The organism is uncultured Marivita sp. (assembly GCF_947488135.1).
GTDB lineage: Bacteria > Pseudomonadota > Alphaproteobacteria > Rhodobacterales > Rhodobacteraceae > Marivita.
On sequence record NZ_CANKYW010000002.1, the window covers coordinates 396345 to 622507 of the forward strand.

The window sequence follows — 226163 nt, forward strand, 5'->3', positions numbered from 1 at the left end:
TTCGACGGCAGCGACGCCACCCTGCGACATGCGCTGAATCAGATTGACGAGGCCTATGCGCAAGCACTCGCAATTGACGGAACCGGGGAATTCCTAGTGCAATTGATCGGAGTGACGCAACAGCCGATCTTCGATGATGGATGAGCTGATCGTGCTCTTCGGTCGAAATTCGGCGAAAGGCTGGCTCGCCAGCCGATGAAGGGGGAAATTACGCCATTAAACACCAAAAGCGTCATTAACCATTGCCCAGTGAAAAGGTTTTTGCCACCTTCCCGTGCATTGGGGGCCGGTCCTCCGGGAACCGACAATATTCACAGGGAGACAGTGATGGGTAAGAGAGACGATTTGATCGCACAATATGCGGATGATTTGAAAAACAAATGCGGGATGACGCCGGACATGGATCTGCTGACCAAGGTCACGATCGGATGTGGGCCTGCAATTTACAACGCGGATGCATCTACCGTCGCGGGATCGCAGCCGTCTGAGTTGGAAACGGTCAAGGACAACTTCTTGATCAAAAAGCTGGGTCTGAAAGACGGGCCGGAGCTTATGGACGCGATCAACTCGGTGATCGAAACCTATGGCAAGTCCGAGCGGAACAAGTACCGCGCCGTCATCTACTACATGCTGACCAAGCGTTTCGGTAAAGAGTCGGTATATAGCTGAGCGACAGCACAGGTTACGACAGGGGCGCGCCGTATCGGGGCGCCTTTTTCGTCTAACTTGACTCGATTTTTCAGGACTCGGCGTTTGGTAAACGGCGGGACTTCGTGTAGATCATTCATGACGGTCAGGACGACCGAAACCATATTCAGTTGACGCGCGTGGTGACTTGGGAGCGCGGGGACGGAGGGTTTCGGCACTGCCCGGAACCCTCCGTTGAGTTTCAGAACATCGGGATCACGGCACCGATTACGGCAGAGCCGAAGGTCGCGTATCCGGCATCGATCAGGATCAGGCGCATCGGGCGTCCGGCAAAGCCGTAATTGGTGGCAAGCCAAGGCGCGGCGAAGCATGCCCCGATCCCCAGACCGGAGGTGAAGCCTTTGGCCACGGTCGTGATTTCCAGCATCGCAAACGCATAGTACATTGTCGCCGCAACGATGAGGGCGGACACGATGCTGATCACATAAGGTGCAGGAGATGTCCGGTTCGCCGGTTTCCCGTCGGCGTCGGTTCGGACGCCGGAGGCTGCAATCCACGGTTTGGCAAAGATGCTGTACCAGATTGCGCCGAACGCCCAACCGGCAATCCCGGCGACGACGACTGGAAGAATTGGCATGGTGAAACTCCTAAGCAGGACACCCCTTAGTCTTGGGTAGTCTGCCTAGGCAGTCAAACCCGCAAGGTCACAGACGATGCGCCACTCTTCTTCGGTCACCGGCTGCACGGAAAGACGCGAATTGTTCACCAGAACCATCTCGAACAGGCGCTCATCAGCCTTGATCTGATCCAGAGTCACCGGCGTTTTCGCAGCCTGAACCGCCTTGATGTCCACGCACTCCCACCGGTCGTCGTCGGTCGTCCTGTCTGGATGCGCTTCCGCGATCACTTCGACGGTTCCGACGACCGCCTTTTCCTTTTGCGAGTGATAGAAGAACCCGAGGTCACCCACCGACATCTCGCGCATGAAGTTGCGGGCCTGGTAGTTGCGGACGCCGTCCCATTCTTCCCCGACATCGCCTTTCGCGACCTGATCGTCCCACGACCATGTCGATGGTTCGGATTTGAAAAGCCAGTACTTCATGGGCCGACGACACGTTTCCACGGGATCAGGTCGACCGTTTCGAACAACCCGGCCTTGGCATAAGGGTCATTGTCGGCCCAGTCCTGTGCGACGCCCATATCCTTGACGTTCAACACGAGCAGCGATCCGATCATCTGTTCTTCGTCGTCCAACAGAGGCCCGGCCTGTTCAACGACCCCTGTGGATTCGATGTAAGCCAGATGGGCGTCCCGGTTGGCCTTTCGGACATCGAGAGCGCCAGCCTTGTCGCGGGCAATGAGGGCAATCAGCATTTACTCTTCCTTCAATGGGCGGGTCATCAGTGTTTCTATGGCATCGGCGACCGTCGTGGAACCATCAAGCAACCGCGTCACGATCTGCGTGATCGGCACATCGATATGCCGCTGGCGGGCAATGTCCATCATCGCGCGGGCCGTCGCAGCCCCTTCGACCGTGATCGTAGGGTCGAAAGGCTTGCCTCGCCCAAGGGACAGGCCAAGCCGGTAGTTGCGGGACAGGTCGGACGTGCAGGTGAGCGCAAGGTCGCCCAGACCGGATAGTCCTGCAAGAGTGTCGGTATCTGCGCCAAAAATAGCGCCGATCCTTTGCATTTCTGCAAAGCCACGCGTCATGGTTGCCGCCCGCGCGCTGTCACCCAGACCCGCCCCGATCACGGCACCGCAGGCGATCGCGATGACGTTTTTCAAAGCACCGCCAAGTTCGGCCCCGATCGTGTCGGTCGTGCGATATAGCCGCAAGGTGGGTGTGGTCAGACGATGTTGAAGCGCCGCGCCGACGTCGCTATCCGTACAGGCAAGCGTCAGGGCGGTGGGTCGGCCAATCGCGATATCGGCGGCGAAACTCGGCCCTGTCAACAGCGCGTTTACCCCATCGGGTCGAATGTCGGACAGGATGCCGGTCGCGCCGAGGCCGGTCGAGAGTTCGAGCCCCTTGCAGCACGCGACGAGCGGCATGGACAATTTCTTCATATCCGCCAACGCCGTCCGCAGCTGTTGCAGCGGTACGGCGACGAGAAGCGGGTCGCAGGTGACGAGCACGCCCGCATCGCTGGTCACGTCAAGGCTTTCGGGAAGTGGTGCGCCGGGTAGATAGGCTGTGTTGACGCGCAGATCGGCCATTTCCTTTGCCTGCTGCGCACTGCGGCACCACAAGGTGACAGGGTTTCCGGTCTTCGCCAAGGCGATGGCAAGCGCCGTACCGAAGGCACCGGCCCCCATCACGCCGATCATGCTTTCGCGCCCTTCTTACCGCTTCCCAACGCGGCGGGAGAGGCTTGGTCCAAAGGCCATCGCGGGCGCGCGGTAAGGGTCAGATCGTCCGCGCCGTCGCATGCCAATTTTTCCGCCCCGGCAAAGGCAATCATCGCGGCATTGTCTGTGCACAAGGACAGAGGCGGCGCGACAAAGGGCAGATCATATTCTCCGCATAGCGTCTCTAATGCGGCCCTGAGAGACGCATTTGACGCCACACCTCCGGCAACCGAGAACCCGGTGATCCCCGAACACAAAGCTATCGCGCGTCGGGATTTCTCCGCAAGGACATCCCGGATCGCAGCCTGAAAACCAGCGGCAAGGTCGTTCACATCCTGCGCATGCAAGCCGCCTTGTTCCGCAACCAGCTGGTCTCGCTGCCGCAGCAGGGCGGTTTTGAGACCGGAGAAAGAGAGGTCGCACCCGGAACGATCCAATAGCGGGCGCGGGAAAGCAAAGCGGGCCTCATCCCCGTCGCGCGCGCGTTGTTCGACAGACGGTCCCCCCGGCTGTGCCAGGCCAAGCAGACGCGCCGTCTTGTCGAAGGCTTCGCCGGGCGCATCGTCGATGGTGCTGCCAAGGCGGTGGAAGGACACGGGACCGTCCACGCGCAGGAATTGGCAATGCCCGCCCGAAACCAGAAGGATCAGATAGGGGAACTCCATACCGTCCGAAAGGCGCGGTGTGAGCGCATGTCCGGCGAGGTGGTTGACGCCAACCAAGGGTTTGCCGGTCGCGGCACTTAGCCCCTTGGCCAGCATCACACCGGAAAGGACGCCGCCGATCAATCCGGGCCCGGCGGTCACGGCAATCGCGTCGATCTCGGACAGGTGCAGACCGGCATCCGTAAGCGCCTGCTCGACACAAAGATCAAGCTTTTCCGCATGGGCGCGCGCCGCGATCTCGGGAACGACGCCGCCATATGCTTCGTGCAGGGCAGTCTGGTCGGCGACGACGGATGACAGGATCGTCCGCCCGCGCAAAACGGCGGCGGCGGTATCGTCACAGCTGCTTTCCAACCCAAGAACAGTGAAGTCGCGGTCCATCAGACTTTCCGTTGCGCCGTCAGGGTCAAGCAGTTACCACCCTTGGTTGCTGCTCACAACAACGCGGGATGTCATGGCGAACGCGCGTCCTCTTTTGCTTTTGACACGACCCCAACGCTCGTCCGAAGCTTTTCGGGACGCGTTGCCAGCAGAGGTTTGCGAGGCTGTTGATATTTTAATCAACCCCTTGATGTCGATCCACGTCACAGGGCCCTTGCCGGACCTTGAGGGGGCAGGCGGGTTGATATTCACCTCCGCGAACGCTTTAGATGCATACAAGGCATTGGGCGGACGGGTTCTCGATCTCCCGATCATCGCTGTCGGAGTGTCGACCGGGAAGGCGGCCAAATCGTTCGGGTTCGAACCCCATATCGCCGGGGGAACGGCAGAGCAGTTGGTGGCGTTTGTTTTGGAACACGGCTTTTCGGGCCCGCTGGTCCATCTGAGGGGGGAAACCGCAATCGGGGATATCGCGAGACGACTGACGGAAGCCGGAGTGGCGACTTCAGAGTCCGTTCTATATGATCAGGTACTTGAAGTGTTTGCGCCGGACACGCGAGAGGCTTTGTCGCAAGACAGACCTGTGATCGCCCCGGTATTCTCGCCCAGAACGGCAGCTCAGCTTTGCCGCGAATCGGAAGGATTGGACAACATTGCATTTGCGGCGATCAGTCAGGCCGTTGCGGAGGCCCTGCCGACGGATGCAAAAGACAGAATTCGGATTGCAGCACAGCCAAGCCGGGATGGAATGACAGAACTGGTGACGGAAATGATTACGGATGCCGTAAGCCTTGAGCGACGGCAGTGAGGATTGTAAGGTTGAGTTTACAGTCCTGTCACGATGACTTGACAGATTTGAGGGAATAGCCGGTGGCGAAACGCAAAAGCACGGACAAAACGTCAAATGAAGAGACCAAAAACATGGTAAGCTCCGAGGGTGTATCTGATCCCAAGACATCACCGGACACCGGCCCCTCTGACATGGATACCGCAAAGGATGCGGTCGAAGCCGTCGATGCTTACGCCCCGGCGGACGAGGCTGCAAAACGCGACGACGATACACATTCGGATGGTCTGACCGATGACGTTGTCGAGCAGGAAGAACCGAAATCCGACGATGCGGCGTCGAATGCCGTGGAGGCGGAGTCCGAGACTAATGAGGCAACAGCGTCTGAAGACGTGAACGCGCCCGCAAAAGATGATGAACATATTTCGGAAGAAGAAGCCGAAGAACTGATCGAGGATGCAGAAACGCTCGAAGGTCATCCGAGTAAAGCGGACCCTGTTGAGACCCCCGACGCGGAACGCGACACGCTGCCGGTTGCCCCCCAGATCGTTCGCGAGACGACCGTTGAACGCAAAGGCGGGTTCGTTCCGATGCTTTTGGGCGGCGCGGCTGCGGCGGTTCTCGGCTATGGCGTGGCGGCCTACGTCTCTCAGGACGTCTGGCCCTTCGCTGCGGCCGACGATAGCAGCTTCGAGGATGAAATCCGCGCGGCCCTGACCAACCAAGACGGATCGCTGTCCGATCTCGGTACGCGCATCGCAACCCTGGAATCAGCCGAAGCGCCGACCGTCGACCTGACACCGATCGAGGAACAGATCGCGGCGGTTCAGTCCACGACGGCGGACCTTTCAAGCCGTCTCGATGAAATCGTCACGCGGATCGACACACTTGAACGTCAACCGATGGAGCAGGCCGTGTCGCCCGAGGCGATCGCCGCCTACGAACGCGCCTTGGCCGACCTTCAGGCAGAGGTCGAAGCCCAACGTGCCGAGGTCGCCCAGATGGCTGAAGAGGCCGTCGCCGCCGAGGAAAACGCCGAGGAGAAAGCCGCCCTTGCCGCATCCCGAGCCGCGTTGGCCGAAATCACGGCAGCGCTTGAAAACGGCTCGGGTTTCTCCGGAGCGGTGGAGGTCCTGACATCCAACGGTGTCGACGTGCCAGCGCCCCTGAGCGACACTGCGGAGACCGGCGTGCCCACGCAATCCAACCTGATGACAACGTTCCCCGATGCGGCCCGATCTGCCTTGTCTGCGGCACGCACGGTGGAAACCGAATCGTCCGAAGGCACTGGCCGCATCGCGACCTTCTTCGCCAACCAACTGGGTGCCCGATCCGTCGCGCCGCGCGAAGGCGATGACCCCGATGCAATCCTGTCGCGGGCCGAAGCCGCCGTGCGCAGTGGTGATCTCGAAACCGCGTTGTCGGAACTTTCGGCCTTGCCCGAAGTGGCACAAGCCGCGCTCTCGGATTGGCAATCGCGCGCACAAACACGCCTTGAGGCGCAAACGGCCGCGGACAGTCTCGTCCAGCAGCTTCTTCAGGAATAAGGGGGGCGTCCGATGCTTTGGTCTCTTTTCAAGATCGTACTTTTCGTTGTCATCGTCGCCGCTCTGACGCTTGGCGCAGGCTTCCTCATGGAGAGCAACGGCGGCATTCAGATCACCGCCGGCGGCACCGAATTCAACCTCGGACCGCTGCAATCGGTCATTGCGGCCTTGATCGCGATCCTTGCCGTCTGGGTCTTCCTCAAGCTCTTCGCGCTGCTGATCGCGACGCTGAAATTCATCAACGGCGATGAAACCGCAATTTCGCGGTATTTCGACCGCAACCGTGAACGCAAGGGATTCCAGGCGCTGAGCGAAGGCTTGATGGCGCTCGCCTCGGGCGAGGGACGTCTTGCAATGGCCAAGGCGACCAAAGCCGAAAAGTACCTGCACAAGCCAGAACTGACCGACCTGATCACGGCGCAGGCCGCCGAAATGACCGGCGACACGAAAAAGGCCGAAGAGGTCTATAAGCGGCTGGTCCAGAACGACACGACCCGTTTTGTCGGTGTGCGCGGCCTGATGAAGCAAAAGCTGAACGCGGGCGACACCGATACGGCGCTGAAGCTTGCAGAACGCGCGTTCGCCATCAAACCGAAGCACGAAGAAGTGCAGGACACGCTGCTGCGCCTTCAGGCGCAAAACGCCGATTGGAGCGGGGCGCGAAAGACGCTGAATGCCAAGCTCAAGCATGGTGCGCTGCCGCGTGATGTACACAAGCGGCGTGATGCCGTGTTGGCCCTTTCTGAGGCCAAGGGTGTCCTCGACGAAGGCAAGACCATCGAAGCGCAGGAAGCGGCCATCGCCGCCAACAAATCCTCGCCCGACCTGATCCCGGCAGCGGCAATGGCGGCGCGCAGTCATATCGCCCAGGGTCGCAGCAAATACGCGGTACGCATCCTGAAAAAGGCATGGCAGGCGCAACCGCATCCCGATCTGGCCGCCGCCTTTGCCGAGATCGAACCCGACGAGACGCCGGAGGCGCGTCTCAAGCGGTTCAGACAGCTCACCTCCCTGCGCCCGGAGCATCGCGAAACCAAGCTGTTGCTCGCGGAGCTCAATCTTGCTGCCGAGGATTTCCCCGAAGCGCGCCGCTCGCTCGGCGACCTGATCGAAACGGAACCGGACACCCGCGTTCTGGCCATCACCGCCGCGATCGAACGCGGCGAGGGCGCGTCCGACGCCGTGGTCCGTGGCTGGCTTGCCCGTGCGCTGACCGCACCACGTGGCCCGCAATGGGTCTGCGAGAACTGCAAGACCATCCACAGCGAATGGACCCCAGTCTGCAACAACTGCGAAAGCTTCGATACGCTCAGCTGGACCACCCCGCCGCAAAGCGAAACCGTCCTGCCCGCAGGAGCCGAGATGCTGCCACTGATCGTCGGATCCCTCGAAGACAAATCCGCACCCGATGAAGAGTCCGAGATCATAGAGCCGGACCCTGTCCCACCCGTCGATCCTGCGCCCGAAGCACAGGACACCGACACGCCGGAGGCTGACGAAACGCAGCCTGAACAGTCTGAGCCCGAGAAGGTGAAATAACTCTTTTCTCGGTCCAAAACCGATGCTAACAGGCGCGCCAATCCCAGGGTCATCCACCCGCGGATTGGCCGCTGTAGCTCAGCTGGTAGAGCACGTCATTCGTAATGATGGGGTCGGGGGTTCGAGTCCCTTCAGCGGCACCAGTTTATCCCAAAGCCTTCAATCCCACACGCACCGCGCGGTTCGGGTTTTGCTTGAGGATATATTCCCCCAATGCACGCGCGAGCGCGGTGTGGCCCTTTTCGACGGCGCGGTTGAAAAGTTCCCTCTGATACCTCGGAAAGCTGCGTCGCGAGCGGAGCAATTGGTAATATTCATCGTTCGACAATGTACCGTTCAGAGCGCCGAGGATGATGGGGCTGAGAACCCCCATCTGATTGAGCGAACTGCCAAGCCGATGGCCAAGCAACGGTGCGCGCAGGTGCTGGACGTTCTTACCGGTGAAGCGGGCCGCGTGTTGGGCGTCCAGCAGCTCATAGGGATCATAGAGGATCGACACCCGGTTGGCGGCTTTGCTCACAATGGACGCATCGCCGTATGTGCCGGTGAAGTCGCGATCCCAGACGACCTTGTAGCGGGTTTCCCAAGGAACCACCGATTTATCCACCGTCGACTGCGGAGAGATGGCGACCACGTCACATCCGGGTGCTGCGGGTGAAAAGGCGCAGGCCGCATAGCCCCCCATCGACGCGCCATAGAAGACGACGCGTTTGAATTGCTTGAAAAAGCCGCTCTTCTTGAGATCGTCGAATTGGTCGTAGACCCACGGTTCGCGATACCACGTCCAGCCGCCAGCCAGGACGCCCAGCATCGACCAGCCCTGATCTTCGATGAAGCTGTAGCCCCACGGACGGCGATCCTCGCGCTTCGTCATGGCGATATCCAGATTGTCAAAGGTGACAACCAGTGTGTCCGGGTCCCGTGGCACATAGAGAAAACTGTGACCATTGGTGCCGGGCCGATACCAGCCATCCTGACCCGCCAGCTGGGTCGCGATTGCGTCCCATGTGTCGTCGTCCAGAGGTGCTGGTGCGTTTGGGATAACGCGGATGCGCGTCACGGGTTTGCCGTCATCCTCACGGGTTGACAGTGCGGTGTTGGAGCCATGATCCTTGAGAAAGGGAAACGCGCCGGATCCGCGCCGAACATCCATGAAAACGCGCGTGTCGGAGTGAACGCAGCGTTGCAGGAAAGGCTCGAGGAACTGCGTTTTCCACTGATCGCCAAAGCCCTGGAGGTTGCAGAGCACATCCACCGGGCGGAGATCTTTTTCCGAACGGATCACCTTGATCCTCTCGGGGTCGACGTCGTTTTCTGTGAGAAAAGCGATATACCCCGCCAGCCAGGGCACGTCCTCGTCCTTGAACTTGGCCCGCCGGTTGGTGTTCACGAGGTGGATGTCGCAATCGAACTTGTGGTGCAGCGCCAGAACAAAGCTGCGCGCCGTACCGATCAGATCGGCGACACTGTCGACCTCTTTCAGATCGAGATCGTCGATTAGCGCGCCGTCGAACGTCGTAGTCCCACGCCCCTTGATCGGCGCAAGCGCCGGGGTGATGTCATGCGCCTGAACCAGTTTTTCGAGGTATGATCCCTTCGGCGGCAGCCCGTCGTGCAGATTGCCCAACTGGCGTTTGTTCGAAGCCCAGAGATGCAGAGCGGTGGTCTGGCCGGTGATCAGCCCCTCCGCCAATTCGGCGCGGCGCATGAATTTGGTCCGATCGCGGAAGGTGATCGGGTAGAACGCGTTAAGCGGCTGCACGTGCTCTTCCAGCCCAAGCGCGTGTACATAATGGGTCACCATCATTGGTCCCCAGACGCCCCAGGGCTGTTCGGTGATGTGAACGGGCTTACCCTTTTCGGCCTTCTTGCGCATTTCCTCCTTGCGCTTTTTCGGAAGGAATGGCGCGATCGAGAACCGGTCGCTCGTGAAGTCGAGCATTTGCCGCAAAGCCTCGCTGTCGGCTGGCAGTCCGAGAACGGCATTGTTGACGCGATGCTCCCCGGGCAGTTCGTAGCCGAACACGTAGTCGCTGTCGTAATCCATCGGGCGATGGCAATAGACATCCGTATCCACCCAGATCATGCCCGGGTTCTGATGGATCATGTGCAGGCGGAACCAGTCGGCAAAAAGGGCATAGCTGTTCTTCTGCTCGTACTTGATAAAGTCGTCGGTATCGATGATCTCGCGCCCGTCGCGTCGGATCACGCCATCCGGGACGTTGGGAATGTCCTCGTAACTGAACAGGGTGATCTTCTGCCCCTTGTCGACAAAGGATTTCAGGCACAGCTGTTCAAGCCAACTGAGCGGCCCTCCGATCCAGAGCGTTCCAACCTCGCGTGTGCGTGGCATCTGCTTTACCTCATCCGCGCGCCTCTTGTCAGGGTCGGGCAGCGTCGTTGACGAAATGTTAAGCGCAAAGGACCAGCTTGTGTAGCCTGCGTGAATTCTGACCCAGTTTTTGCGTCATTCGTGCCTTTGCTGCCATCCGTCTTGCGGGTTGTAGGACCGACACGCTATTTTGACCAAAGCGGAAAGAGCGGTCGATGAATGAACCGCCGGGCGAGGTAGCGATGAGCAGCGAGACCTACACAGTCGTCTCAACCATGAAGAACGAAGGCCCCTATATCATTGATTGGGTGGCCCACTACAAAACGCTTGGCTTCGATCACATCGTGGTTTGCACCAACGATTGTACCGACACCACGGTTGATATCCTGTTGCGTCTGCAAGAGCTGGGGCTTGTCATCCAGCACAACACCATCGTGCGCAAGGCCGGTATCCACCGCTCTGCGCTGCGACAGGCGAGCCGCAGATATGACGTCGTGATGGACGCCAAATGGGTCTTCGTGTGCGATGTGGATGAATACCTGAACGTACACATGGGCGACGGATCCGTGCAGGCCCTGGTCGAGGGGTCCGGTGCCGATGCCGACGTCATCTCGGTCCCGTGGCGCATCTTCGGCCCGGACGGGATCGAGACCTTCGCGGACAAACCCGTGACGCAGCAGTTCCGGATGGGCGAGTATGAATGGGACGCGGACAAGCGTCCCGAGACCGGAAAGTTCGTGAAGTCTCTTTACACGAACCAGCACAAATTCCAGAGAATGGGACTGCACGCTCCGGTCTCGCTGGAAGAGCACATACCCGACACGCGCCGCGTTCTTCCCGGCGGTGCCGAGTACATTATCAACGGTGAGCGGACCGACACCCCGCCGCTGTTCACCCATGCGCAGGTCAATCACTACGCCTTACGCTCGATGGACAGCTTCCTCGTCAAACGCGCGCGCGGTAGGGCGAACCATTCGCATCATGTGCTCGGGATGGAGTACTGGGAGCGGTTCAATCTGAACGACGAAAAGGACACCTCCATCGACCGGTACAAGACGAAGGCGGGCAAACTGGCGAAAGAGCTGAAGGCGGATCCCGTTCTGAAAGACCTACACGCCCGTGCCGTCGACTGGCACAAACGCAAGGCGGCGTCCCTGCGGATGGATCCCGATATGGATGAGTTGGTGAACGGGCTCAAAGCCAAGCTCTGAGCCCGATTGGGTCACTCGGCCGCAACGGCAAGTCCCGGCTCAAGCTGTGCTACGGTATCAAGGATAACCTCGGCACGCGCGTCAAAGGAATGCATCGCCGACAGTTTCCTGGCCAGGGCGTCGCGTGCCTTGCGCTTGGTCGCCGTTTCGGACCGAGCCTTTTTCAGCGCCGCTTCAAAGCTTTTCTGATCGTGGAACGTATACACGAATTCGGCAATATCGTCGGGCAGCCAGCCCACGTCTTCGGACACAGGAATGGCACCACAGGCCAAGGCATCGAACACCCGGTTCGACAGCAGGCCGCGCGTCGTCATCACCGATGTGTGGTCATTGAGCACGATTTCGGCCGATTGATAGATCGCGGGAACATCGGCATTGGCCGCGCCATCCGCCACGACGAAGCGATCATACGGTCCATCGCGCCAGCCCGGCCCCCAGATCTTGACGTCTTCGCCCGCGGCAGCGGCGTATTGGACCGCCTTGCGATCCTGCCCGGCGCGCGACCGACCGACAAACACGATGTCCTTGCGGGTCTTTGATGTGCCCGGTGTCATCACGGTCGCATCGAAGGCTTGCGGCAGAAGCGTGGAAATGCCCTTGCCGCGCCCCTTGATCTCTTCCTGCATCAGCACGGGCGACGCCCAGAATACATGATCGGCCTGATCGTAGTTCATGTCGCGCATACTTTTGGAGATGGACCAGAACAGGCAATAGCGGCCCGGAATGCGCGACACCTGTGCGCGTCCCCGCAGCACGAGGTCGATGCCACCCGGTGTCGTGATCTGGTTCCAGTTCTCTTGCGAAGCGATGGACACGCAATGACCCATCCTGCTGAAGGCGCGGGCAAGACCGCGTGCGAAATGGTAGTCGCCCCAGCTCATCATCTTGGCTTGCGACGGGGCCGCGATCTTGATGCAGATATCGGGATTTTTGTCCCACCCTTTGCCAAGCTCCAGCGGGAATTCCGACATCCAGCGGCACGATTGCGCCGACAGGATCTCGAACGAGGAAAAATACCGTTCGACGCCATAGTCGCCAAGGTTGATGTCCAGGAATTCCTCGAGGATCGCATCGTAGTTCTTTTCCAGAACGCGGCTGGCCGGGTTCAGGCCGGTCACGATGACCAGACCGGTCGGGGCGGCATCGACGATTTCCAGCGTCAGATCGGGGCGGTATTTTTGAAGGATGGGGACGAGTTTCCAGACATCACCCGTCCACGACGATGTTTCGGCCTGGCCGCGTTGGCGGGCCGTCATGGCAACATTCCAAGGAAGGCAGTCGTGAAGCAGGATCAGCCCGTCTTTCGAGGCATGTTTTTCCGTACCGATGAAATCGCGCAGCAGGTATTCGAACAGATGCATCCCATCGAGGAAGGCAAGGTCGATCTTGGCGCCAAGCTGCTTCAGCCTGCCTGCTTCGAAGAACGCATCGCTGGTTTCCTGAAAGGAATACAGCGCGGGCTTTTGGCCGACCACGTCCTGACGCAGGCGGAAGACCGGATCAACCGCAATGCTCTTGGCCGTACTGAAAGCAAGGCTGGCGCCGGTCTGCGTGCCGATCTCAAGATACCAGTCCGGTTTGACTGTCTGATGAAGCCTGTCGAAAAAGGCCAGGTAGTTCAGTCCATTTGCGCAAACGCATCCGTCTTGGGCCATTCGTTTCATACTCTGCACCTCAATATTTGGCGTCTTTTCGCGCCTGATTTCTCTTGAGCTTAAACGATAAAGTATCACTTGGGCAGGAAAATTCGCGTCGATTTGTAACAACGCTTCATCCCCCTGTGGCGCATTTGCCAATTCTGCCGAAACTGGATTTTGATGCCCAAACCCTGTAAACACCCCGAAAAACCGCATCGTGAACGACAAGAGCAATCGACAACGCGGATGATCCGCAACGGTGCAGAAAATGGGCAGACCGGTTGATGGTACGGGTGATTGAACGACGGATGGCCGGTCAAATCTTGGGGCCTGTCACGGTTCTGGATGCGGTCCGTTTTGAGAGCGATGGCGTGGGGCACGTCAAGGTCTTCCTGGCTGCGGGGTCCTCTCCCGGCTGCATTTCCCACGGTCCCGGTATGGCGCTTGTCGACACGCTAAGCGTGGGGGGGGCGCCATGCCTGGCATACACGCTTGAGGCAGGGACAGCGCCTTCGTTCCAGGTCAACGGTACGGACCTGCCGCTGGATGTGGCGGAGTCCGAACAGGCCCTGTTCGAGGGCCGCAATGTCATCGCCGCCGTGCGGAACGGCGAAAGCCCGCAGATCGTTGCGCAATGGCTGGATCACCATGTCCGGACGCAGGGGCTTGAGGCTGCACTCATTGTCGACCGCGCGCGGCCGGGGGCCGACCCGGACGTCGCGGACGCATTGCGAGACCTGATCGCCGAACTCGACTGCACCGTCCTGATCCTGAGCAGCGCGGTCCCGCTGGGGCGACATGATGCGCCCGCCGAAGCGCATCCGTTCTGTGTCCCCGAGGCCCCTGGCAAGGATCGCATGAAAATCCCCAAACCCACGCCGTGGAGTTCTCCGCTTGGCGCGATGTCCCTCTACGAGATCCTGCGGTTGCGGTTCCTCGGTCAGGCGCGCGCGGTCGCCAATATCGAGGTGCATGACCTCATACCGCCTGAGGCGCCCAATATCTTCGATGCCGCAGTCGAAGCAGATGGTGGCGTTATTGCGCTGTTCGGACGGCATTGTTACCCGTGGAGGGTCCGCAAAGGACACCCGGCGCAATTTGCCGATCATATCTGCGTTCAGTTCGACTCGAAGAGCGGCCGCCAACGCTGGTGCATCGCCCCGGCCAAGGCGCCCGAAGCGGCGGTTTGGCGGATGATCCGGATCGGCAACGCGGTGCCCGACAGGTCCCGCACACAGCTTTTCTACCGCCACATGGCGCTGCGTCATCCTACGCCGTCGATCTCGAAGATCGTGCCCAAGACGTCGCTGATCGAACACCCGCCCCTGCTTGAGATCGCGGAGGCCTATTGGGGGTATAAACCGGTCCGCATGCCGGAGCTGGACCCCGACCCGGTGCCCAAGGGCAAGGGGCGGCGCGCGATCGTCACGACGATGAAGAACGAAGGGCCGTTCATTCTCGAATGGCTGGCCTATCATCGCGCCATCGGGTTTGACGACATCATCGTCTACACCAACGATTGCACCGACGGCACCGATACGATGCTGCAAATGCTCGAGCGCAAGGGCTACGTGCAGCATCGCGAAAACCCGTTCCGGGAAAGCGGTCTGAAGCCGCAACACGCGGCCCTTCAGGCGTCGGAGGACGAACCGGTCATCAAGAATGCCAAATGGGTGACCTGCATCGACGTGGATGAATTCGTGAACATCAAGGTTGGCGACGGCACTCTGGATGCGCTGTTCGATGCGGTGCCCGACGCCAACATGATCGCGATGACCTGGCGGTTGTTCGGCAACGGGGATGTACACGAATACGTGGATCGCCCGATTACAGAGCAATTCCTGCGATGCGCGCCGGAATTTGCCCGAAAGCCGCACCAGGCGTGGGGCTTCAAAACGCTGTTCCAGAATATCGGCCTGTTCAAGAAGCTTGGGGTCCACCGGCCGAAGGGCCTCAATCCGCAGCTTTGGGAGGAGATCAACTGGGTCAACGGATCGGGCCAGCCTCTACCGCGCGAGATGTTTCGCAACGGCTGGCGGTCGACCACCGAAACCTACGGCTATGATCTGGTGCAGCTAAACCATTACGCCGTGCGCTCGGCCGAGAGCTTTCTGGTCAAGCGCGACCGGGGACGGGTGAACCATGTCGATCGGGATCAGGGTCTCGCCTACTGGTTCAGGATGAACAACAATTTCGAAGAGGATCTGTCGATCCAGAAACGCCTTCCCATGATGAAGGATGAATTGGCACGCCTGCTTGCCGATCCCGAGATAAAGACGGCGCATGACAATGCGGTCAAGGCGCATCGCGACAAGATCGACGCGCTGCGGGCCACAGAAAACTATGCGAATTTCTACGGCGATCTCACCGGGCCGCGATTGGAAAAGCTGTCACGCCTGCACGGGCATTTCGGCTCAAATGTCTTCTTGTCCGGACCGGAAGTGGTCCCTGACGAGATCCTGTCCAAAGACCCTGATGACGACTGGTTCTTCACGGTCGAATTGACCGGCGAAACGGCTCACTGAGCCCTCTGGAACGTGAAGGCCGCCCGGTTGGGGCGGCCTGATCATCGTCCGCGACGCACCTTGGTCAGATCGCGCGTCGCGGGATGGGGTGTGCGGCCGTCAGGGGCCGGAGGGCGATCACTTCACCAAGGCTTGGATCGTGGCGCGCTTTTCGCCTTCGCTGTCACCGGAGTGGATGATCGACAGGATGGTGTTCACCTCGGCGTCCGACAGGGTCGAGATGTCGGCGTTCGGCGCGTATTGCTGGATGGCGGAGGCGTCGACCATCGCGGATGCGGAGAAGGCGGTGAGGGTCAGAGCAGCTGCTGTGAGAAGCGTTTTCATTGTCTTAATCCTTTCGTGGTTGGGTTGGGGTCGAAGGGTCTGGCTTAGTTGACCAGGGCTTGGATCGTGGCGCGCTTTTCGCCTTCGCTGTCACCGGAGTGGATGATCGACAGGATGGTGTTCACTTCGGCGTCCGACAGGGTCGAGACGTCGGCGTTCGGCGCGTATTGCTGAATGGCGGAGGTATCGACCATCGCGGATGCGGAGAAGGCGGTGAGGGCAAGTGCGGCTGCTGTAATGAGAGTTTTCATGGGTCTGGTCCTTTTCTTTCTGTGTGTCCGCACCCTGTGGCGCGGTTCGGTTGATGTCTGTCGTCGGGTTGTCTGTCCGACACCCATGAAGTTAGGGTCGGTCGGGCGGTCGGAGAATTCACAGCTGGTGCACAGCGGCTCTCGCAAAAGTGGACTTGACGCGAGGGCCGCGCGATCACCCCCTGCGCGATGCTGCACAGGGTTGGTGCGGGTCAGGTTTTGCTGGGCATTTCGTGGCCCGGTCGGCGCCCCAATTGACACCGGCGCGTGACGGCGATCACGGGTGGAGCCATGTCATAGGACATATCAATAAAATGTGACGGTCTGGAAAAGCGGCTTTGTTTCACCCCGAACACCGCGCCGCGAGGGTCGCGAAGCTGGGCGTGAGGGATGTGTCAGGTAATCGGCGCGATCGAACGCCGCTTTCGGTTGACGGAGCTGCCCGCCAAAGAAAAAAAGGCCGGGCAAATCTGCCCGGCCCCCTTCGCAAATCGCGATCGCCTTAGCCGATGATTGCGTTCAGCGTCGCTGAGGGTCGCATCACCGTTGCGGTTTTCTTGGGGTCGGTGTGGTAATACCCACCCAGATCCACCGACTTTCCTTGCGCCTCAACGAGTTCGGACAGGATCGCCTCTTCCTTGTCGGCCAGCTCCTGTGCAATCGGCGCGAAATGCGCGGCAAGGTCGCAGTCTTCGCTTTGCGCGGCAAGCGCCTCGGCCCAGTAGCGCGCGAACCAGTAGTGGCTGTCGCGGTTATCCGGCTCGCCCACCTTGCGCGAGGGCGACCGATTGTTGTCGAGGATGCCTTGCGTCGCGGTATCCACCGCCTTGCCCAAAACACGCGCCTTTTCGTTGCCGCGCGCATCCGCAAGGAACTGAAGGCTCTCACCCAGCGCGCAGAATTCGCCAAGGCTGTCCCAGCGCAGGTGGTTCTGTTCCATCAACTGCTGGACGTGCTTCGGCGCCGAACCGCCCGCACCGGTCTCGAACAGACCGCCGCCATTCATCAGTTTGACGATGGACAGCATCTTGGCCGATGTCGCCAATTCGAGGATCGGGAACAGGTCGGTCAGGTAATCGCGCAACACGTTGCCCGTCACCGCGATGGACGTCTTGCCGTCGCGGATCGTCTCAAAGCTGGCGCGGGTCGCCTCGCGGGGGGCCATGATCTTGAACTTGTCGGCCACACCTTTGGTGTCGAGGATTGGCTTCACGTATTTGATCAGCTCCGCGTCATGCGCCCGCGTTTCATCAAGCCAGAAGATCGCTTCGCAGCCCTCGGCCTTCTGGCGGTCGATGGCCAGTTGCACCCAGTCCTGGATCGGCGCCTTGCGGGTCGAGGCAGAGCGCCAGATGTCACCGGCTTCGACGCTGTGCTCATGCAGAACCGTACCATCCGATAGGACCATTCGTACGGTTCCGTTGTGCGGGATCTCGAATGTGGTCGGGTGGGATCCGTATTCCTCGGCCTTCTGCGCCATCAGGCCGATATTCTGCACCGTGCCCGCCGTTGCCGGATCAAGCTTTCCGGTCTCTTTGAAATACTTGATCGTCTCGTCATAGACCGGCGCGTAGGAATTGTCCGGGATCACGCAATTCGCGTCGTGTTCCTTGCCATCCGGGCCCCAGCCCTTGCCGCCCGCGCGGATCAAGGCCGGCATGGAGGCGTCGATGATCACGTCCGAGGGGACGTGCAGGTTGGTCAGGCCCTTGTCTGAATCCACCATGTACAAGGGCGCGCGGTCGGCGATCACCTTCTCGATGTCGGCTTTCACTTCGGGCATGTCTTCGACCCGTGCCATCAGATCGCCAAGGCCCGAGTTGGGGTTGACGCCAGCCGCTTTCAACTGCTCGCCGTGTTTGTCGAAAACCGGTTTGAGGAAGGCCTTGACCGCGTGGCCGAAGATGATCGGGTCCGAAACCTTCATCATCGTCGCCTTGAGGTGGAGCGAGAACAGCGTCCCCTCTTCCTTGGTCTTGGCAATCTCATCGGTCAGAAAGGCATCAAGCGCCTTGGCCGACATGAAGGTCGCATCGACCACCGTGCCCGCCGGGTAGCTCAGCCCGTCTTTCAAAACGGTTTCCGACCCGTCTTCGCCGATCAGAACGATCTTGGCCGTGGCCTCATCCGCGAGCGTTTTGGATTTCTCGTTCGACCTGAAATCACCGCCCGACATCGAGGACACGCGCGTCTTGCTGTCGGCAGACCAGTCGCCCATCCGGTGCGGGTTGTTCTGGGCGTAAGCTTTCACGGCCTTGGCCGCGCGGCGGTCCGAGTTGCCTTCGCGCAGAACCGGGTTCACGGCTGACCCCTTGATCGTGTCGTACTTCGCACGGATAGCCTTGTCCGCATCGGTCTCCGGCGCTTCCGGGTAATCGGGAAGCGCGTAGCCCTGGCCCTGCAATTCCTTGATCGCCGCAACGAGCTGCGGAACCGACGCCGAGATGTTGGGCAGTTTGATGACGTTTGCTTCGGGCTTTTTCACCAGTTCGCCCAAGGCGGCGAGGTCATCGGACTGGCGCTGGTCTTCGGTCAAGACCTCGGGGAAGGTCGCGATGATGCGTCCGGCAAGGGAGATGTCCCGTGTGCCGACGCTAACGCCAGCGGCTTTCGCGAATTTCTGGATGATCGGCAAAAAGGATGCCGATGCCAGCTCGGGCGCTTCGTCAACCTTGGTGTAGATGATGTCGGGAGTGGTAGTGTCTGCCATGGGTTTCGCCTTTCAAAGATTTGCCTTTGCCATAGGGCAAAGAAGGCGAGTCGTAAACAGCATACAGCGGTATACATTGCCGCAAGCGGCGTATCAGGTCGAAATGAATTCCACCCCATCCCGCGTCAGAACCGCGGCGGTCAGTTGTCCGGTGGCATAGGCGCCGGTGTCGATGGAAATTCGGCCATCGCGCAGTTTCGGACCGTCGACAACCGTGTGCCCATGCACGATCCAGAACCCGTCGCTGCGCGGGGTTTTACGGAAATCGGGATGGCCCCAGATGAACGTCTCGGGATCGTGCTGTTCCAGAGGCGTGTTCGGGTCCGCACCGGCGTGGACGACGGCGACGTTGCCCGACCATGCGATACAATCGAGACCGACCAGCCAGTTCACCATCTCCTCGCCCATCGCTCCGTAAAGCGCGTCGCGCGCGTGGGTCAGGGTCTCTGCGTCAGAGGTTTCCGTCACACCAGAAACCCCGAAGCTTGCGAGGGTCTGCACCCCTCCGTTTCGCAGCCACCGTGGACCGTCCGTTTCGGGGGATCCCACGAAATCGAGCATGAGTTGCTCGTGATTGCCCATCAACGCCGTGATACGTTCGTGCGCCATCACGTAGCCAAGAACCTCTTTGCTCTGCGCGCCCCGGTCGATCAGGTCGCCGGCGCAGATGATGCTGACCCGTTGTGGAAGCGCGTCCACCAATGTGCTGAGCAGATCGAACCGCCCATGCACGTCGCCGATGACACAGAACGGAGCTTCCGGTCGGACCGGATCGAACGCCACCTTGGGTTTGGCCATCTTGAATCTGTTGAGAAGCGTGGAAAACATTATTTGCTCTTTCTGCGCGCAGAGCGCCTGCTGTTTCTTGAGCGAACCTTTACAGGAATATGGGGCCTCTATTGCCGATGGTAAGGCCGTCTGCGGTTTCTCGCAGTGGTCGCCGCAGCGCGATCGTGCACCGCGCTGGTTTCAGGGTTTCGACGGCGCAGGCGGGATGATGTGATGAAACGAGTTCTTGTCACCGGAACAGCCGGGTTCATCGGCAATTATCTTGCACGGCTCCTGCCCGATGCGTTCGTCGCGTGGTATCGGGAGTATTACCGCGTCTGAGGATTGATCGTCATTTCTTGGAAATGGCGGGGGATTTTCAAGGAAATCGGAAAAGTCCTGATTGACGAAAGGCATGGTCGCTTGACCCGCGCGGAGCAATACTTCTCCCGTACTCAGAAAGGCTATCGCGCATGACAACGTCCTATTTTGCCCCCGAGGGTGGCCACCCCGGCCAAGATCAGCTTCTGACGGATCGGGCGATGTTCACCGAGGCCTATGCGGTGATCCCGAAAGGCACGATGCGGGATATCACGACAAGCTTTCTGCCCTTTTGGGACGAGACCCGCCTCTGGGTGATCGCGCGGCCGCTCAGCGGCTTTGCCGAGACTTTTTCTCACTACATCATGGAGGTCGGTGCTGGCGGGGGATCCGGTCGCGCTGAAACGGACCCGGAGGCCGAAGGCGTGCTGTTCGTGGTCGAAGGCACGATGTGCCTGACCGTCGGCGGCGAGACACACGAAATGCGCGCAGGCGGCTATGCGTATCTGCCGCCGCGATCCGGCTGGACCCTGCGCAACACCGGGTCCGAACCGGTGCGCTTTCACTGGCTGCGCAAGGCGTACCAGGCGGTAGACGGTCTGGATCATCCCGATGTGATCGTGACCAACGAAGCCGACGTCGCCCCGACGCCGATGCCGGGCACCGACGGAAAATGGGCGACGACGCGCTTTGTCGATCCCTCCGATCTGCGCCACGACATGCACGTAACCATCGTGACCTTCGAGCCGGGCGCGGTGATCCCATTCCTGGAAACGCACGTGATGGAACACGGTCTCTACGTGCTTGAAGGGAAGGCGGTCTATCGGCTTAACCAGGATTGGGTCGAGGTCGAGGCCGGAGACTACATGTGGCTGCGCGCGTTCTGCCCACAGGCGTGTTATGCGGGTGGACCGGGCAAGTTTCGCTACCTTCTCTACAAGGATGTGAACCGCCACATGCCATTGAAACTCGGTCGATGAGAATCGCGGTTTTGGGTTCGATTCAGGTCTTGTGAAACACTTTCAAAAAACGCTTTCATCTTGTGAAAAATACAAGTCACTGAAATTAAATGGATTAGTGGTATTCTCGTTTTTGAAAAATAATTTCGAAAAAATTGCGGAGACGGGAGGTCGTGGCGTAGATTGCCTGCAATTGGAGGAGAGACGCCATGAGTTTCCAAAACCCCGTTTTCATCCCCGGGCCAACCAACATCCCGGAATCGCTGCGCAAAGCCTGTGATATGCCGACAATCGACCACAGGTCGCCGTTGTTCGGTCAGATCCTGCACCCGGCCCGCAAGGCAGTTCAGCAGATTTTGAAAAGCACCAGTGCCGAAGTGTTCATCTTCCCGGCCTCCGGGACGGGTGGTTGGGAAACCGCGCTCACCAACACGTTGAGCCCCGGCGACACGGTGCTCGTCGCGCGCAACGGGATGTTCTCCCATCGCTGGATCGACATGTGCGAACGCTTTGGCCTCGATGTAATCATCGTGGATGTGGCCTGGGGCAAGGGTATCCCAGCCGACCGGTTCGAAGAGATCCTGACCAAGGACAGCGCGCACCGGATCAAGGCGGTTCTGGCGACACATAACGAAACAGCCACCGGCGTTAAGTCCGATATCGGAGCCGTGCGCCGCGCGATGGACGCGGCACAGCACCCGGCGCTTTTGTTCGTGGACGGCGTGTCGTCGATCGCGTCGATGGATTTCCGGTTCGATGACTGGGGCGTGGATGTTGCCGTGACCGGCTCGCAGAAGGGCTTCATGCTGCCCGCCGGTCTGGCCATCGTCGGCTTCAGCCAGAAGGCGATGACGGCGACTGAAACCGCTGGATTGCACCGCACGTTCTTTGACGTGCACGACATGATGAAGGGCTACGCGAAAAACGCCTATCCCTACACGCCCGCGGTCGGCCTGATGAACGGTCTGAACGAGGCATGCCGCATGTTGCAGGCCGAAGGGCTTGAGAATGTCTTTGCGCGTCACACCCGGATAGCCGGTGGCGTGCGCGCTGCGGTGGATGCCTGGGGGCTTGATCTCTGCGCCGAAACGCCGGACCTCTATTCCGACACGGTCAGCGCCATCCGGACGCCCGAGGGATTCAATGCGACGGATATCGTGACCCATGCCGCCAGCACCTATGGCGTCGCATTCGGTGTCGGTCTGGGCGATGTGGCCGGTAAGGTGTTCCGCATCGGGCATCTTGGCAGTCTGACGGATGTCATGGCCCTGTCCGGGATCGCGACCGCCGAGATGTGCATGGTCGACCTTGGGCTCGATATCAAACTGGGTTCGGGTGTCGCAGCGGCGCAAGAGCACTATCGTCATGGATCGAAGATGGCAGTGAAGGTGGCAGCGGAATGAAAGACATGGGCATGATCATCCCGACATATGAAGACATGCTGGCGGCGCATGAGCGGATCAAACCGCACATCAACCGCACGCCGGTCCTCCAGTCGGCGTATCTGAACGACCTGACCGGGGCAGAGCTGTTCTTCAAATGCGAGAACTTCCAGGAGCCGGGTGCCTTCAAGGTACGCGGCGGGTCGAACGCGGTCTTCGGACTCAGCGACGCGGATGCCGAGCGCGGTGTCTGCACTCACTCGTCGGGCAATCACGCTTTGTGTCTGTCCTACGCCGCAGGCCGCCGTGGTATCCCGTGCAACGTGGTCATGCCGCGCACCGCGCCGCAGGCCAAGAAAGACGCGGTCCGTCGTTACGGTGGCACGATCACCGAGTGCGAACCATCGACCTCATCGCGCGAGGCGGTGTTTGCCGAAGTGCAGGCCAAGACAGGTGGCGAATTCGTGCATCCCTATAACGATCCGCGCGTAATTGCGGGGCAAGGCACCTGTTCCAAGGAGTTCATGGAGCAGACCGACGGGCTCGACATGATGGTGGCCCCTATCGGCGGTGGCGGCATGATCTCGGGCACCTGCCTCACGCTGTCGACGCTGGCACCAGAGGTCAAGATCATCGCGGCGGAACCTGAACAGGCCGACGACGCCTATCGCAGCTTCAAGGCGGGACATATCATTGCCGACGACGCGCCCGAAACGATTGCCGATGGTCTCAAGGTGCCGCTCAAGGATCTGACGTGGCATTTCGTGTCGAACCACGTGTCCGACATCATGACCGCGTCCGAGCAGGAGATCATCGACGCAATGAAGATCACCTGGAAGTACCTGCGCATTGTGATGGAGCCGTCCTGCGCGGTGCCGCTCGCGGTGATCCTCAAGAACAAGGAACGGTTCGCGGGCAAGCGAGTCGGCGTGATCGTGACGGGTGGCAATGTGGATTTGGATAAACTGCCGTGGATGATTGGTGCGTGAGATCACGCACCCTACGGGCTAAGGGAGAACGACAATGAAAGATATGACCGTATTCGACGATTACGAAGTGGGCTTCGACATTCCCGCCAAGCCGGGCATGTCCGAGGCGGAGGTGCAGACACCCTGCCTCGTGCTCGACCTCGACGCGCTGGAGCGGAACATCAAGAAGATGGGCGACTACGCCAAGGCGCACGGGATGCGCCACCGCGTGCACGGCAAGATGCACAAGTCGGTGGATGTGGCGCTATTGCAGGTCGAGCTGGGCGGCGCCTGCGGCGTTTGCTGTCAGAAGGTGTCCGAGGCCGAGGTCTTTGCCCGTGGCGGTATCAAGGATGTTCTGGTGTCCAACCAGGTGCGTGACCCTGCAAAGATCGACCGACTTGCGCGGATGCCCAAGCTGGGCGCGCGGACCATCTGTTGTGTCGACGATCTGGCCAACGTGGCAGACCTGTCTGCGGCGGCGGTCAAGCATGGCACGCAGATCGAATGCCTCGTCGAGATCGACTGCGGCGCGGGGCGCTGTGGTGTGACGACGACGCCTGCCGTTGTCGAGATCGCCAAGGCGATCGACGCGGCAGAGGGTCTCAAGTTCGCTGGTATTCAAGCGTACCAGGGCGCGATGCAGCACATGGACAGCTATGACGAGCGCAAGGCAAAGATCGACATCGCTGTCGCCCAAGTGAAGGACGCCGTGGACACGCTCAAGACCGAAGGCATCGAGTGTGACATCGTCGGCGGTGGCGGCACCGGGTCCTATTATTTCGAGTCGAACTCGGGCGTGTATAACGAGCTTCAGTGCGGATCCTACGCCTTCATGGATGCCGACTACGGCCGTATCCTCGACAAGGATGGCAAGCGGATTGACCAGGGCGAATGGGAGAACGCGCTGTTCATCCTGACCAGCGTCATGAGCCACGCGAAGGCGGACAAGGCGATCGTGGATGCGGGTCTGAAGGCGCAGTCGGTGGACAGCGGTCTGCCGGTGATCTTTGGCCGCGACGACGTGGAATACGTCAAATGCTCGGACGAGCATGGCGTCGTCATGGACCCGAAGGGCGTGTTGAAAGTCAACGACAAGCTGAAGCTGGTGCCGGGTCATTGCGATCCGACCTGTAACGTTCACGATTGGTATGTTGGTGTTCGGAATGGTGTCGTGGAAACCGTTTGGCCGGTATCGGCGCGCGGACGCGCCTATTGATCTGGTTTCGGATCGGGAAAGCCCGATCCGACTCTTTGGGGGCCAGCCCCCAAACCCCCGACATATTTGGAAAAAGAAGAAGACAGGACGGTGCGCAGTGAGGACTGTCGCACCGTTTCTGCGAGGGAGAGACCATGTATATCGTTCCAGAAGCCATGATTGCCGACCTGGTGTCACGCGAGGCCTCGTTCGAGGCGGTGGAGCAGGTGTTCGCCGCGATGGCGGCGAAGGATGCCTACAATTTTCCGGTGGTGCGCGAAGCCATCGGGCATGAGGATGCGCTCTACGGCTTTAAGGGCGGGTTTGACCGGGTTGGGGGATCGCTTGGGCTCAAGGCGGGCGGGTACTGGCCGCACAACATGGAAAAGCGCGAGCTGATCAATCACCAATCGACGGTGTTCCTGTTTGATCCCGATACAGGGCGCGTGCGGGCCATGGTCGGGGGCAACCTGCTGACAGCGTTGCGCACCGCGGCGGCGTCTTCTGTGTCGATCAAGCACCTCGCGCGGGACGATGCCAAGGTCATGGGCATGGTGGGGGCCGGACATCAGGCCACTTTCCAGTTGCGCGCCGCGTTGGAACAACGGTCGTTCGATAAGGTGATCGGGTGGAACTACCACCCCGAGATGTTGCCGAATATCGAGAAGGTCGCGGAAGAGGCCGGCGTGCCATTCGAGGCAGTGGACCTGCCGGGGATGCAAGAGGCGGATATGATCATCTCGATCACATCGGCGTTTTCGCCGTCCTTGATGGCGGATCACGTGAGCCCCGGCACACATCTGGCCTGCATGGGGACCGACACCAAGGGCAAGCAAGAGGTCGAAGCGGCGCTGTTGGCACGCGCCACGGTGTTCACCGACGAGGTGGCGCAGTCGGTCAGTATCGGCGAGGCGCAGCACGCGGTCGGGTCCGGCCTGATCGCCGAGGATGACGTGCACGAGATCGGTGCCGTGATCAATGGCACCCATCCCGGGCGCACTTCGGACGACGAGATCACGCTGTTCGATGGGACAGGCGTGGGACTTCAGGACCTGGCGGTGGCGTCAAAGGTCGTGGAGCTGGCGATTGAACGCGGTGTCGCGATCGAAGTGGAGTTCTGACGGTCGCGCTAGCTTGGGAACCAGTGCCGCGTGCGATTGGCGAACGCCACGAGAGACAACATCACGGGAACTTCGACCAGAACACCCACCACAGTGGCCAGTGCCGCGCCCGAGTTGAGGCCGAAAAGGCTGATAGCAACCGCTACGGCGAGTTCGAAGAAATTCGATGTGCCGATGAGGGCGCAGGGCGCTGCGACATTGAAGGGTATGCGCCACAGGCGTGCCGCGATGTAGGCGACGAAAAAGATGCCATAGGACTGGATCAACAGCGGAACCGCGATCAGCGCGATGACCAGCGGACGGTCGAGGATCACCTCGCCCTGAAACCCGAAAAGCAGGACCACTGTCGTCAGAAGACCGAAGATCGAATAGGGCTGCACGCGGGTTTTGAACCTGTCCACGGCGGGTTCACCGCCCTTTGCGACGAGGTTCCGGCGCGTGACGTATCCGGCCAGTAGGGGCAGAACGACATAAAGACCGACGGACAGGATCAGAGTGTCCCACGGGACTGCGATGTCAGTCACGCCCAAAAGAAACGCGACGATGGGCGCGAAAGCGAAAATCATCACGACATCGTTCACACTGACCTGCACCAGCGTGTAGTTCGGATCTCCGCGGGTCAGGTGCGACCAGACGAACACCATCGCGGTGCAGGGCGCGGCGCCAAGGAGGATGACACCGGCAAGGTAGGCTTGCGCATCGTCAGGCGGGATCAGGTCGGCAAAGACCACCTCGAAGAAGAGAACGCCGAGAGCCGCCATGGTGAATGGCTTGATCAGCCAGTTGACGACGAGCGTCACGACGAGGCCCTTGGGTTTTTCCCCCACGTTTTTCAGTGACCCGAAATCGACGCCAACCATCATCGGGTAGACCATGGCCCAGATGAGGATCGCCACCGGCAGGTTGACCTTGGCAATCTCCAGCGCGGCAAGGAAGGCGAAGAGACCGGGAAAGATATTCCCCAGCACAAGCCCTGCGCCGATGGCCAGCGCGACCCAGAGCGAGAGCCAGCGTTCGAACGTGCCAAGCCCGGCCTTGGCGGTATCGACGGTATCGGTCATGTCAGATGTCCTGTTGCGTTGCGCATCGAGTTTCGGCGTATAGCCCCGTATAGCCGGTATCGAAACAGGATGTTTTGCGATTGCTCAATTGAGAAACCCCCCGGCGCCATGACCGGGGGGTTCATTCTTGCGGATGATTGCCGGATCAGACGTTCGCGCCGCTGGCCTCTTCCTTGCCCTTGAGCCCGGTTCCGTGGCCGGACATACCGCCCGAGACTTCCTCGGTGCTTTCGCCTGACAGCTCCTGTGGAAGCACCAAGTTCAGAACAATGGCAATGAGTGCGGCGGGCAGGATGCCGCTTGTCGCCAAGACCTTGAGTGTTTGCGGAAGGTATTGCAGCGCGTTGGGCTCGAGTTGCAGACCAAAGCCAAGCGACAGGGCGATCGCGAAGATCACCATGTTGCGACGGTTCCAGTTCACGTCGGACAGCATCGAGATGCCCGCCGCGACGACCATGCCGAACATGACGATCACGCCGCCGCCCAGCACTTCGATCGGGACCGACGAGATCACCGCGCCGACTTTGGGGATCAGGCCGCAGAGGATCAGGAACAGCGCCCCGATGGTCACCACGCCGCGGCTCATCACGCCGGTCATGGCAATAAGGCCGACATTCTGGCTGAACGACGTGTTGGGCAATGCGCCGAACAATCCCGAGATCGCGGTGCCGAGACCGTCGGCATAGGTTGCGCCCTGGATTTCGGTGTCGGTGGCTTCGCGTCCTGCGCCGCCTTTGGTGATCCCGCTCACGTCGCCCACGGTTTCAACCGCGGACACGAAGGACATGAGGCAGAAGCCGACGATGGCGGCGACCGAGAATTCCAGCCCGAAATGCAGCGGGTTGGGCAGGGCGAAAGGTGCCGCGCGACCCACGTTGCCGAGGTTCACCTCTCCCAACAGAAAGGCGACCGCGTAACCGACCAGCAGACCGACGAGAACCGCAGAGACCGACAGCATCCCACGGGCAAAGAATTTGAGGCCCAACGTGACAAGGATCACCGTGCCCGCCATCGTCCAGTTCAGAAGCGAGCCGTATTCCGGCTGATCCATCGCAGGCACGCCGCCCGCAGCGTATTGGATGCCCACCTTGACCAGCGCGAGGCCGATCATCGTCACCACAAGGCCCGTGACCAGCGGCGGCAGGGCAAAGCGCAGCTTGCCGATGAAGAGGCCAAGGAACGCGTGGAACAAACCGCCGACAAGGATGCCGCCCATCAGGACCGCGATGGCATCGACGCCTTTGCCTGCAACAAGCGGAATCATGATCGGGATGAAGGCAAAGGATGTGCCCTGCACGATTGGCAGGCGCGCGCCTACCGGGCCGACGCCGATGGTCTGGAACAGCGTCGCGATGCCCGCAAAGAACATCGACATCTGGATCATGTAGATCATCTGCGGAAAGTCGGGGCTGTTCGAGCCAAAGCCGAAGCCGGCCGCGCCGCAGACGATGATGGCGGGTGTGACGTTGGATACGAACATCGCCAGAACGTGCTGGATGCCCAGTGGGATCGCCGTGGCGATGGGGGGTGTGTAGTTCGGATCGCGGAGTTGCTCCGGCGTGCCGATGGATGTGGCTGACATGGTTCTCTCTCCCTCGTAACCATTTGTTTTGCCCGGTGCCCCTCCTCCTGGACTGCCGGGATGTTCAGGTCTCGATCACCTCGTAAGGATGGTCGAACCAGTGCTCTTGCAGGTTGTCACCTGCGCCGATGCGGTCGATGACCGCGAAAAGTCCGGTGCCGGACAGCGGGGTCAGGACCCCGTGCCACGTGTTGCGGTGAAAGTTGATCGCCTGTCCCGGAGCGGTGCGGAACGCGAGCGGCGTGCCGGGGGCATTGCCCGTGTCCGGGGCGACGATCACCAGAAATCCATCATCGCTCATCGGGACGAAGCACTGGCTGCCCTCGGGGTGGCGTTCCATCATGTCGAGTGTCAGGGGCATGGTGCGCAGCTCTGCCTTGAACAGACTGATCCCGGCGCGGCCATCGCTGAAGTCGAGCGTTGCGCGGTCGTGGTAGCGGCCGCATTTGCCCTGGTTGATGATCTTGTCGGGATCGCCCGCGCAGTCGAGCAGATCGCCGAAGGGCGCGAAGGCATCCCTGCTGATCGGCTGGATTGGGACGCGGCGGGTCATTGGCCCAGCTTCTCGATCAGGCGCAGTTCGGCAATGCGTTCGACCTGACGGCAGGCCTCGGCGAACTCGGTGTCGCGGTCATTGCCGATGCGGCGGTGGAAGGCATCAAGGATGCTGGCCTTTGAGTTGTCCTTCACCGCGATGATAAAGGGAAAGCCGTGGCGCGCGACGTAATCGGCATTCAGCTTCTGGAAGGTCTCACGTTCGGCGTCGGTGAGCATGTCGAGCCCTGCACCGGCTTGTTCCGCCGTGGACTCGGCAGTCAGGCGGCCGGCAGCGGCGAGTTTTCCGGCGAGGTCTGGGTGAGCGTTGAGCACGCCAAGACGCTCCTCGTCCGACGCCGTGCGGAAGGCGCGGCAGAGCAGGTTATGCACGCCGTGCGCGGTGTCGTGCGTTGGCCCGGCCTCGTATTCGTAGGCGCGTTCGGCGATCCAGGGGGAGTGTTCGAAGATGCCGCCGAAGGCTGCGACGAAGTCCTCGCGCGACATCTCGGTGGGACGTTGCGCGCTGGGTGCGGGGTGCTCGCGCGCCCAGTGCTGTGCGATCTGCTGGCGCGTGGCGAACCAGACGCGCTCGTGACTCGCCATATAATCCAGCACACGCTTCAACGCGGCGGCACGGCCCGGGCGGCCGATGATGCGGCAGTGCAAGCCGATGGAGAGCATCTTGGGAGTACCGTCGACGCCTTCGGCATAGAGCGTGTCGAAGCTGTCCTTCAGATAGCTCTCGAATTGGTCGCCGGTGGTGAATCCCGCCTGAATACCGAACCGCATATCGTTGCAGTCCATCGTGTAGGGCATGATGAGTTGCTGTGTATCACCGAACGTCATCCAATAGGGCAAGTCGTCGGCATAGCTGTCGGCGACGTAGTCGAACCCGCCGTGTTCCGCGACCAACCTTACGGTGTTGTTGGAACAGCGCCCAGTGTACCAGCCTTTCGGCGGTTCCCCGACAACCTCGGTATGAAGCCGGATCGCTTCGGCGATCTGGGCGCGTTCCTCATCCTCGGGCATGTCCTTGTGCTCGACCCACTTTAGCCCGTGGGAGGCGATCTCCCATCCCGCATCCTTCATCGCCGCGACCTGTTCCGGCGCGCGGGCCAGCGCGGTGGCGACACCGTAGATGGTGATGGGAATGTCCTTCATCATCCGGTGCAGGCGCCAGAATCCGGCCCGCGCCCCATATTCGTAGATCGATTCCATGTTCCAGTGCCGCTGTCCCGGCCAGGGCTGTGCGCCGGTGATCTCGGACAGGAACGCCTCCGAGGCGGCATCGCCGTGCAGGATGTTGTTCTCGCCGCCCTCTTCGTAGTTGAGCACGATCTGCACGGCGATCTTGGCGCCACCCGGCCAATTGGCTTTGGGCGGGGTCGGGCCGTATCCGGTCATGTCACGGGGATAGCGTTGCACGTGCGGGTCCTCCTGAGTGGTTGTCTTTGTAATCCGAATAATCGAAATCGTTTTTCAAGAAATCCCGAAAGGTGTCTCAAACGGGTTCCATTTGCGGTTTTACACCCGATCGCATCATAAAGGTGCACAGCGACATGAAGGAGAGCACGATGTCAGGCTATTTGACGACCCATGTTCTGGACACGGCACGGGGCTGCCCGGCTTCCGGTTTGAAGATCGCGCTGTACCGAGTGTCCGGGAATTCCCACAGCAAGATCGCCGAGACCGTCACGAATGACGACGGTCGCACCGACAGCCCGATCCTGCCGGCGGCAGATTTCAAAACCGGCACCTATGAGCTGGTGTTTTTCGCGGGAGACTACCTGCGCGCGTCTGGGCAGGCGGGGGACGATCCGCTGTTTCTTGACGAAGTGCCGATCCGGTTCGGCATGTCCGACGCCGTGGCGCATTACCATGTGCCGTTGTTGCTGTCGCCTTACGGGTATTCGACCTATCGAGGGAGCTGACACGTTTGGCATAGACCCACACGAAACGGTCGCAGCAGGACTTTTTCGTTGAGTTTCGGGAAACCTTCGCCTTTCCTGACCAGACCCCCATTGCAGGAGATGTCGAATATGACCGAACGCAAGCTCTATCTTGGGCCTCTGACCGACAACCGGCGCTGGGATCTGGTGAACATCCGCCCCGATGATGTGTTTGTGGTCACACCTCCGAAATGCGGGACCACCTGGATGCAGACCATTGTGGCGCTGCTGTTCTCGGGTGATCCTGACGTCGAAACGGAACTGTCGGTCAAGATGCCCTGGGTCGACGTTCGCATCCGTGAGATGTCCGAAGTGGCTGCCCGGCTCGACGCGATGACCCACCGGCGCAGCATGAAAAGCCACACACCGATGGATGGCCTCCCTCTGCATCATCAGGCGCAATATATCTGCGTGTTCCGCCATCCGCTTGATGCGCATTTCTCCTATCGCAAACATGTGCGGAACATTCCGATGTCATGGTTCGACTTGTGGTATCCTCAAGACGATACCGACGGCACCACATTTCGCCGGTTTCTCGACGGCGGAGCCGAGGGTTTCGACACGGACGCCATGCCGCTCGCGCATATCCTGCGACACTACAAAGCGGCCATGGCACGTGCTGACATGTCCAATGTGACCTTGTTTCATTATGCGGACATGAAACGCGATCTGGCAGGTACCTTCGCGAAGGTGGCCGCCCTCTTGGATATTTCGCATTCGGACGACGTAATGAAGCACCTCGTTCAGGCCGCCACCTTTGACAACATGAAAGCCAATGCCGAGCGCTATGCCCCCTCTGGCGGCAAGGGGTTCATGAAATCGGACTCCGACTTTTTCCACAGCGGCACCAACAAGAAATGGCGCGGCAAGCTGACGGATGCGGAACTGGCGGCGTATGACGCGGTGATGGACACAGAGTTGACGCCGGAGGAGCGGGATTGGTTGGAGAATGGGTCAGGCGGAAAGCATGCGGTCAGATGATAGTCTACGCTCGAACGCCGAGTCTCCTTCGTTCAGCTACTCGTCATGCCCGCAGCTATTCTGTTGTACCCGGCATAAAAAAGGTGTTGCTGACCGTCAGGCGTTCTTGATCACTGTCCCGATCCGTCCGATCACGAAATCCATGAAGAGCCGCGATTTTGGATCCTGCCTGCGCCGGTGGGTGAAGAGGCAGGCCATCTGGATTGGCACCGGGGGCGTCTGCTTCGCGACCTCGATCAGGCGCCCCGTGCGCAGGTGGTCGGCGACTTCGAAGACCGGTTTCATCGCGATGCCATGCCCGCCGAGGGCCCAGTCGGTCAGGACATCCCCATCGTCGGATTCATAGCGGCCCGTGACCTTGAACCGCTTGGGGCCATCCGGCGTTTGCAGCCGCCATTGGAATTCGGTGGCGCCGGGGAAGCGCAGGTTGAGGCATTCGTGGTTCTGTGAGATCAGCTCGTCGCCCGAATTCGGCATGCCATGCGTTCTGATATATTCGGGTGCGGCGCACAGCACGCGGTCGACATCGGCGATCTTGCGGATGCGCAGGGTGCTGTCTTCCGGCTCTCCCAGAAAGAAGGCCAGATCAAGACCCTCGGTGGTGAGGTCAACCTTACGATCCGTCAGGCGCAATCGTACGGAGACCTCGGGGTAGTGCTTCAGAAACGCGGGCACCTGCGGCGCGATGAGGCGACGACCGACACCCAAAGGCGCGGCGACGTAAAGCGCACCGCGGGGGTTCTCGGTGATGTTGACCACCTGCGCTTCGGCGACTTCGACGGCTTCCAGCACCTCGACCGCACCGGCGTAGAACAACCGCCCCTGTTCGGTGGGCGTCAGGTTGCGGGTGGTGCGCTGGAAGAGGCGGACCGACAGATGCTCTTCAAGCTGCGCGATCCGGGTCGAGGTGACGGCGGGCGAAATCCGCAGATCGCGACCGGCGGCGGACATGCTGCCCAATTCGTAGACACGCACGAAGGTTCTGATGTTGTCGAGATAGGACATTCTTCGGAGATTCTTGATACAGCTTGGAGTTTGATTGGAATAGCAGAATAATCGCTCTGTCGATAGTCTGGTCCAAAGCCGTCAAACCGGAGCCTTTCGCCATGTATGATTTCGCCGTTCTCTGGGACTGGATCGCCTTCGCGGTCCGCTGGTTGCATGTGATCACCGCGATGGCGTGGATCGGGGCGTCGTTCTATTTCATCGCGCTCGATCTGATGCTGAAGCCTGCGCCCGACATGCCCAAGGGCGCCTCGGGAGAGGAGTGGGAAGTGCATGGCGGCGGGTTTTATCACACGACGAAGTATCTTGTGGCCCCGGACCGGTTGCCCGAACATCTGACCTGGCACAAATGGCAGAGCTATACGACTTGGCTCTCTGGGGCGGCGCTGCTCATGATCGTCTATTGGGTGGGGGGAGAGCTGTTCCTGCTCGACCCGACCAAGGCGGAACTCGCGCTCTGGCAGGGGATCGTGATCTCGGCACTGTCGCTGACGATCGGTTGGCTGCTTTACGATTTCCTCTGCAAGTCACCGCTGGGCGAACAGCCGACGGTCTTGATGCTTTTGCTCTTCGTGATCCTTGTGGTGATGGCCTGGGGCTATGATCAGGTCTTCACCGGGCGCGCGGCGTTGCTGCATCTGGGAGCGTTTACGGCGACGATCATGACGGCCAACGTGTTCTTCATCATCATGCCGAACCAGCGTATCGTGGTGGATGACCTCAAGAACGGGCGCACGCCGGACCCGAAATACGGCAAGATCGCCAAGCTCCGCTCGACCCACAACAACTACCTGACGCTGCCGGTGATCTTCCTGATGCTGTCGAACCATTACCCTCTGGCCTTCGGGACGGAGTTTGCCTGGATCATCGCGTCGCTGGTGTTCCTGATGGGGGTGACGATCCGGCACTACTTCAACTCGATGCATGCAGGCAAAGGTCAGCCCAACTGGACCTGGGCCGTGACGGTGGTGATCTTCATCGCGATCGCGTGGTTGTCGACACTGGGCGGGGCCGAGACCTATGACGAGGCGGCGGAACGGCCCTTGACCGATTTCGAGATGCAGTTTGCTTCGGCAGACGGCTTTGAGGACGCCTACAACGTGGTGCAGGGCAATTGTTCCATGTGCCACGCGCGCGCGCCGCTGTGGGACGGGATCCGCTGGGCGCCGAAGGGCGTGTATCTGGAGACCGAGGGCGACGTCGCACGCCACGCGGAACAGATTTACCTGCAAGCCGGTCGTAGCCACGCGATGCCGCCGCCCAATGCGATCCAGATGGATGATGATGCACGGGCGCAGATCGTGGCGTGGTATCGCGCGGTGGAGTGACGGGCGGGAGACTTTTCGAAAGGGGGCTATATTCTCAACTAGCCATCTGGACCGTGCCGCAGAATCTCAAAATTAACCCAATCTTAGCAGAAACTTGATTGCCTATTAAGGGCCGCGACGCAGAGACGCCTTGCAGGTTGCAAGAAAAAGTCCACATCTGGTGATAACAGTGATAAAATCGACCTTAGGCGCTCCCGCGCTAAGCAGATGTGAGGTTCAACATGTCAAAGCGAACTCATGATCTCAGGCTGGCAGCAAAGATGCGTTCTTGAGATGAAAAAGCCTAAACTCAAAAGACCTACAAAACGAAACACAGCCAAGACCATTGTGGCTCGTGTTCGAACGATGGAGGCACCTGAGCCTATTAGGCCATGCAGGGGTCGCCTTATCGACTATATAATCGACATGTACGACGCGCCTGATCAGGTTGAGCTTCGACGTGTCTACAGCGGGCCGGAAGGGTACAGGCAGGACGCCGTAAATATGCGAAGCTATTTTAACGCCGCCAGAAGTAAAATGCTATCTGGTGGCTAGGGTGGGTAAGAAGCCAGACAATAAGCTGCCTCAGAAGGCCCCCGAGGCAGACAGCGATCCTCATCTCGATGATATTCTCTCCAAGCTACCAGAAGGAACGCCTCCAGAAGTCGTTGAGATGATAGCTTATCAAGCTTACTTTTCTGGGCCTCTCCCTCCACCTGGAATGTTCCAGAAATATGACGATGTTCTACCTGGTGCGGCTGATCGAATTCTTTCGATGGCCGAGCAAGAGCAATCAATTAGAAAGCGCGACAATGGATGGATTCTGATCAACGATAGCGCTCGTGTTTGGGGGAGCATCTTGGTCTCATTGGCCCTAGTCGTGGCTGGAGTCTACTGTGGCGTAATCGGTCAACCTTGGCTTGGCGCCGCGTTGGGCGGATCAGGTGTGATCGGGGTGGTAGTGAGGGCATTTAACCACAGGAAGTAACTTGATATATTACTCAATAATTCTGTTCATTTCATCAAAGAGGTAGGGAGCGATGGATACCGTCTTCCGCTTCCTCGCAGCAGCTTTAAAGTGTTCAATGTCGCTGCACATCCCCATCAAACCTTTCGAAAAGTCTCGCGCAAATCTCCGAAGATTTGCGCGCCCTTACAACACTGCCTCGAAAAGCGCCCGCGTGTTGGCTTCGGTCATCTTGACCGGGTTGCCGCCCGTTGACGGGTCGTTGAGCGCATCGCGGACCAGAACGTCGAGGTTCGCGTCCTTGACGCCAAGATCGGTGAGCGTCTTCGGGATCGCGAAGCTGTCGTTGAACTGATCGACGAAAGCGCAGAACCCGTCAAATCCGCCATCGACCCCCAGATACCCGGCTGCGCGGTCGAACCGATCGCGGATGGCGTCGGCGTTGAACTTGAGCACGGCGGGCATGCAAATGGCGTTGGTCGTGCCGTGATGCGTGTGGTGATGCGCGCCAATCGGATGAGACAGCGCATGGATCGCGCCGAGGCCTTTCTGGAAGGCGGTTGCGCCCATGGCGGCGGCGCTCATCATGTTGGCTCGGGCGTCGATGTCTGACCCGTCCTTGTAAGCGCGGGGGAGGTTGTCGATCACCAGTTTCATGCCCTCGAGCGCGATGCCCTGGCTCATCGGGTGGTAATGCGGGCTGGAATAGGCTTCGACGCAATGGGCGAAGGCATCGAGCCCGGTGCCGGCAGTGATGAATTTCGGCATACCCACGGTCAGCTCTGGATCGCAGATCACCACGGCGGGGAGCATCTTAGGGTGGAAGATGATCTTCTTTTCGTGGGTTTCCGAATTGGTGATGACGCTGGCGCGGCCCACTTCGGAACCGGTGCCTGCGGTCGTGGGCACGGCGACGATGGGATGGATGCCAGCGGGGTCCGCACGGGTCCACCAATCGCCGATATCCTCGAAATCCCAGAGCGGGCGCGCCTGCCCGGCCATAAAGGCGAGCGTCTTTGCAAGGTCGAGACCGGAGCCGCCGCCAAAGGCCACGACGCCGTCGAACCCGCCCTCGCGGTAGACGCGGAGACCCTCTTCGACATTCTTTTCGTTCGGGTTCGGATCGACCTCCGAAAACATCGCGCGACCGAGGCCCGCCTGCTCGATCAGATTCAGGGTCTTGGTGGTGATCTCCATATCCGCAAGACCGCGATCCGTGACCAGAAGCGGCTTGGTGATGTTCGCGGCGATGCACGCCTCGGCGATTTCCGAGATGCGGCCTGCGCCGAAGCGGATCGAGGTGGGGTAGGACCAGTTTCCGGTGAGGGACATCTGATTATGCTTTCTTGAGGTGGTAGGATTTGGGGCGTGTCAGAGCCTGATACGCCAGTTTCGATAGGCCTTGGCCGCGGCCCGTGTCCTTGCAGCCGGTCCAGCAGAGCGCGGGGTCGAGGTAGTCGCAGCGGTTCATGAACACGGTGCCGGTTTCGATCCGGTCAGCGATGGCTTCGACCGCTTCGGCGTCTTTCGACCAGATGGAGGCGGTGAGGCCGAATTGGCTGTCGTTCATCAACGCGATGGCTTCGTCGTCGTCCTTGACGGGCATGATGCCGACAACGGGGCCGAAGCTTTCGTCGCGCATGACGCGCATCTCGTGGGTGACGTTGGTCAGGATTTGCGGCGTGAGATACGCGCCGCCGTCATCGGCGGGCATCGTGTCTATATGGGCCTTGGCGCCGTCGGCCAGCGCCTCTTCGATCTGGGTGCGGACTTCCTTGGCGAACCGCACATTCGCCATCGGACCCATCGTGGTATCGGGATCGAGCGGGTTGCCGAGTTTCTGCGCCTTGACCCAAGCGACGGCCTTCTCGACGAACTGGTCGTAAAGGCTCTCATGCACATAAATCCGTTCGATCCCGCAGCAGCATTGCCCCGCGTTGAACATTGCGCCGTCCATCAGGCCGTCCACCGCCGCGTCGACATCGGCATCGGCGCGGACATAGCCGGGGTCTTTGCCGCCGAGTTCGGTGGACACTGGCGTGAAGGTGCCCGCCGCCGCGTGCTCCATCGCTCGCCCGCCGCCGACCGAGCCGGTGAAATTGACGAAATCGACGCCACGTTCGGCGATCAGGGCGGAGGTCGTGTCATGGTCGAGGACGAGGTTCTGGAACACGTCCTCGGGAACGCCAGCGGCTTGGAACGCTTCCGCCAAATGTTCGCCCACGGCCAGCGTTTGGGCGGCGTGTTTCAGGATCACACTGTTGCCCGCGATGAGCGCTGGGGCGACGGTATTGATCGCGGTCATGTAGGGATAGTTCCACGGGGCAACGACCAGCACGACACCCCAGGGCACGCGCTTGATGACGCGGCGCGCGGTGGCGCTGTCTTCGATCTGCATCGGGGCGAGGCTCTTTTCGGCGACATCGGCCATGTAGGTCAGCCGTTCGTTGAAGCCGCCATATTCACCGCCATAGCGGATCGGGCGGCCCATCTGGTGCGCCAGTTCGGTTGCCATGCGGTCGGTCTGCTGGCCGATGATTTCACCCGCCTTGCGCACCAGCGCGATGCGGTCCGACACCGGGCGCGCGGCCCAGTCGGCCTGGGCGGCCTTTGCGCGCTGGGCGGCGGAAAAGGCGGCGTCGCGGCTCAGCACGTCGCGCGTGAGATACACCGATCCGTCGATCGGAGAGATCAGGTCTACTGTCTTGGTCATGGTCAGGCTCTTTCAAATCCGCGCTTGATTTCCCAGTCGGTCACGGCCGCGTCGAACATCTCCTGCTCGACCTCGGCGCAGCGGGTGTAGTGGTCGATCACGTCGTCGCCCATGGCCTTGCGCAGCATGTCCGAATTGCGCAGCGCGTCCGTGGCCTTGAGCAGGGTGTGCGGGATCTCGGGGATGTCGGTCATGTGGTAGACGTCGCCCGAGACCGGATCACCGAGCGACAGCCCTTCCTCCATCCCGGCGATGCCGGCGGCAAGCTGCGCGGCGCAGGCGAGGTAGGGGTTAATGTCGCTGCCGGGGATGCGGCATTCGATCCGCACGCCCTTTGTGCCGTCGCCGACAAGGCGATAGCCTGCGGTGCGGTTGTCCACCGACCATGCGATCTTGGTGGGGGCAAAGGTGCCGGGCAGGAAGCGTTTGTAGCTGTTGACATAAGGAGCAAGGAACACCGTCATGTCGGGCGCGTATTTGATGAGGCCCGCGACGTAGGATTTCATTGTGCCGGACATGCTCAGGCGATCATCGGCATCGTAGAACACGTTGGTGTCGCCCTTGAATAGCGACTGGTGCACATGCGCGGCGCTGCCCACCTTGTCCGCGCGCCACTTGGGCATGAAGGTCGCGGCATGGCCCTGCATATGGGCGATTTCCTTGACCGCGTGCTTGGCGATGGTGTGGTTGTCACAGCAGCCCAGTGCATCGGCGTAACGGATATTGAGCTCTTCCTGCCCGGTCTCGGCCTCGCCCTTGGAGTTCTCGACCGGCACACCGGCGGCAACGAGGTGGTTGCGGATCGGGCGCATCACGTGCTCTTCGCGGGTGGTCTGGAGGATGTTGTAATCCTCGTTATAGCCGCTGATCGGGGTCAGCTTGCGATAGCCGCCCTTGCGCAGCGCGTCGTAGCTTTTCTCGAACAGGAAAAACTCCAGCTCGGTCGCCATCATGGGCGTCAGGCCCATCTCGGTCAGGCGGGCGATCTGCTTCTTGAGGATCTGCCGTGGCGAATGCGGGATCGGGTCATGGGTGTGGTGATCCAGCACATCGCACAGCACCATCGCCGTGCCGTCGAGCCACGGCACCGGGCGGAGCGTGTCCATGTCGGGCTTGATGACGTAATCGCCATAGCCTGCCGCCCAGCTTGTCGATTTGTAGCCGTCAGGCGTGTTCATCTCGAGATCGGTGGCCAGCAGGTAGTTGCAGCAATGGGTCTCTTTCCACGCGGACTCAATGAAGTTCGAGACGGTGAACCGCTTGCCCATCAGGCGGCCCTGCATGTCGACCATGCAGACCAGAACGGTGTCGATGTCGCCGGTTTCGGCTTTGGCTTGCAGATCGTCTAAATTCATCTCGGCCTCTTAGGTCTGGGCGGCCAACTCCTTTCAAAGGAGTTGGCCGTTTTCTTCGTAGAAAACGCCCCCGCAGAACCGGGGGGCGTTTCGCTTATTCGAAATTGTACGGCACGCCCGCCTGGTTGATGACGGCGTTGTATTCGCGGAAGATGTCGATGACCTTCTGGTGCACTTCGCCTTCCTGCGCAACTTCGTTCCAGAACTCCTTGGCCGCGTTCTCGACCTCGGCCCATTCGGAGGCGGGCACCTGACGCAGGGCGAGCTTTTCGCCGTTCGCGCGCAAGGCCGCTTCGCCGCCCCAGTACCACTGGTTGCGATAGGTGTGGCCCGCTTCGGTCGCCGCCATGACGACCGATTTCAGGTGATCGGGGAGTTCCGCCCAGCGTTCCTGGTTGACGAACCACGAGCCGATCCATGCGCCGGAGATGTTGTTGGTCAGGAAGTAATCGGTCACATCCGCCCAGCCGACGGTGTAATCCTCGGTGATGCCGGACCACGCCATGCCGTCCAATTCGCCCGTCTGCACCGCGACTTCGGCGTCTTCGTAGGGGATGCTGACCGGCACGACGCCGAACTGCGACAGGAAGCGCCCGGCGGTCGGGAAGGTGTAGAGGCGCAGGCCATCAAGGTCAGCGACAGACGTGATTTCCTTCGTGGTGTTGAAGTTGCAGGGGTCCTGACCCGCGGCGGACAGCCATTTGACGCCGACCTTGGCGTATTCTTCGTCCCAGATCTCGGCGAGGCCGTACTGGTTGAACAGAACTGGCACGTCGAGGATGTGCTTGGTCGCGAAGGGGAAGTAGCCGCCGAACTGCCGCAGCGGCGTGGGCGAGGCCATCGAGTCGTCGTCGGAATGCACGCCGTCGATGGTGCCGCGCTGGAGCGCCTGGAACAGCTCACCTGTCGGGACGATCTGGTCGGCGTAGAACAGCTCGACCTGAAGCTCACCATTCGAATTGGCGTTGATGTAGTCGATGACCGGCTTGGTCACGTGCTCACCCAAGGCGGCGCCGGCATAGGTCTGGAAGCGCCAGGTGATCGCGTCCTGCGCTTTGACAACGGCGGGCGCGGCAAGGGAGCCGACGCCGGCGATCCCTGCGGTTTTGAGAAACTTACGTCTGGTGGTCATGTGATGTCCTCTCAGTTGGTTTTGGTTTCTGCGCTCCGTTCCCGGAGTCTTGGTTGTGGTTACTTGTCGTAGATGTATTCCGGCAGCCAAAGGGCGATCTGCGGGAAGATCATGATGATGGCGAGCGCTCCGACCATCACCAGAACGAAGGGAATGATCGACACATAGATGTCGCGCAGGCTGATTTCCGGCGGCGCCATCGCGCGCATGAGGAAAAGATTATAGCCGAAGGGCGGCGTCATATAGGCGATCTGAGTCGTGATGGTGTAGAGGATACCATACCAGATCAGGTCGAAGCCAAGCGCGCCCACGAGCGGCACGTAAAGGGGCGCCACGATCACCAGCATCGCGGTGTCGTCCAGAAACGTGCCCATGATGATGAAGCTGAGCTGCATCAGGATCAGGATCATCCACGGGTTCAGGCCCATCTTTTCGGTGAAGAGCGACTCGATCGCCTTGACCGCGCCCAGCCCGTCGAAGACCGCGCCGAAGGCGAGTGCAGCGAGGATGATCCACATGAACATGCAGGTGATGCCAAGGGTCTGACGGACCGAGTTTTCGAAAACCTCTTTCGTCATGCGGCCCTTGAGGACCGCCGCGCCGAAGGCGGCCAGCGCGCCGATGGCAGAGCTTTCGACGAGCGATGTCCAGCCGTTCACGAAGGGGACCATCATGATGAAGAAGATCGCCAGCGGCAGAAGCCCGGCGCGCAAGAGACGCAGTTTTTCGGCGCGCGGGATGTCGCGTTCCTCGGCGGGAAGGACAGGGCCTAGGGCCGGGTTCAGTTTGCAGCGGATGGTGATGTAGAGAATGAACATCGTTGCCATCATGAGCCCCGGGATCACCCCTGCCAGCCACAATTGACCGACCGGCTGACGTGCAATCATGGCGTAGAGGACGAGCACCACCGAGGGCGGCACGAGGATGCCCAGCGACGATCCCGCCTGGATCACCCCCGTGACCATACGTTTGTCATACCCGCGCCTGAGCAGTTCCGGCAGCGCGATGGTCGCGCCGATGGCCATGCCTGCCACGCTGAGCCCGTTCATGGCCGAGATCAGAACCATCAGCCCGATGGTGCCCACCGCAAGACCCCCGGACAGGCCGCCCATCCAGACGTGGAACATCTTGTAAAGATCGTCCGCGATCCGGCTTTCGGACAGGACGTAGCCCATGAAGATGAACATCGGCAGCGTCAGCAGCGGATACCATTTCATCAGCTTCATCGCCGCCGAGAAGCCAAGGTCGTACCCACCCCGGTCGCCCCAGAGGAAGAACGCCGCGACGACCGCGACGAACCCGATGGCGCCGAACACGCGTTGCCCGGTCAGCAGCATCAGCATCATGGTCGAGAACATGAGCGCCGCAATCAACTCATACGGCATCAGATCTTGGCTCCCATGTCATGACCCTGAAGGCGCAGGATGTCCTTGGCCAGTTCCGCCAGCACTTGCAGCAGCATCAGGAAAATGCCGATGACCATGATGACCTTGATCGGCCAGAGGTAGGGGCGCCACGCGGTCGGGCTGCGTTCGAGGAAGCCAAGCTCTTCGGAGCCGGTGGCGAGGCCCGCGAAGAAGCCGATGGGTTCGGACCCGAAATAGCCCAGCGAATAGGCGGTCGAGGCGATGCCGCCGTAAAGCAGGAAGCCAAGATAGACGAGGAGAAACACCACCGTCACCGCGTCGATCATCGCCTTGCGGCGGTCCGACATCTCTCCGTAGATCAGGTCCATCCGCACGTTCGAGCCCATCTGGATCGAATACGGACCGCCGAGGATGTAGTAGGCCACCATCGCAAACTGCGCCATTTCCAGCGTCCAGAGCGACGGCAGCAGGAACGCCTTGGACACGGTCGACCATAGCAGGATGCCCATCATCACGAAGATGCCGTACATCACGATCCGTCCGATCATCCGGTTGAACGGGTCGATGAGGCCGACATAGGCCTTCAGCACCCGGGTCATGAGGCCACCTGAGTTTGAAGGGCACTGGTGAGCATCTGTCCGAGGATCCTGTCGAACCGGGCGACACCTGCCGGGTCCGAGATCAGGTCGTTGCGGACTTCGATCATCACGTTCGGCAGGCCGCGCGGGATGGCGTGTTCGCGCAGGGTGTGTGTCACCCCGTCGGTGACGGAGTAGGGCGCGTTGAGCCGTGTATCGAGTCCGTCCGGCGCGGTCGCCAGCATCGCCTTTGCCAGCGTATCATCGCTGTCGTGCAGCAGGCCAAGCGCCACTTTGCGCGGTTGACCGAACCAGATCGGCGTGAAGGAATGGATCGTGACAAGAACCGGCGGCGTCTGGAAGGCATCGAGTGTCGCGGTCAGGAGCGCGCGAAACGGTTCGTAGATTTCGGCCACCCGCGCGGCGCGGTCCGTTGTGCTCAGATCGGCATTGCCCGGAACCTCGACCACCTCGGATTTGGCGGGGATCGCGTCGGGGGCGCTGGGCGGGCGGTTGCAGTCATAGACCAGTCGGGACACCCGCGAGGCCACCAGCGGCGCGTCAAGGGATTTGGACAGCGCCACGGCCAGATCACGCCCGCCGATATCCCATGCGGCATGGCTGTGCCGTTGATCCGGCGCGACGCCAAGATTGTCGAGAGCGGCGGGAATGAAGGCGCTGGCATGTTCGCAAACAAGGCAGATAGGGGCGGCGCCGCGCGGGTTGATAACCTCGGCAGCCGGGCCTTCGCCCGCGGTCAGAATCGTATGATTTGAAACAGTTTCCACGCTTGTCATTAGGGTTGGGCGTCCGAGACCTGTCAAGACAATTTCGTTGATTATTGTACCAAGATCGGGGAGGATGTAGCGATTGCTACATAAGGCATCAGCCCATGGGAAAACCGCTTTCGGTCAAGGACAGGCTGCACGATCACGCCGGGGGACTGACCCCGGCGGAACGGCAATTGTCGAGCGTTCTGATGCGCGATTATCCCGTGGGCGGGCTGCAATCCATCACCCGCATCGCCGAGGCTGCGGGCGTGTCGACTCCGACGGTCATCCGCCTTGCGCGCAAGCTGGGCTTCGACGGTTTCCCCGAATTGCAGGCGGCGATGCGCGACGAAGCCTCGGCGCAGTTCAAGACGCCGATTTCCAAACGCGACGGGTGGGGCGACGCAAAGCCGATGTCGGCGGCGTTCAAGGCGTTTGCCGAAGCGGTGTTCGACAACCTCAGCCGCACCATCGACCGGCTGGAGCCGGGAACGCTCGATGCGATTGCTGCGGTTCTGGCGGATCGGCAAAGGCCGGTCTACCTGTCGGGCGGGCGCATCACGCGGTCGAACGCGGATTATTTCTACAACCACCTTCAGATCATCCGCCCGTCCGTGACCTTGCTAGGCGCGTCGCCGAATGTCTGGCCGCAATACATCCTCGACATGGATCGCGCGTCGGTCCTGATCCTGTTCGATATCCGCCGCTACGAGCGCGATCTTGAACGATTGGCCGAGCTTGCCAAGGAGCGCGATGCCGAGATCGTTCTTTTCACCGATCAATGGGGGTCGCCCATTGCGCGGCTGGCGGATCACGTGGTGAACGCGATGATCGAAGTCCCGTCAAGCTGGGATTCGACGCTTGCGATCAACCTCGTGATCGAGGCCCTGATCGCCGAGGTACAGACGCGGGTATCCGACACCGCGCAGGAGCGGATCGAGGCTTTGGAAGAGATGTTCCGGTCGACCCGGATCTTTCGGAAATCAACGTGACGGTTCGGGTTGACCGTCATCGGCAAGCCGACTGTCGAGCAACTGCCCCTCGCGCAGAAGGATCGGGTGGGCAACGGTCACGATCCAGGAATGCATTTCCTTGAGCGTGTAGGCGGTTTCGATATGCACATCGCTGGAGGCGAAACTTTCGGGCACGCCCGCGCTCAACCGCTTGAGATGCTCCTTGCGGGTCTTGCGTTCGAGCCGCGCCATCTCGGCCTTTTCCTCGAGCAACTGTCGCGCGCCGACAAGATCGTTGCTGACCAGCACGCTGGAGGCGGTTTCGAGGTTCTGGCACAGGCGTTTGTAGAGGCCTGACAGCTCCTTGAACCCGGCATCCGAAAAGGACAGGTGATTGTCGGACTTTTCCTGCGCCAAGGGGATCAGGCGTCTGACCAGAAGATCGCCGGCCGCTTCGATGGCGATGGCGTAATCCACAAGCGCGCGCAGCTCGCGTTTTTCCGATTTCTGCATCGCGTGGTGCGGAAGTTCAGCGGCAAACAGCCGGATGTCGTGCAGGGCCGCGTTGAGCACGTCGTCTTCGGCAACCAGCGCATTCGCCTGCTTGTGATCATAGCTCTGGTACAGGTCCATCACCGGCACCAGCATTTCGGAAAGAACATCGGTCATGCGAATGACCTCGCGCCGCAAACAGGCAAGGGCGCGCACGGGCGTGTCGGTCGTGCCCGGATCGAGATGCGATTTGTGCAACGGTTTCGCGATCAGGGCCGCAGGTGCGTCGGGCAAGAAGCGCAGTAACGCCGATTGCAAAGGCCTGGCGAAGACGATCAGGGTGAGGATAAGCGTGTTGAACCCGATATGCACGGCAACCAGCGTCGCGGCGTTGCCCAGATCGGAGAGCGCGTCGGGCAATCCGAAACTGTTGATCGCCGTCGCCGCCACCAGCGCGGCCAGCCCACGCAGGATGAGGTTGGCCAATGGAATCCGCCGCACCACCGGATCGGCGCGGCGGGTCAGCCAGACCGGGATCACAGCTGATCCCAGGTTGGCCCCAAGCACAAGCGATACTCCGGCGGCCAAGGGAAGCGCACCGATGGCGACCACCGCGACGGTCATCAGGATCGTGGCGACCGAGCTGTGCATGACAAAGGCGAGCGCGGCGCCGGTGATGAAGGCAGTGACAAAATCGCGTTCGAAATAGCCCGCGAGCGCAGGCAGGATTGCGCTGTCGCGCACGGGTTCGACCGCTTCGCGCAGATATCGCAGCGCGATCAGGATGAGGGCGATACCGACGAGGATGCGCCCCACCTGTTTCCAGTTCCGGGTCTGGGACTTGAGGAACAGCAGGCCTCCCGTGGCCAGCAGGAACGGCACAACTTCTTCCAGCGGGAAGGACAGCAGCATGATCAAAAGGGCAGAGCCCAGGTCGCCTCCGAGAACCATCGCGAGGCCGGGGGCAAACGCCATGCCGCCGCTTCCCGCGAACCCCGCCACCAAAAGCGTCACCGCCGCCGAGCTTTGCAGCACCATCGCCATGATCAACCCCGACGCCATCATCGTGACCGGCCCGCGTTTGCGGTTCATCGCGCGATGCAGGCTTGGCCCGAAGGCGCGTTCGATCCCGGTGCGCACCATGCGCACGGCAAAGAGCAGCAGCAGGACAGCGCCGGAAAGATGGAGAAGGAAAAGTAGGATTTGCATGTGTGTTCAAGTGTTTCAGGACAAGGCGAGGATCATGATCCCGCAGGCGACGATGGCGGCAGCCAGAAGGCGGCGGTTGGCCGGGCCTTCGCGAAGCCAGATCACTCCGATCAACGCCGCGAAGATGACCGAGGTTTCCCGGATCGCGGACACGATCCCGATGGGCGCCAGAGTTTTGGCGAAAAGCGCCAGCCCGTAGGCAACGCCCGAGATAACACCACCCGCCAGCCCGAGTGCAAGGGCCTTTGTGCTGATCGACCGGGCGCGACCGAAGCGTGAGCCGATGACAAAGACCGCGACAAAGATCTCGGCGGCGAAGAGCCAGACGACATATCCGATGGGTGCGCCTGACACGCGAATGCCGATCCCGTCAACCACGGAATAAGCCGCAATGATCGCGGAATTGATCAGCGCCGCGACGATCCCGCGCTTGTCCGCGTGGCGCACGGCGGCAAGGATCATGATGCCTGCGGACACGGTCAGAATACCGATCCAGGCCCAGAGCGACAGGTATTCATCCGCCCAGATCGTCGCGCCCAGCGCCACCATGACCGGCGCCGTGCCTCGGGCGATGGGGTAGATCAGGGACAGGTCGCCAAAGCGGTATGAGATGTCGAGGAAATAATAGTAGCCCCAGTGGATGACCGTCGATGCGATGATGAAGGGGAATGCAGCGGCAAGTGGGGCGGGCACGAAGGGCAGGAGAAGAATGGCCGGCAAACAATGCCCGGTTGCCACCAGCCCAAGCGTGATCGCCCGGTCTCCGGATGCCTTGACCAGTGCGTTCCAGAGCGCGTGCAGCAGCGCTGCGCTCAGAACGATCGCGAGGACTGGAAGGGTCACGCCTGCGCCTTGGGTCGCTTCAGCGGAGCCAGTGCCGCGCTTGCGACGTGCCTCATCCCGGCCAAGGCAGGGAGTAGGTCTTGACGTTGGTAAAGAACTTCATCGCCTCGATCACGCCTTCCTTCACGCCGTTGCCGCTGTCCTTGATGCCGCCGAAGGGGGACATCTCGATCCGGTAGCCGGGTTGTTCCCAGATGTTGCAGGTGCCGACATTCAACCCGTTGATATAGGCAATCGCACGGTTCAGGTCGTTCGTGCAGACGCCCGAGGACAGGCCGAAATCGGTGCTGTTCGAGATGCGCATCACCTCGGCGTCGTCGTCAGGGACGCGGACGATGGGAATGATCGGGCCGAAGGTTTCCTCCATCACCAGTTCGCTGTCATGCGGCACATGATCCACAACGATAGGGGGCAAAAGCGCGCCTTTGCGGCCCGGATCGTAAAGCACCTTCGCGCCCTGATCGGCGGCCATGTAGACGCGCTTCTCGAAGAGTTCGGCGGCCTTCGCATGGATCACGCAGCCAAGCTCTGTCGCCGGGTCTTGCGGATCGCCGAATTTGATCTTCTTGGCCTTCTCGACCACCAGCGGCACGAACCGGTCGGCCACGCTTTCCTGAACGAGGATGCGCTTGATCGCTGTACACCGTTGACCGGAATTGCCCGTGGCCCCGGCGACCGCGATGGTGGCCGCCTTTTCCAGATCGGCGTAACTCAGATCGTTGCAGACGATCAGCGGATCGTTCCCGCCAAGTTCGAGCGCAGTGCGTTTGTAGCCTGCTTTGCCCGCGATCATCTTGCCCACGGGCACACCGCCGGTGAAGGTGATGATGTCGATGTTTTCGTTCGTCACCATCTCGTCACCGATGTCGGCAGGCATTCCGGTGACGACCTGAAACATCTCAGGCGGCAGACCCGTCTCGTAGAGGATATCGGCCAGCGTCAAAGCGGTCAGCGGCGTCAGTTCCGTCGGCTTGCACACCATGCAGTTGTTGGTCGCAATCGACGGTGCGATCTTGTGGCTGACCATGTTCAGCGGGTGGTTGAACGGGGTGATCGCGCTGATGGCGCGGAGGGGTTCGCGCATCGTGAAGATCTTGCGTGCCTTGCCGTTGTGGGTGAGGTCGCAGGAGAAAATCTCACCATCATCCTTGAGCGCCTCGGCAGCGGCGAATTGAAAGACATCCTGTGCGCGCTTGGTCTCGTAGATGGCGTGCTGGTGGCAGATGCCCAGTTCCAGCACCAGCCATTTGGCGAGGTAGTCGCGCTTTTCGCCGATCAACTCGCCTGCGCGTTGCAGAATCTGGCTGCGTTCGTAGCGGGTGAGTTTCGGCTGGTAGTTCGCCGCGATCTCGAACGCGCGGCGGGCGTGTTCGGCGGTGCCCATCGGAACGGTGCCGATCACCTCGTCGGTGTAGGGGTAGCGGACTTCGAGGCGGTCCTTGGTGTCCACCTTTTCGCCGCCGATGCGCATCTGGTCGTGACGGATGTCTGTCATGCGTCGACCTCTTCCAAAGCAGCGGCAGTGGTGGCGTAGAAGAACGCATCGAAGTTGCGCAACTCCGGCGCGTTCGGCAGGTCGATCTTGCGATTCACGATGAACGGGACCTCCTGTTCGGTCAGCCCGCCGTGCGACCGCAGAGGTTCTTTCAGCGCGGCTAGGTCGTGGCGGTGGGCCGACGTGCCGATGGTCATGTTCTCGGTCGAGATCATGACGATGTCGCCGATCCGGTCGGCGGGCAGTTCGTATTTCTGAACCGCAGTCGCCTTGTCCACCACTTCGAGCATCTCTGGAAGCGCACGCAGGCGCGCGATGATGTCCGCTTGATCGGCCCCAGAGGGCAGGTAAGCGGTGGCAAAAGACCCAAGCGCACCGTGATGCACGACATAGGGATCGGTGATCGGCAGGATCACCCGCGCGGCGGCTTCGTCCAACCACTCGTCCAGCAGATCCTGCACATAGATCACCGCCGGGTCGCCGTTGGCGTCATGCTTGGGTTTCATGCCGTGGTCTGCGGTCACGACAATGGCCGCGCCCATGTCGTCCAGCTCTTTCAGGTAGCGGTCGAACATGGCGTAGAAGTCTTTTGCGCCCTGGTCATCCGGCGCGAACTTGTGCTGGATGTAGTCGGTCGTGGAGAGGTACATCACGTCCGGTTTCCACTCCTTGAGCAGCTTCACACCGGCGGCGAAGACGAACTCTGACAGGTCCGCGCTATAAACCTCCGGCACCGGCATCCCGAGCCAGTCGGACGCCTTGTCGATCCCGTGTTCGGCCTTGGTGGTGTCGCCGGAGCGCTCGGACGAAAAGGCAATCGCGCGGTCCTCGTCGAACTTCAGGCCCGCGCCGAGAAGCGCGCGCAGCTTGTCTTTCGCGGTGACGACGGCGACCCGCGCGCCGGCCTCGTAGAACTTGGAGAACACGGTCGGCGCGCGAAGGAAGCGCACGTCGTTCATCATGACTTCTTCGCCGGTTTCCGGCTCGTAGAGGAAGTTGCCGCAAATGCCGTGCACTGACGGCGGGCGGCCCGTCGCGATGCTCATGTTGTTGGGGTTGGTGAAGGACGGGATCACCGAATGGGCCAGACGGTCGGTCCCCGTTTCGCGGATGCGCTTGAGCGTCGGCATCAGGCCTTCGGCAATCGCCACTTCCAGGTATTCCGGCTCGCAGCCATCAAGGCAGATCGCAATCGCACAGGTCTTGGGCGCTGGGTAGGTGCGGTCGTTGGCGACCACGTCTTTCGTTATGGGCATATCTCTTCCTTCAGGCGGCGAGTTTCTTGCGTTCTTCCAAAGCGGCGGCGGGGGGTGCCGCATCTGTCACGTTCATGTCTTGCAGCGCGTCGCGGGCGGCGTCCACCACGCGGCGCATCACGTGGTCATCCATCTGGCCGATAACGCCAATACGGAACGACTCCACGACGGTCAGCTTGCCGGGATAGATGATGAACCCGCGTTTCTTCATAGCGTCATAGAAGCCCTGGAAGGTAAAGTTCGGATCGGCGGGGCAGAAGAAGGTCACGATGATCGGGCTGAGCCAGCGGTCGGCCAAGAGTGTCTCAAAGCCCAGGTCGCGCATCCCCTGCACCATCACATCGCGGTTGTTGGTATAGCGCGCGCCACGGGCGGGAACACCGCCTTCGGCCTCGTGCAGGTCAAGCGCCTTGAGGAAGGCGGCGACCACGTGGGTTGGTGGGGTAAAACGCCACTGGCCGGTCTTTTCCATCGTCGCCCATTGCGCGTACACATCGAGTGACAGGGAATGGGAATTGCCCTTAGACGCTTCGATCTCGTCCTTGCGGGCGATGACGAAGCCGAAGCCCGGCACGCCCTCGATACATTTGTTGGCCGAGGACACGAAGGCGGCGCAGTTGAGCTTTACCGGATCAAGCGGCAGCGCACCGAAGGCGGACATGCTGTCGATCAGCAATTTGCGCCCGGCAGCCTGTGTCGCCTCAGCGATTTCCTCGACCGGGTTGAGGATGCCGCTTGAGGTTTCGCAATGGATCGCAAGCACGTGGGTGATCGTGGGATCGTTCGCGAGGATTTGCGCCACCTCATCGCCGCGTGGCGGCAGGTAATCACCCTTGTCCAGCAGGTGACAGGCGCGCCCCAGATAGTCCAGCGTCTGCGCCGCGCGTAGCCCGTAGGCGCCGTTTGCCAGCACCAGAACTTTGCCATCGCGGGGCACAAACGACCCCAGCATGGCCTCGACGCAATAGCTTCCCGAGCCTTGGATCGGCACGCAATCGTAGTCGTCCGCGCCATTGCCGATGAGTGCCAGCAATCGGCGGCGCAGGTCGCGAGTCATGGCGCGGAAATCGTCGTCCCAGCTGCCCCAGTCGCGCAGCATCGCCTGTTTGACCGCGTAGGCGGTGGTCAGCGGGCCGGGGGTGAGCAGATAGGGTTCGCCAAGTTCGGGGGCAGGCAATGGTGTGGCTGGCATGATGCGGATCCAAGGCTGTTCCCGATCCGATATGTGGACCGCGCGGGCATATGTAAAATCTTTGTTTTCTATTGATTGATAGGGTACGCCTATAGCAATCCACCATGTCGGAGGCCCGATGCGCTACAGCCAGCTCCGTGCGTTTCACCATGTTGCCCTGCATGGCGGGTTTTCCCGTGCAGCGCGGGCGCTCAATATCTCGCAGCCGTCGGTGTCGGATCAGGTTCGGCAGCTCGAGCAGCGGCACGATATCCTTCTGTTCACCCGCGAAGCCCGGCAAGTGCGCATGACGGAAGCTGGAGAGGCGTTGTTTCGCCTGACCAGCGAGATGTTCGAAGTCGAGGAACGGATCGGCGCGCTGTTCGACGAAAATCGCGCCGGGCTGTCGGGGCATCTGCGCATCATGGCGGATTCCGCCATGCACATCACCGATGCGGTGCAACGCTTTCGCGAGGCGAACCCGGATGTCTTTGTCACCATCCGCACCGGCAACACCGAAGACCTGCTGCGACGGTTGCGCAACTACGAGGCGGAAATCGGCGTTGTGGGCAATACCATCTCTGCCCCCGACATTGACAGCATCGACCTTGGGCGCACGCCCATCCTGGCGCTGGTCGCCAAGGATTATCTACCCGCCAGCACGCGCTGGATCGCATTCCGGGACCTTGCGCGGTATCCGCTGATCTTTCGGGAAGACGGCTCGCGCACCCGCGCGCAGGTCGAGGAAGAGGCGGCGCGATTGAAGCTGAGCCTGACGCCCGTGATCGAGGTCGAGGGGCGCGAGGCGATGCGCGAGGTGGTGGCGTCGGGTGCGGGCATCGGCTTTATCAGCGAAGCCGAATTCGGGCATGATCAACGGCTCAGGACGATCCCATTTCAGGACATCGACATCGGCATGTCGGAATCGCTTGTCACGCTGTCGGCGCGTCGGGACGTTCCCTTGATCCGGGGGTTCGTCAAAGCGGTGCATCGCACCCTTGGTCGCAAACAGTAACTGGCGCGACCCATAGGTTTTACCTATGGTGATATATAATTCACCTGTCTTTACATATGGCGGATGCTTGGCATGATCGACCCAATCCTGGGAAGTGCCGTGACGGAAACCAAGCTGAATACATTGTTCATCGTGATCGACCAGCTGCGCGCGGATTGCGTGTTCGGGGCGCTTGCGGCACATCTTGATCTTCCCAACATGCGTGGATTGGCCGACGACGCCGTGTCGTTTGTGAACCACTATTCGGTGACGTCGCCTTGTGGCCCGTCGCGCGTGTCCCTGTTGACCGCGCAATATGCGTCGAACCACGGGGCGCGGCGCAACGGGACGCCGCTCAAGCGTGACACGCCGAACCTTGCCACCGTCCTGCGGGCGCAGGGCTACGATCCGCTGCTGTTCGGGTACACGGATACGTCCCACGATCCACGGTTCCTGCCCCCGGACGATCCCCGCCTGTTTTCCTACGAAGAACTCGCGCCTGGATTCACCGAAGTCGTCAGGATGCGGCTGGAGGAGGATTCAACCGCATGGGAATCCCACCTGCGGGACCACGGATATGACGTGCCGCCCTATCCCGAGATGTACCGGTCGGTTGGCGACACACCCGACGCCCCCGCGCTATATGCGGCAGAGCACAGCGATACGGCCTTCCTGACGGATCGCTGTATCGAGGATCTGGCCGATCGGCCGCAAGGATGGTGTGCGTTGCTGACCTATATCCGGCCGCACCCGCCCTTCGTGGCCCCGGCGCCCTACAACACGATGTATGCGGACGCGGACATGCCAGCGGCGCGCCAAGCGTCCGATCCTGACTGGCACCCCTTTGTCGAAACGGCCCGGCGCAAGAGCAGCGTTGCGTCCACCGTGATCGGCTTCCCTGATCTTGAGGCGTCCGAGGCCACCACGCGCATGATCCGAAAGCTGTATTTCGGGCTGGCCACAGAGGTGGATCATCATATCGGGCGCGTGATCGCGTGGCTGAAGGAGACCGGGCAGTACGAGAATACTCTGATCGTCCTGACCGCGGATCATGGAGAGATGCTGGGCGATTACGGTCTGTGGGGTAAGATGACCTTCCAAGATGCGGCCTTCCACGTTCCGCTGATCGTCCGAGACCCGAAGAGCAGCGCGCGCGGCACCGTTGTCACCGCGCCGACGGAATCCATTGACGTGACGCCGACGATCCTTGCCTGCCACGGGATCGACGCACCGCATTCGATGGACGGGCGCAGCCTGAAGCCGTTTCTGAATGACACGACCCCGCATGACTGGCGGCAGGCAACCGTATCCGAGCTGGATTTCGGCGATCCGATCAGGCCGACCCTTTGGCAGACCGATCACGGCCTGTCCGTAGATGCCGCGAATCTGGCGGTGTTGCGCAGGGACAACCTGCGATTCGTTCAGTTCGCCGGGGGGCTGCCGCCTATCCTTATGGATGTATCGGAAGGCAGTGAGACCCGAAATCTGGCTAAAAATCCGGCACATATGCAGACAATGCTTGATTTGATGCAGGAATTGCTTTGCCATCGAATGGTTAACACCGATGGGACGTTCTCGAGGACCCTGATCACCGGGGACGGCGTGAAGGTGGCTTCATGACCCAAAGCGCTGTCACGGTTCTGTTAAGGTTGCCAGTGATACAGGCTGCGGCTGTTCCGCTGCGGGCTGACAACACGAAGGAGATGCCACGCTAGAATTCTGTCCATCGCGCGACCTCTTCTGCCGTTCGGACCGCGCGACATCATTGGACACCCGAAATGACCGGACAGTCACTGTACCGGGACAAAAAGGGGGAACAGCCCCCATCACCACTTGGAACCAACAGGAGATAAAATGAAACGACTTCTTCTATCAGGCGTGGCCATGATTGCCCTGCCGGCAGCGGCCTATGCCAACTGCCCGGCAATCACGCTCGCCGACATGCAGGGTATCGCCCCCGGAGACTATCCGCAGCAATACGAACTGAGCACGTTTCAGGAAGCTGCCGGATGTACGATGGAGTTTGCCGCCAACCCCGAGATCGACGCGCTGAACGCGCAGATCAAGGGCAACCCGGAGCTCCCGCCGCTTGCCGAACGTATCCCGGCAGAGCCACTGGTCGTGGTGCCATATGAGAGCGTCGGCCAATATGGTGGCGAACTGAACGTCCTGTCGAACGCGACCGAAGCCGGCACATCGGACTTCCTGTCGGTGCGTCACGTCAACCTCGTGCGGTATTCGGATGATCTTCAGACCATCGTTCCCAATATTGCGAAGTCGTGGGAGTGGAACGACGATTACACGCAGCTGACCTTTACACTGCGCGAAGGTCACAAGTGGTCGGATGGTGCGCCCTTCACCAGCGCCGATGTGGCGTTCTGGCATGACAACCTGATGATGGACACCAACATCTACGAACAGCCGCGCGACTACGTGACCGTGGGTGGCGAGACCATGACGGTCGAAACGCCGGATGATGTGACGGTGATCTTCAACCTGCCTGCGCCCAAGCCCGGGCTTCTGGCGCATTTCGCGACGTCTTATGCGCAAGGCTTCCAGCCCAAGCATTTCCTTGGGCAATTCCATCCCGACATCAATCCTGATGCAGACAGCTACGCGCAGTCTCTGGGGTTCGAGAATGGCTATGACGCAATCCTGGCGTATTACGGCAATTCCGACTGGACCGACACGCCAACGCCGATGCTGTCGCGGTCCGACATTGTCGATGGGTTGCCTAAGGCGACGGTTCCGACACTGGAGTCGCATATCTACATCCAGGACACGACCGAGGGTCGGAAGCTGGTGGCGAACCCCTATTTCCACCAGGTCGATCCTACGGGCCAACAGCTTCCGTATATCTCGACGCAGGATGAGCTTTACATCAACGACAACGAAGTCCGCATCCTGAAACTGGTGAACGGCGAGGTGGACTACAAATCGCAGTCCGTCCGATTGGAATCCGCGCCACTGCTGCTCGAAAACCAGGAAAAGGGCAACTACTCGGTCCAGCTTGCCCCGACCGTGAGCATGCCCGCCTTCAGCTTCAACTTCACATCCGAAGACGAGGCCAAGCGCGAGCTGTTCAACGACATCCGCTTCCGCGAAGCGATGTCGATCGCGATCAACCGGGATGAGCTGAACGAGATCGCCTATTTCGGACAGGGCGAACCCGGTCAGGTCGCGCCGTTCAACCCGGCGCCCAATTTCGTCGATCCGAAATGGTCGAGCTACAAGGCGGAGTACGATCCCGACACCGCCCGCGCTCTGCTGGACGAAATCGGCATGGTCGACACCGACGGTGACGGGTTCCGCGAATTGCCCAATGGCGATGCGATCACGCTCAACATGCAATTCTCGACCCAAGGCATCGCCGGAAGCGTCGTGGAGCTGGTGGGTCAGAATTGGGCCGATGTCGGTGTGCAGACGCAGGTGAAAGAGGTGACGCCCGACGAATATCGTTCGGCGCAATCCTCGAACAAACTGGACGTCGGGTTGTGGCAATACGGTGCGCCGCTGGCGATCCATCTGGGCCTCAACACCTTCTTCCGTCCGCCGTTCGGCACCTATTTCGAGCACCGGACTGGGATGTTGTGGGGTGAATGGCTGGATACCGATGGCGCATCGGGCGTAGAGCCGCCGGAATGGGCCAAGAAGCTGGCGGACGATATCACCGCCTTCCAGTCGGCCACTCCGGGATCGGACGAGGCGAACGAACTGGGCGCTGGTCTGGTCGAGAATTTCGTCGGCAACATGGTCATGATCGGAACGGTGAAAGCTCCGGAGCCAATCTACGCGAGCAACAACCTCAAGAACTTCACCGACTTCAAGACGTGGTCCTACGAGTACTACCGGACCTACCCGTACCGCGCCACGCAGTGGTGGCTGGAGGAGTAATCCGACACGAAAGCGCTGCGGGCAGGAACTCCTGCCCGCAGCACGACAGGGAATGAACGTGGCTTGACGAACAATCCGGGTCCACCGGAGACGCAGTCACCTTGCAGGGGCACCCTTCATGCTGAACTTCGCGCGATTTGTGGCGACACGCGCTATTCTGGCGATGATCACGCTGATCATCGTTTCGCTCGTGGTGTTTTCGCTGATGGAGCTGGTGCCGGGCGATTGCGCAGAGCGGTATCTGGCCTTCAAGAACACCCAAGGGTCGGGAATTTCGGCCGCCGATATCGAAAACGAGCGCGTCCGCCTGGGCCTAGACCGGCCCTTCCTGGAACGCTGGGGCAAATGGATCGTCGGGGCTTTCCAGGGCGAATTCGGCGACAGTTGCATCCTGCGCGTGAATATCGCGCAGCTTCTGGGAGACAAGTTCTGGATCTCGCTCGGTCTTTGCCTCGCTTCGCTGATGCTGGCCTATTCGATCGCGCTTCCCGTGGGGATCATCGCTGCCGCGTCGGACAACGCTATTCTGAACAACTCGCTGCGCCTGTTCAGCTATCTGGGTCTGGCGCTGCCCAACTTCCTGCTGGCGCTGATGATCATGCTGTTCTCGACCGTGTATTTCGGGGACACGCTGACCGGTCTGTTCTCGGCCGAATACCGCGATGCGGATTGGAGTTGGGGCAGGGTGATGGACCTGCTGAGCAACGCGTGGTTGCCCATTTTCATCCTCGGCTGGTCGGCCACCGCCTTTGCCTTGCAGACGGTACGGGCCTTGATGTCGGACGAGATAGGCAAGCTGTATGTCACTGCCGCATCGGCACGGGGGGTGCACGGGCGCAAGCTTTTGTGGAATTACCCCGCGCGCCATGCGCTTGGGCCGATCGTCAACAGCCTTGGTTTTGACCTCAACCGTATCTTCAACGAATTGCCCATCGTCGCGCTGATCCTGACGCTGACCGAAGCGGGCGCGCTGTTGATCGAGGCGCTGGCACGGTCCAATGACCAGCAGCTTGCAGGCGCGATCATCTTTCTTCTGACCGCGTCCATCGTGACGCTCAACTTCCTGACGGACGTCTTGCTGGCGGTGCTCGATCCGCGCGTCCGCAAGAGCATCGTGAGGTGACGCCATGACGACGACACCCGATCCCCTCAAGCCGAACCTCGCCGAAACCACCGGCCCGCATGTGCAGGTCGTCGAGACCGACGCCGCGGTAGAACGCCGGTCGAAAGAGGCGTATTTCACCGCCTCACAGGGCCAGTTGATCTGGGCACGCTTCAAGAAGCAACGCGCCGCGATGGTCGCGGCCTGTGTTCTGGCCTTCCTGATCTTCACCGGGATCTTCGCACCCTTCCTGTCGCCCTATAATCCGACGATTGCGGGCAAAAACGATGACTATACCAACGGCGCGCCGCAGATCCCGATGTTCTGCGATGTGAATGGCTGCTCGTTGCGCCCGTTCGTGCACGCCGTCGAACGCGAACGGTCGATGGCAACGAATTTCCGCTGGGTGACAACCGTCAACGAGGATGAACGGAACTACATCTATTTCTTCGCCGAGGGGTGGGAGTACAAGCTCTTCGGTTTCATCCCGATGGACACGCATTTGTTCGGCACGCAGGACGGGTTCGTGCATGTCTTCGGCACGGATGCCAGCGGCAAGGACATCTTCTCTCGCACGTTCCACGCCATCTGGACATCATTGCAGGTGGGGACAATCGGCGTGTTGATCGCCTTTGTCCTTGCCTTGGTGATCGGCGGTGTGTCCGGCTATTACGGTGGGTGGATCGACTCTGTCTTGCAGATGATCACCGACGCGGTGCGAACGGTGCCCGCCATCCCGCTCTTCATGGCGGTGGCGGCCTTCATGCCACCTGAATTATCGGCCGAGGAACGGTTCTTCTACATCTCGCTGATCCTTGGCCTGATCGGTTGGCCCACCTTGGCGCGGCGCGTGCGCACGCATCTATTGACCGAGCGCAATCAGGAATATGTGCTGGCGGCGCAGCTCTGCGGGGCTTCCTCGGGGCACGTGATCCGGCGGCATCTGTTGCCCAGCTTCACCAGCTACATCATTGTCGATCTGGTGATCTCGTTTCCCTACATGGTGCTGTCGGAAACCGCGCTGTCCTTTATCGGACTTGGCCTCAAGGACCCGGTAAACAGCCTTGGCGTGATGCTTCAGAACGTGACCAGCGCGGACGTGCTACTCAACTATCAATGGTACTTCATCCCGGTGATCTTCTTCATCGCACTGGTGATGGCCTTCGTATTCGTGGGCGATGGCCTGCGCGACGCGGCAGACCCCTATTCGGACAATAACAAATGACGGCCCTGATCGACGTAGAAAACCTGACGCTGCAATTTCGCACCGATGAAGGGCTGATTACGGCCGTCGACAACGTGAGCTTTTCGCTTAACCGGGGCGAGGTGATGGGGCTGGTCGGGGAAAGCGGCTCGGGCAAATCGGTGACTGCGAAGGCGCTGATGCACCTGAATGCGCGCAATGCGGTCTACAGCCCGGAAAGTCGGATCACCCTGCACACCGACAAGGGCCCGGTGGATGTTCTGTCGCTCAAGACACCGCGCGACTTGAACATCGTCCGGGGCGGCGCGGTGTCCATGATCTTTCAGGAACCAATGGCAAGCTTCGCACCCGCGATCACCATCGGCAAGCAGATGGTCGAACAACTCCAGTTGCACGGAGACTACACCAAGGATCAGGCGAAACGCTGGTCCATCGAGATGCTCGACCGGGTCGGGATATCGGATGCTGACAAGAGGTTTGACCAATACGCGTTCGAGCTGTCCGGCGGGATGCGCCAGCGCGCGATGATCGCGATGGCCTTGTCGACCCAGCCGAAGCTGCTGATCGCGGACGAACCGACCACGGCACTTGACGTGACGATCCAGGCGCAGGTGATCGACCTGATGAAAGACCTCGTGGCCGAGTTTCATATGGGGATCGTGTTCATCACCCACGACCTGGGCGTCGTTGCGCAAACCGCCGACAAGGTGAACGTGATGTATCTTGGCCGCATGGTCGAAGAAGGCCCGGTGCGCGAGGTGATCCGCAATCCCAAGCATCCCTACACGCAGGGTCTGCTGGCGGCACTGCCCAAGCTTGACGATCTCGATGCGCCCCTGACCCCGGTGCCGGGGGACATCCCATCACCGTTGGAACGGCCCTCGGGCTGTGTGTTCCACACGCGGTGCAGCAAGGTGGTCGGCGATATCTGCAAGCGGGTCGATCCGAAGGACCGGCAGATCGACGCGACGCACAAGGTGGCCTGCCATATCTACGACGAGGTGCTCGCATGAGTGATGTTCTGATCCGGGCAAAGGGTCTGTCGGTCGGATTTCCCATTGGCGGAGGGCTTTTCGGCAAGCAGATTTTGAAGGCGGTCGACAACGTGTCCCTCGATATCGAAAAGGGGTCCTTTTTCGGCCTCGTTGGGGAAAGCGGTTCCGGCAAGACAACGTTGGGGCGCGCGTTGCTCAAGGCGGCACCGATTACCGGAGGTGGAGCGCATTACAGCGATGGCGAGGTTGATTATGATCTCGAACGGATCACGCGCGACCAGCTCAAGGATTATCGCAAACGGGCGCAGTTGATCTTTCAGGATCCCTACGCCGCGCTCAGCCCGCGCATGACGGTGCGTGACATCATCGCGGAACCGCTCGAAGTGATGGGACTGACGAAGAACCGTCAGGAAACCGACGCCCGCGTGCGCGAGATCGCGGCGAAATGCCGGTTGAACCTCGAACATCTCCGCCGCTTTCCGCACGCCTTTTCCGGCGGTCAGCGGCAGCGTATTTCCATCGCGCGCGCGCTGGTATCGGCACCCAAGTTCATCGTGGCAGACGAAAGCGTGGCGGCGCTCGACGTGTCGATCCAGGCGGATGTGCTGAACCTTCTCAAGCAGATCCAATCGGACATGGGGCTGACCTTCATGTTCATCAGCCATGACCTGTCAGTGGTGGCGCATACCTGCGATCATGTGGCGGTCATGTATCTGGGCCGGCTGGTGGAAACCGCGCCGACGCGCAAGTTGTTCGCGGCGCCGAGGCATCCCTACACGAAGGCGTTGTTTTCAGCCATTCCGTCGCTTGATCCGGACGATCGGGGAAGTGCGCAGAAGTTGACCGGTGAGATTCCCTCGCCGACCAATCAGCCGTCGGGATGCAAATTCCACACGCGCTGTCCCTTTGCCATCGACCATTGCAAGCGGGTGGAGCCGCAGCTTGAATCCGACGGGACGGGGCATGACGTGTCCTGCCATCGGTGGAAGGAACTGATGGCTTCGGAAGCCGCCTGATCAGGTTTCTGGTTCGCGCCGCAGCGGAACGTGGCTTTGTGATCGTTTCAGATCGTTTTCGAGGATCGGAGCAAGTGCAAGTGCGCCGCTCGGGCTGAGCAGCGTCGAGGTGATGTAATCGCTCGAAAGCCCACCGCGCGCGTCACAACGCGTTTGCGAGCAGTAGGCGCCCCACGTGTCGACATAGGTCATGCGACCCGTTGCGGCCAAGCGGCGAAACATATCGTCGACCCTGGCATTCCTTTGCGCGGCGGCCTCAATCGTCACGGTGTCCGAGAGGGCGGGCATTCCCATATACAATCCCGCACCCGGCACGCTCGACCGGGCGGCCATCTCGGCATCGAAATGCGGCTGGGCCGGAACCTGCCGGAGGACCGAGACCCGCAGACCCTGCTCTGCCAGGATATTCATCGTGCGTTCTGCGGCGCTTGCCACGTAGTCCGCCTGACGTGTGACATCGATCGGGGTTCCGTCCATCGGCCCCAGACGAACCGCCGAACGCGGGAACAGCTCGACGCCCTTTGTGTCGGTGTAATACGTCCAATCCCCCACCAGCGTGACCTGGCGGATGCTCCGCAGATGCGGAATGGCTTGAAGCACTTGGGCCGAGTGTTGGTCGCAATCGCGTCCCGAGATTTCTTGCGCCGTCGCGAAGCGTGTTTGGAGACCGTCCAGCGGCACGCAGTTTGGTTTCGCGATCAGGATCGTCGGAACCTGTGCGCGGCGCGCTGCCTCGGCGAAACCGGACCGGATCGCGTCGAGTTGATGATCGCCCCAGACAAGAACCCTTGGCGGTCCGTCCGGGCCAAGCCGACAAACCCGGAGTCCTGCCAATGGCCCCTCGCTGACCATTGGGCAGTCGAAGGCCGGGTCTGCGTTGTCCAGAGCGTGGATGTAGGCTTGGGCGCTTTCCGGAAAACGGATCTGAAGCCCCTGTGTCGCCATCCCGACCACGCCGTTCACAAAAAGCACGATGGCCAGCACCGCGCTGATGACAAACTGATTCGTTCCCATCCGCTCTTCGAAATGTTGCCAGACTGTCCACGAGAAAATCGCGAAAAGCAGGCAGGGAATGATCAGGATCAGGAAGTCGGACTGTGTTTGCTCCGTGATGCTGAGCGCGGTGTTGAGTTTCGTCAGCGGAACGGCCCAGAGAAAGGTGTGCAGCGCCATGCCGAACCAGCGTCGCCGTTGTGCCGACATCTCGGGTGCAAGATTGCGCGGGCGGCTTCCGAGATAGAGAAACGCCAAACCGGACGCCACAAGCGCGCGGGACATCAGCGTGTCGCCGGCCGCCGTGATCGACAGGATGCCCGCCAGCAAATTGATCACGCCGATCAGGATGGCGTATTTCAGGATCGGAAACCGGTTGGTTGCGATGAAGGGAATGGCCCCGAACAGAAACGCCCAAAGTCCCCCGAACGGGAGGATCTGAATGATTTGGCTGTCCCACAGCGACAATAGCAAAGACGCACCGGCCAACAGGCAGAGTGCCGTCAATAATCGGAACTGGTTGTGATAAAAGTTCCAGTACAGAAAGCCGAGGATCGCGCAACATTGGCCGATCAGCGCTGGGATCCACAGGTGGTCGAACAGCCCGTCGAACCGCAAACCCGATTCAACCGGAAACAGGGCCAGCCCGAGGTTGGTCGAGAAGGTCGCGGCGAGCAGCAGCGAATGACCCAGGTTGGTGTATTCTTCCGGCAGGAACACCATCCAGCCGACGATGAACAGCAGGATCGAGCAGCACAGAATGCCGATGAAATAGGCCTGCAACACGCAGATGACCTGGCTTTTGAAAATCTCGGGGCCGCGGATCAGCTGGTTGGCGCACCATGCGCCGCAAAACACCAGAATGATATCCTTGGCGAATGCATCGGTGCCGACGCTGCCTGTGCCAAGCGCGGCAAGGATGAACGCAAAACCCGCCATCGCAAGCAGAAACTGCCGCATCTCCGAGCGGGCAGACTCTGTGTCTTTCAGATCGAAAAGATCCGAAATCCTGAGGCGATGACGGGTTTGCACGATTTACAATTCTACAGACACGGCCCCCACCGCGCGTAGAAGATACCCGGCGGATACACGATATGACAACGTCAAAGGTGGAAACAGTATGTGTGGGTTCTACGCCGATTTGATCGAATTCGGCCGCAAATCTGCCTTGAAAATGTCGGGTTTCCCGGATCGAGATTGCGCGCGTGTCCAGTCGTACACCTCGCGCACCTGCGCGGCTTTCTGCGACCACAGGAAATACGCATCGACCCGCGCCTTGGCTTTTTGCGCCATCGGGGCGAGTATCCCGGGTGTTTCGGCAAGCTGGGTCAACCGATCTCTGAACCCGGATATGATGTCTTCCCGGCTGCCGCACGGGACCTTGAACCCCGTGTCTGCCGTGACCAGTTCGCCCGGTCCGGCATAATCGACGACAAGGGGAACGACCCCCAAAGCCATCGCCTCAAGCACGACACCGCCGCCGAATTCGCGGATCGACGGGAAACTCAGGATGTGGGACGTGCCAAGGATCGATTGCACCTGTGCATGCGGTATCCATTTGTGGAAGGTCAGACCGGTTTCGCAACACAGGGATTTGGCCTGTTCGGTCAGGTCCGCGAACATCGGGCCATCGCCGATGATATCGAGCGTCATGCGGCCCGACCGCAGCAAATCCGCCGCCGCCGCGATCAGCATATCCGGTCCCTTGTAGGGGACCAGTCTGCCCACGAAACAGGCGCGCAGGACCGCGCCTTCGGGAAAGGCGGTCTGATTGAACCGCGTCGGGTCGATACCGTTCTCGGGGAGGTAGACGGTTTTGTCTTGGTACTTTTCAGGCACTTCGCTTTGCGTGTGGCGCGATCCGACCAGGATCGCAGAGGCGTGCTTCAGGGTGCTGGTGCGGCCCGGCAGGTGCTTGTACGCGCTGCGCAGATAGCTCAGCCATTCCTTTTCGGCCCGTCGTTCCGCGTCGAACTGCCGGGGCCACGGCACACCGCCATTCAGCGGGCCAAGCACGAAGGGCACGCCCGCACGGGCCGTTTTCCGGGCGATGGGCGAGGCGATGGTCGGGCTGAGCGGTGTGATGCGATGCACGAGGTCAAACTCGCCTGCCTTGATCGCCGCGCCAAACTCTTTCCAGACAAGATGCTCGAACCACGGATAGATCAACGCATTGATGGCCTGGAGCGTGGTCCAGCCTTTCCCGTCGCCCATCCGCAGCTTTTCCGCGATGGCCCAGAGCGGGCGTGCCACAGCCTCCGAGTCGATAGCGGTGAAATCCCGACCTTCGATCAATCCGGCCCTCAGGATCGCTTCACGGTTCCGCACCTGCGTGACCAAATGCACATCCGCAACCTCGCGCAGGGCTTGCGCCAAAGACCAGCCGACAAGCGGGACGCTGACCCATTCGGGATTGGCGGCCTCAGCAATGGCCAGAACGCGTGGGCGATCTGATTTCGAAACGGTCATCTTGTGACAGGTACCTTACAAAACAGGGCGCCATTGCAGGCGGTGGCGGGACTGGTAGGCATCTCGGGACTGACGAAGCGACTCCGCGTATCCGGTCAGGGCACCGGCCATCAGCCACGTCAATGGGGTCAGCGTGGCGTTGGGCAGCATATCGAAGACATTGACCGCGAGGATCAGCGACAGGGGCACGATCAGGGGCGAATAATCCTCGGGCGCGCGGTAGCGGATCTCTCGCCACAGGAACAAGACCGGCATGACCAGCAGGCTGAATTCGGCCAGAAAGCCAAGCCAGCCGAACTGACCGATCAAGATGACCCAACGCCCGTCCGTGACGGTTTCGACCTCACCGCTGGCCGGGTCGATGATCTGGTTGCGGTTGTAGCTTCCCCATCCGAAAAGCGGCCGCTCCTTGGCGCGGTCCAAGAGTAGGTTCTCGTTCTCGAACCGGAACGACAGCGATGCTGCCCTGTCCGGTGAGATGCTGTCCGCCGCCCACAGGATCTTGCCCTGCGGCACAAGATCGACACCCTTGAGCGCGGGATAGGCGATGGCGAAGCTCGCGATCACGACCGCGAAGCGCATCTGCCATTTCGGACCGACAAAGAGAAATGTCGGGACAAGGACCAGCGCAAAAAGCCAGGCCCCGAGCGATTTCGCTAGGATCAGGACGCCAAGAAGGTAGGCCGCGATCAGCAGCAGCTTCCAATTCGATTTGATCTGTTTCGTGCGCCACAGGGCGAGCGCCGACAGGAGCGCCATCAGGAGGAAGAACGCCGCCCAGATGCCGTGGTAGAGGAACACCATGGGGCGGAAGCCGCCAAAGCGGATCGTCTGGATGAAATCGTGCTGGTAATAGCCGTAGACCCACAGGTTCAATTGCGGCGACAGACGGACTTCAAGCAGCATCGGCAGGGAATAGATCAACCCCCCGATCATGAAGGCGAACAGCAGGTCGCGCTGGTCCTCGGCGCGATAAAGGAACCGGCGGGCCAGCAGGAAGGGGATGACCAGCAGGATTTGCTGAACCACGAGGCCCAGCGAATCCTTCAGCGTCATCGCCTGAATGAAGTATTCGCCCCAGTAGATGGGGTCCGAATTCAGCACCGTTGTGACCGCGGGCGAAAAGACGAAGAGCAGCAGAAGGCCGACAGTGACCGGTGATCGTGGAAAGAGGTTCAGGTTCGCCGAATATATCACGAGCCACATCACCATCGCGCTGAGCGCGGGAATGGTGTGTTTGGTCAATGGCGGGATCAGCGGGAAATCGAAACCGGCGGGGGGTTCGGGCAGGAACAGGTAGCCCACGAGCAATGTCGCGATCACAGCCCGACCCGGCGGCAGTCTCAGGAAAAGAAACACCGTGACCAATGGCCAGACAGCCAATGCGAGCGTTGCCAAACCATTTGGCATTCGGGGTCCTGCCTTTGTTTGCCTGCGGGCGCGGATCACGTCTATGGGCGACCGGTCGGATACGCCGTATGCCATTTCCCGGTCTGATGCTACGCAACATACTGCATTTCAAATCCGGCACAAATGGCACGGGAATGCAGCAATTGCATGGTTGGCAACGAGGTTCGGGCCGGATGCCCACATTCGGTTTTGGCTATAAGCCGTTCCCGCAAGTGGCCCTATTGAAGGGGGGCCGTCACCGTTACTGTCTGCGCAATCGCGCCGGGGTCAGCCCGCGCCCTTGTTTGGGAGAACGACCATGAAAATGACCACCGAAGAAGCCTTTGTCAAAGTGCTCCAGATGCACGGGATCGAACACGCGTTCGGGATCATCGGGTCTGCCTTCATGCCGATTTCCGATATCTTCCCGAAAGCCGGCATCACCTTCTGGGATTGCGCGCACGAAGGCTCGGGCGGGATGATGGCAGACGGTTACACACGCGCATCCGGCAAGATGAGCATGATGATCGCCCAGAACGGTCCCGGCATCACCAACTTTGTCACCGCCGTGAAAACCGCCTACTGGAACCACACGCCGCTGCTACTGGTCACGCCGCAGGCCGCGAACAAGACCATCGGTCAGGGTGGCTTTCAGGAAGTCGAACAGATGAAGCTGTTCGAGGACATGGTGGCTTATCAGGAAGAGGTCCGCGATGCCTCCCGCGTGGCCGAAGTGCTCAACCGCGTGATCCTGAATGCCAAGCGTGCCTCGGCCCCGGCGCAGATCAACATGCCACGGGATTTCTGGACACAGGTGATCGACATCGACCTGCCCGAAATCGTCGAATTCGAACGCCCCTCGGGTGGCGATGCTGCGATAGAGAAAGCCGCCGAGCTGATGTCGACCGCCAAGTTCCCGGTGATCCTGAACGGGGCCGGTGTGGTTCTGGGCGGAGCGATCCCGGCGTCGATGGAGTTGGCGGAACGTCTGACCGCGCCCGTCTGTGTGGGGTATCAGCACAACGACGCCTTCCCCGGGTCGCATCCACTGTTTGCCGGACCTTTGGGCTACAACGGGTCGAAGGCAGCGATGGAGTTGATCTCACAGGCTGACGTCGTGCTCTGCCTTGGCACGCGCCTCAACCCGTTCTCCACCCTGCCGGGTTATGGCATCGATTACTGGCCCAAGGACGCCACGATCATTCAGGTCGACATCAACCCGGATCGCATCGGTCTGACAAAGAAGGTCAGCGTCGGCATTATCGGCGACGCCAAGAAGGTCGCGCAGGGCATTCTGGCGAAGCTGTCGGACAGCGCGGGTGATGAGGGCCGTGAAGATCGAAAGGCTCTGATCGCCAAAACCAAATCCACTTGGGCACAACAACTGTCGAGCATGGATCACGAACAGGACGATCCGGGCACGACCTGGAACGAACGCGCCCGCGCCGCCAAGCCGGAATGGATGAGCCCCCGCATGGCGTGGCGCGCGATCCAGAGCGCGCTGCCGAAAGAGGCGATCATAAGCTCAGACATTGGAAACAACTGTGCCATCGGCAACGCCTATCCGTCCTTCGAGGAAGGTCGCAAATACCTCGCGCCCGGTCTGTTCGGCCCCTGCGGCTATGGCCTGCCGTCCATTGTCGGTGCCAAGATCGGCTGTCCGGATGTCCCGGTCGTGGGTTTCTCGGGCGACGGTGCCTTTGGGATTGCTGTCACCGAACTCACCGCGATTGGTCGCCCGGAGTGGCCCGCGATCACGCAGATCGTGTTCCGCAACTACCAGTGGGGCGCAGAAAAGCGAAATTCGACGCTTTGGTATGACGACAACTTCGTCGGCACCGAACTCGATGAAGGCGTCAGCTATGCCGCGATTGCGCAGGCCTGTGGTCTCAAAGGGGTCGTTGCCTGCACCATGGATGAGCTGCGCGATGCGCTGGATCAGGCGATCAAGGACCAGATGGAGCACGGCAAGACCACGCTGATCGAAGCGATGATCAATCAGGAGCTGGGTGAGCCGTTCCGCCGCGATGCTATGAAAGCGCCGGTTGCCGTGGCCGGGATCGACCCGGCGGACATGCGCCCGCAAAAGGTCGCTTGACATGGCAGGCCCCGCACATGACGGACCGATCCTGGTCCTCAATGCGGGGTCGTCCTCGATCAAATTCGCACTGTTCAATGGCGCCCTGGCCCTGATCCTGTCAGGGATCGCGGACTCCATTGGCGGCGCGTCAACGCTTCGGATCGGGGACACCTGTGCCGAGATGGCCTTCGCCGACCATGCCGAAGCGCTTGAAGCGATCCTCGATTGTCTGTCCGCCCGGGGCTTCGCGCCCGAGACCCTTCGTGCCGTCGGTCATCGAGTTGTTCATGGCGGTGCCAAGCTGACCGCTCCGATGCGGGTGACAGAGGCGGTGCAGGACGAGATCGCCAATTGCACACCGCTTGCGCCGTTGCACAACCCGCACAATCTGGCGCCGATGAAAGCGCTGGCACGGCTCGCGCCGAAGGTGCCGCAATTCGCGAGTTTCGACACGTCGTTCCACGCCACGAACCCTGATGTCGCGACGCGCTATGCCATCCCCCGGATCGTCGAAACGAAGGGCATCCGCCGCTACGGATTCCACGGGCTCAGCTACGCCTCCCTGGTGCGGCGCCTCCCCGAGATCACGGGCCAGGCGTTGCCGCGTAGGCTGCTTGCGTTTCACCTTGGCAACGGGGCGTCGCTTTGCGCGATCAAGGATGGTCAGTCTGTTGCGACGACCATGGGCTATTCGCCTCTGGATGGGCTGACAATGGGTACGCGATCTGGCGGGATCGATGCGAATGCGGTGCTGCGCCTGGTCGAAGACAACGGTCTGGAGCGCACCAAGGCGATCCTGAACCACGAAAGCGGGCTTCTGGGCTTGTCTGGCGGAAAATCCGACATGCGCAAGCTGATGATGGATCCGTCCGAGGACAGTGCTTTCGCCGTGGACCATTTCTGCTATTGGACGCTGCGCCACGCAGGGTCGTTGATGGCCGCTCTTGAAGGGGTGGACGCCATCGCCTTTACCGGGGGTATCGGTGAGAACGCCAAGGAAGTCCGCGCGCGCATCCTGCGGGGATTGCATTGGGCGGGGGTCGCCTTTGATGCCGAACGCAACGACCGGAACGAGGCGCGCCTGCATCAGGACGACTCGCCGGTTTCTGTCTGGATCGTGCAGGCCGAAGAAGAGCGCCAGATCGCGATGGATGCGCTGCGGCTTCTGGCCGAGGGTTAAGCCGTGGGCACAGAGGCAAGTGCAATCGTGACCAGTGTCGCCGCGACGATATCCTCGACCGTGGCACCCCGGCTGAGATCGCAGACTGGATGCCGAAACCCTTGCAGGAACGGACCAATCGCTTGCGCACCGCCGAGTTCCTGGCAGAGCTTGTATGCGATGTTGCCTGCGTCCAGCGAGGGAAAGATCAGTACGTTGGCATCGCCAGCACCGAGGCCCTTCTTTTGTGCGATGCCCGCATTCAACGCCGCGTCCGCCTGGATCGGACCGGTAAAGCCGGTGGCGTCTGCCACGCTGCGCACAATCTCCACGCTGTCGCCCGCGCCGCTGGTTCCGGTGGAGAACGACAAAAGCGCAACGCGCGCCGCGCCAAGCAGGGCGGTGCCTGTCGCCTCCGACGCGCGGGCGATCGCTTCGAGGGCAACCGCGTCGGGCGACACGTTCACCGCGCAATCCGCAAACACGAATTCCCGGCCATCGGGAAAGACCATCAGAAAATACGACGACGGGATGCTGACCCCGTCGGACAACCCGATCCCCATGCTTGCCGCTTCGATCACGCGGCGAGTCGGGCTGTCGGCCCCGGCCACCATTGCGTCGGCCAATCCCGCGCGCACCATCGCGGCGGCGCGGTATAGCGGCTTTTGCAACAGGCGGCGCACCAGCGGTTCCTTCGTGCCGCGTACCTCCATCATCGCGGAGACGAGCGTATCGCTCACGTCTTCGACAACCGGGACCGGAGTGCAAAGTCCGTCGCGTTCCAACTGGCGCGCGGCTTCGGCGACGCGCGGGTCTGTCAGTTCCGGGAACACCACTTTTGCCTGCGCCGCTCTTGCTGCGTCGCGTGCACGGTCGATGACGCTCATTCTGTCCTCCTGCCCTGCACGTCAGAGGAGACTGCAAAGGGTTGTCACGTCAAGGGAAACCGGGTTGTCAGCTGGCAATGTAAGCGCTTGCATTTTGCTGCTTTACCATTGCCCCGGAAACATGAACACTGCGGCAAAACCTGACCGGAAGCCTATCTTGTCAGGAAAGGGAGGAAACCGATGGGTCACGTCCAGCCAGAGCTGAATCTGTCACCGAAAGTCTCGGACGAGGTGCGCAAGACAACGTGCTACATGTGCGCCTGCCGCTGTGGGATCAACGTGCACATGAAGAACGGCAAGGTCGCCTATATCGAAGGCAACCGTGACCACCCGGTGAATCGCGGCGTCCTATGTGCCAAGGGCAGCGCCGGGATCATGCAGCACAACGCCCCCTCGCGTCTGCGCGCGCCTTTGAAACGCGTGGGCCCGCGCGGGTCCGGTGAGTTCGAGGAGATTTCGTGGGATGAGGCGCTGGAGATCGCGACCGGCTGGCTCAAGCCGCTGCGCGAAACGGCACCTGAAAAGCTCGCCTTCTTCACCGGGCGCGACCAGTCGCAATCCTTCACCTCGTTCTGGGCACAGAACTTCGGCACGCCGAACTATGCCGCGCATGGGGGTTTCTGTTCGGTGAACATGGCCGCTGCGGGCATCTACACGATGGGCGGGGCATTCTGGGAATTCGGCCAGCCCGATTGGGACCATACCAAGCTGTTCATGCTGTTCGGTGTGGCCGAGGACCATGACAGCAACCCGATCAAGATGGGCCTCGGCAAGATCAAGGCACGCGGGGCCAAGGTGATTGGCGTCAACCCGATCCGCACGGGCTATAACGCGATTGCGGATGATTGGGTCGGGATCACACCCGGCACCGATGGTCTGTTCATCCTCGCGCTTGTGCATGAGTTGCTCAAGGCCGGGAAGATCGACCTCGACTATCTCGCCCGCTACACCAACGCCCCGGTTCTGGTGAACGGCGATCCGAAGTCGCCGGAACACGGGCTTTTCCTGAAGGACGACAATGGCAAGCCACTGGTCATGGACAGGGTGACGGGCAAGCTCACGCCGTTCGATCAGCCGGGGGTGAACCCTGACCTGTCTGCCAGCTACCGCCACGCCGGGATCACGCACAAGCCGGTGATGCATCTGCTGGCGGAACGCTATCTCGATCCGCAATATGCGCCCGAGGCGGTCGCCGAGACCTGTGGCGTGTCCGCCGCCAAGATCAAGCGCATCGCAGCCGAGATCGCCCGTGTCGCCTTTGACGAAGCCATCGAGATCGCCCAGCCTTGGACGGACTTCCGCGGCGAGAAGCACGACACCATGATTGGTCGCCCCGTCAGCTTTCACGCCATGCGCGGCATCAGCGCCCATTCCAACGGTTTCCAGACCTGCCGCGCGCTGCATGTGTTGCAAATCCTGCTGGGAAGCGTCGAAACCCCCGGTGGGTTCCGGTTTAAACCACCTTATCCAAAGCCGGCCACCGCGCACCCGAAACCTCATTGCAAGGTCACACCGGGCAAGCCGCTGGACGGTCCGCATCTGGGCTTCGTGCATGGGCCGGAAGATCTGTGTCTGAAGGACGACGGCACACCCGCGCGCATCGATAAGGCGTTCACCTGGGAAAACCCGATGAGCGCGCATGGGTTGATGCACATGGTGATCTCGAACGCCTATGCAGGTGATCCGTACAAGATCGACACGCTGTTCATGTATATGGCGAATATGTCGTGGAATTCGTCGATGAACACGACAGGCGTCATGAAGATGCTCACCGATACTGACGAGAACGGCGATTACGTGATCCCGCGCATCATCTATTCCGATGCCTATTCGTCCGAGATGGTCGCTTATGCCGACCTGATCCTGCCGGACACGACCTACCTTGAACGCCACGACTGTATCTCGCTGCTCGACCGCCCGATCTGCGAAGCGGACGCGGCGGCGGATGCGATCCGCTGGCCCGTGGTCGCACCTGACCGCGACGTGCGGGGCTTCCAGTCTGTGCTGTGTGAGTTGGGAGCGATGCTCGACCTGCCGGGATTCGTGAACGAGGACGGCAGCCAGAAATACGCTGATTACGCCGATTACATCACGCATCATCAACGCCGCCCCGGCGTTGGCCCCCTGGCGGGATGGCGCATGGGCGAACATGGGCTGACCGAAGGGCGCGGCGACGTGAACGAAGGCCAGATCGACAGCTACATCGCCAATGGTGGCTTCTGGTCCAGCCATGTCCCGGACGAGGGGCTGTATTACAAACCGTGGAACACAGCCTATCAGGATTGGGCGGTCGAGATCGGGCTTTACGATGCGCCCGCGCCCTACATCTTCCAGCTCTACGTCGAACCGATGCGCAAGTTCCAACTGGCTGCCGAAGGGCAGGGCGACCGCCAACCGCCCGAGCATCTGCGGGAACGCATCAAGGCGACGCTCGATCCGCTGCCGATCTGGTACGCGCCGTTCGAGGACGGGCATGTCGATCCTGTCGAATATCCGATCCATGCGCTGACGCAGCGCCCGATGGCGATGTATCATAGCTGGGGCACGCAGAATGCGTGGCTGCGGCAAATCCACGGGCATAACCCGATGTATCTGCCGACCAAGCTGTTCGAGGGGCATGGGTTCAAACATGGCGACTGGGCGCGCGTGTCCTCGGCACACGGAGAGATCACCGTGCCTGTCGCGCATATGGCGGCGCTGAACGAACACACGATCTGGACCTGGAACGCCATCGGCAAGCGTAAGGGGGCATGGGCGCTCGACAAAGATGCGCCCGAGGCCACCAAGGGCTTCCTGCTCAATCACCTGATCCATGAACTTCTGCCACCCAAGGGCGACGGTTTACGCTGGGCGAACTCGGACCCGGTGACCGGGCAGGCAGCATGGTTCGATCTGCGCGTGAAGATCGAAAAGGTCGCGGCACCGGAGGAATCTCATCCGGTGTTCGATGAGATTACATCGCCCGTCGGCACCGGCCCCGAGGAATTGCGCTGGAAGGTGGACACATGACCGGAGCGATGAAAGCCACCCTGATCGCGATTGCGGTCGTCATGATCGGCATGGCCCTGTCCTTTATCTGGTTCGTCGCGACATGGGACAAAGAGGCCGAGCAACCGATCGGATTCGACCTGAAGCCAACGCATCACATGACGGAGGACCGCACCGCATGACGCAGCTTCCCGAAAAGACCGAGCGCAAGATGGGGCTGGTGATTGACCTCGATACCTGTGTCGGCTGCCACGCCTGCGTGATTTCCTGCAAGGGCTGGAACACCGAAAATTACGGCGCGCCCCTGTCGGATCAGGATCCCTATGGCGCCGATCCGTCGGGCACGTTCCTCAACCGCATCCATTCCTACGAGGTGCAGCCCGAAAACGGCCCGGCGCAGTTGATCCATTTCCCCAAGTCCTGCCTGCATTGCGAAGACGCGCCCTGCGTGACCGTCTGCCCGACCGGGGCAAGCTACAAGCGGGTCGAGGACGGGATTGTTCTGGTCAACGAAAAAGATTGCATCGGCTGCGGGCTGTGCGCCTGGGCCTGTCCCTATGGCGCGCGCGAACTGGATCAGGCGGAAGGGGTGATGAAGAAGTGTACCCTATGCGTCGACCGTATCTATAACGAAAACCTACCGGAAGAAGACCGCGTGCCCGCATGTGTCCGCACCTGCCCGTCGAATGCGCGGCACTTCGGAGATCTGGGTGATCCCGACAGTGATGTCAGCCAATTGGTCGCCGAACGCGGTGGCATCGACCTGATGCCGGAACAGGGCACCAAGCCGGTGAACAAGTACCTGCCGCCGCGCCCCAAGGATCGGCTGAACGAGGAAATCGACATCCTTGCGCCTCTGCTGGCGCCAGTCGCGGAAGAGCCCAAGGGCTTTCTTGGCTGGCTCGATAAAACGCTGGAGAAACTCTGATGCATCCAGCCCCGTCCATCATCGCCTTCAGCACGTTTTCCGGCCTTGGCCTTGGCCTTTTGTTCTGGCTTGGGATCGACCAGACACCGCCAACCGGCTGGGTCGCCTTCGCGTTCTTCGCCATAGGGTATATCCTCGCCGTGGGGGGCCTGATTTCGTCGACCTTCCACCTTGGCCGTCCCGAAAGGGCGATCAAGGCGTTCACCCAATGGCAGACAAGCTGGCTCAGCCGCGAGGCATGGGCCGCTGTGGCGGCGCTTTTGGCCATGGGTCTCTACGCGTTTCTGCTGGTGTTCTTCGACACCCACGTCCCGATCCTCGGACAGATCGGCGCGTTTTTCTGTCTGGTGACGGTCTACACCACGTCGATGATCTACGGTCAGCTCAAGACAGTGCCCCGCTGGAACACCGGGCTGACCCCGGCGCTGTTCCTGTCGCTGTCCATCGCCGGGGGCGCGCTGTTGTCGGGGCGTGTTCTCATCGCCCTGGTTCTGCTGCTTGTGGCCGGGGCCATTCAGGGCGTGTGGTGGAGAACCGGAGATACGCGGTTCAAGAAAAGCGGAACCGATATGAAGACCGCCACAGGTCTTGGATCGATCGGCGAGGTCAGCGCGTTCGAGCCGCCCCATACGGGCACCAACTATCTGCTGAATGAAATGGTCTACACCGTGGGCCGCCGTCATGCGAACAAGCTGCGGGTCATCGCTTTGGCCTTGATGCTGGTCGTGCCCGTGGTTCTGTTGCTTTTGCCCTATCCGCATATCTTCGGTGTGCTGGCGCTCATCAGTCATATTGCGGGCGTGCTCGTGTCGCGATGGTTGTTCTTTGCGGAGGCCGAGCATGTCGTTGGCCTCTACTACGGGATGCGGTGATCCATGTCTTTCATGACGGGCTTTGATGAACGCTGGGCCGATGTACCCGATTACATCCTTGGGATCACCAAAGACATCTGGGAAGACCGCGGCATCCACACGCTCCACGATTATTACGGGCCAGAGCTTGTCGTCCGGTCCCCGGCCTCTGTCGTCAAAGGCAATACCGGGATCATTGCCGCGACCGAGGCGACGCTGGCCGAATTCCCGGATCGAGAATTGCTGGGCGAGGATGTGATCTGGTGTCCGACGGGGGATGACAGTTTTCTGTCGTCTCACCGGCTCTATTGCACCGCGACGCACGAGGGCGCGGGCATGTACGGCGCGCCGACGGGGCGCAGACTGGAATACCGCATTCTCGCCGATTGCTGGTGTCGCGACAACGGCGTGCACGACGAATGGCTGGTGCGCGACCAGGGGGCCATCGTTCGGCAGATGGGTCAGGACGTGGTCGGTTGGACACGTGATCTCATCGCCCGAGAGGGTGGGCCGGACAACTGTGTCAAGCCGCTGACACCCGCCACGGATCTGCCGGGGCCTTACAAGGGGACAGGAAACGACAACGCTTGGGGCGAGACACTTGCCGACATCCTCACCCGGATCGCATCGGCCGAGTTTTCCGTCATTCCGAAAACCTATGACCGCGCGGCGGAGCTGGCCTATCCCGGTCACGTGACCGGCGCGGGACATTCTGACGCCGACCGCTTCTGGATGCAGTTGCACGCGGCCTTCCCAAACGCGCGGTTTTCCATCGACCACCGGATTGGGATGGACGAACCGCTCTGCGCCGCGCGCGCTGCGGTGCGATGGTCGCTGCACGGCACACATTCCGGCTGGGGCATGTTCGGCACCCCGACCGGGGCAGAGGTCTATATCATGGGGATCACCCATGCCGAATTCGGGCGCAACGGTCTGCGGCGTGAGTGGACGTTGATCGACGAAACGGCGATCTGGAAACAGATTCTGCTCGCAACGGGGAGCGTGTGATCCTCAGGCGCTGTGACGGCGGATCAGAGACACGGGCAGGGGATCGGGCGACACGACCTCGGTCCCGCCGATTTCGGACATCAGAGCATTGACCGTCGCGGACACCATCGCCTCTGCGTCCTGTTTGATTGTGGTGAGGCTATAGGCAGGCCAAGCGGCACTTGGCACATCGTCGAACCCGATCACCGCCACGTCCTCGGGCACCGACAGACCCAGTTCGGCGCGCAGCACGTCCATCACCCCGAAGGCCATGTAGTCATTGGCGACTAAGACCGCATCGGGCCGCTGGTCGGTGTCGAACATGCGCCGTGCGGCATCCTTGGCGCGGGGCAGCCGGAAATCCCCGACTTCGCGCGCAAAGAGGCCGAGACCGGCGGCGCGGAGCCCTTCCATCAGGCCCGCCTCGCGGTCACGCTGGGTGCTGGCGCCCTCCCAACCGGCGATATGGCCGATCCGGGTGCGGCCGAGCGCGATCAGATGCTCTGCCGCCAGGCGCCCGCCCATCCGGTTGTCGGACACCACGGCGAATTCCCCTTCGGTTTCGAGCTTGCGGTTGAAAAGCACGACCGGAACGCCAGAGGCCCGGCAGCGATCGGCCAGATCGGAACTCAACGCGACCGAGGCGAGGACAAGCCCATCCACCTGGTAGTCGAGGATCTGGCTCACCACATCACCGATATCGTCAGCCGTGTGCGACGCCATGAAGACGAGCACGTGATACCCCTCGCGCTCCAATGCGGCGGAAAGCAATTCGAGCACGGTCGGGTAGAAATGATTGTCGAGATAGGCGACCACCAGCCCGATGATCTTGCTCTTTCCGGTGAGCATCGCGCGGGCCAGCACGTTGGGGCGATACCCAAGCGCCTCTGCCGCCTCGCGGACCTTCTCGGCGGTGCGCGGACTGACAGACGCGCCGGGCGTGAAGACGCGGCTGACGGCGGAGCGGCTGACACCGGCGCGCTTGGCGACATCGAGCGAGGTGACTTTGCCTATCGTCGTCATGGCGCAGGCGGCGTCCGTTCGCCCTGGTCGAACGCTTCCCAGCCTTCGCCGTTGAACACATCGACGCCAAGTTGCGCAAGAACGTGCGGGAAATCGACCATCACGTAATTGTCGACGATCTTGCCATCGACGACTTTCCAGAAATCCATGTAGCGGATCGTGACCCGCTTTCCGGTCGGCTCAACCCCCATGAAGCGCCCGGAATGCACCGCTTCCTGTCGTCCAAAGGCGGCGGCCCATTCGCCCATGTAGAGCCGCGCCTCGTCCACGCAGACTTTGTCGGAAAACGCGGCCTGAAACGGTTTCTGCCAGTTCTCCTGAAATTCCCGTAGACCTTCCTTGGTGCCGCAGCCGGTGTTGCCCATCCAGCGGAACCCTGTTGCGAAGAACTCTCCGATATCGGCGATGCGGTGGTCGTTGAGACCGTCCACCATGGCTTCGATCACGCGACGGGTGTCGTCCGTCTTGGACAGATCCGTGTCGCGGGTCAGTACCGCTTGTTCAGGTCGTGCGCCGGTCATTGGTCCTCACTGCATGCGTTTGCAAAACAGTGGACGCATCCGACCTGCATTGGCAAGAGCGTTACTTCGACTTCCAGCTGTCCAACCAGCGGCGAACTCCGCTGCGCCGCCGCGCGATACCGTCGCCCACCGACTCGAACCCTTCTTCCACGTCCTCAAGAACCGGATCGATCCGCGCCCGGCGAAAGCGCCGCCAGCGGACGTAGATCGCCCAGAAAACCGCGGCCAGTGTCGTCAGAATGATGATGTTGATCCAAGGAATGATCCGCACATCCGGGCTATCGACAGCCCGCACGCTGATCGCGTTCGGGAAAATGGTGAAGAATTCGTTGCGCCAGCCGTAATGCTTGATCACCACCCATTGCGGGTTGGCCGAGGTGCTGCGCAGGTCCGCTGCTTCGGCCTGAAGGTTTGAGGTGTCGAACTTGAAATAGGGCGGCCAGCCCCAGCCGGTATCCTCGTTGCGGTAGACCATCACATCGCCATCATCGAGAACGGCGGAAATGAAGAACACGTCGCGGTTCGGCAAGGTGCCATCGCTGCCCACATCGGCGGAGGCCCAGAACCATCGGTTTTCACCCGGATCGATACGGCGCACCTCGGTGTCGGTGATCCGGGCGATATCGTGCTGGGGCAGCGTGTAATGCAGGAACGACGCGAACAGGACCCAAAAGGTCAGGATGATGGCCCACTTGATATATCCCACGGCGACGTCCCCTAGTAGAAATTCGTGAAGTAGATGATGGCAGAGATAACCACCATCGGGACGATATACACCCCCAGAATGAGCTTGCGGCGCAGTGATCCGTCATACTCGCGCAAGCCCGCCTCGACAAAGGTGTCGCGGTCGCCCTGCTGGATCTCTTCGTCCCACTCCTTCTCGAGCTTGTCGCGCCGCACCGCGCGGGAATAGAGCGAGAGGCAGATATAGACCACGCTCAGGACAAGAAACCCGATCACCAACAACCGTCCAAGTGCAAACATACCCTACCTCCGAACCGCGCCCCAGGGGCCAACGCGCGCCACCATATCGTCGCGGATCGGGGTGGGTTCTTCAAGCGGCGCGTCATGGCCAAAGAGCGCTTCGCGCGCGCCCGCCTTGTCGGCGACGTATTCGCGGGTCAGGAAATCGACCACATAGGCGCGTTTCGTGTCGGACCACGCCCGATAGGCGGCGTAGAACGCCTCCTTGTGGCAGATGTAGAGCTGGCGGATATCCTTGGGCGACAGCTCGGACAGCAGCATGTTCACCAGCGTCGCATCTGGCGTGTCGCTGGCCCGTAGCGTGTAGAAATAGGCCGGATGGTCGCTGGCGATCCGGGGCCATTTGGCATCCCCGTCAGCCCATTGCACCAACTGGTTCAGCGCGTGCCATTCCGGTGGCAACCGGTCGGCATAGCGTCGCGCCAGCCCTCTGATGTCCCGCCGGGTGGCGCCCTTGAGGTCGATCTCTGCCTCTTGCGCGATATCCACGACGATGAAATCCATCTTCTGCCGCAGGATCGCGCTTGCGTCGATGCCGCGCGCTTTGACGATGGGTTCCACCAGCCCGTTGAGCTCCAGAAACTTCGCCACCTTGTTCCGCTGTTGCAGGCTGAACGTATGGGCAATCGGCATTCCCGGCACGACATCACCCGCACAGATCGCCGCCGGATGCTCCACCTGCCGGAAGACATAGATCCCGCCGAAGTGGCTGGTGTGGAAGTTCTCCTGTTTGAACTCCATCTGCTTGAGCCGCACCGGGTTGCGCACCACATCGCCCGTGCGTTTCGCCAAGGTGATCATCTCGGCGATCAGCACATCATCGTGCCAGCCGTCCTCTTCCGTCTTGAACCGATCCACCAGCGCGCCCAGCTTTTCCGCATCGCGCACCGTGCCCTGCGTCGTGTCCGCCTCGATCCGGATGGTGTGGATGTCGAACAGCCGCTCGGGGTTGGACACGTCGAACACCGTGTTCACCAACTCCCCCGCCACCGCATCCTTGGCCGTCAACGCGAAGAGCTGGCTCTCATTCGCCTCGATGAACTGCCGCAGAATATCCCGCGAGGTCGAGAATTTCGCATCGAGCAGCGGCGCCGTCTTCTGCTGCGTCGTCAGCAGGATGAACTGCCGGTTCACCCCGTTGTGGTTGAGGTAGAGCGGATCGTCCAACTCGTCCCCGATCTCGGGCGAGAAGCCGGAGATGTCGATGTGGAAATCGGTCTGGGTGGTGGTCTTGCCGGTGAGGTGCTTGAGCGCGCGGTTGTACCGTTCGACCAGCGCCGGCGAGGCGACATGGATCAGGTTGCCGAACATCAGGCCGGATTGGATGAGGCGGTTCATTTATCTAGCTATCAGAAACAAAGACGGGTTTTATTGACCCATTATTTTGAACTTTGAAAATGAACGGTGCTTCGTGGTTTTGAGCCAGAGCTATGATGCGTTCATGTGTTCGCATGAAAATTCCTAGAGTTTTCCACATCCCGATTTGAGCATCAGGGAAGTAAAAGCACCGAATATTATGCTGTTTGAGAGCTTGGATCTCGTGTTCAATAAGATGGAACTTTAGGTCTTGGGTCAGTACTACCCAATTTTTAGCCCCAACCTTTTCCATCCATTCGTCATCTGCCATATCTTGAGCGAACCGCTCACCTTGATGCCAGCGAATTTTTACGGGAGGGCGAAGCTTGTAAAGTGCGTTTGGAAGGCGCCTTCCAAAGTTCCTGTCAAAGTAAAGAGTTAATGCATCCATCGAGATAAACGAGACTCACTTGGTTCAATGCCTTCGAACGTGAGAGCTTGTAACACTTGCTGTTCGGACAGTGCGAAGTCTTCAGCTATTTCGTCCACTTCCTCGCCTGCTATCCAGCGTGCTCTCAAAATCCCTGTTTTTATCCCACCGATTTGCGGCGCGCCGAATGCTAGCTTTGGGTTAATCTCTATATCCTTGTCTGGCCCCGCGACCTTCCAAGCAATAACCGCTCCACTGTCATCATAATTGAATTCCGCAAACCGCGAAGTAAGCATTTCAGTCCAAGTGTATTGTCCGCCGTGGTTTGCTGACAGAACTTTGTCTTCAATCACTTCTCCTAGATCGCCTTCTATCTCGCTGAATACATCTGCGCCGTCTGTCTTGAATCGCAATTTCGCAAAAGGGAAGTCCAGCCCAGTTTCTTTCTTGAAGTATGCCCTAGCCAGTTCAATCTCATGGAGCTTAACGCCAAGCTTGCGCATGTCGGCCACAACAGCAAGCTCAATAAGCTGTAAGAAAGATATCCCTTCACGTGGTTGCTTCGTACTAAGAAGTGGAGGCTTGCCTGCGATTTTTCTCTTATGCCATGCCGTGACCGTCTGAGGAGCTACGCGCGCATAGGAAGCGGCTTCACCCACTCTATAAGAGGGGATGCTCAACCGTGTTTCCCAAAGTTGACGCGCTTCCGCTGACATTTTTTCACTCCTTGGTACCAAGTAGGATGTAGATGGGGTCTTTGGCAACGATTATGAAGTCACCCCTTGCCCTCCAACCACCTTCTCTTCGCCTCTTCCTGACGTCCGAAGTCCCGCACCATCCCTTCAATGGCAATCTCATCCGACTTGTCCGCATAGCGGAACTCGGAATCCGCGTAGCGGTTGATCTCCTGGATCACCATCTCGACCGTGATCGGCCGCCGCAACTCCTCGATCATCGCCGCCTTCTCGTCATAGGGTTTGAACAGGAACAGGTCCGGCTGCTCCATCCACTCATCCGGCAGTTCGAAATCCATCGCGCGGACCTTCACCGCGTCGGTGATGTTCTTGATCGCGCGGCCCGTGAAGCGCGGGTCGGCCTCCTGAATGGCCTTGAGATAGGTGCCCATCTTGGCAATCGTGTCGAGCGCGCCAATCTGCGACGACACCCGGTCATAGACCTCCAGCAACCCCGGTTCCTTGGGTCGGTTGTGAGACTCGAACGACGCCGCCACCGCCCGCTGGATTTGCTGCGCGGCGTAGAGTTCGTGATCGCCCAGCGGGATGTCGTGCTTGCGCCCCATCAGCAGCGCAAGGATGTCGATGTAATCCTCCCGCGTCTGCGGCCCGTCCACAAGAAACCGCGCCCCCGCCCGCTGGCGCAACGCGTCATCCACGTTCTCGGGATAGTTCGAGAACATCCCGAACGTGCAGTTCCCCCGCACCACCGTATTGGCCCCGGCAAACGCCTCCATGAACACCGCCGTGACCTCCTGCTGCCCCGCGCTTGACTGCCGGTCGCCGCGCTTGCCCGCGATCTGGTCGATGTCGTCGATGGTCCCGAACCCGATCACCGACGGGTCGAGGACATTGTTCACAAACGCCTTCGCGTTCTGCCCCGACTTGCCCTGATAGCTGTCGATATTGTCGATGCCGAAGTTCTGGTAGCGGAACGTGTAGCCCGCGTTCTGGCAATAGTCGTGGATCATCCCCGCCATCATCTGGATCAGCGTCGTCTTCCCCGTCCCCGGAGCGCCGTCCCCCATGAAGGTGAAGATGAAGCCGCCAAGCTCCGCAAACGGGTTCAGACGGCGTTCAAAGTCATACGCCATCAGCATTTTCGCCAGCCGCATCGCCTGGTACTTGGCGATATGGTTGCCCACCACCTGATGCGGTTTCTTGAACTGCATGGTGAGGACCGTGCCCTTGGCCTTGGTCGCGGGCGTGAAGCCCCGGATCGTCAGGTCATCCGCCTCCACCCGCCAGTTGGCGCTGGTAAACGCCCCCGTCCGTGCGCCGTTCTGCGCGCGCAATGCGATCCGCTCCATCAACTGCTCGGCAAAGGCCAGCACCGTCGCCACCATGCGCGGCTCATCACTCGCATAGCTCGCGATCTGCTGGTCCAACTCCCAAAGCGCGCCATGCAGGGCAAGCTGCGCATTGTCGGTCAGAACCTCCTCGACCTCGCCCACATCGACCGTCACCTCAGACGCTTGTGACGCCAGCAAGAACGCAGTCGCATTGGCGAAGACATACCCAACCGTCAGCGCCTCACCCTCCAGCAGTGCCGAAAACTCCGCGGTCCGGTCCGCACCCAGCGATCCCTGCAAGTTCGCCCGCTTCAACTCGCCAAGACCCGTGGCGTCCGAAAACGCTTCACCCATCGCCAGTGCGATCCCAAGCGCCCGCCGCAAGCCATGCATCACCGCCGCCTGCGCGGGCGACACCAACGGATCATCCCCATCCGCCGCCGCGATCCGCTCAAGCAGATGCACACCCTCGGGCCGCGCCGTGGACCGCGTCACCAATCCCGGCGTCGTCGACCGGAACCGCCGCCGCGTGCCGATCCCCGACGACCACTCTGTCGCCACCGGCTCCGCACCGGATGCCATTCGAGGCGTGTGATCGAACCCCTCCAGCATCGCGTTGGCCGCCGGGTAATGCTTGCGGATCGCCTCTTCGCGAAGTTCCATCAGATCGGACGTAACGGACATCTCCCGACGCTCCCATGCTTCATCTTGCCAAATAAACTCCCGCCGGAGGCTCCCGCATTCGACGCAAGTGCTGCGCTCAATAACTCAAAACCCGTCCCGCATCGCTCACCACGAACTTGCGCACCGTGGCAAAGCCCGGCGGGTTCAACTCGGATAAAACCTGAAACGGGCGTTCCGGCAGGATCACCATGCGTTCGGTCGCGGTGGTCCCGGTCTCGGCCCCGCGTCCGGCGAAGGGATCGAGCGCGAAAATCTCGCGATCCACCTTCGAGAACCAGCCGGATTTCTCCTGCCGCACCCGTTCGCTTTCCAGCTCTTCCAGCGTCCAGGCGAGCGCCCAATCCTGCCCCTCCGGCGCGCGGGCCTGTTCCAGCACCTCGCGGATCGGGCCGCTCTGCTGCGTGAAGGAATGCGAATACATCGGTCCGATATGAAACCGGCGCAGGCGCTTTGGGTGCAGATCATCGAAGGTCTCGTCAAAGCCCTGCGCGATGGTGAGCAGTTTCAGCCCGCCCAGCGACTGCGCCATCAGATGCGCCTGGACCTCGGGCCAGCGCCGGTCGTCTTTCGGCAACGCTGCGCGCCCGCTGTCCTCGACCTCCATCAGGTAGATCGTGGGCAGATTTACTTGGCTGTCATAGATGCCCCAATGCAGCATGTAACGCCGGCGCGGCTCGGTCCCTGAAAGCCACAGACATTGGGGATCGTTGCGCGCCCAGTAGAGCTTGCCGCGCGCGAGTTCCTCGTAATAAAGCCGCTGGCTGAGCGTGAATTGCAACCGGGTCGGGATCGCCTGATCGCCGATGATCTCGGCCACCATCTGATCCTTGAGCGCATCGACGCTCGGCATCGTCCTGAGATGCTGATCGGCCTGCGCGGCGTCGTTGGCCATCACGAGCAATTCGGTTGTCGTTGGAAACCCGCTGTCCTTCACGTCCATCGTGAGTGATCCGAAAAACTGCCCGGTGTCGCGCCCGACCAGAAGGTATTTCATCGACAGCGCCCGGAAGGTGAGGTTGAGCGCAATGACGTGGCGGGTCAGCACCTCGACTTCGGTCTTGGTCAGACGGTTTTCCGCATGCAGCATCGCGGCGACCCGGCCCAGATGCGCAAGAATGGCCTCGAATTTCGCAAAATACCTGCGGCTGGCCAGTGTATCCGGGATGCCGCGATGGTCATCGGCGGGGGTCGTCATGAACCGTACAGGTTCTTGTCATGCTTCTCGACAATCGCCTGGAACCGCCGGGCAAAGCGTTCATCCGCCTTGGCCTTGGCCTCGAGCACCTCGCGGGCGAAGACCATGTGATCCTCGTGGCTTTCCAGCATGTCGGCCATCCGCTGGTTGGTTGCTGCGCCAATCCCGGCCATCGCCGATTGCGCCTCTTGATCCGTTTGTACACCGATCTCGTTGATCCGATGCGCAACGTCCTGTTGCTGCGCGGTTTTCAATGACTTCGACAGCGCGTCATAGAGAACAACCCGCTGCTTGGTGTCGGTCTGGAGCTTGTTGATCAGCACCATCTGCGTCGCCGCCTGGTTCTGTAGCGAGTCGATCCAGGTTTTGCCCTTCTCGATATACCGCTCGAGCGTCTGGCTCTTGGCCAGCTTGACCTGTTCGTCCTGAACCATCGCGTTATAGGCGGCGTTCAGTTCGGCCAGTTCGGTTTCCAGCTTGGTGCGCGCGGCGGCGTCCTGTTCGACGCTGATCTTGTTCTCAAGCTCGATGATTTTCGGATCCATCGCAAGGATTTCGGCGCGGACGTTCTCCAGCTCGCCCACGGTCGCCTCACGCTCATCCAGTGTCTCGGCAAGGTTCACCTCGACCTTGTCCTTCTGTTCGTTCAGCAGGTTCAACTGCCCCTGCAACAGCGTCACGATCACGTCCGACTTGGCGATCAAATCCTGCAATTTGTCGTCGATGGACGCGGTCTTCATCCGTTCCTGACGCATCGATTCCGATTTGCCCTTGGAAAAGATTCCGACAAGGCTTTCCCAGCCTGTTTTCGACCGCATCTCGTCGAAATCCTTGGAAAAGGCTGCGGTGACATCGTCCAGACCCATGATGAGTTCGGCGATATTCGCGTTCATCACATCCGTATGGGCGTGCACGTCTTCCAGCGTGGCGTTCTCGATGTCGAACGTGATGTCGTCGCCGGTCTTCATCTTGGCGCGCGCGGTTTCGATCCGGCCCGTCAGTTCTGCGATCTTGGCCTGCGCTTCGGCGACCTGGGCCTGGCTCTCGCGCACCTGTGTGTCGAAATCCGCCATTCCAATTCCTCCAATCAATCTGCCCGAGTCGAAAACGCCCGGCACGCCGTGCGCTGTCCGTTCGGTTGTGGCGAAACATTCGCAAAAGCCCGGTTGAAAGGGAAGCAAAGATCGCGCTTAAAGTTGCAAGAGGCGTGCTCCTGCGCCGAAATCTGACTCGATTGTTATGGAGAATTTGAAATGAAAAGAATTGTATCGCTGGTGCTTGTCGCCAGCCTGGCGCTTCCGGTGGCCGCGCGGGCCGACGAGATTTCGGACACGCTTCAGTCGGCAATCGATGCCTACAATGACGGGGATGTGGCCTACGCTTTGGAAGAGCTGGATTTTGCACGCCAGAAGTTGATGCAACTCCGCTCGGACGCATTCCAACAGTTCCTGCCGGAAGCGCCCGAAGGTTGGACCCGCGTGGTCGACAACGACATGCAGGCCGGTCTGGCCATGATGGGCGGCGGCATGGGCGCGGGCGCGAGCTACAATTCGCCGGACAACTCGCAATATTATTCGGTCACAATGATGGCCGACAACGCGATGGTGACCACGATGGGTGGTATGGTGGCAAATGCCGCTGCGATGGGCATGAAGGTGGAGCGGATCGGGCGGCAGCGCGTCGCGCTGAATGACGGGCAGGCGATGGCTCTGGTCAACAACCGCATCCTGATCACCGTTGAGGGGAATGACGAAGCGTTGTTGATGGACGCGATGGAGCGGATCGATTTCGAAGCGCTCGGCGATTTCGGCAACTGACCGAATTTGACCATTTGGTAAAAAAGGCAAAGGCGTCGAACCAGCGACGCCTTTCGTCGTCTTTGGACTTGCCGTGCCGGGCCGCCTCGCGCATCCCTTGCCGCAACCTTGCATCCGGGAGTTGCCCATGTCCGACCTTTTCCTGCGTGTCCTGCCTTCAACCGACGCCGAAGAAGACGCGCCACCTGAGGACCGCTTGATCTCGGGTGCGCCGAAGTTCCGCACCTGGAACCACGAGGACCGCGACGGGCTGTATTGCGGCATCTGGGAGTCGACGCCTGGCCATTGGCGCATCTCTTACGACGAATGGGAGTTCTGCCACATCCTGTCCGGGCATTCGATCATCACCGATGCGGACGGCACCGAATACGACTTGAAGGCTGGCGACAGCTTCATCCTCCGTCCCGGTTTCACCGGATCGTGGAACGTCATCGAAACCACCCGGAAAGAGTACGTCATCCGTACCTGAAGATCGACTGCAAGGAAGACACCGAATGAATTGGTCGCCCGACACCACCCAGGTCAAAAGCTGGAATGAATGGGACACTCTGCGCCACGTGATCGTGGGCCGCGCCGACGATTGCCACATCCCGCCCGAGGAACCGGCACTGGATGCGAAGGTGCCCGAGGACAGCGACATGCGCGGCCAGTGGGGGCGGCGGCCGCAAGAGACCATCGACCGTGCGAACGAGCTTCTGGACAATTTCGCCGCCATGCTGCGCAAGCGTGGCATTCGCGTGGACCGCCCGACACCCACGGATTTCTCCAACCCGGTCACGACCCCAGATTTCCACACCGACAGCCAGTTCGGGTGTATGCCGCCGCGCGATGTGTTGCTGACCGTCGGGCACGAGATCCTGGAGGCGATCATGTCCTATCGCTGCCGCTGGTTCGAATACCTGTGCTACCGGCCCTTGATGCAGCAATACTGGAACGAGGATCCCAAGTTCCGCCACGAGGCCGCGCCGAAGCCGCGTTTGACGGACGCAGATTACCACGCCGACTACCTGTCCGAAAAAATCGGCATCGAAAAGCGCCTCAAGTGGACGGCCGAGAAGTTCTTTGTCACCACCGAGGAAGAGCCGCTGTTTGACGCCGCCGATGTGCTTCGCTTTGGCAAGGACCTGATCGTGCAACATGGCTTCACCACGAACCTCAAGGGCATCGAATGGCTGCGCCGTCACTTCCCCGACCACCGCGTGCGTGCCGTGAACTTCCCCGGCGATCCATACCCGATCCATATCGACGCGACGTTCACTCCGCTGCGCCCCGGCCTGATCCTGAACAACCCGAACCGTCGTTTGCCCGAGGAACAGCGCGCCTATTTTCAGAAAAACGATTGGGAGATCGTCGACGCCGCTCAGCCCGCGCATAACACCCCGCCGCCGCTGTGTTATTCCTCGACATGGCTGTCGATGAACGTGCTGGTGCTCGACCCCAAGACCGTCTGCGTCGAGGCGTCTGAGGTCTACCAGATGGAGCAGATGGACAAGCTGGGAATGGAGGTGATCCCGGTCGAGCTTCGCGACGCCTACGCGTTCGGCGGGGGCCTGCATTGCTGCACGGCGGACGTCTACCGCGATGGCGATTGCGAGGATTACTTCCCGGTGCAGTAGGCGCGTTTCTTCGAAGAAACGCATGAGACCCTTCGTAGGGTCTCAGCCTATCCCGGTGGTCCGTTCCAACAGATCGACACCCTGTTGCGCCCAGAGGTGCAGCAGGTCAATGAAGATCCAGTTCTCGGCCAGCTTTTCACCGTCGCGGCGGTAGAAGTCGATCACTCGAAATTCGACCCGTTTGCCGGTGGCAGGCATCCCCATGAAGCCGCCGGTGAATTCGGCGGTGAAGTTGGGCCAGCCGAAGAACCCTCCGAAACGTCCTTCGGCCATGCGACAGAGGTGGCCGGTTTTTGACCGATTGGTAAAACTGTTGCGAAACGGCCCGGAATGTTGCTCGGCATAGCGCGGGATCGTGTAGGTGGCGCCGATGCCGGCAGGACCCCACCAGATCATGTCCTCGTGCCAGGTGCGGCGCAGTTCCTCTTCCAGCGGCAGGCCCAGGTTCCAGTCGCCCAGATCGCCGACCATCGCGTTGATGGCGTGCAGGGTTGCTGCGCTCTCGGCCTCCGGCGCATCGGCGTAGAGCAAGCCTTCGTGCGTCACCGGCCCCGGCTGCACGAGATGCGCGCCGGTCTGCGGGCCAAAGGGGTTTTGCCCGGCCTGCATCATCAGGTGGGGCAGATCGAAATACATCGCCTCTTCGGTGATCCTGCTATCTTCGATCTTGTGGAAGGCCCCGAAGCGCAGCATCGCGATCTTGCGGGTGGGCCGCACGCCCCAGAGCGGCGCATCGAAAAGCCCCATGAGGTGCCCCATCGACGCGACCCAGACCGCGCCATCCTCGGCCATGTGGTTGCGCCCGGCGAAGAACAGATCAGTGCGGCGCTGCAACGACGTGAGCGCTGTTTTGATCGGGTGCCAGAATTGCGTCGCGACCGCCTCGGGGCCGGTCAGCAGGTCGACCGGATGATAGCCGCGCCAGATCAGGTCGGGATGGCAGAAGCGCGACATGACCTGTGCGGGGTCTTCCGGGCTGGAAAGCGCCACGTAATAGTCGCGGACAAGCTGTTTTTCGGGTTGGAAGCCGGGCATGGCGGGCCTTATGCAATCGTATGCAGGTGTAACGCACCTTGCCCGAAATCCCGACTGCGGCAAGTCCTAAGTCAGATGTCCAGCGTGTTGTCCTTTTCCCACTGGGTGAAATGCGACACGTAGGAATTCCATTCCTGCGTCTTGAGGTTCACGAAGGCAGAAGAGAACTCTTCTCCCATCGCCGCTTTCAATGCCTTGTCCTTGTCATAGGCGCGCAGCGCATCGAGCATGTTGAGCGGCAGTTGCGGCGCACCGCGCACCTTGTGGCCTTCGGCATACATATCGATGTCATACCGCTTGCCCGGATCGGCCTTGGAGCGGATGCCCGACAGACCCGCCGCGATGATGACCGCTTGCAGCAGATACGGGTTCGCCGCACCGTCGGCCAACCGCAACTCAAACCGCCCCGGCCCCGGAACCCGCACCATATGGGTGCGGTTGTTGCCGGTCCACGTGACCGTGTTTGGGGCCCAGGTGGCGCCAGACACGGTGCGCGGCGCGTTGATCCGTTTGTAGCTGTTCACGGTGGGATTGGTGATCGCGGCCAGCGCGCTGGCGTGTTTCATGATCCCGCCAAGGAAATGCTTGCCGCGTTCCGACAGGCCGACCTCGCCGGTCGGCCCTTCGCCGTCGCCCGCGAAGACGTTGGTCCTGGCCTTTTCTCCCGGCGCATCCCAAACCGACACGTGCACATGGCAGCCGTTACCGGTCAGACCCTCAACAGGCTTTGGCATGAAGGTCGCGCGGAAGCCGTGTTTCTCAGCGACGGATTTGGTCATGAACTTGAAGAACGAGTGTTTGTCGGCGGTCTTCAGGGCATCGTCGAAATCCCAATTCATCTCGAACTGGCCATTCGCATCCTCATGGTCGTTCTGGTACGGCCCCCAGCCAAGCTCGAGCATGTAATCGCAAATCTCGCGCACGACGTCATAGCGGCGCATCACCGCCTGTTGGTCGTAGCAGGGCTTTTCGGCGGTATCGAAGGGATCGCTGATCTGGTCACCTTCGGGGGTGAGCAAGAAGAATTCGGCCTCTACCCCGGTCTTGATGTGCAGACCTTCGCCCACCGCCTCGTCGATCAAACGTCGCAGCACGTTGCGAGGGGTCTGGGCGACGTCTTCGCCTTCCATCACGCAGTTTGCAGCGACCCAGGCGACTTCGGGTTTCCAAGGCAGCTGGATGACCGATGATGGGTCTGGCACCGCCAGCATGTCGGGATGGGCGGGCGTCATGTCGAGCCATGTGGCGAAGCCTGCAAAGCCAGCGCCGTCTTCCTGCATATCCGCGATGGCCTGTGCCGGGACCAGCTTGGCGCGTTGGCCTCCGAACAAGTCGGTGAAGGAAATCATGAAGTATTTAACGCCGGTGTCCTTGGCGAATTTGGCGAGATCTGTGGTCATGCGGTCCGGTCCCTGTTTGTCGTTATGAAAAAGGCGCAGCTTTGGGGCTGCGCCTATGTGTGTTTCAGAATGTCGTGCCGGGCTTACCGGGCCACCAATCGGTGCCCGCCAGCGGCACCTTGGCCATCGCCGCTGCCTCCATCGTCAGCGCGCAGAGATCTTCGGGTTCGAGATTGTGCAGCTTGTTTTTGCCGCAGGCGCGCGCGATGGTTTGCGCCTCAAGCGTCATGACCTTGAGGTAGTTGTTCAGCCGCCGCCCGCCTTCGACCGGGTCGAGTCGTGAAGCGAGTTCCGGGTCCTGCGTACTGATGCCTGCGGGGTCGTTGCCTTCGTGCCAGTCGTCATAGGCCCCGGCGGTGGTGCCGAGTTTCTGGTACTCGTCTTCCCATTTGGGATCGTTGTCACCGAGCGCGATCAGCGCGGCAGTGCCGATGGATACGGCATCGGCCCCCAAGGCCATGCATTTGGCCACGTCGGCCCCGGTGCGGATGCCGCCCGACACGATCAGCTGCACCTCGCGGTGCATTCCAAGGTCTTCGAGCGCGCGCACCGCTTCGCGGATACAGGCCAGCGTCGGCATCCCGACATGTTCGATGAACACATCCTGCGTCGCCGCCGTGCCGCCCTGCATGCCGTCCAGAACCACCACATCCGCCCCGGCCTTGACCGCAAGAGTCGTGTCGAAATAGGGCCGTGCGCCGCCGATCTTGATGTAGATCGGGACTTTCCATCCGGTAATTTCGCGCAGTTCGAGGATCTTGATCTCGAGGTCGTCCGGCCCGGTCCAATCCGGGTGGCGGCAGGCCGATCGCTGGTCGATGCCCTTGGGCAGGTTGCGCATTTGTGCCACGCGGTCGGTGATCTTTTGACCCAAGAGCATCCCGCCGCCACCGGGCTTTGCCCCCTGGCCGACGACGATTTCGATGGCATCCGCCTTGCGCAGGTCGTCGGGGTTCATGCCGTAGCGGGACGGCAGGTACTGGTAGACCAGCGTCTTGGAATGGCCGCGCTCCTCTTGCGTCATGCCGCCGTCGCCGGTGGTGGTTGACGTGCCGGCGAGCGTCGCGCCGCGGCCGAGTGCCTCTTTCGCGGGACCGGACAACGCGCCGAAACTCATGCCCGCGATGGTGATTGGGATATCGAGCTTGATCGGGGTCTTCGCATAGCGCGTTCCCAGCGTAACGGAGGTGTCGCACGCCTCGCGATACCCCTCCAAAGGATAGCGCGAGATGGACGCGCCCAAAAACAGCAGGTCGTCGAAATGCGGCACTTTCCGTTTCGCGCCACCGCCGCGAATGTCGTAGATGCCTGTCGCCGCCGCGCGGCGGATTTCGGCGTTTACGGGGTTGCTGAAGGTCGCGGACTGGATCGGCACCGTGCGCGGTGCGCCGTTTGGCAGGTCTTTCATCGCAGGCTCCTCAATACGCGTTGTCGGGGTGAAAATTGTACAATTGGCGGGCCGACCCGTACCGTTTGAACTCTTCCGGTTTGGCCTCACATTCGCCGCGCGCCAATAGTTCGGCGAGCATCGAAATATGCTCGTCACGCATTTCCTTCTCGATGCAATCCGCGCCAAGCGATTTGACCGACCCGCGCACGAAGAGCCGCGCTTCGTAGATCGAGTCGCCCAACGCATCGCCCGCATCGCCGCACACGACGAGGTTCCCCGACTGCGCCATGAAGGCCGACATATGCCCGACATTGCCATGCACGATGATGTCGATCCCCTTCATCGAGATCCCGCAGCGGGACGACGCGTTGCCTTTGATAATCAGCGTCCCGCCATGCCCGGTCGCGCCCGCGTATTGCGATGCGTCCCCGTCGATGATGACCGTGCCGGACATCATGTTCTCGGCCACGCCCGGCCCGGCGGACCCGGTGACGTGTACCGTCGCCTGCTTGTTCATCCCTGCGCAGTAATAGCCGGTGGAACCTTTGACCGTCACTTCGATCGGCGCGTCCAGACCGACGGCAATCGCGTGGCTGCCCTTGGGGTTCACGATCTCCCACGCGGTCTGGTTCGTCTGTTCGGCCTGCGCCTGCAACGCGGCGTTCAGGTCGCGCAGCGGGGTGGTTTCCATGTCGATGGTCTGCATGTCAGGCGGCCTTTTCTGTCGGGGTCGACGTGTCGGCATGGCTCCAGAAATAGACGGTGGCGGGTTCCGGTTCCCAAACTCGGGCCTGGTCGATGCCCGGCAGGTTCACCAGCGCGCGATATTCGGACCCGAAGGCCACGTATTGATCCGTTTCCGCCATCACCGCCGGTTTGCAGGCAATGGGGTCGCGCACAACGCCGAACCCGTCCTTGGTGCCAACGACGAAGGTGAAGAAACCGTCCAGATCGTGCAGCGCGCTGTCCAGCGCTTCGCCCAGAGTCGCGCCATTCTGCATGCGCCATGTGATGTAAGCCGCGCCGACTTCGGTGTCGTTCTCGGTCTCGATATGGATGCCCTCGCGTTGCAGCTTGCGGCGAAGGCGGTTGTGGTTGGACAGCGACCCGTTGTGGACAAGGCATTGGTCCGGGCCGGTGTTGAACGGGTGCGCGCCCATGGTCGTCACCAGTGACTCGGTCGCCATGCGGGTGTGACCGATGCCATGCGTGCCCGCCATCGACCGCAGATCAAACCGCGCCGCGACGTCCTTGGGCAGGCCGACTTCTTTGTAGATCTCCACCGTATCGCCGGATGACATGATCCTGACCTCGGGGGTGATCGCGGCGAGTGCGGCCCGGGCTGGAGCCAGTTGGCCGCGGGGAATTTCGATGACCGCGTGGGTGTCTTTTCGGCGCAGGGAAACGGGGGTTCCAAGCGCGGTGCTCAGATCGTCTTCGAGCGTGGCGAAGGCCTGATCCGGTGTCTCGGACTGGACTGTCAGCTTGGAAATGTTTGCGTCATCTTCCGAATAAATCGCGATCCCCGCGCTGTCCGGGCCGCGATCGGTCATGGTGATGAGCATATCCGTCAAGAGCGACCCAAGCTGAGGTTCGAGCGAGGGATCCTTGAGGAACAATCCGACGATTCCACACATCACCGCGGTCCTTCTGCATTGAGTGAAAAGCGATGGCGTTGGATAACACTGCCGGACCAAGCCGACAATAAAGGGAATTAAAAATTCCTCTGAGGAAATATGTATCTGCCTAAAGTTTCAGCTCTGCGCGTAGCTGATGATCGACAGATACCGTGCCGGCAATTCGACAAGCGTCTCTGGCCCATGCGGTGCGTCGGCTTCGAAAAACAGGGTGTCGCCCGGACGCAGCGGGTAGATCTTTGCCCCGTGCCGATAATCGATAGCCCCTTCGAGCATGAAAATGGTCTCGATCCCGTCGTGCTGGAACGTCTGGAATGTGTCCGATTCAGAGGTGAGAACGATCAGGTAAGGCTCCACGATCACGCCGCTGGTGTTGGCACCGATGTGCCCAAGAAGGTTGTACTGATGCCCCGCCCGCGTGCCCTCGCGTTCGATGGTCAGCCCTTCGCCCGCTGGTGTGTGCACGGCTTCTCGCTTTTCCTCGAACCCGCGAAAGAAGGCGGTCAGGGGCACAGACAGGGCGTTGGCCAAGGACTGTAGCGTTGTCAGCGACGGGGAGGTGTTGCCGTTTTCGATCTTCGAGAGCATCCCGACCGAAATGTCGGTTTGCCGCGACAGATCGGCCACGGTCAGGTTCTGCTGCTTGCGAAACGCACGCACTTCGCGGCCGATGGCGACTTCGAGGACTTTCTCCTGAATGTCCGAGGTCCGGTGCGGATTTTGCGTGAGTTTGACCAAGGATCACCCGTTTATCGGCACAGTATTGTCGCAAGTGTTAGAGACACTGGTCCCGAAACACCAGAAGCGCGGGTCTCGACCTTTTCGTCCAACTGGACACAAAGAAAGAATAAAATGTCACCAGTTCACGAATTTCTCATCAATATCAGCGGAACAAGTCGCATGATAAGACGTTGCGCAGTGGGATCCTTAATAAATACAACAGGCACAGAATCATGTCACCGATGACGGCACCGGCGAATAGCACATGGCTTCGCGAAGCAATCGACCGCTTAGGCGCGGACGACATTGTGCGGATCGTCGTCAGATTGACATGACGGACGGTTTTTCAAACACGTCAGAAGACCAGTATCGGGTTGGCGACGCGAAGTCGTTAAGCCAAAGCCTTGTCGTGCGCATTGCGTTCCTGTTGTCGCTGGCGCTTTTGCCGATCGGTCTTGTCGCCATGGGCCAGACGTGGCGCGCGTTGCATGTCACCAATGACAATCTCGAAGCGTCGATCCACGCGCGCACCAGCGCCCTTGTCGAGCCCGAGCGGCGTGCTTTGTTCGACAAGATGGGAACGGCGCGCACACTTGCGGATATGATCGGTGCGACCGACCTCAGCACCGAGGCGTGTATCGCCGTCATGCAGCGCGTGCTCGACACAAATCCGCGGCTTGCCTTTGCCGGGCTAATGGTGCCGGGGTCGATGTCGCGATGCAACAGCACTGGCGCCGCGTTTCAAAGCCCCCCGAACGCGCGCACGGCCGAGCTTTTCGCGAACCCGGAACCCTACATCTCGTTCAACCCGCGCGGCGCGGCCAGTCGGCTGCCGGTGATTATCGTGGCCTATCCGGCGTTCGATGAAGACGGTGAATTTCTGGGGTTCGTGTCGATCTCTTTCCAGACGGAACCATTGGTTCAACCGGACTCCAGCCTTGGTGTCGACGGGGACGTCGCCTTGGTGACGTTCAACAAGTTCGGTGAAACACTGTCGAGCTTCACGCCGAGCGGACCGATCCTGGATTACATCCCGCAGGGCCTTGCGCTGGAAGGGTTCGTCAATCAGGACGACACCTTCTTCACCGCGACAACGCCGCTTGGCGAGCAGCGTCTGATCTCGGTCGTGCCAATCCTTCCGGGAGAGGTTTACGCCCTGGGCAGTTGGGGCCGCACGGCTCTGCAACGTACCACGTCGACTTGGTTCACCGCATCGACGTTGCTGTTCCCCTTCCTCATGTGGCTTGTGGGTATCGCGGTCGCGGTGACGTCGCTCAACCGGTTGGTGCTGCGCCATATCCGCGATCTGGGCCGTCGCATGCGCCGCTTCGCCAAGCATCGTGATGTGGTGACATCGGAAAAGATCGCCACGGCACCGAGCGAGATCCAGACCATCAACGGGACGTTCGAAGCGATGGCGGACCAGTTGTTGCGGGATGAGGCCGATCTCGAGAACGCGGTCTTCGAGCGTGAGGTCTTGCTGAAAGAGGTGCACCACCGGGTCAAGAACAACCTTCAGCTGATCTCGTCCATCATCAACATGCAGGTCCGCCAGTTGTCCAGCCCCGAAGCGGTTTCGGCGCTGCGTCAATTCCAGGACCGCGTGACCAGCCTCGCTTCTGTGCACCGGGCGCTCTACCAAGAGCCGTCGCTCACGGAAATTCGGTTCGACTTTCTTGTGAAAGATCTTGTGGAGCAGGTCAGATCGGCCGCTGTCGTTGCCGATCACTCTGTCGACATCGCACTTGATCTCGACCCGGTGACCTTGTTGCCAGACCAGACCAGCCCGCTGGCCATGATCGCCACGGAAGCTTTGTCAAATGCGTTCAAATACGGTGGGCCGACATCGGAAGGGGTTTTCCACGTGAAGGTGAGCCTCAGGGAAGTCACAGAAGGCGAGAAGACCCAAGTTTGTCTGAAGATCGAAAACACGATTGATCCGACCGCGCGACCTCCGGTGGGAAATGGGCTGGGCAAGCGCCTGATCATGGCGTTCGCCAGTCAGCTGAACGGGGATCTTCGCTACGATGAGGGGGACGACGTGTACAGCCTGAGCGTGTCGTTCGAGTACCAGCCGTTCTCACCGGGGTCCGTTCATCCCGAATAAGGCACCGCACAAAAAAAGCGCACCCTGATCCGGGCGCGCTTTTTTGCTGTCTGGCGGTTAATGGTGCTACGAATCCGGCGCGTCCTTCGCGAGATGCGACTTGTCCGCGTTCGGATTATGAAGCTTTTCTTCCGTGCGCTTTTTGCTGACCAGAGCAAAGATGGTGAAGGCCAACAGGGTCATCAGGGCCAGAAGAGGTACGAGAAATTCTGCAGTCATGATGGTCTCCTTTCACCGAGGAAGAACCCATAGTGGCGGGACTTGTTCCGCGCGCTCACGATCATGTTTATTCTTCGGCGAACATATCGGTCAGCGCTTCGACCTGATCGCGGGCGGCTGCCAGCAACAGGTAGTCCCCCTCGGAAAGCTCCTGTTCATCGGACAAGAGCTTTTCGTGCTCGCCCCGGACCAGGGCAACTCCCATGACGTTTTCAGGCAAGTCTAGCGCGCCGAAGGTTTTCCCGGCCAATCGGTTCGGTACCGCCAGGCGTTTCAGGCACAGCTCGTTCTTGAGCGCTTCGCTGTCGAGCGCGACCTCGTCCTCGAGCGCATCGGCGATGCTTTCGGCAACGGTGGCGTGAGGGTTGATGGTGTCATGGAGTTCCAACTGGTGGCACACCGTGACCAGTTGCGATGACACGAGTTGCGGGATCACCCGGCCAAAGCCGACCGAGCGCGCGACCAGCGCTGCAAGAATGTTGTCTTCCGACGCATTTGTAACGGCGATAAAGGCATCTTTTTCGTCGCGGAACGTATCCTGCAACACAGACGGCATGGTTCCATCGCCTTCGATCATCCCGCAATCAAGCCGTTCGGACAATTTTTCCAGACGATCCCGATCCCGGTCGATCAATACGACTTCATGGTTTTCACCGATCAGCTTATCCGCGATGGCCTCGCCGAAACGCGACGCGCCGAGAATGACAACTCGCATAGGTCAGCTCCTTTTTCGCCAGGTTCTCGGTGCAAGCAGCACAAGCACCGCGATAAATTCCAGCCGTCCGAGCCACATGGCGAAGGTCAGGCTCAGAATGAGGTCGGGTGGCAGATCGGCGTTCACGACACCGCTGGAAAGACCGACCGTCGACAGGGTCGAGACGATGTCGAAGAGCGCCGGAAGAGCCGGCAAGCCATGGGCGAGACTTTGCAACCATAGCAGAAACAGCGCGGTCGAGTAGAGCGACAGCAAAGCCAGCAAGCTGATCAGAGTCTCCGGCTCGACCTTCTTGCCGTTCTCCATCAGTGGATTGACCGCCCGTCGTGGCAAGCGGGCATCGCGCATGGCGTGGATCACAGTGCGCAGCAAAATCCCGAAGCGCGCGATCTTGAAGCCGCCGGACGTGGAACCGACATCTCCTCCGATCAACATCGCGATCATCAGGATCACCAGCGCCGGGCTGAATGTCGGCATGGGACCAGTGGAATACCCGGTCGTTGTCAGGCCCGAGATGAGATTGAGCAACTCTCGGTAGATCACGCCCACGGAGGTGGTGCCGGTCAACACCATAAGTCCTGCATAGGCGCCGCAGAGACCCGCAAGTGCGATCAGGACGCGACGCACCGACCCGAGTTGCCACGCCTCTTCGGGTTTGCGCTGGAACAGCATGACAAAGGTGAGCAGCGACACCGATCCGATCACGCAGGACACCATGACGATGCCTTGGCCCAGCGGGGAGTATGATGCAAGACTGTCCGGGCGCGGGGCGAAGCCTGCGGTTGAAATGCCCGACAGCGTCAGCACAAGCCCTTCACGCCAGTCCGGAATGACGATCATCGTGAGGATGGCCATGATAACGGTCAGGCCAAAATAGACGCCCAGTAATTGTCGTGCCTGAGCTCGGGTCGAGGAGATGCGGTCTCCCTGATCGATGCCGGCGCGCCCGAGCCTCTGGGTTGGAACGCCCGCGGGAAGGAGAAGTGCGAGAACGGCTGTGGCCATGACCAGACCACCACACCATTGGGTCCAGGACCGCAGGAAATGCGCGGCGAAGGGCCAATCCGCGGTGCTCGCAGCGACGGAATGGCCGGTTGTGGTCACGCCGCTCATGGATTCGAAAAAGGCTGCGTGGATTGGCATGCCGAGACTAACGAAGGCGGGCGTGCAGATTATTGCGCCCAGAAACATCACCAGCGCGACTGTAATGAGCGCTTCGATCCGGCGAAGGTCATCCGGCAGCGATGTCCGGTAAGCCGCTGCGAACAAGGCGGCGGCAACAAATGACGGCACAAAAAGCGTCAGCGCAAAATCGTTTGCGCCCTCGAGCAGTGCCCATAGGGCGGGGGGAAGGCAGAGGATCACGAAGATCGGCGCGTGTTTGGTAATCGTCAAGGCAATGACCGCCGGTCGCGCGCGCTGGGCAAGACTATCAGCGCCGGAGGAAAAGGCCGACGCGGGCCGAATTGACATACTATATCCCGACGCGCGGTATTGCTTTCGTTAATGGGTTGAAACGCAACTCCGAACGATTGGTTCCCTGTGTGTGTTAAAGAGCGGCATGCATGGCCGTCACCAGCGCATGGTGCAGCGACTTTGCCGAAGACCGCGGCCCGAGGATGCGCAGCCAGTTCGACGGATCGCGCCGCAGGACGTAGACCCCCATGTAATGTATAACTGTGCGCTGGGCGTCGCCGGTCTGCATACGGTCGATGTCGATATTCGCGCATAGCCGGATCACGTCTTCAATCCCGTCCCCACGCATATCGAAACAGACCCACGCATCGGTCTGGTCGGTGATTGCGGCGGTGGCGCCGAAACGCGACTTCAAGTGCCGGGCCAAATCCTCATGCGTCGCAATCGGTGCACCGACCATCCATTGATCCGGCCCCATCCAGAACGACGCTTCTGGATCGCGCAGAACGGTTTTGCCAGGCTCGGGGACCTGCCCGTCGAGCAGGTCGCTCAAATGCGCGCGGCACGCATCCTCTTGCCCAAGCCGCGCCGCGACCGACGCCAGCGCCAGACCGGGGTTTTCCGTCAGGGTCACATCGGCCACGGTATCGACTTGCGGATCGCTGCCGCCAAGGGCACAAAGGGGGGCGAGATCATGCACGCAGACGGTCTCCTTCGGGATCGAGGAAATGTGGGCTGACCACTTCGACATCGTGATCGACGCCGGTCAATGGGCTGACAAGGCGGATCACCTCGCCGATGCGGGTGTCGCCCGATTTCAAGAAGCCGAGGGCAATGTGGTGGCCCAGATTGGGCGAATAGCAGGCCGAGGTCACGTAGCCCTGATCGTTGGTTGCCGTGACCTTGGTGCCCTTAGTCATCAGATGCGCACCGGCGGGCACGGAGTGATCCGAGTTCACCTGTTTCAATCCGACGAGTTTCAGCGCGTCGGGTTCATTCAGGCCCGGTCGTTCCGACAGTTTCGATCCGATCGAATCCTTGGCCTTCGACACCATCCTCCCCATCCCAAGGTTCAACGCGGTGGTGGTCCCGTTCAGTTCGTTTGCCGTCACGTGGCCTTTTTCGATGCGCATGACATTCAAGGCTTCAAGCCCATATGGCACTGCGCCAAATTCCTCACCGGCCTGCATCAGGCGACGCACCAGCGCGTCACCATAGCGGGTCGGCACGGCGATTTCATAAGCCAACTCACCCGAGAACGAGATGCGGAACAACCGCGCGCGGAGGCCGCCGCAGATGGTAATTTCCGCGCAGGCCATGAACGGGAAGGCGTCGTTGGACAGGTCAACGCCCGGATCGACGATCTTCTCGAGCAGCGCGCGTGAGTTCGGCCCAGCAACCGCGAATTGCGCCCAGGCTTCGGTCGTGGAGATCAACTGCACGTCCATGTCCGGGTAAAGGCATTGGCGCACGAATTCGAGATGGCGGTAGACCGGTACGGCCTTGGCGGTCGTCGTCGTGACGACGAAATGATCCTCGGCCAGCCGCGCGGCGGTGCCGTCATCCATGACGATTCCGTCCTCGCGCAGCATCAGGCCATAGCGCACCTTGCCGACGGGAAGTTTGGCGAAACCGTTGCAGTAGACCTTGTTGAGGAAGTCGGCAGCATCCGCGCCCTGCACGTCGATCTTGCCGAGCGAGGTCACGTCGCAGATGCCGACCGACTTGCGGGTTTGAAGCACCTCGCGGTCGCAGCTTTGCCGCCAATGGGTCTCGCCCGGCTGCGGGAACCACTGCGCACGCAGCCAGAGCCCCGCTTCGGTAAACACCGCGCCCTGTTCCTCTGCCCATGTGTGGCTGGGTGTCAGGCGCGTGGGCCGGGTGTCCTTGCCCCAAGCGCGGCCTGCGAACACGCCCATCGCGGTGGGCGTGTAAGGCGGGCGGAACATCGTTGTGCCGACCTCGGGGATCTGTTTGCCGGCAACTTCGGCCATGATCGCAAGACCGGCCACATTCGACGTCTTGCCCTGATCGGTCGCCATGCCCAGCGTCGTGTAGCGCTTCAGATGCTCGACCGAGACGTAGTTTTCCTGATGCGCCAGCTTGATGTCCTTGGCGGTCACGTCGTTCTGCTGGTCCACCCAGGCGCGCTTGGCGGTTTTGACGTGCCAGAAGGGGGTGATGTTCACCGGGGTGTCTTCGGCCTCGGGCAACGTGGCGGCTTTGGTTTTGATACCCAGATCGGACAGAATGGCCTTGGCCTCATCCGCGCCCGAATGTAGCGCGCCGTGGGTGGAGAAGACGCCCTTGGCGGCCCCCGCAACACTCATGCCCGGCGGCAGCGTTTCGCCGGGCACAAAGGCGGCAAGCGCCTCGTTCCAGACCGGGCGACCCCCCTGATGACAGGTGAGATGCACGTTCGGATTCCACCCGCCGGACACACCCAGCGCCCCGCACGTGATCCGGCGAATACCTCCCTTGGGCATCCTGACCTCGATCCGGGTCAGGCCAAGGCGACCCCATGTCTGGTCGATGATGCCACCGGCGATCACCTCGTAGTCGGAAGACGCGGGCGCATCGGCGCGGGTGTCGATGACCGAGACGACCTCGACCCCCTTGGCAATTAGGTCGGTCGCGGTGCGATGGCCGTCATCGTTGTTGGTAAAGATCGCCACTTGCTGCGCGGGCGTCACGGCCCAGCGGTTCGCATAGGCGCGGAGTGCGCTGGCCTGCATGATGCCGGGGCGGTCGTTGTTTTCGAACACAATGGGCCGTTCGGTGGTTCCGGCGCAGAGCAGCGCGCGCTTCGAGGTGATGCGCCAGAGGATTTGCCTGGGTTTGCCCTCCGGCGGCACGGGCAGGTGGTCGCTGACACGCTCCACCGCGCCGTAGATGCCGTGGTCGAAGGCGCCGATGACGGTGGTGCGGGGCATGACGCGGACATTCGGCATCGTCTGCAACCGCGCAACACTCTCCGCCGCCCATTCGGTGCCGGACTTGTCGCCAAGCGCGTGGGTTTCGAGGTTCAGCCGCCCGCCGATCAGGAAATCCTCGTCACACAAAATCACCCGCGCACCGCTTTCCCCGGCCGTCAAGGCGGCCGCCAACCCGGCAGGACCGCCGCCGATGATAAGCAGGTCACAATGCAGGAAGCCCTTGTCGTAGCTGTCGGGATCGTCCTGAGTGCTGAGCGACCCCAGACCGGCGGCACGGCGGATGATCGGCTCGTAGACCTTTTCCCAGAATGCGGCGGGCCACATGAAGGTCTTGTAGTAGAACCCGGCGGCAAAGAAATTCGACAGCAGGTCGTTGACCTCCATCGCGTCGAATTTCAGCGACGGCCATCGGTTCTGCGAATTGGCGCGCAGGCCGTCATAAAGCTCCGCTGTGGTTGCGCGGATGTTGGGTTCCTTGCGCGCCCCTTCACGCAGCTCGACAATCGCGTTCGGCTCTTCCGACCCGGCAGTCATCGGCCCACGCGGGCGGTGGTACTTGAACGACCGGCCCATGAGGCGCACGCCATTTGCCAGCAGCGCCGAGGCGAGCGTATCGCCCTTGTGTCCCTTGTAATAGGTGTCGTCAAAACGGAAGGACAGGGTTTCGGACCGGTCGATCAGCCCACCGTCCAAACGGTTTTTCTGGCTCATTTCGACCGCCCCTCTGCCCGGGCCACATCGCGGGCAAGCTCCACCTGCGTGATTTCATGCGTGACCGTGTTGCGCGTCACGACAAGCCACGATCGGTCGCCTTGTTCGTGATACCAAAGTTCGCGATGCAAACCCGCCGGGTTATCGCGGGTGTGGCCGTAGTCGATGAATTGCTCCAGCGCATCCTCGGCCTGCCAGTCGGGGCGGTTGATGAGGCACGCATCGCCCAGATAGACGAATTCGCTGGAATCGCGCGGGCCAAGGATCGGATGGTTGATGATCATCAGTGCAGATTGGGCTGATTGCCCACCCCTTTTTCGTCGACCATGTGCCCGGTATGAAACCGGTCCAGCCGGAACGCGGTGGCGGTGTCGTGCGGTGTGTCGGTGGCCAGCAGATGCGCATAGACAAAGCCCGAGGCGGGTGTGGCCTTGAACCCGCCATAGCACCAGCCACCGTTGAAATAGAGCCCGTCGATATGGGTCTTGTCGATGATCGGCGTGCCGTCCATCGACATATCCATGATCCCGCCCCACGACCGCAAAAGTCGCGCGCGACCGAGCATCGGGAACATGGCGATGGCTTCTTCCATCACGTCCTCGACCATCGGCAGGTTGCCGCGTGAGGCGTAGGAATTGTAGCCGTCGATATTGCCGCCGAACACCAGACCGCCCTTGTCGGACTGGCTGCAATAGAAATGGCCCGCGCCAAAGGTGATGACACCGGGCAGGACGGGTTTCAGACCTTCGGACACGAACGCCTGCAAGACATGGCTTTCGATCGGCAGACGCATCCCGGCATAGGCCATGACCCGCGACGACGATCCGGCGACACAAACACCGACTTTCTCTGCGCCGATATAGCCGCGGGTGGTCTCGACCCCCTGAACCCTTCCACCTTCGATCCTGAAACCCGTAACTTCGCAATTCTGAATGATGTCCACACCGCGCTGATCGGCGGCCCGTGCATACCCCCAGGCCACCGCATCGTGCCGCGCGGTGCCGGCCCGCGCCTGAAGCAACCCGCCCATCACAGGGAAACGGGCGTTCTTCACGTTGAGGAACGGATACTTCTCCAACACCTGTTTCTGATCCAGAAGCTGCGCATCCGCGCCGTTCAGGATCATCGCGTTACCGCGCCGGATATAGGCGTCGCGCTGGGCGTCGGAATGCATCAGGTTGATGATCCCGCGCTGGCTCATCATCGCGTTGTAGTTCAAGTCCTGCTCCAGCCCCTCCCAAAGCTTAAGCGAAAATTCGTAAAATGGCTCATTGCCATCCAGCAGGTAGTTCGACCGCACAATCGTGGTGTTCCGCCCAACGTTGCCGCCGCCGATCCAGCCCTTTTCAAGCACGGCGATCCGCGACTGCTTGAATTCCTTGGCAAGGTAATAGGCCGTTGCCAAACCATGCCCGCCGCCGCCGATCACGACATAATCATACGCGGGCTGCGGGTCAGGATCACGCCACGCCGGTCCCCAGCCGCGATGGCCGGTGAGCGCTTCCTTGATCACGCGGAAACCTGAATAACGCATCGCAGTCGACTCCTTCCCGGCGACCGTCGCACGGGTCTGAACGGCAGGGCCTGTCTCTTTCAGTCAGATCGAGGTCCGAAAAAGACATGCCGCACGGCAAAGCTCTTGCCGAATTCGGCGGAGTGTCAAGAAGCGCCTCCGAGAATTGCCTGCATCAAGGGGCTGTCGGCCTGTGTCATGCCATTTATCACGTCAAAATGATGCTTGCCGGGGTCGATGACCCGCTCACATTCCCATGCATCGGCCAGCCATTGCGCCTGATGGAGGAACACGGGCCGCTCGCCGCCGCCCACCCAGACCGTCACCGGGACGGATGGCGGGGACATCAGCACCGGGCTTTCCGCCTCAGCCGCTGCCATGTCTAGTTTGAAGTCCCGATTCATCACCGTGTGCATCAGCGGGCGCAGGTCCGCGATCGGAGAGATCGGAACGCATTTCACGACGCGCGCCAGCACGTCTTCGGGCAGAACGCCCTTTTCCAGCATCCGTGCGACAAGCTGCCCGCCCGCCGAATGACCGGCGAGACGGATCGGACCCTCCACTTCGCGTGCGATCACCGTAATCGCGTTGGCCACCTGCCGCGTGATGTCTGCGATCCGGACGCGGGGACACAAATCATAGGTGGGCATCGCAACCGCCCATCCGTGATCCAGCGCGCCCTGCGCAAAATGCGACCACATCGACCCGTCGCCCTGCCGCCAGTAGCCGCCGTGGACAAAGACGACGATCCCTTTCGGCTTGCCATCGGGCAGGAACAGATCCACGATCTCGCGCGTTCCGTGCCCATACATCACCCCAAGGCGCGCGCGCCCGAGAACGGACATGCGTTGACGAAACGCATCCGCGTCCGCCTGCCACCGGATCGGGTAAGTATCTCCGTCCGGAATGTGTTTCGAATTTGCGTATGCGTCGTCCCAGTCCACGGCGCGCCTCCTGCTCAACAGCCCTTGCCATTGCATCTATCAAGTGTTCCACCTTTGTCAGCATAAAACCGGAGGGATCCCATGCTTGACCAGACAACAAATCTCGCCAGCTTGCTCAAGGACCCGTCGCTGCTGGAAACCCGTGCCTATGTAAACGGCGAATGGATCGACGGGGACGATGGCACCTTCGCCGTCGACAACCCGGCCCGCCGCGACACCATTGCCGAGGTCGCGGACCTGTCGCGCGCGCAGGTCGCAAAAGCCATCGCAGCGGCCGAGACCGCGCAGAAGGAGTGGGCCAAGTGGACCGGCAAGGAACGCGCCGCCGTGCTGCGCAAATGGTTCGACCTGATGATGGAGAACCAGGACGATCTCGCCACGATCCTGACCGCCGAGCAGGGCAAGCCCCTGACCGAAGCAAAGGGCGAAATCGGCTACGGCGCGTCCTTCGTCGAGTTCTTCGCCGAAGAGGCCAAACGCGTCTACGGCGAAACCATCCCCGGCCACCAGCGCGACAAGCGCATCATGGTGATGAAGCAGCCCATCGGCGTTGTCGGCTCGATCACGCCGTGGAATTTCCCCACCGCCATGATCACCCGCAAGGCCGGCCCGGCGCTGGCCGCCGGGTGCAGCTTTGTTGCCCGCCCCGCCGCCGAAACGCCGCTGTCGGCCATCGTACTTGGCGTGCTGGCCGAACGGGCGGGTATCCCGGCGGGCGTGTTCAACGTCGTGCCGTCATCCTCGTCGTCCGAAGTCGGCAAGGAAATGTGCGAGAACCCGGCAGTGCGCAAGATCACCTTCACCGGCTCGACCGAAGTGGGTCGCATCCTGCTGCGCCAGGCCGCTGACCAGGTCATGAAATGTTCGATGGAGCTTGGTGGCAACGCACCGTTCATCGTGTTCGACGATGCCGATATCGACGCCGCCGTCGATGGCGCGATCATGTGCAAGTTCCGCAACAACGGGCAGACTTGCGTCTGCGCCAACCGCATCTACGTGCAGGCCGGTGTGTATGACGAGTTTGCCCGCAAGCTGAAGGACAAGGTCTCGAAGATGAAAGTCGGGGATGGCCTTGAGGCGGGCACGGATCTTGGCCCGCTGATCAATTCCGAGGCGCTTGAAAAGGTGCAGGAGCATATCGATGACGCCAAATCCAAGGGCGCAGATGTGATCCTCGGCGAGAAAGAGCACAACCTCAGGGGCAATTTCTTTGCCCCTGCCATCGTCACGGGGGCCACGCCGGACATGAAATTCTCGACCGAGGAAACCTTCGGCCCGCTCGCCCCGCTTTTCAAGTTCGAGACCGAGGATGACGTGATCGCGCTGGCAAATGATACGATCTTCGGCCTTGCCAGCTATTTCTACGCCAAGGACCTCAGCCGCGTCTACAAGGTGGCTGAGGCGCTGGAATACGGGATCGTCGGGGTCAATACGGGCATCATCTCGACCGAAGTGGCCCCGTTCGGCGGCGTCAAGCAATCGGGCCTCGGCCGGGAGGGCAGCCATCACGGGATCGAGGAATTCCTTGAGATGAAATACGTCTGCCTCAGCGTCTGAGGCGGCGATTTTTCGAAAAAATCGCACGAGACCCTTCAAAGGGTCTCAGCCCCGCCCAAAAAAAGGCCCGGCAGCGTCCTGCCGGGCCTTGTTCTTTTCAATCCGGGTCTCGGTCACGAAACCCAGTCGGACGTTCGAAATCCGCGCGGCTTAATTGACCGCTTTCGCGTCCACCACATCCTTTTCGATCGCATCTGCCTTCGCAATTTCAATCCGGCGCGGTTTCAACGCTTCGGGGATCTCGCGCTCGAGGTCGATATGCAGCATGCCGTTCTCATGGCTCGCGCCCACGACGCGGACATGGTCGGCCAGATGGAACCGGCGCTGGAACGCGCGGGTGGCGATGCCGCGATGCAAGAAGGTGCGGTCCTCGTCCTCGTCCACCTTTTTGGCGGACACGTGAAGGGCCCCATCCTTGACCTCGACGGTCAGATCGTCATCCGAGAATCCGGCGACGGCGATCGAGATGCGATAGGCATCATCTGCGGTTTTTTCGATGTTGTAAGGCGGGTAGGTGGGCTGGCTGACCTCGTTGGTCAGAACCCGGTCCATGAGATCGGCGATTTGGTCAAAGCCGACGGTTGCGCGGTAAAGCGGTGCGAAATCATATCCTCGCATAGGTCATCCTCCATTGAGCGATACCAGTTGTGACAAGCCTTCCAGTGTGGACAGGCTCGGTTAACGATGTCGGGCCCCGATTGGGCATCCCGACGCGATAAATGTGGGAAGGTTGATCAGGGTTTCAAGAGGTCCGACGACCCGACGGGACGCACGAATTTCGCACCCGTGTTCTTGCGCGCACCGTCTTCGGCGCGGAAGGGTCGAAAGACCGATCCCTCTTCAAAGCCGGCGCCGTCTTTCATCACCGACAGGATTTCGTCGATCTGCTGATCCAGCGGCGCGCCAAGCGAAACCGGCTGATCGCCGCTTCGCGCTTTAGAGGACACTATCGAGACAATTCTCGGACCGTCCGAGCGGAAGGCGAAAACTGGTGAGCCGGAGCTGCCGAAATCCACCGAACAGGACATGATCACCACCGTGGCCTGCGCCGAGATCACCTCGCAGGTGTCCTGCATCGAGGGCGCTTCGGATCGGTTGTGGGCGTAGGATACGACGCCGACACTCTCGCCGATGGGGGGGCGTTCACCGGTGACGAAGGGGATGATCGTCGTGTTGCGCACGGGATGCTGCAATTCGATCACCGCGATATCGTGATACACCCGGTCCGAGCTCGGCGCGGCGGCAAAGTCATACTCCGGATGCGCGACGGCGCGCCGGACACGGCGATACGCGGCGGCCCGACCATTGCGCCAGCCCGCCAGAAACTGAATATCTTCGGGCGCAAGCAAAGCGCCCGCGTCATCGTAAAGGCAATGCGCGGCGGTCAGCACCATCTTGGGCGAGATCAGCGACCCCGTGCAAAACGCGCGGCCGGCAAGTTCGAGACGGCCAACCGCTTCCCACGCGCGACCATCCTGACGGCTCTCCATCGAGAACAGCCCGGTATCCTGTGCTGCCACCATGACCGGCAGCAACGCAAAGCATGCCCCCACGAGCACATGGCGCACAAATCACCTCCGTTTGGTCTACGGTCTATGATCTGAATCGAGCATAAATATGACCAAGTCGTTAAACAACAAGCGAATTTAACGCGGCGGGTTTCGGCCCACCTGTCGCCCAGTCCAATAATTCCACCGTGTGAACGATGGGAATCTCGGTTCCCGATCCGATCTGCATCATGCAGCCGATATTGCCAGCTGCAATGATCTCCGGCTGTTTCGCCTCGAGCGTCCGGACCTTGCGCGCTTTCAATTGCTTCGAGATTTCCGGCTGCATCAGGTTATACGTTCCCGCCGATCCGCAACACAGATGGCTGTCCGCCGGTTCGACAACCTCGAACCCGGCCGCTTTGAGCAGGGTCTTCGGATGCGTCTTGATCTGTTGCCCGTGCTGAAGGCTGCACGCCGCGTGATAGGCCACGCGCTTGCCGCCATGAATGGTTCGAGCCTGCGCCACTGCGGCCTCGTCGACGAGGTCCACAAGCACTTCGCTCACATCCCTGGCAATCGCGGACACGCGCGCGGCGTCCGCCGCCAGCGCATCGTTGCGGAACATATGAACGTAATCCTTGACGGTCGTGCCGCACCCGCTGGTGTTGATGACAATGGCATCGAGCCCCGGACCGTCCATCTCGCGCGCCCAGGCTTTGATGTTGGCCGCCGCCGAATGATGGCTTTCATCCACCTTGCCCATGTGATGGGTCAGCGCCCCGCAACAGCCAGCCCCTTCCGCAACGACCACTTCGCAGCCCAGCCGCGTCAGCAACCGGATCGTGGCGTCATTGATATCGGTGTTGAGCGCCTTCTGCGCACAGCCCGTCATCAGCGCGACGCGCTTCTTGCGCGGCTGCGCAGGCGCAAAGCTCTGCGGATCGTCATTGCGGCTGACCGGCGGGATGCGTTTCGGTGCCATCTCAAGCATCGCCTTGACGCGCGCATCCGGGATCAAGGGCGCAAAGGGTTTGCCGATCTTCGCCAGAAGCAAAGCCACACGAAACCGGGTCGGATAGGGCAGGATCCGCGCCAGCGTCCAACGAAGCGCTTTCTCGTGCCAAGGGCGGTCGTAATGCTCTTCGATATAAGCCCGCGCGTGATCGACCAGATGCATGTAATGCACACCCGACGGGCAGGTTGTCATGCAGGCCAGGCAGGACAGACAGCGATCGATATGTTTAACCGTCTTCTCATCGGGTTTGCGCTCGTTCTCGAGCATGTCCTTGATGAGGTAAATCCGCCCCCTCGGGCTGTCCAATTCGTCCCCCAACACCTGATATGTTGGACAGGTCGCGGTGCAGAACCCGCAATGCACGCAGGTCCGCAGCACCTCGTTCGAGCGTTTGAAATCCGGGTCGCGAAGCTGGTCTTCGGTGAATGTCGTCTGCATCGATTACCCCATCAAGCCTGCGTTCAGGATGCCCTTCGGATCGAATTTCTGCCGCAGCCCCTGTGACAAAGCCGCAATCGGCCCGGGTTCGGGCTGGAACTTCGGCTGCCCGCTGCCGCGTACCAGAGTCGCGTGGCCGTCGAACGCACCCAACCGCGCCCGAACATCGGTCCCCTCCGGCACGCGTGCCCAGATCAGCCCACCGCCCCAGTCGTACAGAACAGCATCTGCCTCGATCGAGGCTGCCAACGCCGCCGCATCGGTCGGTGTCACCGACACGCGCCACACGTCCCCCGCAACGCCGTGAAACGGCGCCACGTCCCGGACCCGGTTCCAGCTTTCGGCGACCGCATCGGCATCCCGCTCGATCCGGACCGCCAGATCGGGGAACAATTCCGCCAGCTTCTCCGCGCGATAAGTGACCGATCCGGCAAAACCTTCGATCCGCAACATGGTCACGGGGGTTTCGTCCGGCCCCACCGGCAGATGCGCTGCGCCGGACACTTCAAAGGGCGATCCCAAGGCCTTTGCCATCGCCGTGACTGCCTCGGTGTCGTCCAGCCCGTCGATCAGGACACAGGCCGCAGTTTCCGGCTTGGGCAGCACCTTCAGGCTCACTTCGGTCAAGACACCAAGCGTGCCCCAGGACCCGCTCATCAGCTTGACCAAATCATACCCGGTGACGTTCTTCATCACGCGCCCGCCATTCTTGATGATATTGCCTGCACCATCGACGAACCGCACACCCAGCATGAAATCGCGACAGGCCCCCACCGACACGCGGCGTGGCCCGCTGACATTCGCGGCGACAACACCGCCGATGGTCGGCTCCCCATCCGTGCCCATCAGACCGCGATGGTCCATCGGCTCGAACGCCAACCTTTGCCCCTCGGCCGCGAGAGCCGCCTCGATCTCGGCCAATGGCGTCCCGGCCTGCGCCACCAGTGTCAGCGATCCCGGTTCATACAGCGTGATCCCCGACAGCCCGCCGGTCTCCAGCAACGTCCCATTAAGGTTAACGCCCCGCGTTCCGCCGCCACGCACACATATCGGAGCGGCGGCCGCAGAAATCATCTCGGCCAATTCGGCTTCTGTCTCAGGTCTCATGGTTTCTTTGGGCCTCAAATATCTCGGGGGAGTCGCGCAAAGCGCGACGGGGGCAGCGCCCCCAGTCCTCACTCTGCCGCCAACGCGACGCTGCGACGGCTTTCCGACGCGGCCAAGGGAAACACCTTCGCCGGGTTCAAAAGCCACGCGGGATCGAACACGTCCTTCACAGCCATCTGTGCTTCAAGATCCGCAGGCGCGAACTGGTCCACCATCAGATCCCGCTTCTCGATCCCTACACCATGTTCTCCGGTCAGGCACCCGCCCACCTCGACGCACAGCCGCAGGATGTCTGCTCCGAACGCTTCGCAGAGCTCCAGATCACCTTCCTTGTTCGCATCGAACAGGATCAAAGGGTGCATGTTGCCATCGCCCGCATGGAACACGTTGGCGACATCAAGCCCGTATTCCTTGGACATCTCGCCGATCCGGCGCAGCACATACGGCAATTCCGACACCGGGATCGTGCCATCAAGGCACATATAATCGTTGATTTGCCCCATCGCGCCGAAAGCGGATTTGCGCCCCAGCCAGATGCGCCCGGCCTCGTCCGCGTCCTTGGCCTCGCGCAGTTCCACCGGGTTGTGCCGCCGCGCGATCTCCAGGATGAGCGCCAATTGCTCGTCGATCTCCGCCGGGCTGCCCTCGACCTCGACGATCAACAGCGCTTCGCACATCGGGTAGCCCGCCTTGGCGAACGCCTCGGTCGCTTCGATGCAGGGGCGGTCCATGAATTCGATGGCCACGGGCAGGACGCCCGCCTTGATGATGTCGGCCACACAGGCGCCCGCCACCTCGTTCGAATCGAACCCCATAAGCACCGGCCGCGCGCCTTCGGGTTTCGGTAGGATGCGCAGCGTGGCCTCGGTGACGACGCCCAACTGGCCTTCCGATCCGCAGATCAGACCCAAGAGGTCATAGCCCCCGGCATCCAGATGCTTGCCGCCGATCTCCATGATGGTGCCATCCATCTGCACCAGGGTCACGCCCATCAGGTTGTTCGTCGTCACCCCATATTTCAGGCAATGCGCCCCACCCGAATTCATCGCGATGTTGCCCGCGATAGCGCAGGCCAGCTGGCTGGACGGGTCGGGCGCGTAGAAAAACCCATCCGCCTCAACAGCGCCGGTCACGCTTAGATTGGTGCGCCCGGTCTGCACGCGGATGAAGCGGTTGTCGTAGTCGGTTTCGAGCACATCGTTCATCCGTGCCACGCCCAAGAGCACACAATCCGCCGTGGGCAAAGCGCCACCTGCCAGCGAAGTACCGGACCCGCGCGGCACCACCGGTACGCCCATCTCGTGACAGACTTTCAGCACTGCCGACACCTCTTCGGTCGACGAGGGCAGAACCACGGCCAGCGGCGGGCACTTGTAGGCGGTGAGCGCGTCGCATTCGTAGGCGCGGGTTTCCATCTCGTCCGAGATCACAGCGTCGGGCGGGATCACGTTGCGCAGGCGGGCGACGATCTGTGCCTTTCGGGACAGCACGTTGGCGTTGGGCTGGGGCATCTGCATGACGGTTCCTCCAAATTGGTAAAAAGATATAACCAATCTGACTGAATAGGCCAGCGGAAATTTCGCCCCACGCGGCATCTGTGCCTCTTGCCTTTGACCACAAGCCCCGTCACCAAGCACATATGGATTGGATCAAGATCATTCATATTCTCTGCGTCATGGGGTGGATGACCTCGATTTTCGCAGTGCCGCGGGCGTTGATCTATTGGAAGCGCGAGTATGATCGGATCGGCGAATTCGGTCCCTTGGGCGATCTGACGATCCGGCTCTATCGCTTTTCCGCCGGGCTGGGGGTGATCGCGCTCATTACCGGGCTTTGGCTGGGCGGGCTTTGGGGAATGCCCACATGGTTGTGGCTCAAGCTCGGTCTCGTCCTGCTGTTGGCGCTGCATTACGCGTGGACCGGGCGGTTGGTGATCCGTGCAAAACGCGGTGTCTTCACCGAATCCGACCGCTATCTGCGCATCTTCAACGAAGTCAGCGTTTTCGGCGTTATCGCGATCCTTTGGGTCGTCGTGGTCAAGCCGTTCTGAGCGATGGAGTGGTTCGACCGCCTCTACCTGTTCACGGCTCTCGACGCGGTGGGCCTTTGCCTTCTGGTGGTGAGTTGGATCGGATGTACGCTGGTCGTCGAGAACGCCCCGAAATCCTACCCCTCCACCTCGCAGATCATGGCCGGGTTCCGCCGCGACTGGATGCGCCAGTTCGTGACCCGGCAGCCGCGCATCTATGACGGGCAAATCATCGCAAGCCTCCGACAGGGCACGGCCTTTTTCGCTTCGGCCAGCATGATCGCAATCGGCGGTGGTTTCGCATTGCTGGGCAACGCGGAACGGTTGCGCGGCGTGGCGCAGGACTTGACGCTGGAAAGCGATCCGATCTTCCTGCTCGAAGTCAAACTGCTGGTGCTGCTCCTGTTCGCAGCGAACGCGTTTCTCAAGTTCGTCTGGTCGCACCGGCTGTTCGGCTATTGCTCGGTGATCATGTCGGCGGTTCCCAACGATCCCGAAGACCCCCAGGCGATGCCGATGGCTTTGCAGGCGGCCGAAGTGAACATTACCGCCGCGCGGGGGTACAATCGCGGACTGCGCTCCGTGTATTTCGGCATCGCGTCCTCCGCCTGGCTTCTTGGGGCGGGACCATTGTTACTTGCCACCGGAGTGACGTTGCTGGTGATCCTGCGCCGGGAATTCGCGTCGCAATCGCGGCAGGTTCTGCTCTACGGCGCGCCGGACGCGAAAACGTGACTTTCGGTCTTGGTGCGGTCTGGTAGCCTGAGGGCATGATGACCCGATTGCTGATCTGCCTCGCGTGTTTCGCAATGCCCGTTCTGGCCGACCCGCCGGACATCGTGGGGGCCGAGGTGAGTGGAACACGCGTGTCTGTGACGCTGGCACATCCGGATACCGGTTGGGATCACTATGCCGATGGCTGGCGGATCGAGGCCGAGGACGGGAGCGTGATCGGCACACGGGAATTGCTGCATCCGCATGTTGAGGAGCAACCGTTCAAGCGCAGCCTGACCTTCAGCGACTTGCCAGACGGGCCGCTGTTCATCCGTGCGAAATGCTCTGTCGACGGATGGTCGGAAACGCGGTTTCCTTTGTCCCGCTAAGATTCTTCGTACGAAGAATCTTAGGCCCGACCCCATAAAAATGTGTGAACGAGAAAGGGAACGGAAGCTGACCTAATGTTTCGCGCGCGAAACAATAGGACCGGGCCGGACCTATTTACCTTTCGTCAACCACATCTGCGTGCAGGTGTCGCTCGCCCCTCGCTTCGGCCAAGCGGATTTGCTTTTGCCGTTCGCGAAAGCGCGCCTTGTCCTCGTCCGAGGTCTCGTCGATGCACAGATGGCAAGACACGCCGTGTTCATATTCGGCCCGGTTCTTGTCTTCCGGTAAAATCGGGCGACGGCATGCGTGGCAGAGCAGATGCGGTCCTTCCTTCAACCCATGCCCCACGGACACGCGACCATCGAAGACAAAGCAGTCGCCCTTCCAGGTGCTTTGATCTTCGGGCACCTCTTCGAGATATTTCAGAATCCCGCCCTTGAGGTGATACACCTCGTCGATCCCTTGGCTCAGCAGGTAATTGGTGGACTTTTCGCAGCGAATGCCGCCGGTGCAGAACATCGCGATGCGCTTGTTGTGGAAGCGGTCTTTGTTAGCTTCCCACCATTCAGGGAATTCGCGGAAGCTCTCAGTCTTGGGATCGACTGCGCCTTCGAAAGTGCCGATGGCGACCTCGTAATCGTTGCGCGTGTCGATCACGGCGACATCCGGGCTTTGGATCAGCTCGTTCCAGTCGGAGGGTTGCACGTAGTGACCCACCTTTGCGCGCGGATCGACATCGGGCACGCCCATCGTGACGATCTCTTTCTTCAAGCGCACCTTCATGCGGGCAAAGGGGCGTTCGGACGCGGTGGAGAGCTTCCATTCCAGATCTGCACAGCCGGGCAGGGCGCGCAGATGGGTTAACAAAGCGTTAACGCCAGCCTCGGGGCCAGCCACCGTGCCGTTGATCCCTTCGCGCGCCAAAAGCAGCGTGCCGGTGATTTTGTGATCGCGACACAGCGCGATGAGCGGCCCCTGCAAGGCGGCGGGGTCGTCGAACCGGGTGAAGTGGTAGAGTGCGCAAACCGTAAACATGGGCGCGGGATTACGCCCCGAAGCTGCGCCTTGCAAGGTTCTCGAATGCCACAACCCTTGACCGCCCTTAGCTGGGTTCTTACCCAAGAGACATCCAATAGGAGGCTTGCCCTATGTCCGCGCTGATCGTCATCGACGTGCAAAACGATTTCTGCCCCGGAGGTGCCCTTGCCGTGCCGGAGGGGGATCAGATCGTTTCGGGGATCAACGCGCTGATGGCCGAAGCCGAGGCCGTGGTGCTGACGCAGGATTGGCACCCCGCCGACCATTCGAGCTTTGCGTCGCAGCACGCGGGGCAAGAGCCGTACGGCATGATCGAGATGCCCTACGGGCCACAGGTGCTCTGGCCGGATCATTGCGTGATCGGATCGGAGGGGGCGGCGTTTCACGAGGAACTCGATACCGACCGGGCGGAAATGGTGATCCGCAAGGGATTCCGCCGCGCCATCGACAGCTATTCGGCGTTCTTCGAGAATGACCACAAAACGCCGACGGGGCTGGAAGGCTACTTGCGCGCGCGGGGGATCACCAAGCTGACGATGGCGGGTCTCGCCACGGATTTCTGTGTCGCCTTTTCCGCCATTGATGCGGCGAAGCTGGGATTCGACGTAACAGTCCGCATGGACCTGTGCCGCGCCATCGACCTGAACGGATCGCTGGACAAGGCGAAACAGGACATGGCCCAAGCCGGTGTCACGCTGGCATGAGCAAATCCCCGACGCTTGCAGACAGGCTTCGTGAGGCGCGGGTCGCCAGTTCACCGGATGTGAGTGATCGCGCGAAACGGGGGCTTCTGGCCTATGTCGGCGCGCAGACCGATGCCCGTCAAGCAACAGCGGACGTCGCCGATGGCACGGCTGCCACCGGCATAGGACGGGTGGCCTTGTCGGCGATGTCACCGACGGGGCTGGCCTGTACGACCGGCTGCGCGTTCTGCTGCATCCTGTCGGGAGAGGATGGAGGTACCATCACCGAAGCCGAAGCGGTTGCCCTGCATCGCGCGCTGGCGCCCTTGGCGGGTCAGCCGGACGGGCGCGACTGGCACCCCAAGGCTTGCCCATCGCTCGACCCCGACACCCATACATGCCGGGCGTACGAGCACCGACCCACCATTTGCCGCGCCTACGTGTCGACGGACGTCGAAGCCTGCAAGGCCGTGGCCGAGGGACAGGCGGCGCAGGGTCCGGGCACGCTCGGCCCGTACCACACCTATCTTGCGGCCATCGGCCTGAGCCGCGCGGCGCTTAGGGGGACGAAACGGGTTTCGACCTATGCGCTTGCGCGGGTGGCTGCAGCGGCTGTCGACGGGCGGTCTCTGGACGAGGCGCTGTCGCTGTCCCGGCACAAGCCCGCTGAGCTTGATGCGGAACTCAGGCGCAGCAAGCGGGATCTGTCGCGCGCCTGAGCCCGGGGTGTTTCTGAATGTCCACTGTCGCACAACGACCGGTGCCACCTTGTGTTTCTTGCTTTGTGGTCCTTGCGGAGTTTCGTAAGATGCAGAAAAACAGATCGCTCAGAGGCACCGAGCCATGTTCGAACGTATCCTTGCCCTTTTTGACAAGGCCGTACCCACCACACCCTTGCCGCCGGCCGACGCAAAATACGCGCTGGGCGCACTGATGGTGCGGACCGCGATGGCGGATAAGGCGTATCTCTTCCAGGAGGTCGAGGAGATCGACCGCGTTCTGGCGCGCATGTACGGGCTGAAGCCACTGGAGGCCGCGAAGATGCGCGCGCAATGTGAACGGCTGGAACACGAATTGCCGAAGACCGCCGATCTGACCGCGATCCTGACCGAGACTATCAGCCAGGAGGAGCGTGAAGCTGCAGTCGCGGCGCTGTGGGATGTGGTCTATGCGGATGGGAATCGGACGCTGAAGGAGACTTTGCTGGTGGGCGAAATCGCCGGGCTGCTTGGCGTCGATCCCAAGACATGCGAGGCGATCCGGGATCGCGAACTGGCCAATTGGTCAGAGACCCACCGGCACAGCGCAACGTGATCTAGACCGCTGGTCGCGCCGCCTGTTCGGAGCGATACACGAGCAAAATAGCAAGTGCGAATATCAGCATGACGCTTCCCGTGACAAGCTCACCGCCATCCTCGATCAGACCGAACATGCGGAAGGCCAGACGCCCGGGAAGATCGCTCGGCTGGCGGAAAGCGATGTGCAGCATATCGATTACAACGCCGAAAAACCCCAAAAGTACAAACAACGCGGCGAATGCCTTGGCGTGTGCCCTTTCTGCCCCATTCGCAGCGCGGTAGCCGATCAGGAAGGCCGTCAAGAGGATCGAGGTTGCGAGGGCCGTGGCGAGCATTTCGCCGAAATCCTTGGCACGCAGCGAAAAAGCGGGCTCGAACCCAAAAGTGGCCGCGAGCCACTGGCCCATCGTTTCGTGGTATTGAAAAGCGTCGTCGATAAAGAGGTATCCGAAGGCGAGGCACCAGAACAGATCCATTGAACGCTGCCGGCGCAGGAACAGCGTGCCCATGATTGTCGCGATTGCGGCCCATTTCAGCCAGAGAAAGACGGAAGGTGCGCTGAATTCCGCCGTGATGCTGAAAGCTTGGGGAACGCTTTGCAAAACACCCGAGAATGACAGGAAGGAGAGACCGATATATAGACCAATGAACAGGACATCGACCGCCAGAACCGCAAGTGCAAGATAACGCGCGTGGACATTCTGATGAACGGCTGCAAAGCTTTGCTTCAACACACCCAACACAACTCGCAACCTTGTTCCAACTAACCTGTTGGAAAACCTAGCCCCGGTATATGTGTTGAACAAGCCCGCTTGCTCTGACTCCCTGCATCCGGCAAAAGGCTTGCAGTCCTTCAGGAGCGCGCAATGACCGATCTTGCCACACGTGTCTGGAACCACAAATGGAAGATCGACCCTATCGTGCGGTCGCTCATTGATACGGATTTCTACAAGCTTCTGATGTGCCAGTCGGTGTTCCGCAACAAGCGCGACACGCAGGTGACGTTCAGCCTGATCAACCGATCGTCGCATGTGCCTTTGGCCAAGCTGATCGACGAAGGCGAGTTGCGCGAGCAGTTGGATCATATCCGGTCGCTCTCCTTGCGCCGCAACGAAAGCACCTGGCTGCGCGGGAACACGTTTTACGGCAAACGGCAGATGTTCCGCCCGGATTTCATGGAATGGTTCGAGAACCTGCGTCTGCCGCCCTATCACTTGGAACGCTTGGGCGATCAGTATGAATTGACGTTCGAAGGGGCGTGGCCCGAGGTCATGCTGTGGGAGATCCCCGCGCTGGCCGTGTTGATGGAGCTGCGGGGGCGTGCGGTTCTCAACGATATGGGGCGGTTCGAGCTTCAGGTGCTCTACGCCCGCGCCATGACGAAGCTCTGGGAAAAGATCGAGAAGCTGCGCGAGGTGCCGGAGCTGCGCATCGCGGATTTCGGCACGCGGCGGCGGCATTCCTTCCTGTGGCAGGATTGGTGTGTGCAGGCGATGTTCGAAGGGCTTGGCGACAGTTTCGTCGGCACGTCGAATTGTCTGATCGCCAAGAACCGCGATCTTGAAGCGATCGGCACAAACGCGCATGAGTTGCCGATGGTTTATGCCGCGCTGGCCGAAGATGACGCGGCGCTTGCCAAGGCCCCCTACGATGTTCTGGCCGATTGGCACGAAGAGCACGAGGGCAACTTGCGGATGATCTTGCCGGACACCTATGGCACAGAAGGTTTCTTGCGCAATGCGCCCGATTGGCTGGCGGGGTGGACCGGCATCCGGATCGATTCAGGCGATCCGGCGACCGGCGCGGAGATCGCCATCAAGTGGTGGAAGGAACGCGGTGAGGACCCGACCAAGAAGCTCGTGATCTTCTCGGACGGTCTGGACGTGAACAAGATCCTCGAATTGCAGCGCCAGTTCGCGGGCCGCGTGCGCATGTCCTTTGGTTGGGGCACTTTGTTGACCAACGATTTCCGAGGGCTGACCCCCGATGACCGTCTCGCGCCGTTCAGCCTTGTCTGCAAGGCGGTCGAGGCGAACGGCCGTCCGACAGTCAAGTTGTCGGACAATCCCAACAAGGCGATGGGGCCGCAGGACCAGATCGACCGCTACAAACGCGTGTTCGGTGTGGGCGACCAGGAACGGCTCGAGGTAGTGGTCTAGGTTCCGCTCCGCCCGCGCATCGCGTTGCCGCTGGACTCTGTTTCGCGGTCAGCCATATCCTTCGCGCAAAGGCTCCAACAGGAAGGTTCAAGATGTCCAAGATCGTATCCTTGAGTGCCGTGTTCGCCCTGATGGCGACATCGGCGATAGCGGCGGGCGAATGTGCCGCTGGAAAGACACTGGAAGATGGCAAGCTGACCATCGCGACGGGCAACCCGGCCTATTACCCTTGGGTGCTAAACGACGCTCCTGAAAGCGGCGAGGGGTTCGAAGCCGCCGCTGCCTATGCCGTGGCCGAGGAAATGGGCTTTGCCGCCGACAACGTGGTCTGGGTGCGGTCGTCCTTCGATGAGGCGATCCAGCCGGGGGCCAAGAATTTCGATCTGAACATGCAGCAATATTCGATCACGCCGGAGCGCGACCGGGTGGTCGATTTTTCAGAGCCGTACTACACCGCGCCAATGGCCGTTTTGGTCAGCCCGGGGGCAACCGAAACCGAACCGACGCTGGACGCGCTGCGTATTTTGAAATGGGGGGCGGTCGGATCGACCACGGCGGTGCCGAAGCTGGACAGCGTGATCCAGCCCGATAGCGATGTACTGCTGTACGGTGACAACGCCGATGTGAACGCGGCGATGTCGGCCAACCAGATCGATGCCGCGCTGTTCGATCTGCCCACGGCGCTGTTCCTGTCGGCGGTGATGATCGAAGGATCCAAGGTGATCGGCCAGTTCGCGCCGGATGCCAGCGACAACCCAGACCAGTTCGGGATGCTGATGGAAGAAGGCAGCGCGCTCAAGGAATGTGTCGATGCGGCGCTGACCGCGCTTCGCGACAGCGGTCGGCTGGCCGAGATCGAGGCGCAATGGTTGCAGGACACGACCGGCGTTCCCCTGATCCAGTAGGCGGCCTGCGCGCATGACACAGCCAAACGCGGCGGGCGCAACCCGCCGCCAAAGATACGAGGCCGCACAGCGCCGCCGCGCTGCATTGATCGCGGCGACCAGCACGGCTTTGGTGGCAGCCGCCATCGTGACCCTTGTCCCGATGACACCCGGTTGGGAAAAAGTGCAGCGCAGTTTTTTCAACTACGACACGCTGGTTCTGACCTTTCCCAAACTGCTTGAGGCCTTCACGATTAACGTGATGATCTTTGCCTGGTCGGCACCTGCGATTGCGGTCTTGGGGCTTTTGATCGCCTTGGCGCGGGACACCAAATCTCCGGCACTCTTCCCGTTGCGCATATTCGGCGCGGCCTTCACGGATGTGTTCCGGGGGGTTCCGGTCATTCTGACGGTGTATCTGATCGGATTCGGTATTCCCGGCCTTGGCCTGCCACGACCTTGGAATTCGCCTTATATTTGGGGATCTCTAGCGCTCATCCTGACGTATTCGGCCTATGTTGCCGAGATCTTCCGATCCGGCATCGACAGCGTGCACCACAGCCAGCGCGCCGCGGCCTTGTCGCTGGGTCTCACCGAACGGCAGGTCACGCGCGACGTGGTGCTGCCGCAGGCCATTCGCAACGTGGTGCCTGCGCAGATGAACATGCTGATCGCGTTGCAAAAGGACGTGTCGCTGCTAAGCTTCATCGGCCCGGTCGAGGTGTTCCGGCAGGCCGGGGTGTTCAAATCGCTGCTGGCCGATTTCACTCCCTATGTGGGAGCCGCGATCATCTTTCTGGTCGTGACAGTCCCGGCCACGCGCTATGCCGATTACCTGATGGCGCGACAAAGACGGGACCGACGCTGATGGCCAAGCTGAAATTGCGCGGGGTTATCAAGCGGTTCGGCGACGTGACCGTGTGCGACGGGATTGATCTGGATGTTGCCGAAGGCGAGATGGTCTGCCTGATCGGGGCGTCGGGTGGCGGGAAATCGACATTGCTCCGCTGCATCAACCTGTTGGAACAGATCGAAGATGGCGCGATCTTTCTTGATGGAGAGGACGTGTCGGTTCCGGGGCTTGATCCGCAGCGGGTGCGGTCGCGCATCGGCATGGTTTTTCAAAGCTACAACCTGTTTCCGCACATGACCGCGATCGAGAACGCGATGCTCGCCCCCCGCCGGGTCAGGGGCCTGTCACGCGACGCGCTGCGCCCCGAGATCGAGGCGCTGTTCACGCGGTTCGGGCTGGCGGACCGGATGGAGAAATACCCCGACCAGTTGTCAGGTGGGCAACAGCAACGGGTGGCCATTGTCCGGGCGTTGGCGATGAAGCCCGAGGTGATGCTGTTCGACGAGATCACCTCGGCTCTCGATCCGCAATTGGTGGGCGAGGTCCTTGACGTGCTTTTGCAGCTCAAGTCGGAAGGTATGACCATGCTGCTGGCCACGCACGAGATGGAGTTCGCGCGGCAGGCCGCTGACAAGGTGTGTTTCCTGCGCGATGGCAAGATCATCGAGGAAGGCCCGCCGGCAGTGGTGTTCGGCGCGCCGCAGCGGGCAGAGACCCGCGCGTTCCTGAAACGTGCTTTGAAATGACCTTTTGGAACTGGCATGCGATGCCAGCTTTGGACTCTGACAATTCCGCAGGTTAGTTACGACCGCGCAACGATATCAATACGCAAGGAGCGATCATGACGCAAAACCATCCAGTCTACGGGCGCATTGACGGGCCGATCGTGATGATCGGATTCGGGTCGATCGGGAAGGGGACGTGGCCTCTGATCGAGCGGCATTTCGAATATGATGCGGACAAGTTCACCGTGATCGAGCCTGATGCGGGCCAGGCGAATTTTTTGCGGCAGCACAAGATCAATCACAAACAGGTCGCGCTCACGCCGGAGAATTACCGGGAGGTGCTGGGAGAGCTGTTTACCGACGGAAAAGGGTTCTGTGTGAACCTGTCGGTGGATACCTCGTCGCTCGACCTGATGAAGTTCTGCCGCGAAATGGGCGTGCTTTATATCGACACCGTCGTGGAGCCTTGGGCGGGCTATTATTTCGACACGACCGACAACGCGGAGCGGACGAATTACGCCTTGCGACAGAAGGTTCGCGACGAGAAGGCGGCCAATCCCGGTGGCACGACGGCGGTCAGCTGCTGTGGGGCCAATCCGGGCATGGTGTCATGGTTCGTGAAAGAGGCGTTGTTGACGCTTGCCAAGGACACGGGGAGCGACGTGGACGTGCCGCAGGACCGCTCTGGTTGGGCGAAGCTCATGCAGTCTCTGGGAGTCAAGGGTGTGCATATCGCCGAACGCGACACGCAGGCGCGGCGGACGCCTCGGCCCCGCGATGTGTTCGTGAACACATGGTCCGTCGAGGGGTTCATCGCCGAAGGGTTCCAACCGGCGGAACTGGGTTGGGGTACGCATGAGACCTGGTTCCCAGAGAACGGCCATTCCTATGACAAAGGATGTCAGGCGGGTATTTGGCTCGAACGGCCGGGCGCGATCACGCGGGTGCACACGTGGTGCCCGACACCGGGGCCGCAATTCGGGTTTCTGGTGACCCATAACGAGGCGATCTCGATTTCGGATTACTATACCGTGGGCGATCCCGGCGCGCCGGACTACCGACCCACCTGTCACTACGCCTATCACCCCTGCGACGATGCGGTTCTGTCGCTGCACGAGATGTTCGGGTCGGGCAAGCAGCAGACCAGGCATCATATCCTGACCGAAGACGAGATCGTTGAAGGCATCGACGAATTGGGGGTGCTGCTATACGGGCACGAGAAAAACGCGCTCTGGTACGGATCGCGCCTGTCGAACGAGGAAACCCGCGATCTGGCGCCCTATCAGAACGCCACTGGCCTCCAGGTCACGTCAGCGGTTCTGGCAGGCATGGTCTGGGCACTCGAAAATCCGCAAGCCGGGATTGTCGAGACCGACGAGATGGATCACGCCCGCTGCCTAGAGGTGCAACGCCCGTATCTTGGCCCCGTCGAGGCGCATTATACAGATTGGACACCGCTTCAGGACCGGTGGGAACACTTCCCCGAAGACATCGACGAAAGCGATCCCTGGCTGTTTCGGAATGTGCTGGCGAGCTGAGAATAGAGCGCGTTGATTGCGGTATATCTGAACAACGCACGGGATGACGTCGCTGGAATGCCGGGCATTTGATCATCTTCAGGATGCAAAATTGCTATACATACCATCTGTGCGGCGCTACCCCTGACCGTGATGTGAGTGGGCGCTGTAAGAGTGGAACGTGAGATGTCGTCTGACCTGACCGAATTGGATGTGCTGGATAGCTTCAGGGCAAACCTGAAGAACATCATGAAAGCGCAAAACCTCAGCGAAGCAGAGCTTTCGGTTCGGGCGGGGTTCGAGGACACGGGCGCGGTCGACGCGATGATGCAAGGCACAACGTTACCCAATCTCGCCGCACCTGTGCGGCTGGCGGACGCGTTGGGCGTTCCGGTCGAGGTTCTCTTGCGTGACCAGCGCGCGCATCTTCAAAAAGATTTTGAGGCGGTCCCGATCCAGGAGGTGGACAAACAGGCGGCGCGTCTCTTGTCCGCGGTGTTCAAATCGGCGGAACGGTCCTTGGACCGGATCGGGACGCGTCCGACGCTCGATTCCATCATTTCGTGGTGGAAAGAAACCGATGGGGATTTGTCCCGTTCCGAACAGATCGCGCCGCATTTCGATCTGGTCAGTGCGGCTGAGGCGCTGACTTCGGTGCCGCGTATCCATCACGTCGGGGCGCTGGGGCTTTCGGCAACGACACTGGGCTCGGCCGAGAATGCGCGGTTGGAGAATTTCCTCGAAACGTTGAGCACCTCTGACCGGGCCGAGTTGAACGGCCAGATCCGGTCGGTCTCGCATACCGGTGTCGGGATGATCACGCCGCTCAAGCGGATCGTGCCGTTCCCGGAAACGAACGAAACCGTGGAAGTCAGTTTCGTTCGTCTCATGCTGCCGGTGCGGGATGCGTCGGGAACGTTGTTCGTCCTGAATTATTCCACCCTTCTGAGCGAATCGAGGCCAAGAAGACAGGATGGGTGACGGTTGAAAAACCGCGCCATGTCGGCCAGTTCGGCTGACTGGATCGCGACAAGGTATTCGCCCACGGCCCGGCCTTTCGGCAAGGCGCCCCAGACATGCGCGCCGGGATATTGCCGGGTGAAGCCGTATTCGGTTGCATATCCAAGCCGCGCGTCGTCGGCGCGGACAAAAGCGTAAAGCCAATCGGGATGCCAGCGCATTTGGCAATAGGCGAAAAGCAGATGCGTATAAAGCGACAGCAGATGCCGCGACCCGCGCATGTGTTCGGCGATGAAAAACTCGCCCATATAGATCACCTTGCCGGCAATCTCGTCACAGGGGCGCGGTCCGTCCGAGACCACGCGCAGATGCCCCTGTCCCTTGTAAAGCCTGCCATAGCTGCGTTCCCAAAACCCCGACAGGGTTTCGGTGATCAGCGTGTCTGAGCGCGCAGCGACGCCGCCGATGTCGTCTCCATCCTTGCGAAGGATGAGCCATCCGGCGTTGTCCTTCGACAGATCGTTGTGTTCGGACGAGATCATCGGCGTGATCGAGTTCTTGCCGATCGCCCGCATGCGGTCTTCGCAGGCCTGGAAATCGGAGGATTCCTCGATTGTGATGCCGCGCTCTTCGAGGCTGCGCAGGCAAGAGCTGAAGAAGGTCATGAGGTCTAGGATTGCAGATTTGGCCACGTGGTGTCTCCGTTGGTGAGAGGTTGAATAACGCCACCAGACCATCCCATTCACGGACCTGCGCCAAGCCTTAAGGTTGTTTTTTCGGATGTGATACACCCTTTAGGCGCGTGCTGCCGATGGTGTAACACATCCCGAAAGCCCGGATTCTTGACGTTGTCTGAACAGGTCCCTGGTTGAGGCGGCGCAGATATGCCAGCCGGGATCACGAAGCTGTGGGAACGCTTTTGCGAATTCGGCGGATGCCCTACCTTTCTTTCAGGTATTCATGTGGCAAGGGCTCTGGCGGATCGGCCCCTCGGTCGGCGGTCCCTTGCGCAAAATGACAGGAGGCCTGAGATGACGACTCGCGTTTTTACACGCCGGACACTTCTGACCACCGGAACCGCTGCCGTGACGCTTGGTGCGTCCGGCCTTGTCGTCCCCGCGCGGGCGCAGGGCGTGGCGCCCACTCCGTCGATGCGGGGCGGATCGAACAACTACCTTCCGGGCGCGCCCATCGTGGAGCAGATCGGCGGAGGCGGTTTCTGGATGACCGGCACCGTGCGCCGTGCCGGAGACGGAGCGCCACTGGCGGGGCAGCGCATTCAGGTCTGGGCCCACACGACCGAAGGCCACGAGCGCGACCCGCACAGCCACGGTGCGACACTGACGGATGCAAATGGCGAGTTTCGCCTCGAGATGCCGCAGATCGTGCCCGCTTTCGGTCAGGCGCATGGGCATCTGGCCTATGACGACGACGAGTTCGAGACGGTGTTCCTGCGGCCCCTGATGGGCAGCCCGCGGGACACGAGCCTGAGCGCGCATTTCGTTCTTCAGCCCGCGTGATCCGACCGGACCCGGTGCGTTCACACAAATGCGTGGAACACTGATCTGGGCACTGGTGGCCATCGCCATTCTGATGCCCAGCGGGCTGGCCTTGTCGAGCCCGCTTCTGCAATGGCGTCAGCCCGTCTACATCATCGCCGGGTTTGCTGGCGTCGTCGGCATGACCCTGTTGCTGCTCCAGCCATTGCTCGTGCGTGGCGTTCTGCCCGGATTTGCGGCGATGCGGGGCAGGCGAGCGCATCGGTTCGTCGGTGCCGCGCTTGTCTTGGCTGTCGTCGTCCACGTGGTCGGTCTTTGGATCACCAGCCCGCCCGATGTGGTCGACGCGCTGACCTTTACCTCTCCGACACCCTTTTCGGCCTGGGGCGTGATCGCGATGTGGGCCATTTTCGGTGCGGCGTTGCTGGCGGTCCTGCGCCGCCGCGCCGGGATACGGCTTGGGCTTTGGCGGATCGCGCATACCGCGTTGGCGGTGGTCATTGTGGTTGGAACGGTGATCCACGCTGTGCTGATCGAAGGGACCATGGAAACCGTGTCAAAGATCGGTTTGGCGGGTCTTGTCTTGATTGCGACGGGTGTCGTCATCGCGGATCTGCGAGGCTGGTTCCGACGTGCGCCAAGCCGTTGATCCGTCAGGCCGTCGCCGGGCGAACCGACCGGCCGCGTTGTCCACGTAGCAGGATGACGATCATGATCGCGATGTTGAGACCGTTCCAGACGATGCCGTTCACGAAGGCCCATTGGTAGCTGCCGGTCACATCGTAAATCCAGCCGGACAACCAGCCGCCAAGGGCCATGCCCATGATCGTCATCATCATGACGAAGCCAACACGCGCCCCGGCCTCGCGCGCGGGCATGTATTCGCGCACAATCACCGCGTAGCTCGGCACGATGCCGCCCTGGCTCAGCCCGAAGACAAGGCTGACAAGGTAAAGTGACACCAGCCCGCCTGCGGGCAGGTACAGAAACAGGGCTATGGCCTGGAGCGTCGAACCGAGCAGCAAGGTGGGAACGCCTCCGATCCGGTCTGCCAATGTGCCCGAGATCAGCCGCGAAACGACCCCTCCCAAAAGCATCAGTGACAGCATCTCGGCCCCGACGGCGGCGCCGAAGCCGTAATCGACACAGAGCGCCACGATATGTACCTGCGGCATCGACATTGCGACACAGCACCCGATCCCGGCGAGACCCAGCATCCACTGTAACTGTCGTGGCGAAAACCCGGTGGCGCGGGTGCGGCTGGCCGATTGCGTGTCAGCGGTTGCGATGGCCTCGGCCGGGACACGGGTGCGCAGCATCAGCGCGAGTGGCGGTATGATGAGCAGCGTGAGCAGGGCCAGTGCCGAATAGCTCCACCGCCAGCTTGCGCCATCGGCCAGGTTGCCCAGAAGCAGCGGCCAGATCGCGCCGGACAGGTAATTGCCCGACGCCGCGATGGCCACAGCAATGCCCCGACGGCGCAGGAACCACTGCGAGATATCGGCGATCAGCGGGCCGAAGCTGCACGCGGTCGCAAAACCGATCACGAATTGCAGCGCCGTCAGGATTAAGAGCGACGGGCTCAACGCGGCAAGCCCATAGGCCACGGTCAGGGTCAGGGCGCAGACGATGAGGGCCGTGGTGATGCCAAACCGGTCGACCGCACGGCCGACATAGAAGTTGCCCAAGGCAAAGCCGATCATCGTCAGCGTGTAAGCAAGCGACACATCGGCCCGGCCCGCAGCGAATTCCGTTTCGACTTCGGGCATGACGACGATGATCGCCCACATGCCCACATTGCCCATGACCGCGATCAGGAGAGTGACAAGAAGGCGGAGCCACGCATAGCGGCTGTCGAGGACGGACGGCATACCCATGGCGCCACCTTAGCGGGGCGGCGGGGCGGTGCCAGCGTATTTTCCGCTCCCCTTGACCTTGGCGCGGCTTCGGGCCTTTTTGACGAGGAGGGAGGCGCGATCGTGGACGAGATTTCGCAACATCTTCTGCGCGACGGGGAGACTGAAATCACCGTTCTGTCGATGGGCTGTGCCATCATGGATTGGCGGGTTCGGGATCGGTCCGTCGTACTTGGATATGCCGCGCCGGAGCAGTATCGACAAAACCCGGCCTCGATGGGCGTCGTCTGCGGGCGGGTCATCAATCGCATCGCGGATGCGCGCTTTGTCCTGGATGGGGTCGACTATGCCTTGCCAGCGAATGACGGGCCGCATCACCTGCATGGGGGACCGCAAGGTCTGGGCCGCCGCAACTGGGGAATCGAACGGATCGATGATCGTGCGGTTCGGTTCACCCTAGTGTCCGAGGATGGTGACCAAGGCTATCCCGGGCGCGTTCGGTTTGTTGTGCATCTGAGCCTGAATGCGGGATGCCTCACTTGGGAGATGGAGGCCCTGCCCGATCGCGTGACGCCGATCAATTTGGGTCAGCACCTCTATTTCAACCTGATGGGCGCGGGCACTGTGAAGGACCATGTTCTGACCATTGCGGCGGATCGCTACACCCCGACCCGTGCGGACCTCGTGCCGGAGGGGCGGATTATTCCGGTGGACGGTACGGCCTTCGACTTTCGGAAGGGTGTGCGGCTGAGCGACGGCGCGGGCTGGGACGGCAATGTCGTGTTGAACCCCGAGGCCGACATGGCGGCGGAACTGACCGCGCCAGATGGGATGCGCCTGCGTCTGTGGACGGACCGTCCGGGTGTGCAGGTCTACACGGCCAACAAGCTGACGCAGAGCTTGCCCGAAGGACGCGGAGCGGCGCATCGCCCCTGGGCCGGTATTTGCCTCGAGGCGCAGGATTTGCCGAACGCGGTGAATGAACCTTCGTTCGGGTCGATTCTGAGCTCACCGGACGCGCCGTATCGGCAGGTGACGTCGATCGAAATCGGCTAGGACGTTTCGGTGATCGATGCGGTGACGCATCGAGTCTTTCCGTTGACGGAAAGATGCGCCGGTTGTCAGGTTTGCGATACCTCTCCAATCGCGGCTTTCTTGGCATGCGGCGGAGTGCATATTTGGAAAAAGAAGAAGCTCAGTCAGCTTTGGGCAAAGTGGCCAGATCGCTCAGGATCGGGCCGGTGTCCACATCGGCCTCGCGCAAGACGCGTTCCGAGCTTTCGAGGACCGCCTGTCCAGCAATGCGCGCTCCACCCCGCCGGTGCATCCGGCGCAGCTCAGGTTTTCGACAGCGAAGCGGAGTGTGGTCATGGGTGTGATCCTTCTGTCATGAGGATCAGATAGGGTTTCCAGTGACTGGAAGGTCAAGGGCCTGCTGGGTGATTTTCGATCAGGAGGTGACCGAACTTAGTGTAGATTGGGCGGGGGCGGCGACAGGACCCGCAACCGGCACTCTTCGCACAGCAGCGGCAGACCGAAGCGGGATGCGGCGCAGAGCAGGGGCAGGATTGCTGATCCTGACACAAGAAAGGTGGCCTGTGCCAAGGCAAGGTCCCGTTCCTGTTCGGTCGCGGCCATCACGAAGCGGGCAAGATCGGCTTCGTCCGCCGACGCTTGGGCGTGATCAGCGGGGTGGATCGACAGCGGTTTCCAGCCATGTTTGCGCAGCAACATCAGCATATGTTCGAACGCCTGAAGGCAGGACCGCGCCCGACCCGTACTCATGGAGCGGCAGAGCGACGTCCAGACCTCGGCCTGGGCCGCCTCGCCGTTCTGCCATGCCCGCAGCATCGTCACGACTCGCTGTTCAGGCGCGCGCAAGGATTTGAGAGGGACTGAAATCTGCGAGTGCAGCATGGGTTTGGTCCGGTTGGTGCATTTAAGGTAACCGCATACGCAATTTATCCGACAAAAACAATCGGAAATATATTGAAATGAATCGCGCGTGGGACCGTCGGTCGGATACCTGCCTGACGAAGGATCTCATCCGACCGTAAAATTGTCATCGTTCTTGAGTTTATCTGGGGCCGTGAAGCGGAGGTAGTGATGAGAGCAAGATGCGTAAGTCTATGGGCTTTGAGCCTTATTTTCTCGGTAGGGCCCTCGGGCGCAGAAATCGATATACCTGAGGTCTACTCGGCTGCGTCTGCGCAAGCGCTTACGCAATGTGTTCGCCGCGCCTCAAGTGCTGAAAGCGTGCTTGTTTGTGCCACCCCCTACTTGTTTCGGTGCCTCGAAATTCTGGACGGATCGCTCTTTGAAGATTGCCGACGAACCGCGTTGTTTTGGTGGAACGATCGCGTTGAAGAAGCGCGGGAACTTGACCCCGTTGCAGTAAAGCAATTGGAACTGAAAGTTGAGCGGATGCCTTGTAGTGATTTCACTCTCTTGGGTGATTATGCGTGTCAGGAGCGAAAGTACGGCGTGATTTACACGACGGTCATGGCTGGACGTCATTAGAGGTCCGACAGTTTCACCGTGTCCCTGTTCAAAACCGCTACAACGAACCGCACCGTGGTTATGGGCGTGAACCTTTTGCCAAACGAAAACATAGAGCTGCCAGTGATGGGAAGGCTGGGATTTGGCAATGCAGTAGGTCGGAATAAGTGCTGCTCTTTAACCAAGCGGTGCCTATTCCCGTTTGATAGCAGCATTCGTTTGGAGCGGTGCTCATGAGAGCAAGTTCGATGCAATGACGCGATGATCGGTGATTTCACCTGCGAACGTCAAAATGTGGCCCAATTGCTCATGTTCACTTCAGCGCGGAATTTCTGGATGTTGTTGCTATGTCGGACTTGGTGGCAGTGTTTGTAGACGGGGATAATGTGCCTTCGTCATTTGCTGGCAGGATCGTTCGAATTGCCAGAAGCCTCGGGCGCTTATCCGTTGCAAAGGTCTATGGAAACAAACAGACGATTGAGTGCTGGCGCGATGCCTTTTCGTTCCAGTTGGTCTACTCCGGTGACGGGAAAAATGCGACGGATGTTCTGATCGCCGTGGAGGCAACCGATCATGTCCTGACCAATCCCGTCCAATCAGTCGTCATGTGCAGTTCGGATGCCGATTTCTCCCACTTGGCCAGGTATATCCGGTCCAAGGGTATCAACGTTGTCGGGATGGGAGAGGACAAGACCAAGGCGCAGATGCGCCACGCCTGTTCGGAGTTTCAGCTTTTGGGAAATGAGCCATCGGAGACTCCGAAGTCGAGCCGTGCATCCGACCTTGATCCAAACGTCATCGCGATGATCAGAAAGCACCAAGTGGAAAGTAACAGCAGCGCGATGCCGATGTCTACTTTGGGCTCCAAAATGTACCAAGTCCATAAAGTGAAGATCAGCGACACATCACACAAGACATGGCGCGCATACTTGGAATGCCGTCCAGACGTTTACAGGCTGAAACAGATCGGTTCAAAAATGACTGTATCGCTAAGGCAAAGCCCGAATTAGTTGGTCCTCGTTTCCGCCGCGATCTGTGCCTTGCTCTTGCGGGCGCGTTCGGTGGCTGACTTCAACTGCCCGCAGGCCGCCATGATGTCCTCGCCGCGCGGGGTGCGGATGGGGCTGGCATAGCCCGCCTTGTAGATGATGTCGGCGAAGGATTCGATGCGGCTCCAGTCCGAGCGTTCGTAGGGCGCGCCGGGCCATTCATTGAAGGGGATCAGGTTGATTTTGGCGGGGATGCCCTGGATCAGCTTGACCAGACGGCGCGCGTCTTCGTCGCTGTCGTTCACGTCCTTGAGCATCACATATTCGAAGGTGATGCGTTCGGAGTTCGACTTTTTCGGATACTCGCGCAGCGCGTCGAGCAGGGTTTCGATGTTCCAGCGCTTGTTGATTGGGACAAGCTTGTCGCGCACCTCATCCGTGGTGGCGTGGAAGCTGACGGCCAGAAGGCAGCCGATCTCCTCGGCCGTCTTGGCGATCTCGGGCACGACACCGGATGTGGACAGCGTGATCCGTCGGCGCGAGAGGGCGATGCCTTCGCCGTCCATCGCGATCTTCATCGCGTCGCGGACGTTGTCGAAATTGTAGAGCGGTTCGCCCATGCCCATGAGCACGATGTTCGACAGAAGGCGCGGACCGTTTTCGCCGGTGCCGACACCGGGTTCGGGCCATTCACCCAGATCATCGCGCGCCAGCATGACCTGTCCGATGATTTCCCCGGCGGTCAGGTTGCGCACCAGCTTTTGTGTGCCGGTGTGACAGAAGGAACAGGTGAGCGTGCATCCGACCTGGGACGAAATGCAAAGCGTGCCGCGGTCGGTTTCGGGGATATATACAACCTCGACCTCGTGCCCGCCCGCGATGCGGACAAGGTACTTGCGGGTTCCATCGGCCGAGACGTTCTTGGAGACCATCTCGGGAACGGCGATGTCGAACGCGTCGTCCAGTTGCGCGCGGTATCCCTTGGCGAGGTTCGTCATCGCGTGGAAATCCCGCACGCCCCATTGGTAGACCCATTGCCAGATCTGGTTCACCCGCATCTTCGCTTGCTTTTCGGGCGTGCCCATCGCGATCAGCGCATCCCGCAGGGCCGGACGGGTCAGGCCGACGATGTTCGTCTTGTCGCCTTCGGGCGTCTTGCGCGGGATGGTCAGAACGTCTTGCGTGATCGGTGCAGAGCCGGTCATTGGGTCAGCCTTTCTCGAAAAGAGATGAGGCACATATAGGATTCTTTGCGCTTTGCCAAAGGGGAAACGGCAAAGATGGCGTGCTTGCAGATTTCATGGCTCCGGGGGATTTACCTAGGGTAAACTTGCGCGCCGTGTCATGATTGCCCTCTGGATCCCATTATGGGTTCTTTTAACCGGGGGGAATTAAAGTGGCATATTTTTCAGTTTCGCATTGGGACACGACGGATTGGACCGACGATATGGAGGCTTTGGCTCGGGACAAATATGTCCCTATGGTCATGAACCTCGGAGCCGAAAGCGTCGACATGATCCGGACAGGCAAGCACAACTTCGTCGTGGTTACAAAGTATACAGACGCGACCAAGGGTGAGGCGGCCCAGGCGCGTATCGAAAAGATTCGCGACCAGGCAGCCGAGGAAATGCCGATGAAGATGACCGGTGTCCATCGTGGATCGACCTTCGCGAACGGGTGATCCAGAAGTCCGGACGGCTCTGATCAGAGCATTGTCCAGCCTTGGTAGGCTAGGCCGATCAGGAACGCGCCGCCAAGCGAGATGGCGATGTAGAGCGTGAACACGCGCGGTTTGACCAGTGCCCACACCGCGATCGCGGCGGGGAGCGATGTGACACCGCCCGCGACAAGAAAGGCGAGACCAGCGCCGGATGCCATGCCTTGCTCCATCAAACCGCTGATCAGGGGCAGGGCTGCATAGCCGTTGAGATATGCCGGGACGCCGACGACCGTTGCAATGGCGATCGGGCCGATTCCGGTGCCGCCAAGAACGGATGTGATGGTCTCCGCCGGGATATAGGCGAGCATCAAGCTTTCCAGCAGGAAGGCCAGCGTGAGCCATTGCGCGAGGAACAGTGTGGTTTTCCACGCCTCTTTCCCGAACTTCTCGACACGATCGGAATGCTGCCAAAAGCGCCAGACCACCGGTTTGGGGTTGCGGATCCGGGCCGATCCGCAGCCGCCATTGCCCACGCCTTCGCGCAACGCGTCGTGCAGGATGTGGCTGCCTCCAAGCGCGAGGACGATGAGCCCGCCCGCCATGCCAAGGCCGACCGCGGCAAGCGTTTTCGCGATGGCAAACTCGAATCCGAGAACGCCTGATGTCAGCAGGAACATCGACGGATCCATGATCGGGGACGCCAGCCAGAAGGCCATCACGGCAGACAAGGGCACGCCCATCGTCAGCAATGCCGCGATCAAGGGGATGACGCCGCAGGAACAGAAGGGCGACAGGCCGCCGGCCAAAGCGGCGAGGAAAATCATCAGAACCGGCGACCCGGTGAAGGCGCGGGCGATCAGATTGTCCGCACCCGTCGCCCCTGCCCAGGCCGCGACACCGATGGACAAGAGCAGAAAAGGCCCGGTGTTGAGCAAGGATTGCGCGACAAAACCCGCGCTTTCCCCGGCCTGCGATGGCGCGATAAGTGCGATCAGAAGCAGGATCACGCCAGAGGCGATCCAGACCTTCTGTTTTTTGACCGAAACCCAGATCGGGTTCGGGGGAGTCGTGGAAGAAAGATCGGCCATGGCTGGGTCCTTTGCTCAGGCGGCGGTGTCGTCTTCGGCTGCGTCAAAACCGATGCAGCATTCGTCGGACAGGAATCCGATCACCGCATTCATCTTGTCGTAATCGACGGTGTTGATCACCTCGCGCCCGTTGCGGGTTTGTGTCACGAGGCCCGCTTCCACCAGCATCTTGAGGTGATGCGCCTGGGTCGACGCCGGAAGCCCAAGGTGGTCCGCGATCTGGCTCACCGTCAGGCCGGAATGACCCGCCCTGACCAATACGCGAAAGATCTGAAGCCTGGCATCGTGGCCAAGTGCAGAGAGACTGCGTGCGATGATCTGAGTCCTGTTCATAAAACTACATAACTAGAAATATAGTTTTATTGCAAGCGCGAAACTGCGCAGCTGCTATTGCCTGCGCCGAGAAAAAGAAAAAGGCCGGACAAAACTGCCCGACCTGTGGATTGCGCGTTGGCAAAAAAAGCGTCAGGACGCGCAGCGTTTCTCGGCGTCCTCTACTGCGGCCGTGAAGCCCAAAAGCGAGAACGTGTCTTTCGTCACCGTCCCACGCGATGACTGCGCCGTGAGAACCGCGTCCGCGCCGCGCTTCATCGCGGTTACGATCTTTGCGTCATCCTGCGGTGTGGCGGGCCAAGCCCATTCGCCTTCGGTGAAAAGCTCGAATTCCGTCCCGCCAATATTGACGTTCACGGTCGATCCGGGTGCGAACGGATATCCTCCGGTGAATGCCAACTGACCCTGAACCTCGGCCCCGGGACGGTAGAACACCATCAGTAGAATTTCGCCCCGCGTCACCGCCACGACGCGACCGCCGCGCGTGTTCACGCTTTCCTTATACGTCGTCACCGCCCAGCATTCGCGCGGGTCCTGTCCCTCGAACACGCTCCAGTCGGTGATGGCGTTCACGCGGTTGGTGCTTGTTTCCTGCGCGACACCTGCGCCAGCCGTTACCAGCGACATTGCGCCGATCACCGCCCCGCCAATCCATGATTTCATGCGTCCAGCCTCCAGACTGTCCTTAGCCTCAACTCGTTTCTCCGTCACAGTATGGGTTTAGCATCCCCTTATGTCACTGCAACTTTGCTCTCGACCTTGTCAGATTAGCCTGATTTACGGTCCTCTTGAAAGCCCAATTGGCAGATTCTTGCCCAATCCGAAAGGAGCGAACCCATGGCACAACCTGCATCGCTCGCCGAGGTCTGGCGCGGCCCGTTTCACGAAAGCCATCATGTCGGACACGCCGTCATCTGCGACGGCTCAGGCCAGATCCTGTCGGCCTGGGGAGACCCGGACGCCGTCGTGCTGCCGCGCAGTTCCTCGAAGATGATCCAGGCCCTGCCGCTGCTGACATCGGGGGCTGCCGACGCGCGGGGATTGACCACGGAGCAACTTGCATTGGCCTGCGCATCGCACCAAGGCGCGCCGATCCATGTGGAGCGTGTGAACCGCTGGCTGTCCGACCTCGGTCTGGGGGACGATGCCTTGCGCTGCGGCCCGCAGGTCAGCCGCGATACGGATCTCAAGCTCGAGATGATCCGCGCGCATGAATCGCCGTGCCGGGTTCATAACAATTGCTCGGGCAAACACGCCGGGTTCCTGACGCTGGCGCAGCATCTGGGCGCGGGGCCGGAATACGTGGACCCGGATCATCCGGTACAGAAAGCCTGCCTCGATGCGTTCGAGACGGTCACGGATCAGGCCAGTCCGGGGTTCGGGATCGATGGGTGCTCTGCCCCCAACTTCGCGACGACGATGCACGGGATGGCGCGCGCAATGGCGTGGTTCGCGACCGCCGGGCAAAGGTCCGATACGATGAGCACTGCTGCCGCAAGGCTGGTTGAGGCGATGCACACGCATCCCGACTTGGTCGCGGGCGAAGGGCGTGCCTGCACCCGGCTGATGCGGGCGGCCAAGGACCCCGTGGCGCTGAAGACCGGGGCGGAAGGCTACTTCATCGCCATTCTACCGACGCTGGGTCTTGGGATCGCGATCAAGGCTGCCGATGGTGCGACGCGGGCGGCCGAGTGTGCGATTGCGGCGCTTCTGGTGCGGCTTGACGTGCTCGATGCCGAGAACCCAGAGGTAAAGGCGTTCCTAAATCCAACGATCCACAATTGGGACGGGTTGGTGACGGGCGAGATCAGACCTGCGCCGGGCCTTCTGGCGTGACGAACGCGTCACGGCTGTAGCCTTGTAGGTACAGCAGTGCGGTCAGATCGCCGTGGTTGATCCGCAGCTTAGCCTGCGCCTGTACGCTTGGCTTGGCGTGCAACGCGACACCTGAACCGGCTCGCTGCAACATGCCAAGGTCGTTGGCGCCGTCGCCCACGGCCAGGACATCCTCTTCGTTCACGCCAAGCCGTGCGCTGATGTCTTCCAGCGCGCTCACCTTGGCATCGCGCCCGAGAATCGGTCGCTGCACATCGCCGGTGAGGATGCCGTTGTCGGTCAGAAGCGTATTGGCCCGGTTTTCATCGAACCCGAGTGTCTTGGCGACGCGGGCGGTGAAGGCGGTGAACCCACCCGAGACCAGGGCCGCGTAAGCCCCATGAGCTTTCATCGTTGCCACAAGCGCGCGGCCGCCGGGCATCAGGGTGATCCGCGAGTCGAGCACTTCGCCGATGACGGTTTCCGGCAATCCCGCGAGAAGCCGCACCCGTTCGATCAGCGCGCCTTCGAAGTCCAACTCGCCGTTCATCGCGCGGGCGGTGATCTCTTTCACATGCGCACCGACGCCCGCAACCTCTGCAAGCTCGTCGATGCATTCCTGCCGGATCATCGTGCTGTCCATATCCGCCAGAAGCACGGCCTTGCGTCGGCCCTCTTTGGGCTGGATCGCCAGATCGACGCCCTGGTCCTGCAAGGCGCTCCAGCTTGCTTCTGCAGTGTCGGGGACTGCCGCCATGTCGAATTCCGCCGCCTCGTCGGGGGACAGCCAGATGAGATCACCACCGCCCCACGCATTGCGCAACGCTTCGGCCAAAGCAGGATCGAGTGCGCCGGGTTTGGCGATCAAGGATGCGGTGAACATGGCAGGCTCCTAAGCGGCGGGTCGCGGCGATGTACATAGCAGGGCGCGAAAAGACCAGATGGAACCTGCGCGTTGCTCCTAGCCTCTTACCTTACCAATACCGCCCGCCGGAGGCATCCGGCGATGGCATCAGCGCAGCGTTCGAGAAAGTTTCCGATCCGCAACACGGGCTGCAACGGGAGTCTCGAATGCGTCACATCGGCTGCATTTTCCGACTTGCGTGGCCCGCGTCCCCCGCATAAACGCAGCGGTGGGACACCCCTCCCCAACGAGGGGCGCTTATCTGGAAGGGTAGCATCAATGGCTATTGCAAAACCGGCGTCGCACGGAAGCGTGCGCAAACCATCAACGCGGCCGGCTAATCCGCGTTTCTCCTCTGGCCCCTGTGCCAAACCCCCCGTTTTCGAATTGAACAAACTTGCCGACGCGCCCTTGGGCCGGTCTCACCGGGCTGCTGTCGGTAAGGCCAAGCTCAAGGCCGCGATTGAAGAGACGCGCGAATTGCTTGGCGTGCCCGCCGATTACAAGATCGGTATCGTGCCCGCATCCGACACGGGTGCTGTCGAGATGGCGATGTGGTCGCTGCTGGGTGTTCGCAAGGCGACGATGGTCGCCTGGGAATCCTTTGGCGCAGGCTGGGTCACCGATGTGGTCAAGCAGCTCAAGATCGACGCCGATGTGAAAACCGCCGACTATGGCCAGATCGTCGATATGGCGGCGGTGGATTACGACACCGATGTTGTGTTCACCTGGAACGGCACCACCTCGGGCGTGCGGATGCCGCATGGCGACATGATCCCGGCGGATCGCGAAGGTCTCACGATCTGCGACGCGACCTCGGCCGCCTTTGCGCAGGATCTTCCGTGGGATAAGCTCGATGTGACGACGTTCTCCTGGCAGAAAGTGCTGGGCGGCGAAGCGGCGCATGGCATGCTGATCCTGAGCCCCCGCGCGGTGGAACGGCTGGAAAGCTACACGCCCGCATGGCCGTTGCCCAAGATTTTCCGCCTGACCAAGGGCGGCAAGCTGATCGACGGCATCTTTGTCGGCGAGACGATCAACACGCCGTCGATGCTCGCGGTGGAGGATTACCTGCTGGCACTGGACTGGGCACGCTCCGTGGGCGGTCTCAAGGGTCTGATGGCACGGGCCGACGCCAATGCTCAGGCGATCTGGGATTTCTGTGAGGCCAACGACTGGATTGCCAATCTGGCCGATGATCCGGCCACGCGGTCAAACACGTCGGTTTGCCTGAAGTTCACCGATGACCGGATCACCGATGGCGCGGCATTTGCCAAGGCGGTCGCCAAGCGGCTCGAGGCGGAAGGTGTCGCGCTCGACATCGGGGCCTATCGTGACGCGCCTGCCGGTCTGCGCATCTGGTGTGGTGGCACAGTCGAAACCTCGGACATCGAAGCGATGTTGCCGTGGCTTGACTGGGCGTTTCATGCCGAGATCGATGCGCTCGCAAAGGCGGCGTAACGAAAGCGGTGCGTGCGAGCACCGCCTCCCCTTTCCAACATCAGTAGGGTGCGTGATCTCGCGCACCTTTCCCCGATATTCAAAAGGACCAATGATATGGCCCCCCGTGTACTCATCTCTGACAAACTCTCCGACGCGGCTGTTCAGATCTTCAAGGATCGCGGCATCGACGTGGATTTCCAACCCGACCTCGGCAAGGACAAGGACAAACTGGCCGAAGTGATCGGCCAGTACGATGGTCTTGCCATCCGATCCGCCACAAAGGTCACGCCAACGATTCTCGAGAACGCGACCAATCTCAAGGTGATCGGTCGCGCCGGGATCGGCACCGACAACATCGACAAGGAAGCGGCCTCCAAGAAAGGCGTGATCGTCATGAACACGCCCTTCGGCAACATGATCACCACCGCCGAACATGCCATCGCCATGATGTTCGCCTGTGCGCGCCAAATCCCCGAAGCGTCGGCCTCGACCCATGCGGGCAAGTGGGAAAAGTCCAAGTTCATGGGGGTCGAGTTGACCGGCAAGACGCTGGGCGTGATCGGTGCGGGCAATATTGGTGGCATCGTCTGCGACCGTGCACGCGGTCTCAAGATGAAGGTCATCGCCTACGATCCGTTCCTTGGCGAAGAGAAGGCCAAGCAGATGCAGGTCGAAAAGGTCGATCTGGACGATCTGCTCAAGCGCGCCGATTTCATCACGCTGCACGTGCCACTGACCGACCAGACCAAAAACATCCTGTCGGCCGAGAACCTTGCCAAGACCAAGAAAGGCGTGCGGATCATCAACTGTGCCCGGGGCGGTCTGGTCGACGAGGCCGCGTTGGCCGAATTGCTTAAGTCGGGCCACGTTGCCGGCGCTGCGTTTGATGTGTTCAGCGAGGAGCCGGCCAGGGAAAACCCGCTCTTCGGTCTGCCCAACGTGGTCTGCACACCGCACCTTGGCGCGGCCACAACCGAAGCACAGGAAAACGTCGCGCTTCAGGTGGCCGAACAGATGGCGAATTACCTGCTGACCGGTGCCGTGGAAAACGCACTCAACATGCCGTCGGTGACCGCCGAAGAGGCCAAGATCATGGGGCCGTGGATCAAGCTGTCCGATCATCTGGGCAGCTTTATCGGCCAGATGACCGACGAGCCGATCAAGGCGATCAACATCCTTTACGACGGGGCCGTGTCCGAGATGAACCTCGAGGCGCTGAACTGTTCGGTCATCGCCGGGATCATGAAGCGCGCCAACCCGGACGTGAACATGGTATCCGCGCCGTTGATCGCGAAGGAGCGTGGGATCAAGATTTCGACCACGAACCAGGCCAAGTCGGGCGCCTTCGATGGCTACGTCAAGGTGACTGTCGTCACCGACAGCCGCGAGCGGTCGATTGCCGGGACCGTGTTCAGCGACGGCAAACCGCGGTTCATCCAGATCAAGGGTATCAATATCGACGCCGAGATCGGGGAGCACATGATCTACACCACCAACGAAGACGTGCCCGGCATCATCGGCACGCTGGGCATGACGCTTGGTCAGAACAACGTGAACATCGCCAACTTCACCCTTGGCCGCTCGGTCGCGAAGGGCGAAGCGATTGCCTTGCTCTATGTCGATGAGCCTGTTCCGGCCGACGTGGTGAAGAAACTTCACGACACGGGGATGTTCCGGCAGGTCAAGCCGCTTCAATTCGACGTGGCCTGATCGGCCCGTCGATTGCACCCAACCCTGACCCATGCGAAAGAGCGCGCATGACACGCGCTCTTTACGCTTTTGGGGATATTCACGGCCAGTCTGCCATGCTCGAAGAGGCTCTGGCCTGGGTCGAGGCGGATGGCGGTGCCGATGCTCGGGTGGTCTTTGTTGGCGACTACGTCGACCGTGGACCGGACAGCCGGGGCGTGATCGACACGCTTGTCACCGGGCTGGCGGAAGGGCGCGATTGGGTGTGCCTCAAGGGCAACCACGACCGCTTCTTCGAGTGGTTCATCCACCCCGACGGGCCGCGCAACGACCCGCATCTTCTGGTCGGCTATGACTGGTTTCACAATGCCATCGGCGGCACCGAAACCATCGCGTCCTACGATGTTTATCCACCCGAGCGCATTCGTCAGAGAGAACTGGCGAACCTGTTGCGGGAGGCCGTGCCGGACACGCACAAGGCATTCCTGCGCAATCTGAAAACCTTTCACCGCGAAAATGACTTCTTCTTCGTCCACGCCGGCATTCGTCCCGGTATCGACCTCGACCAGCAGGACGAGAACGACCTGCTGTGGATCCGTCAGGAGTTTCACGCCGACCGCCGCGATCACGGCGCGGTTGTGGTGCATGGGCATACGCCGGTCGATGAACCCGAACGTTATCACAACCGGGTCAATCTGGACACGGGCGCCGGGTATGGGCGCCCGCTGACCGTTGCGGTGTTCGACGGGGACGAGATGTTCCGGCTTACGGCCAAGGGCCGCCAACGGGTTCCTAGTCGTAGCTGAGCGCAGTCGCCTTGCCCCGGAACACGGTATAGGCAAGCGCGGTATAGCCCAGGATCATCGGCAGCACGAAAAGCGTTCCGATCAGGATGATGAACAGGCTTTCCGGAGCGCTGGCCGCTTCGTAGATGGTGATCTGGTCCGGCACGATGAACGGGTAGAACGAATACGCCATCCCGAAAAAGCCCAGCACGAAGAGCACGATTGTCGCCGCGAACGGGAACCACGCAAAGCTATCGTCGCTTGTCGGCAAGCGGCGCAACGCCAGCCACAAGAGCACGATCAGCGCGCCCGACATCAGGGGTAGCGGCAGCAGCAGGAAAAACTCCGGCATTGAGAACCATTTGTCGAAGATACGCGGGCTGACCAGCGGCGACGCGACCGAGATCGCGCCAAGCCCCAACACGACGCCCCAGATGCCACCCTTCGACCAGGTCACGGCCTTGAGCTGCAACGCGCCTTCGGTTTTCAGGATCAGCCATGTCGCCCCAATGAACGAATAGGCCACAGTCAGGAACACCGCAGTCCCTGCTGAAAAGGCAAGAGTGAAGGCCGTGACGTCTAGCCCCATGATATACATGCCTAGCATGTACCCTTGGCTGAGCGAGGTCATCATCGACCCGATGTAAAAGGCGCGGTCCCAGGATCGCTTGTGGCCCGCGGGAGCCTTGACCCGAAATTCGAACGACACGCCACGCAGGATCAATCCGATCAACATTACCGCAACCGGCATGTAGAGCGCAGTCAGGATGGTGCCGTGCGCGGTTGGGAAGGCCACCAGCAGGATACCGATGGCCAGAACCAGCCACGTTTCATTCGCGTCCCAGAACGGACCGATGGAGGCGATCATCCGGTCTTTCTCATCGGGATCGGCGAAGGGGAACAAAACCCCGACGCCAAGGTCGAACCCGTCCAGAACGACGTAGATCAGGATCGACAGGCCCAGCAGGGCGGCGAAAGCCAAGGGCAGCCAGGTGGCGGGGTCTCCGAACAGGTACATGACGCTACTCCGCTGCCACGGTGACTTGCGCCGCTTGCGCGACGGGCACACGCGGACCAAGGGGTTCGCCCTTCGCTGCCTTGCGCGCAAGATAGAAGAGCACCCCGATATAGGCGGTCAGCAGGGCTGCATAGATCGCGAGGTAGACGATCAGCGTCGAGGCCACCATCGGTGCCGGGACGTCTGCCACAGCGGCTTCGGTTGTTAGAACGCCCTGAACAAGCCACGGCTGACGACCAATCTCGGTCGTATACCATCCTGCCAACGTGGCGAGCCAACCCGAAAAGGCCATCGGCACCATCGCGTAAAGCAGCGGCTTCGGCAGCCCTTCGACGCCGCGCCGTTTGCGGGCCATGAAGAATACGCTGGCCCAACTGAGCAACAGCATCGCCATGCCGGTCGCCACCATGATGCGGAAGCTGAAGAATACCGGTGCCACGGGTGGGTGCTGAACCGTGCCATCCTCGGCCACAAAATCGTTGAGGCCCGGCACAACGCCATCCGGCGAGTGTTTGAGGATCAGCGACGCACCGTTCGGAATGCCGATCTCGAAATCGTTGGAGCGGGTTTCCTCGTTCGGGATCGCAAACAGGACCAGCGGGACGTTCGGCCCGGTTTCCCAGTTGCCTTCCATCGCAGCCACTTTCTGCGGCTGGTGCTCAAGCGTATTGAGGCCGTGGAAATCGCCCGCCAGGATTTGCAGCGGGATCAACACGGCGCCGATGGTCAGACCGGTCTTGATCGTCGCGCGCACGCCGTCGGACCGGTCGCCGATCAGCCATCGGAAGGCGCTGAGACCGGCGAGCAGGAACGCCACGGTCAGGCCAGAGGCCAAAAGCATGTGGACAAGGCGATAGGGCATCGAGGGGTTGAAGATGATCGCGAACCAATCTGTCGCGAAGGCCACACCATCGCGCATCTCGAACCCGGCTGGGGTGTGCATCCAGCTGTTCAGAACGAGGATCCAGAAGGCCGACATGGTCGTCCCGAAGGCCACAAGGAACGTGGACAGCGTGTGCAGCCAGCTCGGCACCTTGGACATGCCGAAGAGCATGATGCCCAGGAACACAGCTTCAAGGAAGAACGCGGTCATCACTTCGTAGGCCAGCAATGGTCCCGCGATATTGCCGACGCTTTCCATGAAGCCCGGCCAGTTGGTGCCGAACTGGAAAGACATGGTGATGCCGGACACGACACCCATCGCAAAGCTGAGCGCAAAGACCTTGACCCAGAAGCGATACGCTTCGAGCCACTTCTGATCTCCGGTGCGCGAAAAGCGTAATTTGAAGAACAAGAGCACCCAGCCCAGGGCAATCGTGATCGTCGGAAACAGGATGTGAAACGAGATATTCGCACCGAATTGGATGCGCGAAAGTATGAGTGTGTCCATTGTAACTATCCTCAGAGGGAAAGTGTTTCTGTCAGGAAATAAGATAGATCGGCAATGCAGGTTTGCCCCCGCCTGCGACAGCATTGCGCAGCTTACGTAAGGGCTTTTCGCGGAACGTTTTACGCCCGGTGAAAGACTCCGCAACTTGGCGAATATTTGTCCGAAAAGACTTAAAGAGCGGTCTCTTTTACGCCGTTTTCTCCGTCAAGTTGCATTTTTTAGGCGAACTGCCTTGCAGGAAGGTGCTAGCGTTAACGGACCGGCGTGTAGACCGGGAAAAGCTCCAAAAAGGGGGACAGTATGTCTGAGAAATTTGTCGTTGGTTATGACGGCAGCGATGTGTCCAAGCGCGCGCTCGACTTTGCCGTTGCACGGGCCAAGGCGCAGGGTGGCAGCATCCTCATCGTTCACGTGCTGGAATGGTCGCCCTATTCCTTCCTGACGCCGCAAGAGATCGAAGAGCGGCACGCCCGCCGCACCGAAGAGCTGGAGCGCGCGGAAACGGCGCTGATGGCACCTTTGAAGAAGACGATCTCCGAAGCCGGTATCCCGATCGACACGCAGATCAAATACGGCCACGTCGCCAAGACCCTGTGTGACATCGCCAAGAAGGAAGGCGCGACGCAGATGGTCATCGGGCGGGACGGCGATGGTGGCTTGTCCACTCGGGTGTTCGGCTCTGTCGCGGGGTCTCTGGTTCAGGTCGCCCCGGTGCCCTGTACGATCGTTCCATAACCGTTTGAGGGTTTTCAAAGATGACACGTCTTGTTCCAACGGCGGTTCTGGCCGCCTTCTTCACGGTACTGGCTGCGGTATCGGCCTCGGCTCAGTCCATTGACGAAACCATCAATGGCCTTTTCGCCAGTTCAACGGGCTGGTTCGTCAACCTGATCTTCAGCAACTTTCCCGGCACAACTTTTCCCTGGATCGTCGGCTGGCTCGTCGTCGCGGCGACCGTTTTCACCGTCTATTTCGGCCTGATTCAGTTCCGCGCCTTCGGGCACGCAATTGCCCTGGTCAAAGGCGACTACTCCGATCCCAACGATGCGGGTGAGGTCAGCCACTTTCAGGCACTCGCCACCGCGCTTTCGGGGACCGTCGGTCTTGGCAACATCGCCGGTGTGGCGGTTGCTGTGAGCATTGGCGGGCCGGGGGCGACGTTCTGGATGATCCTCGCGGGTCTTTTGGGAATGGCGTCCAAGTTCACCGAATGTACGCTGGGCGTGAAATACCGCAACGAATACGAAAACGGCACCGTGTCGGGTGGTCCGATGTACTACCTGACCAAAGGCTTCGCCGAGCGCGGTATTCCCGGCGGTCGGTTCCTCGCGATCATGTTCTCGATCTTCTGTATCCTCGGGGCGCTGGGCGGCGGCAATATGTTCCAGGCCAACCAGGCCCACGCGCAGTTGACCAATGTGTTCGGAGAATACCCTGGCTTCATCACTGGCGTGATCTTCGCGGGCATCGTTTTCGCGGTCATCGTCGGCGGTCTGAAATCCATCGCTCGGGTGACGGAAAAGGTCGTCCCGATCATGGGTGTGATTTATGTCGGCACCGCGCTCATCATCATCCTGATGAATTACGACATGATCGGCTGGGCGTTCGGGCAAATCTTCGCCGGGGCCTTCACCGGGCTTGGCGTCGCAGGCGGTTTCGTCGGTGCATTGATCCAGGGCTTCCGTCGCGCCGCGTTCTCGAACGAGGCGGGCGTCGGCTCCGCCGCGATCGCGCACTCGGCGGTTCGGACCAAGGAACCGATCACCGAGGGCTTCGTATCGCTGCTCGAGCCCTTGATCGACACGGTCGTCGTCTGCACCATGACCGCGCTGGTGATCATCATCACCGGTCAGCTCATGTCCGATCCGGACACCGGTCTCTACCTCCTCAACGAGGCAGGCACGGCGATCCGGACCGTGGGTGACAATTCCGGCGTCGCGCTGACCTCGGCGGCGTTCTCGTCCTCCATCTCGGGGTTCAAGTATGTCCTCGTTCTGGCGGTGATCCTCTTCGCCTTCTCCACGATGATCTCGTGGTCCTATTACGGGCTGAAGGCGTGGACCTACCTGTTCGGCGAGGGCAAGGGCAAGGAAATCACCTTCAAGACGATTTTCTGCATCTTCGTCATCATCGGCGCGTCGGCCAACCTCGGTCCGGTGATCGACTTCTCGGATGCGGCGATCTTCGCCATGGCGGTGGTCAACATCATCGGTCTCTACGTCCTGATGCCCATCGTACGCCGCGAGCTGAACAGCTACTGGTCGCGCCTCAAGTCGGGTGAGATCAAGAAGTACACCTGATCTCGCGCAGACAGGAAAAAGACGGGAAAGGCGGGCCACACGGTCCGCCTTTCTGCTATAGCTGCTGCGGAATAGCGGTTTCAAAATTCCTGTGACATCCTATATCTAGCCCTCTCGCGGGCCAAGGAGACCGCAACGATGGCAAAGCCGAAGGACAATCCGAACTACAAGGTGATCGCCGAAAACCGCCGCGCGCGGTTTGACTATGCCATCGAGGATGACCTCGAGGCGGGCATCATCCTGCAAGGGTCCGAGGTGAAGTCGTTGCGCGAGAACACGTCAAACATCGCCGAAAGCTATGCGGCGGTCGAAGATGGCGAATTGTGGCTCGTGAATTCCTACATCGCGCCCTACAACCGGGCGATGTTCCCGCACGAGGAACGTCGGCGCCGCAAGCTTTTGGTGTCGCGCAAGGAACTGTCCAAGCTCTGGAACGAGACCCAGCGCAAGGGCATGACGCTTGTGCCGCTGGTGCTTTACTTCAACCACAAGGGCATCGCGAAGATCAAAATCGGCATCGCCAAGGGTAAAAAGACCCACGACAAGCGCGAAACCGAGGCCAAGCGCGACTGGAGCCGTCAGAAACAGCGCCTTCTCAAGAACGCCGGCTGAACTTCGCGTCTTTCCGTCCACGGAAAGTCGTCGATGCGTTGACGCATCGACCTGCGTCGCAGGACCACTCCCTTGCGAGTCGGAGCCGTGGGTTCTATGCAGAACCGATCTTTTCAAGAAGCGGCGACAGTTATGGCACAGGACGATCCGAGAACGCTGGTTTCGACAGAGTGGCTTGCCTCGCATATGCGCGACCCCGATCTGCGCATTCTCGACGGGTCGATGTACTTGCCCGGCAGCGGTCGCGACGCGAAGGCCGAATATGACGCAGGCCATATCCCCGGAGCACGCTTCTTCGACATCGATGACATCTCGGACAGCCGGTCTGACCTGCCCCACATGGCGCCGCCGATCGAGAAATTCATGTCGCGCCTCCGCGCCATGGGGGTCGGCGACGGACATCAGGTCGTGGTCTATGACGGCGCCGGCCTGTTTTCCGCCGCGCGCGTGTGGTGGTTGTTCAAGCTGATGGGCCAGAACGATGTCGCCGTGCTTGATGGCGGTTTGCCCAAATGGGTGGCCGAGGGCCGCGATCTGGAAGACATGCCGCCCATCGTGCGCGACCGGCACATGACGGTGCGGCGTCAGGCGCATCTGGTCAAGGACGTGACCCAGGTCTCTGCCGCGTCGAAGCTGCGCGATCAGGAAATCATCGACGCGCGCTCTGCGGGCCGGTTCCGGGGGGAAGAGCCCGAACCCCGCCCCGGTCTGCGCGCCGGGCACATCCCCGGGTCGAAAAACGTCCACTATGCCAGCCTGCTGAACGACGATCAGACCATGAAGTCGCCCGAGGAGACCCGCGCGATCTTCGAGGCGGCGGGCGTCGACCTGTCGAAACCCGCAATCACCACATGCGGCTCTGGCGTGACGGCGGCGATCCTGTCGCTGGCCATGGCGCGCATGGGCAAAGATGACCATTCCCTTTACGACGGCTCGTGGTCCGAATGGGGAATGTTCCCCACGGTGCCCGTGGCCACTGGAGACAGCTGATGTTCGAGACTCTCAAGGAACAACCCGCCGATAAGATTCTGGCGCTGATGCAAGCCTATCGGGACGATCCGCGCGACGGAAAGATCGATCTCGGCGTCGGTGTCTACAAGGATGCCTCCGGCAACACGCCGATCATGCGGGCGATCAAGCAAGCCGAGCGTCAACTTTGGGAGGCCGAAACCACCAAGGCATACACGGGCCTTGCCGGGGATCCGGCCTTCGCCGATGCGATGATCGCGATGGTGCTGGGCGATGCCGTGCCGCGTGCCAACGTGGCGGCGGTGGCGACACCCGGCGGGACCGGTGCCGTGCGCCAGGGTTTTGACATGGTGCGGATGGCCAACCCCGAGGCGCGCGTTTTCGTCAGCGATCCGACCTGGCCGAACCATCTGTCGATTCTCAAGCACATGGGCATGACCATGGTGCCCTATCGGTATTTCGACGATGACAGCCGCGGCGTTGATTTCAACGGCATGATGGAGGATCTGGCACAGGCGGGACCGGGCGACATCATTCTCGTGCATGGCTGCTGCCACAACCCGACCGGGGCCAATCTGAACATGACCGAATGGAAGGCGCTGGTCGATCTGCTGATCAAGACGGGTGCCACGCCGATGGTGGATATCGCCTATCAGGGGTTCGGTGACGGGCTTGAGGAAGATGCAGCGGGCACCCGTCTGATCGCATCCTCGGTGCCCGAAACGATCATCGCGGCAAGCTGCTCCAAGAACTTCGGCATCTATCGCGAACGGACCGGTCTGTTGATGGCGGTGGCGGCCGATCCTTCGGCGCACAAGCTGAACCAGGGCACCTTGGCCTATCTCAACCGCCAGAACTATTCGTTCCCGCCCGATCACGGTGCGCGGCTGGTGACGATGGTGCTGACCGACGACGCCTTGCGCACGGAATGGTCGAAAGAACTCGAAGAGATGCGCAACGGCATGCTGGGTCTGCGTGAACAGCTGGCCGCCGAGTTGCAGCGGCTCTCCGGCTCCGACCGCTTCGGCTTCATCGCGCAGCACCGTGGCATGTTCTCACGGCTCGGCGCGACGCCCGAACAGGTCGAAAAGCTGCGTGAAGAACATGCGATCTATCTTGTCGGCGATTCCCGCCTGAACATTGCCGGTCTGAACAAGGACTCGGTGCCGGTTCTTGCCAAGGCGATGATCGACGTCGGGATCTAGACAGATTGAATGGGCGCCTTCGGGCGCCCATGCTGGTTTCTTTTGCCCGTGATGAGGCAACGCGTTTTCCCGGCGTTGTGCAGTTTGCAAAGTTGTGTTTGCATATTTGCAGAACAATGAAGGTGTCAGCCGTGCACCTTGACGCTGTCCTCGGGCGCCTGATCCCGGTCGAACATGCCGTAGTCGCGCATGACGTGGCACACGCGCAGACGGTAATCCGAGAAGACGCCATTGCGGCCTTTCGATTGCGCATTGCGATGCGCCGCCAGCTTGCGCCAGCGCAGGACCGCGTCTTCGTCCTCGAAGAAACTGATCGAGAGCAGCTTGTCCGGGTTGGTCAGGCTTTGGAAGCGTTCGACCGAGATGAAGCCTTCGACTTGCTCCACCATGGGGCGCATGGCGGCGGCGATGTCGAGATAGGCGTCTTTCTGGCCCTCGGCCGGCATGACTTCGAAGATGATGGCAATCATATTGGGTTCCCGTGTGGCGTGGAGCAGAGTTTCAGGAAGGTGCGGTCCTCGCGCAAGAGGAACTTCTCTTTCTGGGCGAAGGCGTAGTTTTCCCGGCCCAGCGGATCGGCTGCAAGGCGGGAGCGGTAGGCTTCGTATTCCGCAAGGCTTTCAATGGTGTAGATGCCGTAAGCCAGCGTGCTCGATCCTTCATGCGGAGCGTAATAGCCGATCAGGTTGGCGCCGCAACGGGGGATCGCCTGACCCCAGTTGCGGGCGTAGGTTTCGAATTGCGCTTTCTTGGTGGGGTCGATCCGGTAGCGGATGATGCAGGTGAGCATGTCGTTTCCTTTCGTTGCCGACCCTGTGTGGCACGGTTTGTGGCGGGGACACTTCGATGCAGATCGAATTGTGCGCGTCGTTTCCGCGTGTAAGGTGGTTCCCGTGAAACACGGACCTGACATCGCCCGCATCGCGTCGCTGATCGGAGACCCTGCCCGGGCGAACATCCTGACGGCGTTGATGAGCGGAAAAGCGTTGACCGCCAGTGAGTTGGCGGCAGAGGCCGGGGTGTCGCCGTCGACGGCGTCGTCGCATCTGGGTCGTTTGTCCGAGGGCGGCCTGGTCAGGGAGGCGCGGCAGGGGCGGCACAAGTATTTCGCGCTGGCAGGCGAAGAGGTGGCGCAGGTGCTGGAGGCTTTGATGGGGTTTGCGGCTGGACAGGGGCATTTGCGAACCCGGACCGGGCCGAAGGATGCGCAATTGCGCGAGGCGCGGGTGTGTTACAACCATCTGGCCGGGACGCGGGGCATACAGCTTTACGACAGTCTTTTCGCGCGGGATTTCATGGTGTTGGAGGGAGACGTGCCGCGCCTGACCGAGGCGGGAGTGAGCTTTGTGCGCGATCTCGGCGTGGATTTTGACCATTTGGTAAAATCCCGCGCACCCGTCTGCCGGACCTGTCTGGACTGGAGCGCGCGGCGGCCGCATCTGGCGGGGTCGTTGGGGCGGGCGCTGCTCAAGCGGTTCGAGATGATGGGTTGGACCTACCGGGTGCGGGATACGCGGATCGTGTCCTTCACGAGTGAGGGATTGCGGCAGTTCAATGGGGCGTTCCCGGTCAATCCGGCGCCCCGCGTGTGACGGGGAGCGGCATGGGCGGTTTGTACGGTTGGCCCCCTGAAACGTACGGTGCCACCGTACGGTTCGGCTCCGGCGTCAGGATGTGGCGGAGCAGCGCCACCGGGTGGCGGCGCAGGGTCAGGCGCATGGCGACGTAATCCTCGACCACCTGTTCGCCTTCGGTCATCTGCGGCAAGAGGGCTGCAGGTTCGACGATGCCTTCGCCATCCATATCACCGTCGAAGAGCGGCAGGGTCTTGCGGGTGGTGAGCGCCTTGGCTTCCCACAGGGCGTCGCGGCGGGTGAGGCCGATGTCGCGGAACACGTCCGCTTCGGCCAGACGGGCGATGGTCGCGGGGTCCAGCCCGGCGCGGCGCCAGAGGTCGCCGACGCTCTGGTAGCCGTTGCCGCGCCCGGCGGCGATCCAAGACGCGTCTTCCTCGTTCAGGCCCTTGATCTGACGGAACCCCAGACGCAGGGCGAGGCCGCCCTTGGCGTCGGGTTCCATGACATTGTCCCAGAAGCTGGCATTGATGCAGACGGGCAGGACGGTCACACCATGTTCGCGGGCGTCGCGGACGATCTGGGCGGGGGCGTAAAAGCCCATCGGCTGGGAGTTCAGCAGCGCGCAGGCGAAGATGCCGGGGTGGTGGTGTTTGATCCAGGCGGAGGCATAGACCAGCAGGGCAAAGCTGGCGGCGTGGCTTTCGGGGAAGCCGTAGGAACCGAAGCCCTCGATCTGGGAAAAGCAGCGTTCGGCGAAATCCTCGTCATAGCCGTTGTTGCGCATGCCGCGCATGAAGAGGGTGCGGAATTCGCTGACGCTCCCGTGTTTCTTGAACGTGGCAAGCGATCGGCGCAAGCGGTCGGCCTGTTCGGGGGTGAAGCCCGCGCCGACGATGGCGATCTGCATCGCCTGTTCCTGAAACAGTGGCACGCCGAGGGTTTTGCCAAGGACTGCGCCGAGTTCATCGGATGGAAAGCTCACCTCCTCTTCGCCGTTGCGGCGGCGGATATAGGGGTGGACCATGTCGCCCTGGATCGGGCCGGGGCGGATGATCGCCACCTCGATCACCAGATCGTAGAAGGTGCGCGGTTTCATGCGCGGCAGGAAGTTCATCTGCGCGCGGGATTCGACCTGAAACACCCCGATCGTATCGGCACGGCAGAGCATGTCGTAGACGTCCGGGTCTTCGGGGGGCAGGGTGGCAAGGCTGTAGGTCTGGCCGTGATGCAGGGTCATCAGGTCGAACCCCTTGCGGATGCAGGAGAGCATCCCGAGCGCCAGCACATCCACCTTGAGGATGCCCAGCGCGTCGATATCGTCCTTGTCCCAGCAGATGACGGTGCGATCCTCCATCGTGGCGTTTTCAATGGGCACGAGTTCATCGAGTCTACCTTCGGTGATGATGAAACCGCCGACGTGTTGGCTGAGGTGACGGGGGAAGCCGATGATCTCGAAGATCAGCTCCATCGTCAGGCGCAGACGGTGATCGTTGGGATCGAGACCGATCTCGCGCATGCGCTGTTCTTCGAGCCCGTTGGTCGAGAAGAAGCCCCAGAGTTGCGAGCTGAGCGCGCCGATGGTGTCCTGTGACAGGCCCATCGCCGCACCCACCTCGCGGATGGCGCGTTTGCCGCGGTAGTGGATGACGGTGGCGCAGAGGCCCGCGCGGTGGCGGCCGTATCTTTCGTAGATGTGCTGGATCACCTCTTCACGGCGTTCGTGTTCGAAATCGACGTCAATGTCGGGCGGCTCGTCGCGCGCCTCGGAGACGAAACGTTCGAAGACCATCGTTCCCATCTCGGGAGAGACCGAGGTGACGCCGAGGCAATAGCAGACCACGGAATTCGCCGCAGACCCGCGCCCTTGACACAAGATGCCGCGGGAGCGGGCGAAATCGACGATGTCGCGCACGGTCAGGAAATAGGGTTCGTAGTTCAGCTTTTCGATCAGGGCCAGTTCGTGTTTGAGCAGGCGTTTGACCTTGTCCGTCGCGCCAAAGGGATAGCGCCATTTCATGCCTTCATAGGCAAGGCGGGTGAGCCTTTGGGTGGCGGTTTCATTGCCCGTGATCTCGCTCGGGTATTCGTAACGGAGCTGGCCGAGGTCGAAATGGCAGTCCTGCGCAAGCTGCGCGGCGCGATCCACGGCAGCCGCGTGCGGGCCGAGCAGGCGGCGCATTTCGGGGCCAGAGCGCAGGCGTTGTTCGCCATTGGCCAGCGCCTGGGTGCCCAGTTCGTCGACGCGGCAGCCTTCGCGGATGGCGGTGACCACATCGGCCATGCGGCGGCGGCGGCCGTGATGCATGATCGGCATAGCCGAGGCGATGGTGGGCAGGCCGAGGTCGGATGCGAGTCTTGCGTGGCGGTCGAAGCGGTGTTGGTCCTGCCCGTCGTAACGCGGGCTGAGGATGAGATAGGTCGCCCCGGGAAAGCGGCGCGACAGCCGGTCCGCCTGTGTCCGCCAATCGCCCGCGCCGGGGGGCGCGCTTTGCGGCCGTGTCGGCGGGTGCAGGAGCCAGTGCAGACCGTCGGTGCAGGCCAGAAGGTCGTCCAGCGTGAGGTGGCAACAGCCCTTGGGCGCGCGGGTGCGGCCCTTGGTGATCAGGCGGCACAGCTGCGCCCAGCCCGTGCGGGTGCTGGCCAGCGCAGTGGCGGTGAAGCCGGTATCGGTGACGATCCTTGCCCCGGGGATGAGGCGCGGGACATGGGTGAGGATCTGTGCGCGCCGGTGGGGGATATGGTCGGGAACGGGTGGGCCGATGGGGCCGTGTTTCGCCTCTTGCTCGGCCCGTTCCTTGAGGGTGCGCCGGATCTGTTTTCCTTCGGTCCAGGCGCGGACGATGCCGGCGACGGTATTGGTGTCGGTGATGGCGATGGCCGCAAGGCCCAGCGTGCTGGCACGCTCCATGTATTCCTCGGGGTGGGAGGCCCCGGTGAGGAAGGTGAAGTTGGACGTGATCGACAACTCGGCGAACATGCCCTTCTTTTATGTTCTTCTTTTGTTCTTAATCAATGATTCGCGCCCTGCCGGACGATCTGTCCTTTGGGAACGGGCGGTTTTGCATATTTGGAAAAAGAAGAAGATCAGACGGAAGGCACGGACAGCCAGGTCAGCACATGGGTGTCGGTCAGGCGGTAGTGGATGTCGAAGCGCCGACCCCTGGTGATGTCTTCGGTGAGATCGGTGGTCAGGGACAGGGTCAGAATGCCGTCCTTTGGCGGGGCGGTCAGTTCGGCGGCGTCGAAGCCGAAATGGCGCCCGACGCCTGGGTAGAGCGCCTTGAACAGGGCCTCCTTGGCGGAGAAGGCCAGCGTGGCGCTGGTTGCGGCGGGTAGAGGGCCTTGCGTGATCGTGTGACCTTCGCGCGCGAACAGGGTTTCCGACAGGATCGCTTTGAGGCTGCGGCCTTGGGCGATCGCCTCGGTGTCGACGCCGTAGCTGTGGCTCGTGTCGCGCGACAGCAGGCAGGCGCAGCGGCCCCGCGCGTGACTGATCGACCCGGCAAGGCCGGTGGGCCAAAGAGGCGCGCGATTGGGTTGCGGGATGATCGGACTTGGCGGATGTTCGAGGACCGCCATCGCGGCCTGCGCCATGGCGCGCCCGGCCAGGAACTCGGCGCGGCGCTTGTCGACGGCGCGGTCCAGAGATGCGGGGCAGGGAATGTCGAGGGCCGCGAACAGCGATTGGGAAAAGGCCGTGCCGTTGTAGCGCGCGGTGACCAGAACGGCGTTCGGGATCAGGCTGTCCTCCAGTGCGATATCGGACAGGAAGCCTGTCGAGCGGGTTTGCAGGTCGAGGAGGGCAGTTTGGGTCATTGTCATTTGGAATCCTCGCAAGTCCGTGCGCGGTCAAGTGAAATCGCCTCCGGATTTACTTGGGCGGCGCGGGGCGATAGGCGTTCTGGGACAGAAGGAGACGGTTTCCATGTCGGAACGAGCCCGGACCCGGGGGGTCATGTACGTGGCGTGGGGGAAGGCCCATGTGGATGTCGCGCGGCGGTCGGCGGCGTCGGTGAAGACGCACAATCCGGGGATGTCCTGCGCGATCTGGTGTGCGGCGGATGACGACACCAGCGGCTTCGATCAGAGCTTTGTCATTCCGCCCGAGATGACCCGGCCCAAGGTCGGGGCGCTGAAGCTGAGCCCTTATGACGAGACGCTGTATCTGGACAATGACACCATGATCCGGGCCGATCTGTCGTCCTTGTTCGATCTGTTGCGGAAATTCGATCTGTGCGGGGCGCATGTCATGTTGTGGCATCGCCCGCGCCACAGGCGGATGTGGCAGACCGAAGTGCCCGAAACGTTTCCCGAGATCAATTGCGGGGTGCTCTTGTACCGCAAGACTGCGGCGACCGAGGCCTTCTTCGACGATTGGCAAGCGGCGTATGACGCGGCTGGCATGAAGATCGACCAGCCGACCTTTCGCGAAACCCTGTGGAATTCGGACCTGCGGTTCTACGTTTTTCCGCCGCAGTACAACAAGCGCATCTTCGAGGCATCGGAGCTGATCTATTCGGATCAGCCGAAGCCGCGTATCCTGCATCTGCCGATCCTGCGCCCGCAGAAGAATGCCGTGAAGCGGTGGTTTGCGAACCTGATCCGGTAGGAGCAAAGCGATCCTACGCGGCGTCGTGGCTTGTGCGCGGTCGGAGGCCGTGTCAGCATCCGTGTTCAAGGAGTGAGTTGATCCATGCAGACGACACAGACGGATAGGGTGCATTTGCCGCAGACGCTCGAGCCGCGCAATCCCGGCATGGCGCTGGACCTCGATTGGGTGATGCGCGCGACCGCGAACCGCTCGGCGATCGAGCGGCGCGCGGCGACGTTGCCGGGGCGGCGGTCGGTGAAGAAAGAGCACCAGGCGGCGTGGCTGTGCCGGGCGATCACCTGCATCGACCTGACGACATTGGCGGGGGACGACACGGTAGGCCGGGTGAACCGGCTTTGTGCCAAGGCGCGTCAGCCGGTGCGGGCCGACCTGCTCGAGGTGCTTGGCATGGACGGGCTGACCGTCGGTGCGGTCTGTGTGTATCACGACATGGTCGAGGCGGCAGTGGCCGCTTTGGACGGGTCGGGGATTCCGGTTGCGGCTGTGTCCACCGGGTTTCCGGCGGGTCTTTCGCCGTTCCATCTGCGTGTGGCGGAGATCGAGGAAAGCGTGAAGGCGGGTGCGGCCGAGATCGACATCGTGATCTCGCGCCGGCATGTGCTGACCGGGAACTGGCAGGCGCTGTACGACGAGATGCGCGCCTTTCGCGCGGCCTGTGGTGAGGCGCATGTGAAGGCGATCCTGGCGACGGGCGAGCTGGGCACGTTACAGAACGTGGCGCGCGCGTCGCTGGTCTGCATGATGGCGGGGGCGGATTTCATCAAAACCTCGACCGGCAAGGAAAGCGTCAACGCCACGCTGCCGGTGTCGCTGGTGATGATCCGGGCGATCCGGGAGTTCCACGAGGCGACGGGATACCGGGTCGGCTACAAGCCTGCGGGTGGGATTTCGAAGGCGAAGGATGCGCTGGTTTACCTGGCGCTGATCAAGGAAGAGCTGGGCGACCGATGGTTACAGAACGATCTGTTCCGCTTCGGCGCGTCGTCGCTTCTGGGCGATATCGAACGGCAGTTGGAACATCATGTGACGGGGGCCTATTCGGCCTCCTGGCGGCATGCCATTGGATAGGTCGCGTTTGCATATTTTTGAAAAGAAGAAGCCATGACCGTGCGAGAGAAATTCGAAACGATGGATTATGGGACCGCGCCGGAATCGGCGGCGGATGCCTTGGCTTGGCTTGTCGATCAGGGTGATCGCTTCGGGCATTTCATCGGCGGCGCGATGACCGATCCGGGTGATGTGTTCGAAAGCCGCAATCCGGCGACGGGCGAGGTTCTGGCGCATGTGACGCAAGCCACCCAAGCGGATGTCGACGCGGCTGTGGCAGCGGCGCGCAAGGCGCAGAAGGGCTGGGCCAAGCTCGGCGGGCCGGGGCGCGCGCGGTATATCTACGCGCTCGCTCGGCTTTTGCAGAAACATGCGCGGTTGTTCGCGGTGTTGGAGACATTGGACAACGGCAAGCCGATCCGGGAAAGCCGCGACATCGACGTGCCATTGGCGCAGCGGCATTTCTACTATCACGCCGGTCAGGCGCAGTTGTTCGACAGTGAATATGCGGGACGCGCCGCGCATGGCGTGTGCGGGCAGGTCGTGCCGTGGAATTTCCCGCTCTTGATGCTGGCGTGGAAGGTGGCCCCTGCCTTGGCGGCGGGCAACACGTTGGTTTTGAAGCCCGCGGAATATACCTCGCTGACTGCCTTGCTGTTTGCAGATATCTGCCGACAGGCGGGGCTGCCGAAGGGCGTGGTCAACATCGTGACCGGCGACGGGGCGGTGGGCGAGATGATCGTCACGCACCCGGATGTGGACAAGGTGGCCTTTACTGGATCTACCGCTGTCGGGCGTCGGATTCGCGCGGCGACCGCCGGTTCCGGAAAGGCGCTGACTTTGGAACTGGGCGGCAAGTCGCCCTATATCGTGTTCGAGGATGCGGATCTGGACTCCGCTGTCGAAGGACTGGTCGATGCGATCTGGTTCAACCAAGGGCAGGTCTGTTGTGCCGGGTCGCGGCTCTTGGTGCAGGAAGGTGTCGCGGAGCGGTTTCATGCCAAGCTGCGGGCGCGGATGGACAAGCTGCGGGTCGGCTCGCCATTGGACAAATCGATCGACGTAGGCGCGATTGTCGATTCCAAGCAGTTGGACACCATCACGCGGCTGGTCGATGGCAATACGGCAGGCGAGACCTATCGCGCGACTTGCGAGATGCCGGACACGGGCTGTTTCTATCCGCCGACCCTGATCACCGGGCTGGGGACAGCTGATCCGCTGATGCAGGAAGAGATCTTTGGCCCGGTTCTGGTTGGTACGACCTTCCGCACCCCGTCCGAGGCCGTCGAGGTGGCGAACAACACGCGTTACGGGCTGGCGGCGACATTGTGGAGCGAGAACATCAATGTCGCTTTGGACATCGCGCCGAAGTTGGCGGCGGGGGTGGTCTGGGTGAACGGCACCAATATGTTCGATGCTGCCGCTCCTTTTGGCGGTATCCGTGAAAGCGGGTTCGGGCGCGAAGGCGGGCCGGAAGGGATGATGGCCTATACGCGGCCCTCTGGCACCGGCAAGACGCTGGGGAAGATCGAGGGCTTCGGCAGCGGGCCGGATGCGGAACCGCAGGCGGTGGACCGGACGGCGAAGCTCTATGTCGGTGGTAAGCAGGTGCGGCCTGACGGGGGCTATGCCTACGAGGTGTTCACCAAGTCGGGCAAGCTGATCGGGCAAGCCCCCTTGGCCAACCGCAAGGACGTGCGCAACGCGGTCGAGGCGGCGCAGAGTGCCAAGGGCTGGGCCGGGACAACGGCGCATCTTCGGGCGCAAATCCTTTACTACATCGCCGAGAACCTCGCGGCCCGGAAAGACGAGTTTGCCACCCGGATCAACCAGATGACGGGCGCGCGCACGGGGGCCAAAGAGTTGGATGTGTCGGTGAACCGCCTATTCACTTATGCCGCCTGGGCCGACAAGTTCGACGGGCGTGTGGCGCAAGTGCCATTGCGGGGTGTGGCGCTTGCCATGCGCGAGCCTTGTGGTGTGATCGGGGCGATTTGCCCGGACGATGTGCCACTTCTGGGGCTGGTGTCGGTGATGGCCCCCGCCATCGCCATGGGTAACCGGGTGGTGCTTGTGGCGTCCGAACCCTTCCCGCTGGCCGCGACGGATTTCTATCAGGTGCTGGACACCTCGGACGTGCCGGGCGGAGTGGTCAATATCCTCACCGGTCGGCACGCGGAGCTGGCGCCGACGCTGGCGCAGCACATGGATGTGGAGGCGGTCTGGTCGTTCTCGTCCTCGGATCTCTCGGCAGAGATCGAGAGGGGGGCCACGCTCAATCTCAAGCGGACATGGGTCAACAATGGCCATACACGCGATTGGATGGGCCCCGAGGGCGAGGGGCGGAGCTTCCTTGATGCAGCGACGGAAACCAAGACTGTCTGGGTTCCCTATGGCGCATGATCGCCAATTTTTCCCCGGGTCATTGAGAATTCACCTATGCGATGTTATTTTGATGCTACCCAGCGTCGGGGCGGAACGGCGCGTCTATCAAGGAGGACGATGTCCTGTCTTTTCAATCGGATGTGGCACATGCCGCTGACGGGGGTCTGCCGATGACCGGTACGCCCGAAACCGGATCAGCCAGCGAAGCGACGCTCGCGGCGATTCTTTCTGAACTCAACGACAACAAAGCCGAAGACATCGTGCAGATCGACCTGCGCGGAAAGTCCTCTATCGGCGACTACATGGTTGTCTGCTCGGGTCGGTCGACCCGTCAGGTGGCGGCTCTGGCGGACAAGCTGCTGGAGATGCTCAAATCCGAACGCGGAATCCTGTCCAAGGTCGAGGGCAAGGAAACCGGCGATTGGGTGCTGATCGATACGGGAGATGTGATTGTACACATCTTCCGGCCGGAAGTGCGCGAATTCTACCAGTTGGAAAAGATGTGGCTCCCGGCAGGGGCGGCCCTGACCAACTAGGATGCGGGTGCATCTTCGCGCCGTCGGGCGGCTTGCGGGCCGCTCGGAGGAACGCGCGCTGGTCGATGATTATCTGACCCGGTTCGGACAGACCGGGCGCGGTCTTGGGTGGCGCTTCGAGGGCGAGACCGAGGTCGAAGACAAGAAGAACGGCGGGATGGCAGCGGAGGCGGCGCTGTTGCGGGCCTCCATCCCGGCCGGTTCCTTGGTCGTCTGTCTGGATGAGCGCGGGTTTTTGATGTCCTCGCCGGATTTTGCCAGAAAATTGCAGGGATGGGCCGATCAGGGGCGGTCCGACGTGACCTTCGTCATCGGAGGGGCGGACGGAATCGATCCGTCGCTGCGTGCGGATGCGGATATGCTGTTGTCCTTTGGCAAGATGGTCTGGCCGCACAAACTGGTGCGGGTGATGATTGCCGAACAATTGTACCGCGCCGCGTCGATCGTCGCCGGAACGCCCTACCACCGCGACTGACGATCGGTCAGGTGTAGGCGATGATGAGCAGGATCACACCGAGGATCACGCGGTAGATCACGTAGGGTGTGAAACTGACGGATTTCAGCAAAGCAAACATCAGTTTCAGCGCGGCCAAGGCTGCGACGAAGGCGAAGACCGCGGCGATGGCGGCATCGCGGAACAGCGCCATATGCGCTTCCTGGGCAACCTCGACCGTCAGGAATGCGCCAGAGGCGATGATCGTCGGGATCGACATGAGCATCGCCAGACGCGCGGCGCTTTCACGGTCGTAGCCGAGTTGCCGAGCGGCCGTGATCGTGATGCCCGAGCGCGAGGTGCCCGGGATCAGGGCAAGCGCCTGCCACAGGCCCATGATCACCGCGTCTTTCAGGCTCCAGTTCGCCGTGCGTTTAACCTCGGGGCCGGTCTGGTCCGCCCAGTAAAGAACAACACCGAAAATGAGCATCATCCAACCGATCACAGCGGTGGAGCGGAGCATGTCGTTATAGCCCGACAGTTTCAGGGCGAGGCCAAGAAGGACCACGGGCACTGTTGCGACAAGCAGGCAGAGCGCCCAGAACGCGCCTTGCGTGTCTACGCGACCCTTCGCCAATCGGCCCAGCCCCAAGGTGACAACCTTAACGTCGGACCAGAAATACAGTATAACCGCAAACAGCGTGCCAACATGAACAGCGACATCGAGCGCCTGACCCTGATCGGTCATCCCGGTCAGATTCGGGAGAAGAATCAGGTGGCCTGACGACGAAACCGGAAGAAATTCCGTAACACCCTGAATCAATGCGAGGATCAGCAGATGGGTCAGGGTCATGAGGAACTGTCCGAAGTCGTAGGATGCGTCGGGTATAAAGTGTTAAAAACCAATAGGAAGCGATAATTTAAGTCCGTTTCGGACCTATTTTAGCTGCATCGCAGCGCGATCGCTGAGGTCGAGGTCTGAAAAATCGTAAAAAAGGTCAGTATGACTGACTTTTCTTTCCAGTCAGTCTTCTATAATCAGACGCGACCAGTTGCAGGGAAGGACGTGAGTCATGGCGAAACAGCCGATGTTGAAATTCGTGCAGGTTGCACGCGACATGCCCACGAAGCGTGAGGCTGAACAGCGGCGCGAGGACTTCCATGAGATCTATGCCGAATATGCCGATGCGAAAGCCAAGGAACAGGCGAGCCGGTGTTCGCAATGCGGCGTGCCGTATTGTCAGTCGCATTGCCCGCTGCACAACAACATCCCCGATTGGCTGCGTCTGACCGCCGAAGGCAGATTGCAGGAGGCATACGAGATTAGCCAAGCGACAAACACGTTTCCAGAGATCTGCGGCCGCATCTGCCCGCAAGACCGTCTTTGCGAGGGCAATTGTGTCATCGAACAGTCCGGTCACGGCACTGTCACCATCGGCGCGGTCGAGAAATACATCACCGACACCGCCTGGGAAGAAGGCTGGGTCCAGCCGATCAAGCCTGCGCATGAACGGAAGGAAAGCGTTGCCATCATCGGCGCCGGTCCCGGAGGACTGGCGGCAGCGGACGTGCTGCGCCGACAGGGTGTGCAAGTGACCGTGTACGACCGCTATGACCGCGCTGGCGGGTTGCTGACCTATGGCATTCCGGGCTTCAAGCTTGAAAAGCCGGTTGTGATGCGTCGCAACGAGCAGCTTGAACAAGGCGGTGTGCGCTTTGTCCTGAACTGCAACATCGGCGAGGACATGAGTTTCGAGGAGATCCGCGAACAACATGACGCGGTGATCATCGCGACGGGTGTCTACAAATCGCGCGATCTGGCGGGTCCGGGGTCGGGTGCCGATGGGATCGTCAAGGCGCTGGACTTTTTGACCGTGTCCAACCGCAAGAGCTTTGGTGATGACGTGGCCGAGTTCGACAGCGGAAAGCTGAACGCCGAAGGCAAGAAGGTTGTCGTGATCGGCGGGGGCGACACCGCGATGGATTGCGTGCGCACTGCGATCCGCCAAGGGGCGACATCGGTGAAATGCCTGTATCGCCGCGACCGCGCCAACATGCCCGGCTCGCAGCGCGAGGTGCAGAATGCGGAGGAAGAAGGCGTGCAGTTCGAATGGTTGACCGCGCCGAAGGGCTTTACCGGCGATCCTGTGGACGGCGTGATCGTCGAACGCATGCGTCTGGGCTTGCCAGATGCAACCGGTCGCCAGATGCCCGAAGTGATCGAGGGGTCCGACTATGTCGAACCCGCCGATTTGGTGATCAAGGCGCTGGGGTTCGAGCCGGAAGCACTGCCGACGCTTTGGGGTGTGCCCGAGCTTGAGGTCACGCGCTGGGGTACCATCAAGGCCGAGTTCACAACAGGCGCCACCGCGCTTCCGGGCGTCTATGCCGTGGGTGACATCGTTCGGGGTGCTTCGCTTGTCGTCTGGGCGATCCGCGATGGACGAGACTGCGCCGATGCGGTGCTGCGCCAGTTGCACGGCGCGAGCGCCGTCGCTGCGGAATGAGCGATCTCGTCGCCCCGTATCGTCGGACGGGTACGTTGGAGGGGGCTTGCCTTTGCGGCTCCGTCCGCGTGACGATCGACGGCGATTACGTGGCCGCCGTGGGCGTCTGCCATTGCGGCATGTGCCAGCGCTGGAACGGGGTCGTGTTCGGCTGCTTTGCCGCCTCGGCCGAGGCGGTGACGATCACCGGGCCAGTGACCCGCCACGCGTCGTCGGAATTTGCCGAACGCGCGTTCTGTGCGACCTGCGGCAGCCATCTCTGGATGCGGAACACGCAGCCCGAGGACGATTACGAATTCATGCCGGGGCTTTTCCCGGATGCGGCGGAGTTTCCGCTGATCTCTGAAATCTACGCTGACCACGCGCCAGCCTATGTGTCGCTTGCGGGCGATCACAAACGTGCCACGCGCGACGAATACGAAGCGAAAAACCTCTTTGTCGAAGGAGACACGCCATGACCAAGTATGACGCAGATTGGGTTGCCGGAGAGGAAGCCAAGCGCAAGTGGATGGCCGAAAACGGTCTCTATTCCGAAGAGGACGAACATTCGTCCTGTGGTGTTGGCCTCGTAGTCAGCCTTGATGGCAAACCGTCGCGAAAGGTGGTCGAGGCCGGGATCGATGCGCTCAAGGCGATCTGGCACCGGGGGGCTGTCGATGCCGACGGAATGACCGGCGATGGCGCGGGTATTCACGTTCAGATCCCCGTATCGTTCTTCTACGATCAGATCGAACGCACCGGGCACACGCCGCGCATGAACGAGTTGATGGCCATTGGCCAGGTGTTCCTGCCGCGTACGGATTTCGGGGCGCAGGAGATCTGCCGCACGATCGTGGAAACCGAGGTGCTGCGGATGGGCTATTCCATCTATGGCTGGCGGCACGTTCCGGTGAATGTCGATTGTCTTGGTGAAAAGGCCAACGCGACCCGTCCTGAGATCGAGCAGATCATCATCTCGAACTCCAAGGGCGTGGACGAGGAAACCTTCGAACGCGAGCTGTACGTCATTCGCCGCCGGATCGAGAAAGCGGCTGCCGCGGCGGGTGTCGGCCAGCTTTACATCGCGTCGCTGTCCTGCCGGTCGATCATCTACAAGGGGATGATGCTCGCCGAGCAGGTGGCGGAGTTCTATCCCGATCTTCAGGACAAGCGGTTCGAGAGCGCCTTCGCGATCTACCACCAGCGCTATTCCACCAACACCTTCCCGCAGTGGTGGCTGGCACAGCCGTTCCGCATGCTCGCGCATAACGGTGAGATCAACACGCTCAAGGGCAACGTCAACTGGATGAAGAGCCACGAGATCCGCATGGCGTCGGGCGCGTTCGGTGACATGGCCGAGGATATCAAGCCGATCATCGCCAATGGCGCGTCGGATTCGGCGGCTTTGGATGCGGTGTTCGAAGTGCTCGTGCGCGCCGGGCGCAATGCGCCGATGGCCAAGACCATGCTGATCCCTGAATCGTGGTCCAAGCAGGCCATCGAACTGCCCGAGGCGTGGCGTGATATGTATTCCTACTGCAACTCGGTAATGGAGCCGTGGGACGGCCCTGCCGCCCTTGCCATGACCGATGGCCGTTGGGTCTGCGCCGGGTTGGACCGCAACGGCCTGCGTCCGATGCGCTATGTCGTGACCGGGGATGGGATGCTGATCGCAGGGTCTGAGGCAGGCATGGTGCCGATCGACGAAGGCACCGTGCGCGAAAAGGGCGCGCTTGGTCCGGGGCAGTTGCTGGCCGTCGATATGAAAGAGGGCAAGCTGTACCACGACACCGAGATCAAGGATCGTCTGGCCGCAAGCCAGCCTTTCGGTGAATGGGTCGGCAAGATCAATGAATTGGACGAAGACCTCGCCAAGGTGACCGAAACCGCGATGTTCGAGGGCGCGGAGCTGCGCCGTCGCCAGATCGCGGCCGGTTACACCATCGAAGAGCTGGAACAAATCCTCGCGCCGATGGCGGAGGACGGCAAGGAAACAATCGCGTCGATGGGAGACGACACCCCGTCTGCGGTGCTGTCCAAGAAGTACCGCCCGTTGTCGCATTACTTCCGCCAGAACTTCAGCCAGGTGACCAACCCGCCGATCGACAGCTTGCGTGAATTCCGGGTGATGAGCCTCAAGACACGGTTTGGGAACCTCAAGAACGTATTGGACGAGTCGAGCGCGCAGACCGAAATCCTCGTGCTGGACAGCCCGTTCGTCGGGAACGCGCAGTTCAAGGAACTGGCCAATCACTTCAATGCGGGCCTGTGCGAGATCGACTGTACCTTCCCGGCAACTGGTGAACATGGCGCGTTGCAGGTGGCCTTGGAGCGGATTCGTTCCGAAGCCGAAGATGCCGTGCGCTCGGGTGCGGGACATATCATCCTCACGGACGAGCATTGTGGCGGCGACAAGGTTGCGATGCCGATGATCCTTGCCACCAGCGCGGTGCACAGCCATCTGACACGCAAGGGGCTGCGCACCTTCTGTTCGCTGAACGTTCGGTCGGCGGAATGTATCGACCCGCACTACTTCGCCGTTCTGATCGGCGCGGGCGCGACCGTTGTGAACGCCTATCTGGCCGAGGATTCTCTCAACGACCGGATCAAGCGGGGTCTCTTGGACCTCACGCTGACCGAAGCGGTGGCCAAGTACCGTGAAGCGGTCGATCAGGGCTTGCTCAAGATCATGTCGAAGATGGGCATCTCGGTCATCTCGTCTTATCGCGGCGGTCTCAACTTTGAGGCTGTCGGCCTGAGCCGCGCCATGTGTGCGGAATACTTCCCCGGTATGCTCAGCCGCATTTCCGGCATCGGCCTGAACGGCTTGCAGCGCAAGGCCGAAGAGATCCATGCGCTGGGCTTCCGGGGCGGTCAGGATGTTCTGCCCATCGGCGGCTTCTACAAAGCCCGCAAAACCGGTGAGACCCATGCTTGGGGTGCGCAGACCATGCACCTCATGCAGATGGCGTGTAACAAGGCCTCCTACGAGATCTGGAAAACCTATTCCAAGGCGATGCAGGCGAACCCGCCGATCCATCTGCGCGACCTCTTGGCGATCAAGCCTTTGGGCGAACCGATCCCGCTGGAGCAGGTGGAGAGCATCACCAGCATCCGCAAGCGGTTCGTGACGCCGGGAATGTCGCTGGGCGCGCTGTCGCCCGAGGCGCACAAGACGCTGAACGTGGCGATGAACCGGATCGGCGCAAAGTCCGACAGCGGCGAGGGCGGCGAAGATCCGGCGCATTTCGTGCCGGAGCCGAACGGCGACAACCCGTCTGCCAAGATCAAGCAGGTGGCGTCGGGCCGTTTTGGTGTGACCGCCGAGTACCTGAACCAGTGTGAAGAGCTCGAGATCAAGGTGGCACAAGGGGCCAAGCCCGGTGAGGGTGGCCAGCTTCCGGGAATGAAGGTCACTGACCTGATCGCCCGCCTGCGCCATTCGACCAAGGGTGTGACGCTGATCTCTCCGCCGCCGCACCACGACATCTATTCGATCGAAGACCTCGCGCAGCTGATCTACGACCTCAAGCAGATCAACCCACGCTGCAAGGTGACGGTCAAGCTGGTGGCTTCCAGTGGCGTTGGCACGATTGCCGCCGGTGTGGCCAAGGCCAAGGCGGATGTGATCCTGATTTCCGGCCACAACGGCGGCACGGGTGCGTCGCCCGCGACCAGCATCAAGTATGCCGGTCTGCCGTGGGAAATGGGCCTGACCGAGGCGCATCAGGTTCTGTCGATGAACAAGCTGCGGGATCGCGTGACCCTGCGCACCGATGGTGGTCTGCGCACCGGACGTGACATCGTCATGGCGGCGATGCTTGGTGCCGAAGAGTACGGTATCGGCACCGCCGCGCTGATCGCGATGGGCTGCATCATGGTGCGTCAGTGCCAGTCGAACACCTGCCCGGTCGGTGTGTGTACGCAGGATGAAGAGCTGCGGGCCAAGTTCACCGGGAACGCTGACAAGGTCGTCAACCTCATCACCTTCTACGCGCAGGAAGTGCGGGATGTGCTGGCCTCTATCGGGGCGCGGTCGCTGGATGACGTGATCGGGCGTGCGGACCTGTTGTCTCAGGTTTCGCGCGGATCGGATCACCTTGACGATCTGGACCTCAACCCGCTCTTGATCCGGGTCGATGGGTCGGATGACATCGTTTACGACCGCAACCGCCCGCGCAACGCGGTGCCGGATACGCTGGACGCCGAAATCGTCCGCGACGCGGCGCGCTTCCTTGAGGATGGTGAGAAGATGCAACTGTCCTACGCGGTGCAGAACACGCACCGGACCGTGGGCACCCGCACCTCTAGCCATATCGTTCGGAAGTTCGGGATGCGCAACGCGCTTCAGCCGAACCACCTGACGGTGAAACTCACCGGTTCCGCAGGCCAGTCGCTGGGGGCATTCGCCGCGCCCGGCCTCAAGCTCGAGGTGTCGGGTGATGCGAACGACTACGTCGGTAAGGGCCTGTCGGGCGGCACCATCGTGGTGCGTCCGCCGATGATGTCTCCGCTGGTTGCGGCGGATAACACGATCATCGGCAACACGGTCCTCTACGGTGCGACCGATGGCTACCTCTTTGCCGCCGGGCGTGCCGGCGAACGGTTTGCCGTACGGAACTCGGGTGCAAAGGTCGTGGTCGAGGGCTGTGGATCGAACGGGTGCGAATACATGACCGGTGGCGTTGCCGTGATCCTTGGCGATATCGGCGCCAACTTCGGCGCGGGTATGACTGGCGGTATGGCGTATCTCTATGATCCCGAAGGCAAGGCCGAGGCGCTGATGAACATGGAAAGCCTCGTGACCTGTTCGGTGACGGTCGATCACTGGGAAAACCAGTTGAAAGGCCTGATCGAACGGCATGCCGATGAAACGATGAGCCGCAAGGCGCAGGACATCCTTCAGCACTGGGATCTTGAACTGCGGAACTTCGTGCAGGTGTGCCCGAAAGAGATGCTGGACAAGATTCCGCATCCCCTGGGGATCGAGAAAACGGCCGTTCCTGCCGAGTAGATCGCAGCGAAGAAGGACCAGAAAGCCCGGTGCACGCGCCGGGCTTTTTTCGTCAGCCTCAGGGAAGCAGCGCGACGATGGTAAGGGCGGAAGGGACAACAGCGGCCAGCACAATCGCCGGAGCCTTGTGGCGCGCCCTCCGTATACAGCCGCCGAAGAGGAGACCGAGCCCGATCATTCCGCCGGGTAAGGCGACCGTTCCGATCATGGCGATGGCGATCCACGTTTCGATGTAGTCCCCCTGTGCCAGGAGCCAGAGCGTCAGTGTCGCGACTCCGGCCGCGAGGGATGTTGCAGAGCCGCTGACGAGCGCTTGGGCGGGCAGGGTCACGAAAAGCGCGAGCAACAGCCCGAAGAGGTAAAAGCCACAATATAGGATCAGGATCAGCATGTGATTGGTGTCGCGGAATCTTTGCGAAACGTAAACCTTTTCATGGTCTTGCCATGTCCATGCCGCGCTTGAACCGGATTCGGGTGTTATCTTCGGCAGGCGACGAAACGATGGTGGGATGTTTTCTTGGATGACGGTTGCGCCTAATGTGCCTTCGATGACAGGCGGAAAATCCAAAACAACGTCGCAGCAGGGGCCGAAGCCGGACAAGCCCAAGCCGAAGCGGACGCGCAAGACGAAAGAGCCGACGCTTGTCGATCGTATCCTTGCGCCCTATCGCTGGCTGGTGAAATGGACGCTTCGGACCGTCTTGGCGCTGATCCTGCTGGTCCTGTTGGTGGTCGGAGTATTCGGCGTGGTAAATCCTCCGACAACGCATACGATGTGGTCCGAAGGCCGTAGGCTGGGCGCGCCGGTGGACCAGGTCTGGGTCGATGCCGGGGCAATTGCGCCAGTGATGTTCCGATCCGCCGTTGCGGCGGAGGACGCCAATTTCTGCCTGCATTGGGGATTCGACGTGGAGGCGATCCAGGCCGCGATCGAGGCGGGTGGAGCGCGCGGGGCATCGACGATTTCGCAGCAAGTGGTGAAGAACGTGTTTCTCTGGCAGGAACGGTCCTGGGTGCGCAAGGGTCTCGAAGCCGTGCTGACGCCGGTGACAGAGGCGCTTTGGTCGAAACAGCGTATTCTGGAACTGTACCTGAACGTCGCGGAATTCGACGAGGGTGTCTTCGGTGTCCAAGCCGCCGCCGTGCATTACTTTGGGGTGGATGCGCGGGATTTGACCCCATTGCAGGCAGCGCGACTGGCCGCCGTGCTTCCGTCGCCCAAAACGCGGTCGGCCTCGCAGCCGTCGAATGCGGTGGACCGACGCGCGCGGTCGATCCGGGCCGGTGCCGAAACGATCGCGCAGGATGGTCGCGCGCGCTGTTTTCAAGGCTGAGCAGTACAGTGAGACGAAAACCGCGCGCCGGGGATTAAAGCGGGGTGGGGCCATTGTATTGAGCGGCGCTTCACGGCAATTAGAGGGGGCTTACTCCAACTTCGGGACCTGCTTCGCATGGCCAAACTCTATCATGTTCCGTTGTCACCCTTTTGCCGGAAGGTGCGGTTGAGCCTTGCCGAAAAGAAGATCGAGTGCGAGTTGATCGAGGAACGGTACTGGGAAAAAGACCCGGACTTTCTGCGGCGCAACCCGGCCGCGAAGGTGCCGGTGCTCAAGATCGACGGGCGCACGATGGCCGAAAGCGCTGCGATCTGCGAATATCTGGAAGAGAAATACCCCGAACCGCCGCTGATGCCGCGATCGTCAGAAGCGCGTTATGAGGTGCGGCGGCTGGTGGGATGGTTCGACGACAAGTTCCACAATGAAGTGACGTCCAAGCTCTTGTACGAACGGGTGAACAAGAAGGTCACCAAACAAGGGTTCCCGGATTCGGGCAACGTCAAGGCCGGGGCCAAGGCGATCAAGTACCACCTCGACTACATGGCCTGGCTTCTGGATCACCGCCGCTGGCTTGCGGGGGACACGATGACGCTTGCCGATTTCGCAGCTGCTGCGCATCTGTCGTCGCTGGATTACATTCGGGACGTGGACTGGAACCGCAGCGAGGCTGTCAAGGATTGGTATGCCAAGATCAAGTCGCGCCCGGCCTTCCGATCGATCCTTGCCGACCAGGTGCCGGGATTTCCGCAGCCGCCGCACTATGCCGATCTGGATTTCTGATCCCGATGTCGGAGTGAGGGGCCAGCCCCTCACACTCCCCGAAGTATTTTCAGCCCAAAGAAGCAGTTCTGCCAAATGGGTCTGACCGCGCGTATCAAGACGCAGGCCCTGGACGAGGGTTTCGCGTCCTGTCGCATTTGTCGGCCCTGGGATGTTCCGGACGTGCCGGCGCGGCTGAGAGCCTTTCTCGATGCCGGGTATCATGGGCAGATGAGCTGGCTGGCGGACCGGGCGCATTGGCGGTCGGCACCGCAGGTTCTTTGGCCCGAGGCCCGATCCGTGATCATGCTGGCCGAGAATTACGGTCCTGAGCATGATCCGCTTGCGGTTCTGGAGCAACGTCAGCAGGCGGCGATTTCGGTTTATGCGCAGAACCGCGATTATCATGATGTGGTCAAGAAGCGGCTCAAACGCTTGGCGCGGTGGTTGATCGCCGAGGCCGGGGGTGAGGTGAAGGTGTTTGTCGATACCGCACCCGTTCCCGAGAAAGCCTTGGGGCAGGCGGCGGGACTCGGCTGGCAGGGCAAGCACACCAACCTCGTGTCGCGCGAGCTGGGATCCTGGTTCTTCATCGGGTCGGTGTTTACCACGCTGGAGTTGGAGCCGGATGCGGCGGAGGTGGATCATTGCGGGTCGTGCCGCGCCTGTCTGGACGTCTGCCCGACCGATGCGTTTCCGGCCCCGTACCAGTTGGATGCGCGGCGCTGCATTTCGTATCTCACGATCGAGCATCACGGCCCGGTTGATGAAGAGCTCCGGTCGAAATTGGGTAACCGGATCTACGGGTGTGACGATTGCCTTGCCGTGTGCCCCTGGAACAAGTTTGCCCGCCGCGCTGCGGAGGCGAAGTACCACGCGCGCGAGGATCTCTTGGCTCCCGATCTGGCTGAGCTGGCGCTGCTCGACGATACGGCGTTCCGCGCGCGGTTCTCCGGCTCACCGATCAAGCGGATTGGGCGCGGACGGTTTGTCCGCAATGTGCTTTATGCCATCGGCAATTCCGGGTCGGCCCGGTTGCGCGCAGTGGCGCAGCGATTGGTGGACGATCCCGATCCGGTGGTTGCGGATGCGGCGCGCTGGGCGGTCATGCACGGGGACACATGATGGCGATACTCTTGGGCGTCGACACGGGTGGCACCTATACCGATGCGGTTCTGATGCGCGACGAAGACGCGGTGATTGCCAAGGCCAAGGCGCTGACCACGCGGCATGATTTGGCCGAAGGGGTCGGCGCTGCGGTTCGCGCGGTGCTGGATCACTCGGGAGTGTCCCCCGCCGAGATCGCCTTGGCATCGCTCTCGACCACCTTGGCCACGAATGCGCTTGTCGAAGGACAGGGCGCGCGGGTGGCGCTGATCTATATCGGGTTCGCCGAAAAGGATCTTGCCTCTCAGGGCCTGAAGGACGCGCTGGGCGACGATCCTGTCCTGCTGACGCCTGGTGGGCACAGCCATGCCGGGACGGAAGCCGCCCCGCTGGATGCAGGTCTGATCGCCGAGTGGGCGAAGGTGCAGGACGTGTCGGCCTTTGCCATCGCGGCGCAGTTCGGCACCCGCAACCCGGCGCACGAGATCGCCGCGCGCGACGCGGTGCGGGCCGCCACAGGCAAGCCGGTGACCTGTTCGCATGAGCTTTCGGCCAAGCTGGGAGGTCCGAAACGGGCGCTGACGGCGGTGCTGAACGCGCGGTTGATCGGGTTGACGCACCGCCTGATCGGGCGGGCCGAGGGGGCGCTGCGGGAGCTTGGCATCGACGCGCCGCTCATGGTGGTGCGGGGGGACGGCGCGCTCATGTCGGCGGCGCAGGCACAGGAGCGGCCTATCGAGACGATCCTGAGCGGGCCCGCCGCGTCCATCGTCGGCGCGCGCTGGCTGACCGGGGCGGATCATGCGCTGGTGTCGGATGTCGGGGGAACGACGACCGATATTGCGCTGCTGCGTGACGGACGCCCGGTGATCGACCCCGATGGTGCGCGCGTCGGGCAGCATCGCACGATGGTCGAAGCGGTGGCGATGCGCACGCACGGGCTTGGTGGCGACAGCGAGGTGCATGTCGCGGATCAGGGTCTGGAGGCCACTGTCACGCTGGGGCCAAAACGGCTTTTGCCGATTGCCCTGATCGCGCGCGATGCGCCGGAGGTTGTGCATCGCGCGCTGGAGGAACAACTCAACCGAACCGTTCCGGGAGAGCATGACGCGCGCTTCGTGCGCCGAGTGGCCGGGCAGGACGAGGCGGGGTTGAGCGACCGTGCCCGCGCGGTCTTGGACCGTGTGACGGAAACACCGCAGCCCTTGGACCATGTCCTGACCACCCGGCTCGAGGCGCAGGCGCTGCGCAGCCTCGTGGCGCGTGGTTTGGTGCAGGTGGCCGGGGTCACGCCGACTGACGCGTTTCACGTGCTGGGGCGGTTCGACCATTGGGATGCCGATGCTTCGGAAAAGGCATTGCGGCTTTTGGCCCGCAAGCGTGGCGGTTCCGGCAATCGTCACGCGGAAACCGCCGCCGCGATGGCGCAGCGTGTGGTTGATGCCCTGACCACTGCGACGGGAACCGCGCTGATCGAGGCGGCGTTCGCGGCGGATGGTCTGGATGATCCGCAGGGATTGGCGCGGCACGCCTTGTTGCATCGCGGGCTGCGCCGATCCCCCGGGCTGGTCCAGATGACCGCTGCCCTGTCGGTTCCGGTGATCGGCCTCGGCGCGTCGGCCAAAGTGACGTACCCTGCGGTCGGTGCGTTCCTGAACGCGGAAACGCTCTTGCCCGAGGACGGGGATGTGGCGAATGCCATCGGGGCGGTGACGGGGCGCATCAGGATGATCCGCGAAGGCACGGTGACAAGCCCGTCCGAAGGGCGCTACCGGGCGCATATCGGAGAGACGCCGCTGGATTTCCCCGAACCGTCAGCGGCATTGGACGCGTTGGAGGCGGCCTTGCGCAGCGCGGCACAGGCGGATGCCGAAGCGGCGGGTGCCGCATCGGTGCATCTACATGCCAGCCGCCACATCACCCGCACCGAGGTGGAGGCGCGGGAGATCTTCGTCGAAGCCCGGATCGTGGTCGAGGCAACGGGCAGGCCCCGGATCGCCGCTCACGACGCGGCGACGGCCCTGTAACAAGGGTTGGACTTTGGCGCGGGCGCGCCATCTATAGGTCAAGATCACGGACAGGAGGCATCTCATGGCGAAGTACGAAAAGAACACGGACGTCATCGCGACGCTGTCACCCGAACAGTTTTACGTCACGCAGGAAAGCGGGACGGAACGGCCGGGCACGGGCGAATATCTCGACAACAAGGAGCCGGGCATCTACGTCGACATCGTCAGCGGTGAGCCGCTTTTTGCGTCGTCCGACAAGTATGAATCCGGGTGCGGCTGGCCAAGTTTCACCAAGCCGATCGAGCCGGCGCATGTCAACGAATTGCGCGACCTGAGCCACGGGATGATCCGCACCGAGGTGCGGTCGGCCCACGGTGACAGCCATCTCGGGCATGTGTTCCCGGATGGCCCCCAAGACCGGGGCGGTTTGCGCTATTGCATCAATTCCGCCAGCCTGCGGTTCATCCATCGCGACGACATGGAGGCCGAAGGCTATGGCGACTATCTGAACCAAGTGGAGGACGTGGCATGACTGAGCGCGCTGTATTGGCGGGGGGCTGTTTCTGGGGAATGCAGGACCTGATCCGCAAGCTTCCGGGCGTCGAAAAGACCCGTGTCGGCTATACCGGGGGCGATGTTCCGAACGCGACCTATCGCAACCACGGCACCCATGCCGAGGGGATCGAGATCCTGTTTGATCCCGCCAAGATTTCGTTTCGGCAGCTGCTGGAGTTCTTCTTCCAGATCCACGATCCGACCACGCTCAACCGTCAGGGCAATGACCGCGGGATGAGCTATCGGTCGGCGATTTACTATATCGATGAAGATCAGAAGGCTGTGGCTGAGGATACGATTGCCGATGTGAACGCGTCGGGCATCTGGCCCGGCAAGGTCGTGACCGAGGTCGAGCCCGTGGGCGATTTCTGGGAAGCAGAGCCCGAGCATCAGGATTACCTGGAGCGGTTCCCGAACGGCTATACCTGCCACTTTCCGCGCCCCGACTGGGTCCTGCCCAAGCGCGACGCGGCGGAATAAGCGGCGACATATCGGGAAAAGGTCGGGCATCGCTGCCCGGCCTTTTTCACATCACGCGCATCAGGCGCATGGCGTCATAGATTGCCGCATGGGTGTTGCGGGCAGAAACCGCGTCGCCGATGCGATAGAGTTGGAACCCTTCGACATCGGGCTGCGGGATGCCTGCCACAAGCGCCTCGTAGTCAACCGCGCCGGTGTTGCCGCTCAGCGGTTTGAGGTCGAAATACAGGTCGGCCATCGGCATCGTGCCGTAATTCAAGACGATCTGATCGAAATCCTGTTCATAGGTGTGATCGCTGTAGTCCGTCCCGACTGTCGCGGTCAGGGTGTTGCCCCGGCGCGTGGCCGACAGCAGACGGCGTGCCACGGTGAAGGTGACATCCTTGTCCTGCAAGTTGCGCATGTACGGGGCAAGGTTCATGCCCATGACATCGGGGGCAAAGCTGCGGTCCGGGGTCATGATCTCGACATGAGACCCGGCGGCGGCGGCAATCTCTGCGGCTTGCAGCCCGGGGTGATCGCCGGATTCGTCGTAGATCAGAACGCGGGTCGCGGGTTTCACATCGCCCGAGATGATGTCCCAGGCAGAGATCACATGCTCGGCCTCGGCGCCGCTTTCAAAAAGCTCGAGATTGGGCAATCCGCCGGTCGCGATGATGACCACATCGGGGTTCAGCGCGGTCACGACCTCGGCCTCGGCCCAGGTGTTGAAATGGAAGGTCACGTCGCGGGCGGCGCATTGCGCCATGCGCCAGTCGATGATCCCGATCATCTCGCGGCGCCGGGGGCTTTGCGCGGTCAGGCGGATCTGGCCGCCTGGCTCGGGCTGCGCCTCGAACACGGTCACGGTATGGCCCCGCTCGGCCGCCACGCGCGCCGCTTCAAGACCGCCGGGGCCGGCCCCGACGACCACCACCTTGCGCAGCACTTGGGCGGGCGTGATCTCGTGCGGGACGGTCAGTTCGCGCCCGGTGGAGACGTTGTGGATACAGAGCGCCTCACCAGCGCCATAGATGCGATCAAGGCAATAGGTGGCCCCGACGCAGGGGCGGATATCGTGTTCGCGGCCCTCGATGATCTTTCGCACGATATGCGGATCAGCCATGTGGGCGCGGGTCATGCCCACCATATCCAGCAGGCCCGCCTGCACCGCGTGTCGGGCCGTGGCGACATCGGGGATGCGCGCGGCGTGAAAGGTGGGCAGGCCAGTCGCGGCGCGCACCGTTCCGGCAAAGTCGATATGCGGCGCGCTTTTCATGCCCTGAAGCGGGATCACACCGGTCAGGGCTGGGTCGGTGTGGATGCGGCCCCGGATGATGTTGAGGAAATCGAGCTGCCCAGTCCCGGCCACGATCTGCGCCATCCTGATGCCGTCTTCGGCGGTGATTCCGCCTTTCTGAACCTCGTCCACGGCCATGCGGAAGCCGACGATGAAATCCGGCCCGACGCGCTTGCGGATCGCCGCCAGCACCTCCATCGGGAACCGCATCCGGTTTTCCAGCGTGTCGGCGCCGTAAGGCCCGGTCAGATCGTTGGTCAACGGGGACCAGAACTGATCGAGAAGGTGGCCGTAGACCTCAAGCTCGATACCGTCCATGCCGCCCGCTTTCATTCGTTCCGCCGCATCGGCGAAATCGGTGATGATGCGGGCGATGTCCCAATCCTCGGCCAACTTTGGAAACGCCTTGTGCGCTGGTTCCCGGTGCTTCGATGACGATACCGACGGTAGCCAGTCGCCCTTGTTCCAGACGGTGCGGCGGCCCAGATGGGTCAACTGGATCATCGCCGCGCAGCCGTGTTCGTGCAGCGCATCGGTCAGCCGCGTGATCCACGCCACCACGCGGTCGTCATGGGCGATGACGTTGTTGAACACCGGCGGGCTGTCTTTGGAAACAGACGCCGACCCAGCGGTCATCGCCATCGCCACACCGCCCTTGGCCCGTTCGGTATGATACGCGATGTAGCGATCCTTGGGCATCCCGTCCTCGGGATAGGCTGGTTCATGCGCCGTGGTCATGATCCGGTTTTTCAGCGTCAGATGTTTGAGCTGGAACGGTTGGAGAAGCGGGTCTTTGGACATGGCGGGTTCCGTGGCTGGCTTGGATCCAGTATTTGGGGAAACCTGCATTCACGTCATGTCAAAAGCGACACTGTCGGTCGATTTGGGTTCTCGGCGTTCGCCGTCGCCAGACGCATCAGGTTTTGGATTTGCCGATCCGAGGCTCCGTTCCAGCCTTGAGGCGCGCCAGATTTTCGCGGTGTCGCCATACGATCAGCAGGGCAAGGATGACGCACAGAACAAAGACCTGCCCCTGCCCGACCAGGAGACACCAGAGCGTTGACCATGTGGCAGCGACCAAGGCCGACAGGCTGGAGATCCGGCTGATCACCGCCGTGGCCAGCCATGTCGCACAAGCGAGAAGGCCGACGGGCCATGCAAGCGCCAGCATCAGGCCAAGGAACGTGGCCACCCCCTTGCCGCCCTTGAAATTGAGCCAGGCCGGGTAGCAATGCCCAAGAAACGCCGCGAGCGCGGTGATCTGTGCCGCGTCCTCTCCGGCCATCGCGCGCGCCAAGAGAACGGCGACCGCACCTTTTGCGCCATCAAGGATCAAGGTCGCGGCAGCGGCGCCTTTGTTTCCGGTGCGCAAGACATTGGTCGCGCCAATATTGCCCGAGCCGATTTCGCGGAGGTTTCCAAGCCCCATCGCCTTGGTCAGGATCAGGCCGAACGGGATGGTGCCGAGCAGATAGCCGATGACAGCCCAAAGGGCGAGTACCGCGATGCTCGATTCAAATGCTGGCATCAGGCGCTCCGGTAGACCGATGTTCCGCTGACGAAGGTTTCCAGAACCTTACCCTGAAGCCGCGCCCCGTCAAAGGGCGTGTTTTTCGACTTTGACTTGAGCTTGAACCGGTCAACGATGATCGGCTTGTCAGGGTCGAACAGCACCAGGTCGGCAGGCGCGCCTTTGGCCAGACGTCCGCATTCCAGACCAAGCCGTTTTGCGGGATTCAGCGAAAGCGCCCGGAACAGCGTGGGCAGGTCCAGATCTCCGGAATGATAGAGCCGCATCAGTACCGGCAGCATGGTTTCCAGACCCACCGCGCCGCTGGCGGCTTCCTCGAAAGGCAAGCGTTTGCTTTCCTCATCCTGCGGCGTGTGAAACGACCCGATTACGTCGATCAGGCCGGATTTCACTGCCTCGACCACGGCTTGCCGGTCATCCTCGGCCCGCAGGGGCGGCTTGACCTTGAAGAAGGTGCGGTAGTCGGCCACGTCGAATTCGTTGAGCGTCAGGTGATGCATCGACACGCCTGCGGTCACGTCGAAGCCATTGTTCTTGGCGCGCTCCAATGCGGGAAGGGCGCGCGTCGTGGTGATCTGGTCGGCGTGGTAACGCGCGCCGGTCATCTCAACGAGGGCGATGTCGCGGTCCAGACCCATGCGTTCGGCCATCGGGGTCACGCCGGGTAGACCGCGAAGCGAGGCGAACTTGCCCGATGTGGTCGCCGCCCCGGCCGAGAGTGTTGGCTCCTGCGGATGACCGACAATCAACGCGCCAAGCGCACGGGCATAGGTCATGGCGCGGCTGAGTACTTTAGTGTCGCGGACAACGCGGTCGCAATCGGTGAACGCGACCGCACCGGCATCCATCAGAAAACCGATCTCGGTCATTTCGCGTCCGTCGCGGCCTTTGGTCAGGGCGGCCATGGGCAGCACATGCACGGGGGCTGCCTCGTTTGCGCGGCGGCGCACGAATTCGAGCGCTTCGGGCGTGTCGATCGCCGGTGTGGTGTCGGGACGGGTGACGATGGTGGTGACGCCCCCGGCGGCGGCGGCCTGCCCGGCAGAGCCGTAGCTTTCCTTGTGGCGTTCTCCCGGTTCGCAGATCTTGACACCGATATCGACAATCCCCGGCGCCAGGCATTTGCCGTTCGCATTGCGCCGGTTTTCGGTCGGCACTTTGTCAGTGCTGATGTTCGGCTCGGGCGCGTCGAACACTTCGGCAATGACGCCGTTCCGGATCAGAAGCGCGCCGGGCGATACGGTTCCCGCCTCTGGGTCGATCAGCCGGGCGTTGGTGATGAGAAGCGTCATGTCACACCGCCTTTGTTTGCCGGGCGGCGTTGATCTTTTGGATCACCGCGTCTGGGTCCGGCTGGTACTTGATGAGATGCTTGTTTCCGGCGCGGGTGATGACTTGCACAGATCCCGCGATGGTACGCAGTTTGACAATCTCATCCAGCGCGGCCACGCGCTCGTAAGGGCCAACGAGGCGGGTTTTGGTGAGGGTCCATGTTTCTTCCATGACCTCGTCGTACAGATACCACCCGCGCAACGCCACAGCGGCCAGACCGCCGACGGCGCCCGTCCAGACATGCGGATTGCCAAGCGCCCAGAGGATCAGCATGCCGACACCCATGGCAATCGCGGTCATTACCCCATGCGCGCGAATGTAGGTGTCCCGGTCTGGTTTGAATTCGATCATTGGGTTTTCGTCGCTCGGGTCAGTTCAGCAGAAACTTGGCAAAAATGATACCAAGCGCAATCAGCGCAAGGAGCCCGAACACGATCCAGAGCGAGGCGTTCGATCCCTTGGGCGCCGGAGCGGATGCGCCGCCTCCGATGCCCTTGGCCGATGCCGTGCGAATGGGGGCCGTGGTGCTGGACGGCGTGGGTTCGTTGAAGGTGCCGATCCAGCGCAGCGGAGCAGAGATCGTCAGGTCCTGTTCGGTGCGATCGAACGCCTGTGACGGCAGCACGAGGACGAACCCGGTCAGCGCATCCAGACGCGACCGCACCGCGTCGAAGTCGCGACCACTGACGTCATGCGCGTTGATCAGGTATTGCGACAACGGCATGTCGCCAAGGTCCTTGACGTTGATCACTTCGACAAAATCGGCGCGCAGGGATTTCGCGCCAAGCGCGTATTGCAAAGGCCATTCCCCGGTTCCGGCCTGCGTGGTGAAGCGCTCGATCGCCTCGCGCGGGAGGTCGATGTGAAACACGCGCAGAACACCCGTCTCGCTGCTCTTGATGTGCATCGCTGTGCTCATACCATCACGCTTTCGTTCTGTGCTGTGCGTCTGTCCCGGAGCGATCTGGCCAAAAGGTCCATGGCCGCCATGCGAACGGCGACACCCATCTCGACCTGTTCCTGGATGACCGAACGGTTGATGTCATCCGCCAGCGTGCCGTCAATCTCGACCCCGCGATTCATCGGGCCAGGATGCATGATGATCGCGTCTTCCTTGGCATGGCCCAGCTTTTCCGCATCGAGCCCGTAGCGATGGTAATATTCGCGCTCCGACGGGATAAAGCCGCCGTCCATCCGTTCTTTCTGGAGGCGCAGCATCATCACGACGTCAACATCCTTGAGCCCCTCGCGCATATCCTCGAACACCTCGACCCCGAACTCCGCAATGCCCGAGGGCATCAGGGTCGGAGGGCCAACCAGACGGACGCGGTTCTCCATTTTGCCGAGCAGCAGGATATTGGACCGCGCTACGCGGGAATGGGCGATGTCGCCGCAGATCGCGATGGACAGCCGGTGAAGCCGTCCCTTGGCACGCCGAATGGTCAGCGCATCGAGCAGCGCCTGGGTGGGATGTTCGTGGCGACCGTCGCCCGCATTCAGAACCGCGCAATCGACCTTTTGCGACAGCAGGTCCACAGCGCCCGATTGCGGGTGGCGTACGACAAGCAGATCGGGCCGCATCGCGTTCAGCGTCATCGCTGTATCAACGAGCGTTTCGCCCTTTTTGATCGACGACGCCTGCATCGCCATGTTCATCACATCCGCACCCAAACGCTTGCCCGCAAGTTCAAAGCTGGCCTGCGTTCGCGTCGAATTCTCGAAAAACATGTTGATCTGCGTCATGCCCGCCAGGACATCGGTGCTTGGCGTCCGCTTGCGATTGCGATCGGCGTATTGATCGGACAAATCCAGCAAAGTGGTAATTTCGTCCGGGCGGAGGGGTTCGATCCCAAGCAGGTGCTTTTGATTGAAGTACATATCTGAACCCTTGACCCGAGCAGCTTGCTTATAGGTGCCCTCCAGCAGGGCGGCAAGCCGCCTCCGGTTTTGCGAAAATTTGTGGATAACTCTCTATATATTGGGATTATATTATAATTTTACTCTCCATATAGTTGACTGCCCTATTTTTTCTGGGGTAAAGACGAAAAGACTAACTGCGGGGAAAACATGAATATTAACAAGACCTTCACTGGCCTCCTGCTAGGGGCCGGACTGTTCCTTTCTGCCTGTGCCGAGCAGGCGCAACGCGTACCAGCCACTTATATACCCAGCATCGTGTATCGTGGTGCCAACTGCCAGGAGCTTTACAACGAACGCGTGACGCTTGCCGGATACGTGAGGCATGTCACCGCCGAGCAGCGAAAAGCAGCCCAATCTGACACCGTGTTCTTTACAACAAGCGCTCTGATTTTCTGGCCCGCGATTTTCGCGTTGCCCATCAGTGTGGATCAATCCGCGCAACTGGCCAGCGCCCGAGGCCACTACGACGCCATTTCAAAGGCGATGGTCGAACAGGGCTGTGTCGTCGGGGCTGGACCGGCCCGTCATGCGCCCGCTGTCACGCCCAAATCCGCTCCGGCTCCGGTTCATGTGCAAAGATATCCTTCGCCACAACCGATCTGGCCGGATTGGAAGCGCTATCCGGGTCAATTCCCTCCGATGTGATCGGAAACGCAGGAGCGGCGGGTGATCGCCGCTTTTGCAGCGTCCTGAGCCGGGATAGGCTCTGCACATGGATTCGCAACTGGACTGGCATGCGGCACGCGCCGCGCTCGAGTGGCAGCTTGAGATGGGTGTGACCGAGGCGATCTCGGACACGCCCATCAATCGTTTCGAGCAAGTCGCGCCTCCGCCGAAGGCGGGTGTGTCTGCGGGGGCTCAGGCCCCTGCCGTTCCTGTTCAGGCAGCCCAAACTTTCGATCCGGTGGCCGAGGCCGAAGCGGCGGCAAACGCCGCACAGGACCTGCCCGCGTTGCAGGCTGCCATGGCCGCTTACCCACATTGCGAGCTGCAAAAAGGCGCGCGCAATCTGGTGTTCTGCGACGGTGTGGCGGGCGCCCGTGTCATGATCGTCGGCGAAGCGCCGGGGCGTGATGAGGACCGGATCGGAAAACCATTTGTCGGCCGGGCCGGTCAGCTGCTTGACCGGATGCTGTCGGCAATCGATCTGGGGCGTGATCGCGAAGGGGCACAGGCCGTTTACATCACGAATGTCCTGCCCTGGCGGCCGCCGCAAAACCGAGACCCGAAGCCCGATGAAATGGCCATGATGCTGCCGTTTCTTAAGCGCCATATCGCTTTGGCCAAACCCGATTTGCTTGTCGTGATGGGCAACATCTCGTGCCAGGCGCTACTAGGCAAGCGCGGCATCACGCGCCTGCGCGGACAGTGGGACGAGGCCGTCGGCCTGCCGGTCCTGCCGATGTTTCATCCCGCCTATCTTCTGCGCAATCCCGCGGCGAAACGCGAAGCGTGGGCGGATCTGCTTGATCTGCAAGCGCGCCTCAACACGAAAGCCTGAGCCATGAGCCGTATCGACGAAAGCAAAGACTTCCTGCCCATCCGCATCGCCGTCCTCACGGTGAGTGACACGCGGTCCCTTGAAGAAGACCGGTCTGGCGACACGCTTGTGGGCCGCATCGAAGGGGCGGGACATATCGTGGCGGATCGCAAGATCGTGCAGGACGAGCGCGACCAGATTGCGGCCCAGCTTCGCGCGTGGTGCGATCAGACGGATATCGACGTTGTGATCTCGACGGGTGGCACAGGTTTGACCGGCCGTGATGTCACCGTCGAGGCGCATCGCGATGTCTACGAAAAAGAGATCGACGCCTTTGGCACCGTCTTCACGATGGTGTCGTTCCAGAAGATCGGCACCAGCGCCATCCAAAGCCGCGCGACAGGCGGCGTGCGCAACGGCACCTACCTTTTTGCCCTGCCCGGGAGCCCCGGCGCGTGCAAGGACGCGTGGGACGAAATTCTGAGCCTCCAGCTCGATTATCGGCACCGGCCTTGTAACTTTGTCGAGATATTGCCGCGATTGGACGAACAATTGCGACGGAAATAACGTCGATCTTCGTGTAACGAAGACACACGTTATTGGAAAACATGCAGATCTGGCTATCTGTAAGACCAGACCTGTTACCAAGGATTGTCGCCGATGCGGTTTTTGCGCCGTAGCCTGACCGGGCTTTTTCTGTTGTCCCTGACGCTTGGGCTTCTGGTATATGCCGGGGTGCAGGTGCGCGATGCTGTGCAAGACCGCATGGCGCAAGAGCCGCGCAGCTTTCCGCAGCGCGAACGCGTTTTTGCCGTGAATGTCGTCACCGCCAACTTCGAAACGATCACACCGGTGCTGACCGCATTCGGCCAAATCGACAGCGCGCGGACCCTGGAGTTGCGGGCTGCGGTGGGCGGACGGGTCATCGAAATCGCACCCGAATTCGTCGAAGGCGGCGCTGTCACCGAAGGTCAGGTGCTCGTGCGGATCGACCCGACCGATGCCGAGTCGGTGCTCCAGCGCGTCCAAAGCGAAATCCTCGATGCCGAGGCCGAACAGCGCGAGGCCGAGCGCGCGCTTGTTCTGGCGCAGGACGAACTCGCCGCGGCCGAGGAGCAGGCGGTGCTGCGCGAACGCGCGTTCCAGCGTCAGCGCGACCTTGAAGAGCGCGGTGTCGGCACAGCCGCTGCAGTCGAGGTGGCCGAACTTGCCGCCGCGCAGGCCCGGCAGGCCGTGCTGTCCCGGCGTCAGGCAGTTGCGCAGGCCGAGGCCCGGATAGATCAGGCGACCACGCGGTTGTCGCGGTCCATCATCGCAGAGGCCGAAGCGCAAAGGCGGCTGGATGATACTCTGATTACGGCCGATTTTACCGGAACACTCGCCGATGTATCCGTTGTGCAGGGGCGGCTGGTGTCCTCGAACGAACAACTGGCCCGTCTGATCGACGCCGACGCGCTTGAAGTCGCCTTCCGGGTCTCGACGCAGCAATTCGCCCGCCTGCTCGATGAGGGCGGTCAATTGGCCGAAGCGGATGTGACCGTTTCCTTGGACGTCTTCGGCACCAACCTGACAGCGACCGGCACCCTGAGCCGTGCGGGAGCGGCTGTTGGCGATGGTCAGACCGGGCGTCTGCTTTTCGCGACGCTGGACAGCGCACCGGGTTTTCGGCCGGGGGATTTCGTCACGGTTGAGATCGAAGAGCCTCCGTTGGAGCGGGTCGCGCGGTTGCCGGCATCGGCTTTGAATGCGGCGAACCAGGTGCTGGTTCTGGCCGGTGAAGAGCGTCTTGAAGAAATCGGCGTCAATCTGCTGCGCCGTCAGGGCGACGATGTTCTGGTGCGTGCCGAAGGCTTGCAGGGCCGCGAGGTCGTCGCGGAACGAACACCTCTCTTGGGTGCGGGGATCAAGGTTCGGCCCTTGCGGGAAGCGGGGACCGCCGAACCCGAGGAACCGGAAATGGTTGAATTGACCGAAGAACGGCGCGCCCGGCTCACCGCCTTCGTCGAGGCCAACACCCGGATGCCCGAAGAAGCCCGGCAGCGTATCCTCCAACAGCTGTCTGAAGGCACCGTTCCGGTTCAGGTGGTCGAACGCATCGAATCCCGGATGGGAGGCTAAGCTGTGGTCCGTACTCTCTCAGGCAAAGCCAGCGGTATATTAAGCTATTTCGTGCGCCACCGGACGGTTGCGAACCTGCTTCTGATCCTGCTGCTTGCGGCGGGCGCCTTTTCCATCCCGAACATGCGGGCGCAGTTCTTCCCCGATGTCGTCGTTGATGATGTCGACGTGTCGGTTGTCTGGGACGGTGCAGGTGCCGAAGACGTGGACCGAGGCATCGTGCAGGTTCTCGAACCGGCGATCCTTGCGGTTGAGGGAGTGGAAAGCTCCGAAGCGTCCTCGCGCGAGGGGCGCGCGACCATCCGGCTGGAGTTCGAGCCCGGATGGGATATGTCGCGCGCCGCAGACGATGTGCAGACCGCCGTCGACGCTGTCACGACGCTACCCGCGGATGCCGAGGACCCGGTCGTCCGGCGCGGGACGTGGCGGGATAGGGTGACGGATGTCGTGATCACCGGTCCTGTCGGGGTCGATCAACTCGCCCGGTTCGCCGATGAGATGGGCACCCGGCTCTTTGCCGAAGGCGTGACGCGCACGACCATTCGGGGTCTGTCGGCCCCGCGCACGGTGATCGAGGTGCCTTCGGCCAACCTGATCGCCTTTGATATCTCTATGCGTGAGATCGTCGACGCCATCGCGCAAGAGGTCGACGCGGACCCGGCAGGTGATGTCGGCAACGCCAACACGCGCGTCCGGACTGGGGTCGAGAAACGCAGCGCCGACCAGATCGCGGATATCGCGCTTCGGTCGAACGACGATGGCTCGAACCTGACGGTCGGTGACGTTGCCACGATTTTTGTCGAAGGGATCGACCGCGAACGCAGTTACTTTGTCGGTGAAAATCCTGCCATCTCCATCCGCATCGACCGGAGCGACCAGGGCGACGCCATCGCCATTCAGCGCACAGTCGAAGAGGTGGCTGCGGAGTTCGAAGCCTCCTTGCCGGATGGCGTGACCGTCGATCTGATCCGCACCCGTGCCGAGGCGATCTCGGGGCGTCTGGACATCCTGCTGGACAACGGGCTGACCGGGCTGGCGCTTGTCGTGATGTTGCTCTTTCTGTTCCTGAACGCTCGCACCGCGTTCTGGGTCGCCGCAGGGATTCCCGCCGCGATGATGGCGGCGATTGCGCTGATGTACGCCGCCGGGATCACGATCAACATGATCTCGCTTTTTGCGCTGATCATCACTTTGGGGATCGTCGTGGACGACGCCATCGTGGTGGGCGAACACGCCGATCATCTGGCGCGCAACGGCCTGACTCCGATCGAAGCGGCCGAACGCGCAGCACAGCGCATGGCGCTACCGGTTTTTGCGGCCACTCTGACGACGATCATCGCCTTTTTCGGCCTCGTGGCGATCGGCGGACGCTTTGGCGATCTGATCGCCGATATTCCCTTTACCGTGATTGCCGTACTTGCGGCCTCGTTGATCGAATGTTTCCTGATCCTGCCGAACCATATGGCACACGCCCTTGCCCATAGCGCGAAAGAGCACTGGTACGATGTCCCGTCACGCGTGGTGAACCGGGGCTTCCGCTGGGTGCGGGAAACCCTTTTCCGGCCCTTCATGGCGCTTGTGATCCAGGCCCGCTACGCGGTACTGGCCGGGGCGGTGGTTTTGCTCGCGTCGCAGGCTGCGCTTTTTATTCGTGGTGATGTGCAATGGCGCTTCTTCAATTCGCCCGAACAAAGCTCTGTCACTGGTAATTTCGCGATGGCACCGGGGGCGACCCGTGAAGACACGTTCGAAATGATGCGCATCTTTCAGCGGTCGGTCGAGGATGTCGCGCAATCGTTCGAAGATCGTCATGGCGTCAATCCGATCGACTACGTGATCGCCGAGGTCGGCGGAAACGCAGGGCGCGGAATTGCTGGCGCGGATACCAAGGACGCCGATCAGCTGGGCGGCATCTCCATCGAATTGATCGACGCCGATCTGCGCCCGTTCTCGAGCCAGACCTTCGTCAGCGAATTGCAGGACAGCGTTCCGCGTCACCCGATGGTCGAAACCATCAGCTTCCGCAGCTGGGGCAGCGGCCCGGCCAGTGATGCGCTGGATGTCCAGTTCTACGGCGCAACGGCGGAAACGCTCAAAGCCGCGTCCGAAGACCTGAAAACCGCCTTGCTGCAATATCCTGAGGTATCGGCGGTCGAGGACAATCTGGCTTACGACAAGGAAGAGCTCATCCTTGAGCTGACGCCACAGGGTCAGGCGCTGGGCTTTACCATTGACGGATTGGGCAGTGTCCTGCGTGCCCGGCTTGGCGGGATTGAGGCGGCGACCTATCCCGACGGGCCCCGCAGTGCCGAGATCCGGGTGGAGTTGCCCGCCGATGAACTGACGGCGGATTTCCTTGAACGCACGCAGATGCGGACCCCCGAAGGAGCCTATGTTCAGCTTGCCGATATCGTCAGCGTGGACCGCCGGACCGGGTTTTCGACCGTCCGACGCGAGAACGGGATCCGCCTGATTTCGGTCACGGGTGACATTTCCGAGGATGATCCGGCCCGCGCAAACGAGATCATGCTGGCGCTCGAAACCGAGATCCTGCCGACCATCGCGAGCGAACGGCAAGTCGATTACCGCCTGTCCGGGCTGAGCGAGCAGGAGGGCGAATTCCTCAACGATGCACGCACCGGTCTGATCCTGTCGCTGCTGGCGATTTATCTTGTCCTGTCCTGGGTGTTTGCGAGCTGGACACGACCGCTTGTCGTGATGTCCGTGATCCCGTTCGGGCTGGTCGGCACCATCTATGGCCACGCGGTCTGGGATGTGCCGCTCAGCATGTTCACGGTGGTGGGTCTTTTGGGGATGACGGGGATCATCATCAATGACTCCATCGTTCTGGTGACCACCATCGACGAAAAGGCGCAAGAGCGCGGGTTGGTTCCGTCGATCATCGACGGTGCCGCCGACCGTTTGCGCCCGGTGTTCCTGACCACGGCCACCACGGTTCTGGGCCTCGTCCCGTTGCTCTACGAACAATCGAGCCAGGCGCAATTCCTCAAGCCGACGGTGATCACGCTGGTGTACGGTCTCGGCTTCGGCATGTTTCTTGTTCTGCTGATCGTCCCGTCGCTCATCGCCATCCAGAACGACATTGGGCGCCTGACCAAGACCGCGCGTCGCGGATTGCGCTTCCGACAGAATGGCGTGCGTGTCGGTTTGGGGGCGGCGTCCGCACTGATCGTCGGATGGCTGGCCGCCACAATGGGTGCGTTCGCTGCAACAGGGGCCTTGCCCGAAGCGCTGCGCGCGATTCTGTCGGGGACGCCGTTCGGGGGCGAGATGACGCTCGGATTGGCGCTGGGGCTGTTCGTTGCGGGGGCCGCCGGTATCTGCCTGGTGCTCTACGCGGTCGCGGCGATCGTCATGGGCGTGGCGCGGGTGCGACGTCCGGCGTGACCTGCGTCAGGGTGTGCAGCCCTGGATGTCGACCGCGCGTGACGGGCCGATCACGGTGAACCGAAGCTTTGACCGGTCGAGCGCGAAGCTGCGCCCCTCCACATGCACAAGGCGGGTGCTGGCATAGAGAGACCCGCCGTCGCGCTTGCTGTCCGGCTCGGCGACCCAAATGTGCGGATTGGCGGCTTCAACCACGACATATTCGGTCCCACCGACCGATGGCATGTCGATCCGGGTGTGCAGGACGAGACCGCCATCTCTTGCGGGTTCGATTCGACATTTCACCGTGCCGACATTCGCCTCACGTGCGGTGTAGGGCATGTCGGTCAGGGCTGCGGCAATGGTCGGATCGGGCCGGGTTTGGGATGGAGGCAGCGTCGCCTCGAACGAAAGCTGGGCCGGAATGCAGATGTCCTTGCAAATCCCGATCGTCATATCGCCTTCGAGATGCATTTCCGCGCCCGCTGCGTCGGCCTCCAGATGCAGCGGAATGACCACGTCGGACGTGTATCCGACGGAGCGCATGCCCTGCTCGAAGAACACTTCCGGCGTCGGCCAATTCGCGGAAATGCCGGTGATGTTGCGCGATCCGGTCCAGTCGAATTGTGGAGGGATGCCCGCATCCCCCGGCGCGCGCCAATAGGTTTTCCAGCCCGGCTCCAGCACGATATGCAACGCAGCCATGTGGGTGCCATCATCCATGCGCCAGCCCGGACGAAGTTCGACCTTGGAAATACCGGTCGTATCGCCTGCAACAGCCGGGGCCATGGCGCCGACGGACAGGGCGGCGGCAAGAGCGGAACAAAGGGTGCGGATATGCTTCATCCTTTAGCAGATGGCGGTTTTCCGGCGCGATGAAAAGTCACAAACTGGCGATCCGGTCCGAGCCCATCGCGTCTGTGCCCTTGCAACCCCGCCTCGCGCTGTCCATGTTCGGTACGTGACACAAACAGACACCATGACCGATCTCACAGGGCAGATCCTGATTGCGATGCCGGGAATGCCCGATCCCCGCTTCGAGTACAGTGTGATTTATATCTGTGCCCATTCTGACGACGGAGCGATGGGGTTGATCGTGAATAAGCCGTCGGTTGACGTGACCTTCGAGAACCTTGTCGATCAACTGTCCATCGAAAACACCGGCAATCTGTCGGATATCCGCGTCCACTTTGGTGGTCCAGTGGAACTGGGCCGTGGCTTTGTTCTGCACTCACCGGATTTCCGGTCGGAGATGACGACGCTGAATGTCGATGACGGGTTCGCGATGACGGCGACGCTGGATGTGCTTGAAAGCATCGCGCAGGGCAGTGGGCCGGACAAGCGCTTGATCGTTCTGGGCTACGCTGGCTGGGGGCCGGGGCAGCTCGAAAGCGAGATCGCGGCCAATGGTTGGCTGTTGTGCGACGCCAGCACCGATTTGGTGTTCGACACCGCCGATGGCGACAAATGGGAGGCTGCGCTGAGCAGTCTTGGCATTTCTCCGCTTGCATTGTCTTCCGAAGGGGGACGCGCCTGAGAGGCGCGTGCCGGAGGTGAGACCTCCGGTTGAGGGGCGCTGCCCCTCGGCGCAGATGCGCCTCACCCCGAGGTACTTGGCGCCCAAAGAAGGCCTCAGGCTTTGGTCTGGAACACCCAGGCGCCCGCGTCGTCCAAGCGGCGCGTCGCGCGTCCTTCGTGCCAGAGGTGCTGGCAGTGGGCCATCGCCTCGACCAGCGCCAGGCCGTATTCGCCCTCGCCGATCCTCCGCTTGAAAAGCGGCGCAAAGCAATCGCCCGCCGATTTCGGCGTGTCGAGATGCGCCTCCAGCCTGCGCAGCGCGCCGTGGTGGTTTTCGATCAATTGGTGCAGCCGCAGTGGCAGGCCCGTGAAGGGCAGTTTGTGTCCGCCCAGAACCAGATGATCGTCGCGCGCGATGGTTGACAGGCGTTCGCACGCCTCGAGCCAGTCGGCGACGGGGTCGTCCTCGGGTTCGGTGGCGTAGACGCCGATATTGGAGCTGATCGACGGCAGGATCTGATCGCCCGCCAGCACCAGGTTGTCATCACGGGACCAAAGCGTTGCGTGTTCGGGCGCGTGGCCATTGCCGATATGAATGTCCCAGGTGCGCCCCCCGGCGGTCACAACGTCGTCCTGACGGATACGGGTATACCCCAGCGGAAGCGGCGCGACGCAATCGGCGAAATTGAACGGCCGTTCCGATTTGCGTTTATCGAGTATCTCCGGGGACATGCCGCAGCGCTGCCAGAAGCGCAGGGTCTCGGCGCTGGGCACCGGCTGTTCATCCAGTTGGAGCATGCGCCCCATCAGCCAAGCAGTCCGCGTGGTGACAAGCTCTGCACCATGCTCGGCCTGAAGCCATCCCGCCATGCCGATATGGTCGGGATGATGGTGGGTGACGATCACGCGCGTGATCGGTTTGCCTTTTAGCGGCCCGGCCATCAGTTGCGCCCAAAGCGCCTTGCCCCGCTTGGAGGCGAACCCGGTGTCGACGATGGTCCAGCCATCGCCGTCATCGAGCGCGTAGATATTTACATGATCGAGCTTCATCGGCAGCGGGAGGCGTATCCAGAGTACGCCTTCGGCGACCTCGATTGCCTCACCGTTCTCGGGCGGCGTGTCCCACGGGTATCTGATGCCGCTTCCGCTCCGATCCTTCATGCAGCCAGATCGTCCAGGCTCAGGGCGTAAAGAGCATCCGCACCCTGCCGCGCGTGGGCCAGGAGGCCAGCATGTTCGGGCAGAAGGCGCTGAATGTAGAAGGCGGCAAGCCGGTGGTGTTTGCCGCCTTTGTCCGCGCGGGCGGCCTTGAGGTGGAAATGGGCACCCAGCACGCGGGCAAAGCCGCGCAGGAAGGGAACCGACCCTGCAAAGCGGTCCTGCGCGCCTTGTGCCACCATCCATTCGGTGGTCTCGCGGAGCGTTTCGCAGGCTTGCCAGACCGGCTCGGCCAAGTCGGGCAGATCGGCCCGTGCGGCCTCGGCATCGGCTTCCATCTCGTCCAGCAGGCGATAGGCGGCTTCGCCACCGTCCATCAGCTTTCGACCGACAAGGTCCATCGACTGGATTCCGTTGGTGCCTTCGTAGATCGCGGTCACGCGCACGTCGCGCGAAAATTGCGCCGCGCCGGTTTCCTCGACAAATCCCATACCGCCATGCACCTGCACGCCCATCTGTGCGACGTCAATGCCGGTATCGGTGCCGAACGCCTTGGTGATCGGCGTCAGAAGCGCGGCGCGCGCGGCCCAGTCGGCATGGCCTGTCGCGGTTTCCATGTCGATGGCGACGGCGTTGGCCAGCGCGATGGCCCGTGCCGCGAAGGTATCGGCCTTCATCGTGGCGAGCATCCGGCGTACATCGGCGTGATCGGTGATGGTGTTGTTCTCGGTCCGACCCTGCTTGCGGCCCTCGGCATAGGCCAGCGCGTGTTGAAAGGCGGCGTCAGCGACGCCGATGCCCTGCACGCCGACACCGAGACGGGCGTTGTTCATCATGGTGAACATGGCGCGCATGCCGTCGTTTTCCTCACCGACAAGCCAGCCGGTCGCGCCGTCGTATTGCATCACGGCGGTCGGGCTGCCGTGCAGACCCATCTTGTGTTCGAGGCTGACGACCTTCAGGTCATTGGCGACACCCGGGTTGCCGCTGTCGTCGGGGATGCGCTTGGGAACGAGGAACAGGCTGATCCCCTTGGTGCCGGGAACCGCGTCGGGAAGGCGTGCCAGAACAAGGTGACAGACATTGTCGGTGATGTCGTTGTCACCCCAGGAGATGTAGATCTTCTGGCCGGTGATGGCGTAGGTGCCATCCCCCTTCGGTTCCGCCTTGGTCGTGAGCGCACCCACGTCGCTGCCGGCCTGCGGTTCGGTCAGGTTCATCGTGCCCATCCACTCGCCGGAGATCAGTTTCGGCAGGTACAGGTCCTTGATCGTTTCGCTCGCGTGATTCTCGAGCGCTTCGATCTGGCCCTGCGTCATCAGCGGCGCAAGCTGGAGCGACAGGCACGCGGCGCTCATCATGTCGTTGACGGCGGTCGTCATGGTCATCGGCAGGCCCATCCCGCCGTAGTCCGGATCGGCGGCAATTGCGATCCAGCCGCCTTCGGCGATTGCGCGATAGCCGTCATCGAAACCGGGAGACGTGCGTACCACACCGTTCTCGAGCCGCGCCGGATGCAGATCGCCGACACGCTGCAACGGGGCGAGCACCTCTTCGCACAGCTTGCCTGCCTCACCGAGGATCGCGTCGACGGTTTCCGGTGTGGCTTCGGCGAACCGCTCGGTCGCGGTCACCTGATCGAAGCCAACGACGTGGTCGAGCAGGAAACGGAGATCGGAAACAGGGGCGCGATACGGCATGATCAGCAATCCTTCGGCGTCTGGACAGGTCAGCTGCGACTTGGCAAGTCCGTGTCGGAACGATAAGCAACCAGCAGCTTTTACGCGACCCTGACGAATGCGGCCCAGCCCATCAACAAAAACGCGGCGTCATATCCGATGATCACCTCACTGCCAGAACGACTGCCCGACACCGATGCGGGTCATGCCAGAGCGGCGGACATCCTGCGCGCGGGGGGTCTTGTCGCGTTTCCGACCGAAACGGTCTACGGGCTGGGCGGTGACGCCTGCGATGACAGGGCCGTCGCACGTATTTTCGAGGCCAAGGGACGCCCGAGCTTCAATCCGTTGATCGTGCATTTCGCGGATCTGGATACGGTCAAGTCGCACGTCCACTGGACGCCCGAGGCCGAATTGCTGGCGCAGACCTTCTGGCCGGGGCCGTTGACGCTGGTCCTCAGGAAACAGGCGGACAGCCTGATCTCGCCGTTGGTCTCGGCAGGGCTCGATACGATTGCGGTGCGCTTGCCAGCCCATCCCGCCGCCCGTGCCGTGTTGCGCGCTCTGGGTCGCGGTGTCGCCGCGCCGTCTGCCAACCGATCCGGGCAGATCAGCCCGACGCAGGCGGATCACGTGGTCAAAAGCCTTGGCGATCGCGTCGATGCCGTGCTCGACGGCGGGTCCTGCCCCGTGGGTGTCGAATCGACGATCGTCGGCCTTGTCGACAAGCCGGTTCTGCTCAGACCCGGCGGCATCACCGAAGAGTCGCTCGCACAAACCCTGGGGCGTCACCTTGCGGTGCGTCACAAGGCAGAGGCGATCTCGGCTTCTGGCCAATTGATGTCGCACTACGCGCCCGACGCGTTGGTCCGGCTGAACGCGACAGACTGGGAACCCGGCGAAGCCCGCCTTGGGTTCGGGGATGTGGACTGCGACCTGAACCTGTCGGAGACCGAAGATTTGGTCGAGGCGGCAGCGCATCTTTTCGATTACCTGCACCGACTGGACGCGCAAGGGGCAAAGGTCATTGCCGTGTCCCCGATCCCGCACGAAGGGCTTGGCATCGCCATCAATGACCGACTCAGCCGCGCATCAGCGCCGCGCGAAGGTTAGGCGTCGGTGACAGAACATAGAGACCAAAGCCGACCGCCGGTCGGTCTCATCGCGCTTTTGTCGGCGTGCAATTTTGTCATCGGCATGGGTGCCTTCGTCGTGATCGGCATGGTTCCCCTATTGGCCGAGGATCTCGCGATCAGCACTGCCGCGGCAGGTGGCGCGATGACCGCCTATGCGCTGGCCTATGCCGTCTTGTCTCCGCTTCTGGTGTCGCTCACCGGGCGGATCGGGCGGCGGCGTGTGATCGCGGCGGGCATGGGGCTGTTCGCGCTGGGCGCGGTTCTCTCCGCAATGGCTCCGAACGTGACTGTCCTCTACATCGCCCGCGCGCTGGCAGCGGCAGGGGCCGGTGTCGTGACGCCGGTTGGTGCGGCTGTGGTGGCGGCCTTGGCCCCGAGCAAATCTCAGGGCAAGGCGCTCGCGACGTTCTACTTCGGGCTGACACTGTCACAAGTCCTGGGCGTGCCCATCGGCGGGTGGATCGCCTTTACCTTTGGCTGGCGCGCGGCGTTCTGGATCGTGGTGGTCCTTGCCGTGCTGTTCACGGTCCTGATCTGGGTGCGCGTCCCAGCCGGGTTGCGGTTCACGCCGGTGTCCCTCTCCGATCTGGGTCGTGCGCTCAGGGACGGGTTGGTGATGGTCGCGGTGCTTTTCACCGCGAGCTTTCTGGGTGCGATCTACGTGCTCTTCACCTATCTCGCGCCCCTGCTCGAGCAGACGATGGGCTACGGTCGGGACGGCATCACGCTTGTTCTTTTGCTCTTCGGTGCCGGGGCCGTGGCGGGCAATCTGATCGGTGGCGTGCTGACCGACCGGCTTGGGTCGGTCAAATCGCTCGTGCTGTTATGCCTCGGGCAAATCGTGTTGATGCCGATCTTCTCGGGGTTGCCCATCGGCGAGGGCATGCTTCTCGTGCTGGTTTTCGTCTGGTCCGCGTTCGGATGGTCCTTCGTGGCGCCGCAACAGGTGCGCCTGCTGCAACTGGCCCCCGATCTGGCCGGTGTCGTGCTCGCTCTGAACGCGGCCGCCATCTATGTCGGCACTGCCTCCGGGTCAGCGCTTGGAGGTATGGTGCAGACGGTTGGCGACCTGACATGGCTTGGTGCCGCAGCGGGGATCACGGCTTTGGGCGCGTTGGGACATATCCTGTGGTCCCACCGCGCCGCCAATCTTCGGGCCGCCGGGCTCTAGTCGAACTTCCAGAGCGCGGGAACAAAGCTGTAGGCCTCACCATCCCGCATGACATGGCCGACACCGGGGAAGGGGAAGTGATAGCCCAGAACCGCCATCCGGTCGGTTGCCGCCATATCCAGCAACCGCTTGCGGGTCGCGACGGTCTGGTCGCCATCCGAATCGAAGTTGTTGTACCACTCGGGGTGGACGAAATTGGTGTAGGCGTGGCTCATGGAATCGCCCAAAGCGATCAATTGCTGACCGCCGCTTTCGACGATGACTGCCATATGCCCGGGGGTGTGGCCGGGGGTGTCGATCACCCGCACACCGGGAACCACTTCGAACCCGTCGGACATCAGCTCCCACTCGGCCCCATCCACGTTGATCGAGTTCTGCGCGCCCACGACGAATTGCTGCAAGTCGGCGGGAACCTGGGTCGCAAGACCGTCCTGCATCCAGTAATCGTGCTCAGCCTCGCCAAGATAGTAGGCGGCGCCGGGGATGATCGCTTCGTCGAAATCGTCGCGAATGCCCCAGATGTGATCCGGATGCGCATGGGTGATGACGACATGGGTGATGCTCGAAGCGTCGATGCCGGCCGCATCCATATTCGCCCAAAGTCGACCGGCGGTGTCCATGAACCGGTTGCCGGATCCGACATCGACAAGCACCGTATTGCCGCCAATCTCGACGATCAGGTGATTGGTGTGCGACGTGTTGGTTTCCGTCGACAGGTAATGCGCCGCGAGGAAGGCCTGCACCTCAGCGGGGTCCGCGTTGACGCCAAGCCCGTCGGTGGGAAGGCTCAGATAGCCGTCCGATACAATGGTGATCTTCGCGTCCCCCATCGTGAAGCGGAAATACCCCGGATTGCCGCCCTCCGGTCCGCCAAGTTCGGCAAGCGCCTGCGCGCCGGGCATGGCGAAAGCGGGCATGGCAGCGGCGGTTTTCAGAAAAGCGCGACGGGTCGGGCGCAAAAGCATGGTGTCTCCTCCCAGAGATAAATTCAAATTCGTGAATAACATTTTTGTGCGGTTCGCTGCAATTCGGAATATTCAGTGTAGGGCTGGGGGAACCGCTGCGCGCAATTCCCCCGGTCTCCGAATTTTCCGAATGGTCGCAATGCCTTGTACCGAAGTGACTGTGCTGCGAAATTGCGAGTGATTTGCAACTGTCGCGCCGTAGGCATAGATGTAGCGCACGCTGCACCGCAGCAGCGTTAACTCCAGCTTCAAAAAGGAGCCGCGGATCCATGAGTTTCTTCAAGACTGCCGCACTCACCGCCATGCTTGGTCTCACCGCAACAACAGGGATCGCACAGGAAGTGACCCTCCGCTTCCAGCATTTCGTGTCGCCCAACTCCGCGAATCCGAAATATTTTCTCGACCCTTGGGTTGAAAAGGTCGAAGCCGAATCGAACGGCCGGATCAAGATCGAGATTTACCCGTTCATGCAACTCGGCGGCAAAGCACCCGCGCAATATGACTTGATCCGCGACGGGGTCATCGACGGCGGTTGGGTCATTCCCGGCTACACGCCAGGCCGCTTCCCCGAGGCCGAGGCGTTGGAACTGCCCTTCATGGTCGGCAAAAGCGCTGAAGAAGCCTCGCGCGCGGCGTGGACCTTTACGCAGCAGCACCTGATGGACGATTTCGCCGACGTGCACCTGATCGCCGCGCACATGCATGGACCGGGGCTGGTTCACAAGATCGGACCCGCCATCGAGACGGTCGAGGATTTCGCCGGTCTCAAACTGCGCGGCCCCTCGCGCCCGGCCACCTTGTTGCTCGACAAGCTGGGCGCGGAACCCATCGGCCTTCCGGTCCCGCAATTCCCCGAGGCGCTGTCCAAAGGCGTGGTCGATGGCGGCGTCATCACATGGGAAATGTCGCCCTCGCTCAAGCTCGATGAATTGACCGACAGCCATACCGACGTGGCGGGCGACAAGTCGCTCTACAACCTCTATTTCATCTGGGCGATGAACAAGGACAGTTACGACGCCTTGCCCGATGATCTGAAAGCGGTGATCGACGCCAATTCCGGGCCGGAAACCTCGGCCATGGCAGGCCGCGCTCATGACACCGGAGATCGCGATGGACGCGCGGTGATGGAAGAGGCCGGAAACGAGATCGCCACATTGAGCGAAGCAGAGACAGCACGGATCGTCGCGCTGGGCGACGAGGTCACGCAGGAGTGGATCGCCGAGATGACTGCGCGCGGTCTGAACGCCGCGCAACTGGTCGAAGACGCGCGCTCTGCCATGGAAGCCGCGCAAGGCACGGCATCCGCGACAGACGGATAAAGCGGAACGGATGACGCGGCCTCGAGGCCGCGTCGTTTTTGCGTCGCCGCAAAAACGCCCGTGGGTGGGTCAGCTCTCCTTGTCCCAGCGCTTCCAAAGAAGGGACAGCAGGGTTTCCCCGGCCAGTGGCGTCGTGCAATCGGCCATCAGAACGGGACCGTCTTTCCTAGGCGTGCCCGTGTCTGCCCCGGGGGCATCCTGCACTGCGAGAAGGTCGCGAACGGTCGGTGTAAAACTCGTCATGGGCCAAAGCCTATCACGCCTCTGGCGCATCCCCAAATCGCAACACCGTCACATGGGTGTCGCCATACTTGCGCGTGTCCAGCCGGGTGAAGCCGTCGGGTGCCACCTGCGGCGTGTTCTCTTCCCAGACGATCAGCGCACCATCGGCGACCCAGCCCCCCGCTACCGCAGAGGCCAGCGCCTTCTGTCCCAGACCCTTGCCATAAGGCGGGTCGAGAAACACGAGCGTGGCAGGGTCCCCTTCATTGGGTGGCAACCGCGCTGCATCCCGCGCGATCACGCGGCCCGTTTCGCAGCGCAACAGCTTGAGGTTCTCCTTGATCAGCGAAACCGCCTTGCGCCCGTCATCCACGAACACCGCCGACGCAGCACCACGCGACAGCGCCTCGAGCCCCAGCGCGCCCGTCCCTGCAAACAGGTCCAGCACATGCGCGCCCTCGAACGGGTCGCCAAAGCGCCCGCCCGCCAGCATGTTGAACAGGCTTTCGCGCACACGGTCCGTTGTTGGGCGCAGATGCGCACCGGGATCGCCCTTGCCGATATTGGCAAGCGGTCGGCCGCGATAGAGACCGGCGATGATCCTCACGCCTTCAGCAACGCCTTGAGGTTCGTATCGGGGTCACGGATCGTCTTGGGATCGGGTGACTTGCCCATCTCGATCAATCGTTTGCCCACCATGTAGGCGCGCGGATCGTTCATCGCGTCGATGGCCAGAAGCCGGTCGCCCGCATAATACCAATGCGACAGCGCATCGTCATCTCCGCTGCGCGTGACGATACGGTCATACCCGGTGTTCAGCCCGGCGATCTGCAACTTCACATCGTACTGGTCCGACCAGAACCACGGCTTGGCCTCGTAAGCGCGGCCCTCCCCAAGAATATTGTCCGCCACGCATTCCGCCTGATCAATCGCATTGCCCACGCTTTCCAGGCGAAGTTGTTGACCTTGCCAAGGGGAGGACGCGCAATCGCCCGCCGCCCAGATATGCGGATCGGACGTGCGCCCCTGCGCATCGGTCGCGATCCCGTTGTCGATCCGCAGGCCAGCGGCCTCGGCCAGCGCGGTGTTCGGCGTGATGCCGACACCGACCAGCACGAAGTCCACATCGAGCGTACTGCCATCGCCCAGAACCGCCCCGGTCACGCGACCCGCTTCGCCGGTCAGATGATCCAACCCGACCCCTTCGCGCAGGTCGACGCCGTGATCGCGGTGCAGCCTGCGGAAAAAGTCAGAGGTTTCCGGTGCCGCGACCCGTTGCAGGATACGATCTGCCATTTCAACCAATGTCACCCGTAGCCCCAGCTTGGCCGCCACCGCTGCCGCCTCAAGCCCGATATAGCCGCCTCCGACGATCAGCACGCGCGTCCCATGGGTAAAGCGCGGCGACATTGCATCGACATCGCGCAACCCACGCACCACCATCACGCCGTCGAGGTCTCCTCCGATGGATGCGGGTAGACGGCGCGGGGTGGATCCGGTGGTCAGCACCAGATCGTCGTAATGCAACACGTCGCCCCCGACGGTCAGCGTCTGCGCCGCAGGGTCAATGGCCGTTACGGGTGCACCCAGTCGCAGGGTGATGTCCTGTTCCGCATAGAAACTCTCGGGCCGCAGGTAGAGCCTTTCGCGCTCCATCTCTCCCAACAGATAGGCTTTGGACAGCGGCGGGCGTTGGTAAGGCGGAAACGGCTCTTCGCCGATCAGAGTGATCGCCCCGTCGAACTCCTTGGACCGTAGGCGCGCCACGCAAGAGGCGCCTGCCTGACCGGCACCGACAACAATCACATGTTTCATCCGGGAACCTTTTTGCACATGGCCATTGGTCTCTTTGCGCCGGACCCTATATGCGTGAGCAACGTAAATGCAATTCATCAACGAGGGACCGACCATGACAATTGCACCCGGCGATACGCTGCCAGAGGCCACACTTGTGAAAATGGGGGCAGACGGGCCCGAACCGGTGTCCCTGGCGGATCACGCCAAGGGCAAGAAGGTCGTCGTCTTCGCCGTTCCGGGCGCGTTCACGCCGACCTGCCACGCAGCGCATGTGCCCAGCTTTATCCGCACCAAGGATCAGTTCGCCGAAAAAGGCGTGGACGAGATCATCTGCGTTTCGGTCAACGATCCCTTCGTCATGAAAGCCTGGGGCGAGGCCACCGGCGCGACCGAGGCCGGGATCACCATGCTGGGCGACGCCGAAAGTGCGTTCACCAAAGCCATCGGGATGGAGTTCGACGCGCCGCCCGCGGGTCTGATCGCGCGGTCCAAGCGTTATGCGATGATCGTGGATGACGGCACCGTCACGACCCTGCATGTCGAGGAAAGCCCGGGCGTCTGCGAGGTGTCCGGCGGCGAGGCGCTGCTCAAGGAGCTTTGAGCGCGGGGCAATCCTTCGAAGGATTGCCCTGAACTCTTCGAAGAGTTCAGGCCCGGTGCCGGATCACATTCCTTGCCGGGCCTTGTTGTACGCGGACCAATCGGTGATCTCGGGATAATACCGCTCGCGCCAGGCCTTCACGCGGGGGTTCATCATGGCGCGCCACTTGCGGGGAAACAGTGCGAAAAAGGTCATCACCGGATAGCCATACGGCAATTGCGGCGCCTCGGTCTCGTCATGGGTTTGCAGCAATGGGAACCTTCGGTCGGGCTTGTAATGGTGATCGGAGTGGCGTTGCAGGTTGATCAGAAACCAGTTCGACGCCTTGTGCGACGCGTTCCAGCTGTGACGCGGCTTGACGTGTTCGTACTTGCCGTCACCCAGATATTTGCGCGTCAGCCCGTAATGCTCGACATAGTTCACCAGTTCGAGCTGAAAGATCGCGGCCAGCGCCTGTAGCACGAAGATCAGAACCCCGAGCCATCCGCTGATCAGGAAAGCGAGCAGCAGGAAAGCAGTTTGCAGGCCCCAATAGCGCCAGAACGGGTTGCTCTGGTGCCACCACGGCAACCCTTTGCGCGCAAGCATGTCGCGTTCGGCGCGAAACGACGATCTCAGGCAGCCCTTGAGAACGCGCGGATAGAACCGCCAAAAGCTTTCATTGTAGCGTGCGGTCACCGGATCGCGCGGCGTGCCGACATAACGGTGATGCACCAGCAGGTGCTCCGAGCGGAAGTGCCCGTAAAGCGCCATTGTCATGAGCAGATCACCCAGCCAGCGTTCCAGCTTGTTGCGCTGGTGCATGAGTTCATGCGCGTAGACGATGCCGACACTGCCCGACAGAACACCCATGCCGATGGTCACGAAATAGATCTCGAGAGGGCCAAGGTGATCGGCGCGGGGCACGTACCAGATCAGGCCGAAGATCATCGCGAATTGCAGCGGCGCCCAGATCAGCGTGATCATCCGATGCCAGTAAAGCGCGCTTTCCTTGGTCTGCGGATCGAGGTTGTCGGTGTCCAGCCCGAGGGCGGCGTCCAGCGTCGCGAAGACGCCCCAGGTGGCGAGGATCGGCACGACGACCCAGACGCCTCCGATCACCGCGGCGGACAGAACCAGCGGGATCATGAACAGTGACAGCCAAAAGGGCAGGGCGGCCCGGAACGGCAGCCGATTGGACGAGGTGTGTAATGTGCTGTCAGACATGGTCAGGTGCCCTGATTTTTGCGAAGTCTATCAGCCCGCACCCGATTTCACCAAGACTGACGTTGCGCTGCGTCAGGCGGTTTTGGTCAGCGCATAGGCTTTGCGCATGACGGTCGGCAGGTCGTCGGGGTCAAACGTGTCGGCCTCGACGAAATGCCCCCGTATCGGCGCACGGTCCATCGGCACCAGCGCGGTCTTGACGGTCAGCTTCAGGTGGAAATGCGTGAAGGTATGCCGCGCCTCGGTGGGCAGGGTGCGCCATTCGGCGCGGATGGGCGGGTCCTCTTGCGGGGCGTCGCCCCAGTCGCTGCCGGGCCAACCCAGCATTCCGCCCAGAAGCCCGCTGTCCGGGCGCTGTTCCAGCAGCCATGCGCCATCAACCCGACGCGCCAGATAGGCAATGCCAAGCCGGGTGGGTTTGCTTTTCTTCGGCGATTTCTTCGGCAACTCCCCTGCCGTACCCGCCTCCCATGCCGCGCAATTGCGCCGCCACGGGCAAAGACCGCAGGCCGGGTTGCGCGGGGTGCAGATCGTGGCGCCGAGGTCCATCACCGCCTGCGCATAGCAGCCGGGACGATCCGCAGGTGTCAGGGCCGAGGCGTATTCCATCAGCACGGGTTTCGCAGCGGGCAGGGGCGTGTGGTCGTCATAGAGCCGCGCCATCACTCGTTCGACATTGCCGTCGAGAACTGTCTCTGGCCGGTCGAACGCGATCGAGGCAACTGCGGCGGCGGTATAGGGGCCGATCCCCGGTAGGGCGATCAAGCCGTCATAGGTGTCGGGAAAGACGCCGCCATGATCGTGATGCACCGCACGCGCGCATTTGAGCAGGTTGCGGGCGCGGGCGTAGTAGCCAAGCCCGGCCCAGGCCGCCATCACATCGGCATCCTCGGCTTGTGCGAGGTCGCTGACGGTGGGCCAACGGGCCGTGAACGCCTCGAAATAACTTTTCACGGCGGCAACGGTGGTCTGTTGCAGCATGATCTCGGACATCCACACGCGATACGGATCGGGGAGGATGCCCTGCGCCCGCGCCGCAGGACCGACGCGCCAGGGCAGCGCGCGGGCGTGCCTGTCGTACCACTCCAGAAGCAGCTCTGGATCGGGTGCATCACGCAGGTCTGACATACCTTTGATTTCGGCTTTCATTTACGGGCTGGTTGCTGTGGCGTCGGATCACTAGAATAGCGTTCGAATAGGGGAGTCAAACATGCCGCCGCGCACCGGGTACACAAGGGGCTTCAAACGCACGTCGAGCCTCTTGCAGACGCAGATCCGCAAGACGTCCGAGACGCGTGGCTTTGCGCAATCGCGGCTCCTGACCCACTGGTCCGAGATCGCGGGAGACGACATCGCATCCATGAGCCGACCCGTTGAGGTCAAGTACGGTCGCGGCGGGTTTGGTGCGACGCTCACCCTGCTGACCACCGGGGCGAACGCGCCGATCCTCGAGATGCAGAAGGAAAAGCTGCGCGAGCGGGTGAACGCGGTCTACGGCTACAACGCCATTTCCAAGATCAGGATCACCCAGACGGCCTCCACCGGATTTTCCGAGGGGCAGGTGAGCTTTGACCACCGCCCCAAAACGGCGCGCGACGATTCGCTGGCGGCAGTGTCGCCTCAGGCGCAGCAACTGGCCGGTGATGTTCAGGACGACGGCCTGCGCGCCGCACTGGAACGTCTGGCCACGAACGTCTATTCAAAAACGCAAAATCGGACCTAGGTCCACGACAAACAGAACAAAGGGTTTCTTCATGAAACAACGCTTGATGACGATTGCACTCGCGACAGCCCTCGTGGCAGGCGCAGGCTGGTGGGTCGCAGGTACAGGCTCTACGACCACAGTGAACGGGCAAACCATCGTCCTGCCGGGTGCCGCGAACGCGCAGGAAAGCGACGCGGCGGACATCACCATTCAGGAGATGGTGCTGGGAGCCGAGGATGCCCCGGTCGAGGTCATCGAATACGCGTCCTACACCTGCCCGCATTGCGCGACCTTTCATCAAACCGTGCTGAAGGACCTGAAGCGCGATTATATCGACACCGGCAAGGTCAAGTTCACCTATCGCGAGGTTTACTTCGACCGCTACGGTCTCTGGGGATCCCTGGTCGCCCGCTGCGGCGGTGAGGATCGGTTCTTCGGGATCACCGAGATGATCTACGACACCCAGAGCGAATGGTCCCGTGCGGGGTCCGAAGCGGCGATCGCCGACGAGCTGCGCAAGATCGGGCGCATTGCGGGGATCGAGAACGATCAGCTCGAAGCCTGCCTGAGCAACGGTGACAAGGCGCGCGCGTTGATCGAGTGGTACCAGGCCAATGCCGAGGAACACGGCATCAACTCGACCCCGTCCTTCGTGATCGACGGCGAGACCTATTCCAACATGAGCTATAGCGAGTTCCAGGGCATCCTCGACGAACAACTGGGCGGCTAATCGCGATATCAAATCGTCACGAAGTAAAAGGCCGGCCATCTGGGCCGGTCTTTTTTTGTCCGAAGGTCAATTAGGTCCGCACCGGCCCTATTGTTTCGCGCGCGAAACATTGGGTCCGATCCGGTCCCTTTAACAGTTTATTAAGAAACGCAATTCTTTGGAACAGACACTTCAGCTGCGCCGTCCCTCGCGAAGCCATGCGCCGAGGATCAGGCCGGAGGCGAGCAGGAGGACGAGCCAGCCGGGCAGCATGGGGGTTTGGGTCACGTCCAGCGTCTCGAACGCCTCGCGCGGGGTGATGCCAAGCCAGCCGCGACCTGCGGCGGGGCGGCCTTCGCCGACGGCGCGGATGCTGGGCAAGCCCTCTTCGAGACGACGCACGCCGCCACGGGTGCTGTCGACTGCCGGTTCGAGGATATCTCCGCTGGCGATGGTTTGTTCAAATTCGCGCGGTGCCGCCGGACCAAGGCCGACGACGGCCTCCTGATCGCCTTCGGCCAAGCGGTAGAGGCCGATTTCGGGGCCGGTGTAGAGCGCCTCGAACCGGCCCGGAGTGACCTCTTCCAGCGTAATCTCTTCCTCGGTGCCGTCGGGGCGCGTGACCGTGACGGTGCCGATGGTTTCGTCCAGCGTCCGGCGAATGATCCGCATGGTCTGACCGGTGGGTTCGGCCCAGAGCGCTTCTTCCTCGAGCTCGGGCTCCTTCATCATCCAGTGGGCAAGGCGGCGCAGCAGGTCGAGCTGCGGGCCTCCACCCTCGAACCCGCGGGACCAGAGCCACGCGTGATCCGACGCGAGCAGGGCGACGCGGCCTTCGCCGACGCGATCCAGTACCAGCAAGGGCTTGTCGTCGATACCGCTCATCACGACATCGCCGCCAATCGGGGCGACCTCGATCTGGCGCATCCAGCGGCCCCATGTGTCGGCTCCGGTGAGCCCAGATGTCACCGGGTGGCGTTCACCCAGATCGGTGATGCCCGGACGGTAGCCGCGTTCGATCACGCGTGCGGTGGGTTCGGCCGGGATGATGTCCGCGAGGGGTGAGCGGTAGATGCTGTCGGCGCTGGCGAAATCGGGACCAGCGGCGATGAGAACCGCGCCGCCCTCTTCGACATAGCTGCGCACGTTGTCGAGATAGATCGCCGGGAGGATGCCGCGGCGTTTGTAGCGGTCGAAGATGATGAGGTCGAAATCCTCGATCTTTTCCAGGAACAGCTCGCGTGTCGGGAAAGCGATCAGCGACAGCTCGGTGACCGGCACGCCATCCTGCTTCTCCGGTGGGCGGAGAATGGTGAAATGTACCAGATCGACCGAGCTGTCGGACTTCAGCAGATTGCGCCATGTGCGGCCGCCTGCATGGGGTTCGCCGCTGACAAGCAGAACGCGAAGGCGGTCACGGACGCCGTTGATCTGCACCAGGGCGGTGTTGTTGCGGTCGGTGAGTTCGCCTTCGGCGGTGGGGACGGTGAATTGGATCACGTTCAGCCCGCCGTGGGGCAGCGTGATGGGCAGCTCGATATCCTCACCGATAGGCATGTCGAAGCGCTGCGGCTCTTCCCCGTCGACGGAAATGTCGATCACGGTGGAGGTTTCCTCCGGTGCGGCGCCGTCATCGTCGACACGCAGAGTCAGGGTGACGGGTTCACCGAGGATCGCAAAGGCGGGGGCGTTCTTGACGATCAGGCGGCGGTCCCAGTCGGTTTCCTTGCCGGTGAGCAAAAGGTGAAGAGGCGCAGGAAGGTCAGGTGTGCGTTCCAGATCGTGCACGCGCCCATCGCTGAGCAGGAAGATGCCCGCAATCCGCCCGCGCGGTTCCTCGGCGAGGGCGTCGGAAACGGCCGACATCAGAAGCGTGCCGGTATCGCCATCGCCATCGCCTACCTCGATCCGGCGGATTTCCGTGTTCTCGCGCGCGTTCAATTGCAATGCCAACTGCCCGGCGGCGTCTGTTGTTTCGTCAAGGCGGTCGCCCAACGATTGGCTGGCGCTTTTGTCCTCGACGATGAGGACGATGTTCGACAGGGGCGCGCGGTCTTCGACCTGATAGGACGGTTGTGCCAACGCGGCCAACACCACCAGCGCGGCCAGTGCGCGAAGTGCCCAGCCTTGCAACCCGCGCCACAAGGCGAGTGCAACGCCAAGCCCGGCGAGTCCCGCGAGAACGGCGATGATCACCCAGGGAAGAAGAGGATCGAATACGATGGAGCCGGTCATCAATTGCCCAATCTGTCAAGAAGTGCAGGCACGTGAACCTGATCGGATTTGTAGTTGCCGGTCAGCACGTGCATGACCAGATTCACCCCGAAGCGATACGCGATCTCGCGCTGACGCTCGCCCGAGTAGCCGCGCCCGATGGGGAAGAGCGCATTGCCCCGTTCATCCATCGCCCAAGCCGCCGCCCAGTCGTTGCCGCCGATGATCACGGGGGTCACGTTGTCGTTGAGGTTGCGGAACGGCATGCCTTCGACAAGCTCTGCATCGGGCGGGGCGGCCTCCACCCAGACATCGGTGCTGTTGTGGCGGCCGGGGAAATCCTGAAGCAGGTAGAAGGTGCGGGTCAGGACGTGATCCTGCGGGATCGGCTCGAGCGGGGGAATGTCCAGCGGTGCCGCCAGTTGTTGCAGCTTGCGGCCATTCGGGCTGCCGGTGCCGAAGCGGGCGATGTCGGCGTCGCGGGTGTCGAACATGATCATCCCGCCGGACCGAAGGTAGGTGTTCAGCTTGGCGTAGGCTTCGGCCGAAGGGGTGGGCTGGTCCGGCGTGATGGGCCAGTAGAGGAACGGGAAGAACGCTAGCTCGTCGGTTTCGAGGTTCACCGCAACCGGGTCGGCCGGTTCAACGGAGGTGCGGAAAAAAAGCGTGTCCGACAGGCCCCGCAACCCGGCTTGCGCCGTGCGGTCCAATGTGTTGTCGCCGGTGATGACATGGGCGAACGTCACCTCTGCAGTGGCGGCGAGCGCGAACTGGTCCTCGGTGGATTGTGCCTGAGCCGGTGCGCCCGGCATCAGCAGCAGCGCAAGCGCGACACCTGCGGCGGTGGTGGCGCGCGGGCCGGACAGGCGGCCCGACAGCAGGAGCGAGGCAATGATGTCGGCCAGCAGCAGCGCAATCGCCAATGCGAGCAGCCATCCCGCGAGAGGCGTTTCTTCGGATTGCGTGAGCCCTTCGACCTTGATGTCGGACGGCCAGGTTGCAGGGGTGAGCGTGGCATCCGCCGTCAACACGTTGCGGGCCAAGGCGCGATCCTGACTTTGGTAAAGGCCCGGGCGCAGGTACGGGCCAAGCGGCGCTTCGGCAAGGCTTTCGCCGCTGACGCCGGGAAGGGTGCTGCCATCGGTGAGCGTTCCGAATGCATCGAGAACCATGTTCGGCTGCCAGATCGTTCCGGCAAGGTCGTCTGCGCTGGGCTGGGCGCCGCTTCCTGCGGCGATGGCGAGACGTTCGAGCATCTGGACGAAGAGGCCGGACAGCGGCAGCGAGGACCATTCGGCGTTTGCGGTGACATGGAACAGGATGATCTGGCCCTGACCCACCGCCTTGCGTGTGACAAGCGGGGTGCCATCGCTGAGCTGAGCAATCACGCGCTCGGCCAAGGCCGGGTCGGGTTGTGCCATCACTTGCGCGGTCACGGTCACGTCGGAGGGAACGGGCAGGCCGAAGAACGGGCTGTCCTCACTGAATTCGGCAAGCGACTTGGGCTCGCCCCAGCTCATTGCGCCGCCGACGCTGCGGCCGCCGGCACGCAGGCGGACGGGCATGAGCGGGTCTTCGGTGTCGCGGCTGATGTCGCTGGCGGCAAGGCGAGGGCCTGCAAAGCGCAAGAGGATGCCGCCGTCTTCGAGCCATTCGAGAAGCGCCTCTTCTTCGGCGGCGCCCAGCGTTGCCACATCGGCGAGCGCGATCACGTCCGGGTTGGCCGGGATCATGTCCATCAACGAGCCAGTGAGCAGGTCTGCCGTCGGTTCCAGCGCCTTTTCGAGATAGTGCAAAGGCGACAGGAGTTGCAGCCCTTCACGATCCTCGCGGCCTGCCATGAGGGCGACTTCGCGGCGGCGCAGGCTGTCATCGGGAAGTGTCGTGGCCCCGGCGCTGCGGTTGCCTTCGATCTCGAAGCGGGTGATCCGTGCGCGCAGTTCTGACGGGAGCGAGAGCGCGGTTTCCGCAGTGGCCGAGTCCGCTTCGAACAGGGCGGTTGCACGGGCCAGAACCGCTGGGTTGCCTGCCGGGTCACGGCCCTGCGCAAGGATCGTGACCTCACCTTCGCTGCCGGTTTGGGCACGCAGTGCTGTAAGAACGATATTACCGTCTTCGAACCGGGCGGGGGTCAGGCCGAGGATCGACTGACCCGCCTGGAAAACGGTTACTGTCCCGCGATCCTCAAGTGTTTCCAACAGCGCGACGCGGGTGTCGCGTTCCAGGCCGTCTGACATCCAGTAGGTGTCGAAATCGCCTTCGGGCAACACGGTCAGGGCGCGGTCGACCTGCGCCTCGCCGGGTTCCCACGGGTCGGGCGTGAGACCGATAAGACGGGCACGGAGGTCGTCTGCCGTCTGGAAACTTGTGGGTTCCGGGGCGGTCAGCTTGATCAGCGCAACGCGCCGGTCGTCGCGCGCGGCCTGCGCGAGCAAGCCGTCAAGCGCCTGTGTCCGGGCCCGCCAGCTTGCCGCGCTGGCCCAGGACCCGTCCATCACGACGAGAAGCGGCCCGTCATTGGCGGCGATATCGTCGGTCTGGGGGTTCAGGATCGGCCCGGCCAACCCGATGATGAGCGCTGCAACAGCCAACATGCGCAGCAGAAGAAGCCACCACGGCGTGCGGTCGCTGACCTGATCGTCGTCCTTTAGGCCAAGCAGGAGCACCACGCCGGGAAACATACGGCGGATCGGTGCGGGCGGCACCGCGCGCAGGATCAGCCAGAGGATCGGCAGCGCAAGAAGCGTCAGCAGAAGCCAGGGTGTTGCGAAACCGATTCCGAATAACGTCATCCGTGGGCCCCATCCATAGCCCGGTATATCCAGAGCAGCGCGGTCTGCGCGCTCTCGCTTGTGTGGTGGCAGAGATATTGCCAGCCGGTCAGTCGTGACAGCTGGTCGAGGCGATCCTTGCGCTCTGCGAGCCGGTCGAGATAGCGGCTGCGCAGATCGCCTGCCTTGAGCGTTTCATGGACAATGCCGCCGCCAATGCTTTGAAAGATCGTGCGGCCGTCGAAGGGAAAATGCTCTTCGGTCGGGTCCAGGATTTGAACCAAGGCACCGCGCACGCCGCGATCGGCGGCTTTTGTCAGCGCCGCTTCGATCGGGGCGGGATCGCCGAGGAAGTCCGAGAAAAAGATCGCGCGCGATTGCGGGATCATGCCGCGGGCTTCGGGTTCGGCGTAGTCGTCGCCTTGATCGACTGACAGCATTTCGGCGAGCCGCGTGATCTGGGCCTGACCGCGCCGGGGCGGAAGGTCGAACCCTGTCAGACCAACGCGTTCCCCACCCCGGATCAGCAGGATCGAAATGGCCAGAGCCAAAGTGCGGGCGCGGTCTGCCTTGGTTGGCAGGTTGGTGTCGGAGGCAAAGCGCATGGAGGCCGCCTGATCGACCCAGAGAATGACGCTTTGCGCAATCTGCCATTCGCGTTCGCGCACAAACTGCGTGTCGCTGCGGGCGGACCGCCGCCAATCAATATCGCGAAGCGCGTCGCCCTGTTGCATCGGGCGGTATTGCCAGAAGTCGTCGCCCAACCCCGAGCGTCGCCGCCCGTGTTCGCCCAGCAGAACGGTTCCGGCCAAATGCTCGGCCCGCGCGAGGAGCGCGGGGAGCTTGGCCGCTTCTTCTTCGGAGCGTTGACGGAGGGCCGTGACGGGTGTCACGCAGCGGCCTCGGTCGCCACCATGCGGTGCGCGACTTCGTCGATCAGGCTGCCAAGGTCTTCGCCCCGCGCGCGTGCCGAGAAAGTCAGCGCCATACGGTGGGTCAGCACCGGGCGGGCCATGTTGATCACGTCTTCCGGTGCCGGGGCGAGCCGTCCTTCGAGCAGCGCACGTGCGCGCACGGTCAGCATCAGCGCCTGAGCGGCGCGCGGGCCAGGGCCCCAGGCGACGGTGTCCTTCACGCGGGCACCGGCGAGTTCGTCATGCGGACGGAACGCGCGCACGAGGTCGAGGATCATCTCGACGACTGCGTCGCCCACGGGCATCCGGCGCAACAGTTTTTGTGCCGCGATCAGCTCATCGGCGGTGAACACCCCATAGGCTTCGGCCTCTTCCGCGCCGGTGGTGGCAAGGAGAATGTCCTTTTCGGTGGCGCGGTCGGGATATTGCACGTCGATCTGCACAAGGAAGCGGTCAAGCTGCGCTTCGGGCAGCGGGTAGGTGCCTTCCTGTTCGATGGGGTTTTGCGTGGCCAGAACATGGAACGGCGCATCCAATTTGCGGGTTTCGCCGGCGACCGTGACGACCTTTTCCTGCATCGCCTGAAGCAGAGCGGACTGTGTGCGGGGCGAGGCTCGGTTGATCTCGTCCGCCATGAGAAGCTGACAGAAGATCGGGCCCTGGATGAACTTGAAAGCGCGGCTGCCATCGGCCCCGGTTTCCAGCACTTCGGACCCAAGGATGTCGGCCGGCATCAGGTCCGGCGTGAACTGAACCCGGTTGCCATTGAGGCCCATTACGGTGGACACCGTTTCCACAAGCCGTGTCTTGCCGAGGCCGGGTAGGCCAATGAGCAAGCCATGACCACCGCAGAGAAGCGATGTCAGAGTGAGCTCGACCACACGTTCCTGACCGATGAACCGACGGGTGATCGCCGTCTTGGCCTGCGCCAGCTTTTCTTCCAGCGCTTCGATCTCGGCGACCAAATCTTCGGCTGCGACCATGACGTGACTCCCTTGCGCATTAAGTAGGTTTCAAGAAAGTGTAACGCGCAAAGGGGAAATGGCAAAAGCAATGAGCGAACAAGATCGTGTTACTCCGTCCGCTGAAGGCATTGCTGCCTCAGTTCGCGCCACAAAGAGCAAAGGTTTGCCACCGGTGCACCTGTGGGATCCGCCGTTTTGCGGTGATCTCGACATGCGGATCGCACGGGATGGCACGTGGTTCTACCTTGGGACGCCAATTGGACGCGCGCTTTTGGTGAAGCTGTTTTCGTCCATTTTGCGTAAAGACGGCGATAAATATTTCCTCGTGACCCCGGTCGAGAAGGTGGGAATCACCGTCGAGGACGCGCCTTTCGTGGCCACGGATTTCGAAGTTTCGGGGGAGGGCGAGGCGCAGGTGCTGACCTTTACGACCCATGTCGGTGATACGGCGGTCGCCGGACCCGACCATCCCATCCGGGTAGAGCGTGACGCGGAAACCGGAGAGCCGTCGCCCTATGTTCTGGTTCGGGCCAATCTCGAAGCGCTGATCGACCGAAAGAGCTTTTATCGGCTGGTCGAGTGCGGTGCGCATCACGAGGTGGATGGTCAGAGCTGGTTCGGTGTCTGGTCGGGCGGGCAGTTCTTTCCGATCATCCCGTCGTCGGAATTACCCGACACTTAAAGTCGGATACCCTTGCGGTCGGTGGCGCCAGATCACATTCTGAAACCAGAATTTATCAAAAGCAAACGAGCCGATCATGATACCTCCACGCCTTGCCCTGGTAGCCTTTGGGTTCCTGTTGTCCGGATTGATGTCGCTCATCGTGTCCTTCGTCGCCACGTTTCGTGCAACAGGACTGATAGATGGGTTCATCGGGGTGTGGCTGTCGGCGTGGCTCGCTAGCTGGCTCGTGGCGCTTCCGACCGTTCTTGTGGTCGCTCCTATGGTGCGGCGCTTTGTTGAGCGAAACACGAAGAAACCGGCCTGAAGCTTCTGCTAGTCGCCCAGCTTGGCGTGCACCTCGTCAAGGTCGATCTCGGCCACGGGCATCTTGTTGCCGGGGTTTTCGAAGTCGTATTTGAAGAGTTCGAAATCCTTTTTGTAGATTTCGTACACCAGATGCATCGACAGATCGTCGAAATAATCCTCGACCGGATGGGCGCGTTTCGGTCCGTGCCCCTCGCTTTCGTTGAAGCGCGGGATTTTCTTTAGATCGATCTTCTTCTTCGTTTTCACGTTGGCGAGCACGTCGGCCATGCCGTCGTTGAAGTTTTCCGTCCAGAAGATGTTGTTGTACCGGCCACCGTTGACGATGAACGTGCTGACATGGCCTGACATTGCGGACCAGTGAATGTCCGGGTCCATCGGGCGCCGCCAGCGAATGGTGTCGCGGGCGAAGAGCAGAAAACGCCGGAAGCTTTTGATCTGGTCAAATTCCTGTTTGCCGTCCTCGCCGCCAACCTCGATCCCGTATTTCTGGATCAGGAGCGGGACGAGATTGCCGCGATACCGCTTTCCGTTCCGCTGGATGCCGCAAATCTTGTCGAAGAACGAACTCAGGATGCGGGTGTAGGGGTTCCGAACGCAGGTGAAGGCGTAGGTATCATGCGCCTGAATGCGCTTCGTGATGGCATCCTTGCTTGGGTCCAAAGCCCACTTGTGCAGGCCCCTTTGGGCATCATGGATGTCCCCGTCAAAGAACTCTCCGTGATCGGAATAGAACATGATCTGACCAATGGTCGAACATGCGCATTTGGGCACGACGCGATAGACCATGCTTTCGCTCTCGGTCATCCACGTTCCGGGAAATCCCATACTCTGCCGCCTCCAGCCTCGTTCCGGGCTCTTGTCGTCCGGTAACGTAAACAAAAAATCAAAGAAAGTCGGTTTATTCAATCACTGAACACGCTTATCACTATCAGAAAGAGGAAAATAATAGGCAAGATGTCGAGCTGAATGGCAAATATCGCCTTTATATTGTTGTGTCACAAGGATCCCGACGCAATCATCCGGCAGGCTCTGAGCCTGACTGCGGTCGGGGATTACATCTCGATCCACTTCGATGCGCGTGCCGATGCCTCTGCCTACCGGACGATTAAGACGGCGCTGTCCGACAATCCTAACGTCACATTTGCGAAAAAACGGATCAAATGTGGTTGGGGAGAGTGGTCGCTGGTGCAGGCCACGCTTTACGCCGTAGAAGCCGCCGTCGATGCTTTTCCGCGGGCGACCCATTTCTACATGCTGTCCGGCGATTGCCAGGCGATCAAGACGGCCGAATACGCGCATGATTACCTCGACCGGATGGACGCCGATTTCATCGAGAGTTTCGATTTCTTCGCGTCGGACTGGATCAAGACCGGAATGAAGGAAGAGCGGCTGATCTATCGCCACTTCTTCAACGAGCGCACGCAGAAATGGATTTTCTACAAGAGCTTCCATTTGCAGCAGCGCTTTGGCCTGACTCGCGAGATCCCCGAGGACCTGGAGATCCAGATCGGCAGTCAGTGGTGGTGTCTGCGGCGGCGCACGGTCGAGGCGATCCTTGATTTCTGCAAGAAGCGACCGGATGTGAAGCGTTTTTTCAGCACCACGTGGATTCCCGACGAAACCTTTTTCCAAACCCTCGTACGGCACCTCGTCCCGGAGCGCGAGATCGAGTGCCGCACCCTTACCTTTCTGATGTTCTCGGACTACGGGATGCCGGTGACGTTCTACAACGATCACTACGATCTCCTGTTGACGCAGGACTTCCTGTTCGCGCGCAAGATCAGCCCAGAGGCGTTGCAGCTGAAGGAGCGGCTGGGCAGCCTGTATTCCGCCAAGGACGTGAATTTCGAGATTTCGAACGAAGGGCGGTCGCTTTATAAGTTCCTTACTGGAAAAGGCCGTATTGGCCGCCGCTTCGCACCGCGGTTCTGGGAGACCGAGAGCACCCTGGGGCGCGAACGCGAGTTGCTGATCGTGGTGTGCAAGAAATGGCATGTCGCCAAGCGGTTGGTGACGCGTATCCGCCAGCTTACCAACATCCCGTGCATCGAATACCTCTTCAACGAAGAGGACACGGAATTGCCGGATATGGGTGGGATCCAGACGACCCTGGGCAAGCGACACCGGCATCGGCGGTCGCTGATGCGGATGCTGTTCGACTATTACGATTCGGATCGCATGGTCGTTTGTATGGATCCGGGCAACCTCGATCTGCTCGAAGATTTCTGCCGGGATCGCGCGACGACGCGCCTTCTGGAAATCAACTGCACATTTACCGATGACTATCTGATCGGTCACGCCATGCGCGTCGGGCTTGCCGGGGAGCGGACGCCGCAGGAAACGCTTGAGCGGCTCTTGCCGACGATCCGCAACGACATTCTGCATGAGAGCGACCGGATCCGCGACGCGGAGTTCGAGAACCATCAGCGGATTCGCGAAGAAGACAGCATTGACGTGAATGCAGCGTCTCTGGCGAGCTTTCTGACCATCGCCCCGGAACAGGCGCTCGAAATCGCCCGTACCGACCATCTATTCGCAGACTGAGGAAGCCCCCATGGCCTATGTCTATGACGATCAAAATATCTTCGCCAAGATCCTGAGAGGCGAGATCCCGAACGACACTGTTCTCGAGACGGAACACACGTTGGCGTTTCGCGATATTCAACCGCAAGCGCCGGTACACGTGCTTGTGATCCCGAAGGGACCTTACGTGTGCTTCGATCATTTCGCGCGTGAGGCCAGCGATGCCGAGATCGTGGATTTCAACCGCGCCGTCGGTGAAGTGTGCAAGCAAGAAGGGCTCGAGGACGGCGGCTATCGGGTCATCTCGAACGCCGGAGAGGCGGGCGTTCAGGAAGTGCCGCACCTGCATATTCATGTGTTGGGCGGCCGAGGATTGGGCCGGATGTTGCAACCGGCCCGCTAAGCGCTTTTCCAGAGCCTATCAGGCCGAGCGGGTCAGCGACAGGAACACGTCTTCCAAGTCTGCCTGCTCGGTCCGCACGTCGCGAATACGCACACCATTGTCGCGCAGCATCGACAGGACATCCTCTGCCGACGTTTGCCGTGCGCGGTAGGTGACGGCCAACGTCCCGTCCTCGCGGGTCGTCACACCGATCCCGTCGACCTTGGGCAACTGACCGATCTCGGCGTCGGGTTGAATGATCATCGTTTTGGCGTCAAGCGCGCCAAGAAGGTTGCTGGTGCTGTCACGCGCGACGACCTCGCCGTGGTTGATGATGGCGATCTCGTCGCACATCTCCTCGGCCTCTTCGAGGTAATGCGTTGTCAGGATGATGGTCATCCCGTTTTCCCTGTTCAGCTTGCGCACATTGGTCCAAAGCATTTGTCGCAGTTCGATATCGACGCCCGCGGTCGGTTCATCCAGCACAAGGACATGCGGTCTGTGAACGAGCGCCTTGCCCAGCAATAGCCGCCGCCGCATGCCGCCGGACAAGGTCCGGGCGTAGGCTTCGGCCTTGTCGGAGAGGCCGATCATGTCGAGAATTTCGTCGGACCGACGTTCTGACTTGGGGACGCCGTAAAGACCTGCCTGCACCTCCAACGCGCCGCGCGGGGTGAAGAACGGGTCGAGGTTCAGCTCTTGCGGCATCACGCCGATGGAAGCGCGCGATTGGCGCGGGTTCACATCCTGGTCCCAGCCCCAGATCGTCACCTTGCCCGATGACTTGGTCACCAAACCGGCAAGAATATTGATCAGCGTCGACTTCCCCGCGCCATTGGGCCCGAGCAATCCAAAGACCGATCCGCGCGGCACGGTCAGGTCGATGCCCTTCAGGGCTTCCTTGCCGCCGGAATACGTCTTTTTCAATCCTTCGATCTCAATGGCGCCCTGTGTCATCGCTGTCTCTTGCCCCCTTGGCCATGTCGTCCTAAACCGCACCTAGTGGAAAATGCCAATGAAGGAAACGCAGCAGATGGCAACGCAAGCGCCCGAAACCAAAATCGTGGACAGCTACCGTATCGCCTGTGACGGCGGCGAGGGGGCGCTGGGGCACCCGCGCGTCTGGCTGCAAATCCCGCATGACACCGGCTGGGTCGAGTGCGGTTATTGCGATGCAAAATACATCCATAAGGATTTCGCCGACCAGCAGGACTCGTGACGGCAAAGCACGCGTCGCGCGTACTTTCTAGCTGATCGGGATCGGTGCCGGGCCGCAAGGCAGGACCGGCCTGTCATCTCGCGGGTCGATGAGGAATTCCAGCACTTTCTCTCCCGACCAGACCGTGATCTCGCGGCCGAGGCTGTCCTGTCCGCTGCCGATCACCGTTCCGGTTTCATTGTCCAGCGTGTGGTAGAGCACGTTCGCTTCGACACCGTTTTCGCATTGCAGACTTGCGCGCCCAGGGGTGCTCGGTCCGCCGGCGACCCATTCTCCGGTGCAACTGGTGCCATCGTCGAGAAACCCGATGACCACGCCCGTATCCCATCCATGTGCCTGCCCGTCAAAGTAGACGCCTTCGGTGCCAAGGCAGGCGAGGGCGCGCACGCAATTGGCGGTATCGTAGGGGATATTCTCGCAATTCGGCAGGCTGGATGTTTTGCCGGTCTTGGGGCTCAAACCCTTTAGATCGAGCGTCTCATTCGCGGCGGCAGAAACTGCCCCTAGCGCGAGAAACATGGCACTGAATACAAGACGCACGACAAGCCCTCCGTTTATCCGAGTCCGACCGTGAAGAGTATATTGCGCAAGTCGCGACTCGCCAGCGATGGATCGATGTCAATCAATCCGGTCGGCACTTCATCGCCGATCCTCGCCTTGCACCGGCCCGACGATGGACGTGCAATTGGCATGGTACGATTTCAGTCGCCTTACCTGTTGAAGCGTCCGCGCAGGATTTGCACCCCGTCAAAGGCCCAGAGAAGGAAGAGACCAAAGCCAATGGTCAACGGTCCGAAAGTACTTAAACCGCCGAGTGTGCCGCCCGGAGTGTACGACGTCATTATGAAGAACATGGCTATGAATGTCGTGAAGTAAAACAGGCCGCGCAGCGGGCGTCCGGCTGCATAACAGTGAAGTCCGATAATTCCGCCGAAATACCAAAGCAGGCCGGTGGCCACGCGTTGCCATGTATTTGGCTGACCTTTGGCTGAAGGAGGCGGTGGGGGTGGCGCCCCGGCACCGCAATTCACGCAATTCGGCGCGTCTGCGAGAATAGCCGAGCCGCAATAGTTACACCCGACGCTGTTGCGCTTCCGCACTTTGTTGATGGCACGGCGGCCGTGTTCGGTAATGCGCCGAACGTGGTCGTTGGAAAGCGCCGTTGAAACCACGGATTGCAAGGCATCCAAGGGTGCCTTGCGACTGTCATGATCATATTTTTCCATGGCGTGCGCTTTCCTGAATAGATCCCCATGGCTTAGGGATCGACTAAGGCCATCTCTAGCCAAAAACAGGGTCGAATTGGGAAAAACGGTCGCGGGTCGAGGGTCTGCGAGAGGGTGCCATTGGCGGCAGGTACTGGCTCACCTCTTTAATCCGTGTCAGAACCAGACCTGATCAAAACAAGGACGCGCGATATGGCATTTGGCAAAGGACATCACCTTCACCTGATCGACGGGTCGGCCTTTATCTTTCGCGCCTATCACGCGCTGCCGCCGCTGACGCGCAAATCCGATGGTTTGCCGATCGGTGCCGTTTCCGGCTTTTGCAACATGCTGCAACGGTATGTCGAAGGGAACGCTGGCTCGGACGTGACTCATGTCGCGGTGATTTTCGACAAGGGCAGCCACACGTTTCGCAACGAGATGTACGATCAGTACAAAGCCAATCGTGAGGAAATGCCCGAAGATCTGCGGCCGCAGATCCCGCTGACCCGTCGCGCGACCGAGGCGTTCAATATCGCGTGCGAAGAAATGGAAGGCTTTGAGGCCGATGACATCATCGCCACCCTTGCCGTGCAGGCGCGCAAAGCCGGGGGGCGGGTCACGATCATTTCGTCTGACAAGGACCTGATGCAGCTTGTCGGGGATGGCGTCGAAATGTTCGATGCCATGAAAAACCGCACCATCGACCGTGAGGGCGTGTACGAGAAATTCGGGGTTTACCCCGAACGGGTCGTCGATGTTCAGGCATTGGCCGGCGACAGCGTGGACAACGTGCCGGGCGCGCCGGGCATCGGGATCAAGACTGCGGCGCTGTTGATCAACGAGTTCGGGACGTTGGAAGAGCTGCTCGACCGCGCAGAAGAGATCAAGCAACCCAAACGCCGCGAGACGCTCATTGAAAAGCGCGAGCAGATCGAGCTCAGCAAGAAGCTTGTTCTACTGGATGAGAATACACCGCTCGATTTCACGTTGGACGATCTTGAGGTGCGAGAGCCTGACCCGGACAAGCTTCTGACGTTCCTCGCTGAAATGGAATTCCGCACCCTGTCGAAGCGCATCGCGGATGCCCTCGAGGTCGAGCCGCCGGTTATTCCCGATACGACACCCGAAGGGGCCAATCCTCCGACCGATGACGCGCCGGAACTCCCGCCGATGAAAACCGACAACTATGAATGCGTGCGCGACCTCGCGGCGCTTCAGACGTGGATTGATCTGGCGAATGAAAAAGGCTGGGTCGCCTTCGATACCGAGACAACTGGGCTGAATGAAATGACCGTCGATCTTGTCGGGATTTCGCTATGCGTGGAGCCCGGTTCGGCCTGTTACATCCCGCTCACCCACCGCGCCGAAGGGGGAGAGGGGCTTTTTGGGTCGGATGACCTTGCCGAAGGGCAAATCCCGCTCGAGGATGCGCTGAAGGCCCTGAAGCCGTTGCTGGAGGACCCGGCGGTGATGAAGATCGGGCAGAACATGAAATACGACGCCAAGATCATGGCGCGCTATGGCATTGACCTTGCCCCGATAGACGACACGATGTTGATGTCCTACGCGATGAACGCGGGCCTGCACGGGCACGGGATGGACACGCTGAGCGAGCGGTATCTCGGGCACGCGCCGATTCCGATCAAGGACCTGCTTGGAACGGGAAAAAGCCAGATCACCTTTGATCGTGTGCCGATCGACAAGGCCGTGCCCTACGCCGCGGAAGATGCGGAAATCACCCTACGCCTCTGGCAGATGTTCAAACCGCAACTGCACAAAACCAAAGTGACCCGCGTCTACGAAACGATGGAGCGTCCCTTGGTGCCGGTGCTGGCCGAGATGGAGATGGCCGGGATCAAGGTTGACCGCGGCACGCTTTCGCGCATGTCCAATGCGTTCAGCCAAAAAATGGCAGGGCTTGAGGACGAGATTTACGAGCTTGCCGGGCGTAAGTTCAATGTCGGCTCGCCCAAGCAGTTGGGCGAAATCCTGTTTGACGAAATGGGGCTAGAGGGCGGAAAGCGCGGCAAGACCGGGGCCTATGCCACCGGGGCGGATGTGCTCGAAGATCTCGCCACCGAACACGAATTGCCGCGCCGCGTTCTCGACTGGCGACAGCTTTCCAAGCTTAAGTCGACCTACACGGATGCCTTGCAGGATCACATCAATCCCGACACCGGTCGCGTGCATACTTCCTATTCCATTGCCGGGGCGAACACCGGTCGCTTGGCCTCGACCGACCCGAATTTGCAAAACATCCCGATCCGATCCGAGGAAGGCCGCCGCATCCGCGAGGCGTTTGTGGCCGAAGAGGGCAAGACGCTGGTGGCTCTCGATTATTCCCAGATCGAACTGCGCATCCTTGCCCATATCGCCGATATTCAGGCGCTCAAGGACGCGTTCAAGGAAGGCCAGGACATTCACGCCGCGACGGCGTCCGAGATGTTCAACGTCCCGCTGGATGAGATGACACCAGACGTGCGCCGTCAGGCCAAGGCAATCAACTTCGGGGTGATCTACGGCATTTCCGGGTTTGGTCTTGCGCGCAATCTGCGCATTCCGCGCGCCGAGGCGCAGGGCTTTATCGACCGCTATTTCGAACGGTTCCCGGGCATCAAGGCCTATATGGATGAGACGACGGAATTCGCGAAGACACACAATCGTGTCGAAACCCTGTTTGGCCGTGTGATCCACACGCCGGAAATCAACGCCAAGGGGCCGCGCGCCGGCTTTGCCAAACGCGCCGCGATCAACGCACCCATCCAAGGCACCGCCGCCGATATCATCCGCCGGGCGATGATCCGGATGCCCGATGCGATTGCGAAACTGCCGGTCAAGATGCTGCTTCAGGTGCACGACGAACTGCTTTTCGAAGTCGAGCAGGGGGCCGAGGAAGAGCTGATCAAGGTCGCCCGCGACGTGATGGAAGGTGCCGCGGACCCGGTGGTTCATCTGACCGTCCCATTGGTCGCGGATGCCGGGCAGGGCAAGAATTGGGCCGAGGCGCATTGAGGATTTGAAGGCGTCAAGGCGGTGACAACAGCCCCGAAGACGCACGTGTAGACGAACGTGCCTTTCGGCTTCATTTCGCTCTCGGAAAATCTGGTGATGGTCGGGATGGGCGTCTGGATGTTGCTGGTGTAGCCTGACCGGAGCCTAGATCGATGCGCCGGAGTGCCTGTGACAGCTGCACTGAGAATTCCGAACCGAACAGCGCGGCAGCTTTGGCTCTCCGTCAACGGGCTTGGATCGGCTCCGATCGGTCCAGTTGATCCGGGAGCGACGATACGGGACCTCGGCTTTGTGCAACTGGATACGATCCAGGTCGTTTCGCGCGCCCATCACCATATCCTTTGGAGCCGAAACCAGAATTACCGAGAACCGATGCTGGATGGCCTGCTTGCCCGGGACCGCGCTGTCTTCGAGCATTTCACCCATGACGCTTCCGTTCTGCCGATGGACTTTCTGCCGATGTGGCAGCGACAGTTTCGACGCATGAAGGATAAGGTCAGCCGTTCTTCCTGGTACGGTAAGCATCTGGATCAGGATCATTTGGGCCACATCAAACGACGGATCTCCGATGAAGGCCCGCTAAGCACCCATGATTTCGACACGAAGATCGAGGGCAAGCGCGAGATGTGGAAGCGTCCGCCGCACAAGATTTGCCTCGATTACCTTTGGTATGCCGGGGAATTGGCGACGTGCCATCGCGAGGGGTTCACCAAGTTCTATGATCTTGCCGAGCGTGTCTTTCCCGCGCATCTGCGCAAACGCGAGGTCGCTGACCAAGCGCAGATTGACTGGCTGTGCAACGCTGCTTTGGACCGGATCGGGATCGGGACGCTCGGTGAAATCCGGAAGTTCTGGGACGCGGCGGATGTTCCTGAAGTTGCGGGCTGGGCAGAGCGCCACAGGGCGTCGCTCGTTCCGGTCGAGGTGCAATCCGCCGATGGTGTCTGGACCAAGGCGTTTGCTGCGCCGGACATCGAAGATCGCATCGCGGCGGCCTCTCCGGCGACCTCCCGGTTGCGCATTCTCAACCCGTTCGATCCTGCGATCCGCGACCGCGCGCGACTGAAGCGGCTCTTCGGGTACGACTACACTGTCGAGATGTTTGTTCCTGCCGCCAAGCGACAATGGGGCTATTACGTTTATCCGCTGCTCGAAGGGGACCGGTTGGTGGGGCGGATCGAGGTGAAAGCCGATCGCGTAAAAGGTGCGCTCACGGTGCAAAACCTTTGGTGGGAGCGCGGTGTGAAACCCACAGGGCCCCGCATGCAGAAACTCGAGAGCGAACTCGTGCGTCTGGCACGGTTGGTGGGCGTAGACCATGTGGTCTGGGCAACCCACCCCGCCTAGGCACATCGCGGATCGCGCGTAAGTCAGCAGCTACCGGAAGTCATGGGAGTCAGATCAGCCCGGCGTCTTTGAACAATGTCTTGAGGTCAGCTTCGGGCCGCGGTCCGATATGTGAAATCACCTCGGAAGCAGCAACACAGCCCATACGTCCACTCGTTTCCATATCGCGGCCGGTGGCGAGTCCGTAGAGAAAGCCAGCGGCGAACTGATCGCCCGCGCCGGTCGCATCCACCGGGACGACTTTCTCGACCGGAATATCGGTACGTTCACCATCGCGAATGATAGACACGCCGTCCCCGGACCGTGTGCACACCACCAGCGGGCAGATTGCCGAAACAGCGGACAGATCGGCCTCGAGATCGTTGTTCTGGTAAAGCGACATGATTTCGGCTTCGTTGCCGATCACGTAGTCCATTTCATGCTCGATCAGGTTCAGAAAATCGTCGCGGTGACGCTCCACGCAGAACGGATCGGAGATCGCGATACCGGCTTTGCCACCCGCCGCGCGACAGGTGCGAGCGGTGCGGATGAAAGCGTCTTTGCCCTTGTCCTTGTCGAAGAGGTAGCCCTCAAGAAACACAACTTCGGCTTCCGCCGCCACGTCTTCCGATACGTCCTCGGGGCCAAGCTCGGCCGAGATGCCGAGATAGGTGTTCATCGACCGTTCCCCATCCGGCGACACGAAGATCATCGAGCGCGAGGTAGGCAACTCGCCACCCGCAACCGGCGGGTTCACGAAGCTCGTTCCGTCCTTCTCCATCGCATCGGCGTAGAACCGGCCCAGTGCGTCGTCATGGACACGTCCGATGAAGCCAGTGCGCAGGCCGAGGTTGCCCAGTCCAGCCAATGTATTGGCCACAGAGCCGCCGGGGGTCTGTACACGTTCCTTCATCGCGGCATAAAGCGTCTCGCCGCGTTCGCGTTCGACCAGTTGCATGATGCCTTTCTGAATCCCCATCAGGTCCAGAAACGTGTCTTCGGCCCGTGCGATCACGTCGACAACGGCGTTTCCTATACCGACAACTTGGTACTTCTTGCTCATTCGGTTTTGTCCTCGAATTGACAGAGATCGCGGATCACGCAGACGCCGCATTTGGGTTTGCGGGCAACGCAGGTGTAGCGCCCGTGCAGGATCAGCCAGTGATGCGCGTGCTGTTGAAAGTCGACCGGGACGTGATCCTCGATCGCGCGTTCGACGGCGACCACGTCCTTGCCCGGACAAATGCCGGTGCGATTTCCGACGCGAAAGATATGGGTGTCCACGGCCTGCGCCGGGTAGTGCCACCACATGTTCAAAACCACATTTGCCGTTTTGCGCCCGACACCTGGCAGGCTTTCCAGCGCGGCACGCGAATTGGGCACCTCACCGCCGTAATGATCGACAAGGATCTGGCTAAGCTTGATGACGTTCTTGGCCTTGTTGCGATAGAGGCCGATGGTCTTGATGTACTGGATCACGCCCTCTTCGCCGAGCGCCAGCATCTTTTCCGGCGTATCGGCGATCTTGAATAGCTCGCTCGTGGCCTTGTTCACGCCAACGTCGGTGGCCTGTGCCGAAAGCGCCACCGCCACGACGAGAGTGTACGCGTTCACGTGCTCAAGCTCGCCCTTTGGTTCGGGGTCGACCGCTTGAAAACGGGTGAAGATCTCGCGGATCGTGTGGTAGTCAAGCTGCTTGGCCATATCGCCCGGTATGCCGCGCTGGGAAATCGGGGGCAAGCCTGTAACTTGCGCAGCTTTCGGGTCGTCGCGCGAGGCTGGATTGCGCTAGGTGTTGAGGAAATTACGCAGGAAAGGGCGGTCCGATGCAAACGCTCACGGAAGACACTCATGGATATCATTTCCACGTCATGCGCCGCGCGCTCGATGTAATCGACAGCAATGATCCTTCGGTGACGCTCGAAGAACTTGCCGCGCAGATGAACATGAGCCCGGCCCATTTCCAGCGCGTGTTTTCGCGGTGGGTGGGGGTCAGTCCGAAACGCTATCAGCAGTATCTGACCCTGGGCCACGCCAAGGCATTGTTGTCCGAACGGTTCACCACATTGGAAACCGCACATGCTGCAGGTCTGTCCGGTGGGGGGCGCTTGCATGACCTCTTCCTGCGATGGGAAGCGATGAGTCCCGGCGACTTTGCCCGCAAGGGCGATGGTCTGACGATTTTCTGGGGCTGGTTCGAAAGCCCCTTTGGTCCCGCGCTGGTTATGGGCACGGAAAAGGGATTGTGCGGAATTGGCTTTACCTCGGAATGCTCGGAAGAGGAGGCGATGCTCGATTTGCGGAGCCGATGGCCAAACGCGACCTATCTAGAAGCGCCAGATCGCCTTGCCCCTTGGGTAAAAAGCGCCTTTGGCCAGGCCGAAGAAGACGTTCCATTGTTCATGATTGGCGCACCGTTTCAGATAAAGGTGTGGGAGGCTTTGATGCGGATACCGTCGGGCCATGTGACCACCTATTCGGAAATCGCCGAATTCATCGGGCATCCCAAGGCGGTCCGGGCTGTCGGAACCGCGGTCGGGCGCAATCCGATCAGTTACCTGATCCCGTGTCACCGTGCCTTGCGTAAATCCGGTGGACTGGGTGGTTATCACTGGGGCCTTCCCGTGAAGCGCAGTATTCTGGCCTGGGAGTCCGCCCGCGCCGAAGCCTGAACGGTGCGCGGAAACGCGCCGATTTCCTCACGACAAAAGGGTTCTACCGGGGTATGTTATCGCATAGCAGGCGAGAGAGCCTTACAATCAGGTGCAGTTAAGCGAGGCAAATCTATGACACTTTCCAAACTATCCTTGACCACGGCGCTGTGTGGCGCGTTCTTGCTGTCGGCCTGTACCGACCCGAACGATCCGAACCGCCAAGCCAAGACCGGGGCGCTGGTCGGCGCAGGCACGGGTGCTGTCGTTGGCGCGCTGATGGGCAACGACCCCGAAGAGCGGCGCCGCAACGCCGTTCTTGGTGCGGCCATTGGCGGCGGTGGCGGTGCGATCATCGGCAACCAGCTCGACAAGCAGGAAGCCGACCTTCGCGCGCAGATCGGTAACGACAACGTCACCATCCGCAACACCGGTGACCGTCTGATCGTGACCCTGCCGCAGGACATTCTGTTCGCAACCGACAGCGCATCCTTGCGTCCGGACCTTCAGCGCGATCTGCGCAGTGTCGGGCAAAACCTTCTGGCCTACCCGGACACCACCGTTCAGGTCATCGGGCACACCGACAACACCGGTGATGCGGGTTACAACCTGAATCTGTCGCGTCAGCGGGCACAATCGGTCGCCAACATCCTGATGAGCGAGGGCGTTCCGTCCTTCCGGATCCAGAGCATCGGACGCGGCGAGGATCAGCCCATCGCGAGCAACCTGACACCCGATGGTCGCGCTCAGAACCGACGGGTCGAGATCGTCATTCTGCCGAACGCCTGATCGCTTCAGATCAGTCGCATTAAAGATGGCCCGCACCTTTCTGGTGCGGGCTTTTTTGTTTTCTTCGGACGTCCAGACTTGTCACCTGTTCCCTCCGATCCACGTTGCACCGCGATAAACAGGAGACTTTCCATGGCAGACCTCACCCTTCTCGGACTTTGCGGCTCTCTGCGCAGCGGTTCGACGAACCGATTTCTTATGCACGAGGCCGCACGCCGTTTCGGCCCATGCAACTTCGTCGAAGGGGATCTGCGCTTGCCGCTTTATGACGGCGATCTGGAAGACGAGTCCGGTATTCCGAGTGCCGTGCAAACTCTGTCAGATCAAATCGGTGCTGCGGATGCGGTGATCGTTGTGACACCGGAATACAACAAAGGCATTTCGGGTGTTCTGAAGAACGCTCTCGATTGGGTTAGCCGCACGAAAGAGGCGCCTTGGGCAGACAAGCCGGTCGCGATCATGTCGGCAGCTGCGGGTCGCGCTGGTGGCGAAAGGGCGCAAAACATGGCCCGTCTCTGCCTGACGCCCTTCCGGCCGCACCTGATCACAGGACCAGAGGTCATGGTTGCGGCGACGTCTCAGCAATGGGACGAAGAGGGTCGTCTAACCAATGAGCTTAACGCGAAAGTGCTGGATGATCTGATGAAAATTCTTAGCGGGCATGCCGAGGCGGCACGTTTTGGATAATCAGCAGCCTGTGCCCTTTGTTACGACGCTGACCGTTTTCCAGATGACCGCGATGTCCTGAGCGAAGGTCACTTTGCTCAGGTACTCCGCATCATATTTCGCGCGTTCGGCAAAGCTGCTTTCGTGGCGGACGGACACTTGCCAAAAGCCGGTCAGACCGGGGCGCAGTGCGTAATACGCCGATCCAGGATAAAGTGCCTGCTGGTCCAGCATCATCGGGCGCGGCCCGACCAGCGACATGTCACCCTTGAGAACATTCCAAAGCTGCGGCAGTTCATCGAGCGATGTCTTGCGAAGGATGTGACCGACCTTCGTGATGCGGGGGTCGTTGCGCAGTTTCTGATTGCGATCCCATTCGACCCGCGCCGCGGGGTTGCTCCGAAGATGGTCTTCAAGCGCCCGATCTGCATCCGCAACCATGCTGCGCAGTTTCCACATCTTGAACGACTTGCCGAAGCGGCCGACGCGGGTCTGGTGATAGAAGGGCGATCCACCGTCGCGCGCCACAAGCAATGCACACATTCCGAGAACAAGAAGGACCGGCAGCGCAGCCATAAGGACGAGAACGATGTCGAGCCCTCGCTTGACGTGGTCCCGGTAAAGAATTCTCGGTTCGGATTTCGAAAACGCGGCGTCGACCATCGTTTTGATGTCTGTGCCAGGCAGCGGTTGGCGAATGTGCAGTGTCATCGAAGCACCCTTTTGACCCTTTGTGCCGGGCCGGCTGCATGGCTACCGATGGCGTGCAAAAGCTGGTTGCCTGAAGCGTCTCGCGACAGGCATCAAAGCGGGTTTTTCCCGGCTTTTTTACTTTTCAAACTACGTGGCAGATTTCAGCAGACGAACCCTAAGCAACTCCCAAGTGGAAGCACCAACCCCCAAGTGCCAAACTAAAACATGGCAGGAATGTGGCCTGCCGGAACATGGCCTGTTTATGACGTTCCGCCTCATTTAGGTCAACTTTCAGAATGCGGGGAAACTCCTAGATGAGTTTCCATTATGAAAATAACCTTTAAGGCGAGCGTAATGGGCGGAAAAATTCCGATACTTACCGGGCAATCACTTTTCTCCACCGGCTGGCAATCTTATGCTTTTATCGCTTGGACGTAAAAAGTGGCCGCAGAAAGGTGTTTGCCAAAGTCACTTTTCTCGCTCGGGATTTGCGTAATTTTTGAGTTGAATAGCGCGAATTTCGTATGATTGGGCGAAGATTTTCACATATTCTGCCCGCAATTCATCAAGAAGCTTTGAATTGTTTCCAAGCGCTTAGCGTCTCATGCTGAATTTTTCATGACGACGACAGTCGTATTGTTGGCGAGGTGCGAACAGTATTGCGAGACTCGACCGCAGAGCGTTGGACCACATGGTGAAAAATGCGTTGTTAAAACGACTAATTTTGACAGATCACAAAGTGACACAAATTGAAACACTTTGGGCGGAAATTGGGCAGCCGCTCCTTCTCGAGTGTCTCAATTGTGGTCGAATCATGTCCGGATTTCGAGAATCGGGTGAGACTTGGGCGCGGATGGACAGGTTGCGCCACAATCGGTGAAGGTTTATCTGCACCTGATCGTTCCCGAGCCAGGATGGTTTTCCATGTCCCACAAAGTCTATGAGCGCGATCTTCCGGATGATCTTGATCTGGGTCCCGAGGTTGCCATTGATTGTGAGACGATGGGTCTTCACCCGCACCGCGACCGGCTCTGTGTGGTGCAACTGTCCGGCGGTGACGGGACGGCGCATCTTGTGCAGATCGAGAAGGGCCAGACATCCGCGCCCAATCTCGAAAAGCTGCTCGCGGACCCTGCGGTGCTCAAGCTGTTTCACTTCGGGCGCTTCGACATCGCGGCATTGCAGAACACCTTCGGCGTTGTCACAGCGCCGGTGTATTGCACGAAGATCGCGAGCCGTCTGGTGCGTACGTATACCGATCGTCACGGGCTGAAGGTGCTTTTGCAGGAATTGGTGGGCGTCGACATTTCGAAGCAACAACAATCCAGCGACTGGGGCGCAGAGACCCTGAGCCAGGCGCAGGTGGAGTACGCGGCATCCGATGTGCTTTATTTGCATAAGCTCCGTGATGCCCTTCAGGCGATGCTGGAGCGCGAAGGTCGGGCAGAGCTTGCGCAGTCGTGTTTCGACTTTCTTCCGACACGCGCCTATCTTGATCTTGCCGGGTGGCCCGAGACAGACATCTTCGCGCATTCCTGAATTGGAAGGGTAAATGTACTCGCAGATCATCGCCTGGTTGAAGATCCTGCTCCCGCTCGGTGCGCTTGTCCTCCTGTCCACGATTTTTCTCTATTCGCGCAGCCCGGATCCGATTGCACGGATCCCGGTTTTGACCGGTGGTGCCGATCCGACGACGACGGAACAGGTCGGCAGCCCTTTTTACTCGGGCACGACCGATGGAGGGCAGGGACTCACACTCGCGGCGCGGACGGCGCGGTTCAGCGGAGACGATGACACGGGCATGGTTGCGGATGATCTTCAGGCCATTATCGACATTGACGATGGCAATCGCATCGTGATCGACGCGACCCTTGGTCAGATGGACCAAGGAGACCGATTGCTCTTGCGCGACGGGGTCACGCTGGAAAGCAGCTCGGGTTACACTGTGCGGACCGACGGACTGAACGCCGCCATTGACCGCATCGCGATCGAAAGTACAGGACCCGTCGATGCAGATGGGCCTGGTTTGACGCTCTCGGCGGGAAAGCTCCAAGTCGATGGGGCGCAAGCGGGCGACGATATTCAGTTACTGTTCACCGACGGGGTAAAGCTGGTATACACGCCGCAAATGGACGAGGCCGAGTGATGATGCGAACAGTGATGACCGTTGCGATGCTTGGCTTTGCTGTTGCCGCGAATGCTCAAAGCACCGAGGTCGCCTTTGGCACCGGGCAGCAGGATACGTCCCTGCCTGTCGAAGTGAGCGCGGACACCCTTTCGGTTTCGCAGAATGACGGGTCGGCGCTTTTCACGGGCAACGTGGTGATCGGCCAGGGTGAGATGCGCCTCTCAGCGCCTCGAGTGCTCGTTTTCTACACCGAAGGTCAGAGTGGCGTTGAGCGATTGGAGGCCACTGGTGGCGTGACACTGGTGAACGGCGATCAGGCCGCCGAAGCGGACACGGCCGAATACGAGGTCAACCGCGGTACCATCCGGATGCTGGGCAATGTACTGCTGACTCAAGGTGCCAACACGCTTGTGTCCGACAGCATGGATGTGGACCTCGAAAACGGCACCGCCCTGATGAATGGGCGGGTTCGGACGGTGTTCCAATCAGGTGACAATTGATGACTGGTCCGAATCTCTCGGTCACCGAAGGGCAAAGCGGCCTCATCGTTCGGCACCTTCGCAAGAGTTACAAGAAACGCGTCGTGATCCGCGATGTGTCGCTGGAAGTCCACCGTGGCGAGGTCGTTGCCTTGCTTGGTCCGAATGGCAGCGGGAAGACGACGTCTTTCTACGCCATTGCCGGACTGGTGAACCCGGAAGGCGGCCAGGTGCTGATCGATGGCCAGGATGTGACGTACCTGCCGATGTATCGCCGCGCGCGTATGGGCATTGGGTATCTGCCGCAGGAAATGTCGATTTTTCGGGGAATGAGCGTCGAAGACAATATCAACGCCATCCTCGACATCAGCCAGCCTGATCGACACAAGCGACGCGAACGGCTCGAAGAGCTTCTTGGCGAGTTTTCCATCGAACATCTGAGACGTGCGCCCGCGCTCGCACTGTCCGGGGGCGAACGGCGTCGCGTGGAAATCGCACGCTGCCTCGCGGCCGATCCGAAATACCTGCTTCTGGACGAGCCCTTCGCCGGTGTCGATCCAATCAGCGTGGGCGATATCCGTCACCTGGTCGCTGACCTCAAGAAACGGGGCATCGGGGTCCTTATCACCGATCACAATGTCAGAGAGACGCTCGAGATCGTGGATCGGGCATACATCCTGCACGACGGCAAGGTTCTGATGTCGGGATCGCCAGACGAAGTTGTGCGCAACGAGAATGTCCGTCGCGTGTACCTGGGTGACAGTTTCCGCATCGGATAAACTCTGCCGCTTTCGACGGAAACGATTGACACGCAGGCGTTGCAGGATTGAAATGGTGCCATGGCGTTTGAAGACTCAGACCGTCAATTTCTGCTCTGCCCGCCACACCGGCTGGATAATGAAACACAACGGTCAGCACGCCATTTTTCTTTTGTATTCGAACCGCGCACCGGCCTCACCGGTGCCGTTCGGCTGCAAAGCTAAAACAATAAAAAGGATATCCTATGCGTTACCAGATAACCGGCAAACAGATCGATGTTGGTGAAGCGCTCCAGACCCATGTCCAGACCGAACTTGAAACGATGCTTGGCAAATATGCCGGTCGTCCGACGGATGCGACGGTGATCTTTTCGAAAAGCGCACACGAATTCGTTTGTGAGACAGTGGTGCATCTGTCGACCGGTTTGAACGCAACTGCCAAGGCCCACGCTACGGAAATCTACGCGGCGTTCGACGCCTGTTGCGAGAAGATGGACAAGCAGTTGCGCCGCTACAAACGGCGTCTCAAAGATCACCACAAGGACCGCACAGAACCTGTTGAACTCTTTGGAGCATCCTCATATATCCTCGCCAGCGACGTAGATACGCAGGACGATGAGCCGGAGTCGCTTCAGCCCATTATCGTGGCCGAGATGGAGACCAAAATCCCGTCTTTGACCGTGGGCGAGGCGGTGATGCAAATGGAGTTAGCGGGGCTACCGGTACTGGTGTTCCGAAATGACAAAAAGGACGGTGTGAACGTCGTGTATCGCCGGGAAGATGGAAACATCGGCTGGATTGATCCGTAACGTCAAGATACGCGCAACGTTCGTCCAATAAACGAGCAGCACATGAAATTTGCAGATTTGTTGAACCAGAAGGCCGTCAAGGCCGTCACGAGCGCATCCAGCAAGAAACGTTTGATGCACGACATCGCTGACGTGGCCGAGTCTGCCTACGGCATATCTGCACCGCGTGCCGTTGAAGCGTTGCTTGAACGCGAAAGCCTTGGCCCAACCGGTGTGGGCCATGGCGTTGCTCTGCCGCACGCCCGGCTTGATGGTGTCGAGTCAGTCGTCGGTGTCTTCATTCTTTTGGAAAAACCGATTGATTTCAAAGCTGTCGACCGGCAGCCAGTGGACGTTGTTTTCGCGTTGTTCGCCCCGGAGGATGCAGGGGTTGAACATCTCAAGGCGCTGGCGCTCGTGTCGCGGACGCTGCGCGATCAGAATTTCTGCGCGAAACTCCGGGCGAATCCTGATCCGGCGACCCTTCACACGATCATCACCGAAGTGGCAGGCGTTCAGGCAGCGTAACGATTGATGCCTAGGCTGGATGTCGCGGATCGAAATCGGTGAATCCGAACATCATGTAATCTCTCGGATAGACCTCTCGGCAGAGCCGTTCGAGAGAGGCGTCGTAGATCGATGCGAGGCGGTCTTGCAATGGGTCTGCGCTCGCGGGAAGGTCCGGCATTTCGTCCAGCCCTATCCATCTTCCAAGCTGCTGAAGATCGGATGAAAGCGTGTCTTCCCTGAACAAGTGGTCTGGCAGGCAAAACTCGGACATGCCTTGCAGGCACGCAACTTGACTGGCCCAATGGGTATCGACCCGGATACTGGTCTGACCGTTCAGATTTGATTTCAGGAAATGCAGGAATTTTTCGAAAGCCGCGCGGTGCGCGCGCAGATCGTAGCCCGGGTCCTCGGGTGCCTCGGGCAAATCGAAGTCATGAAAGCGCGCCAGCTGTTGTCGGATCTTGGTGAAACTTCCCGGGCCGGTGCCAAGGATCTTGTCGCAGAACGCAGCGTGCGCGCGCAAGAGCGGATGGCGCAAGACGGTGAAGCGTCGATGACCGGGGTGATCCTGCATCCAGCCGCGTAGGGTCTTCTGATTGAATTTGGAGATCAGATCGGCCCCGTTCCCTTCCACCAACGACATCCATCGCAGCACCTGATCTTCCAGTGCGGAGCGGATCGGCATGAACAGAAGCGGGAGGCTTTGACAGGCGACATAGGACGGGACGACCGGCCCGCGACGCGGCTCGAAATTCGGCGTCCGTGAAAGGTCGAACCGATCGAGGCTACGCAATGCAGCTTCCATCTGGTCGTAATTGACGACCTTCTCGGACAGGGCCTGCGGGTTTTGCGGCTTCAGATTGCTCTGGAAGGCATCAGGTTCAACCTCGGCACCGAGGAAGCGGGCGAGACCGCTCAGGACCTCGGTGTCATGCAGATCGTCGTAGCCGATATAGAACGCTGTTTGGCCGGTGACCTGAAGGGCGCGCATGATCTCCATCTGGAAGCTTTGCATGCTGCCGGTGTGACGCTCGAATTCGTGCAGATCGAAATGCGCCTTGGCGTCCTTGCGGTT

Annotated in this window: 212 protein-coding genes and 1 tRNA gene (2 of these 213 cut by a window edge); 106 read left to right on the plus strand and 107 right to left on the minus strand. The window is 61.2% G+C overall.

All coding sequences use genetic code 11. The features are described 5' to 3' along the window. A protein-coding gene (locus Q1B16_RS09075) for a DUF4214 domain-containing protein (protein ID WP_299786840.1) crosses the window boundary here: on the plus strand, nucleotides 1-144 show its final stretch. It extends 1707 nt beyond the left edge of the window; 144 of the gene's 1851 nt are visible here — the last part of the coding sequence; its start codon lies beyond the left edge, outside the window; its stop codon occupies nucleotides 142-144. A gap of 183 nt (nucleotides 145-327) precedes the next feature. Further along, entirely contained in the window at nucleotides 328-669 is a 342-nt protein-coding gene (locus Q1B16_RS09080) for a DUF2853 family protein (RefSeq protein ID WP_299786843.1), read from the plus strand. 220 nt (nucleotides 670-889) lie between these two features. Here the strand turns inward: Q1B16_RS09080 and Q1B16_RS09085 are convergent, their stop codons facing one another. Genes Q1B16_RS09085 through tsaD form a run of 5 tightly spaced genes read right to left on the minus strand, consistent with a single transcriptional unit; the run spans nucleotide 890 to nucleotide 4046 of the window. After that, nucleotides 890-1285 carry a DUF1761 domain-containing protein gene (locus Q1B16_RS09085; protein WP_299786846.1) on the minus strand — a complete coding sequence of 132 codons (396 nt, stop codon included), beginning with the start codon at nucleotides 1283-1285 and terminating at the stop codon, nucleotides 890-892. Between the two features lie 45 nt (nucleotides 1286-1330). Then, complete coding sequence (locus Q1B16_RS09090; protein ID WP_299786849.1) at nucleotides 1331-1750, minus strand: EVE domain-containing protein; 420 nt, start codon at nucleotides 1748-1750, stop codon at nucleotides 1331-1333. After that, the gene (locus Q1B16_RS09095) at nucleotides 1747-2022 is read right to left on the minus strand and encodes a YciI family protein (RefSeq protein WP_299786851.1); all 276 of its coding nucleotides are present in this window, start codon (nucleotides 2020-2022) and stop codon (nucleotides 1747-1749) included. Before Q1B16_RS09095 ends, Q1B16_RS09090 begins: the two co-directional genes overlap by 4 nt. Beyond that, a complete protein-coding gene (locus tag Q1B16_RS09100) occupies nucleotides 2023-2979 on the minus strand; it encodes an NAD(P)H-dependent glycerol-3-phosphate dehydrogenase (RefSeq protein ID WP_299786853.1) in 957 nt (318 codons plus the stop codon). After that, nucleotides 2976-4046, minus strand: a complete 1071-nt coding sequence (gene tsaD, locus Q1B16_RS09105) for a tRNA (adenosine(37)-N6)-threonylcarbamoyltransferase complex transferase subunit TsaD (protein ID WP_299786856.1) — start codon at nucleotides 4044-4046, stop codon at nucleotides 2976-2978. Before tsaD ends, Q1B16_RS09100 begins: the two co-directional genes overlap by 4 nt. A 73-nt stretch (nucleotides 4047-4119) precedes the next feature. Between tsaD and Q1B16_RS09110 the strand changes: the two genes are divergently transcribed. The 4 genes from Q1B16_RS09110 to Q1B16_RS09125 all read left to right on the plus strand — a co-directional run bounded on the left by Q1B16_RS09110 (nucleotide 4120) and on the right by Q1B16_RS09125 (nucleotide 8062). Beyond that, nucleotides 4120-4854, plus strand: a complete 735-nt coding sequence (locus tag Q1B16_RS09110; RefSeq protein WP_299786859.1) for a uroporphyrinogen-III synthase — start codon at nucleotides 4120-4122, stop codon at nucleotides 4852-4854. A gap of 113 nt (nucleotides 4855-4967) precedes the next feature. Then, nucleotides 4968-6380, plus strand: coding sequence for a mitofilin family membrane protein (locus tag Q1B16_RS09115; RefSeq protein ID WP_299786862.1), 1413 nt, complete (start codon nucleotides 4968-4970; stop codon nucleotides 6378-6380). Between the two features lie 12 nt (nucleotides 6381-6392). Then, nucleotides 6393-7919, plus strand: coding sequence for a heme biosynthesis HemY N-terminal domain-containing protein (locus Q1B16_RS09120; RefSeq protein ID WP_299786865.1), 1527 nt, complete (start codon nucleotides 6393-6395; stop codon nucleotides 7917-7919). A gap of 67 nt (nucleotides 7920-7986) precedes the next feature. Beyond that, nucleotides 7987-8062 (plus strand) — tRNA-Thr (locus tag Q1B16_RS09125). A gap of 2 nt (nucleotides 8063-8064) precedes the next feature. On the opposite strand, the gene Q1B16_RS09130 is transcribed toward Q1B16_RS09125, so the two are convergent. Then, nucleotides 8065-10272, minus strand: coding sequence for a hypothetical protein (locus Q1B16_RS09130; RefSeq protein ID WP_299786868.1), 2208 nt, complete (start codon nucleotides 10270-10272; stop codon nucleotides 8065-8067). A 194-nt stretch (nucleotides 10273-10466) separates the two neighbouring features. Here Q1B16_RS09130 and Q1B16_RS09135 point away from each other — a divergent pair, with 194 nt between their 5' ends. Beyond that, nucleotides 10467-11462 (plus strand): glycosyltransferase family 2 protein, encoded by a 996-nt coding sequence (locus Q1B16_RS09135; RefSeq protein WP_299786871.1) that lies wholly within the window; start codon nucleotides 10467-10469, stop codon nucleotides 11460-11462. 11 nt (nucleotides 11463-11473) lie between these two features. Here Q1B16_RS09135 and Q1B16_RS09140 read toward each other — a convergent pair whose 3' ends face one another. After that, complete coding sequence (locus Q1B16_RS09140) at nucleotides 11474-13126, minus strand: glycosyltransferase (RefSeq protein WP_299786874.1); 1653 nt, start codon at nucleotides 13124-13126, stop codon at nucleotides 11474-11476. A gap of 281 nt (nucleotides 13127-13407) precedes the next feature. Here Q1B16_RS09140 and Q1B16_RS09145 point away from each other — a divergent pair, with 281 nt between their 5' ends. Beyond that, nucleotides 13408-15624 (plus strand): glycosyltransferase family 2 protein, encoded by a 2217-nt coding sequence (locus tag Q1B16_RS09145; RefSeq protein WP_299786877.1) that lies wholly within the window; start codon nucleotides 13408-13410, stop codon nucleotides 15622-15624. A gap of 117 nt (nucleotides 15625-15741) precedes the next feature. Here the strand turns inward: Q1B16_RS09145 and Q1B16_RS09150 are convergent, their stop codons facing one another. From Q1B16_RS09150 to Q1B16_RS09165, 4 genes are all read right to left on the minus strand, one after another. Continuing rightward, nucleotides 15742-15948: a hypothetical protein gene (locus Q1B16_RS09150; RefSeq protein WP_299786880.1), complete on the minus strand. Its 207-nt coding sequence runs from the start codon at nucleotides 15946-15948 to the stop codon at nucleotides 15742-15744. A gap of 44 nt (nucleotides 15949-15992) precedes the next feature. Continuing rightward, nucleotides 15993-16199: a hypothetical protein gene (locus Q1B16_RS09155; protein ID WP_299786883.1), complete on the minus strand. Its 207-nt coding sequence runs from the start codon at nucleotides 16197-16199 to the stop codon at nucleotides 15993-15995. 502 nt (nucleotides 16200-16701) lie between these two features. Then, complete coding sequence (locus tag Q1B16_RS09160) at nucleotides 16702-18909, minus strand: NADP-dependent isocitrate dehydrogenase (RefSeq protein ID WP_299786886.1); 2208 nt, start codon at nucleotides 18907-18909, stop codon at nucleotides 16702-16704. A 93-nt stretch (nucleotides 18910-19002) separates the two neighbouring features. Further along, nucleotides 19003-19737 (minus strand): metallophosphoesterase, encoded by a 735-nt coding sequence (locus Q1B16_RS09165; protein WP_299786889.1) that lies wholly within the window; start codon nucleotides 19735-19737, stop codon nucleotides 19003-19005. Between the two features lie 413 nt (nucleotides 19738-20150). Here Q1B16_RS09165 and Q1B16_RS09170 point away from each other — a divergent pair, with 413 nt between their 5' ends. From Q1B16_RS09170 to bhcD, 5 genes are all read left to right on the plus strand, one after another. Beyond that, nucleotides 20151-20978: a bifunctional allantoicase/(S)-ureidoglycine aminohydrolase gene (locus Q1B16_RS09170; RefSeq protein ID WP_299786892.1), complete on the plus strand. Its 828-nt coding sequence runs from the start codon at nucleotides 20151-20153 to the stop codon at nucleotides 20976-20978. Between the two features lie 188 nt (nucleotides 20979-21166). After that, nucleotides 21167-22360 carry an L-aspartate--glyoxylate aminotransferase BhcA gene (gene bhcA, locus Q1B16_RS09175; RefSeq protein WP_299786895.1) on the plus strand — a complete coding sequence of 398 codons (1194 nt, stop codon included), beginning with the start codon at nucleotides 21167-21169 and terminating at the stop codon, nucleotides 22358-22360. Next, nucleotides 22357-23328 carry a beta-hydroxyaspartate dehydratase BhcB gene (gene bhcB, locus Q1B16_RS09180; protein WP_299786898.1) on the plus strand — a complete coding sequence of 324 codons (972 nt, stop codon included), beginning with the start codon at nucleotides 22357-22359 and terminating at the stop codon, nucleotides 23326-23328. The genes bhcA and bhcB overlap by 4 nt, the downstream gene beginning before the upstream one ends. A 34-nt stretch (nucleotides 23329-23362) precedes the next feature. Continuing rightward, the gene (gene bhcC, locus Q1B16_RS09185; RefSeq protein ID WP_299786901.1) at nucleotides 23363-24526 is read left to right on the plus strand and encodes a 3-hydroxy-D-aspartate aldolase BhcC; all 1164 of its coding nucleotides are present in this window, start codon (nucleotides 23363-23365) and stop codon (nucleotides 24524-24526) included. A 134-nt stretch (nucleotides 24527-24660) separates the two neighbouring features. Beyond that, nucleotides 24661-25626: an iminosuccinate reductase BhcD gene (bhcD, locus tag Q1B16_RS09190; RefSeq protein ID WP_299786903.1), complete on the plus strand. Its 966-nt coding sequence runs from the start codon at nucleotides 24661-24663 to the stop codon at nucleotides 25624-25626. Nucleotides 25627-25634: 8 nt separating this feature from the next. Here bhcD and arsB read toward each other — a convergent pair whose 3' ends face one another. The 4 genes from arsB to puuE all read right to left on the minus strand — a co-directional run bounded on the left by arsB (nucleotide 25635) and on the right by puuE (nucleotide 30231). Continuing rightward, nucleotides 25635-26687: an ACR3 family arsenite efflux transporter gene (arsB, locus tag Q1B16_RS09195; RefSeq protein ID WP_299786905.1), complete on the minus strand. Its 1053-nt coding sequence runs from the start codon at nucleotides 26685-26687 to the stop codon at nucleotides 25635-25637. Between the two features lie 145 nt (nucleotides 26688-26832). After that, entirely contained in the window at nucleotides 26833-28269 is a 1437-nt protein-coding gene (locus tag Q1B16_RS09200) for a nucleobase:cation symporter-2 family protein (protein ID WP_299786907.1), read from the minus strand. Between the two features lie 64 nt (nucleotides 28270-28333). Beyond that, a complete protein-coding gene (locus Q1B16_RS09205) occupies nucleotides 28334-28822 on the minus strand; it encodes an ureidoglycolate lyase (RefSeq protein ID WP_299786909.1) in 489 nt (162 codons plus the stop codon). Beyond that, nucleotides 28819-30231 carry an allantoinase PuuE gene (gene puuE, locus Q1B16_RS09210; protein WP_299786911.1) on the minus strand — a complete coding sequence of 471 codons (1413 nt, stop codon included), beginning with the start codon at nucleotides 30229-30231 and terminating at the stop codon, nucleotides 28819-28821. Before puuE ends, Q1B16_RS09205 begins: the two co-directional genes overlap by 4 nt. Nucleotides 30232-30380: 149 nt before the next feature. Between puuE and uraH the strand changes: the two genes are divergently transcribed. Both uraH and Q1B16_RS09220 read left to right on the plus strand, forming a co-directional pair. Beyond that, nucleotides 30381-30737, plus strand: a complete 357-nt coding sequence (gene uraH, locus Q1B16_RS09215; RefSeq protein ID WP_299786913.1) for a hydroxyisourate hydrolase — start codon at nucleotides 30381-30383, stop codon at nucleotides 30735-30737. A gap of 108 nt (nucleotides 30738-30845) precedes the next feature. Next, nucleotides 30846-31736: a sulfotransferase domain-containing protein gene (locus tag Q1B16_RS09220; RefSeq protein WP_299786916.1), complete on the plus strand. Its 891-nt coding sequence runs from the start codon at nucleotides 30846-30848 to the stop codon at nucleotides 31734-31736. Nucleotides 31737-31832: 96 nt separating this feature from the next. Here the strand turns inward: Q1B16_RS09220 and Q1B16_RS09225 are convergent, their stop codons facing one another. Next, nucleotides 31833-32741: a LysR family transcriptional regulator gene (locus tag Q1B16_RS09225; protein WP_299786919.1), complete on the minus strand. Its 909-nt coding sequence runs from the start codon at nucleotides 32739-32741 to the stop codon at nucleotides 31833-31835. Between the two features lie 101 nt (nucleotides 32742-32842). Here Q1B16_RS09225 and Q1B16_RS09230 point away from each other — a divergent pair, with 101 nt between their 5' ends. Continuing rightward, entirely contained in the window at nucleotides 32843-34069 is a 1227-nt protein-coding gene (locus Q1B16_RS09230) for a urate hydroxylase PuuD (protein ID WP_299786922.1), read from the plus strand. 700 nt (nucleotides 34070-34769) lie between these two features. After that, nucleotides 34770-35036 carry a DUF2335 domain-containing protein gene (locus Q1B16_RS22345; protein ID WP_366140148.1) on the plus strand — a complete coding sequence of 89 codons (267 nt, stop codon included), beginning with the start codon at nucleotides 34770-34772 and terminating at the stop codon, nucleotides 35034-35036. A 165-nt stretch (nucleotides 35037-35201) separates the two neighbouring features. Here Q1B16_RS22345 and Q1B16_RS09235 read toward each other — a convergent pair whose 3' ends face one another. The 7 genes from Q1B16_RS09235 to Q1B16_RS09265 form a co-directional block, all read right to left on the minus strand. Further along, the gene (locus Q1B16_RS09235; protein WP_299786925.1) at nucleotides 35202-36347 is read right to left on the minus strand and encodes an iron-containing alcohol dehydrogenase; all 1146 of its coding nucleotides are present in this window, start codon (nucleotides 36345-36347) and stop codon (nucleotides 35202-35204) included. 4 nt (nucleotides 36348-36351) lie between these two features. Then, nucleotides 36352-37728, minus strand: a complete 1377-nt coding sequence (locus tag Q1B16_RS09240) for an aldehyde dehydrogenase family protein (RefSeq protein ID WP_299786928.1) — start codon at nucleotides 37726-37728, stop codon at nucleotides 36352-36354. Between the two features lie 2 nt (nucleotides 37729-37730). Beyond that, a complete protein-coding gene (locus tag Q1B16_RS09245; RefSeq protein ID WP_299786931.1) occupies nucleotides 37731-39083 on the minus strand; it encodes a glutamine synthetase family protein in 1353 nt (450 codons plus the stop codon). A 94-nt stretch (nucleotides 39084-39177) separates the two neighbouring features. Continuing rightward, nucleotides 39178-40215 (minus strand): TRAP transporter substrate-binding protein, encoded by a 1038-nt coding sequence (locus Q1B16_RS09250; RefSeq protein ID WP_299786934.1) that lies wholly within the window; start codon nucleotides 40213-40215, stop codon nucleotides 39178-39180. A 59-nt stretch (nucleotides 40216-40274) separates the two neighbouring features. Further along, the gene (locus tag Q1B16_RS09255; protein WP_299786937.1) at nucleotides 40275-41600 is read right to left on the minus strand and encodes a TRAP transporter large permease subunit; all 1326 of its coding nucleotides are present in this window, start codon (nucleotides 41598-41600) and stop codon (nucleotides 40275-40277) included. After that, entirely contained in the window at nucleotides 41600-42181 is a 582-nt protein-coding gene (locus Q1B16_RS09260; protein ID WP_299786940.1) for a TRAP transporter small permease subunit, read from the minus strand. The genes Q1B16_RS09255 and Q1B16_RS09260 overlap by 1 nt, the downstream gene beginning before the upstream one ends. Next, complete coding sequence (locus Q1B16_RS09265) at nucleotides 42178-42948, minus strand: N-formylglutamate amidohydrolase (RefSeq protein WP_299786943.1); 771 nt, start codon at nucleotides 42946-42948, stop codon at nucleotides 42178-42180. The genes Q1B16_RS09260 and Q1B16_RS09265 overlap by 4 nt, the downstream gene beginning before the upstream one ends. A gap of 104 nt (nucleotides 42949-43052) precedes the next feature. Here Q1B16_RS09265 and Q1B16_RS09270 point away from each other — a divergent pair, with 104 nt between their 5' ends. After that, a complete protein-coding gene (locus tag Q1B16_RS09270; RefSeq protein ID WP_299786946.1) occupies nucleotides 43053-43922 on the plus strand; it encodes a MurR/RpiR family transcriptional regulator in 870 nt (289 codons plus the stop codon). Here the strand turns inward: Q1B16_RS09270 and Q1B16_RS09275 are convergent. The 5 genes from Q1B16_RS09275 to Q1B16_RS09295 are packed head-to-tail and all read right to left on the minus strand — an operon-like array spanning nucleotide 43914 to nucleotide 50370. Further along, nucleotides 43914-45584, minus strand: a complete 1671-nt coding sequence (locus Q1B16_RS09275) for a Na/Pi cotransporter family protein (protein ID WP_299786949.1) — start codon at nucleotides 45582-45584, stop codon at nucleotides 43914-43916. The two genes, Q1B16_RS09270 and Q1B16_RS09275, sit on opposite strands and share 9 nt — an antisense overlap. Nucleotides 45585-45599: 15 nt before the next feature. Next, nucleotides 45600-46427 carry a DMT family transporter gene (locus tag Q1B16_RS09280; RefSeq protein ID WP_299786952.1) on the minus strand — a complete coding sequence of 276 codons (828 nt, stop codon included), beginning with the start codon at nucleotides 46425-46427 and terminating at the stop codon, nucleotides 45600-45602. Nucleotides 46428-46479: 52 nt separating this feature from the next. After that, entirely contained in the window at nucleotides 46480-47922 is a 1443-nt protein-coding gene (gene phnY, locus Q1B16_RS09285) for a phosphonoacetaldehyde dehydrogenase (protein WP_299786955.1), read from the minus strand. Next, a complete protein-coding gene (gene phnA, locus Q1B16_RS09290; protein WP_299786958.1) occupies nucleotides 47919-49178 on the minus strand; it encodes a phosphonoacetate hydrolase in 1260 nt (419 codons plus the stop codon). Before phnA ends, phnY begins: the two co-directional genes overlap by 4 nt. 10 nt (nucleotides 49179-49188) lie before the next feature. Next, nucleotides 49189-50370, minus strand: coding sequence for a 2-aminoethylphosphonate--pyruvate transaminase (locus Q1B16_RS09295; RefSeq protein ID WP_299786961.1), 1182 nt, complete (start codon nucleotides 50368-50370; stop codon nucleotides 49189-49191). A 118-nt stretch (nucleotides 50371-50488) separates the two neighbouring features. On the opposite strand from Q1B16_RS09295, the gene Q1B16_RS09300 reads away from it, so the two are divergent. The 7 genes from Q1B16_RS09300 to Q1B16_RS09330 all read left to right on the plus strand — a co-directional run bounded on the left by Q1B16_RS09300 (nucleotide 50489) and on the right by Q1B16_RS09330 (nucleotide 59554). After that, a complete protein-coding gene (locus Q1B16_RS09300) occupies nucleotides 50489-51364 on the plus strand; it encodes a LysR substrate-binding domain-containing protein (RefSeq protein WP_299786964.1) in 876 nt (291 codons plus the stop codon). A gap of 72 nt (nucleotides 51365-51436) precedes the next feature. Further along, the gene (locus Q1B16_RS09305) at nucleotides 51437-52963 is read left to right on the plus strand and encodes a sulfatase-like hydrolase/transferase (RefSeq protein WP_299786967.1); all 1527 of its coding nucleotides are present in this window, start codon (nucleotides 51437-51439) and stop codon (nucleotides 52961-52963) included. 234 nt (nucleotides 52964-53197) lie between these two features. After that, a complete protein-coding gene (locus tag Q1B16_RS09310; RefSeq protein WP_299786970.1) occupies nucleotides 53198-55237 on the plus strand; it encodes an ABC transporter substrate-binding protein in 2040 nt (679 codons plus the stop codon). 118 nt (nucleotides 55238-55355) lie between these two features. Continuing rightward, nucleotides 55356-56360 carry an ABC transporter permease gene (locus Q1B16_RS09315; RefSeq protein WP_299786973.1) on the plus strand — a complete coding sequence of 335 codons (1005 nt, stop codon included), beginning with the start codon at nucleotides 55356-55358 and terminating at the stop codon, nucleotides 56358-56360. A 4-nt stretch (nucleotides 56361-56364) separates the two neighbouring features. After that, nucleotides 56365-57564, plus strand: a complete 1200-nt coding sequence (locus Q1B16_RS09320) for an ABC transporter permease (protein ID WP_299786976.1) — start codon at nucleotides 56365-56367, stop codon at nucleotides 57562-57564. Next, nucleotides 57561-58556, plus strand: coding sequence for an ABC transporter ATP-binding protein (locus Q1B16_RS09325; RefSeq protein WP_299786979.1), 996 nt, complete (start codon nucleotides 57561-57563; stop codon nucleotides 58554-58556). The genes Q1B16_RS09320 and Q1B16_RS09325 overlap by 4 nt, the downstream gene beginning before the upstream one ends. After that, nucleotides 58553-59554, plus strand: coding sequence for an oligopeptide/dipeptide ABC transporter ATP-binding protein (locus Q1B16_RS09330; protein WP_299786984.1), 1002 nt, complete (start codon nucleotides 58553-58555; stop codon nucleotides 59552-59554). The genes Q1B16_RS09325 and Q1B16_RS09330 overlap by 4 nt, the downstream gene beginning before the upstream one ends. On the opposite strand, the gene Q1B16_RS09335 is transcribed toward Q1B16_RS09330, so the two are convergent. From Q1B16_RS09335 to Q1B16_RS09345, 3 genes are all read right to left on the minus strand, one after another. Then, entirely contained in the window at nucleotides 59555-61507 is a 1953-nt protein-coding gene (locus tag Q1B16_RS09335; protein WP_299786988.1) for an SGNH hydrolase domain-containing protein, read from the minus strand. Nucleotides 61508-61678: 171 nt separating this feature from the next. Continuing rightward, nucleotides 61679-63016: a glycosyltransferase family 4 protein gene (locus Q1B16_RS09340; protein WP_299786991.1), complete on the minus strand. Its 1338-nt coding sequence runs from the start codon at nucleotides 63014-63016 to the stop codon at nucleotides 61679-61681. Between the two features lie 15 nt (nucleotides 63017-63031). After that, complete coding sequence (locus tag Q1B16_RS09345) at nucleotides 63032-64426, minus strand: hypothetical protein (protein ID WP_299786994.1); 1395 nt, start codon at nucleotides 64424-64426, stop codon at nucleotides 63032-63034. Nucleotides 64427-64724: 298 nt separating this feature from the next. Between Q1B16_RS09345 and xsc the strand changes: the two genes are divergently transcribed. Together xsc and Q1B16_RS09355 are read left to right on the plus strand one after the other, a co-directional pair. After that, entirely contained in the window at nucleotides 64725-66503 is a 1779-nt protein-coding gene (xsc, locus tag Q1B16_RS09350) for a sulfoacetaldehyde acetyltransferase (protein ID WP_299786997.1), read from the plus strand. A 1-nt stretch (nucleotide 66504) separates the two neighbouring features. Continuing rightward, the gene (locus Q1B16_RS09355) at nucleotides 66505-67665 is read left to right on the plus strand and encodes an acetate/propionate family kinase (RefSeq protein WP_299787000.1); all 1161 of its coding nucleotides are present in this window, start codon (nucleotides 66505-66507) and stop codon (nucleotides 67663-67665) included. Here Q1B16_RS09355 and Q1B16_RS09360 read toward each other — a convergent pair. Continuing rightward, the gene (locus tag Q1B16_RS09360; RefSeq protein ID WP_299787003.1) at nucleotides 67662-68531 is read right to left on the minus strand and encodes a phosphate acyltransferase; all 870 of its coding nucleotides are present in this window, start codon (nucleotides 68529-68531) and stop codon (nucleotides 67662-67664) included. The two genes, Q1B16_RS09355 and Q1B16_RS09360, sit on opposite strands and share 4 nt — an antisense overlap. 180 nt (nucleotides 68532-68711) lie before the next feature. Between Q1B16_RS09360 and Q1B16_RS09365 the strand changes: the two genes are divergently transcribed. Genes Q1B16_RS09365 through Q1B16_RS09385 form a run of 5 tightly spaced genes read left to right on the plus strand, consistent with a single transcriptional unit; the run spans nucleotide 68712 to nucleotide 74306 of the window. Further along, on the plus strand, nucleotides 68712-71540 hold the full coding sequence (locus tag Q1B16_RS09365) for a molybdopterin oxidoreductase family protein (RefSeq protein WP_299787006.1): 2829 nt from the start codon (nucleotides 68712-68714) through the stop codon (nucleotides 71538-71540). Next, nucleotides 71537-71701 (plus strand): hypothetical protein, encoded by a 165-nt coding sequence (locus Q1B16_RS09370; protein WP_299787009.1) that lies wholly within the window; start codon nucleotides 71537-71539, stop codon nucleotides 71699-71701. Before Q1B16_RS09365 ends, Q1B16_RS09370 begins: the two co-directional genes overlap by 4 nt. Beyond that, nucleotides 71698-72447 (plus strand): 4Fe-4S dicluster domain-containing protein, encoded by a 750-nt coding sequence (locus tag Q1B16_RS09375; RefSeq protein WP_299787011.1) that lies wholly within the window; start codon nucleotides 71698-71700, stop codon nucleotides 72445-72447. The genes Q1B16_RS09370 and Q1B16_RS09375 overlap by 4 nt, the downstream gene beginning before the upstream one ends. Continuing rightward, nucleotides 72447-73319 carry a DmsC/YnfH family molybdoenzyme membrane anchor subunit gene (locus Q1B16_RS09380; protein WP_299787014.1) on the plus strand — a complete coding sequence of 291 codons (873 nt, stop codon included), beginning with the start codon at nucleotides 72447-72449 and terminating at the stop codon, nucleotides 73317-73319. Before Q1B16_RS09375 ends, Q1B16_RS09380 begins: the two co-directional genes overlap by 1 nt. A gap of 12 nt (nucleotides 73320-73331) precedes the next feature. Beyond that, on the plus strand, nucleotides 73332-74306 hold the full coding sequence (locus Q1B16_RS09385; protein WP_299787852.1) for an ester cyclase: 975 nt from the start codon (nucleotides 73332-73334) through the stop codon (nucleotides 74304-74306). Between the two features lie 3 nt (nucleotides 74307-74309). On the opposite strand, the gene Q1B16_RS09390 is transcribed toward Q1B16_RS09385, so the two are convergent. The 10 genes from Q1B16_RS09390 to Q1B16_RS09435 form a co-directional block, all read right to left on the minus strand. Further along, nucleotides 74310-75308 carry a LacI family DNA-binding transcriptional regulator gene (locus tag Q1B16_RS09390; RefSeq protein ID WP_299787017.1) on the minus strand — a complete coding sequence of 333 codons (999 nt, stop codon included), beginning with the start codon at nucleotides 75306-75308 and terminating at the stop codon, nucleotides 74310-74312. Then, entirely contained in the window at nucleotides 75305-75829 is a 525-nt protein-coding gene (locus Q1B16_RS09395; RefSeq protein WP_299787020.1) for an ester cyclase, read from the minus strand. The genes Q1B16_RS09390 and Q1B16_RS09395 overlap by 4 nt, the downstream gene beginning before the upstream one ends. A 61-nt stretch (nucleotides 75830-75890) precedes the next feature. After that, on the minus strand, nucleotides 75891-76535 hold the full coding sequence (locus Q1B16_RS09400) for a DUF1523 family protein (protein ID WP_299787023.1): 645 nt from the start codon (nucleotides 76533-76535) through the stop codon (nucleotides 75891-75893). An 11-nt stretch (nucleotides 76536-76546) separates the two neighbouring features. After that, a complete protein-coding gene (locus Q1B16_RS09405; protein WP_299787026.1) occupies nucleotides 76547-76813 on the minus strand; it encodes a hypothetical protein in 267 nt (88 codons plus the stop codon). A gap of 3 nt (nucleotides 76814-76816) precedes the next feature. Next, nucleotides 76817-78151 (minus strand): DUF6638 family protein, encoded by a 1335-nt coding sequence (locus Q1B16_RS09410; protein ID WP_299787029.1) that lies wholly within the window; start codon nucleotides 78149-78151, stop codon nucleotides 76817-76819. A 4-nt stretch (nucleotides 78152-78155) separates the two neighbouring features. After that, complete coding sequence (locus Q1B16_RS09415; RefSeq protein ID WP_299787032.1) at nucleotides 78156-78560, minus strand: hypothetical protein; 405 nt, start codon at nucleotides 78558-78560, stop codon at nucleotides 78156-78158. Beyond that, nucleotides 78548-79255, minus strand: a complete 708-nt coding sequence (locus Q1B16_RS09420; RefSeq protein WP_299787035.1) for a hypothetical protein — start codon at nucleotides 79253-79255, stop codon at nucleotides 78548-78550. The genes Q1B16_RS09415 and Q1B16_RS09420 overlap by 13 nt, the downstream gene beginning before the upstream one ends. Nucleotides 79256-79314: 59 nt before the next feature. Beyond that, a complete protein-coding gene (locus Q1B16_RS09425) occupies nucleotides 79315-81249 on the minus strand; it encodes an ATP-binding protein (RefSeq protein ID WP_299787038.1) in 1935 nt (644 codons plus the stop codon). A 76-nt stretch (nucleotides 81250-81325) separates the two neighbouring features. Continuing rightward, nucleotides 81326-82444, minus strand: coding sequence for a hypothetical protein (locus Q1B16_RS09430; protein WP_299787041.1), 1119 nt, complete (start codon nucleotides 82442-82444; stop codon nucleotides 81326-81328). Next, a complete protein-coding gene (locus tag Q1B16_RS09435) occupies nucleotides 82441-83517 on the minus strand; it encodes a hypothetical protein (RefSeq protein ID WP_299787044.1) in 1077 nt (358 codons plus the stop codon). The genes Q1B16_RS09430 and Q1B16_RS09435 overlap by 4 nt, the downstream gene beginning before the upstream one ends. A 180-nt stretch (nucleotides 83518-83697) precedes the next feature. On the opposite strand from Q1B16_RS09435, the gene Q1B16_RS09440 reads away from it, so the two are divergent. From Q1B16_RS09440 to Q1B16_RS09450, 3 genes are all read left to right on the plus strand, one after another. Next, nucleotides 83698-84261: a hypothetical protein gene (locus tag Q1B16_RS09440; RefSeq protein WP_299787047.1), complete on the plus strand. Its 564-nt coding sequence runs from the start codon at nucleotides 83698-83700 to the stop codon at nucleotides 84259-84261. A 127-nt stretch (nucleotides 84262-84388) separates the two neighbouring features. Next, nucleotides 84389-84730, plus strand: coding sequence for a cupin domain-containing protein (locus Q1B16_RS09445; RefSeq protein WP_299787050.1), 342 nt, complete (start codon nucleotides 84389-84391; stop codon nucleotides 84728-84730). A 25-nt stretch (nucleotides 84731-84755) separates the two neighbouring features. Next, nucleotides 84756-85877 carry a serine/threonine protein kinase gene (locus Q1B16_RS09450; protein ID WP_299787053.1) on the plus strand — a complete coding sequence of 374 codons (1122 nt, stop codon included), beginning with the start codon at nucleotides 84756-84758 and terminating at the stop codon, nucleotides 85875-85877. Between the two features lie 42 nt (nucleotides 85878-85919). On the opposite strand, the gene Q1B16_RS09455 is transcribed toward Q1B16_RS09450, so the two are convergent. From Q1B16_RS09455 to Q1B16_RS09480, 6 genes are all read right to left on the minus strand, one after another. Continuing rightward, nucleotides 85920-86912 carry an ester cyclase gene (locus tag Q1B16_RS09455; RefSeq protein WP_299787056.1) on the minus strand — a complete coding sequence of 331 codons (993 nt, stop codon included), beginning with the start codon at nucleotides 86910-86912 and terminating at the stop codon, nucleotides 85920-85922. 71 nt (nucleotides 86913-86983) lie between these two features. Next, a complete protein-coding gene (gene glnT / locus Q1B16_RS09460) occupies nucleotides 86984-88312 on the minus strand; it encodes a type III glutamate--ammonia ligase (protein ID WP_299787059.1) in 1329 nt (442 codons plus the stop codon). A gap of 64 nt (nucleotides 88313-88376) precedes the next feature. Then, nucleotides 88377-89720, minus strand: a complete 1344-nt coding sequence (locus Q1B16_RS09465; protein WP_299787062.1) for an FMN-binding glutamate synthase family protein — start codon at nucleotides 89718-89720, stop codon at nucleotides 88377-88379. A 10-nt stretch (nucleotides 89721-89730) separates the two neighbouring features. After that, nucleotides 89731-90408, minus strand: coding sequence for a GXGXG domain-containing protein (locus tag Q1B16_RS09470; protein WP_299787064.1), 678 nt, complete (start codon nucleotides 90406-90408; stop codon nucleotides 89731-89733). Nucleotide 90409: 1 nt separating this feature from the next. Next, a complete protein-coding gene (locus tag Q1B16_RS09475) occupies nucleotides 90410-91339 on the minus strand; it encodes a glutamine amidotransferase family protein (protein WP_299787067.1) in 930 nt (309 codons plus the stop codon). Between the two features lie 117 nt (nucleotides 91340-91456). Further along, complete coding sequence (locus Q1B16_RS09480) at nucleotides 91457-92077, minus strand: XRE family transcriptional regulator (protein WP_299787070.1); 621 nt, start codon at nucleotides 92075-92077, stop codon at nucleotides 91457-91459. Nucleotides 92078-92390: 313 nt separating this feature from the next. On the opposite strand from Q1B16_RS09480, the gene Q1B16_RS09485 reads away from it, so the two are divergent. After that, nucleotides 92391-94166 carry a histidine kinase dimerization/phosphoacceptor domain -containing protein gene (locus Q1B16_RS09485; RefSeq protein ID WP_299787072.1) on the plus strand — a complete coding sequence of 592 codons (1776 nt, stop codon included), beginning with the start codon at nucleotides 92391-92393 and terminating at the stop codon, nucleotides 94164-94166. 66 nt (nucleotides 94167-94232) lie between these two features. Here Q1B16_RS09485 and Q1B16_RS09490 read toward each other — a convergent pair whose 3' ends face one another. From Q1B16_RS09490 to Q1B16_RS09525, 8 genes are all read right to left on the minus strand, one after another. After that, nucleotides 94233-94385, minus strand: a complete 153-nt coding sequence (locus Q1B16_RS09490) for a hypothetical protein (protein WP_299787075.1) — start codon at nucleotides 94383-94385, stop codon at nucleotides 94233-94235. A gap of 67 nt (nucleotides 94386-94452) precedes the next feature. Next, the gene (locus tag Q1B16_RS09495) at nucleotides 94453-95100 is read right to left on the minus strand and encodes an NAD-binding protein (protein ID WP_299787078.1); all 648 of its coding nucleotides are present in this window, start codon (nucleotides 95098-95100) and stop codon (nucleotides 94453-94455) included. A 3-nt stretch (nucleotides 95101-95103) separates the two neighbouring features. Next, on the minus strand, nucleotides 95104-96573 hold the full coding sequence (locus Q1B16_RS09500) for a potassium transporter TrkG (protein ID WP_299787081.1): 1470 nt from the start codon (nucleotides 96571-96573) through the stop codon (nucleotides 95104-95106). A 76-nt stretch (nucleotides 96574-96649) separates the two neighbouring features. Next, a complete protein-coding gene (locus tag Q1B16_RS09505; protein WP_299787084.1) occupies nucleotides 96650-97216 on the minus strand; it encodes a sarcosine oxidase subunit gamma in 567 nt (188 codons plus the stop codon). Beyond that, nucleotides 97209-100163, minus strand: coding sequence for a sarcosine oxidase subunit alpha family protein (locus tag Q1B16_RS09510; RefSeq protein ID WP_299787087.1), 2955 nt, complete (start codon nucleotides 100161-100163; stop codon nucleotides 97209-97211). Before Q1B16_RS09510 ends, Q1B16_RS09505 begins: the two co-directional genes overlap by 8 nt. Further along, entirely contained in the window at nucleotides 100160-100447 is a 288-nt protein-coding gene (locus Q1B16_RS09515) for a sarcosine oxidase subunit delta (RefSeq protein WP_299787089.1), read from the minus strand. The genes Q1B16_RS09510 and Q1B16_RS09515 overlap by 4 nt, the downstream gene beginning before the upstream one ends. Beyond that, complete coding sequence (locus Q1B16_RS09520) at nucleotides 100447-101697, minus strand: sarcosine oxidase subunit beta family protein (RefSeq protein ID WP_299787092.1); 1251 nt, start codon at nucleotides 101695-101697, stop codon at nucleotides 100447-100449. The genes Q1B16_RS09515 and Q1B16_RS09520 overlap by 1 nt, the downstream gene beginning before the upstream one ends. 125 nt (nucleotides 101698-101822) lie before the next feature. Further along, complete coding sequence (locus tag Q1B16_RS09525; RefSeq protein ID WP_299787095.1) at nucleotides 101823-102620, minus strand: alpha/beta hydrolase; 798 nt, start codon at nucleotides 102618-102620, stop codon at nucleotides 101823-101825. 81 nt (nucleotides 102621-102701) lie between these two features. On the opposite strand from Q1B16_RS09525, the gene Q1B16_RS09530 reads away from it, so the two are divergent. Further along, nucleotides 102702-104177, plus strand: a complete 1476-nt coding sequence (locus Q1B16_RS09530; protein WP_299787098.1) for an NAD-dependent succinate-semialdehyde dehydrogenase — start codon at nucleotides 102702-102704, stop codon at nucleotides 104175-104177. A gap of 150 nt (nucleotides 104178-104327) precedes the next feature. On the opposite strand, the gene Q1B16_RS09535 is transcribed toward Q1B16_RS09530, so the two are convergent. The 5 genes from Q1B16_RS09535 to Q1B16_RS09555 all read right to left on the minus strand — a co-directional run bounded on the left by Q1B16_RS09535 (nucleotide 104328) and on the right by Q1B16_RS09555 (nucleotide 109744). Next, nucleotides 104328-104795, minus strand: coding sequence for an Hsp20 family protein (locus Q1B16_RS09535; protein WP_299787102.1), 468 nt, complete (start codon nucleotides 104793-104795; stop codon nucleotides 104328-104330). Between the two features lie 116 nt (nucleotides 104796-104911). Then, entirely contained in the window at nucleotides 104912-105745 is an 834-nt protein-coding gene (locus Q1B16_RS09540; RefSeq protein WP_299787105.1) for a trypsin-like serine protease, read from the minus strand. Between the two features lie 61 nt (nucleotides 105746-105806). After that, nucleotides 105807-107120, minus strand: a complete 1314-nt coding sequence (glcF, locus tag Q1B16_RS09545) for a glycolate oxidase subunit GlcF (RefSeq protein WP_299787108.1) — start codon at nucleotides 107118-107120, stop codon at nucleotides 105807-105809. 3 nt (nucleotides 107121-107123) lie between these two features. Beyond that, nucleotides 107124-108227, minus strand: a complete 1104-nt coding sequence (locus tag Q1B16_RS09550) for an FAD-binding protein (RefSeq protein ID WP_299787111.1) — start codon at nucleotides 108225-108227, stop codon at nucleotides 107124-107126. 68 nt (nucleotides 108228-108295) lie between these two features. Next, nucleotides 108296-109744 carry an FAD-linked oxidase C-terminal domain-containing protein gene (locus tag Q1B16_RS09555; protein ID WP_299787114.1) on the minus strand — a complete coding sequence of 483 codons (1449 nt, stop codon included), beginning with the start codon at nucleotides 109742-109744 and terminating at the stop codon, nucleotides 108296-108298. Nucleotides 109745-109866: 122 nt separating this feature from the next. On the opposite strand from Q1B16_RS09555, the gene Q1B16_RS09560 reads away from it, so the two are divergent. The 3 genes from Q1B16_RS09560 to Q1B16_RS09570 are packed head-to-tail and all read left to right on the plus strand — an operon-like array spanning nucleotide 109867 to nucleotide 111359. Then, nucleotides 109867-110277 (plus strand): CopD family protein, encoded by a 411-nt coding sequence (locus tag Q1B16_RS09560; RefSeq protein ID WP_299787117.1) that lies wholly within the window; start codon nucleotides 109867-109869, stop codon nucleotides 110275-110277. A gap of 3 nt (nucleotides 110278-110280) precedes the next feature. Further along, complete coding sequence (locus Q1B16_RS09565) at nucleotides 110281-110991, plus strand: DUF599 domain-containing protein (protein WP_299787120.1); 711 nt, start codon at nucleotides 110281-110283, stop codon at nucleotides 110989-110991. A gap of 38 nt (nucleotides 110992-111029) precedes the next feature. Beyond that, complete coding sequence (locus tag Q1B16_RS09570; RefSeq protein ID WP_299787123.1) at nucleotides 111030-111359, plus strand: hypothetical protein; 330 nt, start codon at nucleotides 111030-111032, stop codon at nucleotides 111357-111359. A gap of 115 nt (nucleotides 111360-111474) precedes the next feature. Here the strand turns inward: Q1B16_RS09570 and Q1B16_RS09575 are convergent, their stop codons facing one another. Continuing rightward, a complete protein-coding gene (locus Q1B16_RS09575) occupies nucleotides 111475-112395 on the minus strand; it encodes a rhodanese-related sulfurtransferase (RefSeq protein ID WP_299787126.1) in 921 nt (306 codons plus the stop codon). A 113-nt stretch (nucleotides 112396-112508) separates the two neighbouring features. Between Q1B16_RS09575 and pncA the strand changes: the two genes are divergently transcribed. The 3 genes from pncA (at nucleotide 112509) to Q1B16_RS09590 (ending at nucleotide 114395) form a co-directional block, all read left to right on the plus strand. Beyond that, nucleotides 112509-113102, plus strand: coding sequence for a bifunctional nicotinamidase/pyrazinamidase (pncA, locus tag Q1B16_RS09580; RefSeq protein WP_299787129.1), 594 nt, complete (start codon nucleotides 112509-112511; stop codon nucleotides 113100-113102). Then, entirely contained in the window at nucleotides 113099-113800 is a 702-nt protein-coding gene (locus Q1B16_RS09585) for a YkgJ family cysteine cluster protein (protein ID WP_299787132.1), read from the plus strand. Before pncA ends, Q1B16_RS09585 begins: the two co-directional genes overlap by 4 nt. Nucleotides 113801-113924: 124 nt before the next feature. Next, a complete protein-coding gene (locus tag Q1B16_RS09590; RefSeq protein WP_299787135.1) occupies nucleotides 113925-114395 on the plus strand; it encodes a TerB family tellurite resistance protein in 471 nt (156 codons plus the stop codon). Between the two features lies 1 nt (nucleotide 114396). Here the strand turns inward: Q1B16_RS09590 and Q1B16_RS09595 are convergent, their stop codons facing one another. Continuing rightward, nucleotides 114397-114888, minus strand: coding sequence for a hypothetical protein (locus Q1B16_RS09595; RefSeq protein ID WP_299787138.1), 492 nt, complete (start codon nucleotides 114886-114888; stop codon nucleotides 114397-114399). Nucleotides 114889-115245: 357 nt separating this feature from the next. On the opposite strand from Q1B16_RS09595, the gene pncB reads away from it, so the two are divergent. The 6 genes from pncB to Q1B16_RS09625 all read left to right on the plus strand — a co-directional run bounded on the left by pncB (nucleotide 115246) and on the right by Q1B16_RS09625 (nucleotide 121498). After that, complete coding sequence (gene pncB, locus Q1B16_RS09600) at nucleotides 115246-116538, plus strand: nicotinate phosphoribosyltransferase (protein WP_299787141.1); 1293 nt, start codon at nucleotides 115246-115248, stop codon at nucleotides 116536-116538. Between the two features lie 92 nt (nucleotides 116539-116630). Beyond that, a complete protein-coding gene (locus tag Q1B16_RS09605) occupies nucleotides 116631-117443 on the plus strand; it encodes an ABC transporter substrate-binding protein (protein WP_299787144.1) in 813 nt (270 codons plus the stop codon). A gap of 13 nt (nucleotides 117444-117456) precedes the next feature. Continuing rightward, on the plus strand, nucleotides 117457-118290 hold the full coding sequence (locus Q1B16_RS09610; RefSeq protein ID WP_299787147.1) for an amino acid ABC transporter permease: 834 nt from the start codon (nucleotides 117457-117459) through the stop codon (nucleotides 118288-118290). Further along, the gene (locus tag Q1B16_RS09615; protein WP_299787150.1) at nucleotides 118290-119021 is read left to right on the plus strand and encodes an amino acid ABC transporter ATP-binding protein; all 732 of its coding nucleotides are present in this window, start codon (nucleotides 118290-118292) and stop codon (nucleotides 119019-119021) included. The genes Q1B16_RS09610 and Q1B16_RS09615 overlap by 1 nt, the downstream gene beginning before the upstream one ends. A 95-nt stretch (nucleotides 119022-119116) precedes the next feature. Continuing rightward, entirely contained in the window at nucleotides 119117-120538 is a 1422-nt protein-coding gene (locus Q1B16_RS09620) for a saccharopine dehydrogenase NADP-binding domain-containing protein (protein WP_299787153.1), read from the plus strand. A 165-nt stretch (nucleotides 120539-120703) separates the two neighbouring features. Next, complete coding sequence (locus Q1B16_RS09625; RefSeq protein WP_299787156.1) at nucleotides 120704-121498, plus strand: helix-turn-helix transcriptional regulator; 795 nt, start codon at nucleotides 120704-120706, stop codon at nucleotides 121496-121498. On the opposite strand, the gene Q1B16_RS09630 is transcribed toward Q1B16_RS09625, so the two are convergent. Beyond that, a complete protein-coding gene (locus tag Q1B16_RS09630) occupies nucleotides 121450-122169 on the minus strand; it encodes a hypothetical protein (RefSeq protein WP_299787159.1) in 720 nt (239 codons plus the stop codon). The genes Q1B16_RS09625 and Q1B16_RS09630 overlap by 49 nt on opposite strands. A gap of 339 nt (nucleotides 122170-122508) precedes the next feature. On the opposite strand from Q1B16_RS09630, the gene Q1B16_RS09635 reads away from it, so the two are divergent. Together Q1B16_RS09635 and Q1B16_RS09640 are read left to right on the plus strand one after the other, a co-directional pair. After that, nucleotides 122509-122997, plus strand: coding sequence for a twin-arginine translocation pathway signal (locus Q1B16_RS09635; protein WP_299787162.1), 489 nt, complete (start codon nucleotides 122509-122511; stop codon nucleotides 122995-122997). 28 nt (nucleotides 122998-123025) lie between these two features. Further along, nucleotides 123026-123625: a ferric reductase-like transmembrane domain-containing protein gene (locus Q1B16_RS09640; protein ID WP_299787165.1), complete on the plus strand. Its 600-nt coding sequence runs from the start codon at nucleotides 123026-123028 to the stop codon at nucleotides 123623-123625. Nucleotides 123626-123629: 4 nt separating this feature from the next. Here the strand turns inward: Q1B16_RS09640 and Q1B16_RS09645 are convergent, their stop codons facing one another. After that, complete coding sequence (locus Q1B16_RS09645) at nucleotides 123630-124853, minus strand: MFS transporter (RefSeq protein WP_299787168.1); 1224 nt, start codon at nucleotides 124851-124853, stop codon at nucleotides 123630-123632. A gap of 102 nt (nucleotides 124854-124955) precedes the next feature. Between Q1B16_RS09645 and Q1B16_RS09650 the strand changes: the two genes are divergently transcribed. Continuing rightward, nucleotides 124956-125888 (plus strand): aldose epimerase family protein, encoded by a 933-nt coding sequence (locus Q1B16_RS09650; RefSeq protein ID WP_299787171.1) that lies wholly within the window; start codon nucleotides 124956-124958, stop codon nucleotides 125886-125888. Between the two features lie 139 nt (nucleotides 125889-126027). Here Q1B16_RS09650 and Q1B16_RS09655 read toward each other — a convergent pair whose 3' ends face one another. After that, nucleotides 126028-126159 carry a hypothetical protein gene (locus Q1B16_RS09655; RefSeq protein WP_299787174.1) on the minus strand — a complete coding sequence of 44 codons (132 nt, stop codon included), beginning with the start codon at nucleotides 126157-126159 and terminating at the stop codon, nucleotides 126028-126030. Between the two features lie 140 nt (nucleotides 126160-126299). After that, nucleotides 126300-126749 carry a hypothetical protein gene (locus Q1B16_RS09660; protein ID WP_299787177.1) on the minus strand — a complete coding sequence of 150 codons (450 nt, stop codon included), beginning with the start codon at nucleotides 126747-126749 and terminating at the stop codon, nucleotides 126300-126302. 929 nt (nucleotides 126750-127678) lie between these two features. On the opposite strand from Q1B16_RS09660, the gene Q1B16_RS09665 reads away from it, so the two are divergent. Next, complete coding sequence (locus Q1B16_RS09665; RefSeq protein ID WP_299787180.1) at nucleotides 127679-128341, plus strand: NYN domain-containing protein; 663 nt, start codon at nucleotides 127679-127681, stop codon at nucleotides 128339-128341. Here Q1B16_RS09665 and rlmN read toward each other — a convergent pair. Beyond that, nucleotides 128338-129525: a 23S rRNA (adenine(2503)-C(2))-methyltransferase RlmN gene (gene rlmN / locus Q1B16_RS09670; RefSeq protein ID WP_299787183.1), complete on the minus strand. Its 1188-nt coding sequence runs from the start codon at nucleotides 129523-129525 to the stop codon at nucleotides 128338-128340. The two genes, Q1B16_RS09665 and rlmN, sit on opposite strands and share 4 nt — an antisense overlap. A 191-nt stretch (nucleotides 129526-129716) precedes the next feature. Between rlmN and Q1B16_RS09675 the strand changes: the two genes are divergently transcribed. Then, nucleotides 129717-130001, plus strand: a complete 285-nt coding sequence (locus Q1B16_RS09675) for a hypothetical protein (RefSeq protein WP_299787186.1) — start codon at nucleotides 129717-129719, stop codon at nucleotides 129999-130001. 23 nt (nucleotides 130002-130024) lie between these two features. Here the strand turns inward: Q1B16_RS09675 and Q1B16_RS09680 are convergent, their stop codons facing one another. From Q1B16_RS09680 to Q1B16_RS09690, 3 genes are all read right to left on the minus strand, one after another. Next, nucleotides 130025-131068 carry a permease gene (locus Q1B16_RS09680; RefSeq protein ID WP_299787189.1) on the minus strand — a complete coding sequence of 348 codons (1044 nt, stop codon included), beginning with the start codon at nucleotides 131066-131068 and terminating at the stop codon, nucleotides 130025-130027. A 15-nt stretch (nucleotides 131069-131083) separates the two neighbouring features. After that, on the minus strand, nucleotides 131084-131401 hold the full coding sequence (locus Q1B16_RS09685; protein WP_299787192.1) for a metalloregulator ArsR/SmtB family transcription factor: 318 nt from the start codon (nucleotides 131399-131401) through the stop codon (nucleotides 131084-131086). 132 nt (nucleotides 131402-131533) lie between these two features. Beyond that, nucleotides 131534-132064, minus strand: coding sequence for an invasion associated locus B family protein (locus Q1B16_RS09690; protein WP_299787195.1), 531 nt, complete (start codon nucleotides 132062-132064; stop codon nucleotides 131534-131536). A gap of 174 nt (nucleotides 132065-132238) precedes the next feature. Here Q1B16_RS09690 and Q1B16_RS09695 point away from each other — a divergent pair, with 174 nt between their 5' ends. Then, nucleotides 132239-133237, plus strand: coding sequence for an asparaginase (locus Q1B16_RS09695; RefSeq protein ID WP_299787198.1), 999 nt, complete (start codon nucleotides 132239-132241; stop codon nucleotides 133235-133237). On the opposite strand, the gene serB is transcribed toward Q1B16_RS09695, so the two are convergent. Then, nucleotides 133209-134099, minus strand: a complete 891-nt coding sequence (gene serB / locus Q1B16_RS09700) for a phosphoserine phosphatase SerB (RefSeq protein WP_299787201.1) — start codon at nucleotides 134097-134099, stop codon at nucleotides 133209-133211. The genes Q1B16_RS09695 and serB overlap by 29 nt on opposite strands. Nucleotides 134100-134399: 300 nt before the next feature. Here serB and Q1B16_RS09705 point away from each other — a divergent pair, with 300 nt between their 5' ends. From Q1B16_RS09705 to Q1B16_RS09715, 3 genes are all read left to right on the plus strand, one after another. Then, a complete protein-coding gene (locus tag Q1B16_RS09705) occupies nucleotides 134400-135581 on the plus strand; it encodes a phosphoserine transaminase (RefSeq protein ID WP_299787204.1) in 1182 nt (393 codons plus the stop codon). 96 nt (nucleotides 135582-135677) lie between these two features. Then, nucleotides 135678-137273 (plus strand): phosphoglycerate dehydrogenase, encoded by a 1596-nt coding sequence (serA, locus tag Q1B16_RS09710; RefSeq protein ID WP_299787206.1) that lies wholly within the window; start codon nucleotides 135678-135680, stop codon nucleotides 137271-137273. Nucleotides 137274-137320: 47 nt separating this feature from the next. Next, nucleotides 137321-138058: a metallophosphoesterase family protein gene (locus Q1B16_RS09715; protein WP_299787209.1), complete on the plus strand. Its 738-nt coding sequence runs from the start codon at nucleotides 137321-137323 to the stop codon at nucleotides 138056-138058. Here Q1B16_RS09715 and Q1B16_RS09720 read toward each other — a convergent pair. Both Q1B16_RS09720 and Q1B16_RS09725 read right to left on the minus strand, forming a co-directional pair. Next, nucleotides 138045-139055 carry a cytochrome d ubiquinol oxidase subunit II gene (locus Q1B16_RS09720; RefSeq protein ID WP_299787212.1) on the minus strand — a complete coding sequence of 337 codons (1011 nt, stop codon included), beginning with the start codon at nucleotides 139053-139055 and terminating at the stop codon, nucleotides 138045-138047. The genes Q1B16_RS09715 and Q1B16_RS09720 overlap by 14 nt on opposite strands. A 4-nt stretch (nucleotides 139056-139059) precedes the next feature. Then, nucleotides 139060-140445 carry a cytochrome ubiquinol oxidase subunit I gene (locus Q1B16_RS09725; protein ID WP_299787216.1) on the minus strand — a complete coding sequence of 462 codons (1386 nt, stop codon included), beginning with the start codon at nucleotides 140443-140445 and terminating at the stop codon, nucleotides 139060-139062. A 300-nt stretch (nucleotides 140446-140745) separates the two neighbouring features. On the opposite strand from Q1B16_RS09725, the gene Q1B16_RS09730 reads away from it, so the two are divergent. The 5 genes from Q1B16_RS09730 (at nucleotide 140746) to Q1B16_RS09750 (ending at nucleotide 145531) form a co-directional block, all read left to right on the plus strand. Next, entirely contained in the window at nucleotides 140746-141180 is a 435-nt protein-coding gene (locus Q1B16_RS09730) for a universal stress protein (RefSeq protein WP_299787219.1), read from the plus strand. 20 nt (nucleotides 141181-141200) lie between these two features. Next, nucleotides 141201-142745, plus strand: coding sequence for an alanine/glycine:cation symporter family protein (locus tag Q1B16_RS09735; RefSeq protein WP_299787222.1), 1545 nt, complete (start codon nucleotides 141201-141203; stop codon nucleotides 142743-142745). 138 nt (nucleotides 142746-142883) lie between these two features. Then, nucleotides 142884-143357: an SsrA-binding protein SmpB gene (gene smpB / locus Q1B16_RS09740; protein ID WP_299787225.1), complete on the plus strand. Its 474-nt coding sequence runs from the start codon at nucleotides 142884-142886 to the stop codon at nucleotides 143355-143357. A 132-nt stretch (nucleotides 143358-143489) separates the two neighbouring features. Continuing rightward, nucleotides 143490-144347, plus strand: a complete 858-nt coding sequence (sseA, locus tag Q1B16_RS09745; RefSeq protein WP_299787228.1) for a 3-mercaptopyruvate sulfurtransferase — start codon at nucleotides 143490-143492, stop codon at nucleotides 144345-144347. Then, nucleotides 144347-145531, plus strand: a complete 1185-nt coding sequence (locus tag Q1B16_RS09750) for an amino acid aminotransferase (protein WP_299787231.1) — start codon at nucleotides 144347-144349, stop codon at nucleotides 145529-145531. The genes sseA and Q1B16_RS09750 overlap by 1 nt, the downstream gene beginning before the upstream one ends. A 125-nt stretch (nucleotides 145532-145656) precedes the next feature. Here the strand turns inward: Q1B16_RS09750 and Q1B16_RS09755 are convergent, their stop codons facing one another. Both Q1B16_RS09755 and Q1B16_RS09760 read right to left on the minus strand, forming a co-directional pair. Continuing rightward, a complete protein-coding gene (locus Q1B16_RS09755) occupies nucleotides 145657-146001 on the minus strand; it encodes an antibiotic biosynthesis monooxygenase (RefSeq protein ID WP_299787234.1) in 345 nt (114 codons plus the stop codon). After that, nucleotides 145998-146321: an NIPSNAP family protein gene (locus Q1B16_RS09760; RefSeq protein ID WP_299787237.1), complete on the minus strand. Its 324-nt coding sequence runs from the start codon at nucleotides 146319-146321 to the stop codon at nucleotides 145998-146000. Before Q1B16_RS09760 ends, Q1B16_RS09755 begins: the two co-directional genes overlap by 4 nt. Before the next feature lie 103 nt (nucleotides 146322-146424). Here Q1B16_RS09760 and Q1B16_RS09765 point away from each other — a divergent pair, with 103 nt between their 5' ends. After that, nucleotides 146425-147123, plus strand: coding sequence for a winged helix-turn-helix domain-containing protein (locus Q1B16_RS09765; protein WP_299787240.1), 699 nt, complete (start codon nucleotides 146425-146427; stop codon nucleotides 147121-147123). Here the strand turns inward: Q1B16_RS09765 and Q1B16_RS09770 are convergent. Both Q1B16_RS09770 and Q1B16_RS09775 read right to left on the minus strand, forming a co-directional pair. Continuing rightward, the gene (locus Q1B16_RS09770; RefSeq protein WP_299787243.1) at nucleotides 147101-150085 is read right to left on the minus strand and encodes an error-prone DNA polymerase; all 2985 of its coding nucleotides are present in this window, start codon (nucleotides 150083-150085) and stop codon (nucleotides 147101-147103) included. The genes Q1B16_RS09765 and Q1B16_RS09770 overlap by 23 nt on opposite strands. A gap of 107 nt (nucleotides 150086-150192) precedes the next feature. After that, on the minus strand, nucleotides 150193-150930 hold the full coding sequence (locus Q1B16_RS09775) for a 4'-phosphopantetheinyl transferase superfamily protein (protein ID WP_299787246.1): 738 nt from the start codon (nucleotides 150928-150930) through the stop codon (nucleotides 150193-150195). A gap of 103 nt (nucleotides 150931-151033) precedes the next feature. Between Q1B16_RS09775 and Q1B16_RS09780 the strand changes: the two genes are divergently transcribed. The 5 genes from Q1B16_RS09780 (at nucleotide 151034) to rlmH (ending at nucleotide 156163) form a co-directional block, all read left to right on the plus strand. Next, complete coding sequence (locus Q1B16_RS09780; protein WP_299787248.1) at nucleotides 151034-151717, plus strand: hypothetical protein; 684 nt, start codon at nucleotides 151034-151036, stop codon at nucleotides 151715-151717. A gap of 84 nt (nucleotides 151718-151801) precedes the next feature. After that, nucleotides 151802-152788 (plus strand): deoxyribose-phosphate aldolase, encoded by a 987-nt coding sequence (deoC, locus tag Q1B16_RS09785; RefSeq protein WP_299787251.1) that lies wholly within the window; start codon nucleotides 151802-151804, stop codon nucleotides 152786-152788. A gap of 33 nt (nucleotides 152789-152821) precedes the next feature. Further along, nucleotides 152822-155170, plus strand: coding sequence for an aldehyde dehydrogenase family protein (locus tag Q1B16_RS09790; RefSeq protein ID WP_299787254.1), 2349 nt, complete (start codon nucleotides 152822-152824; stop codon nucleotides 155168-155170). Between the two features lie 152 nt (nucleotides 155171-155322). After that, nucleotides 155323-155688 carry a ribosome silencing factor gene (rsfS, locus tag Q1B16_RS09795; protein ID WP_299787257.1) on the plus strand — a complete coding sequence of 122 codons (366 nt, stop codon included), beginning with the start codon at nucleotides 155323-155325 and terminating at the stop codon, nucleotides 155686-155688. Between the two features lies 1 nt (nucleotide 155689). Next, nucleotides 155690-156163 (plus strand): 23S rRNA (pseudouridine(1915)-N(3))-methyltransferase RlmH, encoded by a 474-nt coding sequence (gene rlmH, locus Q1B16_RS09800; RefSeq protein ID WP_299787260.1) that lies wholly within the window; start codon nucleotides 155690-155692, stop codon nucleotides 156161-156163. A 7-nt stretch (nucleotides 156164-156170) separates the two neighbouring features. Here the strand turns inward: rlmH and Q1B16_RS09805 are convergent, their stop codons facing one another. Next, nucleotides 156171-156974 (minus strand): undecaprenyl-diphosphate phosphatase, encoded by an 804-nt coding sequence (locus Q1B16_RS09805; protein ID WP_299787264.1) that lies wholly within the window; start codon nucleotides 156972-156974, stop codon nucleotides 156171-156173. Between the two features lie 220 nt (nucleotides 156975-157194). Here Q1B16_RS09805 and Q1B16_RS09810 point away from each other — a divergent pair, with 220 nt between their 5' ends. From Q1B16_RS09810 to gltB, 3 genes are read left to right on the plus strand one after another with little or no spacing between them, the layout of a single operon-like run. Beyond that, nucleotides 157195-158628 (plus strand): NAD(P)-dependent oxidoreductase, encoded by a 1434-nt coding sequence (locus Q1B16_RS09810; RefSeq protein ID WP_299787267.1) that lies wholly within the window; start codon nucleotides 157195-157197, stop codon nucleotides 158626-158628. Continuing rightward, entirely contained in the window at nucleotides 158625-159086 is a 462-nt protein-coding gene (locus Q1B16_RS09815; RefSeq protein ID WP_299787270.1) for a GFA family protein, read from the plus strand. The genes Q1B16_RS09810 and Q1B16_RS09815 overlap by 4 nt, the downstream gene beginning before the upstream one ends. Continuing rightward, a complete protein-coding gene (gene gltB / locus Q1B16_RS09820) occupies nucleotides 159083-163621 on the plus strand; it encodes a glutamate synthase large subunit (protein WP_299787273.1) in 4539 nt (1512 codons plus the stop codon). Before Q1B16_RS09815 ends, gltB begins: the two co-directional genes overlap by 4 nt. A gap of 58 nt (nucleotides 163622-163679) precedes the next feature. Here the strand turns inward: gltB and Q1B16_RS09825 are convergent, their stop codons facing one another. Then, a complete protein-coding gene (locus Q1B16_RS09825) occupies nucleotides 163680-164012 on the minus strand; it encodes a hypothetical protein (RefSeq protein WP_299787276.1) in 333 nt (110 codons plus the stop codon). Between the two features lie 157 nt (nucleotides 164013-164169). Here Q1B16_RS09825 and mtgA point away from each other — a divergent pair, with 157 nt between their 5' ends. From mtgA to msrA, 6 genes are all read left to right on the plus strand, one after another. Then, nucleotides 164170-164955, plus strand: a complete 786-nt coding sequence (mtgA, locus tag Q1B16_RS09830) for a monofunctional biosynthetic peptidoglycan transglycosylase (protein ID WP_299787279.1) — start codon at nucleotides 164170-164172, stop codon at nucleotides 164953-164955. A 117-nt stretch (nucleotides 164956-165072) separates the two neighbouring features. Continuing rightward, nucleotides 165073-165738 carry a glutathione S-transferase family protein gene (locus Q1B16_RS09835; RefSeq protein ID WP_299787282.1) on the plus strand — a complete coding sequence of 222 codons (666 nt, stop codon included), beginning with the start codon at nucleotides 165073-165075 and terminating at the stop codon, nucleotides 165736-165738. Between the two features lie 75 nt (nucleotides 165739-165813). After that, nucleotides 165814-166842 (plus strand): tRNA epoxyqueuosine(34) reductase QueG, encoded by a 1029-nt coding sequence (gene queG / locus Q1B16_RS09840; protein WP_299787285.1) that lies wholly within the window; start codon nucleotides 165814-165816, stop codon nucleotides 166840-166842. Then, entirely contained in the window at nucleotides 166842-168851 is a 2010-nt protein-coding gene (locus Q1B16_RS09845) for a hydantoinase/oxoprolinase family protein (RefSeq protein WP_299787288.1), read from the plus strand. Before queG ends, Q1B16_RS09845 begins: the two co-directional genes overlap by 1 nt. Nucleotides 168852-168915: 64 nt before the next feature. Beyond that, complete coding sequence (gene msrB, locus Q1B16_RS09850; protein WP_299787291.1) at nucleotides 168916-169365, plus strand: peptide-methionine (R)-S-oxide reductase MsrB; 450 nt, start codon at nucleotides 168916-168918, stop codon at nucleotides 169363-169365. Further along, on the plus strand, nucleotides 169362-169868 hold the full coding sequence (gene msrA, locus Q1B16_RS09855; protein WP_299787294.1) for a peptide-methionine (S)-S-oxide reductase MsrA: 507 nt from the start codon (nucleotides 169362-169364) through the stop codon (nucleotides 169866-169868). The genes msrB and msrA overlap by 4 nt, the downstream gene beginning before the upstream one ends. A 46-nt stretch (nucleotides 169869-169914) precedes the next feature. Here msrA and Q1B16_RS09860 read toward each other — a convergent pair whose 3' ends face one another. The 6 genes from Q1B16_RS09860 to Q1B16_RS09885 form a co-directional block, all read right to left on the minus strand. After that, complete coding sequence (locus tag Q1B16_RS09860) at nucleotides 169915-171948, minus strand: NADH:flavin oxidoreductase (protein WP_299787297.1); 2034 nt, start codon at nucleotides 171946-171948, stop codon at nucleotides 169915-169917. Between the two features lie 115 nt (nucleotides 171949-172063). After that, a complete protein-coding gene (gene plsY, locus Q1B16_RS09865) occupies nucleotides 172064-172675 on the minus strand; it encodes a glycerol-3-phosphate 1-O-acyltransferase PlsY (protein WP_299787300.1) in 612 nt (203 codons plus the stop codon). Then, nucleotides 172675-173970, minus strand: a complete 1296-nt coding sequence (gene pyrC, locus Q1B16_RS09870) for a dihydroorotase (RefSeq protein WP_299787303.1) — start codon at nucleotides 173968-173970, stop codon at nucleotides 172675-172677. Before pyrC ends, plsY begins: the two co-directional genes overlap by 1 nt. A gap of 1 nt (nucleotide 173971) precedes the next feature. Then, nucleotides 173972-174361, minus strand: a complete 390-nt coding sequence (locus Q1B16_RS09875; RefSeq protein WP_299787306.1) for a hypothetical protein — start codon at nucleotides 174359-174361, stop codon at nucleotides 173972-173974. Between the two features lie 19 nt (nucleotides 174362-174380). Beyond that, complete coding sequence (locus tag Q1B16_RS09880) at nucleotides 174381-174929, minus strand: aspartate carbamoyltransferase catalytic subunit (protein ID WP_299787309.1); 549 nt, start codon at nucleotides 174927-174929, stop codon at nucleotides 174381-174383. Next, nucleotides 174926-175888 (minus strand): aspartate carbamoyltransferase catalytic subunit, encoded by a 963-nt coding sequence (locus tag Q1B16_RS09885; RefSeq protein ID WP_299787312.1) that lies wholly within the window; start codon nucleotides 175886-175888, stop codon nucleotides 174926-174928. Before Q1B16_RS09885 ends, Q1B16_RS09880 begins: the two co-directional genes overlap by 4 nt. 189 nt (nucleotides 175889-176077) lie before the next feature. Here Q1B16_RS09885 and Q1B16_RS09890 point away from each other — a divergent pair, with 189 nt between their 5' ends. The 5 genes from Q1B16_RS09890 to Q1B16_RS09910 all read left to right on the plus strand — a co-directional run bounded on the left by Q1B16_RS09890 (nucleotide 176078) and on the right by Q1B16_RS09910 (nucleotide 182936). Next, nucleotides 176078-176575, plus strand: coding sequence for a hypothetical protein (locus tag Q1B16_RS09890; RefSeq protein WP_299787315.1), 498 nt, complete (start codon nucleotides 176078-176080; stop codon nucleotides 176573-176575). Nucleotides 176576-176642: 67 nt separating this feature from the next. Further along, on the plus strand, nucleotides 176643-177431 hold the full coding sequence (locus tag Q1B16_RS09895) for a uracil-DNA glycosylase (RefSeq protein ID WP_299787319.1): 789 nt from the start codon (nucleotides 176643-176645) through the stop codon (nucleotides 177429-177431). Nucleotides 177432-177434: 3 nt separating this feature from the next. Further along, nucleotides 177435-177977: a molybdenum cofactor biosynthesis protein B gene (gene moaB / locus Q1B16_RS09900; RefSeq protein WP_299787322.1), complete on the plus strand. Its 543-nt coding sequence runs from the start codon at nucleotides 177435-177437 to the stop codon at nucleotides 177975-177977. A 93-nt stretch (nucleotides 177978-178070) separates the two neighbouring features. Beyond that, complete coding sequence (locus Q1B16_RS09905) at nucleotides 178071-179528, plus strand: HlyD family efflux transporter periplasmic adaptor subunit (RefSeq protein WP_299787325.1); 1458 nt, start codon at nucleotides 178071-178073, stop codon at nucleotides 179526-179528. Between the two features lie 3 nt (nucleotides 179529-179531). Continuing rightward, nucleotides 179532-182936, plus strand: coding sequence for an efflux RND transporter permease subunit (locus Q1B16_RS09910; RefSeq protein WP_299787328.1), 3405 nt, complete (start codon nucleotides 179532-179534; stop codon nucleotides 182934-182936). Nucleotides 182937-182942: 6 nt separating this feature from the next. Here Q1B16_RS09910 and Q1B16_RS09915 read toward each other — a convergent pair whose 3' ends face one another. Beyond that, complete coding sequence (locus Q1B16_RS09915) at nucleotides 182943-183761, minus strand: protein-disulfide reductase DsbD domain-containing protein (protein ID WP_299787331.1); 819 nt, start codon at nucleotides 183759-183761, stop codon at nucleotides 182943-182945. A 133-nt stretch (nucleotides 183762-183894) separates the two neighbouring features. On the opposite strand from Q1B16_RS09915, the gene Q1B16_RS09920 reads away from it, so the two are divergent. Next, entirely contained in the window at nucleotides 183895-184452 is a 558-nt protein-coding gene (locus Q1B16_RS09920; RefSeq protein ID WP_299787334.1) for a YqgE/AlgH family protein, read from the plus strand. 95 nt (nucleotides 184453-184547) lie between these two features. Here Q1B16_RS09920 and Q1B16_RS09925 read toward each other — a convergent pair whose 3' ends face one another. Both Q1B16_RS09925 and Q1B16_RS09930 read right to left on the minus strand, forming a co-directional pair. Then, entirely contained in the window at nucleotides 184548-185594 is a 1047-nt protein-coding gene (locus tag Q1B16_RS09925; protein ID WP_299787337.1) for an MBL fold metallo-hydrolase, read from the minus strand. Continuing rightward, a complete protein-coding gene (locus tag Q1B16_RS09930) occupies nucleotides 185591-187291 on the minus strand; it encodes an acyl-CoA dehydrogenase (protein WP_299787340.1) in 1701 nt (566 codons plus the stop codon). Before Q1B16_RS09930 ends, Q1B16_RS09925 begins: the two co-directional genes overlap by 4 nt. A 138-nt stretch (nucleotides 187292-187429) precedes the next feature. Between Q1B16_RS09930 and Q1B16_RS09935 the strand changes: the two genes are divergently transcribed. After that, nucleotides 187430-188383 carry an L-threonylcarbamoyladenylate synthase gene (locus Q1B16_RS09935; RefSeq protein ID WP_299787343.1) on the plus strand — a complete coding sequence of 318 codons (954 nt, stop codon included), beginning with the start codon at nucleotides 187430-187432 and terminating at the stop codon, nucleotides 188381-188383. A gap of 6 nt (nucleotides 188384-188389) precedes the next feature. Then, nucleotides 188390-189577: an MFS transporter gene (locus Q1B16_RS09940; protein ID WP_299787346.1), complete on the plus strand. Its 1188-nt coding sequence runs from the start codon at nucleotides 188390-188392 to the stop codon at nucleotides 189575-189577. On the opposite strand, the gene Q1B16_RS09945 is transcribed toward Q1B16_RS09940, so the two are convergent. Next, nucleotides 189574-190542, minus strand: coding sequence for an MBL fold metallo-hydrolase (locus tag Q1B16_RS09945; protein ID WP_299787349.1), 969 nt, complete (start codon nucleotides 190540-190542; stop codon nucleotides 189574-189576). The genes Q1B16_RS09940 and Q1B16_RS09945 overlap by 4 nt on opposite strands. Before the next feature lie 269 nt (nucleotides 190543-190811). On the opposite strand from Q1B16_RS09945, the gene Q1B16_RS09950 reads away from it, so the two are divergent. Further along, a complete protein-coding gene (locus Q1B16_RS09950; protein ID WP_299787352.1) occupies nucleotides 190812-191861 on the plus strand; it encodes a TRAP transporter substrate-binding protein in 1050 nt (349 codons plus the stop codon). Between the two features lie 69 nt (nucleotides 191862-191930). On the opposite strand, the gene Q1B16_RS09955 is transcribed toward Q1B16_RS09950, so the two are convergent. Genes Q1B16_RS09955 through Q1B16_RS09965 form a run of 3 tightly spaced genes read right to left on the minus strand, consistent with a single transcriptional unit; the run spans nucleotide 191931 to nucleotide 193898 of the window. Then, nucleotides 191931-192104 carry a hypothetical protein gene (locus tag Q1B16_RS09955; protein WP_299787355.1) on the minus strand — a complete coding sequence of 58 codons (174 nt, stop codon included), beginning with the start codon at nucleotides 192102-192104 and terminating at the stop codon, nucleotides 191931-191933. Nucleotides 192105-192117: 13 nt separating this feature from the next. Continuing rightward, entirely contained in the window at nucleotides 192118-192690 is a 573-nt protein-coding gene (gene rsmD, locus Q1B16_RS09960) for a 16S rRNA (guanine(966)-N(2))-methyltransferase RsmD (protein ID WP_299787358.1), read from the minus strand. Further along, a complete protein-coding gene (locus Q1B16_RS09965) occupies nucleotides 192687-193898 on the minus strand; it encodes an FAD/NAD(P)-binding oxidoreductase (RefSeq protein WP_299787361.1) in 1212 nt (403 codons plus the stop codon). Before Q1B16_RS09965 ends, rsmD begins: the two co-directional genes overlap by 4 nt. Before the next feature lie 94 nt (nucleotides 193899-193992). On the opposite strand from Q1B16_RS09965, the gene Q1B16_RS09970 reads away from it, so the two are divergent. Then, entirely contained in the window at nucleotides 193993-194481 is a 489-nt protein-coding gene (locus Q1B16_RS09970) for a peroxiredoxin (RefSeq protein WP_299787364.1), read from the plus strand. Between the two features lie 63 nt (nucleotides 194482-194544). Here Q1B16_RS09970 and Q1B16_RS09975 read toward each other — a convergent pair whose 3' ends face one another. Both Q1B16_RS09975 and mutY read right to left on the minus strand, forming a co-directional pair. Next, nucleotides 194545-195687 carry an alkane 1-monooxygenase gene (locus tag Q1B16_RS09975; RefSeq protein WP_299787367.1) on the minus strand — a complete coding sequence of 381 codons (1143 nt, stop codon included), beginning with the start codon at nucleotides 195685-195687 and terminating at the stop codon, nucleotides 194545-194547. Between the two features lie 72 nt (nucleotides 195688-195759). Continuing rightward, nucleotides 195760-196836 (minus strand): A/G-specific adenine glycosylase, encoded by a 1077-nt coding sequence (gene mutY, locus Q1B16_RS09980; protein ID WP_299787370.1) that lies wholly within the window; start codon nucleotides 196834-196836, stop codon nucleotides 195760-195762. A gap of 61 nt (nucleotides 196837-196897) precedes the next feature. Here mutY and Q1B16_RS09985 point away from each other — a divergent pair, with 61 nt between their 5' ends. Both Q1B16_RS09985 and Q1B16_RS09990 read left to right on the plus strand, forming a co-directional pair. After that, a complete protein-coding gene (locus tag Q1B16_RS09985; protein ID WP_299787373.1) occupies nucleotides 196898-197410 on the plus strand; it encodes a DciA family protein in 513 nt (170 codons plus the stop codon). A 31-nt stretch (nucleotides 197411-197441) separates the two neighbouring features. Beyond that, on the plus strand, nucleotides 197442-198122 hold the full coding sequence (locus tag Q1B16_RS09990; protein WP_299787376.1) for a DsbA family protein: 681 nt from the start codon (nucleotides 197442-197444) through the stop codon (nucleotides 198120-198122). Between the two features lie 171 nt (nucleotides 198123-198293). On the opposite strand, the gene Q1B16_RS09995 is transcribed toward Q1B16_RS09990, so the two are convergent. From Q1B16_RS09995 to Q1B16_RS10010, 4 genes are read right to left on the minus strand one after another with little or no spacing between them, the layout of a single operon-like run. Then, the gene (locus Q1B16_RS09995) at nucleotides 198294-200336 is read right to left on the minus strand and encodes a hypothetical protein (RefSeq protein ID WP_299787378.1); all 2043 of its coding nucleotides are present in this window, start codon (nucleotides 200334-200336) and stop codon (nucleotides 198294-198296) included. Further along, nucleotides 200336-203107, minus strand: a complete 2772-nt coding sequence (locus Q1B16_RS10000; protein ID WP_299787381.1) for a DUF4159 domain-containing protein — start codon at nucleotides 203105-203107, stop codon at nucleotides 200336-200338. Before Q1B16_RS10000 ends, Q1B16_RS09995 begins: the two co-directional genes overlap by 1 nt. After that, nucleotides 203104-203979, minus strand: a complete 876-nt coding sequence (locus Q1B16_RS10005) for a DUF58 domain-containing protein (protein ID WP_299787384.1) — start codon at nucleotides 203977-203979, stop codon at nucleotides 203104-203106. Before Q1B16_RS10005 ends, Q1B16_RS10000 begins: the two co-directional genes overlap by 4 nt. Further along, nucleotides 203976-204983, minus strand: coding sequence for a MoxR family ATPase (locus Q1B16_RS10010; protein WP_299787387.1), 1008 nt, complete (start codon nucleotides 204981-204983; stop codon nucleotides 203976-203978). Before Q1B16_RS10010 ends, Q1B16_RS10005 begins: the two co-directional genes overlap by 4 nt. A gap of 70 nt (nucleotides 204984-205053) precedes the next feature. Here Q1B16_RS10010 and Q1B16_RS10015 point away from each other — a divergent pair, with 70 nt between their 5' ends. Next, nucleotides 205054-205647: a DUF1285 domain-containing protein gene (locus Q1B16_RS10015; RefSeq protein WP_299787390.1), complete on the plus strand. Its 594-nt coding sequence runs from the start codon at nucleotides 205054-205056 to the stop codon at nucleotides 205645-205647. 76 nt (nucleotides 205648-205723) lie between these two features. Further along, nucleotides 205724-205954 (plus strand): DUF2798 domain-containing protein, encoded by a 231-nt coding sequence (locus tag Q1B16_RS10020; protein WP_299787393.1) that lies wholly within the window; start codon nucleotides 205724-205726, stop codon nucleotides 205952-205954. Between the two features lie 8 nt (nucleotides 205955-205962). Here the strand turns inward: Q1B16_RS10020 and Q1B16_RS10025 are convergent, their stop codons facing one another. Beyond that, nucleotides 205963-206781: a sulfotransferase family protein gene (locus tag Q1B16_RS10025; protein ID WP_299787396.1), complete on the minus strand. Its 819-nt coding sequence runs from the start codon at nucleotides 206779-206781 to the stop codon at nucleotides 205963-205965. 141 nt (nucleotides 206782-206922) lie between these two features. Between Q1B16_RS10025 and Q1B16_RS10030 the strand changes: the two genes are divergently transcribed. After that, nucleotides 206923-208500, plus strand: coding sequence for a DUF5928 domain-containing protein (locus Q1B16_RS10030; protein ID WP_299787399.1), 1578 nt, complete (start codon nucleotides 206923-206925; stop codon nucleotides 208498-208500). 10 nt (nucleotides 208501-208510) lie between these two features. Further along, nucleotides 208511-208882 (plus strand): histidine triad nucleotide-binding protein, encoded by a 372-nt coding sequence (locus Q1B16_RS10035; RefSeq protein WP_299787402.1) that lies wholly within the window; start codon nucleotides 208511-208513, stop codon nucleotides 208880-208882. Between the two features lie 18 nt (nucleotides 208883-208900). Here the strand turns inward: Q1B16_RS10035 and Q1B16_RS10040 are convergent, their stop codons facing one another. Beyond that, nucleotides 208901-209818, minus strand: coding sequence for an ABC transporter ATP-binding protein (locus tag Q1B16_RS10040; RefSeq protein WP_299787405.1), 918 nt, complete (start codon nucleotides 209816-209818; stop codon nucleotides 208901-208903). 76 nt (nucleotides 209819-209894) lie between these two features. Here Q1B16_RS10040 and Q1B16_RS10045 point away from each other — a divergent pair, with 76 nt between their 5' ends. Continuing rightward, nucleotides 209895-210080: a zinc-finger domain-containing protein gene (locus tag Q1B16_RS10045; RefSeq protein ID WP_299787855.1), complete on the plus strand. Its 186-nt coding sequence runs from the start codon at nucleotides 209895-209897 to the stop codon at nucleotides 210078-210080. Between the two features lie 27 nt (nucleotides 210081-210107). On the opposite strand, the gene Q1B16_RS10050 is transcribed toward Q1B16_RS10045, so the two are convergent. Then, nucleotides 210108-210620, minus strand: a complete 513-nt coding sequence (locus Q1B16_RS10050) for a hypothetical protein (protein WP_299787408.1) — start codon at nucleotides 210618-210620, stop codon at nucleotides 210108-210110. Between the two features lie 170 nt (nucleotides 210621-210790). Continuing rightward, nucleotides 210791-211306: a hypothetical protein gene (locus Q1B16_RS10055; RefSeq protein WP_299787411.1), complete on the minus strand. Its 516-nt coding sequence runs from the start codon at nucleotides 211304-211306 to the stop codon at nucleotides 210791-210793. A gap of 192 nt (nucleotides 211307-211498) precedes the next feature. Here Q1B16_RS10055 and polA point away from each other — a divergent pair, with 192 nt between their 5' ends. Both polA and Q1B16_RS10065 read left to right on the plus strand, forming a co-directional pair. After that, on the plus strand, nucleotides 211499-214300 hold the full coding sequence (gene polA, locus Q1B16_RS10060; RefSeq protein WP_299787414.1) for a DNA polymerase I: 2802 nt from the start codon (nucleotides 211499-211501) through the stop codon (nucleotides 214298-214300). Between the two features lie 168 nt (nucleotides 214301-214468). Beyond that, a complete protein-coding gene (locus Q1B16_RS10065) occupies nucleotides 214469-215647 on the plus strand; it encodes a crosslink repair DNA glycosylase YcaQ family protein (protein WP_299787417.1) in 1179 nt (392 codons plus the stop codon). A 49-nt stretch (nucleotides 215648-215696) separates the two neighbouring features. Here the strand turns inward: Q1B16_RS10065 and Q1B16_RS10070 are convergent, their stop codons facing one another. Both Q1B16_RS10070 and nth read right to left on the minus strand, forming a co-directional pair. Further along, nucleotides 215697-216689, minus strand: a complete 993-nt coding sequence (locus Q1B16_RS10070; protein ID WP_299787420.1) for an adenosine kinase — start codon at nucleotides 216687-216689, stop codon at nucleotides 215697-215699. Then, a complete protein-coding gene (gene nth, locus Q1B16_RS10075) occupies nucleotides 216686-217330 on the minus strand; it encodes an endonuclease III (RefSeq protein ID WP_299787858.1) in 645 nt (214 codons plus the stop codon). The genes Q1B16_RS10070 and nth overlap by 4 nt, the downstream gene beginning before the upstream one ends. Nucleotides 217331-217452: 122 nt before the next feature. Between nth and Q1B16_RS10080 the strand changes: the two genes are divergently transcribed. The 3 genes from Q1B16_RS10080 to Q1B16_RS10090 all read left to right on the plus strand — a co-directional run bounded on the left by Q1B16_RS10080 (nucleotide 217453) and on the right by Q1B16_RS10090 (nucleotide 219753). Then, nucleotides 217453-218298 (plus strand): bifunctional helix-turn-helix domain-containing protein/methylated-DNA--[protein]-cysteine S-methyltransferase, encoded by an 846-nt coding sequence (locus Q1B16_RS10080; RefSeq protein WP_299787423.1) that lies wholly within the window; start codon nucleotides 217453-217455, stop codon nucleotides 218296-218298. A gap of 114 nt (nucleotides 218299-218412) precedes the next feature. Further along, nucleotides 218413-219066 (plus strand): OmpA family protein, encoded by a 654-nt coding sequence (locus tag Q1B16_RS10085; protein WP_299787427.1) that lies wholly within the window; start codon nucleotides 218413-218415, stop codon nucleotides 219064-219066. A 132-nt stretch (nucleotides 219067-219198) separates the two neighbouring features. After that, nucleotides 219199-219753: an NAD(P)H-dependent oxidoreductase gene (locus Q1B16_RS10090; RefSeq protein ID WP_299787430.1), complete on the plus strand. Its 555-nt coding sequence runs from the start codon at nucleotides 219199-219201 to the stop codon at nucleotides 219751-219753. Here the strand turns inward: Q1B16_RS10090 and Q1B16_RS10095 are convergent, their stop codons facing one another. Continuing rightward, nucleotides 219754-220443: a sugar transferase gene (locus Q1B16_RS10095; RefSeq protein ID WP_299787433.1), complete on the minus strand. Its 690-nt coding sequence runs from the start codon at nucleotides 220441-220443 to the stop codon at nucleotides 219754-219756. 906 nt (nucleotides 220444-221349) lie between these two features. On the opposite strand from Q1B16_RS10095, the gene Q1B16_RS10100 reads away from it, so the two are divergent. The 6 genes from Q1B16_RS10100 (at nucleotide 221350) to Q1B16_RS10125 (ending at nucleotide 225106) form a co-directional block, all read left to right on the plus strand. After that, a complete protein-coding gene (locus tag Q1B16_RS10100; RefSeq protein WP_299787435.1) occupies nucleotides 221350-221964 on the plus strand; it encodes a ribonuclease D in 615 nt (204 codons plus the stop codon). 13 nt (nucleotides 221965-221977) lie between these two features. Next, nucleotides 221978-222571, plus strand: a complete 594-nt coding sequence (locus Q1B16_RS10105) for a hypothetical protein (RefSeq protein WP_299787438.1) — start codon at nucleotides 221978-221980, stop codon at nucleotides 222569-222571. Next, nucleotides 222571-223053, plus strand: a complete 483-nt coding sequence (locus tag Q1B16_RS10110; RefSeq protein WP_299787441.1) for an LptA/OstA family protein — start codon at nucleotides 222571-222573, stop codon at nucleotides 223051-223053. The genes Q1B16_RS10105 and Q1B16_RS10110 overlap by 1 nt, the downstream gene beginning before the upstream one ends. Further along, complete coding sequence (gene lptB / locus Q1B16_RS10115) at nucleotides 223053-223811, plus strand: LPS export ABC transporter ATP-binding protein (RefSeq protein WP_299787444.1); 759 nt, start codon at nucleotides 223053-223055, stop codon at nucleotides 223809-223811. The genes Q1B16_RS10110 and lptB overlap by 1 nt, the downstream gene beginning before the upstream one ends. Before the next feature lie 224 nt (nucleotides 223812-224035). Next, on the plus strand, nucleotides 224036-224599 hold the full coding sequence (gene raiA / locus Q1B16_RS10120) for a ribosome-associated translation inhibitor RaiA (protein ID WP_299787447.1): 564 nt from the start codon (nucleotides 224036-224038) through the stop codon (nucleotides 224597-224599). Between the two features lie 42 nt (nucleotides 224600-224641). Then, nucleotides 224642-225106, plus strand: a complete 465-nt coding sequence (locus Q1B16_RS10125) for a PTS sugar transporter subunit IIA (RefSeq protein ID WP_299787450.1) — start codon at nucleotides 224642-224644, stop codon at nucleotides 225104-225106. A 10-nt stretch (nucleotides 225107-225116) separates the two neighbouring features. On the opposite strand, the gene Q1B16_RS10130 is transcribed toward Q1B16_RS10125, so the two are convergent. Next, nucleotides 225117-226163, minus strand: the 3' portion of a protein-coding gene (locus tag Q1B16_RS10130) for a sulfotransferase family 2 domain-containing protein (RefSeq protein WP_299787453.1). The gene runs 393 nt beyond the window's last position; 1047 of the gene's 1440 nt are visible here — the last part of the coding sequence; its start codon lies off the right edge, out of view — the gene reads right to left on this strand; its stop codon occupies nucleotides 225117-225119.

Excerpts from the sequence above, each read along its gene's own strand:
- Q1B16_RS09080 (WP_299786843.1), top strand. The coding sequence starts at position 328 with ATGGGTAAGAGAGACGATTTGATCGCACAATATGCGGATGATTTGAAA.
- Q1B16_RS09085 (WP_299786846.1), bottom strand. The coding sequence starts at position 1,285 with ATGCCAATTCTTCCAGTCGTCGTCGCCGGGATTGCCGGTTGGGCGTTC.
- Q1B16_RS09090 (WP_299786849.1), bottom strand. The coding sequence starts at position 1,750 with ATGAAGTACTGGCTTTTCAAATCCGAACCATCGACATGGTCGTGGGAC.
- Q1B16_RS09095 (WP_299786851.1), bottom strand. The coding sequence starts at position 2,022 with ATGCTGATTGCCCTCATTGCCCGCGACAAGGCTGGCGCTCTCGATGTC.
- Q1B16_RS09100 (WP_299786853.1), bottom strand. The coding sequence starts at position 2,979 with ATGATCGGCGTGATGGGGGCCGGTGCCTTCGGTACGGCGCTTGCCATC.
- tsaD (WP_299786856.1), bottom strand. The coding sequence starts at position 4,046 with ATGGACCGCGACTTCACTGTTCTTGGGTTGGAAAGCAGCTGTGACGAT.
- Q1B16_RS09110 (WP_299786859.1), top strand. The coding sequence starts at position 4,120 with ATGGCGAACGCGCGTCCTCTTTTGCTTTTGACACGACCCCAACGCTCG.
- Q1B16_RS09115 (WP_299786862.1), top strand. The coding sequence starts at position 4,968 with ATGGTAAGCTCCGAGGGTGTATCTGATCCCAAGACATCACCGGACACC.
- Q1B16_RS09120 (WP_299786865.1), top strand. The coding sequence starts at position 6,393 with ATGCTTTGGTCTCTTTTCAAGATCGTACTTTTCGTTGTCATCGTCGCC.
- Q1B16_RS09130 (WP_299786868.1), bottom strand. The coding sequence starts at position 10,272 with ATGCCACGCACACGCGAGGTTGGAACGCTCTGGATCGGAGGGCCGCTC.
- Q1B16_RS09135 (WP_299786871.1), top strand. The coding sequence starts at position 10,467 with ATGAATGAACCGCCGGGCGAGGTAGCGATGAGCAGCGAGACCTACACA.
- Q1B16_RS09140 (WP_299786874.1), bottom strand. The coding sequence starts at position 13,126 with ATGAAACGAATGGCCCAAGACGGATGCGTTTGCGCAAATGGACTGAAC.
- Q1B16_RS09145 (WP_299786877.1), top strand. The coding sequence starts at position 13,408 with ATGGCCGGTCAAATCTTGGGGCCTGTCACGGTTCTGGATGCGGTCCGT.
- Q1B16_RS09150 (WP_299786880.1), bottom strand. The coding sequence starts at position 15,948 with ATGAAAACGCTTCTCACAGCAGCTGCTCTGACCCTCACCGCCTTCTCC.
- Q1B16_RS09155 (WP_299786883.1), bottom strand. The coding sequence starts at position 16,199 with ATGAAAACTCTCATTACAGCAGCCGCACTTGCCCTCACCGCCTTCTCC.
- Q1B16_RS09160 (WP_299786886.1), bottom strand. The coding sequence starts at position 18,909 with ATGGCAGACACTACCACTCCCGACATCATCTACACCAAGGTTGACGAA.
- Q1B16_RS09165 (WP_299786889.1), bottom strand. The coding sequence starts at position 19,737 with ATGTTTTCCACGCTTCTCAACAGATTCAAGATGGCCAAACCCAAGGTG.
- Q1B16_RS09170 (WP_299786892.1), top strand. The coding sequence starts at position 20,151 with ATGACAACGTCCTATTTTGCCCCCGAGGGTGGCCACCCCGGCCAAGAT.
- bhcA (WP_299786895.1), top strand. The coding sequence starts at position 21,167 with ATGAGTTTCCAAAACCCCGTTTTCATCCCCGGGCCAACCAACATCCCG.
- bhcB (WP_299786898.1), top strand. The coding sequence starts at position 22,357 with ATGAAAGACATGGGCATGATCATCCCGACATATGAAGACATGCTGGCG.
- bhcC (WP_299786901.1), top strand. The coding sequence starts at position 23,363 with ATGAAAGATATGACCGTATTCGACGATTACGAAGTGGGCTTCGACATT.
- bhcD (WP_299786903.1), top strand. The coding sequence starts at position 24,661 with ATGTATATCGTTCCAGAAGCCATGATTGCCGACCTGGTGTCACGCGAG.
- arsB (WP_299786905.1), bottom strand. The coding sequence starts at position 26,687 with ATGACCGATACCGTCGATACCGCCAAGGCCGGGCTTGGCACGTTCGAA.
- Q1B16_RS09200 (WP_299786907.1), bottom strand. The coding sequence starts at position 28,269 with ATGTCAGCCACATCCATCGGCACGCCGGAGCAACTCCGCGATCCGAAC.
- Q1B16_RS09205 (WP_299786909.1), bottom strand. The coding sequence starts at position 28,822 with ATGACCCGCCGCGTCCCAATCCAGCCGATCAGCAGGGATGCCTTCGCG.
- uraH (WP_299786913.1), top strand. The coding sequence starts at position 30,381 with ATGTCAGGCTATTTGACGACCCATGTTCTGGACACGGCACGGGGCTGC.
- Q1B16_RS09220 (WP_299786916.1), top strand. The coding sequence starts at position 30,846 with ATGACCGAACGCAAGCTCTATCTTGGGCCTCTGACCGACAACCGGCGC.
- Q1B16_RS09225 (WP_299786919.1), bottom strand. The coding sequence starts at position 32,741 with ATGTCCTATCTCGACAACATCAGAACCTTCGTGCGTGTCTACGAATTG.
- Q1B16_RS09230 (WP_299786922.1), top strand. The coding sequence starts at position 32,843 with ATGTATGATTTCGCCGTTCTCTGGGACTGGATCGCCTTCGCGGTCCGC.
- Q1B16_RS22345 (WP_366140148.1), top strand. The coding sequence starts at position 34,770 with ATGTTCCAGAAATATGACGATGTTCTACCTGGTGCGGCTGATCGAATT.
- Q1B16_RS09235 (WP_299786925.1), bottom strand. The coding sequence starts at position 36,347 with ATGTCCCTCACCGGAAACTGGTCCTACCCCACCTCGATCCGCTTCGGC.
- Q1B16_RS09240 (WP_299786928.1), bottom strand. The coding sequence starts at position 37,728 with ATGACCAAGACAGTAGACCTGATCTCTCCGATCGACGGATCGGTGTAT.
- Q1B16_RS09245 (WP_299786931.1), bottom strand. The coding sequence starts at position 39,083 with ATGAATTTAGACGATCTGCAAGCCAAAGCCGAAACCGGCGACATCGAC.
- Q1B16_RS09250 (WP_299786934.1), bottom strand. The coding sequence starts at position 40,215 with ATGACCACCAGACGTAAGTTTCTCAAAACCGCAGGGATCGCCGGCGTC.
- Q1B16_RS09255 (WP_299786937.1), bottom strand. The coding sequence starts at position 41,600 with ATGCCGTATGAGTTGATTGCGGCGCTCATGTTCTCGACCATGATGCTG.
- Q1B16_RS09260 (WP_299786940.1), bottom strand. The coding sequence starts at position 42,181 with ATGACCCGGGTGCTGAAGGCCTATGTCGGCCTCATCGACCCGTTCAAC.
- Q1B16_RS09270 (WP_299786946.1), top strand. The coding sequence starts at position 43,053 with ATGGGAAAACCGCTTTCGGTCAAGGACAGGCTGCACGATCACGCCGGG.
- Q1B16_RS09275 (WP_299786949.1), bottom strand. The coding sequence starts at position 45,584 with ATGCAAATCCTACTTTTCCTTCTCCATCTTTCCGGCGCTGTCCTGCTG.
- phnY (WP_299786955.1), bottom strand. The coding sequence starts at position 47,922 with ATGACAGACATCCGTCACGACCAGATGCGCATCGGCGGCGAAAAGGTG.
- phnA (WP_299786958.1), bottom strand. The coding sequence starts at position 49,178 with ATGCCCATAACGAAAGACGTGGTCGCCAACGACCGCACCTACCCAGCG.
- Q1B16_RS09295 (WP_299786961.1), bottom strand. The coding sequence starts at position 50,370 with ATGCCAGCCACACCATTGCCTGCCCCCGAACTTGGCGAACCCTATCTG.
- Q1B16_RS09300 (WP_299786964.1), top strand. The coding sequence starts at position 50,489 with ATGCGCTACAGCCAGCTCCGTGCGTTTCACCATGTTGCCCTGCATGGC.
- Q1B16_RS09305 (WP_299786967.1), top strand. The coding sequence starts at position 51,437 with ATGATCGACCCAATCCTGGGAAGTGCCGTGACGGAAACCAAGCTGAAT.
- Q1B16_RS09310 (WP_299786970.1), top strand. The coding sequence starts at position 53,198 with ATGAAACGACTTCTTCTATCAGGCGTGGCCATGATTGCCCTGCCGGCA.
- Q1B16_RS09315 (WP_299786973.1), top strand. The coding sequence starts at position 55,356 with ATGCTGAACTTCGCGCGATTTGTGGCGACACGCGCTATTCTGGCGATG.
- Q1B16_RS09320 (WP_299786976.1), top strand. The coding sequence starts at position 56,365 with ATGACGACGACACCCGATCCCCTCAAGCCGAACCTCGCCGAAACCACC.
- Q1B16_RS09325 (WP_299786979.1), top strand. The coding sequence starts at position 57,561 with ATGACGGCCCTGATCGACGTAGAAAACCTGACGCTGCAATTTCGCACC.
- Q1B16_RS09330 (WP_299786984.1), top strand. The coding sequence starts at position 58,553 with ATGAGTGATGTTCTGATCCGGGCAAAGGGTCTGTCGGTCGGATTTCCC.
- Q1B16_RS09335 (WP_299786988.1), bottom strand. The coding sequence starts at position 61,507 with ATGCGGCAGTTTCTGCTTGCGATGGCGGGTTTTGCGTTCATCCTTGCC.
- Q1B16_RS09340 (WP_299786991.1), bottom strand. The coding sequence starts at position 63,016 with ATGACCGTTTCGAAATCAGATCGCCCACGCGTTCTGGCCATTGCTGAG.
- Q1B16_RS09345 (WP_299786994.1), bottom strand. The coding sequence starts at position 64,426 with ATGCCAAATGGTTTGGCAACGCTCGCATTGGCTGTCTGGCCATTGGTC.
- xsc (WP_299786997.1), top strand. The coding sequence starts at position 64,725 with ATGAAAATGACCACCGAAGAAGCCTTTGTCAAAGTGCTCCAGATGCAC.
- Q1B16_RS09355 (WP_299787000.1), top strand. The coding sequence starts at position 66,505 with ATGGCAGGCCCCGCACATGACGGACCGATCCTGGTCCTCAATGCGGGG.
- Q1B16_RS09360 (WP_299787003.1), bottom strand. The coding sequence starts at position 68,531 with ATGAGCGTCATCGACCGTGCACGCGACGCAGCAAGAGCGGCGCAGGCA.
- Q1B16_RS09365 (WP_299787006.1), top strand. The coding sequence starts at position 68,712 with ATGGGTCACGTCCAGCCAGAGCTGAATCTGTCACCGAAAGTCTCGGAC.
- Q1B16_RS09370 (WP_299787009.1), top strand. The coding sequence starts at position 71,537 with ATGACCGGAGCGATGAAAGCCACCCTGATCGCGATTGCGGTCGTCATG.
- Q1B16_RS09375 (WP_299787011.1), top strand. The coding sequence starts at position 71,698 with ATGACGCAGCTTCCCGAAAAGACCGAGCGCAAGATGGGGCTGGTGATT.
- Q1B16_RS09380 (WP_299787014.1), top strand. The coding sequence starts at position 72,447 with ATGCATCCAGCCCCGTCCATCATCGCCTTCAGCACGTTTTCCGGCCTT.
- Q1B16_RS09385 (WP_299787852.1), top strand. The coding sequence starts at position 73,332 with ATGACGGGCTTTGATGAACGCTGGGCCGATGTACCCGATTACATCCTT.
- Q1B16_RS09390 (WP_299787017.1), bottom strand. The coding sequence starts at position 75,308 with ATGACGACGATAGGCAAAGTCACCTCGCTCGATGTCGCCAAGCGCGCC.
- Q1B16_RS09395 (WP_299787020.1), bottom strand. The coding sequence starts at position 75,829 with ATGACCGGCGCACGACCTGAACAAGCGGTACTGACCCGCGACACGGAT.
- Q1B16_RS09405 (WP_299787026.1), bottom strand. The coding sequence starts at position 76,813 with ATGTTTGCACTTGGACGGTTGTTGGTGATCGGGTTTCTTGTCCTGAGC.
- Q1B16_RS09410 (WP_299787029.1), bottom strand. The coding sequence starts at position 78,151 with ATGAACCGCCTCATCCAATCCGGCCTGATGTTCGGCAACCTGATCCAT.
- Q1B16_RS09415 (WP_299787032.1), bottom strand. The coding sequence starts at position 78,560 with ATGGATGCATTAACTCTTTACTTTGACAGGAACTTTGGAAGGCGCCTT.
- Q1B16_RS09420 (WP_299787035.1), bottom strand. The coding sequence starts at position 79,255 with ATGTCAGCGGAAGCGCGTCAACTTTGGGAAACACGGTTGAGCATCCCC.
- Q1B16_RS09425 (WP_299787038.1), bottom strand. The coding sequence starts at position 81,249 with ATGTCCGTTACGTCCGATCTGATGGAACTTCGCGAAGAGGCGATCCGC.
- Q1B16_RS09430 (WP_299787041.1), bottom strand. The coding sequence starts at position 82,444 with ATGACGACCCCCGCCGATGACCATCGCGGCATCCCGGATACACTGGCC.
- Q1B16_RS09435 (WP_299787044.1), bottom strand. The coding sequence starts at position 83,517 with ATGGCGGATTTCGACACACAGGTGCGCGAGAGCCAGGCCCAGGTCGCC.
- Q1B16_RS09440 (WP_299787047.1), top strand. The coding sequence starts at position 83,698 with ATGAAAAGAATTGTATCGCTGGTGCTTGTCGCCAGCCTGGCGCTTCCG.
- Q1B16_RS09445 (WP_299787050.1), top strand. The coding sequence starts at position 84,389 with ATGTCCGACCTTTTCCTGCGTGTCCTGCCTTCAACCGACGCCGAAGAA.
- Q1B16_RS09450 (WP_299787053.1), top strand. The coding sequence starts at position 84,756 with ATGAATTGGTCGCCCGACACCACCCAGGTCAAAAGCTGGAATGAATGG.
- Q1B16_RS09455 (WP_299787056.1), bottom strand. The coding sequence starts at position 86,912 with ATGCCCGGCTTCCAACCCGAAAAACAGCTTGTCCGCGACTATTACGTG.
- glnT (WP_299787059.1), bottom strand. The coding sequence starts at position 88,312 with ATGACCACAGATCTCGCCAAATTCGCCAAGGACACCGGCGTTAAATAC.
- Q1B16_RS09465 (WP_299787062.1), bottom strand. The coding sequence starts at position 89,720 with ATGAAAGACCTGCCAAACGGCGCACCGCGCACGGTGCCGATCCAGTCC.
- Q1B16_RS09470 (WP_299787064.1), bottom strand. The coding sequence starts at position 90,408 with ATGCAGACCATCGACATGGAAACCACCCCGCTGCGCGACCTGAACGCC.
- Q1B16_RS09475 (WP_299787067.1), bottom strand. The coding sequence starts at position 91,339 with ATGTGTGGAATCGTCGGATTGTTCCTCAAGGATCCCTCGCTCGAACCT.
- Q1B16_RS09485 (WP_299787072.1), top strand. The coding sequence starts at position 92,391 with ATGACGGACGGTTTTTCAAACACGTCAGAAGACCAGTATCGGGTTGGC.
- Q1B16_RS09490 (WP_299787075.1), bottom strand. The coding sequence starts at position 94,385 with ATGACTGCAGAATTTCTCGTACCTCTTCTGGCCCTGATGACCCTGTTG.
- Q1B16_RS09495 (WP_299787078.1), bottom strand. The coding sequence starts at position 95,100 with ATGCGAGTTGTCATTCTCGGCGCGTCGCGTTTCGGCGAGGCCATCGCG.
- Q1B16_RS09500 (WP_299787081.1), bottom strand. The coding sequence starts at position 96,573 with ATGTCAATTCGGCCCGCGTCGGCCTTTTCCTCCGGCGCTGATAGTCTT.
- Q1B16_RS09510 (WP_299787087.1), bottom strand. The coding sequence starts at position 100,163 with ATGAGCCAGAAAAACCGTTTGGACGGTGGGCTGATCGACCGGTCCGAA.
- Q1B16_RS09515 (WP_299787089.1), bottom strand. The coding sequence starts at position 100,447 with ATGATCATCAACCATCCGATCCTTGGCCCGCGCGATTCCAGCGAATTC.
- Q1B16_RS09520 (WP_299787092.1), bottom strand. The coding sequence starts at position 101,697 with ATGCGTTATTCAGGTTTCCGCGTGATCAAGGAAGCGCTCACCGGCCAT.
- Q1B16_RS09530 (WP_299787098.1), top strand. The coding sequence starts at position 102,702 with ATGCTTGACCAGACAACAAATCTCGCCAGCTTGCTCAAGGACCCGTCG.
- Q1B16_RS09535 (WP_299787102.1), bottom strand. The coding sequence starts at position 104,795 with ATGCGAGGATATGATTTCGCACCGCTTTACCGCGCAACCGTCGGCTTT.
- glcF (WP_299787108.1), bottom strand. The coding sequence starts at position 107,120 with ATGCAGACGACATTCACCGAAGACCAGCTTCGCGACCCGGATTTCAAA.
- Q1B16_RS09550 (WP_299787111.1), bottom strand. The coding sequence starts at position 108,227 with ATGAGACCTGAGACAGAAGCCGAATTGGCCGAGATGATTTCTGCGGCC.
- Q1B16_RS09555 (WP_299787114.1), bottom strand. The coding sequence starts at position 109,744 with ATGCAGATGCCCCAGCCCAACGCCAACGTGCTGTCCCGAAAGGCACAG.
- Q1B16_RS09560 (WP_299787117.1), top strand. The coding sequence starts at position 109,867 with ATGGATTGGATCAAGATCATTCATATTCTCTGCGTCATGGGGTGGATG.
- Q1B16_RS09565 (WP_299787120.1), top strand. The coding sequence starts at position 110,281 with ATGGAGTGGTTCGACCGCCTCTACCTGTTCACGGCTCTCGACGCGGTG.
- Q1B16_RS09570 (WP_299787123.1), top strand. The coding sequence starts at position 111,030 with ATGACCCGATTGCTGATCTGCCTCGCGTGTTTCGCAATGCCCGTTCTG.
- Q1B16_RS09575 (WP_299787126.1), bottom strand. The coding sequence starts at position 112,395 with ATGTTTACGGTTTGCGCACTCTACCACTTCACCCGGTTCGACGACCCC.
- pncA (WP_299787129.1), top strand. The coding sequence starts at position 112,509 with ATGTCCGCGCTGATCGTCATCGACGTGCAAAACGATTTCTGCCCCGGA.
- Q1B16_RS09585 (WP_299787132.1), top strand. The coding sequence starts at position 113,099 with ATGAGCAAATCCCCGACGCTTGCAGACAGGCTTCGTGAGGCGCGGGTC.
- Q1B16_RS09590 (WP_299787135.1), top strand. The coding sequence starts at position 113,925 with ATGTTCGAACGTATCCTTGCCCTTTTTGACAAGGCCGTACCCACCACA.
- Q1B16_RS09595 (WP_299787138.1), bottom strand. The coding sequence starts at position 114,888 with ATGGGCACGCTGTTCCTGCGCCGGCAGCGTTCAATGGATCTGTTCTGG.
- pncB (WP_299787141.1), top strand. The coding sequence starts at position 115,246 with ATGACCGATCTTGCCACACGTGTCTGGAACCACAAATGGAAGATCGAC.
- Q1B16_RS09605 (WP_299787144.1), top strand. The coding sequence starts at position 116,631 with ATGTCCAAGATCGTATCCTTGAGTGCCGTGTTCGCCCTGATGGCGACA.
- Q1B16_RS09610 (WP_299787147.1), top strand. The coding sequence starts at position 117,457 with ATGACACAGCCAAACGCGGCGGGCGCAACCCGCCGCCAAAGATACGAG.
- Q1B16_RS09615 (WP_299787150.1), top strand. The coding sequence starts at position 118,290 with ATGGCCAAGCTGAAATTGCGCGGGGTTATCAAGCGGTTCGGCGACGTG.
- Q1B16_RS09620 (WP_299787153.1), top strand. The coding sequence starts at position 119,117 with ATGACGCAAAACCATCCAGTCTACGGGCGCATTGACGGGCCGATCGTG.
- Q1B16_RS09625 (WP_299787156.1), top strand. The coding sequence starts at position 120,704 with ATGTCGTCTGACCTGACCGAATTGGATGTGCTGGATAGCTTCAGGGCA.
- Q1B16_RS09635 (WP_299787162.1), top strand. The coding sequence starts at position 122,509 with ATGACGACTCGCGTTTTTACACGCCGGACACTTCTGACCACCGGAACC.
- Q1B16_RS09640 (WP_299787165.1), top strand. The coding sequence starts at position 123,026 with ATGCGTGGAACACTGATCTGGGCACTGGTGGCCATCGCCATTCTGATG.
- Q1B16_RS09645 (WP_299787168.1), bottom strand. The coding sequence starts at position 124,853 with ATGGGTATGCCGTCCGTCCTCGACAGCCGCTATGCGTGGCTCCGCCTT.
- Q1B16_RS09655 (WP_299787174.1), bottom strand. The coding sequence starts at position 126,159 with ATGCACCGGCGGGGTGGAGCGCGCATTGCTGGACAGGCGGTCCTCGAA.
- Q1B16_RS09660 (WP_299787177.1), bottom strand. The coding sequence starts at position 126,749 with ATGCTGCACTCGCAGATTTCAGTCCCTCTCAAATCCTTGCGCGCGCCT.
- Q1B16_RS09665 (WP_299787180.1), top strand. The coding sequence starts at position 127,679 with ATGTCGGACTTGGTGGCAGTGTTTGTAGACGGGGATAATGTGCCTTCG.
- rlmN (WP_299787183.1), bottom strand. The coding sequence starts at position 129,525 with ATGACCGGCTCTGCACCGATCACGCAAGACGTTCTGACCATCCCGCGC.
- Q1B16_RS09680 (WP_299787189.1), bottom strand. The coding sequence starts at position 131,068 with ATGGCCGATCTTTCTTCCACGACTCCCCCGAACCCGATCTGGGTTTCG.
- Q1B16_RS09685 (WP_299787192.1), bottom strand. The coding sequence starts at position 131,401 with ATGAACAGGACTCAGATCATCGCACGCAGTCTCTCTGCACTTGGCCAC.
- Q1B16_RS09690 (WP_299787195.1), bottom strand. The coding sequence starts at position 132,064 with ATGAAATCATGGATTGGCGGGGCGGTGATCGGCGCAATGTCGCTGGTA.
- Q1B16_RS09695 (WP_299787198.1), top strand. The coding sequence starts at position 132,239 with ATGGCACAACCTGCATCGCTCGCCGAGGTCTGGCGCGGCCCGTTTCAC.
- serB (WP_299787201.1), bottom strand. The coding sequence starts at position 134,099 with ATGTTCACCGCATCCTTGATCGCCAAACCCGGCGCACTCGATCCTGCT.
- Q1B16_RS09705 (WP_299787204.1), top strand. The coding sequence starts at position 134,400 with ATGGCTATTGCAAAACCGGCGTCGCACGGAAGCGTGCGCAAACCATCA.
- serA (WP_299787206.1), top strand. The coding sequence starts at position 135,678 with ATGGCCCCCCGTGTACTCATCTCTGACAAACTCTCCGACGCGGCTGTT.
- Q1B16_RS09715 (WP_299787209.1), top strand. The coding sequence starts at position 137,321 with ATGACACGCGCTCTTTACGCTTTTGGGGATATTCACGGCCAGTCTGCC.
- Q1B16_RS09720 (WP_299787212.1), bottom strand. The coding sequence starts at position 139,055 with ATGTACCTGTTCGGAGACCCCGCCACCTGGCTGCCCTTGGCTTTCGCC.
- Q1B16_RS09725 (WP_299787216.1), bottom strand. The coding sequence starts at position 140,445 with ATGGACACACTCATACTTTCGCGCATCCAATTCGGTGCGAATATCTCG.
- Q1B16_RS09730 (WP_299787219.1), top strand. The coding sequence starts at position 140,746 with ATGTCTGAGAAATTTGTCGTTGGTTATGACGGCAGCGATGTGTCCAAG.
- Q1B16_RS09735 (WP_299787222.1), top strand. The coding sequence starts at position 141,201 with ATGACACGTCTTGTTCCAACGGCGGTTCTGGCCGCCTTCTTCACGGTA.
- smpB (WP_299787225.1), top strand. The coding sequence starts at position 142,884 with ATGGCAAAGCCGAAGGACAATCCGAACTACAAGGTGATCGCCGAAAAC.
- sseA (WP_299787228.1), top strand. The coding sequence starts at position 143,490 with ATGGCACAGGACGATCCGAGAACGCTGGTTTCGACAGAGTGGCTTGCC.
- Q1B16_RS09750 (WP_299787231.1), top strand. The coding sequence starts at position 144,347 with ATGTTCGAGACTCTCAAGGAACAACCCGCCGATAAGATTCTGGCGCTG.
- Q1B16_RS09755 (WP_299787234.1), bottom strand. The coding sequence starts at position 146,001 with ATGATTGCCATCATCTTCGAAGTCATGCCGGCCGAGGGCCAGAAAGAC.
- Q1B16_RS09760 (WP_299787237.1), bottom strand. The coding sequence starts at position 146,321 with ATGCTCACCTGCATCATCCGCTACCGGATCGACCCCACCAAGAAAGCG.
- Q1B16_RS09770 (WP_299787243.1), bottom strand. The coding sequence starts at position 150,085 with ATGTTCGCCGAGTTGTCGATCACGTCCAACTTCACCTTCCTCACCGGG.
- Q1B16_RS09775 (WP_299787246.1), bottom strand. The coding sequence starts at position 150,930 with ATGACAATGACCCAAACTGCCCTCCTCGACCTGCAAACCCGCTCGACA.
- Q1B16_RS09780 (WP_299787248.1), top strand. The coding sequence starts at position 151,034 with ATGTCGGAACGAGCCCGGACCCGGGGGGTCATGTACGTGGCGTGGGGG.
- deoC (WP_299787251.1), top strand. The coding sequence starts at position 151,802 with ATGCAGACGACACAGACGGATAGGGTGCATTTGCCGCAGACGCTCGAG.
- Q1B16_RS09790 (WP_299787254.1), top strand. The coding sequence starts at position 152,822 with ATGACCGTGCGAGAGAAATTCGAAACGATGGATTATGGGACCGCGCCG.
- rsfS (WP_299787257.1), top strand. The coding sequence starts at position 155,323 with ATGACCGGTACGCCCGAAACCGGATCAGCCAGCGAAGCGACGCTCGCG.
- rlmH (WP_299787260.1), top strand. The coding sequence starts at position 155,690 with ATGCGGGTGCATCTTCGCGCCGTCGGGCGGCTTGCGGGCCGCTCGGAG.
- Q1B16_RS09805 (WP_299787264.1), bottom strand. The coding sequence starts at position 156,974 with ATGACCCTGACCCATCTGCTGATCCTCGCATTGATTCAGGGTGTTACG.
- Q1B16_RS09810 (WP_299787267.1), top strand. The coding sequence starts at position 157,195 with ATGGCGAAACAGCCGATGTTGAAATTCGTGCAGGTTGCACGCGACATG.
- Q1B16_RS09815 (WP_299787270.1), top strand. The coding sequence starts at position 158,625 with ATGAGCGATCTCGTCGCCCCGTATCGTCGGACGGGTACGTTGGAGGGG.
- gltB (WP_299787273.1), top strand. The coding sequence starts at position 159,083 with ATGACCAAGTATGACGCAGATTGGGTTGCCGGAGAGGAAGCCAAGCGC.
- Q1B16_RS09825 (WP_299787276.1), bottom strand. The coding sequence starts at position 164,012 with ATGCTGATCCTGATCCTATATTGTGGCTTTTACCTCTTCGGGCTGTTG.
- mtgA (WP_299787279.1), top strand. The coding sequence starts at position 164,170 with ATGACAGGCGGAAAATCCAAAACAACGTCGCAGCAGGGGCCGAAGCCG.
- Q1B16_RS09835 (WP_299787282.1), top strand. The coding sequence starts at position 165,073 with ATGGCCAAACTCTATCATGTTCCGTTGTCACCCTTTTGCCGGAAGGTG.
- queG (WP_299787285.1), top strand. The coding sequence starts at position 165,814 with ATGGGTCTGACCGCGCGTATCAAGACGCAGGCCCTGGACGAGGGTTTC.
- Q1B16_RS09845 (WP_299787288.1), top strand. The coding sequence starts at position 166,842 with ATGGCGATACTCTTGGGCGTCGACACGGGTGGCACCTATACCGATGCG.
- msrB (WP_299787291.1), top strand. The coding sequence starts at position 168,916 with ATGGCGAAGTACGAAAAGAACACGGACGTCATCGCGACGCTGTCACCC.
- msrA (WP_299787294.1), top strand. The coding sequence starts at position 169,362 with ATGACTGAGCGCGCTGTATTGGCGGGGGGCTGTTTCTGGGGAATGCAG.
- Q1B16_RS09860 (WP_299787297.1), bottom strand. The coding sequence starts at position 171,948 with ATGTCCAAAGACCCGCTTCTCCAACCGTTCCAGCTCAAACATCTGACG.
- plsY (WP_299787300.1), bottom strand. The coding sequence starts at position 172,675 with ATGCCAGCATTTGAATCGAGCATCGCGGTACTCGCCCTTTGGGCTGTC.
- pyrC (WP_299787303.1), bottom strand. The coding sequence starts at position 173,970 with ATGACGCTTCTCATCACCAACGCCCGGCTGATCGACCCAGAGGCGGGA.
- Q1B16_RS09875 (WP_299787306.1), bottom strand. The coding sequence starts at position 174,361 with ATGATCGAATTCAAACCAGACCGGGACACCTACATTCGCGCGCATGGG.
- Q1B16_RS09880 (WP_299787309.1), bottom strand. The coding sequence starts at position 174,929 with ATGAGCACAGCGATGCACATCAAGAGCAGCGAGACGGGTGTTCTGCGC.
- Q1B16_RS09885 (WP_299787312.1), bottom strand. The coding sequence starts at position 175,888 with ATGTACTTCAATCAAAAGCACCTGCTTGGGATCGAACCCCTCCGCCCG.
- Q1B16_RS09890 (WP_299787315.1), top strand. The coding sequence starts at position 176,078 with ATGAATATTAACAAGACCTTCACTGGCCTCCTGCTAGGGGCCGGACTG.
- Q1B16_RS09895 (WP_299787319.1), top strand. The coding sequence starts at position 176,643 with ATGGATTCGCAACTGGACTGGCATGCGGCACGCGCCGCGCTCGAGTGG.
- moaB (WP_299787322.1), top strand. The coding sequence starts at position 177,435 with ATGAGCCGTATCGACGAAAGCAAAGACTTCCTGCCCATCCGCATCGCC.
- Q1B16_RS09905 (WP_299787325.1), top strand. The coding sequence starts at position 178,071 with ATGCGGTTTTTGCGCCGTAGCCTGACCGGGCTTTTTCTGTTGTCCCTG.
- Q1B16_RS09915 (WP_299787331.1), bottom strand. The coding sequence starts at position 183,761 with ATGAAGCATATCCGCACCCTTTGTTCCGCTCTTGCCGCCGCCCTGTCC.
- Q1B16_RS09920 (WP_299787334.1), top strand. The coding sequence starts at position 183,895 with ATGACCGATCTCACAGGGCAGATCCTGATTGCGATGCCGGGAATGCCC.
- Q1B16_RS09925 (WP_299787337.1), bottom strand. The coding sequence starts at position 185,594 with ATGAAGGATCGGAGCGGAAGCGGCATCAGATACCCGTGGGACACGCCG.
- Q1B16_RS09930 (WP_299787340.1), bottom strand. The coding sequence starts at position 187,291 with ATGCCGTATCGCGCCCCTGTTTCCGATCTCCGTTTCCTGCTCGACCAC.
- Q1B16_RS09935 (WP_299787343.1), top strand. The coding sequence starts at position 187,430 with ATGATCACCTCACTGCCAGAACGACTGCCCGACACCGATGCGGGTCAT.
- Q1B16_RS09945 (WP_299787349.1), bottom strand. The coding sequence starts at position 190,542 with ATGCTTTTGCGCCCGACCCGTCGCGCTTTTCTGAAAACCGCCGCTGCC.
- Q1B16_RS09950 (WP_299787352.1), top strand. The coding sequence starts at position 190,812 with ATGAGTTTCTTCAAGACTGCCGCACTCACCGCCATGCTTGGTCTCACC.
- Q1B16_RS09955 (WP_299787355.1), bottom strand. The coding sequence starts at position 192,104 with ATGACGAGTTTTACACCGACCGTTCGCGACCTTCTCGCAGTGCAGGAT.
- Q1B16_RS09965 (WP_299787361.1), bottom strand. The coding sequence starts at position 193,898 with ATGAAACATGTGATTGTTGTCGGTGCCGGTCAGGCAGGCGCCTCTTGC.
- Q1B16_RS09970 (WP_299787364.1), top strand. The coding sequence starts at position 193,993 with ATGACAATTGCACCCGGCGATACGCTGCCAGAGGCCACACTTGTGAAA.
- Q1B16_RS09975 (WP_299787367.1), bottom strand. The coding sequence starts at position 195,687 with ATGTCTGACAGCACATTACACACCTCGTCCAATCGGCTGCCGTTCCGG.
- mutY (WP_299787370.1), bottom strand. The coding sequence starts at position 196,836 with ATGAAAGCCGAAATCAAAGGTATGTCAGACCTGCGTGATGCACCCGAT.
- Q1B16_RS09985 (WP_299787373.1), top strand. The coding sequence starts at position 196,898 with ATGCCGCCGCGCACCGGGTACACAAGGGGCTTCAAACGCACGTCGAGC.
- Q1B16_RS09990 (WP_299787376.1), top strand. The coding sequence starts at position 197,442 with ATGAAACAACGCTTGATGACGATTGCACTCGCGACAGCCCTCGTGGCA.
- Q1B16_RS09995 (WP_299787378.1), bottom strand. The coding sequence starts at position 200,336 with ATGACCGGCTCCATCGTATTCGATCCTCTTCTTCCCTGGGTGATCATC.
- Q1B16_RS10000 (WP_299787381.1), bottom strand. The coding sequence starts at position 203,107 with ATGACGTTATTCGGAATCGGTTTCGCAACACCCTGGCTTCTGCTGACG.
- Q1B16_RS10010 (WP_299787387.1), bottom strand. The coding sequence starts at position 204,983 with ATGGTCGCAGCCGAAGATTTGGTCGCCGAGATCGAAGCGCTGGAAGAA.
- Q1B16_RS10015 (WP_299787390.1), top strand. The coding sequence starts at position 205,054 with ATGAGCGAACAAGATCGTGTTACTCCGTCCGCTGAAGGCATTGCTGCC.
- Q1B16_RS10020 (WP_299787393.1), top strand. The coding sequence starts at position 205,724 with ATGATACCTCCACGCCTTGCCCTGGTAGCCTTTGGGTTCCTGTTGTCC.
- Q1B16_RS10025 (WP_299787396.1), bottom strand. The coding sequence starts at position 206,781 with ATGGGATTTCCCGGAACGTGGATGACCGAGAGCGAAAGCATGGTCTAT.
- Q1B16_RS10030 (WP_299787399.1), top strand. The coding sequence starts at position 206,923 with ATGGCAAATATCGCCTTTATATTGTTGTGTCACAAGGATCCCGACGCA.
- Q1B16_RS10035 (WP_299787402.1), top strand. The coding sequence starts at position 208,511 with ATGGCCTATGTCTATGACGATCAAAATATCTTCGCCAAGATCCTGAGA.
- Q1B16_RS10040 (WP_299787405.1), bottom strand. The coding sequence starts at position 209,818 with ATGACACAGGGCGCCATTGAGATCGAAGGATTGAAAAAGACGTATTCC.
- Q1B16_RS10045 (WP_299787855.1), top strand. The coding sequence starts at position 209,895 with ATGGCAACGCAAGCGCCCGAAACCAAAATCGTGGACAGCTACCGTATC.
- Q1B16_RS10055 (WP_299787411.1), bottom strand. The coding sequence starts at position 211,306 with ATGGAAAAATATGATCATGACAGTCGCAAGGCACCCTTGGATGCCTTG.
- polA (WP_299787414.1), top strand. The coding sequence starts at position 211,499 with ATGGCATTTGGCAAAGGACATCACCTTCACCTGATCGACGGGTCGGCC.
- Q1B16_RS10070 (WP_299787420.1), bottom strand. The coding sequence starts at position 216,689 with ATGAGCAAGAAGTACCAAGTTGTCGGTATAGGAAACGCCGTTGTCGAC.
- nth (WP_299787858.1), bottom strand. The coding sequence starts at position 217,330 with ATGGCCAAGCAGCTTGACTACCACACGATCCGCGAGATCTTCACCCGT.
- Q1B16_RS10080 (WP_299787423.1), top strand. The coding sequence starts at position 217,453 with ATGCAAACGCTCACGGAAGACACTCATGGATATCATTTCCACGTCATG.
- Q1B16_RS10085 (WP_299787427.1), top strand. The coding sequence starts at position 218,413 with ATGACACTTTCCAAACTATCCTTGACCACGGCGCTGTGTGGCGCGTTC.
- Q1B16_RS10090 (WP_299787430.1), top strand. The coding sequence starts at position 219,199 with ATGGCAGACCTCACCCTTCTCGGACTTTGCGGCTCTCTGCGCAGCGGT.
- Q1B16_RS10095 (WP_299787433.1), bottom strand. The coding sequence starts at position 220,443 with ATGACACTGCACATTCGCCAACCGCTGCCTGGCACAGACATCAAAACG.
- Q1B16_RS10100 (WP_299787435.1), top strand. The coding sequence starts at position 221,350 with ATGTCCCACAAAGTCTATGAGCGCGATCTTCCGGATGATCTTGATCTG.
- Q1B16_RS10105 (WP_299787438.1), top strand. The coding sequence starts at position 221,978 with ATGTACTCGCAGATCATCGCCTGGTTGAAGATCCTGCTCCCGCTCGGT.
- Q1B16_RS10110 (WP_299787441.1), top strand. The coding sequence starts at position 222,571 with ATGATGCGAACAGTGATGACCGTTGCGATGCTTGGCTTTGCTGTTGCC.
- lptB (WP_299787444.1), top strand. The coding sequence starts at position 223,053 with ATGACTGGTCCGAATCTCTCGGTCACCGAAGGGCAAAGCGGCCTCATC.
- raiA (WP_299787447.1), top strand. The coding sequence starts at position 224,036 with ATGCGTTACCAGATAACCGGCAAACAGATCGATGTTGGTGAAGCGCTC.
- Q1B16_RS10125 (WP_299787450.1), top strand. The coding sequence starts at position 224,642 with ATGAAATTTGCAGATTTGTTGAACCAGAAGGCCGTCAAGGCCGTCACG.